The 230686-nt window shown below is 37.9% G+C and carries 209 protein-coding genes and 9 pseudogenes (2 of these 218 only partly in view); 84 read left to right on the top strand and 134 right to left on the bottom strand.

Translation table 11 applies throughout. The features are described from left to right. Positions 1–519: the final stretch of an aminotransferase-like domain-containing protein gene (locus MJX77_RS13155; protein WP_252059320.1), read on the top strand. 873 nt of this gene lie to the left of the window's left edge; 519 of the gene's 1392 nt are visible here — the last part of the coding sequence; its start codon lies off the left edge, out of view; the stop codon is at positions 517–519. 16 nt (positions 520–535) lie between these two features. On the opposite strand, the gene MJX77_RS13150 is transcribed toward MJX77_RS13155, so the two are convergent. The 12 genes from MJX77_RS13150 to MJX77_RS13095 all read right to left on the bottom strand — a co-directional run bounded on the left by MJX77_RS13150 (position 536) and on the right by MJX77_RS13095 (position 15811). Next, positions 536–1018 (bottom strand): winged helix-turn-helix transcriptional regulator, encoded by a 483-nt coding sequence (locus MJX77_RS13150; protein WP_004791810.1) that lies wholly within the window; start codon positions 1016–1018, stop codon positions 536–538. 216 nt (positions 1019–1234) lie between these two features. Further along, on the bottom strand, positions 1235–2470 hold the full coding sequence (locus tag MJX77_RS13145) for a molybdopterin molybdotransferase MoeA (RefSeq protein ID WP_252059319.1): 1236 nt from the start codon (positions 2468–2470) through the stop codon (positions 1235–1237). Next, positions 2470–3393, bottom strand: coding sequence for a bifunctional molybdenum cofactor biosynthesis protein MoaC/MoaB (moaCB, locus tag MJX77_RS13140; RefSeq protein ID WP_252059318.1), 924 nt, complete (start codon positions 3391–3393; stop codon positions 2470–2472). Before moaCB ends, MJX77_RS13145 begins: the two co-directional genes overlap by 1 nt. Positions 3394–3416: 23 nt before the next feature. After that, positions 3417–3902 carry a molybdenum cofactor biosynthesis protein MoaE gene (locus MJX77_RS13135; RefSeq protein ID WP_252059317.1) on the bottom strand — a complete coding sequence of 162 codons (486 nt, stop codon included), beginning with the start codon at positions 3900–3902 and terminating at the stop codon, positions 3417–3419. A gap of 3 nt (positions 3903–3905) precedes the next feature. Beyond that, a complete protein-coding gene (locus MJX77_RS13130; RefSeq protein WP_049836901.1) occupies positions 3906–4160 on the bottom strand; it encodes a MoaD/ThiS family protein in 255 nt (84 codons plus the stop codon). Continuing rightward, positions 4161–5201, bottom strand: coding sequence for a GTP 3',8-cyclase MoaA (gene moaA / locus MJX77_RS13125; RefSeq protein ID WP_252059316.1), 1041 nt, complete (start codon positions 5199–5201; stop codon positions 4161–4163). It abuts the gene before it with no gap. A gap of 227 nt (positions 5202–5428) precedes the next feature. Next, a complete protein-coding gene (locus MJX77_RS13120; protein WP_252059315.1) occupies positions 5429–7702 on the bottom strand; it encodes a molybdopterin-dependent oxidoreductase in 2274 nt (757 codons plus the stop codon). A 149-nt stretch (positions 7703–7851) separates the two neighbouring features. Next, entirely contained in the window at positions 7852–8481 is a 630-nt protein-coding gene (mobA, locus tag MJX77_RS13115) for a molybdenum cofactor guanylyltransferase (protein WP_252059314.1), read from the bottom strand. Further along, on the bottom strand, positions 8478–11258 hold the full coding sequence (locus tag MJX77_RS13110; RefSeq protein WP_252059313.1) for a nitrate reductase: 2781 nt from the start codon (positions 11256–11258) through the stop codon (positions 8478–8480). The genes mobA and MJX77_RS13110 overlap by 4 nt, the downstream gene beginning before the upstream one ends. Before the next feature lie 18 nt (positions 11259–11276). After that, positions 11277–12899, bottom strand: coding sequence for a nitrite reductase small subunit NirD (nirD, locus tag MJX77_RS13105; RefSeq protein WP_252059312.1), 1623 nt, complete (start codon positions 12897–12899; stop codon positions 11277–11279). Between the two features lie 12 nt (positions 12900–12911). Beyond that, positions 12912–15458: a nitrite reductase large subunit NirB gene (nirB, locus tag MJX77_RS13100; RefSeq protein WP_252059311.1), complete on the bottom strand. Its 2547-nt coding sequence runs from the start codon at positions 15456–15458 to the stop codon at positions 12912–12914. A gap of 11 nt (positions 15459–15469) precedes the next feature. Beyond that, the gene (locus MJX77_RS13095) at positions 15470–15811 is read right to left on the bottom strand and encodes a hypothetical protein (protein ID WP_252059310.1); all 342 of its coding nucleotides are present in this window, start codon (positions 15809–15811) and stop codon (positions 15470–15472) included. Between the two features lie 383 nt (positions 15812–16194). Between MJX77_RS13095 and MJX77_RS13090 the strand changes: the two genes are divergently transcribed. Next, a complete protein-coding gene (locus tag MJX77_RS13090; protein ID WP_005306352.1) occupies positions 16195–16785 on the top strand; it encodes an ANTAR domain-containing response regulator in 591 nt (196 codons plus the stop codon). After that, a complete protein-coding gene (locus MJX77_RS13085) occupies positions 16786–17808 on the top strand; it encodes an ABC transporter substrate-binding protein (RefSeq protein WP_252059309.1) in 1023 nt (340 codons plus the stop codon). It begins immediately after the preceding gene. Positions 17809–17833: 25 nt separating this feature from the next. Here the strand turns inward: MJX77_RS13085 and MJX77_RS13080 are convergent. Next, a pseudogene (locus tag MJX77_RS13080) lies at positions 17834–17929 on the bottom strand (hypothetical protein); the annotation flags it as partial. Positions 17930–18213: 284 nt separating this feature from the next. Between MJX77_RS13080 and MJX77_RS13075 the strand changes: the two are divergent. After that, positions 18214–20403 carry a TonB-dependent receptor gene (locus tag MJX77_RS13075; RefSeq protein WP_252059308.1) on the top strand — a complete coding sequence of 730 codons (2190 nt, stop codon included), beginning with the start codon at positions 18214–18216 and terminating at the stop codon, positions 20401–20403. Between the two features lie 783 nt (positions 20404–21186). Here the strand turns inward: MJX77_RS13075 and MJX77_RS13070 are convergent. Genes MJX77_RS13070 through MJX77_RS13035 form a run of 8 tightly spaced genes read right to left on the bottom strand, consistent with a single transcriptional unit; the run spans position 21187 to position 31716 of the window. Continuing rightward, positions 21187–21810 (bottom strand): GNAT family N-acetyltransferase, encoded by a 624-nt coding sequence (locus tag MJX77_RS13070; protein ID WP_252059307.1) that lies wholly within the window; start codon positions 21808–21810, stop codon positions 21187–21189. Positions 21811–21831: 21 nt separating this feature from the next. Next, a complete protein-coding gene (locus MJX77_RS13065; RefSeq protein ID WP_252059306.1) occupies positions 21832–22458 on the bottom strand; it encodes an RraA family protein in 627 nt (208 codons plus the stop codon). Beyond that, positions 22443–23321, bottom strand: coding sequence for a (2Fe-2S)-binding protein (locus tag MJX77_RS13060; protein WP_353619228.1), 879 nt, complete (start codon positions 23319–23321; stop codon positions 22443–22445). Before MJX77_RS13060 ends, MJX77_RS13065 begins: the two co-directional genes overlap by 16 nt. Then, the gene (locus MJX77_RS13055; RefSeq protein WP_252059304.1) at positions 23299–25209 is read right to left on the bottom strand and encodes an IucA/IucC family protein; all 1911 of its coding nucleotides are present in this window, start codon (positions 25207–25209) and stop codon (positions 23299–23301) included. Before MJX77_RS13055 ends, MJX77_RS13060 begins: the two co-directional genes overlap by 23 nt. A gap of 12 nt (positions 25210–25221) precedes the next feature. Next, positions 25222–27057 carry an IucA/IucC family protein gene (locus MJX77_RS13050; protein WP_252059303.1) on the bottom strand — a complete coding sequence of 612 codons (1836 nt, stop codon included), beginning with the start codon at positions 27055–27057 and terminating at the stop codon, positions 25222–25224. Positions 27058–27068: 11 nt separating this feature from the next. Beyond that, the gene (locus MJX77_RS13045) at positions 27069–28520 is read right to left on the bottom strand and encodes an MFS transporter (RefSeq protein ID WP_252059302.1); all 1452 of its coding nucleotides are present in this window, start codon (positions 28518–28520) and stop codon (positions 27069–27071) included. A 15-nt stretch (positions 28521–28535) separates the two neighbouring features. Then, positions 28536–29933, bottom strand: a complete 1398-nt coding sequence (locus MJX77_RS13040) for a lysine N(6)-hydroxylase/L-ornithine N(5)-oxygenase family protein (RefSeq protein ID WP_252059301.1) — start codon at positions 29931–29933, stop codon at positions 28536–28538. Further along, the gene (locus tag MJX77_RS13035) at positions 29926–31716 is read right to left on the bottom strand and encodes an IucA/IucC family protein (protein WP_252059300.1); all 1791 of its coding nucleotides are present in this window, start codon (positions 31714–31716) and stop codon (positions 29926–29928) included. The genes MJX77_RS13040 and MJX77_RS13035 overlap by 8 nt, the downstream gene beginning before the upstream one ends. A 324-nt stretch (positions 31717–32040) precedes the next feature. Here MJX77_RS13035 and MJX77_RS13030 point away from each other — a divergent pair. The 6 genes and pseudogenes from MJX77_RS13030 to accC all read left to right on the top strand — a co-directional run. Continuing rightward, a pseudogene (locus MJX77_RS13030) lies at positions 32041–32400 on the top strand (aldolase/citrate lyase family protein); the annotation flags it as partial. 127 nt (positions 32401–32527) lie between these two features. Continuing rightward, positions 32528–34765, top strand: a complete 2238-nt coding sequence (locus MJX77_RS13025; protein ID WP_252059299.1) for a TonB-dependent receptor — start codon at positions 32528–32530, stop codon at positions 34763–34765. Between the two features lie 209 nt (positions 34766–34974). Beyond that, positions 34975–36300 (top strand): Y-family DNA polymerase, encoded by a 1326-nt coding sequence (locus MJX77_RS13020; protein WP_252059298.1) that lies wholly within the window; start codon positions 34975–34977, stop codon positions 36298–36300. Positions 36301–36535: 235 nt separating this feature from the next. Further along, the gene (gene aroQ / locus MJX77_RS13015; RefSeq protein WP_004791768.1) at positions 36536–36991 is read left to right on the top strand and encodes a type II 3-dehydroquinate dehydratase; all 456 of its coding nucleotides are present in this window, start codon (positions 36536–36538) and stop codon (positions 36989–36991) included. Positions 36992–37008: 17 nt separating this feature from the next. Further along, positions 37009–37428 (top strand): acetyl-CoA carboxylase biotin carboxyl carrier protein, encoded by a 420-nt coding sequence (locus MJX77_RS13010; RefSeq protein ID WP_004791766.1) that lies wholly within the window; start codon positions 37009–37011, stop codon positions 37426–37428. Positions 37429–37445: 17 nt separating this feature from the next. Beyond that, positions 37446–38816 carry an acetyl-CoA carboxylase biotin carboxylase subunit gene (accC, locus tag MJX77_RS13005; RefSeq protein ID WP_004791764.1) on the top strand — a complete coding sequence of 457 codons (1371 nt, stop codon included), beginning with the start codon at positions 37446–37448 and terminating at the stop codon, positions 38814–38816. A 46-nt stretch (positions 38817–38862) separates the two neighbouring features. Here accC and MJX77_RS13000 read toward each other — a convergent pair whose 3' ends face one another. Together MJX77_RS13000 and MJX77_RS12995 are read right to left on the bottom strand one after the other, a co-directional pair. Then, positions 38863–39366: a hypothetical protein gene (locus tag MJX77_RS13000; protein WP_004791762.1), complete on the bottom strand. Its 504-nt coding sequence runs from the start codon at positions 39364–39366 to the stop codon at positions 38863–38865. Positions 39367–39521: 155 nt separating this feature from the next. After that, the gene (locus MJX77_RS12995) at positions 39522–40685 is read right to left on the bottom strand and encodes an MFS transporter (protein WP_252059297.1); all 1164 of its coding nucleotides are present in this window, start codon (positions 40683–40685) and stop codon (positions 39522–39524) included. Positions 40686–40927: 242 nt separating this feature from the next. Between MJX77_RS12995 and MJX77_RS12990 the strand changes: the two are divergent. Further along, positions 40928–41096: pseudogene (locus MJX77_RS12990) on the top strand (SOS response-associated peptidase); the annotation flags it as partial. 115 nt (positions 41097–41211) lie between these two features. Here the strand turns inward: MJX77_RS12990 and MJX77_RS12985 are convergent. The 8 genes and pseudogenes from MJX77_RS12985 to MJX77_RS12950 all read right to left on the bottom strand — a co-directional run bounded on the left by MJX77_RS12985 (position 41212) and on the right by MJX77_RS12950 (position 48304). Beyond that, on the bottom strand, positions 41212–41628 hold the full coding sequence (locus tag MJX77_RS12985; protein ID WP_252059296.1) for a hypothetical protein: 417 nt from the start codon (positions 41626–41628) through the stop codon (positions 41212–41214). Between the two features lie 486 nt (positions 41629–42114). Next, a complete protein-coding gene (locus MJX77_RS12980) occupies positions 42115–42318 on the bottom strand; it encodes a hypothetical protein (protein ID WP_252059295.1) in 204 nt (67 codons plus the stop codon). A 12-nt stretch (positions 42319–42330) separates the two neighbouring features. Then, entirely contained in the window at positions 42331–43029 is a 699-nt protein-coding gene (locus tag MJX77_RS12975; protein WP_252059294.1) for a hypothetical protein, read from the bottom strand. Positions 43030–43507: 478 nt separating this feature from the next. Next, a complete protein-coding gene (locus MJX77_RS12970; RefSeq protein WP_252059293.1) occupies positions 43508–44053 on the bottom strand; it encodes a glycoside hydrolase family 108 protein in 546 nt (181 codons plus the stop codon). Between the two features lie 93 nt (positions 44054–44146). Then, a pseudogene (locus MJX77_RS12965) lies at positions 44147–44421 on the bottom strand (hypothetical protein); the annotation flags it as partial. A 167-nt stretch (positions 44422–44588) separates the two neighbouring features. Then, the gene (locus MJX77_RS12960) at positions 44589–45401 is read right to left on the bottom strand and encodes a hypothetical protein (RefSeq protein ID WP_252059292.1); all 813 of its coding nucleotides are present in this window, start codon (positions 45399–45401) and stop codon (positions 44589–44591) included. 239 nt (positions 45402–45640) lie between these two features. Next, a pseudogene (locus tag MJX77_RS12955) lies at positions 45641–47888 on the bottom strand (phage tail protein). Further along, positions 47888–48304 (bottom strand): annotated as a pseudogene (locus MJX77_RS12950) (C40 family peptidase). Before MJX77_RS12950 ends, MJX77_RS12955 begins: the two co-directional pseudogenes overlap by 1 nt. A gap of 317 nt (positions 48305–48621) precedes the next feature. On the opposite strand from MJX77_RS12950, the gene MJX77_RS12945 reads away from it, so the two are divergent. Further along, entirely contained in the window at positions 48622–49734 is a 1113-nt protein-coding gene (locus MJX77_RS12945) for an acyltransferase family protein (protein ID WP_252059291.1), read from the top strand. On the opposite strand, the gene MJX77_RS12940 is transcribed toward MJX77_RS12945, so the two are convergent. The 7 genes and pseudogenes from MJX77_RS12940 to MJX77_RS12910 all read right to left on the bottom strand — a co-directional run bounded on the left by MJX77_RS12940 (position 49723) and on the right by MJX77_RS12910 (position 56636). Next, positions 49723–50007 (bottom strand): hypothetical protein, encoded by a 285-nt coding sequence (locus tag MJX77_RS12940; protein ID WP_252059290.1) that lies wholly within the window; start codon positions 50005–50007, stop codon positions 49723–49725. The two genes, MJX77_RS12945 and MJX77_RS12940, sit on opposite strands and share 12 nt — an antisense overlap. Positions 50008–50096: 89 nt before the next feature. Next, positions 50097–50350: pseudogene (locus tag MJX77_RS12935) on the bottom strand (helix-turn-helix domain-containing protein); the annotation flags it as partial. A 538-nt stretch (positions 50351–50888) separates the two neighbouring features. After that, positions 50889–51914 (bottom strand): Csu type fimbrial protein, encoded by a 1026-nt coding sequence (locus MJX77_RS12930; protein ID WP_252059289.1) that lies wholly within the window; start codon positions 51912–51914, stop codon positions 50889–50891. Next, complete coding sequence (locus MJX77_RS12925; protein ID WP_252061334.1) at positions 51905–54313, bottom strand: fimbria/pilus outer membrane usher protein; 2409 nt, start codon at positions 54311–54313, stop codon at positions 51905–51907. The genes MJX77_RS12930 and MJX77_RS12925 overlap by 10 nt, the downstream gene beginning before the upstream one ends. Positions 54314–54353: 40 nt before the next feature. Continuing rightward, positions 54354–55061: a fimbrial biogenesis chaperone gene (locus MJX77_RS12920; RefSeq protein ID WP_013197450.1), complete on the bottom strand. Its 708-nt coding sequence runs from the start codon at positions 55059–55061 to the stop codon at positions 54354–54356. An 83-nt stretch (positions 55062–55144) separates the two neighbouring features. Next, positions 55145–55672 carry a Csu type fimbrial protein gene (locus MJX77_RS12915; RefSeq protein WP_033847363.1) on the bottom strand — a complete coding sequence of 176 codons (528 nt, stop codon included), beginning with the start codon at positions 55670–55672 and terminating at the stop codon, positions 55145–55147. A 532-nt stretch (positions 55673–56204) separates the two neighbouring features. Beyond that, positions 56205–56636 (bottom strand): hypothetical protein, encoded by a 432-nt coding sequence (locus tag MJX77_RS12910; RefSeq protein WP_252059288.1) that lies wholly within the window; start codon positions 56634–56636, stop codon positions 56205–56207. A gap of 466 nt (positions 56637–57102) precedes the next feature. On the opposite strand from MJX77_RS12910, the gene MJX77_RS12905 reads away from it, so the two are divergent. The 3 genes from MJX77_RS12905 (at position 57103) to MJX77_RS12895 (ending at position 60599) form a co-directional block, all read left to right on the top strand. Then, a complete protein-coding gene (locus MJX77_RS12905) occupies positions 57103–58776 on the top strand; it encodes an FMN-binding glutamate synthase family protein (protein WP_252059287.1) in 1674 nt (557 codons plus the stop codon). A 210-nt stretch (positions 58777–58986) separates the two neighbouring features. After that, positions 58987–60042 carry a linear amide C-N hydrolase gene (locus tag MJX77_RS12900; RefSeq protein ID WP_252059286.1) on the top strand — a complete coding sequence of 352 codons (1056 nt, stop codon included), beginning with the start codon at positions 58987–58989 and terminating at the stop codon, positions 60040–60042. A 62-nt stretch (positions 60043–60104) separates the two neighbouring features. Then, on the top strand, positions 60105–60599 hold the full coding sequence (locus MJX77_RS12895) for a hypothetical protein (protein WP_151989195.1): 495 nt from the start codon (positions 60105–60107) through the stop codon (positions 60597–60599). Positions 60600–60655: 56 nt separating this feature from the next. On the opposite strand, the gene MJX77_RS12890 is transcribed toward MJX77_RS12895, so the two are convergent. The 5 genes from MJX77_RS12890 to MJX77_RS12870 form a co-directional block, all read right to left on the bottom strand. Further along, positions 60656–61684 carry an alpha/beta hydrolase gene (locus MJX77_RS12890; protein ID WP_004791742.1) on the bottom strand — a complete coding sequence of 343 codons (1029 nt, stop codon included), beginning with the start codon at positions 61682–61684 and terminating at the stop codon, positions 60656–60658. After that, positions 61684–62805 carry a YdcF family protein gene (locus tag MJX77_RS12885; protein WP_107880867.1) on the bottom strand — a complete coding sequence of 374 codons (1122 nt, stop codon included), beginning with the start codon at positions 62803–62805 and terminating at the stop codon, positions 61684–61686. The genes MJX77_RS12890 and MJX77_RS12885 overlap by 1 nt, the downstream gene beginning before the upstream one ends. A gap of 4 nt (positions 62806–62809) precedes the next feature. Beyond that, entirely contained in the window at positions 62810–63844 is a 1035-nt protein-coding gene (murB, locus tag MJX77_RS12880) for a UDP-N-acetylmuramate dehydrogenase (protein WP_252059285.1), read from the bottom strand. Between the two features lie 19 nt (positions 63845–63863). After that, the gene (locus MJX77_RS12875; RefSeq protein WP_252059284.1) at positions 63864–64367 is read right to left on the bottom strand and encodes a low molecular weight protein-tyrosine-phosphatase; all 504 of its coding nucleotides are present in this window, start codon (positions 64365–64367) and stop codon (positions 63864–63866) included. A gap of 370 nt (positions 64368–64737) precedes the next feature. Continuing rightward, entirely contained in the window at positions 64738–64965 is a 228-nt protein-coding gene (locus tag MJX77_RS12870; protein WP_111854160.1) for a tautomerase family protein, read from the bottom strand. Between the two features lie 62 nt (positions 64966–65027). On the opposite strand from MJX77_RS12870, the gene MJX77_RS12865 reads away from it, so the two are divergent. Further along, a complete protein-coding gene (locus tag MJX77_RS12865; RefSeq protein WP_252059283.1) occupies positions 65028–65498 on the top strand; it encodes a winged helix-turn-helix transcriptional regulator in 471 nt (156 codons plus the stop codon). A gap of 87 nt (positions 65499–65585) precedes the next feature. On the opposite strand, the gene MJX77_RS12860 is transcribed toward MJX77_RS12865, so the two are convergent. Further along, the gene (locus MJX77_RS12860) at positions 65586–66359 is read right to left on the bottom strand and encodes a DUF4882 family protein (protein ID WP_252059282.1); all 774 of its coding nucleotides are present in this window, start codon (positions 66357–66359) and stop codon (positions 65586–65588) included. 425 nt (positions 66360–66784) lie between these two features. Further along, complete coding sequence (locus tag MJX77_RS12855; RefSeq protein ID WP_191900136.1) at positions 66785–67093, bottom strand: YcgJ family protein; 309 nt, start codon at positions 67091–67093, stop codon at positions 66785–66787. 349 nt (positions 67094–67442) lie between these two features. Here MJX77_RS12855 and MJX77_RS12850 point away from each other — a divergent pair, with 349 nt between their 5' ends. Next, the gene (locus MJX77_RS12850; RefSeq protein WP_252059281.1) at positions 67443–68600 is read left to right on the top strand and encodes an iron-containing alcohol dehydrogenase; all 1158 of its coding nucleotides are present in this window, start codon (positions 67443–67445) and stop codon (positions 68598–68600) included. Continuing rightward, entirely contained in the window at positions 68600–69034 is a 435-nt protein-coding gene (locus MJX77_RS12845) for an acyl-CoA thioesterase (RefSeq protein WP_252059280.1), read from the top strand. The genes MJX77_RS12850 and MJX77_RS12845 overlap by 1 nt, the downstream gene beginning before the upstream one ends. Positions 69035–69081: 47 nt before the next feature. Here the strand turns inward: MJX77_RS12845 and MJX77_RS12840 are convergent, their stop codons facing one another. The 5 genes from MJX77_RS12840 to amvA form a co-directional block, all read right to left on the bottom strand. Beyond that, on the bottom strand, positions 69082–71310 hold the full coding sequence (locus MJX77_RS12840) for a phosphocholine-specific phospholipase C (protein ID WP_252059279.1): 2229 nt from the start codon (positions 71308–71310) through the stop codon (positions 69082–69084). A gap of 324 nt (positions 71311–71634) precedes the next feature. Beyond that, positions 71635–73722: a DNA polymerase III subunit gamma/tau gene (locus tag MJX77_RS12835; protein WP_252059278.1), complete on the bottom strand. Its 2088-nt coding sequence runs from the start codon at positions 73720–73722 to the stop codon at positions 71635–71637. A 123-nt stretch (positions 73723–73845) separates the two neighbouring features. Then, complete coding sequence (cpaB, locus tag MJX77_RS12830; protein WP_252059277.1) at positions 73846–74478, bottom strand: metalloprotease secretion chaperone CpaB; 633 nt, start codon at positions 74476–74478, stop codon at positions 73846–73848. A 21-nt stretch (positions 74479–74499) separates the two neighbouring features. After that, the gene (cpaA, locus tag MJX77_RS12825; RefSeq protein WP_252059276.1) at positions 74500–76281 is read right to left on the bottom strand and encodes a metalloendopeptidase CpaA; all 1782 of its coding nucleotides are present in this window, start codon (positions 76279–76281) and stop codon (positions 74500–74502) included. Positions 76282–76547: 266 nt separating this feature from the next. Further along, on the bottom strand, positions 76548–78026 hold the full coding sequence (amvA, locus tag MJX77_RS12820) for a multidrug efflux MFS transporter AmvA (RefSeq protein ID WP_151685115.1): 1479 nt from the start codon (positions 78024–78026) through the stop codon (positions 76548–76550). A gap of 125 nt (positions 78027–78151) precedes the next feature. On the opposite strand from amvA, the gene MJX77_RS12815 reads away from it, so the two are divergent. Then, a complete protein-coding gene (locus tag MJX77_RS12815) occupies positions 78152–78730 on the top strand; it encodes a TetR family transcriptional regulator (protein WP_004791707.1) in 579 nt (192 codons plus the stop codon). 47 nt (positions 78731–78777) lie between these two features. On the opposite strand, the gene MJX77_RS12810 is transcribed toward MJX77_RS12815, so the two are convergent. From MJX77_RS12810 to MJX77_RS12800, 3 genes are all read right to left on the bottom strand, one after another. Continuing rightward, entirely contained in the window at positions 78778–80037 is a 1260-nt protein-coding gene (locus MJX77_RS12810; protein ID WP_252059275.1) for a serine hydrolase domain-containing protein, read from the bottom strand. Positions 80038–80108: 71 nt separating this feature from the next. Further along, a complete protein-coding gene (locus MJX77_RS12805) occupies positions 80109–80963 on the bottom strand; it encodes a MaoC family dehydratase (RefSeq protein ID WP_107880882.1) in 855 nt (284 codons plus the stop codon). Between the two features lie 74 nt (positions 80964–81037). Continuing rightward, entirely contained in the window at positions 81038–82429 is a 1392-nt protein-coding gene (locus MJX77_RS12800; protein WP_252059274.1) for a 3-oxoacyl-ACP reductase, read from the bottom strand. 235 nt (positions 82430–82664) lie between these two features. On the opposite strand from MJX77_RS12800, the gene MJX77_RS12795 reads away from it, so the two are divergent. Next, a complete protein-coding gene (locus MJX77_RS12795; RefSeq protein ID WP_013197427.1) occupies positions 82665–84236 on the top strand; it encodes an acetyl-CoA C-acetyltransferase in 1572 nt (523 codons plus the stop codon). A 63-nt stretch (positions 84237–84299) separates the two neighbouring features. On the opposite strand, the gene aceI is transcribed toward MJX77_RS12795, so the two are convergent. Beyond that, positions 84300–84734: a chlorhexidine efflux PACE transporter AceI gene (gene aceI, locus MJX77_RS12790; protein WP_252059273.1), complete on the bottom strand. Its 435-nt coding sequence runs from the start codon at positions 84732–84734 to the stop codon at positions 84300–84302. 90 nt (positions 84735–84824) lie between these two features. Here aceI and aceR point away from each other — a divergent pair, with 90 nt between their 5' ends. The 3 genes from aceR to leuE all read left to right on the top strand — a co-directional run bounded on the left by aceR (position 84825) and on the right by leuE (position 87563). Beyond that, on the top strand, positions 84825–85718 hold the full coding sequence (aceR, locus tag MJX77_RS12785; RefSeq protein WP_151768350.1) for an HTH-type transcriptional regulator AceR: 894 nt from the start codon (positions 84825–84827) through the stop codon (positions 85716–85718). A 131-nt stretch (positions 85719–85849) separates the two neighbouring features. Further along, complete coding sequence (tal, locus tag MJX77_RS12780; RefSeq protein ID WP_252059272.1) at positions 85850–86839, top strand: transaldolase; 990 nt, start codon at positions 85850–85852, stop codon at positions 86837–86839. A gap of 73 nt (positions 86840–86912) precedes the next feature. Then, positions 86913–87563, top strand: a complete 651-nt coding sequence (gene leuE / locus MJX77_RS12775; RefSeq protein ID WP_049837344.1) for a leucine efflux protein LeuE — start codon at positions 86913–86915, stop codon at positions 87561–87563. A 51-nt stretch (positions 87564–87614) separates the two neighbouring features. On the opposite strand, the gene MJX77_RS12770 is transcribed toward leuE, so the two are convergent. After that, positions 87615–88088: an Lrp/AsnC family transcriptional regulator gene (locus tag MJX77_RS12770; protein WP_004791690.1), complete on the bottom strand. Its 474-nt coding sequence runs from the start codon at positions 88086–88088 to the stop codon at positions 87615–87617. Between the two features lie 186 nt (positions 88089–88274). On the opposite strand from MJX77_RS12770, the gene MJX77_RS12765 reads away from it, so the two are divergent. Continuing rightward, positions 88275–89450 (top strand): benzoate/H(+) symporter BenE family transporter, encoded by a 1176-nt coding sequence (locus MJX77_RS12765; RefSeq protein WP_252059271.1) that lies wholly within the window; start codon positions 88275–88277, stop codon positions 89448–89450. A 57-nt stretch (positions 89451–89507) separates the two neighbouring features. Here MJX77_RS12765 and MJX77_RS12760 read toward each other — a convergent pair whose 3' ends face one another. The 3 genes from MJX77_RS12760 to MJX77_RS12750 all read right to left on the bottom strand — a co-directional run bounded on the left by MJX77_RS12760 (position 89508) and on the right by MJX77_RS12750 (position 90789). Next, positions 89508–89951 (bottom strand): RDD family protein, encoded by a 444-nt coding sequence (locus tag MJX77_RS12760; protein WP_252059270.1) that lies wholly within the window; start codon positions 89949–89951, stop codon positions 89508–89510. Between the two features lie 260 nt (positions 89952–90211). Beyond that, on the bottom strand, positions 90212–90385 hold the full coding sequence (locus MJX77_RS12755) for a hypothetical protein (protein WP_151828452.1): 174 nt from the start codon (positions 90383–90385) through the stop codon (positions 90212–90214). A gap of 176 nt (positions 90386–90561) precedes the next feature. Continuing rightward, a complete protein-coding gene (locus MJX77_RS12750; RefSeq protein ID WP_252059269.1) occupies positions 90562–90789 on the bottom strand; it encodes a hypothetical protein in 228 nt (75 codons plus the stop codon). Positions 90790–91079: 290 nt separating this feature from the next. Here MJX77_RS12750 and MJX77_RS12745 point away from each other — a divergent pair, with 290 nt between their 5' ends. Further along, positions 91080–91523, top strand: a complete 444-nt coding sequence (locus tag MJX77_RS12745) for a universal stress protein (protein WP_004791681.1) — start codon at positions 91080–91082, stop codon at positions 91521–91523. Positions 91524–91783: 260 nt separating this feature from the next. Further along, the gene (locus MJX77_RS12740; protein WP_252059268.1) at positions 91784–93370 is read left to right on the top strand and encodes an ATP-binding cassette domain-containing protein; all 1587 of its coding nucleotides are present in this window, start codon (positions 91784–91786) and stop codon (positions 93368–93370) included. A 65-nt stretch (positions 93371–93435) separates the two neighbouring features. Here the strand turns inward: MJX77_RS12740 and MJX77_RS12735 are convergent, their stop codons facing one another. From MJX77_RS12735 to MJX77_RS12730, 3 genes and pseudogenes are all read right to left on the bottom strand, one after another. After that, a complete protein-coding gene (locus tag MJX77_RS12735) occupies positions 93436–93864 on the bottom strand; it encodes a hypothetical protein (protein WP_005306476.1) in 429 nt (142 codons plus the stop codon). A gap of 35 nt (positions 93865–93899) precedes the next feature. Beyond that, a pseudogene (locus MJX77_RS19395) lies at positions 93900–93986 on the bottom strand (hypothetical protein); the annotation flags it as partial. Between the two features lie 47 nt (positions 93987–94033). Continuing rightward, entirely contained in the window at positions 94034–95146 is a 1113-nt protein-coding gene (locus MJX77_RS12730; protein ID WP_252059267.1) for an OmpW/AlkL family protein, read from the bottom strand. A gap of 380 nt (positions 95147–95526) precedes the next feature. Here MJX77_RS12730 and MJX77_RS12725 point away from each other — a divergent pair, with 380 nt between their 5' ends. Beyond that, on the top strand, positions 95527–96033 hold the full coding sequence (locus MJX77_RS12725) for a GNAT family N-acetyltransferase (protein ID WP_252059266.1): 507 nt from the start codon (positions 95527–95529) through the stop codon (positions 96031–96033). An 88-nt stretch (positions 96034–96121) separates the two neighbouring features. On the opposite strand, the gene MJX77_RS12720 is transcribed toward MJX77_RS12725, so the two are convergent. The 4 genes from MJX77_RS12720 to MJX77_RS12705 all read right to left on the bottom strand — a co-directional run bounded on the left by MJX77_RS12720 (position 96122) and on the right by MJX77_RS12705 (position 98440). Continuing rightward, positions 96122–96484, bottom strand: a complete 363-nt coding sequence (locus MJX77_RS12720) for a NirD/YgiW/YdeI family stress tolerance protein (protein ID WP_252059265.1) — start codon at positions 96482–96484, stop codon at positions 96122–96124. Between the two features lie 248 nt (positions 96485–96732). Continuing rightward, positions 96733–97020 (bottom strand): hypothetical protein, encoded by a 288-nt coding sequence (locus MJX77_RS12715; RefSeq protein WP_049836941.1) that lies wholly within the window; start codon positions 97018–97020, stop codon positions 96733–96735. 268 nt (positions 97021–97288) lie between these two features. Then, the gene (locus MJX77_RS12710) at positions 97289–97420 is read right to left on the bottom strand and encodes a hypothetical protein (RefSeq protein ID WP_252059264.1); all 132 of its coding nucleotides are present in this window, start codon (positions 97418–97420) and stop codon (positions 97289–97291) included. Between the two features lie 150 nt (positions 97421–97570). Beyond that, a complete protein-coding gene (locus tag MJX77_RS12705; RefSeq protein ID WP_004791662.1) occupies positions 97571–98440 on the bottom strand; it encodes a LysR family transcriptional regulator in 870 nt (289 codons plus the stop codon). 225 nt (positions 98441–98665) lie between these two features. On the opposite strand from MJX77_RS12705, the gene MJX77_RS12700 reads away from it, so the two are divergent. Then, a complete protein-coding gene (locus tag MJX77_RS12700; RefSeq protein ID WP_252059263.1) occupies positions 98666–99520 on the top strand; it encodes a DMT family transporter in 855 nt (284 codons plus the stop codon). 53 nt (positions 99521–99573) lie between these two features. On the opposite strand, the gene MJX77_RS12695 is transcribed toward MJX77_RS12700, so the two are convergent. The 4 genes from MJX77_RS12695 to MJX77_RS12680 form a co-directional block, all read right to left on the bottom strand. Beyond that, on the bottom strand, positions 99574–99837 hold the full coding sequence (locus MJX77_RS12695; RefSeq protein ID WP_013197412.1) for a hypothetical protein: 264 nt from the start codon (positions 99835–99837) through the stop codon (positions 99574–99576). Positions 99838–99998: 161 nt separating this feature from the next. After that, a complete protein-coding gene (locus MJX77_RS12690; RefSeq protein ID WP_252059262.1) occupies positions 99999–101105 on the bottom strand; it encodes a minor capsid protein in 1107 nt (368 codons plus the stop codon). A 155-nt stretch (positions 101106–101260) separates the two neighbouring features. Continuing rightward, entirely contained in the window at positions 101261–101503 is a 243-nt protein-coding gene (locus MJX77_RS12685; RefSeq protein WP_252059261.1) for a hypothetical protein, read from the bottom strand. Positions 101504–102113: 610 nt separating this feature from the next. After that, complete coding sequence (locus tag MJX77_RS12680) at positions 102114–102428, bottom strand: winged helix-turn-helix transcriptional regulator (protein ID WP_004791654.1); 315 nt, start codon at positions 102426–102428, stop codon at positions 102114–102116. 110 nt (positions 102429–102538) lie between these two features. Here MJX77_RS12680 and MJX77_RS12675 point away from each other — a divergent pair, with 110 nt between their 5' ends. Further along, complete coding sequence (locus MJX77_RS12675; RefSeq protein ID WP_252059260.1) at positions 102539–102955, top strand: carboxymuconolactone decarboxylase family protein; 417 nt, start codon at positions 102539–102541, stop codon at positions 102953–102955. Between the two features lie 84 nt (positions 102956–103039). Here the strand turns inward: MJX77_RS12675 and MJX77_RS12670 are convergent, their stop codons facing one another. The 7 genes from MJX77_RS12670 to MJX77_RS12640 all read right to left on the bottom strand — a co-directional run bounded on the left by MJX77_RS12670 (position 103040) and on the right by MJX77_RS12640 (position 106975). Continuing rightward, a complete protein-coding gene (locus MJX77_RS12670) occupies positions 103040–103612 on the bottom strand; it encodes a lysozyme (protein ID WP_252059259.1) in 573 nt (190 codons plus the stop codon). 15 nt (positions 103613–103627) lie between these two features. Continuing rightward, the gene (locus MJX77_RS12665) at positions 103628–104137 is read right to left on the bottom strand and encodes a hotdog fold domain-containing protein (RefSeq protein WP_252059258.1); all 510 of its coding nucleotides are present in this window, start codon (positions 104135–104137) and stop codon (positions 103628–103630) included. Positions 104138–104321: 184 nt separating this feature from the next. Continuing rightward, complete coding sequence (locus tag MJX77_RS12660) at positions 104322–104522, bottom strand: hypothetical protein (RefSeq protein WP_004791647.1); 201 nt, start codon at positions 104520–104522, stop codon at positions 104322–104324. A 107-nt stretch (positions 104523–104629) separates the two neighbouring features. Beyond that, on the bottom strand, positions 104630–104899 hold the full coding sequence (locus MJX77_RS12655) for a hypothetical protein (RefSeq protein ID WP_252059257.1): 270 nt from the start codon (positions 104897–104899) through the stop codon (positions 104630–104632). Between the two features lie 290 nt (positions 104900–105189). Then, on the bottom strand, positions 105190–105564 hold the full coding sequence (locus MJX77_RS12650; RefSeq protein WP_198307727.1) for a TonB C-terminal domain-containing protein: 375 nt from the start codon (positions 105562–105564) through the stop codon (positions 105190–105192). Positions 105565–105713: 149 nt separating this feature from the next. Further along, positions 105714–105938 (bottom strand): hypothetical protein, encoded by a 225-nt coding sequence (locus MJX77_RS12645; protein WP_252059256.1) that lies wholly within the window; start codon positions 105936–105938, stop codon positions 105714–105716. Between the two features lie 182 nt (positions 105939–106120). Then, the gene (locus MJX77_RS12640) at positions 106121–106975 is read right to left on the bottom strand and encodes a LysR family transcriptional regulator (RefSeq protein WP_252059255.1); all 855 of its coding nucleotides are present in this window, start codon (positions 106973–106975) and stop codon (positions 106121–106123) included. A gap of 112 nt (positions 106976–107087) precedes the next feature. Here MJX77_RS12640 and MJX77_RS12635 point away from each other — a divergent pair, with 112 nt between their 5' ends. The 3 genes from MJX77_RS12635 to MJX77_RS12625 all read left to right on the top strand — a co-directional run bounded on the left by MJX77_RS12635 (position 107088) and on the right by MJX77_RS12625 (position 109444). Beyond that, a complete protein-coding gene (locus MJX77_RS12635; RefSeq protein WP_252059254.1) occupies positions 107088–107834 on the top strand; it encodes an SDR family NAD(P)-dependent oxidoreductase in 747 nt (248 codons plus the stop codon). Between the two features lie 253 nt (positions 107835–108087). After that, a complete protein-coding gene (locus MJX77_RS12630) occupies positions 108088–108810 on the top strand; it encodes a type 1 glutamine amidotransferase (RefSeq protein WP_252059253.1) in 723 nt (240 codons plus the stop codon). Positions 108811–108970: 160 nt separating this feature from the next. Then, positions 108971–109444 carry a hypothetical protein gene (locus tag MJX77_RS12625; RefSeq protein ID WP_252059252.1) on the top strand — a complete coding sequence of 158 codons (474 nt, stop codon included), beginning with the start codon at positions 108971–108973 and terminating at the stop codon, positions 109442–109444. Between the two features lie 53 nt (positions 109445–109497). Here MJX77_RS12625 and MJX77_RS12620 read toward each other — a convergent pair whose 3' ends face one another. Both MJX77_RS12620 and MJX77_RS12615 read right to left on the bottom strand, forming a co-directional pair. Continuing rightward, positions 109498–110052 carry a TetR/AcrR family transcriptional regulator gene (locus MJX77_RS12620; RefSeq protein WP_252059251.1) on the bottom strand — a complete coding sequence of 185 codons (555 nt, stop codon included), beginning with the start codon at positions 110050–110052 and terminating at the stop codon, positions 109498–109500. 627 nt (positions 110053–110679) lie between these two features. After that, the gene (locus tag MJX77_RS12615; protein WP_252059250.1) at positions 110680–110943 is read right to left on the bottom strand and encodes a hypothetical protein; all 264 of its coding nucleotides are present in this window, start codon (positions 110941–110943) and stop codon (positions 110680–110682) included. Positions 110944–111406: 463 nt separating this feature from the next. Here MJX77_RS12615 and MJX77_RS12610 point away from each other — a divergent pair, with 463 nt between their 5' ends. Next, positions 111407–112237: a sugar phosphate isomerase/epimerase family protein gene (locus tag MJX77_RS12610; RefSeq protein WP_107880906.1), complete on the top strand. Its 831-nt coding sequence runs from the start codon at positions 111407–111409 to the stop codon at positions 112235–112237. A 73-nt stretch (positions 112238–112310) separates the two neighbouring features. Beyond that, the gene (locus MJX77_RS12605; RefSeq protein WP_016137774.1) at positions 112311–112928 is read left to right on the top strand and encodes a LysE family translocator; all 618 of its coding nucleotides are present in this window, start codon (positions 112311–112313) and stop codon (positions 112926–112928) included. Between the two features lie 154 nt (positions 112929–113082). Here the strand turns inward: MJX77_RS12605 and MJX77_RS12600 are convergent, their stop codons facing one another. The 9 genes from MJX77_RS12600 to pepN all read right to left on the bottom strand — a co-directional run bounded on the left by MJX77_RS12600 (position 113083) and on the right by pepN (position 124090). Next, a complete protein-coding gene (locus MJX77_RS12600) occupies positions 113083–113640 on the bottom strand; it encodes a chorismate mutase (protein ID WP_252059249.1) in 558 nt (185 codons plus the stop codon). Positions 113641–113718: 78 nt separating this feature from the next. Next, positions 113719–114402: an SDR family NAD(P)-dependent oxidoreductase gene (locus tag MJX77_RS12595; RefSeq protein WP_252059248.1), complete on the bottom strand. Its 684-nt coding sequence runs from the start codon at positions 114400–114402 to the stop codon at positions 113719–113721. An 11-nt stretch (positions 114403–114413) separates the two neighbouring features. Beyond that, positions 114414–115175 (bottom strand): SDR family NAD(P)-dependent oxidoreductase, encoded by a 762-nt coding sequence (locus MJX77_RS12590; RefSeq protein WP_252059247.1) that lies wholly within the window; start codon positions 115173–115175, stop codon positions 114414–114416. Between the two features lie 7 nt (positions 115176–115182). Then, positions 115183–115869 carry a glutathione S-transferase gene (locus tag MJX77_RS12585; RefSeq protein ID WP_252059246.1) on the bottom strand — a complete coding sequence of 229 codons (687 nt, stop codon included), beginning with the start codon at positions 115867–115869 and terminating at the stop codon, positions 115183–115185. 228 nt (positions 115870–116097) lie between these two features. Further along, on the bottom strand, positions 116098–117117 hold the full coding sequence (locus MJX77_RS12580) for a Csu type fimbrial protein (protein ID WP_252059245.1): 1020 nt from the start codon (positions 117115–117117) through the stop codon (positions 116098–116100). Beyond that, a complete protein-coding gene (locus MJX77_RS12575) occupies positions 117108–119567 on the bottom strand; it encodes a fimbria/pilus outer membrane usher protein (protein WP_252059244.1) in 2460 nt (819 codons plus the stop codon). Before MJX77_RS12575 ends, MJX77_RS12580 begins: the two co-directional genes overlap by 10 nt. A gap of 9 nt (positions 119568–119576) precedes the next feature. Beyond that, a complete protein-coding gene (locus MJX77_RS12570; protein ID WP_252059243.1) occupies positions 119577–120281 on the bottom strand; it encodes a fimbrial biogenesis chaperone in 705 nt (234 codons plus the stop codon). 73 nt (positions 120282–120354) lie between these two features. Further along, positions 120355–120885 carry a Csu type fimbrial protein gene (locus MJX77_RS12565; protein WP_502806532.1) on the bottom strand — a complete coding sequence of 177 codons (531 nt, stop codon included), beginning with the start codon at positions 120883–120885 and terminating at the stop codon, positions 120355–120357. Between the two features lie 598 nt (positions 120886–121483). Beyond that, positions 121484–124090, bottom strand: coding sequence for an aminopeptidase N (pepN, locus tag MJX77_RS12560; protein WP_252059241.1), 2607 nt, complete (start codon positions 124088–124090; stop codon positions 121484–121486). A 319-nt stretch (positions 124091–124409) separates the two neighbouring features. Between pepN and MJX77_RS12555 the strand changes: the two genes are divergently transcribed. From MJX77_RS12555 to thiM, 3 genes are all read left to right on the top strand, one after another. After that, positions 124410–124667, top strand: a complete 258-nt coding sequence (locus tag MJX77_RS12555) for a hypothetical protein (RefSeq protein WP_252059240.1) — start codon at positions 124410–124412, stop codon at positions 124665–124667. A 152-nt stretch (positions 124668–124819) separates the two neighbouring features. Then, entirely contained in the window at positions 124820–125977 is a 1158-nt protein-coding gene (locus tag MJX77_RS12550) for a hypothetical protein (protein ID WP_216070145.1), read from the top strand. 34 nt (positions 125978–126011) lie between these two features. Continuing rightward, positions 126012–126839, top strand: a complete 828-nt coding sequence (gene thiM, locus MJX77_RS12545; RefSeq protein ID WP_252059239.1) for a hydroxyethylthiazole kinase — start codon at positions 126012–126014, stop codon at positions 126837–126839. Between the two features lie 29 nt (positions 126840–126868). Here the strand turns inward: thiM and MJX77_RS12540 are convergent, their stop codons facing one another. The 3 genes from MJX77_RS12540 to MJX77_RS12530 all read right to left on the bottom strand — a co-directional run bounded on the left by MJX77_RS12540 (position 126869) and on the right by MJX77_RS12530 (position 129917). Further along, positions 126869–127720, bottom strand: a complete 852-nt coding sequence (locus tag MJX77_RS12540; RefSeq protein WP_252061333.1) for an AraC family transcriptional regulator — start codon at positions 127718–127720, stop codon at positions 126869–126871. Between the two features lie 81 nt (positions 127721–127801). Then, a complete protein-coding gene (locus MJX77_RS12535; RefSeq protein ID WP_005306564.1) occupies positions 127802–128161 on the bottom strand; it encodes a 5-carboxymethyl-2-hydroxymuconate Delta-isomerase in 360 nt (119 codons plus the stop codon). A 43-nt stretch (positions 128162–128204) separates the two neighbouring features. Then, positions 128205–129917, bottom strand: a complete 1713-nt coding sequence (locus MJX77_RS12530; RefSeq protein ID WP_252059238.1) for a DEAD/DEAH box helicase — start codon at positions 129915–129917, stop codon at positions 128205–128207. A gap of 230 nt (positions 129918–130147) precedes the next feature. Between MJX77_RS12530 and mdh the strand changes: the two genes are divergently transcribed. After that, a complete protein-coding gene (mdh, locus tag MJX77_RS12525) occupies positions 130148–131320 on the top strand; it encodes an iron-dependent methanol dehydrogenase (protein ID WP_013197388.1) in 1173 nt (390 codons plus the stop codon). A gap of 195 nt (positions 131321–131515) precedes the next feature. Continuing rightward, on the top strand, positions 131516–132484 hold the full coding sequence (locus MJX77_RS12520; RefSeq protein ID WP_252059237.1) for an alpha/beta hydrolase: 969 nt from the start codon (positions 131516–131518) through the stop codon (positions 132482–132484). Here MJX77_RS12520 and MJX77_RS12515 read toward each other — a convergent pair. Further along, positions 132481–133671: a helix-turn-helix domain-containing protein gene (locus MJX77_RS12515; RefSeq protein WP_252059236.1), complete on the bottom strand. Its 1191-nt coding sequence runs from the start codon at positions 133669–133671 to the stop codon at positions 132481–132483. The two genes, MJX77_RS12520 and MJX77_RS12515, sit on opposite strands and share 4 nt — an antisense overlap. A gap of 142 nt (positions 133672–133813) precedes the next feature. Here MJX77_RS12515 and exaC point away from each other — a divergent pair, with 142 nt between their 5' ends. The 6 genes from exaC to MJX77_RS12485 all read left to right on the top strand — a co-directional run bounded on the left by exaC (position 133814) and on the right by MJX77_RS12485 (position 140357). Continuing rightward, a complete protein-coding gene (gene exaC / locus MJX77_RS12510; RefSeq protein ID WP_004791594.1) occupies positions 133814–135325 on the top strand; it encodes an acetaldehyde dehydrogenase ExaC in 1512 nt (503 codons plus the stop codon). Positions 135326–135545: 220 nt separating this feature from the next. After that, positions 135546–136982: an ethanolamine permease gene (eat, locus tag MJX77_RS12505; RefSeq protein WP_252059235.1), complete on the top strand. Its 1437-nt coding sequence runs from the start codon at positions 135546–135548 to the stop codon at positions 136980–136982. 14 nt (positions 136983–136996) lie between these two features. Further along, complete coding sequence (locus MJX77_RS12500; RefSeq protein WP_252059234.1) at positions 136997–138382, top strand: ethanolamine ammonia-lyase subunit EutB; 1386 nt, start codon at positions 136997–136999, stop codon at positions 138380–138382. 10 nt (positions 138383–138392) lie between these two features. Further along, on the top strand, positions 138393–139208 hold the full coding sequence (gene eutC, locus MJX77_RS12495) for an ethanolamine ammonia-lyase subunit EutC (RefSeq protein ID WP_252059233.1): 816 nt from the start codon (positions 138393–138395) through the stop codon (positions 139206–139208). Between the two features lie 166 nt (positions 139209–139374). Then, on the top strand, positions 139375–140097 hold the full coding sequence (locus tag MJX77_RS12490) for a glutamine amidotransferase (protein ID WP_004791586.1): 723 nt from the start codon (positions 139375–139377) through the stop codon (positions 140095–140097). A 146-nt stretch (positions 140098–140243) separates the two neighbouring features. Beyond that, positions 140244–140357, top strand: coding sequence for a hypothetical protein (locus tag MJX77_RS12485; RefSeq protein ID WP_227556118.1), 114 nt, complete (start codon positions 140244–140246; stop codon positions 140355–140357). A 114-nt stretch (positions 140358–140471) separates the two neighbouring features. Here the strand turns inward: MJX77_RS12485 and MJX77_RS12480 are convergent, their stop codons facing one another. Continuing rightward, positions 140472–142199 carry a glutamine--tRNA ligase/YqeY domain fusion protein gene (locus MJX77_RS12480; protein WP_252059232.1) on the bottom strand — a complete coding sequence of 576 codons (1728 nt, stop codon included), beginning with the start codon at positions 142197–142199 and terminating at the stop codon, positions 140472–140474. A 168-nt stretch (positions 142200–142367) separates the two neighbouring features. Here MJX77_RS12480 and MJX77_RS12475 point away from each other — a divergent pair, with 168 nt between their 5' ends. Together MJX77_RS12475 and MJX77_RS12470 are read left to right on the top strand one after the other, a co-directional pair. Further along, positions 142368–142877, top strand: a complete 510-nt coding sequence (locus tag MJX77_RS12475) for a peptidylprolyl isomerase (RefSeq protein ID WP_004791583.1) — start codon at positions 142368–142370, stop codon at positions 142875–142877. 15 nt (positions 142878–142892) lie between these two features. After that, a complete protein-coding gene (locus tag MJX77_RS12470; protein WP_252059231.1) occupies positions 142893–143612 on the top strand; it encodes a UDP-2,3-diacylglucosamine diphosphatase in 720 nt (239 codons plus the stop codon). A 7-nt stretch (positions 143613–143619) separates the two neighbouring features. Here MJX77_RS12470 and MJX77_RS12465 read toward each other — a convergent pair whose 3' ends face one another. After that, a complete protein-coding gene (locus MJX77_RS12465) occupies positions 143620–143850 on the bottom strand; it encodes a hypothetical protein (protein WP_252059230.1) in 231 nt (76 codons plus the stop codon). Positions 143851–143989: 139 nt separating this feature from the next. Here MJX77_RS12465 and nfsB point away from each other — a divergent pair, with 139 nt between their 5' ends. Beyond that, positions 143990–144643, top strand: a complete 654-nt coding sequence (gene nfsB / locus MJX77_RS12460) for an oxygen-insensitive NAD(P)H nitroreductase (protein WP_151823362.1) — start codon at positions 143990–143992, stop codon at positions 144641–144643. A gap of 35 nt (positions 144644–144678) precedes the next feature. On the opposite strand, the gene MJX77_RS12455 is transcribed toward nfsB, so the two are convergent. From MJX77_RS12455 to tsaE, 5 genes are all read right to left on the bottom strand, one after another. Beyond that, complete coding sequence (locus MJX77_RS12455) at positions 144679–145539, bottom strand: EamA family transporter (protein ID WP_252059229.1); 861 nt, start codon at positions 145537–145539, stop codon at positions 144679–144681. 141 nt (positions 145540–145680) lie between these two features. After that, entirely contained in the window at positions 145681–146202 is a 522-nt protein-coding gene (hfq, locus tag MJX77_RS12450) for an RNA chaperone Hfq (RefSeq protein ID WP_005306601.1), read from the bottom strand. Between the two features lie 94 nt (positions 146203–146296). Next, complete coding sequence (gene miaA, locus MJX77_RS12445) at positions 146297–147241, bottom strand: tRNA (adenosine(37)-N6)-dimethylallyltransferase MiaA (protein ID WP_252059228.1); 945 nt, start codon at positions 147239–147241, stop codon at positions 146297–146299. 6 nt (positions 147242–147247) lie between these two features. Further along, positions 147248–149197 (bottom strand): DNA mismatch repair endonuclease MutL, encoded by a 1950-nt coding sequence (gene mutL / locus MJX77_RS12440; protein WP_252059227.1) that lies wholly within the window; start codon positions 149195–149197, stop codon positions 147248–147250. Further along, positions 149190–149663, bottom strand: a complete 474-nt coding sequence (gene tsaE / locus MJX77_RS12435; protein ID WP_252059226.1) for a tRNA (adenosine(37)-N6)-threonylcarbamoyltransferase complex ATPase subunit type 1 TsaE — start codon at positions 149661–149663, stop codon at positions 149190–149192. The genes mutL and tsaE overlap by 8 nt, the downstream gene beginning before the upstream one ends. Positions 149664–149783: 120 nt before the next feature. Here tsaE and MJX77_RS12430 point away from each other — a divergent pair, with 120 nt between their 5' ends. From MJX77_RS12430 to MJX77_RS12420, 3 genes are all read left to right on the top strand, one after another. Further along, positions 149784–150692 (top strand): pseudouridine synthase, encoded by a 909-nt coding sequence (locus MJX77_RS12430; protein ID WP_252059225.1) that lies wholly within the window; start codon positions 149784–149786, stop codon positions 150690–150692. A 111-nt stretch (positions 150693–150803) separates the two neighbouring features. Next, complete coding sequence (locus MJX77_RS12425) at positions 150804–151112, top strand: type II toxin-antitoxin system RelB/DinJ family antitoxin (protein ID WP_174745849.1); 309 nt, start codon at positions 150804–150806, stop codon at positions 151110–151112. A 98-nt stretch (positions 151113–151210) separates the two neighbouring features. Continuing rightward, the gene (locus tag MJX77_RS12420) at positions 151211–151654 is read left to right on the top strand and encodes a GNAT family N-acetyltransferase (protein WP_002122286.1); all 444 of its coding nucleotides are present in this window, start codon (positions 151211–151213) and stop codon (positions 151652–151654) included. Here the strand turns inward: MJX77_RS12420 and MJX77_RS12415 are convergent. Together MJX77_RS12415 and MJX77_RS12410 are read right to left on the bottom strand one after the other, a co-directional pair. Next, complete coding sequence (locus tag MJX77_RS12415) at positions 151647–152351, bottom strand: pseudouridine synthase (RefSeq protein ID WP_252059224.1); 705 nt, start codon at positions 152349–152351, stop codon at positions 151647–151649. The two genes, MJX77_RS12420 and MJX77_RS12415, sit on opposite strands and share 8 nt — an antisense overlap. Before the next feature lie 101 nt (positions 152352–152452). Continuing rightward, positions 152453–152671 carry a hypothetical protein gene (locus tag MJX77_RS12410; protein ID WP_004791556.1) on the bottom strand — a complete coding sequence of 73 codons (219 nt, stop codon included), beginning with the start codon at positions 152669–152671 and terminating at the stop codon, positions 152453–152455. A 251-nt stretch (positions 152672–152922) separates the two neighbouring features. Between MJX77_RS12410 and MJX77_RS12405 the strand changes: the two genes are divergently transcribed. After that, entirely contained in the window at positions 152923–153375 is a 453-nt protein-coding gene (locus MJX77_RS12405) for a DUF441 domain-containing protein (RefSeq protein WP_004791554.1), read from the top strand. Between the two features lie 61 nt (positions 153376–153436). Here MJX77_RS12405 and MJX77_RS12400 read toward each other — a convergent pair whose 3' ends face one another. Further along, positions 153437–154357, bottom strand: coding sequence for a LysR family transcriptional regulator (locus tag MJX77_RS12400; RefSeq protein ID WP_002122195.1), 921 nt, complete (start codon positions 154355–154357; stop codon positions 153437–153439). A 288-nt stretch (positions 154358–154645) separates the two neighbouring features. After that, entirely contained in the window at positions 154646–155443 is a 798-nt protein-coding gene (locus tag MJX77_RS12395; protein WP_252059223.1) for a DUF4198 domain-containing protein, read from the bottom strand. Between the two features lie 242 nt (positions 155444–155685). On the opposite strand from MJX77_RS12395, the gene MJX77_RS12390 reads away from it, so the two are divergent. Beyond that, positions 155686–156879 (top strand): MFS transporter, encoded by a 1194-nt coding sequence (locus MJX77_RS12390; protein ID WP_252059222.1) that lies wholly within the window; start codon positions 155686–155688, stop codon positions 156877–156879. 32 nt (positions 156880–156911) lie between these two features. Here MJX77_RS12390 and MJX77_RS12385 read toward each other — a convergent pair whose 3' ends face one another. Further along, a complete protein-coding gene (locus MJX77_RS12385; RefSeq protein WP_049836989.1) occupies positions 156912–157895 on the bottom strand; it encodes an ion transporter in 984 nt (327 codons plus the stop codon). Positions 157896–158014: 119 nt separating this feature from the next. After that, the gene (locus MJX77_RS12380) at positions 158015–158449 is read right to left on the bottom strand and encodes a hypothetical protein (protein WP_252059221.1); all 435 of its coding nucleotides are present in this window, start codon (positions 158447–158449) and stop codon (positions 158015–158017) included. A gap of 661 nt (positions 158450–159110) precedes the next feature. Here MJX77_RS12380 and MJX77_RS12375 point away from each other — a divergent pair. After that, positions 159111–160568 (top strand): DASS family sodium-coupled anion symporter, encoded by a 1458-nt coding sequence (locus tag MJX77_RS12375; RefSeq protein ID WP_252059220.1) that lies wholly within the window; start codon positions 159111–159113, stop codon positions 160566–160568. An 83-nt stretch (positions 160569–160651) separates the two neighbouring features. Here the strand turns inward: MJX77_RS12375 and MJX77_RS12370 are convergent, their stop codons facing one another. The 6 genes from MJX77_RS12370 to MJX77_RS12345 all read right to left on the bottom strand — a co-directional run bounded on the left by MJX77_RS12370 (position 160652) and on the right by MJX77_RS12345 (position 173367). Beyond that, positions 160652–160873, bottom strand: coding sequence for a hypothetical protein (locus MJX77_RS12370; RefSeq protein WP_252059219.1), 222 nt, complete (start codon positions 160871–160873; stop codon positions 160652–160654). A gap of 294 nt (positions 160874–161167) precedes the next feature. Beyond that, on the bottom strand, positions 161168–163807 hold the full coding sequence (locus MJX77_RS12365; RefSeq protein ID WP_004791533.1) for a bifunctional aconitate hydratase 2/2-methylisocitrate dehydratase: 2640 nt from the start codon (positions 163805–163807) through the stop codon (positions 161168–161170). A 251-nt stretch (positions 163808–164058) separates the two neighbouring features. After that, positions 164059–164421 carry a hypothetical protein gene (locus MJX77_RS12360; protein WP_252059218.1) on the bottom strand — a complete coding sequence of 121 codons (363 nt, stop codon included), beginning with the start codon at positions 164419–164421 and terminating at the stop codon, positions 164059–164061. Between the two features lie 127 nt (positions 164422–164548). Next, entirely contained in the window at positions 164549–165784 is a 1236-nt protein-coding gene (locus MJX77_RS12355; protein ID WP_252059217.1) for a lactonase family protein, read from the bottom strand. 318 nt (positions 165785–166102) lie between these two features. Next, a complete protein-coding gene (locus MJX77_RS12350) occupies positions 166103–170608 on the bottom strand; it encodes a translocation/assembly module TamB domain-containing protein (RefSeq protein WP_005306656.1) in 4506 nt (1501 codons plus the stop codon). Between the two features lie 26 nt (positions 170609–170634). Continuing rightward, entirely contained in the window at positions 170635–173367 is a 2733-nt protein-coding gene (locus tag MJX77_RS12345) for an autotransporter assembly complex protein TamA (protein ID WP_252059216.1), read from the bottom strand. Positions 173368–173533: 166 nt separating this feature from the next. Here MJX77_RS12345 and MJX77_RS12340 point away from each other — a divergent pair, with 166 nt between their 5' ends. Together MJX77_RS12340 and coq7 are read left to right on the top strand one after the other, a co-directional pair. After that, entirely contained in the window at positions 173534–174856 is a 1323-nt protein-coding gene (locus MJX77_RS12340; protein WP_252059215.1) for an MFS transporter, read from the top strand. A gap of 3 nt (positions 174857–174859) precedes the next feature. Beyond that, positions 174860–175495, top strand: a complete 636-nt coding sequence (coq7, locus tag MJX77_RS12335; protein WP_004791519.1) for a 2-polyprenyl-3-methyl-6-methoxy-1,4-benzoquinone monooxygenase — start codon at positions 174860–174862, stop codon at positions 175493–175495. A 46-nt stretch (positions 175496–175541) separates the two neighbouring features. On the opposite strand, the gene MJX77_RS12330 is transcribed toward coq7, so the two are convergent. Further along, positions 175542–176090 (bottom strand): DUF2799 domain-containing protein, encoded by a 549-nt coding sequence (locus MJX77_RS12330; protein WP_004791516.1) that lies wholly within the window; start codon positions 176088–176090, stop codon positions 175542–175544. 406 nt (positions 176091–176496) lie between these two features. Between MJX77_RS12330 and MJX77_RS12325 the strand changes: the two genes are divergently transcribed. Further along, positions 176497–177921 carry a glutamine synthetase family protein gene (locus tag MJX77_RS12325; RefSeq protein WP_252059214.1) on the top strand — a complete coding sequence of 475 codons (1425 nt, stop codon included), beginning with the start codon at positions 176497–176499 and terminating at the stop codon, positions 177919–177921. A 76-nt stretch (positions 177922–177997) separates the two neighbouring features. Here MJX77_RS12325 and MJX77_RS12320 read toward each other — a convergent pair whose 3' ends face one another. From MJX77_RS12320 to MJX77_RS12280, 9 genes are all read right to left on the bottom strand, one after another. After that, positions 177998–178714, bottom strand: coding sequence for a response regulator (locus MJX77_RS12320; protein ID WP_252059213.1), 717 nt, complete (start codon positions 178712–178714; stop codon positions 177998–178000). A gap of 11 nt (positions 178715–178725) precedes the next feature. Continuing rightward, entirely contained in the window at positions 178726–181380 is a 2655-nt protein-coding gene (locus MJX77_RS12315) for an ATP-binding protein (protein WP_252059212.1), read from the bottom strand. 38 nt (positions 181381–181418) lie between these two features. Continuing rightward, positions 181419–182024, bottom strand: coding sequence for a potassium-transporting ATPase subunit KdpC (gene kdpC, locus MJX77_RS12310; protein ID WP_252059211.1), 606 nt, complete (start codon positions 182022–182024; stop codon positions 181419–181421). A 13-nt stretch (positions 182025–182037) separates the two neighbouring features. Next, on the bottom strand, positions 182038–184077 hold the full coding sequence (kdpB, locus tag MJX77_RS12305) for a potassium-transporting ATPase subunit KdpB (RefSeq protein ID WP_252059210.1): 2040 nt from the start codon (positions 184075–184077) through the stop codon (positions 182038–182040). A gap of 8 nt (positions 184078–184085) precedes the next feature. Then, a complete protein-coding gene (gene kdpA / locus MJX77_RS12300; RefSeq protein ID WP_252059209.1) occupies positions 184086–185795 on the bottom strand; it encodes a potassium-transporting ATPase subunit KdpA in 1710 nt (569 codons plus the stop codon). Between the two features lie 258 nt (positions 185796–186053). Further along, on the bottom strand, positions 186054–186491 hold the full coding sequence (locus MJX77_RS12295) for a 2-amino-4-hydroxy-6-hydroxymethyldihydropteridine diphosphokinase (protein WP_252059208.1): 438 nt from the start codon (positions 186489–186491) through the stop codon (positions 186054–186056). Then, positions 186448–186828, bottom strand: coding sequence for a dihydroneopterin aldolase (gene folB / locus MJX77_RS12290; RefSeq protein ID WP_004791498.1), 381 nt, complete (start codon positions 186826–186828; stop codon positions 186448–186450). The genes MJX77_RS12295 and folB overlap by 44 nt, the downstream gene beginning before the upstream one ends. Before the next feature lie 15 nt (positions 186829–186843). Then, positions 186844–188142 carry an ABC1 kinase family protein gene (locus tag MJX77_RS12285; protein ID WP_005306693.1) on the bottom strand — a complete coding sequence of 433 codons (1299 nt, stop codon included), beginning with the start codon at positions 188140–188142 and terminating at the stop codon, positions 186844–186846. A 58-nt stretch (positions 188143–188200) separates the two neighbouring features. After that, a complete protein-coding gene (locus tag MJX77_RS12280) occupies positions 188201–188977 on the bottom strand; it encodes a HesA/MoeB/ThiF family protein (protein WP_252059207.1) in 777 nt (258 codons plus the stop codon). A gap of 173 nt (positions 188978–189150) precedes the next feature. Between MJX77_RS12280 and MJX77_RS12275 the strand changes: the two genes are divergently transcribed. After that, entirely contained in the window at positions 189151–189729 is a 579-nt protein-coding gene (locus tag MJX77_RS12275) for a flavin reductase family protein (RefSeq protein WP_252059206.1), read from the top strand. A 138-nt stretch (positions 189730–189867) separates the two neighbouring features. Here MJX77_RS12275 and MJX77_RS12270 read toward each other — a convergent pair whose 3' ends face one another. Together MJX77_RS12270 and MJX77_RS12265 are read right to left on the bottom strand one after the other, a co-directional pair. Next, positions 189868–191004, bottom strand: a complete 1137-nt coding sequence (locus MJX77_RS12270; RefSeq protein ID WP_252059205.1) for an acyl-CoA dehydrogenase family protein — start codon at positions 191002–191004, stop codon at positions 189868–189870. 19 nt (positions 191005–191023) lie between these two features. Further along, on the bottom strand, positions 191024–191794 hold the full coding sequence (locus MJX77_RS12265; RefSeq protein ID WP_252059204.1) for a 3-hydroxyacyl-CoA dehydrogenase: 771 nt from the start codon (positions 191792–191794) through the stop codon (positions 191024–191026). A gap of 169 nt (positions 191795–191963) precedes the next feature. Here MJX77_RS12265 and MJX77_RS12260 point away from each other — a divergent pair, with 169 nt between their 5' ends. The 3 genes from MJX77_RS12260 (at position 191964) to MJX77_RS12250 (ending at position 195052) form a co-directional block, all read left to right on the top strand. Continuing rightward, the gene (locus tag MJX77_RS12260; RefSeq protein WP_252059203.1) at positions 191964–192992 is read left to right on the top strand and encodes an AraC family transcriptional regulator; all 1029 of its coding nucleotides are present in this window, start codon (positions 191964–191966) and stop codon (positions 192990–192992) included. A 242-nt stretch (positions 192993–193234) separates the two neighbouring features. Continuing rightward, entirely contained in the window at positions 193235–194209 is a 975-nt protein-coding gene (locus MJX77_RS12255) for an aliphatic sulfonate ABC transporter substrate-binding protein (protein ID WP_144731483.1), read from the top strand. A gap of 3 nt (positions 194210–194212) precedes the next feature. After that, positions 194213–195052 (top strand): ABC transporter permease, encoded by an 840-nt coding sequence (locus MJX77_RS12250; protein ID WP_252059202.1) that lies wholly within the window; start codon positions 194213–194215, stop codon positions 195050–195052. Positions 195053–195054: 2 nt separating this feature from the next. Here the strand turns inward: MJX77_RS12250 and prmC are convergent, their stop codons facing one another. Continuing rightward, positions 195055–195870, bottom strand: a complete 816-nt coding sequence (prmC, locus tag MJX77_RS12245; RefSeq protein ID WP_252059201.1) for a peptide chain release factor N(5)-glutamine methyltransferase — start codon at positions 195868–195870, stop codon at positions 195055–195057. After that, the gene (gene prfA, locus MJX77_RS12240) at positions 195870–196958 is read right to left on the bottom strand and encodes a peptide chain release factor 1 (protein WP_005306718.1); all 1089 of its coding nucleotides are present in this window, start codon (positions 196956–196958) and stop codon (positions 195870–195872) included. Before prfA ends, prmC begins: the two co-directional genes overlap by 1 nt. Positions 196959–197139: 181 nt before the next feature. Between prfA and MJX77_RS12235 the strand changes: the two are divergent. From MJX77_RS12235 to MJX77_RS12215, 5 genes and pseudogenes are all read left to right on the top strand, one after another. Next, positions 197140–197244 (top strand): annotated as a pseudogene (locus MJX77_RS12235) (LysR family transcriptional regulator); the annotation flags it as partial. A 192-nt stretch (positions 197245–197436) separates the two neighbouring features. Further along, on the top strand, positions 197437–197856 hold the full coding sequence (locus MJX77_RS12230) for a glycine zipper domain-containing protein (RefSeq protein WP_005306721.1): 420 nt from the start codon (positions 197437–197439) through the stop codon (positions 197854–197856). A 237-nt stretch (positions 197857–198093) separates the two neighbouring features. After that, a complete protein-coding gene (locus MJX77_RS12225) occupies positions 198094–198606 on the top strand; it encodes a glycine zipper domain-containing protein (protein ID WP_192835486.1) in 513 nt (170 codons plus the stop codon). A 133-nt stretch (positions 198607–198739) separates the two neighbouring features. Further along, positions 198740–199744, top strand: a complete 1005-nt coding sequence (locus MJX77_RS12220) for an LLM class flavin-dependent oxidoreductase (protein WP_252059200.1) — start codon at positions 198740–198742, stop codon at positions 199742–199744. 148 nt (positions 199745–199892) lie between these two features. Beyond that, positions 199893–200456: an NAD(P)/FAD-dependent oxidoreductase gene (locus tag MJX77_RS12215; protein ID WP_252059199.1), complete on the top strand. Its 564-nt coding sequence runs from the start codon at positions 199893–199895 to the stop codon at positions 200454–200456. Positions 200457–200494: 38 nt separating this feature from the next. On the opposite strand, the gene pgaD is transcribed toward MJX77_RS12215, so the two are convergent. The 5 genes from pgaD to ppsR form a co-directional block, all read right to left on the bottom strand. Next, positions 200495–200953, bottom strand: coding sequence for a poly-beta-1,6-N-acetyl-D-glucosamine biosynthesis protein PgaD (gene pgaD, locus MJX77_RS12210; protein ID WP_252059198.1), 459 nt, complete (start codon positions 200951–200953; stop codon positions 200495–200497). Beyond that, a complete protein-coding gene (gene pgaC / locus MJX77_RS12205; protein ID WP_252059197.1) occupies positions 200950–202197 on the bottom strand; it encodes a poly-beta-1,6-N-acetyl-D-glucosamine synthase in 1248 nt (415 codons plus the stop codon). The genes pgaD and pgaC overlap by 4 nt, the downstream gene beginning before the upstream one ends. Then, on the bottom strand, positions 202197–204023 hold the full coding sequence (gene pgaB, locus MJX77_RS12200; RefSeq protein ID WP_252059196.1) for a poly-beta-1,6-N-acetyl-D-glucosamine N-deacetylase PgaB: 1827 nt from the start codon (positions 204021–204023) through the stop codon (positions 202197–202199). The genes pgaC and pgaB overlap by 1 nt, the downstream gene beginning before the upstream one ends. After that, on the bottom strand, positions 204023–206461 hold the full coding sequence (gene pgaA, locus MJX77_RS12195) for a poly-beta-1,6 N-acetyl-D-glucosamine export porin PgaA (RefSeq protein WP_252059195.1): 2439 nt from the start codon (positions 206459–206461) through the stop codon (positions 204023–204025). Before pgaA ends, pgaB begins: the two co-directional genes overlap by 1 nt. A gap of 385 nt (positions 206462–206846) precedes the next feature. Next, entirely contained in the window at positions 206847–207683 is an 837-nt protein-coding gene (gene ppsR, locus MJX77_RS12190) for a posphoenolpyruvate synthetase regulatory kinase/phosphorylase PpsR (protein ID WP_004791471.1), read from the bottom strand. Between the two features lie 147 nt (positions 207684–207830). Between ppsR and ppsA the strand changes: the two genes are divergently transcribed. From ppsA to alr, 12 genes are all read left to right on the top strand, one after another. After that, positions 207831–210218, top strand: coding sequence for a phosphoenolpyruvate synthase (ppsA, locus tag MJX77_RS12185; RefSeq protein ID WP_171056848.1), 2388 nt, complete (start codon positions 207831–207833; stop codon positions 210216–210218). Positions 210219–210282: 64 nt separating this feature from the next. Further along, positions 210283–211038 (top strand): RDD family protein, encoded by a 756-nt coding sequence (locus MJX77_RS12180; protein WP_049837016.1) that lies wholly within the window; start codon positions 210283–210285, stop codon positions 211036–211038. Positions 211039–211354: 316 nt separating this feature from the next. Further along, the gene (gene cyoA, locus MJX77_RS12175; protein WP_004791463.1) at positions 211355–212389 is read left to right on the top strand and encodes a ubiquinol oxidase subunit II; all 1035 of its coding nucleotides are present in this window, start codon (positions 211355–211357) and stop codon (positions 212387–212389) included. Between the two features lie 3 nt (positions 212390–212392). Beyond that, positions 212393–214384, top strand: a complete 1992-nt coding sequence (gene cyoB, locus MJX77_RS12170) for a cytochrome o ubiquinol oxidase subunit I (RefSeq protein ID WP_252059194.1) — start codon at positions 212393–212395, stop codon at positions 214382–214384. A 4-nt stretch (positions 214385–214388) separates the two neighbouring features. After that, on the top strand, positions 214389–215009 hold the full coding sequence (gene cyoC, locus MJX77_RS12165) for a cytochrome o ubiquinol oxidase subunit III (protein ID WP_005306751.1): 621 nt from the start codon (positions 214389–214391) through the stop codon (positions 215007–215009). Next, a complete protein-coding gene (locus MJX77_RS12160) occupies positions 215009–215338 on the top strand; it encodes a cytochrome o ubiquinol oxidase subunit IV (protein ID WP_004643325.1) in 330 nt (109 codons plus the stop codon). The genes cyoC and MJX77_RS12160 overlap by 1 nt, the downstream gene beginning before the upstream one ends. Before the next feature lie 10 nt (positions 215339–215348). Next, positions 215349–216227 (top strand): heme o synthase, encoded by an 879-nt coding sequence (cyoE, locus tag MJX77_RS12155; RefSeq protein WP_252059193.1) that lies wholly within the window; start codon positions 215349–215351, stop codon positions 216225–216227. Positions 216228–216411: 184 nt separating this feature from the next. Next, the gene (rpsF, locus tag MJX77_RS12150; protein WP_004791455.1) at positions 216412–216795 is read left to right on the top strand and encodes a 30S ribosomal protein S6; all 384 of its coding nucleotides are present in this window, start codon (positions 216412–216414) and stop codon (positions 216793–216795) included. An 11-nt stretch (positions 216796–216806) separates the two neighbouring features. Continuing rightward, the gene (gene rpsR / locus MJX77_RS12145; protein WP_004791454.1) at positions 216807–217034 is read left to right on the top strand and encodes a 30S ribosomal protein S18; all 228 of its coding nucleotides are present in this window, start codon (positions 216807–216809) and stop codon (positions 217032–217034) included. 8 nt (positions 217035–217042) lie between these two features. Next, positions 217043–217489: a 50S ribosomal protein L9 gene (rplI, locus tag MJX77_RS12140; protein ID WP_004700828.1), complete on the top strand. Its 447-nt coding sequence runs from the start codon at positions 217043–217045 to the stop codon at positions 217487–217489. Positions 217490–217687: 198 nt separating this feature from the next. Then, complete coding sequence (gene dnaB / locus MJX77_RS12135; protein WP_004791451.1) at positions 217688–219133, top strand: replicative DNA helicase; 1446 nt, start codon at positions 217688–217690, stop codon at positions 219131–219133. Between the two features lie 32 nt (positions 219134–219165). Further along, positions 219166–220236: an alanine racemase gene (alr, locus tag MJX77_RS12130; protein ID WP_252059192.1), complete on the top strand. Its 1071-nt coding sequence runs from the start codon at positions 219166–219168 to the stop codon at positions 220234–220236. Between the two features lie 60 nt (positions 220237–220296). On the opposite strand, the gene MJX77_RS12125 is transcribed toward alr, so the two are convergent. The 4 genes from MJX77_RS12125 to MJX77_RS12110 are packed head-to-tail and all read right to left on the bottom strand — an operon-like array spanning position 220297 to position 223999. After that, positions 220297–221031, bottom strand: a complete 735-nt coding sequence (locus MJX77_RS12125) for a proteasome-type protease (protein WP_004791447.1) — start codon at positions 221029–221031, stop codon at positions 220297–220299. Positions 221032–221047: 16 nt separating this feature from the next. After that, positions 221048–221827, bottom strand: a complete 780-nt coding sequence (locus tag MJX77_RS12120) for a transglutaminase family protein (protein ID WP_107880965.1) — start codon at positions 221825–221827, stop codon at positions 221048–221050. 2 nt (positions 221828–221829) lie between these two features. Then, positions 221830–222426, bottom strand: a complete 597-nt coding sequence (locus tag MJX77_RS12115; protein ID WP_252059191.1) for an alpha-E domain-containing protein — start codon at positions 222424–222426, stop codon at positions 221830–221832. Between the two features lie 22 nt (positions 222427–222448). Further along, the gene (locus tag MJX77_RS12110) at positions 222449–223999 is read right to left on the bottom strand and encodes a circularly permuted type 2 ATP-grasp protein (RefSeq protein WP_252059190.1); all 1551 of its coding nucleotides are present in this window, start codon (positions 223997–223999) and stop codon (positions 222449–222451) included. Positions 224000–224226: 227 nt separating this feature from the next. Here MJX77_RS12110 and MJX77_RS12105 point away from each other — a divergent pair, with 227 nt between their 5' ends. After that, positions 224227–225234 carry a helix-turn-helix transcriptional regulator gene (locus tag MJX77_RS12105; RefSeq protein WP_004791440.1) on the top strand — a complete coding sequence of 336 codons (1008 nt, stop codon included), beginning with the start codon at positions 224227–224229 and terminating at the stop codon, positions 225232–225234. 376 nt (positions 225235–225610) lie between these two features. Here the strand turns inward: MJX77_RS12105 and mnmG are convergent, their stop codons facing one another. Next, on the bottom strand, positions 225611–227491 hold the full coding sequence (gene mnmG, locus MJX77_RS12100) for a tRNA uridine-5-carboxymethylaminomethyl(34) synthesis enzyme MnmG (protein ID WP_013197329.1): 1881 nt from the start codon (positions 227489–227491) through the stop codon (positions 225611–225613). Positions 227492–227722: 231 nt separating this feature from the next. Between mnmG and MJX77_RS12095 the strand changes: the two genes are divergently transcribed. The 5 genes from MJX77_RS12095 to purH all read left to right on the top strand — a co-directional run. After that, positions 227723–228016 carry a lipase chaperone gene (locus MJX77_RS12095; protein WP_013197328.1) on the top strand — a complete coding sequence of 98 codons (294 nt, stop codon included), beginning with the start codon at positions 227723–227725 and terminating at the stop codon, positions 228014–228016. Between the two features lie 155 nt (positions 228017–228171). Further along, positions 228172–229077, top strand: coding sequence for a 50S ribosomal protein L11 methyltransferase (prmA, locus tag MJX77_RS12090; protein WP_005306779.1), 906 nt, complete (start codon positions 228172–228174; stop codon positions 229075–229077). A gap of 12 nt (positions 229078–229089) precedes the next feature. After that, positions 229090–229935: a DUF3426 domain-containing protein gene (locus tag MJX77_RS12085; RefSeq protein ID WP_151767628.1), complete on the top strand. Its 846-nt coding sequence runs from the start codon at positions 229090–229092 to the stop codon at positions 229933–229935. 376 nt (positions 229936–230311) lie between these two features. Next, on the top strand, positions 230312–230581 hold the full coding sequence (gene fis, locus MJX77_RS12080) for a DNA-binding transcriptional regulator Fis (protein WP_001086304.1): 270 nt from the start codon (positions 230312–230314) through the stop codon (positions 230579–230581). An 85-nt stretch (positions 230582–230666) separates the two neighbouring features. Beyond that, a protein-coding gene (purH, locus tag MJX77_RS12075) for a bifunctional phosphoribosylaminoimidazolecarboxamide formyltransferase/IMP cyclohydrolase (RefSeq protein ID WP_252059189.1) crosses the window boundary here: on the top strand, positions 230667–230686 show its 5' end (the start). It continues 1555 nt past the right edge of the window; only the first 20 of its 1575 coding nucleotides appear in the window; its start codon is at positions 230667–230669; its stop codon lies off the right edge, out of view.

The following is a 230686-nucleotide window of genomic DNA, read 5'->3' as shown; positions in this document are numbered from 1 at the left end:
CGGCTTGCTGCTTTGGATAATCTGTCACGTGTAATTTTCATTGGAAGTTTTTCTAAAACCTTATCAGCATCTATTCGCTGTGGTTATATCATTGCAAAACCTGAATGGATTGATCAGCTCACTGACCTGAAAATTGCCACAAGCTTTTCTCACAATGGCGTGTCTGCTGAAGTTTTATTAAGTGCTTTAACTGATGGATCTTTTCGTAAACATATAGAATTATTAAAAGTTCGTTTAGCAAAAGCGATGCACGATACCATTACCAAACTAGAACCTTTGGGCATAAAGCCATGGATTAAGCCTCAAGCTGGAATTTTTGTTTGGTGTCATTTGCCAGAGGGTGTTGAAGCTTCAAAAATTGCAAAATATTGTATTAATCATCAAGTTATTCTTGCACCAGGAAATGCGTTTAGCCAAGCTTCCAATGCTGGTCAATTCATACGTTTTAATGTAACACAGTCAAATCATGACCACATTTATAAGACTCTAGCTGATGCTATTCAACAAGAGTCTTCATAATTTATAGAAAGAAAAATTAAGCTTGTTTCTGTTTTTGTTCAATATATGCAAAATAGCCTGGTCCAGCTGAAACTTGCACTTGTTTGGCATGTAAAGGTTCATGGCAAACTGAACATACCATGACTGGTTCGAACTTATGGCCACAAGTTTTATGACGATACTCTAAAGGTTTACCTAAACCTTGATCCATCCATTTATCTGCCCAATTCGCCATCGATAAAATAATTGGATAAAGTTCAAAACCCTTATCAGTGAGGCGATATTCAAAGCGTTCTTGACGATCAAAATAAGGAGCTTTGGCCAAAATTTCATATTCAACTAAACGCTTTAAACGATCCGAAAGGACATGACGAGTTACACCTAATGATTTTTGAAAATCGTCAAAACGGCGTATTCCCATAAAAGCATTACGTAATATTAGCATCGTCCATCGATCGCCAATCACTGATAGCATACGAGCAACCGAACAAGGTTGATCACCGATGTCATCCCATTTCATCTTTATGCGTTCCTCGATATTTCCTAGCCTAACGGCCCTATTGTTTATACCCTAAACCACTTACCACGAGTTATGCAAGATTCATTATAAAAATAACTTCTTATCAACTTTATAAAAGAATTTTTATTATAAAAAAAAGTAAGCTATTATATAAATTCGCTTAACAAATATAACTCACCCAATTGTAAAGTGAGTTATATCTATTATTACTCATCATTAATTTGAGATGAATACACCCTTCAAAATATGACCTGCTTCTAGTTTCACACTTGCTGGAATTCGTACCAGACAATTGGCCTGCATTAAATTACTGAGCATGTGTGATTGCTGTTTTGCCAGACTTTTAACTTTAAGTTGTCCATTGTCAAAATAAGCATGCATTCTTAGAAAACGTTCACGCGCATCTTCTTTTAAATCATGATCTAAAATTGCACTAAACCACTCCGGCCCTGCTTGATTTCCCTGCAAAGTGTCGAGCAATGCTTTCCCATAAACTTGCATTGATACATAGACCGCAGCGGGATTACCCGGTAACCCCAGCAAATAACAACACTGATCTTTTTCCGTGTGAGAATATTCAGCAAAAAAGAGTGGCTTACCCGGCTTTTGTTTTACTTTCCAAAAGATCTGTTCAAACCCAACTTCGAAAGCGCATGGCCGAACAAAGTCATAATCACCTACGGACACTCCGCCTGTGGTTATGATGACATCATGACTATCTTTTAACTCATTAAAGTAATGCGTGACTTGCTCTGCCTCATCTGCCACATGAATGAGTTCAATCTCTAAGCCATAATCTTCAAACCAAGCTTTTAGTAATGGACCATTTGCATCAAAGATTTTGCCTTCTGCAAGATCTTCTGCTTTTTCAGCAACTTCATCACCCGTGACTAAAACAGCAACTTTCGGCGCACGGTAAACGTCAACCGTTTGTACACCCGCCATACTTAAGGCAGCCAAGCTTCCAATATTTAGAAACTGCCCAACTTGTGCAAGCAACTGCCCGTTCTGGATTTCTTCACCCGTAAAACGAATATCAGCTTGAGGGCGAATATGTTCAGTTAACGAAATTTCTTGTGCTGACACGACCTCTACGATTTCTTGCCTCGCAACATGCGTTGTGCCTTCAGGGGTTTTGCCGCCAGTAAATATACGAATTGCCTGTCCTTCACTCAGAATGTCATGACTTTCGCTTCCGGCGCGAATCTCGCCAGTAACCTGAAACTTTTGAGTGTTTAAATCTTCTGCGTGGCTACAAAGTGCGTAACCATCTACAGCACTTTGAGAGAAGCTTGGCAAATTAATTTCTGAATAAATTTCTTTAGCAAGATATCTACTTAGGCTATTTTGAAGAACTTGCTGAATTGAGCCTAATTTTTTAGGTCGGTTACTAATCAGCTCAATTGCTTCATCCACGCTAATCAACCCACGTTCTGCACCACAACCTGACATTATTCATAGCCTCCCGGATGTGGTAAATCACGGCAAACTTCAAAGATATGGACTAAGGCAGGTAAAATAGCAGCCATTGATTCACTTGCTCCACCACGGCTTCCTGGTAAAGTCACCACTAAAGACCGATCAATAAAACCTGCTACTCCACGCGACATTGCAGCATATGGCGTGCGTTTTTGCCCAAATGAACGCGCAGCTTCCATTAACCCATCTAGCTTACGTTCAAGAAGTGGCTCTAGCGTATCAACCGTAATATCACGCTTACCAATTCCCGTACCACCGACGGTCATAATGCAAGCATATGATTTGCTCAGCTCAAGCACTAAGTTTTTTAAAGTATCCGCTTCATCTGGCAAAATCTGGTAGTGAATCGGATCGAATCCTGCCTCAGTTAAAGTTTCAACCACAGATTTTCCGGCAGTATCGGGCTTTCTGCCAGCTGCCACGGTATCGGACAGCACAATAACAGCAGCTGAAACAGGCTGACGAAGAACTCGCTTAAAATGTGATTTTCCACCTTTTTTCTTAAGCAATTTACATTGATCCATCCAGAGCTCTTCTGGTTCACAATGTGGCTTTAACATGTCGTAAATGGTTAAGCCTGCAAGACTTGCAGCCGTTAAGGCTTCCATTTCTACGCCAGTTGGACCAATGGTTTCGACCACGGTAATAATCTTTACAAAATCATGTTCTAATTCATATTCAACATCTGCACGATAAATCGGCAATGGATGGCACAAAGGAATCAGCTCATCAGTTCGTTTTGCTGCCAAAATTCCTGCAACACGTGCAGTTTTTAATGCATCGCCCTTTTCCGTGTTTCCTTGTCTTAATAACTCAATACAGTGTGGTGGTGCATATAAAATTGCTTGTGCTTCGGCAACACGATAACTTTCCGGCTTCATTCCTACATTTTTCATTATTTATCCTAGTCTTGCTTATTTCAGTGTGAGTGTTCATGGCCGGTATGATGGTGATGCTTGTGCTCTTGCTGTGCGTCCTTACGAATACAGCAGCCTTCTACATAGTGACTTGTACCATCTGTAAAGAACTCTTCTTTAAACACAGGCACTTCATGCTTTACCCGCTCAACCGCTTCTTCGCATGCTTGAAAAGCTTCACGGCGATGGGCTGCATAAGCAATTGCAATGATTGCTGTTTCACCCACATCTAGATATCCAATCCGATGAACCACTCGCACATAAGATACCTGATACTTTTTCTCAATTTCCAGTTCAATTTCACGTATCATTTTTTCAGAAAGCGGTTTATACGAGGTATATTTCAGTGCTTTAACAGCTTTACCTTCGTGGTGATTACGAACAGTACCCATAAAAATATCGATTCCACCGCATTCAGGAAATGATTCAATAGGATCAAAGGTATCAAGGCTTAAAGCCTGCTCTTGTATACGTGCAAAATCTCGCATGGCTCATCCTCCTGCAACTGGTGATAATAAAACCAAAGTACATGGCTGACTTAAAGCTGATTGCCTTGTTATGACATTATCGCCAATAGCGCATGCACATTTTTCCATGGCCTGTGTACATTCCGGATGCAATGAAACAATTTCATCTAAGACATCTTTAACTAAAATATCGGTGGGGAAAACTAACGAAAGATTTTGTGGAAGCAATTTTTCAATTGCACCAAATGATTCGATTTTAATTTGGATAGATTGCTGCATTTATCCCCCAAGCATATGCATACTGATTTTACGGGTTTGTTGATGTTGTAAGGCATGAAAGCCTTTGGCTTTATTCCAGATATACGGCATAACTTGATCTTTTAAGTGCTGACTATGCAGCACATGATCGGTTGAGTTCTGTGCACGTAATAGTGCTTGAAGCTGCGGCTTAATATTTAAACCCTGCTGAGCAAAGAGACAGTTATATAGCTCACCTTTTGCGGTAAGTCGTATGCGGTCACATTGGTGGCAAAATGAGTGAGTAATGGTGGAAATGATGCCTAGAGCGTAGCTATTGTTAAGCAGATATTGACGCGCTGGCTCATGTTGTTGCTCGATGACTTGTACCGAATAATGCGGTTGCAATGCCTGTAAAATTTCAGCTTCACTCACCACATCTTTATTTGACCAGAGTGCATCACCATCAAGCGGCATAAACTCAATAAAGCGTAGCGGAATATGATTATCAATCGACCACCTCACCATGGGTAAGATTTGATCGTCATTTTTATCTTTCATTAACACGCAGTTTATTTTAAAAGGTAGTCCTGCATCTTTTGCAGCTTGAATACCCTCAAGAACTGGTTCTAATTTTTTCTTGGTGAGTTTTTTAAATTGAATTGAATCAAGACTATCTAAACTAATGTTTAAATCATCTAAACCAGCATCTTTTAACTGCTTAGCGTATTTAGCAAGGTAATGTCCATTGGTGGTCATTGAAATGCGTTTTAGACCTAATGCTTTTAAAGCTTGTAAATCACGAACAAAATGAACAATGCCTTGACGCATTAATGGTTCGCCGCCTGTAATACGGATGCTTTCAATACCTTGTTGCACCATAAAACGACAAAACAGAAAGAGCGCCTCAAAACTAAGCAAGTCTTGTTTATTTAACCATTCAGGATGTTCAGGCATGCAATATACACACTTAAAATTACAGCGATCAGTTACCGAAATTCGTAACTTTCGCTTGATACGCCCATATTGGTCTTGTAGAACAGATGGCGTATTTTCAGAGTGGTATTGTTTCATCTTTTGCACTCGTGTCGAGAACAGTTCAAATATTGCTGGCACTTTTTCTGGGCAATTAAAATAGAAAATTGCTCTTCAATAGTGCTCTGATTTTTATGCAAAATTTGTTCCAATTCTATTCATCATCCATAACTTCTTCGGTTTTTTGATAGACCTTTGGCTGCACCACTTCACTGTAATTTTAAAACTGTATAAAGTTGGTGCAGTATTAATCTCTTATTTGCCTTACATTATTTCTAGCACTTTTCTAAGCGGATGGGTACATATTTATGGTACGGCGTTTTAGATAATGGATCACAATGTTCAGCGGAAATTAGTCGATTCAATTGTGGTCCAATGGGTTCACCACCTTGAAAGCGCATGCCATAACCATGTGGAAGTGAAACCACCCCTTTTCGCATTCCCTCATCAAAATCTACAGTAACCTGAATTTCTCCATGTTGTGAAATACATTTAAGCTGACCTCCTGCATCTACATTTAGGTGCTTTGCATCTTCAGGATGAATTCGTAAAGCCCCTTCAGCATCTACTTTTCGCCAAGCTGGATCACGGTAAATTTGATTGGCGTTATAGCTACGTCGCTCACCTGATAAAAGTATGAATGGAAATTCTTCAACATTAACCTGATGATTTTTTAAATTTGCTAGCTCACTTAACATCTCTGGAATAGCAAGACGTATTTTCTTGTCTTTATAAGCTACCAGTTTCCAGATTTCGTCATATTCATGTTCTGATAACACGACACCTGACCGTTGTTTTAAAATTTGTTCAAATAACCGAACGCCTAAAGTTAAAGGGCTACCTTTGTAACCTGCACGGCGTACAGCTTTGGTGTGTAAAACAGCATATTGAATCGATAGCGGCAATAAAAAAGCAACTGAACCAGCTGATTTTTCTAAGTGTTTACCTAAAGTGCGATAGAGAATTGAGGCTGCAAAAGGAATGTATTTTTTATTTCGTGCAAACGTCAGCCCTAATGCAGACAAGTACGGTAAATAGGCTGTTTTTTTCGAGTCGACTGAAGCTATTTTTTCTAAAATTGGAAAGCGTTTTGGAATCACCTGCATGGCTTCAAGTAATCGTGTATAAATTTCTGCCTCTGGCAAAGTATTCGCTTGAGCGGTCAATACAGGATGACGTAGGTGAAAACCATTTTTAGGAAATTCCAAATTAAAACCAGTAAATTCCCATTTTTCAAACTGGGTATGCGCTGGCAAAATGTAGTCAGCAAGCCTAGCGGTTTCCGTCATGGCAACATCGACCACAACTAACAAATTTAATGATTTAAATGCTTCCTCATAAGCTGGTGTATCTGGATAAGTTAATAACGGATTACAGCTATCTACAAACACAGCACGAATTCGCTTTTCCCCTGCGTTTAAGATTTCATCGGGTAAAATATTAGGCGGAAAGAACCCAGAAATGGGGAACATTTTATGATAAACACTACGTCTATATTTCGGCTTTCTTTCATCTGTATCGCTTAAGATAGGAATAAACATGGTATGTAAATTATTGGTACCCTGCTTTCCAAAGTTTCCAGTCACTAAGTACAGTAATTTTTCTAAATATCCGTTTAATGTCGTATTTAAAGTATGTTGAATACCCAAATCAATCCGAACACAGCCTCTTTTAGCTTTGGCAAAATCTCGAACTACTTGGTAAATCAAGTCGACTGGAACATCTGCTTTGGCAATATAGTCTTCAATCGGCACACGACTAAATGCTGCTTTTATGTCTTCAAAACCTTGTGTGTGCTGCTCAATAAACGCTGCATCATAAAGATTTTCTTTAATAATGATCGCAATCATCGCCGACATTAAAAAAGCATCTGTTCCAGGTTTTAGCTGCACGTGAATGTCTGCTTGTTTGGCTGTTTCGGTAACACGTGGGTCGAACACCACCATAGTTCGATTCGGATCTTTCTTAATATGTTTTAGCGTATCTCTTGCGTTAGGAATGCCATGGGCCTGAAAAGGATTTGTTCCAATGAAAAGTACATAATCTGCGTATTCAACATCTTCTGTGGTATGGCAAGCCTGACTACCGAACAAACGTCCATTGAGCCAAAAATCACCCGTTTTTTCTTGAGCAAGTGAGTTATAAGCATAATAACTTTTCATGGCCAGCAAGAGCTGTCGGCCATACGCTGCACCTAGATGATTGCCTTGACCACCGCCCCCAACAGAAGCAAAAGCAGTCCCACCAAAATTATCTCTAATTTGTACTAATCGATCGGCAATTTCTTGTATCGCCACATCCCAACTAATTTCTTGAAATGAGCCATCTGGCTGGCGTTTTAAAGGCGTAGTCAAACGGTCTGCATGTTTCTGGTAATGCTGTAATCTGGCAGCTTTTTGGCAAATGTAGCCTTGTGAAAATGGATGTTCGGGATCACCTTTAATTTTGAGAAACTGATTATCTTTAATTTCGACACTTAAACCGCAGTTCCTAGAACACAAAATACATGCGGTCACATCTGTTTTATTTTGCTTCAGCGCTTCAACCATGCCCTTTGACTCCCTTTATTTTTATACATTTCAATGTAACGAAATATCAAGTTCCAAAATAGAACTTAAACAATAAATAGTCAACCGCATAAAGATTAAAAAAGTGGTTCACTCGACCAATGTAAATTTTAAATCGCTAATATCCGAAGTTAATTTGCTGTAAAAATTTCTTTAAATGCTTTGATTTGTTTGTATTGCTGAAGCTCATCCAATGAATTAATACTATGAAAAAAAAGGTTCTGTTTTTGAAATATAGCGACTTGCGCATGCAAAAGCTTAAAGCACTCTTTCAAACTTAATCGTTGCTTTTCAATTTGCTCCGTTATGGTGATGAGGCTTTCACGTTTTAATAAACAAAATGGATATAAGGCATCTCCATTAATTGAAACATAGGCTGCCTGAGCCTGTTTATTTTTCCGAAGTGCGCCATGTAATTTGGCAACAACTTGCGTAGGTATATAGGTCACATCACAAGGAATGAACAAAACATAGTCTGCGCTTACATTTGACCATGCACTTTTTATTCCCATCAGTGGACCGAAAAAACCTGCTGCATCGTCTTGATAACATTGAATGTCAGGCACAATACTTTGATAAATTGAATAGTCACGATGACTATTCACCCAAATTTCAGACACGGATGATCTTAATTTCTGATGAATTTTAATGAGTTGAGTTTCACCATCAAATTGCTGTAACAACTTATTTAAACCATTCATACGGCGAGCTTGTCCGCCTGCCAGAATGACTAGATCAGTTACGGGATACCCCTTATTCACACTTCCACCTCCTGTTGGCAAGCTTTAATCAAGCCACGGATTTCAGGTAAACATGAACCACAGTTACCACCTGCTTTTAAACAAGCCGTCACTTGTTTTTCATGAGTAATATTTTGAGTTTTGATTGCATCTATAATTTTGTTCTTACCTACTTTAAAACAACTACAGACTAAAGGTCCGTCATTATTTGTAGCAGACATTGGCATGCCAGCCAGTAATGCTTTTCGGTGTAACGCACTTAAACGCTCGCGTTTAAACAGACTTGCCACCCAATCACGATCTGGCAATAAATCTGGCGGTGCAATATACAGACTTGCAATTACGATGCCATCTTTCAAAACAACGCTATGACTTAATTGTGATGAAATATCTTCAATACTCAGCCATTCAAAAGTTTCATCTGCAAACGGTAAAAAGCTTTTTAAGTTCTTTTGAGTGTCACGAAAAGTTTGACGGTCTGCAAGTTCGTAACGGTTGGTTTTCAACATTTTGACCTTGCTCCACCATGCACAGTGATGTAGCGATTCTTGAATATGAGAATCGTATTCTTCACGTACATAAAGCACACCTTGCCAAGTGGTATAGAACGGTTGAATGGTAACAGGCGTATGTTTGAACTCGGGTTCACCTGAAATTGCATCAACTTCTGGATTAACAACTTTACCAATACGGGCATCGGACGCAACTTGTTCAGTCCAGTGAATTGGTGCAAAAATTTGCCCACGACGCACACCCGATGAGAAGGTCACGCGTAGTACACAACTACCCCATTTCGAACGAACTTCTACCAAGCCTTGATCACGTACCCCAAACTTCAAGGCATCACTCGGATGAATCTCGCAAAATGGTTCAGCACGGTGACTGGTCAAATTTGGTGACAAACCTGTACGCGTCATGGTGTGCCATTGGTCACGAATACGTCCTGTATTTAAAATGAGAGGATAGTCTTCTGAAACCGCATGAACTGGATCAATTGCAACAGTTGGAATCAGTTTTGCCTTGGCATTTTTATGACTAAACTGCCCTTTCCCAAACAATTGTTGAACGGCTTTAGCGTCTTGGTTTTTATTCCACACTGGCCATTGCACTGGTTGTAGAGCATCGTACTCAGCATTACTTAGGTTCATTAAACCTTTTAAGTTGAAATAACGGAACGTATCAGTTTGCTCACGTGTTTCAATGTCCGCGTTATCTTGTGCTGACAAAGCCGCATGTTCATTGAAAATATCAACAGCACTATTAAAGTCAAAACCTTTAAAGCCTAATTTTTTCGCAACTTGACTCACTGACCACCAATCTGCTTTTGCTTCACCTGGTGCAGGTAAAAAAGCACGTTGACGTGAAATACGACGCTCAGAGTTAGTAACGGTTCCGTCTTTTTCACCCCAACCTAAAGCTGGAAGCAAAATATCAGCGTACGCCGTAGTATCGGTCTCGGCACAGATATCTGACACAACGACCAATTCGCATTTCTCTAAAGCACGTTTCACCTGATCGGCATCTGGTAAACTTACCACCGGATTGGTTGCCATAATCCAGATGGCTTTAATTTTTCCAGCTTCAACGGCACGGAATAAATCAACTGCTTTTAAACCAGCTTGAGTTGCAATAAATGGGCTGTCCCAAAAGGTTTGCACTACTTTTTGGTGCAAGGGATTATCCAAATCCATATGTGCAGCCAGCATATTGGCTAGGCCACCGACTTCTCGTCCACCCATCGCATTAGGTTGTCCTGTCATTGAAAATGGAGCGGCACCTAGCTTACCAATTTTGCCTGTTAGTAAATGGCAGTTAATAATGCTATTGGCTTTATTGACTCCCTGACTTGATTGATTGACCCCCATTGAAAATAGGGTGATGACTTTTTCAGTGTGTGCAAATTTTTCAAAAAACTGCTGTAATTTATCGAGTGCAATTCCCGTACGCTTTGCCACATATTCAATATCAGTTTCTGACTGACTGCTTGCCAAAACTTCTTGCAAACCTTCAGTATAGGCATCCACAAAGGTCTGATCAGCATGACCCTTTTGATATAGATATTGAAATAAGCCATTAAATAAAGCGACATCTTGGCCGGGTAAAATCGGCAAATGCAAGTCTGCTTGTTCACAGGTACTGGTAAATCGTGGGTCAATCACCACCACAAACATATCTGGATTTTGGCTTTTAGCCTGCATAATCCGCTGATACAGCACAGGATGGCACCATGCGGTATTGGAACCAACCAAAACCACCATGTCTGCATGTTCAAAATCTTCATAACTTGCAGGGACAATATCTTCACCAAAACTACGTTTATGGCCCGCAACTGCAGATGACATGCAAAGGCGTGAGTTGGTATCGATATTTGCAGTACCCAAATAGCCTTTTACAAACTTGTTCACCACATAATAGTCTTCAGTCAAAAGCTGACCTGAAACATAAAATGCAATGCTGTCACGACCATATTGATCGATACAAGATTGGAATTTATCAGCAATTTTATTGATTGCCCCATCCCATGTCGTTACCACCCGATCAGCTTTGCGCCCCATCATTGGTTGTAAAACACGTGTTTCCAATCCCAAAGTATCTGCCAAACGGCTACCTTTAATACATAAGCGTCCAAAGTTGGAAGGATGCTCAGCATCCCCCTCAACTTGTACCAGAGGCCCTTGAGGTTTTTGCTGGACATTTACGCTAACACCACAACCCACCCCACAATATGGACATGTTGTTTTGATTGTTTTTGCAACATGATCGGAGCTATCGACTTCAACGCTTGGAATACTGTTCATAACTGCTCCTTTCCCTATTTAGCCTGCATTTTTTAATGCAAAATCTCGACCAAATAGCAGCTTATTTCTAAATGATGAGACTGGGGTTTGGTCTGCAATTAACTCTGCATACCACATACCATCTTCAGTATCACCGAACAGTACTGCACCGATTACCCGATCACTTTGGATAATAATACGTTTATAAATTTGGCGTTTTTCATCATTCAAGATAATGTCTTCATAATCATCTTTAGGCTCAAAGTTACCCGCAGAGAATACATCGACACCGCTTACTTTTAACTGAGTCGGTACGGTCGGTGCTTTAAAAGTTAAGCTGCCGTGTTCTGCCAAATGTGTCGCACAAATAAATGCTTGACCCCATAATGGTTCAACCAAGCCGAAAGTTTGACCACGGTGTTCAATACACTCACCTACGGCATAAATACTTGGATCAAACGTTTGCATGGTGTCATTCACCAATACGCCACGGTTACAACGTAATCCTGCACTTTGTGCCAAGCTAATATTTGGACGAATACCCACTGCAAATACCACAAGGTCAGCGTCTAAAACGGTGCCATCTTTCAAGCGTATTTGCTTCACATGACCGTTTTCATCACCAATTAACGCTTCTGTATTAGCTTCGGTAATAATGTTAATACCTTTTTGATCAATGCTATGACGCAGTAACTGACTCGCACGGCCATCAAGTTGACGCTCCATAATACGGTCCATCAAATGCAACACAGTCACATTCATACCGCGTTGTTTTAAACCGTACGCCGCTTCTAAACCGAGTAAACCACCACCAATCACGACTGCATTAGTTTTTGAACCGCAGTACTCAATCATGGTGTTAACGTCATAGATATCACGGAAAGTTAACACGCCCTTTAATTCGACACCTTGAACTGGTGGAATAAACGGAGCTGAACCTGTTGCCAGAATTAAACGGTCATAATCAACTGTCTGGCCTTTTTCGGTGTAAACCACTTTACGCGGACGATCAATTTTTACCGCTTTATCGCCTGCAATAAATTTAATGCCTTTATCGTCGTACCACTTTGGTGGATGCAACATAATGTCTTCAATGGTTTTTTCACCCGATAAAACCGGAGACAACATAATACGGTTATAGTTACCCCAAGGTTCTTCACCAATCACCGTAACTTCATAACGGTCTGGTGCCATATCGAGTAAATCTTCTAGGCAACGCATCCCTGCCAAACCATTCCCGATCAACACCAGTTTAAGTTTGTCTTGAGATACACCTGTATTGGTAATATAAGTTTTTTGCGGGACCGCATTGACCCAAACACGGCCATCAACAATTTTGCTCGGATAAACTGAAAGCTTTTGGTCTTTATCCTCTAAACAACGCCCTGTTGCTAAGCTGAAATGTTGTTTATAGATTGGTGATGCAATGACACGCTCGCCTTGTAAATCTCCGATAATCCCACGGCTCATCACATTCGCTTGGCTAAACGGATCTTTATTGCTCAGCACGTAAACACGTTTTTCATGTCCTACACGGAAGATTGCTACCGTTTGTCCACCGACTAGCGCACCCGCGCCAGTATTTGGGGTTAAATCATCGAGTGCGCAAACGTCAATCCACTGATCATCAGGAAGCATATTTTTGTCTTGTACAATATTCATAGAAACTCTCCTTTATGCTTCAACCATTGGAATACGGTCTTCAGAACGTTCAGCTTCGGTTAATGGGCGGATTTGACCACGTTCAGTCGTAAATTGAATGTGTGGATCCGCCTGCTCATTCGCTCCTGCGTTGATATAGGTTTGGAAGCGCTTACGAACTTCAGGATTTTCTACCGCAGTACGCCATTCGTCTTGGTATGTTCCAATGATGTGTTCCATACGGCGCTCAAGCTCAGCAGCTAAACTAAGAGAATCATCAACAACCACAGATTTAAGGTAATCTAGACCACCTTCCATGTTGTCGCGCCATACGCTCGTACGTTGTAAACGGTCTGCGGTTTGAATGTAGAACATATAGAAACGGTCGATATAACGAATCAATGTTGCTTTATCGAGGTCAGAGGCAAGTAACTCTGCATGACGCGGCTTCATACCACCGTTACCACACACATAAAGGTTCCAACCTTTTTCAGTCGCGATAATACCCACGTCTTTACCTTGTGCTTCCGCACACTCACGCGTACAACCAGACACTGCCATTTTTAATTTATGTGGTGAACGTAAACCCTTGTAGCGGTTTTCAAGCTCGATCGCTAAACCAACCGAATTGTCTACCCCGTAACGGCACCATGTGCTACCCACACAAGATTTCACAGTACGCAAAGATTTACCGTAAGCATGACCAGACTCAAAGCCCGCCGCATTTAGCTCTTCCCAAATAAATGGAAGCTCATGAACTTGCGCACCGAACATGTCAACGCGTTGACCACCAGTAATTTTGGTGTACAGGTTATATTTCTTCGCGATTTGACCAATGGCAATCAAACCATCTGGAGTCACTTCACCGCCAGCCATACGTGGTACAACTGAGTAAGAACCATCTTTTTGGATATTCCCCAAGTAGTAGTCGTTACTATCTTGTAGACCTGCATGACTTGGCTCAAGTACGAAATCGTTCCAACAAGAAGCTAAGATATTTGCAGCAGTCGGTTTACAGATGTCACAACCTAAACCATGGCCATGTTGGTGAATCAAATCATCAAAAGTTTTGATTTCATTGACACGAACCAAGTGATGTAATTCTTGACGCGAGTACGGAAAATGTTCGCAAATGTGGTTATTTACAGTCACACCTTGACGTTGTAACTCTGACTTTAAAACTTGAGTCACTAATGGTGCACAACCACCACATGCAGTTGCTGCTTTGGTGCATTTCTTTAATGCACCTAAAGAGGTCGAACCATCGCTAATTGCTTGGCAGATGTCCGCTTTTGATACGTTGTTACACGAACAAATCGTTGCACTGTCAGGTAGTAAATCGACTCCGCTACCACCAGATTTTCCTGCCGACTGCTCAAAGCCTGGCATGATTAAACTTTCAGGCACTTCAGGCAAAGCCAGACCATTTAACATCATTTGTAAAAGGTCGTTGTATTCTTTGGCGTCGCCTACCAAAACTGCGCCAAGCAATTTGGTTTTGTCCGCATTTACCACAATCTTTTTATAAACCAGCGCATGCTCATCTGCATAGAAGTAGCTTAATGCACCCGGAGTCATGGCATGCGCATCACCAACAGAAGCAACATCCACACCCATCAATTTCAACTTGGTGCTCATATCTGCGCCAGCGAAGCAGTTACATTCCTCATCGGAAATGTGTTTTGCTGCAATACGTGCCATGTCATAGCCCGGTGCAACCAAACCATAAATCTTGTTTTGCCAAAGCGCACACTCACCAATGGCATAAATGTTTTGATCTGAAGTTTGGCAGTAATCATTAATCACAATACCGCCACGCTCACCAATCGCAAGCCCACTGTTGCGCGCAAGCTCATCACGTGGGCGAATCCCCGCAGAGAATAAAATCACATCAGTTTCGAGTTCACTACCGTCGGCAAACTTCATCACATGAGTGGTATTTACCCCAGACTCAATAGACTGAGTCGCTTTTTGTGTATGAACTTTTACACCAAGATCTTCGATTTTACGGCGTAAAACTTTACCACCTAAATCATCAATTTGAACGGCCATTAAACGTGGTGCAAACTCAACAACATGTGTTTCCAGTTCTAGGTCGCATAAGGCTTTCGCTGCTTCAAGGCCGAGCAAACCACCACCAATCACCACACCTGTTTTTGCATTGAGACTCGCTGCACGAATCGCGTCTAAGTCTTCAATCGTACGGTAGACAAAACAGTTTTCACGGTCATTACCCGGAATTGGTGGAACGAATGCATAAGAACCTGTTGCCAACACCAATTTGTCATAGCTAATCACATCACCATGGTTGGTTGTGACTGTTTGTGCCGTTGTATCAATTGCAGTTGCTTTTGTATTAAGCCGTAAGTCAATGCCATGAGCATCGGCAAAATCAAAACGTGCTAAAGATAAATCTTTTGCCGATTTCCCAGAGAAATATTCTGTCAAATGTACGCGGTCATACGCGATACGAGGTTCTTCCGCGAGAATCGTGATTTCCAGTTCATCATCTGCTTTTTCTAAAATGGCTTCGATGAATTTGTGGCCCACCATACCATGACCAATCATTACCAATTTCATAGTGTTTCTCCTCAAATCACGTTGCTTTTAAGCTGCGTTATTCCGTTCTCAAATAGACATTGTTCTTTTGCTTTGTGCTCTATCGAGAAATGAATCAAGCTCACAAGGCATGTAGCTGCTTGAAACCAATTTTTTTCACTCGTTAACGACACCCAATGCACAGCAAAATCAAAAAAAGAAATAAAAAAAGCGAGCCCCCTCTTAGAGAAGGCTCGCATCGCTGGAACTGAAAATTTAAATAATCCAGATGTAACTTTTTTATGCAATAAAAATAAAGACATGACCTTCACTCCGACTGAACGTAACTTCTTTGTATGTGCGGTTGCACTCACAAACTCGATCAGAACGGACATCGTTGGCCGTCTTTAAAACTCATGGTCGTCTTCGACCTGTAATTAAGTAAGCACTTTACATGCCAATATTTAAAAAATTTAATCCAACAATACTTTTATATTTAATTTCATATAGATATAAGTTTTTAATAGGTAAATAAAGAATCAAACCTTATTTTGCTTGCTCTATCACTGCACACTCATAGGGTTTAAACAAAAATATGCTTTGCCACAAAATAAACCATATTTTTGCACCAAGATCGAACAAACTAACTTTTTGGTCTCCTAGAATGTCAATTAATCATGATTTTGGTTTAATTTTGGATGGCACTAATCTTGCTTAAAACCCAATAACAAAAAACGCGTCGAATTGGCGCATTTTCTTAGCCTGATTTTCTGAACTTATGCCAAAACTCAAAATAGCCCTTATTGATGATGATCATGCGCGAGCGGACTATATAAAAAACAGTCTGCTTGAAAATGACTTTGAAGTGGTCGCTTGCCTTACTTTGGATCACTTGAATATCTTTCGTCTTGAAGATTTACAAGCCGATGTAATCTTGCTCGATATGGATCATCCTCACCGCGACATTATTGAAAGCTGTGTCAGTAGCTATGATCTACCGACTGTCCTGTTCACTAAAAATTCAGATAAAGACACCATCAAACAAGCCATCGATGCAGGAGTAACTGCTTATATTGTAGATGGCATAGACCCTGCCCGCTTACATACCATTTTAGAAATCTCAATTGAGCAGTATAAAAAGCATAAAAAACTCGAAGGTGATTTAAAAGAAGCTCAAACCAAACTTGCTGACCGTAAGGATGTTGAAAAAGCTAAAGTTCTACTCATGCAATTGCATGGACTACCTGAAGAAACTGCATTTCAGCTTCTTAGAAAAAATGCGATGAGTCATCGAATTACGATTGGAGAAATGGCACGGCGTTTACTTGACGCTCAAAAATTACTTGGCAACCAACTAAAGGATGAATAAATGAGCATATTAGAAAAGACTCAATTACAACTCGGCTATATTCCTTTGCTTGATTGTCTTGCATTACTTTGGGCAAAACAAAGGGGCTTCTTTGAAGAAGTTGGTTTAGACGTCACTTTAGTTAAAGAAGCATCATGGGCAAGTCTTCGAGACCGTTTGGCTTTTGGATTATTAGATGCAGCGCACTGCTTATCTGCAATGTTACCTGCGGCGGCTGTAGGCACAGATCAAATTGGCACGCCACTGCAAACATCACTGGTTTTAAGTGAAAACCGTGCTTTCATTAGCTTAAGTCAAAAACTTACTCATCAACTTGCAATTAAAGAAAATGATACAGCTCAAATAACGGCACAGAAAGTAGCGAGCTATATTGAACAAGGTCACTCTATTTCGTTAGCGCATGTGTTTAAGCATTCTATTCACCATTATTGTTTAAGAGAATGGTTGGCTTTAGCAAATCCAAAAATCGCGCAGTCTATTCAGCTCAAAACATTACCGCCACCATATATGGTCGAAGCACTCGATAAACATGTGATTGATGGTTTTTGTGTGGGTGAACCTTGGAATACCCAAGGCGAGCTTCTTGGTTTAAGTAAAATGATCTGCTCAAGCCAAAACATTATTCCTCCTGTGGCTGACAAGGTTTTAGCCGTAACACAAGAATGGGCAAACCAGCACCCACAAACACTAGTCGCGCTCACCGCAGCAATTATGAAAGCCCAACAAGAATTGAGTGATTTCCAAGATTTTGCTCCAATTTTAAAGTTATTGGTTGAGTTTGAAATTGTTCGTTTTCATTGCTCAGAAGAAGTGCATGTCGATAAATATTTTAAGATTCAGGATATTGTTCGTCATTTAGTAAAAGAAAGTGCGCTTCCAAAAGTAGAAGACTTTTATTGGCTGCTTGAGCAAATGCAAAAGTGGGATGAACTTCAAATTGACCAAGCACAAATCACAAGCTTGGGTGCTCAATGCATTAATCTTGAGGCTTATGAACAAGCCAAACAGCGATATTCTTCATAAGTAATCTAAGAGTCAAATCAGCATAAAAAAAGCTGTCTTTTATAAAAAAGACAGCTTGAAAGACCCATAAGACAAAATGCGAAACATGCATTACTATATTTTCTAGGCTCAACTGATCCATTGAAAATATAGCGCTTATGGAAATGATCATATCTATCTAAACATATCATTTTCAGACATTTTCATATCAATAACTGCCACTCGATCAAAATCCACACGCCCCTTATAAGCTGGGAAATTCACTAGAGTGTCCATAATCGCATAACCCTTTATTTTTAGGGGAATTACCATGTTAAATAACCAATAAAGATTTTACATCTATAATAGTAATGACTACTATTTACATTCATAATGGTAATGACTACTATTTGCATTAATATTAATACTTACTGATTGGGAATAAAAATGCGCTTGTCACACTTCAGTCTTTGCTTACTTACAACAGCAATTTGTACCCATCTCTATGCCGATGATTCAATTAAAACAACTACTGAATCACAAAATGCTGAAGCTAAACTTCCGACAATTGTGATAACAGCGACACGTACACCCAAAAGCATTTCTGAAATTGCGGGAACAGTTCAAACCATTTCTGCTGATGAAATTGCGCAACAGGCTGGTCCAGGTCGTAAAGTTGCAGATGTTTTGGCACAACTAGTTCCATCTTTAGCACCAAGCAGTGGAACGAGTAGTAATTATGGTCAAACTATGCGTGGACGTAATGTACTAGTGATGATTGATGGCGTATCACAAACGGGTTCACGTGATGTAGCACGTCAGTTGAATAGTATTAGCCCAAATATGATTGATCATATTGAGGTAGTTTCAGGTGCGACCAGTATCTATGGTTCAGGTGCGACTGGCGGAATTATTAATATTATTACCAAACGTGCTGACAAGTCTAAGCCTGTTAGCTTTCAAACAAAATTAGGTGTGACATCGGCCGATAATTTCCGCGGTGATAGTCTGGCTTATCAAGTTGGCCAAACGGCTTCATTTGCAAATGATAAAGTCGACGGTTTTCTTGGCATAGACTATACCAATCGAGGCTCTCAATTTGATGGTAATGGGGATCGTATTTCATTAAGCCCTTGGCAGGGTAGCACTATGGATACTGACACTATTGATGTGAATGGCCGTGTTAACTTTAATTTAACAGATAATCAGACTCTTAGTTTTGGTGCTCAGTATTATAAAGATGAGCAAGATACAGAATATGGGCCTGATTATTCTTATTTACTCACAAAAACAGATCCATCTTACAAAGCTGTCAAAGGTTGGAGCTTAGATAATCAGCCGTTTACTGAACGTTATGCTTTTAATACACAGTACCAAAATCAGGATTTCTTAGGTCAAGTTCTGAATGTGGAAGCTTACTATCGAAATGAGAAGTCACGCTTTGTACCTTATGGTTATTCAGCTGACGGTGTTAGTGTAAAGCAAAGTCAATCAAATGTGGATTATGCAGGTATTCGTTCAACTTTACAGTCTGATCTTGTAGTTGCTGACCGTGATTTAAAACTAACTTATGGCTTAGACTATGACTGGGAAAAAGATCATCAGTGGGCGGACTACTATATGCCAAGCAATAATGGTTTAGTTTATACCCCAACTGGAGAAAAACAAGGCTCAGGACCAGATACTGAAATTCAAAATATTGCCACCTTTATACAAGGGGACTATGCAGTAACAGATCAGCTTAATATTCAAGCTGGAGTGCGTTACCAATATGTTCAAGCGGACACAGACAGCTATTTAACTGCACGTAAGCCATATACATTAATGGCTGCAGACTCTACAGATTCAGATAAATTCCTGTTTAACCTAGGTGCTGTCTATAAACTCAATGATGCTCAGCAAGTCTATGCTAACTTTTCACAAGGCTACAGTTATCCAGATGTGCAACGTGTATTACGTGATGTTGCAGCATATACCTTAACTACGTCTGGTATTGCTCCGATCACTGTGAATAGCTATGAAATAGGCTGGCGCTTGAACCAAGATAAAGGTTTAAATTTGGGCCTAACAGGTTTTTATAATACTTCTGATAAAGTCGTTCAATTTAACTCGGATCGCTCTGTAAATGTTGTTGATACCGACCAGCGAGTTTATGGGGCTGAAGCAACAGTAAGTTACCCATTCATGGAAAATTATAAGGTAGGTGGGACTTTAGGTTATACAAGAGGTCAGTACAAGGATGAGGCCAATAATTGGCATGAGTTAAATGCTTTTGCAGTTTCACCAATGAAAGGTACGTTGTTTGCTGAATGGAATAATACAGAAGGCTATGGTGTACGTGCTCAAATGCTTGCAATCAAAGGAACTGATAAAGCCTATAAAGACGATCTAGAGTTAAAATCAGCTGGACTGAGTGATAGTAATAGCGCAGCAGAGATTAAAGGTTATACAACCATGGATGTATTAGCACATTTTCCTGTGGCGAAAGGTCGTATGGACTTTGGTGTCTACAATCTATGGGGAAATCAATATAAAACTGTATTCGCTCAACAAGCAGCAGTAACCAATGCTAACTCATTGTTAGCAATCCCAGCTGAAGGTCGTACTTTTGTGCTAAGTTACACTATAGATTATTAAATTTAGGGCTGGGAGGAAATGTTCTAAATTTTCTAAAATCAACATAATACGCCTTATTATTTAATAAAAAGTCCAACCCTAGTGTCTGGGCTTTTTTAATGATTTGTCACGTTTAACGGTTGATTATCAATCAATCTTTCACAATTTCATTTAGCCTCTCTTACTCTATTAGAGAGAAATACAGATATTAAAATTCGACTTTTTTTAACAGTCTGATTTATCAAGATTAGTAATTTTTTGGCTTAGCTCTTCAAATAATATAAAATCTATTATTATTTTTATCAGGCTATCTTCGTATAATTAAAAGTGAATCATTTGGAATTTTTACTTTCACTTTAATAGAGATAATATTTCCATTTTGATCTTTAGCTTTAGATGCATATTGGATTAAAGCATTTTTCCCTACACCTCTTAATAAAACCTCAGCACTCTTGATTTCAATTTACTCACCTTTCTTCTCTCCAATTTTGGCTTTAAGACTATTTTTATCATCTTCTCGTACAGAACCTAGTATATTCTTAAAAAAATATTCGTTTCTTTTCCTGCATTAAAAGATATACAGCACTAGGAACGATGAAAATATAAACCAACATTACGAATAGCTTTTTTATTGTTTAGTACAGTTCAGTAGATCATGGTTTTTCCTAAAAAACTTGCCCCTCATTCTTTAATCGATCATGGATTAAGATGGTATGTAGGAGCATATGATTATGAAAAATGATGCTGTAGATCAAACTGCTCCTGACTATTCGAAATAAAAATAAGTTATTGATTTATTATATTTTACTGTACTCTCATTTCTGATTCATTTAGCCCATTACGTTGCCGATAACTTCCACAGCGTGAGTAAAATTCATTTCGATAACAATGATATAGAACTGCTGTTTTTTCTAACATCTTTATTTTTTTCTGCGCTTGGTAAGCGATATCTTCTGCAATATAGGCATAAGATTTTACATTTTCATCCGGCTCACCCACAATTTTACTGGCAGCTGAATTTTCAAAAATAAAATAACTCATCATGCGCATGACAGCTCTGAAATGCCCTTGCCCAAGCACATTTTTTTCACCGAGTAAAATATGCCAGCCCAAATCAGAGTCATCAGCATCATAATAAAGTGCCAGTCGATCGCGCTTGGCTTCATATATCTCAAGATAACCGACGTCTGTATGTTCAATCGTAATAATAAATAACCGCTGATGATCATCACAAATCATCTTTTCAAAATAAACTGCCAGTTCAAGCTCTGGTTTATTCAGTTGCCACTGAGGAATCACATGAGGTTCATGCATCCATTTATACAATAATGGAAAATCCTGCGGAAGTTGCACAGCCCTTAATCCATAAGCTATTCCTCTTTCCTCGTAATGGAACTCATCCAACAGCTGTGAAGATAATGTCATCATAAATATTTACTCAATTCAATTTCATGCAGATGCAGTAAAGTGGTAATAATCCTGTGCTGAATGTTCGCTGAAAAACTGGTCCCGTTTCTGCCGTTCTTGGATTTCCATTTGCTGAAACTGCTCGAGATGATGATGGGCAATATCTGGATTCAAAATAAATACACCATCGGCATCTCCGACCATTAAGTCACCAGAGGAAATACAGGTATCTCCCATCTGTATTTGCTGGTCAAACTCCACCACACATTCTCCCTGCTGACGTGTAGTCAGACAACTGACCGATGAAGCAAAAACGGGGACCTTCATGTTTCTTAAAGCAGTTACATCCGTTACTGCACCCAATATAATTACAGCGGCAAGCTGATGATATATGGCAGCGCGATGTCGCTGTTCTCCCCAACAGGCACGATGTTCCAACTGACGTGCATCAATGACCAGTACATCACCCGGTTGACTATTCAGCAAAGCCTGACGCAGTGCCATACCATTGACTGAATGTAATGTAGCCGTACGCACTCGCCCCACAACATGCCCAATTTGGTTAATCGCATGAATCTGTGGTAAATGCCCTTGGTCCAGTACATGACCAATAGTTGAGCTCGCAATACCTGCATAGCTCTGGATCAAATTATTTAACTGGTCTTGCATGAGTATTGACCTCTGTGTTCATCCTGTCTCAGTAATGGACAGCTTGCACAATATTCTTTTTGTGCTTCAGGTAACTGAAAATAAAAGCAGCATTTTTTACGTTGATAGGTCGTGGACGATTGTTGCCGACTCTGATCCAGTAAATAAAATGGGTTCTGTTTTAGGCCCAGATCAGCTGCAGGTAAATCTATCAAAAACTGCCGTTGAAACTGGATACGGCTGAGTAAAGCTGTGCTCCCCCCTTTTCTGTTCATCATGTCGTAAAATTGTAGAATTCGTAATGCAGTATTTTCCCACAACAAAAATTTCTGTACTTTCCCTATACGGGCAAGGACATCAAATAACTTTTGCAGATCATCTAGTATGAATCGCACATATCCTTCAAAAGATTGCTGTTTTCTACTGATTCCATACTGTAATTGAGGCAGATTAATCAGATGCAGTGTTCTGTCCCAATACCAGTCAGGAGGCAATACTGTGGAAATACAAGATATTTCCCATGGCAAATCAATTTCCTCAGAAGTCACGGCATAAAAATATGGAAATAATAGAGGAACAGCCCAGTATTTAATGAACATGGATGTAGTGCAGGTTAAACTCACCGCACCCACGCGGGAACCAAAATCATTTAATGCTGTCAGACATGCAGAGGGATTTAGCAGATCTGTAAAACTCAGTATCTGCTGTTCCTCTACAGGCAGCACATCAAATTGAATATTCAAGCGTTCAGCCAGCAACTGTCTAAGTACTGGTATATCAGATTCTGTCATTTTAAAATCAGACTCAATATTCAATACTTCAATCTGTGACTGCACACCTGAGTTTTCTCTATTCATGAAATTAAACAACACTCCTGAATACATTCGGCACAGTTCCCATACTGCTTGGCATACTTCCCACCCGATTATCTTGCTCAAGTAACGGACGGATCAGTTGCTTATATGGCCACAACTCACTATCAAACAGGATATGCTTTAATTCAGCGCGGGCTGCATCCGTAAATGGCACATCATCCAGCGCTTGCTGTAACTGCTGAGCCAATACGCGCCATAAATCTGCCGAGTCAATCTGATAGAACTCTGCAACGGTTTCCAAGATACTGGCCAGATTGACCTGTATACCGAGTGTCTGCAGATAGAGAATCAAACTTTTCACGCTGTCGTGATACAACGTAATACGAAAATCATGTGGACTCAGGTACTCAGGATCAGGTAGGCCCTGCTGCTGCATCCACGGCTGATAAATACGGACAGAATCATGGTCGCGGAGCATGAAACCAGCGAACTGCCCCTGTTCCAGCACAATACAAATATTTTGACCATGAATTTCGCCCATCAAACCAAGACGGAACAGGCGTAAATTTACCTCAAAGAAATCACGGCATAATGCAGCAAAAGTATTGCAGATATGCTGTGGTGTAACAGTTAAATTCTGCCATTTTAGAATCAAATCAAATACACATCCCTGCCCATCCATTAGTTGCCCTAAGCTAGCCATAGGAATAATCTGATAAGGTACTTGTAACAACTCAGTAGGAATCCTTCGGCGCTGTGCAGCGAGATGCATCGGTCGTTCGTTGAACAGCATTAAATTATCTGGCGTTAAATTGTCTTGTTGCTCTGGAAGATAAGCCCACCATTGATTTTCATCACATAACCATAAACGTCTTTTTAATACCTCATCTTTTTGCTTAGCAAGCTGCAACAGTTGCTGATTCTTTTGTCCATTGATCATTTTTACAATTGGTAAAAAACGCAATGAACCCAGTGACTTAACTGCAAGCGGTAATTTTAGGCTATCCTGTGGCTGTGTCGCTGAAAGTAGACTTCTTAATGACGAACTGGCGTACCAGCCACTAGACTGGAACGCTAAGGGGATAATATCCTTATGGCGCAACTCTTCAGAAAATTTGTCGGACAGCACATGCTTGAACTGCCACGCATGTAGGGGAATTGCCAAATAATTATCCCCCAGCGCTTTTTCATCGTACTCCTGTTTCAATATCAGGAATTGTTCCGCATTCAGAAAAATACGCGCAGGTTGCTGTCTGCTGATCTCAGTAACATCCTTCCCATAGACCAACTTTTCTTTATTTACTGCAACCCAGTGAACATTCATATCCTGAGCAAATTCAGGACTGAAATACTGATATTCATCGGGACTAAAACCGTCCTTTAATTTGGCCAGCGGATGATAGGGTCGATCCCGCAAAGCGGCATACTGCTCCAGCTGTATAAATAAGTCTGCGGGATGCTGCGTTAACCAATGTGAAGAGGATAGTTGATGTTGCTGAGACAATTCTGCATGCTGCATTGCCTGTTTTAAATCTGCACGAAAATCTGCCAGTTTTGTTTTATCAGCAGAGTTGAAGCAGTGTAATTGCTGCATGAAGTCAAATAACTGCAATGCATTTAGTTTCTGAACATGATAACCCTGTGCTTCGTCCAAGCTAAGCTTACAGATCGATGCTCCAACATACATCTGCCAAAGCTGTTTCAAACCCTGTTTCAGCGGTAGAATCAAACACTCAGTCTGTGCAGAATTAAATAAAACTGCAAAATGCTCCCCAACGGTATAACTGTCGAAAAGTATTTCAAAGCTATGCTGAAATCTTTGTTTGCATAGTCGTTGAGCCTTATCTTTTGTCAGGATTTCCAATTCTGAAATATATTGTTCAGCAAGTAGACTATTGACCAAATCCATCAATATCTCCTGCCCTGAAACGGCAGGTGAAAATACCATGGTATTCATTCGTTTATCCCCCTAAACAGGCTGACGAAAATGGAACAGAGGGTTATTGACATAACGCATCTGCACATCACCATCTCCGAATAAGCGGCGGCGGGTTAGTGATTCAATACAATATTGCTCTGCAAAGACATCAAACACCGCATAGCGTGACTGGTGTTCGGGATATTGCTGCTGAAAATGATGAATAATATCTGCTGCTTTTTGCCAGAAGACCTGTTCACTAAAGCCAAGCTGCTGTTGTAGTGTTATCGCGATATCACTCAATGCAACAAAGAATAGACAAGCGCAACTAAAATCCCGCACCGCATTTAGGTCATCCGTGAGAATAAATGACATGCGATTAGCTTTCGCATGTTCCGCGGGTAATGCATGCAAGGCTGGAAAAGCTTCTGGATGAGTTAGATGATCAGGACTGAAGCGTACCCCATCATGAAAATCCTTTAAAATGATCCGTACTGGCCAGCCATTACGATGAACCAAAATAATATTTTGCCCATGCGATTCAGTTCCAATTCCTTCAGCAAAGAGTAAATATAGAATTGGCTGAATGACCACAGACAGCAATTGTCCAACCCATGCATCCACACCATAATGATCCAGCCATGGTTGAATCAGTAACTTCCCATCCTGCTGAACATGACCAATTCCATTCAGAGGAATAGCGTCTTCACCAGATTTTAGATACTGCTGAACACTTTCACGCCACAGACTGGCAATAGTTCCATACGCCTGTTTGGCATGTGATGCAGGCAGACGAGTGAAATCTACTGCTGAGGCATGTACTTCGCCAAGAATATCAAAATCCAATTTTTGGGCAATTTCACTGTTCTTTTTTAAACCCTGGAGCCAATCTGTAATTAATGGCCCATTCATTGCTGTATGTGTGGCCAATATCCGTGAGCTTGAGGTATTTGTCAGACTCATGGACATTTTGATATAGGGCTTTTCAGGATGTTGCAAATTCGTTAGTGTTCTCAGTGACTGCTGAGCAATATAGGCATATTCCCCTCGTCCCAGATAAACAATCTTCTGTTCAGCAATTTCCTTAAAGAACACATGCACAACAGTATTTTCCCATTGCCATGGATGAACAGGTAACCAAATATACTCATCTGCATTTTTTTGCTGCCCCAAAACCTTTGTAAACTCTTGCTGATCCTGTTCAGTCAACTGCTGCTGCAAGAAATCATCTGCATTCAAATGACTGGATGCGTTATGAGAAAATATGGACTGATGTACTGCAATCCACACCAAATGAATAGGTTGTGCATATTCCACCCCATATTTCAGATTATCCTGCAGATTAAAACCCACTCGGGATTTATAACAAGGATGATAGGGATGGCCATCCATCAGATAAGTTTCCAGCACATCATAACTATATTGTGCTGCTGGTAATGCATACTCATTCTGACAGTGCTGAGACTGCACATCATGAATAAAAGTTCGCTTCAACTCACTGATAAAACCATCAATCTGGGCTGCCTGTGGAATACTTCGGATGACCTCATCAATGACTAAATTTAATTGTGCAACCGTTTTCTGTCCCTGATGATCTTCGCGGATGACATCTGTTGCATTCATGCGCACTAGGCCAAAACTGAGATGTCGCTGTCCTGCAGCTATGTAACGTACTGATTGCCCTTGTGGATTCATCACATCTATATAAAAAACACCATCCTCAAACTGGGCTGGAATCACCTCTTCATAAATCAATGCCTGCAGTAATTGTTTGATCACACGCTGTTCAACTTTTTTCATTGTGGCTTGATCAGGCTGTTGCCAAGCCAAAGTGCTTGCATTCACAGAATGTGTAGTCGTGGAAAGTGCTGGATGTAAATTGCCCATTATTTTTACCTTTATTGATTTTGAACCAAAACATCCGCTTGCTTTTGTCTCGGAAACCTCCATGCAGCGGGTAACGCCAACAGCATCACTCCTGCACAGATCAAAAACAGTTCCCGTATTGCATGAATTTGAGCAATTGCAAGTTCTGGTGAATATGAAATATTGTGCGTACGAATTTGCAGATAGAGTGCAGCAATCACGACAGCAATTGCAGCGCAGATCCGGCGCAGTAAGTTATTAACAGCTGCTCCCTGAGTCACCAGTTCCTGATCTTCCAGACTATTTAACCCAGCTGTTGTCGCTGGCATATAAGACAAACCGAATCCCAACCCATGCAAGATCATACAAAACATTAGGGATATAACATGTGTGCCAGGAATCAATGCCAGACCAGCAAATGCAGCAACAGTCAACAGAAGACCAAAACAGATTAATTGTCGTGCACCATGTTGATCGAGATATTTACCTGCCCATTGACTACATAGACTGGTGGTCAGTGCACTACTCATCAGGATCAATCCTGTCCACACTGGACTGAGTTTTAAAGTATTCTGTAACAGTAGCGGGATCAGGAGTAAGGTAATGAACAGTCCGATGGTATGCACAACTGAAATAATCACACTGTAGTTAAAACCACTACTGGTAAACAGTTGCCAGTCAATTAAAGCATTGGGCTTATTACGACTAAACCAGAAAAAGCCACAACATGCCGTAATGCCTATACTCAACAACAGCATAAACTCAGACGTTTGAATGTCACTCAACTGTTGGATTCCACTCAAGCTGAGTAACAACACTACAATACCCACAGCAAGCAGGACAAAACCACTCCAGTCAAAACGCAACAATCTCACATTAGTCTGCTGTGACGGCAACCACCGTAACCCCATCACTAATGCACAGATCGCCAAGGGAACATTCAATAAAAATAAGGTCTGCCAGTTCCACCACACCAAAACCAGTGCACCCAGCATGGGTCCACATGCCAAAGTCAGCATGATCATGGCACCCCATAATCCCGTAGCACTGCCCCGCTGCGCACGCGGAGTTACCATAAATATAATTCCCAGTGACAGAGGGATCATCAATCCACTTGAAAAGCCTTGTAAGGCACGAACCAGCAGTACAGTTTCAAAATGCCCTGCAAAAGCACCATATAGTGAGCTCAAACCAAAGACTGTCAGCGCAGTCAGATATACCTGACGTTTACCAAATCTCTGACTCAAATAACCTGTAAGCAATAGACTCAGGCTCATGCTCAGCAGAAAAATAACCATGACCCAGCTAACTGCTGTTTCATTAATCTGAAAATCATGCATCAACTGAGGAATAGCGGGGTTAAAACTACTGTTGTTTATACTGACGGTGCCAGTCCCCAACATCACACAGATCATCACCCAACGTTGTAACCCTGTAGATACAGGATTTTCTACTTGCAACAGTGATTGTGGCTGTTCAGCCATCTCCTGTCCCCTGTGTTATTTGCTCATGACTTTTAAATACTGATCATCGGTTTTCCCAGAGGGATGCGGCATGACTGTATTTGTTCGGGAATTATTTATCTGGAATTCAGTCGTCAGGGCCTGACTATCAAGCTGAAAATCCTGAAAGCCTTGTTTCCCGTCTACATCAAAATAGTTTTCTTTCAGAATCTGATTGGCAATCCGTGCGGAACGGAATGCACCCAATCCCAGATCTGGAGTACCAACGCCATGATGTTGGAGACTGGTATTTTGTACATAAATCTCACCATCCCCCTGATACTGCAGTTGATGATGCTCACTAATTTTCCAGCGTTGCTGGGTATCTAATACAATCCTGTCATTTAGCTTATTCAGAAATGTCTGTGCAGGATATTGATAACCCGTTGCTGCAATCACTGTACTTGCTCTGAGTTTCAACATCTGCTGTTGCTGAATCTGTAAAAACTCAAGTTGAATATTATTCGGACCAAGTAACTGTGCATTCTCCAACTGATAGTTGCCAGCAATAGTCACACAGGTATCCGCTTGCCCAATACTACGGTGATAAAGGCGTTCATAGATTTCCTGAATAGTTCTGCTACTGATTCCCTTGTACAAGTGGGCTTGTGCAGTTGGCAGAGTATCCTTGAGAGCTTCTGGTAAATGGTAGAAATAACGCATGTAATCTGGACTGAAGCTTTCCAGACCCAATGGTGTATTTTCCATGGGTGAAAAACCTGCGGAGCGAGTCAACCAATATAAATGGAATCTCGGCTTGCCTGTTTCTGATGAAATCTGCTGATCAAATAAATCAATAAAAATTTCCGCCGCAGACTGACCAGAGCCAATCAGTACCACATTGCCAGAAAGATTATCGGCACACTGCTGTAGATAGCTTGAAGAGTGCAAACAAGATGCGGTTTGTTCTGAAATTGTTTGTAATGGTTTGGGTAATCGCGGCACCGTTCCCACCCCCAATACCAGATTACGGGTCTGATGAATGGACAATCGTCCACACTGTTCAGCAATCACCTGAAAACCTCCAGAGATTGGAGCAACATCCACCACTCGCTGACCAAAATGTAGATCACGCAACTGTTGTACGACCCACTGGCAATAATGGTTATATTCTTTTCGTGGAATATACAGATTCTCACGGAAGTAAAACTTATAGAGACGTTGCTGTGCTTTTAAATAGTTCAGAAAACTATAAGGGCTTGTCGGTTCAACCAGACTAACCAAATCGGCCATAAAAGGGACCTGCAACATCGCACCGGGTAGCTGTAATCCTGCATGCCAGTCAAAATTTTCCCGTTTTTCAAAGAAACAATACTTCAATGAGGCATGCTGATTCACCAACGCAGCAAGACTTAGATTAAAGGGCCCAAGACCAACACCGATAAAATCAAGCATAGTCGGCCTCCTCAATAACTTGTCTAACATAAAGTGGATTTTTTAAATCAACATAAATTGATTGCTGAGAAATATCAGCTTGCAACTCATCCAGTTCATACAGACGTGTCATCATATTGCCTTTATAAGGGAAAGTTTCATGATGTAAAACTGTCTTTAATAAATTGCTTTCAGGATATTTCTGATAGGCCTGCAACAGGTAGGATTGCAGCATTTCAATTAATTGTTGCTCCTGAACGGCACCAGTCATACCTATGGCATTAATGAGACCGAATAAGGTATTACCAATAAAGTAATAACGGAAACGTTCATCGACCAGTGACAATGGGCACACTGCCTGACCATCTGTTGCCAATGTTGGATAATGTTTCAAAATTTCTGTGGCAAGCTCACGGATATAGTAAAATCCTTGATTATCCCTAAACCATACTGTTTTAGGCATACCCTGTTCCAGTTCAATCAAGGTATTCTGTTGATGTGCTTCAAAAGCCATTCCATATTCATGATACAACTCCATCAATGGCAGAATGGTCATTTCTAGGAAGCGATCAAACCATAGCAAGGCAACTTGTGACTGAGACTGACCTGTTTGTTTTGAAATATCTGCAAAAATTTCACTGAAACGATTTTTTGCCAATACAGGATGATCCTGACACAATGAAGCAATACAAGTCACATCATCACTGGCCTTAAATGGATTTTCACGCAAAATACAGATGGTTTCATCTAATACTTGACCATCAAATTTCAATGCAATCCAAGCAGGATCGCTCAAAGCTTGAAGGTTCGGATTTCGCTGCCTGAATTCACTTAGACAATCATCATGCCACAGTTGATAACTCAACAAACCACGATGGCATTCCTTATACAGGTTGACCCGAACTGAATTAGTCACAGCCACTGTCATTGATGCCTTGAACATCCACGGTGATTGCTCACTGTACAGGGTACGTACTGAAGTTGTTGCTTTAACATCCCAGCCTAGTGCGCCAAAATCAATCAATTTCTCTTCATGTAAAAGCTGTTGATACCATTCCTTATCCTTTAGATAACGTGCCTGCCATGGATGTAAAGGCAACAAGGCATAATCAGGAAATTGGGCTATTTTTGCGCGGTGAAACGTATTGAAATATGGTTCTAAATCATGTTTGAACTGTGTGGGAATATCAATTTTATGTGCATTATCAGAAACAATATATTCTGGGTGCACATATAGAAATTGCATTTTGAAGGTATTTTGTGTTTCAGGTGAAAAAATCTTCCAGTCATCCTGTACAAAACCCTGACGACTTTTGGGTGAAGGATGCATGCTGTGACCAAGTACCAATGCCTGTTCACTCTGAATAAAATTTTGCTGTTTTGCTATAATCTGATCAAAATCTGGTTCACGATGACTGAGAAATTGCTGCAGTGCTCTGTGACTCTGAATCCAACATTCCAGCAATGAAGATGCGTCAAGTTGCTGAGCTTTGGATTGTTCAATTAAATTTTCCAGTAGATTTGACGCAATATTTACGGGGCTAAGTGCTAGATATTGGCCTTCTCGCTCAACCCACGGCAAGTCAGCAAAACGGTGTCGCCCCACCTGACTGAAATATTCAATCGGTGCATAAAGAAACCCATTAATTGCGTGTAAAGGGATACTCAGTAAAACTTTGCCCTTACCTCTTTCTGTTAAATGAGGGGATTGTTCTGTTAAAGAGAGAAAACGTCCATGACCTGTTTCTTGTAAATATGAGTTCACTAAATGCTGCAAGGCAATTTTATTTGTGATTGATCTCATCAGGATTACTCTGTGGAGGGATAAATACCTATGGAGAATATCCATATTTAATCGCAAATACAAATGATAATTATTATTATTTACATTCAATATTAAAAAATTACATTACCTTAACAACTCTTCATTTTTTTTACACAGTAAAATCAATTCAAACCACTCAAACTAAAAAATTCAACCTTGAATTTCCCAACATACTGATTAATATAAAATTGAATCAGATAAATTTATCTTAATTAAATGTGATATAAATCTCAGTTATTTTATGATTTTTAACAAAATAAACAGAAACTTAGCCTCCTCAATGCTTTCTTCTTGTTCCTGAATAAAGCTAACCACCTAGTTTTACCTCTGCTCGATGCAGGTGTAACGGGCATTGTGTTTCCGCGCATTGAAAATGCTCAACAAGCAAAAGAAGCCGTGCCCTATTGTCACTATATGCCGCTTGGGCAAAGAGGATTCAATTCGACAAGGTTAAATCGATATGGCATTGACGATTTAGCTAGTTTTGTTCAACACACAGTAAACAAAACGGTTGTCGTTGCTATGATTGAAAGCTTAGAAGGACTAGAACAACTTGATGAAATTTTAAAAGTCGAAGGCATCGATATTATTGAAGGTGCTGCTACCCTTTTTCAGTCGATGGGAATGTCGTGGCAAAGCAGCCATTCAAAGGTCAAAGAGAAAGACACCCATTCCCTAATTCATTGAATAAATTTCAAATATATTATTTTTAAGCAATTAATAATATTGTTAATTACAATGATTCTTATTTATAATTCGCTCAATTTAAAATCACTCTCAGGGCGAGATAATGGGACATAAGATAAAAAGTAATAAACTTTTTACAAGAAAGTCTGAAGTTAAAAATATTATTCCACTTCTTTCACTTGGCGGAGCCATTTTCCTTTCAAACTCAGCATTTGCAGCTTCACCTGCTGAAACTACAGAAACAGAAAAGAAACCAGAAGCACTCCCTACAATTACAATTACTGCTTCACGTGCAGATGAACTCTCTACCTCTGCCAAACAAGTCACCAAGTTAGATGAAAAACAAATTGAACTTTTAAGAAATGGTTCATCTGGAAGTATCGCGACTGTTTTAGCGAAAGCCGTACCAGGCCTATCGGACTCAAGCCGAACTATTACCGATTATGGTCAAACCTTACGTGGTCGTAATGCCCTCATCTTGGTCGATGGCGTGCCAATGAACCTTACTCGCGATACATCACGCGGACTTTCAGCAATTGATCCTGAAAGTATTGCGAACATTGAAGTGATTCGCGGCAGTAACGCAATTTATGGCGGTGGTGCTGCGGGTGGAATTATTTCAATTACCACAAAAGCTGCGGGTGGTGAACCTACAGCAAAAACCGTTATTGGACTACAAACGCCTTTAACGAATTTCCGTTCTGATGCTTTAGGCGGAGATATTCACCAATATTTCACAGGCAGCTTTAACGCCTTTGATTATGCATTCGATTTTGGTTATCAACGTATTGGTAGCCCATACGATGCAAGTGGTGACCGTGTTGCACCTGAACCAAGTCAGGGCGACCTTTACGACTCAAATGGTTATAGCATAGGCGGTAAGCTGAGTTACCATATTGATGACAATCAATATCTACAATTTGCTGCAAACTACTATAATGCAGAGCAAGACTCAGATTATGCATCTGACCCAAGTGTTAAAAAAGCTCCAGCTGGTACAGTGCCAGCCAAAGCAATTAAAGGATTAAAGCTTAAAGACCAAAATAAAAATGAAAACCAGATCTACAATTTGACCTATACCAATAAAGACTTATTAGGTAATAAGGTAGATGCTCAAATTTATTACCGCGACTTCTTTACCCGTTTTTCACCATTTGATGCAAAAAACAATCCGAATCGAGGTGGACAGGTAGACCAAGTTTATCAAGAGAATAACGTACTCGGTAGCCGCTTAACTGTAACCACACCACTTGAGTTTTTAGGCGATACATCATTGGTTTGGGGTGGTGATTTCAGCCTCGAAAAAAGCGAAATGCCTTTAGATATTTTTGATCGTGACATTTATGAGCAATCTGGTGGCCTAGAGTTTGTAAAAACTGGCAAGCTTACTTATTTACCTGAACTCACCACTCAAAGTGTTGGTAGTTTTATACAGTTAAAACACCGTTTTAATGACCAATGGTCAGCTGAAGCGGGTACACGTTATGAAGACAGCTATGCACAAATTGATAGCTTTATTCCATTATCGCAATTAGGCGAACCCGATCCTTACACAGTTCCAGGCGGAAAAGTGAAAGCCGATGCATGGTTATACAATGCTAATGTGACTTTCTCACCTAATGATCAAAACTCAATCTATGCATCGTTTAACCAAGGTTTCCAGCTGCCTGATGTCGGTGTAGTCATTCGCAATGCCAGCACAAATTTCAACCTTGGTTCGTCATTCTTAGAGCCTGTAAAAGTTGATAACTATGAGTTGGGCTGGAAAGGAAACTTCAATAATTTCTCTTCAAGCTTAGCAGTCTTCCACTCTACTTCTGACTTAGGCGGCGTTCAATCCTTTGGTAACGGATTAATTCTTACTAGAACCAAAGAAAAAGTTACTGGTGTGGAAGCAACTTTTGACTATCTTGACGATGCCAGTGTTTGGGGAACTGGTGGTAGTGTTACGTGGATGAAAGGTCGCGAAAAACCGCAAGATGGTGCTGAACAAGACATGACAGGCTTCCGTATTCCACCATTAAAACTCACAGGTTATATTTCTTACAGCCCAACTGAGACCTGGACCAACCGTCTACAAGCCACTTACTTCGGTTCAGAAGATTATCGCTTAAATGATGCCACTATCTCTGGTCGTGCCGATGTAAAAACTTATACAACAGCAGATCTAATCAGTAGTTTTGCGCTTAACAAAAAAGACACTGTGACAATTGGTTTAGAGAACATGTTTAACCGCAAGTACTATCCTCTCTATAGCCAATTACTAAGATCTGGTAATAACACCAGCCACTTAGTCGCAAATGGCGCAACGCTTAAAGTGACTTATAGTCACAAGTGGTAATCAAAACTAACATAGAGTGATTCACAAAAAAGGAGATCAGCGCGATCTCCTTTTTTTATTAAAAAATAAAGTTTTATTTTCTTTGCTTTATTAGTAAAAGCCGGCTGTCGGAACTCCCCTAGCTTTCCACTAGAAATTTTGTTAACTTGATTTTGTTACATATTCAAAACCATGTGGTTTTACCAACATTTTTAATGGGGCAAGTCAGAATGGACATCTCACACCGCGAAATTTACGCGCTTGTAGACATCAATAACTGTTATGTCAGTTGTGAGCGACTATTTGACCCCAAACTTATTGGCGTGCCAGTTGTCGTGCTTTCCAATAATGATGGATGTGTTGTATCACGCAGTGAAGAAGCAAAAAACATGGGGATAAAGATGGCAATCCCATGGTACCAAATTGAAGAAGAAGCTCTCCAAGCAGGCGTACATGTCTATTCAAGTAACTACACTTTATATGCTGAGATGTCTCGTCGCTTTTTTTCGGTTTTAGGTGAATTCTTCTCACCCGATGATTTAGAAGCTTATTCTATTGATGAATGCTTTATCCGTTTAACCCCTTATCTTCAATCTCTAGATATCCATTCTCATTGTGCCAAAGCAGTAGAAACACTAGAAAAATGGTTAAGCTTACCTTGCTGTATTGGCATCGGATATTCAAAAACTCAGGCCAAGTTAGCCAATCACTATGCTAAAAAAATTAAAAGCTTTAATAGAATTTGTAATTTCACTACTTTAGATCCCCTACTGCTTGAAGACCTCATGCAACAAACTTCTGTCAAAGAAGTGTGGGGAATTGGCTATCAATTGGTCAAACAATTACGAAGCTATGAAATTTATTCATGCCTAGACTTAACTTTTGCCAATGAACACCGTCTAGCAAAAGCTTTCTCTGTGGTTATGGCACGTACTATTCGTGAGCTAAAAGGCCAATCCTGCATCCAACTTGATGATCCTGCTATCTTAACAAAACGAATTTTAGCATCACGAAGTTTCGCTCAAGCTTTATCCAGTATTGAGATTATTAAACAAGCGCTTATCTTTCATCTCAATCGTGCTCACCGACGCTTAATGAAACAGGAACAGCTGTGTGCCTGTATTCAAGTCATGCTTTATGAAAAAACAGATAAACCACCTTATAAAAAAGCATCATCTCAAGCGATAGGTTTAACGTATGCAACAGATGATCTATGCATATTAACTAAAGCAGCAATGCAACAAATTGATGTTTTATATAAAGAAAATAAAAAATATATTAAGATTGGAGTCTTATTTTGTGGTTTGCATGCCCGTCAACATCACATTGATGACTTATGGCAACCTCTTGAGTTGATTCAGCAAAGACAACAACTCATGAAAACCCTAAGTACAGTTCGTAATCGATTCGGCAGTCACTATCTACAAGTCGGTTATCATTCCCGTAGTCCATCTTGGCATATGAAACAATGTCACCGTTCAAAAAACTATCTAACTCGTTGGAATGAGCTACTTGTAATTGGAGAAAATTCTACAGCCGTTACACAAAATACATGAACTGTTTTTGTCAATTCAGTTTAAAATGAGCTTCATTAAATTACCTGAAATTTTGTCATTTTTTAACATTGCTAAATCATCGCAAAATTTACAATATATAAGCCGAATTTGGTATACCCTTTCTGCGACAATTAAAACAAATTATAAAAAAATTGTAGAAACATATGCCATAATAAGCAAACTTTGCAGACATCTTGCAAAGAATATTTGCAACTTTAGAGCTGGAGCAATCTGAATGAGTTCGACCATTTTGGTGATTCATGGACCGAATTTGAATTTGCTGGGAAAACGCGAACCAGAAGTATATGGTCATCTTACCTTAGGTGATATTAACCAACAACTCGTTATCCAAGCTCAAAACGCATCAATTACATTAGATACTTTTCAAAGCAATTGGGAAGGTGCCATTGTTGACCGTATTCATCAGGCACAAACCGAAGGCGTAAAACTTATTATTATTAATCCTGCGGCCCTTACCCATACTTCCGTTGCTCTACGCGATGCCCTACTCGGCGTTGCCATTCCATTTATTGAAGTACATTTGTCGAATGTCCATGCAAGAGAAGCATTTAGACATCATTCATATTTATCCGATAAAGCAATTGGCGTGATCTGTGGTCTTGGTGCAAAAGGTTATAGTTTTGCACTCGATTACGCTATTGAAAAAATTCAACCATCTAACCCAAACTAGTTTAGGAATAGTCGCCCATGGATATCCGCAAAATTAAGAAACTCATCGATTTAATGATTGAGTCTGACTTGCAAGCGATTGAAGTTAAAGAAGGTGATCAATCAATCGCTTTAACTCGCCGTAGTCCAGTCGTTGCTGCGGCTGGTGTAGCACTTCCGGCAGCTCCTGTTGCAGCAGCACCAGTTGCAAAAACACCACGCGGAGCAGTTGAAACTTCTCCAATGGTTGGCGTGTTCTACGCTGCTCCAAGCCCAGGCGAAGCACCATTTGTTAAAGTAGGTCAAACTGTATCTGCTGGTGAAACTTTGGGTATTATTGAAGCAATGAAAATCATGAACCCAATTGAAGCAACTCAAAGTGGCGTGGTTGAAGAAATTTTAGTGAAAAATGGCGATGTAATCCAATTCGGTCAACCTTTATTCCGTTATCGCGCGTAATTACCTCGGGGACGTCTATGTTGCAAAAAGTTTTAATTGCAAACCGTGGTGAAATCGCTTTACGAATTACCCGGGCTTGCAAAACATTAGGAATCAAGACTGTTGGTATCTATTCAGATGCCGATAAAGACTTGATGCATTTACGTTTTGTTGATGAAGCAGTATGTATTGGTCCCGGTGCAAGTAGTGATAGCTATTTAAATATCCCGGCAATTATTACTGCTGCAGAAATTACCGGTGCCGATGCTATTCATCCCGGCTACGGTTTTCTTTCAGAAAATGCTGAATTTGCTGAAATTGTAGAAAGTTCAGGTTTTACTTTTATTGGTCCACGTCCAGAACACATTCGCCTTATGGGGAACAAAGTTTCTGCGATTGTTGCCATGAAAAAAGCTGGTGTACCTACTGTACCTGGTTGTGACCATGCTGTAACCATCCACAATGCCCTTGCAGAAGCTAAAGAAATCGGTTTCCCGCTTATTGTTAAAGCGGCATCTGGTGGCGGTGGACGCGGTATGCGTATTGTTGAGCGTGTAGATACACTACTTGAATCAGTTCAAGCAGCTCAGCGCGATGCAGAAATGTGGTTTGGTGACGATACCGTTTACATGGAACGCTTCTTACAGAAACCTCGCCATGTTGAAGTGCAAGTTCTTGGTGATGGTAATGGCCATGCGATTCATTTATATGACCGCGACTGTTCATTACAACGTCGTCACCAAAAAGTATTAGAAGAAGCACCAGCTCCAAATCTACCAGAGCAAGCTCGAGCTGATATCTTAGAAGCATGTGTTCATGCATGTCAGTTAATGCAATATCGTGGCGCTGGTACATTTGAATTTCTATTTGAAGATGGTGAATTCTTCTTTATCGAAATGAACACTCGTGTTCAGGTAGAGCACCCTGTTACTGAAATGGTTACTGGTGTTGATATTATTGAACAACAGTTACGTATTGCAGGCGGACTAGGACTAGAGCTTCAACAAGAAGACATCAAAGTTAATGGTCATGCAATCGAATGTCGTATCAATGCTGAAGATCCAACAACTTTCTTACCTTCACCAGGTAAAATCGAAAGTTTCTATGCGCCAGGCGGTGCTGGTATTCGTTTAGATTCTCATATCTACCCAGAATATAGCATTCCACCTTACTATGACTCTATGATTGCTAAATTGATTTCTCATGGTAAAGACCGTGAAACATCACTTGCACGTATGCGTCAAGCGCTAGATGAAATGATCCTTACAGGAATTAAAACTAACATTCCTCTGCATAAAGATCTCATTTTGCAAGATAAGAGCTTCTGTTCTCAAGCAATGGACATCCATTACCTTGAAAAGCACTTGTTAAAGCAATTGGAAGAAAAGAAGAAAGCTGAAACTGCATAATAAAAAAGCCTCTTATACGTAAGAGGCTTTTTTTATATCTATTACGTTATGGTAGGACTCTACGTAAAGTCGCAAAACACTGCTCACCCTTAGCGGTTGAACAGAAGTTGATAGTATGGTCATTTTTCCACTGTACAAAATACTGAGAAACATCACCTGTTTGATCTTGTTTCTGACCTGAACAATCTACTTTATTATTATCAAATTTAATTTGCATCACTAAAGCAGCTAACTGTTCTTTAGGGTCATCAGATGGTTGATATTCATATAAGCCGTATGACCATTCTTGGCCACTTTTGATCACTACATCATTACTACTACGGAAGTTATAATATTCCACACATTTCTTATTATTTGGAATTTCCATTCCCCATAATCCCATAATTTCAGGACGCGTAACAATACGTATAGCATTAGGATTACTTGCAGTCCGAACGGGTTGTTCGGCTGGCTGTTGAGTAGCCGTTTCTGCCACAGCTAAACCAGAACAAGCCCACAATAATCCAATAATATAAATATTTTTCATAGATTTATTAATCATTAAACGCATGAAGTTAAGTTAGCATATTTTTTGACAAAATCACTGCTCCATAACCATATAAAAACAATATTTTTCAACTGTAACGTGCTACAACAAGTCATCAAACAATTTTATATTTACTTGCTTTTTTCAATATAAATTCTTTGTTTTATATTATCTCAAGCTTAGGCAGCTGAAGAATCGACTTGTTTCGGAAGCCACATTACAAAGCACAAACCTAAGAGTACAACCACGCTGGCACACATAAAAATGAGTTCACCAGAAAGAATTTTCCAGAAATGCCCAGCCAGAACACTACCAAAAGCTACACCCAGCCCCCACATGGTACTGTAAAGAGCTTGTCCACGCCCTTGCTGTCCAGCAGAAAAGTTTTGAAAAATAACTCTCATTGCAATTAAGTGAAATAAACCAAAACTAAAAGCATGCAAACACTGTGCAAAAAGCTGCCCAACAAAGTAATGTGAAAATAGTGCAACCAGCATCCAACGTATGCTCGTCACTAGCAAACACACAACGACTAAGATACGCCACGAAAAACGTTGAAAAATCTTTGAGGCAATTGAAAACATAAAAATTTCTGCAAAAACCCCCATCGCCCACAAAAATCCAATTTCAGTCGTACTGAAATTCAAAGATTTCAGAAAGTTACTATAAAAACTATAAAAAGGTGCATGTGAAAAAAGCAAAATAAATTCAATTGTGAAAAATGCAGCTACTGTCGGGCGCTTTAATACAGGAAGTAAAGGCTCTAACTTTTTCTGTGAGGTAGGTGCACCATCCGGTTCTCGAATGGTAAAAGACCAAATAAATGCTAATGAAGCAATAATTAATAATAAAATTGGAAGCATCGAAATGGGTACTATTTCCAGAAGTGCACCAATAACAAAAACACCGACAATAAATCCAACAGATCCCCACTTACGAATTTTGCCATAAAGTTTAGCTTTTTGATCACCCAACCAAAATAAAGTAACCCCTTCAAATTGAGCTAAAATAGCATTTTGGAAGAAGCTAAAAATAAGCATGAGTAAAGCTATGGATTGAAACGTATTTGGCACTATAAAAATAGCCAACCATATACATGATTCCATCCAAGTTGCTAGCCGCACTAACAGCATTCGCTTACCAGATTTGTCGGCAACCCATCCCCATACTAAAGGCGCAAAAAAACGAGTTACAATCGCAATTGATGATAAAACACCAATTTCTTGATAATTAAACCCTTGATCTTGAAGATATAAATTCCAATAAGGCATGAACGTACCCACAATGGAATAGTAGAAAAAGTAGAATCCGCCGAGTCTGGTTTGGATTGTAAGTGGTTGCATTAAGTTGCTTTATCTTGCATTTTCAAATAGTTAATCATAATTAAAGTTGCATCTATTTGTACTGATATGATGTGTTTTGCACTTCACTAGTCTACAAATTTAATTTCCAATCAATTAAAAAAAAACTGTAGACTGCATGTTTTTTAAGCAGAAACTACTCATTTTACTGATCTGCGCAATTCTATCATTTTGGTTAGAACAAAATAATTTATTATTGAAGAAAAAATAAAGAAGTGTCTGCTATATGCGCCAACTACGAATCAATAAGTAAATACCGACTACACCTATTAGATTTGTTTAAACCTACTTACGATTACATTGCCAATGTCCACCCTAGCTAGGTTGCCCTCTTATTTTTTCTATGAATGGAAAAATGAATAGTGGCAATTTACGCTCGGTATGATTCCACCCTTGCTTTAATATCTGTAGGAAAAATTTATAAGACAGTTTGTATAAATGGCCAAGTTAAGGTGAGCTCGTCACCTTAACTTTTTTCTACATTCTTTATTATGGTCTAAGTTGAGAATCAGTGTTTAATTCCATCTTTTTGGGGTTGACTTGGTGAACTACCAAAAGCAGGCCACTCTAGTTCCAATTCTGCTAATTCTTTACTGTAATTTTGGCTTAATAAGTGTGTGTCTGGATCGCTTTTATCTCTTAATTCACGAGAGTAGGCTTCTGATACTCTTGTCTTTCGCCAAAACCACTTAGCACGCTCCTCGAATCTAAAAGTATTATTAATTAACAACATTAAGCCAGGTAATGCTGCTAATATAACAGTTAATATTTTATCCTTACCTAATGCAATTATTAATGAACCTCCAAAACTGCTTACAATGGATATTGTAAATACAATGTGCGCAAGAATATAATTTATCTTCGCCCATTTAATTGTATTTTTAATTGAGTTGGATAGTTCCTTTTGAAATGTAATATCGTCCATCTTAATAGTCCTTTTATTATTTTAAAAACTAATGTACAGCAATTTATTATAATATTTTTTCGGAAAATTTTTCAAAAAATTATTTTTTTATGAAATCTTTTTTACAATTAACTTTCTAACTTTTATGTTAACGTAAAATTTAGGGTTTAATCATACAATTCCATGGATTAATTCAGCAATAAAAATATCAGAGCTATATGGCTTAAATACAGATATAAAATCTTATGAAATATAGCAAATCAATATATCAAAATTTAGTAAAAAATTTATAAATGAGTCAATTTCATAAGCCTGAAGATGACGTTGACTCATTTAGAGAAGGATCTATGAGGAAATTAGATCTTCAACTGGTAACTAACTATAAAAAAGAATTGGTTTCAGTCCTCTCTTTTCGCAATTGTTGTACTGCCTCAATAATCTAGACACTGTTTTTAACAGCATGTTTTAACCCACTATATAATTGTTACATTACAATCATTTAGGATATTAATTACCAATAATGAACTTCACGTCATTACGATTTTCTGTAGAGGTCGCTCCATGTTCAGTTTTTAAAGTAATGGTTGTTGCATTCCAATTCTCAACAATGGCAACAACGGTATAGGTATCCTTAATAAGCCAATAGAGAAAGTTTTTAGGAGGAGTTGACATAAATTGTAACTGCTCATCAGTTAATGGTATCGTTTTCATTTAACTAATCCTCTAATTTTTATGAGCTTCTTGCTGCTTTTGTTTATATTCACCTAAACATTTTTCTTCTTTTTTCGATTCATCTCCTTCTGCTTTTTTCATACATTCATAGTACTGTTTTGTTAATATCCAATTCGCAGCATCTGATAATTCTATCTGATTATTTTTGAGAATTTCAGGTCTTAAAAAAGATTGGGCCACTAATTGATTTGTCTCAGCAGTCTTTATTTCTTTATCTGCAATTTTATCTACAACCTTTAGTAGCTCTATAAACATTGGTGCTTGTTCGGCGTATGTCCCGTTGGCTGAACTTAAACACATTTGGGACATAACATCCCTACCTAATAAGACTGAAGATGATCTACCATTGAGTTGTAAGATACTGGTGTTTGAATTGACACCTCCTTCAGCTGCTGATTGTTGTTTAATTACAGTGCTGTCTGCTACATTAAAACTAGCTTTACCACTGGCCCCATAAGCATCGGCTCTTGCAGTATCTGGCATAGTTTGATCACAATGGTATCTTTTACCATCGAATCCTATAACTGTTCTAGCTAAGCGTACTTCTGATGGAAGAGCTATAGTGAATTCCTCTTTCTGATTTGAATTCGGGATAACAATTGCTCTTTTCTGAGACACTAAATTTGTGGAACATCCCGATAGTATGAAAACGCAAAATAAATAAGACGTACAATTTTTAAGTTTCATCATTTTAGTTCCATCCTTTATAAGTAATAGGCGTGTATTTTTTAATACCCATCACCTCCTTGGTTTAGTTTTATAAAATTATTTTTTATTTTACCAATTAAATTTCAAACCCAATTTAATATTAGAAATAAACTATAAAATTTACTTTGTAAATAATAATCTGCAAATTAACAAAATCTTTTAAATAAAAAATAATTTTAACAATTGGCAAATTTATCAATTGTTAAAATAAAAAAATTTTAAACAATTAAATTAACATCTTACAAATATACAATTACTTTAAATTTTAATTAACCAGCAAAATAATAAAAATTATTTTTTATTAGACTCTATATAGATAATTTAGAATTAATTAATAATTAGATCTTATATTTAATTAACTTAAATAAATTAGGAGTAATTTAGATTTTAACAAAGAATACAAGATATTTAATATTAGCTATGTATTCTAAAAACAGAATGCACAGCAAAACCAGAACCTTTATTGTGAAACGCGATTAGCAATCCAGCCATAGAAAAACTGCTCTTGGCTAGGACTTCGCTCACAGATTTCAATGTAGCGTTGGCCTTGCATAATATTTAGCACTCGCACCAAGACTTTCTCACCTTCTTTCCCACATTTGGCCAAATAAATTTTTAAAGCATTTAAAGTAGCTGGTCCATAAACTCCATCAATCACAAGATCTGGAAAACCTGCTTTACCTTGGTTATTCAGCAAATTCAAAGTACGTTGTAAAAGTGGCTTTGCAAATCCGGTACCACAGTTCACACCAGTATCTAAAAGCTCTTCAGCCACTACCGAGCTAATTGTATTCACTTGGTCAAAACGCGGAGTAGTCCAATAGTTTTTGCGATAAATTGCTTTGGCCATATCAAGCGGTAAATCTTTCATGTTGCCTTTAAATCCGTTTGAACGTGCTACTACTTCAGTTATGCCGTATTTAGTTGCACCACCCCGATCGGCTGGGTTATTTACATACCCACCTTCGCGTTTAATCAATTCATCAAGATATTGTTCAATGTTCATTTCAGTTTCCTTTAAATGTAAAAAACCGTCTTTCGGCGACATTAACTGTTTTTGATATCCCTTTTGACTTTCTAAACTTCTTTGATTACTTCACGGAATACCACAAATGAAGAAGAAGCCACCTAAAGTAATCATCCCCCAAATATCTGTAATCCATTCATGAAGCCCCACTTCACGATAATGAATGAGCTACCAGCAAGGCTTGATACACCTGTACAAATCAGACCTATGGACCATTCTTGAGGTGAGCGTGGCATACGTGTCATTAATACAACTGCTGCAACTAATGCGGCTGCTAAAGTCACCATAATTGCTGATCCATAAAATTTTAAAATTGCAGTTAAACCGCTAGTGGAAACTGGCTCTATTTATATCTCCAGAAAACAAGAAAAACCGCTATAAAGCGGTAGTCTTTCATTATCCAATCATCATTTGGCAACAATAAAAAAGCACCCGGTTTGGGTACATTACGAAACTTCTATAAAGTTAATTCTAGCGATAAAGCTAAGTTCATCACGTTTATATCCAATCTTATTTAGAGGGTTTCATGCAAAAATTCTTCCTTTATTGTAATTTTAGTTACAGAAACAAAAGATTTAGAAGCTATACTAAAAAGTAATTTATGACCAAGTTTTTCATTTAATCGCTTTGTAAAAACTTCAATGAAATTTAAATCAATTCTTTCTATATCTATAATATATTCAAGCCAAGCCTCTTTCGGTAAAAAATATTTTTCTCTACTCGTAAAGTTAAAAATATAATTTGGCCTACAAGAAAAATCTGTACCCATTAATATACAACCATTCATATCAATTGAAGCTGTAAATCCACCTAAATGTTTTAAATACCTTTTTATAACTTTACATTCATTTTCATTGATTACAAATTCATCTAAATATTTACTACTGTCCCCAGTAGAGACAAGAAACTTATCATCATAGAGATGAATAATATTATGTATGTGATAAACTCCATGATCATCTTTATAGGGATCATAGATTTTCATTATACCATTGTTTTTAAATACAATTCTTGCTCCAGGCAGTCCATACTCTACATAAATTTTAAAATCTTCATTCAAAACCCAGCTTCTTGAAACAATTTTTTCACCGCTAATTTCTAGTATTATAAATTTTGAAGTTCTCACTTCATCTAAATTCCTGACATAATTTTTTGACTTTTTGGCTTTATATCTTATAAAACAGTAAGTACCCCAGATAAACTCCAGAACTCTTTTTTCACGTACTATCCCAAAAATTACTTGAAGTACAAAAAGGTTTATGCCAAAAAATTTAACTTTATTACTTGGATTTAATATACCCTTATTTTCGTAAGCAATATTCTTCAAAATCAACCCTCTAATCTATTAAAATTATTTACCATCAACATTAAAAAAAATTATTTTATTTCCTATTACAATGATGTTTTAAATTTAAGTTATTTTTCATTATAGAAAAAAGGATTAGAAGATCAACAAAATTCAATAAATTATCTATTTTAAAAGTTTAAAAAACTATCGTTTATTCTACTTCTTATTATTATAAAATTTACAGAGCACCCGTTTGGGTACTCTGTAAATAATTTAAATTAACCTTCAGAAGTACTTTGAATAATCTGATTTGTATAGTTCCAGTCTGTGTTTTCCCACACATCACGTACAGCGACACGAATATAATATGGAGTTGTTGGTTGTAAGCCTCCAAAAGTAGTTGTTAAATCTGTACCGGTCCACGTAGGTGGTATTTGTGTGTTGGATCAGGTACTTCACTAGGCACCTAATTCACAGTAATAGAATCTTTGGTAGCAGCTGTATAAACATTATAACCATCTGCACCGGTTGAGCTTTGCCATTGGACTTTGAACGTGGTACCCACAAACGGCGATTGAAGTGACAAGCCTTTAACACCCGCAGGACGTCCACCAGATAATGTATAGCTATACGCTGTTACCTCATCCAATGTCTGTTCTTTTCGCTCCAATCCATTAAAGCTAGTGAACTTTAAGAAGATCTGTTTACCTACTAGACTTTCATTATATGGATATTCAAAAATAGCCCGATCAAGGCGTACAAAAGGCTCACCAGCGTTATGAATCTGTGCATCATCAAAACGTCCACGCAGAACATCACTTAAGGTATAAAGACCAGATCCGTTTAAAGTGGCCACTTGATAATTAAAATACTCATCACCAATTTTACAAAGGGTTTGATCTGCTTGAGCATCTTTTAATGTGCCGCTGAAGATTCGACTTGCTGTATTTAGCTCAACCTGTAAAGCGGTATCATCTGCATCAATGGCCGTTACAAGTTGCCCATATCGTGCGACTCCATAAATTGTGCCGATCATTTCATAAGTCGTATTGTCCAGACTGGCCCAAACATTACAGCCGCCCCAATTGATCCCACCTGACACCGCAACCCATACTTGATTCTTGCCATCAGTTAAATCTAATGGAGGCTCAAAGATAGCTGGAGCATTCACATTACCTGGTTCTTCATTGCCGCCTTGATAACCATTAGAAGCTTGTGAATCATATTCAATAGCGGATCTTGAGCCTACAGCCAATTCTTCAGCTGTGATAGTTAATTCACCGAACTCATCTTCCTCAATACGTGTGATACGTACAGGAAATTGATTTAGGCCCAAAGCTTCATCAGTAATGGTGACAATGTCCATTGGCTCTAAACGACAGTACTTCCAGCCCAAAGAAAATTCATATTCATTACGCACATACAGCAATCGTTGTAAACGAAGTTGTACAGCGTGACGGGCTATTTTGGGCTCACAAAAGTAATGGCTTTCTACTGGATCCTCGGTACGTAGGCCAAACATCTCAATGTTTGCTTGGTCCTTGGCCTCAGTCGTTTCTGTGTTGTATTGGTTGTAGCGATTGATATATTCAACCTGTACATGATTATAAGCATCAGTATCACGGCTGCGGCGAACACGTACTGGCTCATCATCACTAATGAAATCATCATCAGTTAAGTGGTAAACAGGGGTGAGATCTGGAGTAAAAGTAACGCCGTTGCCAGTAATTGCAGAATCGCCAAAAGAACGGATCTTTAATCCGTCTGGGCTTGGTACCACAGCACAATTTACAGCTTCGACAATCTCATTGATTGTTTCATATGCAGGGCGTTGTTCTGTGAATGCTGGACTAATTAAAAGATTTGCTGCACGGCAATAAGTGCGAAACTCTTCTAAATCTGCCATGTTTAAATTGGGTGATGCGCCGTGCCGAGGATGTGTAATAAAGTCTTCAATTACATCTGCGGGATTAGCATCATCAATAGTTTCAGACAATGTAATGGTGCTAATCACTTCAAAGTTATGATTTGAAAGACTTGCATTATTTCCCATCTCATAATTGGCACATGCAACATATCCTAAAAATGGATAGTTAATTGCCTGATCCGGATGCTTTGAAACTAGCCAGCCCCATGGCGGGTTATTATTCCCATCGTATAATTCAAACTTTAACTGATCGATTGGATCTAACGTAATAGATCCCTCCAGCTTTGGTATGTACTGTTCTTTATCAACCCAAATCAGGCCAATCTTTTTAATCTGATTCTCGCATAACCCAAGCATCAGAGAGGCGCTATAACTAATGTCGTATTACTAGTCTTGGTACTCCCTCCCTTGCCACCTGATTTCTCAACCGTAGTATGTGGCGTTCCTAGAAAATCACCATACCAAAACATGTTGGCAGCAACTCGGGTTTTGCCATATACCAAAGGCTGGCAAAGCCCATACGCTGACTGCTGAATACGCATAGAATTAATACGGGTATCAGTAGTACTAATCGTGGTATCGCCAAATAATCCACCCATTATTTTTTCAGCCTCTTCATACGAAAAAACCCGGCAATTCGCTGGGCTAAACTTCCTTTGGTTCCATCCTGAATAATCACTCCCTAATGGAGATAAATGTGAATGACCTGAGGCCATTCGATGACAATTGCACCATGACTAATGCATTTGCCAAATTGATATAAAACAATGTCACCCGGTTGTGGCGGTCCTTCTACTGGTTCACATACACCTAAGATGAGTTCTAAATAACGTTGCTCCATCTGATGCAAATGCCAGTCTGGTGGATATGGCCGCGGATCTAAATGATCCATAAGGTCTACTTTTTCATAGACTTCACAAATCAAAGTACCGCAGTCTACCCCAACACCCTTAACACGGCCTTGATGATGGTAAGGTGTGCCCAACCAAGTAAGAGCTTCTTGTACTGCTTCAATATTTCATATAGACCCATAAAAACAAAAAGCCCACAAATATGAGCTCAAACCTGAAAATTATCTATATTAAATTGAATATTTAATATCCATATAAATTAATATAAAATACTTTATAAATAAGTATATTTACCACCATTAAAACACCAGTTAAATAAAATAAAAATTTATCTCGCAACACAGAAAACTACAATTTCAGAGAACGCTTCCATAATAATTAATATTAGAAAATAATTTTACCAAACATAAATTAAAATAATAGAAATTAAAGCTTTTATCTGCTAGCTTTATCAAAATTTTAACTTTCAATCATAAAACTTATGGACAAGCTACATTCAGCCGAAAGTATACGCGGCCTTGCCTGTATAGCAGTTGTTTTCTCACACTTGCTGGGTACTTTCTATCCTCAATTACATAGTTTTTATGAATCAAAGCTACCAAAATTCGAGCTAGCGGAAACTATTTATAATTCTCCCTTTGCTTTTTTGTACTCTGGCACAGGGGCTGTTTTCATTTTCTTTGTTTTGAGCGGTTATGTTTTAACGTTATCTTCATTAAAGAACACAGACTACAAAAAGCGATTTTTTATATCTATAACAAAGAGATATCCTCGCTTAGCTATACCAGCATTGTTTTCTTGCTTACTTATGTTTTTAGTGCTTCAGATCAACGTTGATGTTTCAAGAATCGCTGAAGCAATGCAAAGAATCAAGATTGAGCCTAATTTTTTTGACGCACTTTATAATGGATCCATTGGCGCCTTTTTATTTGGTGACCAAAGATACAATCGCGCGCTTTGGACAATGCGAATAGAATTATTCGGTTCTATTATCATATATTTAGCATGTTTACTACAATACAGACCTATATTTAGACATCTGTTCCTTTTATTAATTACATTAATCTCTATCATCGTTCTACCAGAGCTAATGATGTTAGGTTTTCTTAGCTTCATAATTGGACATTACTTTTACTTTATTCAAAAACATATTCCTGAAGCCTTAAGCATTTTGATTTTTATTTTTGGTCTTTATCTCTGTGGCGCACATAACACTAGCACTAGCTATTCTTTCTTTAGTAATTTTTTAGGTGAAAAAACTTATGACTACTTAAACTTCACAGGTGGAGTTTTAGTAGTATTTTCTGTTTTAAAATCAAAAATAATAGATGATATTTTAGATAAAAAGCCCCTTATTTGGCTAGGTAAAGTATCTTTTGCAATTTACTTAATCCATCTTTCAATAATCTATATTGTATGTATTCCTATATTTAACTACCTTCTTGATAATGGGTACTCTTTTGTTTACTCATCATTGATCTCAAGCTCAATAACATTCTTCGTAATTTTATTTTTCTCTCACTATTACAGCAAATATATAGATGATTTAGCGATAAACACATCTAATAAATTAGCGAAATTGTTAGTTAAATAAAACATAAGATTTGAATGGAGCTGCACCCACTGTCAAAGCGGATGAGCCACCGATATAGAAGAACTCATCTGATACAAGTGGTTTAAGAGTAGCTGCTGCAATACTAATAGACCAGACGAGATTAAGTTGAGGTACATTAAATTTTGCAATCTTATTTACAGTATCAACTGTAAGACATGCAAAGTTCCAATCACCCAAACTTACATTTGCAAGTGCAACAGGAATATTGCTAGAGAATAGATTACCAGTAGTTGCAATAAGAATCGGTCTCAACCCATGTACACCAGTACCAAGAGCTCACTATCTAAGAGCGCTACGTTGACATGGTAGAGGTCTGTCATGCTGCCCCCTACGGCTGCAAAAAACTGGCTTGCGAACTCAAGATGTTGTGAAAGCTTCTGTGCGAAGGTATGAATCTGTTTGTCGTTCAACTGATACGGTGCGCCTGGCGAGCACCGAACTGACACCCCTGAATTTCGGAAACTTGTTTTTTCACGTGTTTGGTATTTGCCACATACGTTGATTAACTAATCTACGAAGTGGTAATGCATGGTTCATCACAAAGATTCTTTACGGCGTTGTAGAGTTCAAACACTCGCAATTCCCGATCGAACCAAAGTAGTTGGAACAAGTTGTAAACCTTAGTAGTTTCAATACGTTAAAATTCGAGATAATTGTATATTCAAAACATCCCACCCCCACAATTTTAACATTTTGTTTTCCAATACAAATAATTAAATTATTAATAACCGGTTTCGCCTTTAAAAGCTTTTTTTATTGATAAGAAAGACTAAATGAATATAAGACAACTGTAATTTAATTTGTACAATCTGTTAACTTGTGTAAAAATACATTTAATATTCATAAGGTATTTATTCATCAGATGTTTTTTCTTATTTTTTTAATTTGTCTTTTTCTATTTTTACTTATTCTAAAACAACATTATCGTTGATCACCGTTTCACGTCTATCTTATCTTTAAAAGTTTTCCCCCTTCTTCAAATTAGAACAATTAAAAATCAAATTTATAGCTAGTACTATCTAGAGCTAGGTGTTCAAATCAATTCTGGCTTAAATATCAAATTTAAAACTCATGACTATTCACATGAGTAACTCAATATAAAAACAGACTCAATATCAATTTCCAACAGATTATTAATAAGTTACTGTAACAACTATCGTATCTGAGTAATTACCAGGTGTCGTTGAAATAGCTGTACCCTGCGGAATTTTTCCATAGACATTTGTACTTTGAGCAGTGCCTGAGCCTGTTTTAGAAACACCTCCAGAACCCCCAACCGTGGTTACACCACCTGTAGTGTCCCATACCGTACCATAATTTGAGTCCTGATATAGCTGATAAGGAATATATTGGTTACTACCATTTGTCATACGTCTAAAGCCGCCAGCAATACGGTTAATTCCATCACCCAAGTAAATACTATATAAGGTTCCATTGTTACACGTCGTATTCACTGCACCTTGCGCAGTATAATCACGACTCGTCGTACCAATATCATTGATATTGCCAAAATCTACATTTGATGTGGAATCTAATTGGCACAAACTCGGTACAACATAATTAGCAGTGATAGTCGCATTGCCTGAGTCCCATCCTCCACCACTATTTCCTTCACAGACAGTACTAGAGCTTGCTTGCATATCCCAAAAAAGCTGAACCGTACCCGTATATGTCCCTTTAGGATAGGCAATAAGAGACCCTGGGCGTGCTGGGACTTTTACATTTACTGAGTAGCTAACAACATTATTTGAAGCGACTGTTCTCACTGGCCCATACCAAACATTTGAGGTCTGATTTGTGGTGGAAGACCCAGCCCCACCTACAGTTGCCGTGACGGTGTAAGGTAATGAAACGTTATTATTGGTATTTGTGGTTCCCGTAAATACCGTTTTCATACACATATAACCTGAAATTTCAGGAGTAACACGCCCACCAAAACAACTAATCGTGCCAGAAAAATTGATGTTTGCATCACTATTAATTGTTGCGGCAGTATATGGAGAAGTGCCAGAAGTTGTTCCAGTAACTATGCAATTTGCATGGGCTGAGTTAAAAATTGCAAAACTCAGGCATAGTAAACTAAATCCTAAAAAATATTTCAGAACAAATGCGAAAGCTTTAAAGATTGCCAACTGGTTGTAGCTAGTAGTTATCGACATATATAAGGCCCCAATTTTTTAGCACTGTATTGCTTATTTTCATACGCAAAATTAACTTGGCATGAGCCATGATCCAGAAGATCGACTTCAAGCTGGTTTTGCTTTAATAGGTTTGGAATAAATACTTCACCGTCGTAGCCAACTACACCATTTTGTTGCCCATTAATTCGAACCGTATAACCCGGTAATAAAGGTGAATTGTTAGCATCAACAAGTTTCACTAATCCTGAAATGACCTGATGAGCGCCGAAGTCAATAAGACCACCTTGGCGATAACCTACAAATGCTGTTTGGTTAGTGGATTTAACATCCCACTCTAAAGGTAAATATGATGGATCTAGATAGATATGATGAAGCTGATAGGGTCTTAAATTTGCAATTAAGAATCGCCCGGTTCCATCAGTTACTCCTAAATTTACCCCGCCATTTATAATCTGGCTTTGTGGCCCAGCATTGGTTACAACAGCGTAACCATCTCCAATTTCATTGGCCGCAAAAATTCGCCCTGCTGCCGCAACCAATGATCCTGTCGCTGAAAGTGCAACTTGGTCGTTATCCCCAATTCGGTTGTATCGACCTGTCAGGTAAGCTGCCCGAGCACGGTAAGAAGCATAAACCGATGCATTGTTTTGATTCGCATCTTGATCGCGCTCAACATAGCCTCCCCATCCAAATGCACCGATTTGTGGATCACTAAATCCGTTTATTTCTTGTCTATAGGTTGTTTTACCACTTTCATTAGAAATACTTGTAATCGCATTGACTCGGCTAGACGGTGTGTAACGCAGCGCAAAGTAAATGCCATAGTCTTTTTGGTTTTCATAATCTTTATACGCTGATGCATAAAAGCCCCAGTTTTTGTTCAGGCTTCCGCTTAAATTGGCAGATACTAATTTATTAGCATTGTCGCTATATTTGATCTGGTTATAGCCCAAATAAACGCCATAGCCTGCATAAAAATTATAGTTAATTCCTGCCCTAAAAATCTCATCTGCCAGCGCACTGTAGCTTAAATAATTTTTGGGTCCATCATCGGATTGATTATCTTTTAAATATCGAACTTGAGACACACGGGCAAGGTCAAAGTAGTTATCAAATACTTTTCGGTAACTGGTATTAAACGAAATATTTTTACTAATACGCCCTTCTAAACCGACTAGAGCAGAATAACCGTTTTCATCTTTATACTGACTCGCTGCGATGTCAGCATTGATTACTCCAAAACCAAACAAGTTCTTGGCAAAACCCGTGCCGAGGTTCGATAAACCATCTGTTGAAGCCTCTGCACCACCACTTAAGGTTAGTGAGTTGCTGTAGCCATATCGAATCGCACCCGAAGCAAAAGTGGCATTATCATAATCGTTTGAAAACAGTCCATAGTTATAGCGTGGAACCCCGACATCTACTGAGAATTCATTAATACCTTTTGCCAGAATTTTTGATGAAAAATAGTAAGCCTGTTTGGTAATGCTCTGCTGACCCGTTGCATCAGTAGTCACAAGAGTGACTTCATTACCTGAAATAAACGGGAGTTGTTTAATATCAAATGGACCTGAAGGCACCAGTCCTGAATAAATCTTTTGCTGGTTAACGTATAAATCTAGTGTTGAAGGAAGTGCTGCTGAACCCGAAAATTGCGGTAGTGCCGAGGTAACAAGATCACCTCGTTGAGTGTAGGCACTTGACCACTGGAAACCTGCCAGACGTACACTACTACCCCAGTCAGAACTATTGGAAATAAAGTCCCCTAAGGTATATATCCTGATCTTTTCTGGGTCTACGTATTGCCACTTACTCTCTAAGCGCACCCATTTTTCATGGCTATAACTCGTTTCATTACTACCGTTGTATAAAACGCCTGAAGAAAAGTTACCAATTGCGCTGTTAAAGATCCCTTCTGCCGAACCTGAGAAAACATTCTCGTCATTGGTTATAGTGTTATACAAACTGTAGTTCAGAATAGCCGCGTTTAAAGGCTTCATTTTCAGCAAATGAGGACTAGTAATCTGCTGACCATTTAAGTCAACTGAATAATCCATCAACATGTTCGACGGAACTTGTAAATTTAGAGCCTGTTCATTCTCTAGATATTTAAAACGGATTCCTTTTAGTTCATCAATACACACCCATTGGATATCAGGAGTCTGCTCATCCATTTTCACCCTTAAAACTTTCAAGTCACGAGAACGGATATACAGCTTTCTATCTTGATCTTGGCGCACCGAGATCAAATCTGTTGAAATACTCGAATTAATAGAAATCTTTAAGAAAAGCTGTGTATACGCCTTATCAGAGATGAAAATCTGATGAGAAGAGTTTGTAACTTCCGGAATACTTGGTAAAGCAGCATTGGTGCTATCTTGCAATGATTCAGCAAAAGCATGAATCGGCAAGTACATAACACATAAGGCACTTACGAGATATTTCATGTGTGCCTCTTTAAAGAGATGTTTGCTTACCGTTAATATTCAATGAAATATTATATTTATGATCCGTTTGAAATTTAAAATCAGGGCTAATATTAAAATTTCTTGCTTTACCAGCAAGAATATAACCATTCACCGTATTTACTTTAATGGCATAGCTTTTATTCGCTGTTGTATCAACAAGCGTTAAATTGCTTAAAAGTGCATGTCGATTTCCAACATTATTAATTATAAGAGAGGAATTATTTTGCTCTTGTTGTATTGACCAAGTAAGTTTAGTAATTGCATCTTTATTGACTACAAATAAAGGCAATGACGAACGTAGTAGTACATTAACTCCCTGGTCCACTTTACGGTTATCAATCGGTTTTGGTAGTTCATCAATAATTATACGATAGGTTTGCTCACCAGAAACTGGTACTGGATTAATTCTAACTACACGTAAGTTATAAGAATCATTAGGTTGTAATTTTAAAAATGGTGGACTAACCGCGATCTCATCTGTAGGTATTAATTGATCTTGCCCAGCATTTTGGCGCCATTCAAATACACGTACCTGCAAATCACTACTTTCATTTGACTGGTTATATAAACTAATTGAAGAAGCCGATTGATCGCTTAATATTTCAACACTTACAGGCGAAAGACGAATTGATGCAGCATTCAGCATACTAGGCAAAAATAACAATAAACTTGTAGTAACAAAGATATTTTTTCTCATGATTTGCCCAGAACGACTTTTCTCAAATTAGGCTAGCTCTCTAAATCAAGAGCTAGCAATGACACAATAAAACTTATTAAAAATTAGTAAGTCACTGTTACTGTTACTGTGTCAACATAGCTACCAGCACTCGGTAAAGTTGAGCCAGCAGGAATACGACCATAGACGTTAACTGTTTGTGGCGCACCAGTACCTGTACCGCTATAAGCAGTTGTTGCAATACCAATTGCTGTTGCACGGTTAGTGTCAGAGAAAAGGTTGTAAGGAATATATTCGTTGCTAGTTGCACCACCAATCATACGACGTTGAGTCGTTTGAGCATTTTTGCCGGCATCGAAAGCCAAAGTCCATGGCACAGTGTTGTTACATAAAACTTTAATTGCAGTACCACCTGTCGTTGTGGTGTCTGCGTCTACGTTGCTCGCAAGAGAACTTAAAGTACCAAAATCTAAAACTGCGTTAGCTGTTGTACCTGTAGCTGAAGTATTCAATACACAGCTATTTGTAATAGTTGCTTTAACAGTCAAAGTACCTGTTGCAGTTGCAGCATTTGCCGCATTGATAGACATTAAACCCAAAGTAATTACTGATAAAATGAGAGACTTTTTCATGGTTAAAAACCTTTTTACATTACGCCAATAAAATTAATAGATGTAAAAACTAGCCTTCCCCATCACAATCACTAGCTTTTCTGATTGTTTTTTCAAAGCGTTATTTTTTTACTCTACTTACGGCGCATAATACAAAAAAACAACAAAAACACTAACATAACTTTCATTCTAAATATCAATTAATAATTCAACTTCTGATGAATTTCTCAATTATAAAAATTTTTACGGTTTATCACGCTTTTTATATCGATTTTCGATACTTTTATCTAACTTTTGTTAGTTTTACTAAAAAAAGTATAGATTTTCATTAGTTAAAGTTTACCATCACCTTTAGTATTCTATGTTTTTTTAATTTTTGGTAAAAAAATAATGAATAAAAATTAAGCTACTGATTATTCTATATATTTTAAATGAATAAGAAGAGAATATTTTATGAATAAGAAATCTAAGTAACTTATAGATACTTCTAGGATTTTTTAAGAATTTTCAGTACTTACATAACTTCCCTCTACAAAAAGAAGTTCGTATTAGCTTAACTATTTCTAAAAATTAAATGAAAAATCAAGCCAATAAAACCACCTCCCATAGCAAAACCCAACTGTATATAAGCTTTACCATACCAAGCTAACTCTCTGAATTGATAATCTGCATTTTGCGACCCCATTACTAAAATATTTTTAATGTCCCAACTATGGAATCCTTTAGGTCTTTCTGCAAAAAAATCTAGAATAGGTGTAAACCCCAAAACAAAAAAAACACCCAGTAAGGGATAAACGATAAATCCAGGAAAGATAGGATTATTCTTCCTTTCCATAGAGTCGAATATTAAAGTTGCAGCAACTAATATACTTTGTACTAGAGCGACTTTTTTAAAAGTATCTAGATCAAAGCCGAGATAGAACATTAAAGTTAAGAAAAAAACCTCTGTGAGAAAAACGGAGCAGATTAATAATTTCCAATTCATTTCAGTCCTTAAATGATTTTTTAGAATCTTATATAGTTGTAGTAATGTGTATTAAAAAAATATTTCAATTTATTTATATTAGCAAAAAATAATTAAATAGCACAACATTAATTAAATCAAAAAATATACGAATAAAAAAGTTATTATTAATTAAATCTAAAGCTAAAGCTAATTAATACACATCCCTTTTAATGGAAATACTTAATAGAAATATTCTTTATTACAGCTAAAAATTTATAAAATATATCAATTTAATAATTAAGTATTTAATAATTTATTTAATCTCCTAAACCTCCAAATTAGATAATAATAATCGCTTAAATACTTTTTTAAAAATCTATTTCTAAATTGAGTGAACCACAGCTGTACTGTTTATTTTCTCTTGAAACTAACAATTCCACACTTGTAGTTTCACTTGCTTCTTGGCAAGGTATGTACCAGTAAAACATTAGGAATTTGTTCCAATATGGCGAGTCCAGCACAAATCATTCGACATAAATTTCTCAATACATTCTTTTCGCGCCATTCTCTCTGGTTCTTATGTATTTTTACTGCACTAAGCATCACCTGGTTTCGAACCGTATATACCCCTCACAGTATCTATTATTTTATTTCTGATACTCTCCTTAACGGGTTATGGGTGCTTACAGGTGCACTAAGTTTATTAGGTCTTTACGATGTTTTGCAGAATAAACATTCAATTCTAAGAAACTACCCAATTATGGGACATTTTCGTTTTTTGTTTGAAGATATACGCCCCGAAATTCGTCAATACTTTATTGAAGCGGATCAAGATGCTCTACCTTTTTCTCGCATGCAACGAAGCTTAGTTTATCAACGTGCTAAAAACGAAAATGCAGATAAACCATTTGGTTCAATCATTGACGTTTATCAAGAAAATTATCGATTCATTGTCCATTCAATAAGCCCTTGCCCACCAGCAGATCCAAAGAGCTTTCGTATTCAGGTGGGTAATACACAATGCCTTCAACCGTATAGTGCATCAATTATGAACATCTCTGCCATGAGCTTTGGTAGTTTAAGCGCCAACGCGATTCGCGCGTTAAATAAAGGTGCGCAGTTAGGCGGGTTCTATCATGATACTGGCGAAGGTAGTTTAAGCCCTTATCATCTGGAAAATGGCGGTGATATTGTTTGGCAAATTGCCAGCGGTTATTTTGGCTGTCGTACCTTAGATGGGAAATTTGACGAACAGAAATTTGCCAAGCAATCTCAATTACCACAGATCAAGATGATCGAGCTGAAGCTTTCCCAAGGTGCAAAACCAGGTCATGGTGGTATTTTACCTAAACATAAAATTACCGCAGAAATTGCACAAATCCGTGGGGTTTCTCGCGATCATGACTGTATTTCTCCGGCAAAGCATTCTAGTTTTTCTACCCCTATTGAAATGATGCATTTCTTACAGAAATTGCGCACATTATCTGGCGGTAAACCAGTTGGTTTTAAACTCTGTATTGGTCAACCTTGGCAATTCATGAGTATTGTTAAAGCAATGCTAGAAACAAAAATTGTTCCTGACTTTATTGTCGTTGATGGGTCTGAAGGTGGTACAGGTGCAGCACCAATTGAGTTTAGCGACAATATTGGTACTCCATTACGTGAAGGTTTGCGCTTTGTTCATAACACCCTTGTAGGTGCAGGACTAAGAGATCAAGTTAAGATTGGTGCGAGTGGTAAAATCATTAGTGCCTTCGATATTGCCAGTACTTTTGCTCTAGGTGCAGATTGGGTTAATTCAGCACGTGGTTTTATGTTTGCTGTTGGATGTATTCAGGCACAAAGCTGTCACACTAACCAGTGTCCTGTAGGTGTTGCAACCCAAGATAAAGACCGTCAAAAAGCAATTGATGTACCCACTAAATCAGAACGAGTATTTAATTTTCATAAAAATACATTGCATGCATTATCAGAAATGATTGCTGCGGCTGGTTTACGTCACCCTTCTGATATTAAAGCTCACCATTTGGCTCAGCGAGTAAACGACCGTGAAATTAAGAACTATGCTCAATTACATTTTTTCTTAAAAGAAGGCGAACTTTTACAGTCTGAACTTAATAATGACGATGATAATTTTTATTATCGGATGTGGAATATGGCGGATGCTAATCACTTTTAATTTATATTAACTTGATAGATTGAGCATTACATTTAGAGTGTGATGCTCTTCTATATTTGAAATGAATATGTGATTTCCCCTCAAATTTCATTCCCCTTTTAATTTGTCTTTAATAGATTTTTCACCTAATATAAAAGTATAAATAACGTACACAATTTAATTTTATTTAATAAAAAATTTTTAATGCTTATAACAAGAAGGTAGCTCATCATGTTGAAAAAAACATTCATCTCTTCTTTTGTCGCACTAGCAGTAGGTTTAAGTAGCTATGCTGTTGCTTGTACACGTGCCGTATATTTAGGCAATAACCAACATATTATTACTGCTCGTTCAATGGACTGGAAAGTTGATACGGGTACAAATTTGTGGATTATGCCAAGCGGGGTTAGTCGTGACGGTAGTGCAGGCTCCAATTCAATAAAATGGACGTCTAAATATGGAAGTGTAATTGCCACAGGCTATGAAGTTTCCACAACAGATGGAATGAATGAAGCTGGCTTGGTTGCTAACATTTTATGGTTAGTGGAGTCTCAATATCCAGATGTGAAAAAAACGGATAAGCCTTTACTTAGTATTGCGGCATGGGCTCAATATGTACTTGATAATTTCGCAACTGTCGATGAAGCCGTTAAAGCATTAGAAAAAGAACCTTACACGATTGTGACCGATAATGTCCCAGGCGAAACACGCCTCACTACCCTGCATTTATCTATTTCTGACAAAACAGGTGATAGCGCAATTATTGAATATATTGGTGGAAAACAAGTGATTCACCATAGTCGCAGCTATCAAGTCATGACTAACTCGCCTACTTTCGATAAGCAACTTGCACTTGCCGAATATTGGAAACAAATTGGTGGAACAATCATGCTCCCCGGTACAAATCGAGCATCCGATCGCTTTGCACGTGCATCTTTTTACATCAATGCAATTCCTAAAAATGATGATAGTAAACAAGCTCAAGCCTCTGTATTTAGTGTCATTCGAAATGCATCTGTTCCCTATGGACTAAATACTCAAGAAGAACCGAATATCTCTTCAACTCGCTGGCGAACTGTAGCCGATCATAAACAGATGCTTTACTTTTTCGAGTCAGCACTATCACCAAATTTATTTTGGGTTGATTTGAAAAAGATTAATTTTAAAGATGGTAAAACACGTAGACTAGATTTAGGCCCTGATCAAAGCCATATATATGCAGGTGATGCCACTTCTTCTTTTAAAATTGCAAAACCATTTGTATTTTTAAGCCCATCTATGCGTTAATTTATGTCAAAATTTACTACACTTAACATAAATAATATTAAGCATACTCTCTTGGAATTTATATGATGAAGAAATCTCTACTCTTATTGGGTTCATGTCTACTTACAGCGGCTTGTAGCACCACACAGGTTAGTACAACAGCTCCTAAAGAGGTAAAGACAGCGGGTCAGCTAAACTGCTCCCCAACTGAACTATGCCCAAGCTTGCTCGTGAAATGGAACGAGAATCAAAAAGATCAGCTTCGTGTAGATGTTCATTTAAGTAGTAGTTATAACTTTTATGATATTAACGAGTTAACATTTGATATTGATGGGAAACGATTTAACTATCAACCTGCTCAATCGACTGAAAAAACGAATGTGAGCCGATTAGTTCCTAAACATTCTACAACGTTCTTTGTTATTCCAAGTAAATTCTTGCAAGAGTTTAAAAGTGCTCAAAATGTAAACGTTTTGATAAAAACGGATAAGGGAACAATCGAACGCAATATGTATAGTCCACAAAAGCAGTCTTCGGTTTATAAAAACTTTATGCAGCTTTATCAAAATTCAAAATAAAGTACAAAGATTAAGTCATGCATCTATCCAATTTTTTGGATAGATGCATTATTTTTTTAATAATAAAAATGTTTTGGCTTCGCATGTAAAAATGCTGGAATCAATCCCGTTAAAGCTGCACGTATATCCGCACGCTCATTAATTAATTGATGAGACCCTTCTTCTAGCATTAATAACGTTTGTAGTCTAAATTTGCGACGAATAAATTCAATGTTGTAACGCCAATCAACTGTCTGATCGAGAGCACCTTGTGCAAGCCAGACGGGAATACGACAAGCAGGCCGCTCTTCCATTTCTTGCATCCATTTAGACATTGCCAAAATCCAGTCCATGCCCATCATTCGAGGCTGCAAAGGATCTTTTAAACGAATGAAACGTAAAAATTCAGGATTATGATTATTACGTCTAAAGTGTCTTGGTACTTGACGCTTAATACGGCGAATAATGCCCAATCCAACTGGGTTATGCCACCATGCTGTTTTTGCAGGACGAATCAAAGGAGAAAGTAACAAAACTCTATCTACAATCGGATCTTGGCGTTTTTCAGCATATTCCAATAAGTGATGCATCCAGATTGCGCCACCCGTACTTTGTCCAATTCCTACCCAAGGTTTTGGTAACTGATCTGCATGTTTTACATATTGATAAACAGCCATCAGAACTTGTTGATAGTGATCAAAATTTTGAATACTTGCTGGTGAGCCATTGCTTAAACCATGCCCTGGTAAGTCATAGGTAATGACACTAAAGCCTTGTTCAAGAATTTCACGAATAATGGGCTGATAAATACCACTATGCTCAAGATAGCCATGTAATAAGCAGACAGTACCTTGTATTTTTTCTACTTTAGGCTTGAAAACTTGCACATGTAATCGAAACAAAGGCATTTGAACATAGCCCTGCCAATGATCACATTCAAGTAAATGCAAACCATACAACTTACGGTAAGCCAGTAAATCTCGAGACGGTTCTTCTAATGTATTTAAATTAAGTGGACTTAGAACCTGTGGCGTAAGATCACGGTTAGGAACCGGCAAATCTAATTGTTTTAATACGGCAGGATTGAGAAATGGGATATCTGACATTAAGGTACCTCTCGACAATCACTTGAGCCAAACAACATGTCGCGAATTGTCGCAAGTAATTCATAATTTGCACGACGGCTATGATCGTAATTTTGCACACTTGGTTGCCAGCGTGTCAGTGGTGTTGGCATTGGAGCCACAACAGGAATGGTTTCTATACCATTTAAAGCAAATAGTCGGCGAGTACGCGGCATATGGTATTCATCTGTAACCAACATGACCGTCGGTGCTCCACCCTTTTTCTGAAGTAATAGAGAACTAAATCTTGTATTCTCACAAGTATTCATACTACGTTTTTCTAGTAACTTTGCATCAACACCGCGCTCTTTTAACCAAGCTTGCATATAAGGTGCTTCAACACCGCTCAGTACAATAGGAAGCTGATTTTGTTTTTCAACTTCTAAGGTTTTTTCTAGTCTCAAGCGTGTATAACCATTAACTACAATATCTTTTCCATTTTTATCAAGAGTCAAACCACCACCTAAAACAACAATTGCATAAGGTTGTGACAACTTTTTAGATGGGGCTGGTAATGGATTTTTACGAACATACTCGATTTTCTGTTCAGGTTCGCTAACAGCTTTTTGATGTTCTGGCACTACAGGTTTTCGTGCTAAAAACTCGGTATATTGCTCTGTAAGAGCCTTATTTTCTGAACTATTAATAAAGAGGGCTTCATCAATAGGGCTACTTGCTTCATCAGCAGCATCAATTTCTGAGTTTTTCACGACTAAAGGAACCGTTACAGAAGCGGCTGCCTCTGAATCTTGTTCCTTTTCTTCTAAAAGAATAATTTGCTGCAAAGCCTTATAGTTTTCTTGAAGATAGGTCAGATCTGTTGTCTTTTTTTCACGTAAAGCTTTTTCAGTCAGCTTTAAATACGCTTGACGAGCAATCCATAGATTTGAACCCGGCTCTAAATTATCATGTTCACTTAATGCCGCCTGTCTCTGACTTTCAGCAGCAACTTGATTCACATCAACCGGTACAAAATAATTAAGTCCAGCTACAATTAATTTTGAATAAAACGGCGAATATAAAAAAACCACGAAACAGCCTAATAGTACAAATAGCACGGTGACTACTTGTACTAAACGTACCATTAAGTGTACTTTTGGCATAAAACTATTCCGTATGATTTTCAATTAAACCTAAACTGTTATAAAGCACAGGCTCTGGTTCTAACATAATATGGAAACGCTGATCAACATCATGTTGTACAGCCTGATAAGTTTTCTTTACATCAGTAAGAGATGCATTGGCATAATTCACCAAAACTAATGCCTGTTTATGAAACATCCCTACCATATCGAGTTGCTTCCCTTTCCAACCCGCCTGATCAATTAACCATCCTGCTGCAATTTTAACGTTTCCACTGGCTTGAGGATAATGTGGAATTGTTGAGAATTGTGTGATTAGACGTTCAAAATCTTGAGGATTAACAATCGGATTTTTAAAGAAACTACCTACATTTGGATATTCTTTTGGATCGGGAAGTTTACTTTGGCGAATATGGATCACTTGATTTTGTAAGTTTTCAGCAGTCTGATTGTCTCCAACTGCTTGCTTCAAATCACCATAGTTAAGTTTTAAATTTGGCTGTTTAAGTAATTTAAAAGTGACATGTGTGATGATGTAACGGTTCGGATCATCTTTAAAAATACTATGGCGGTAAGTGAAATGGCAGTCAGCAGCTAAAATTGACTGAGTTTCTTTCAATTTACGGTCATACACTTGTACCGACTCAATAAACTCACCGACCTCTACTCCATAAGCACCAATGTTTTGTACGGGTGAAGCACCTACTAAGCCTGGAATAAGCGCTAAATTCTGCAAACCAAACCAATTTTGCTGAGTGCTATATAAAACGAAATCATGCCAAACCTGCCCTGCACCCACTTTAACCCGAACGAAATCATGATCATTTGATAAAACTTCAATTCCTTGAATATCAAGATGAATCACTAAGGCATTGATCTGCTGCGGCAACAACATGTTACTACCGCCCGATAACACAAGTACATTTAAATGATGCTGCTTAGCAAAATCCAAAGCTTCTTCAATATCCAGAATATTACCGACTTTTGTGTAATGTGAAGCTGTTGCATCTAAACTTAATGTATTGAATGGCTTAAGCTGTACCTGATTTTGAATTTGCATTGTGTTGAAAAACCTATTCTTAAACATTCAATTGTTTTTTTAAAATATTAATCCACGCCAAACTACTAGACTCGCATTGGTCAAGTACGCGCTCGAAGCCATCAGCACCGCCATAATATGGATCAGGTAAGGCTTGTTGCAGATATTGAGGATCATGCTCACTCATTAAAGCTACTTTTGCTCGAATTTGATGGCTACCAAATTGAAAAATAGCGCTTTGTAGCATGTCATGAATATCATCAAAGTTTTGATGATCCATTGCTAAAATCAAATCAAACTCTAAAAAGTCTTGAATTGAAAGCTGCCTTGCACGTAAAGATGATAAGTCATAACCTCTTTTTTTAGCGTGCAGCTGACTACGCTGATCAGGTGCTTTATTTGGATGATAATTACTCGTTCCAGCTGAATCGACAATGACATTAAGTTGATGTGCATCACAATAATGTCTGAAAACCACTTCAGCCGTGGGAGAACGGCAAATGTTTCCTAAACAGACGCATAACACCTTATATTGTGTTTCCATTAGAAACTACTTCCAAACATTTGAATTAAATAGAAATAAATATGGAGCATGTAAAACCCTGACAAAACTATCAATGATTGTCAGAATCGAATTGACCATTGTGACGTGTTGCATTTTGTCAAAACTCACATGGCTTGAAAAGGAAAATAATGTTTATCAATAGATTAAAAGTTGATAAATCAGTCGATAAAGTAGCTGACCTTCTAATTTTGAATAAAACAATAAAGCCCTCCGAAGAGAGCTTTTACAGCAAAGCAGACACTCACATTATTAATAATTATATGAGTTTTACATCTTAAAACAGGTTAGCAAATACTTAACTTGCAACTTATGATTTACTAATACAGCTTTAGTAAAAGGCCCAAAACAATCATTTAACGTTGCTAATCAACTCAATCATTTCCTTCGTTGGCCTTAAGCTACCTAATTGCCACTGTTCAGGTGGATGTTCATCAATTCGAATCCAAACATGCTCTTGAAAAGCTGGATTTCCCTTTCCTTCTATCTCTACAAATAAATCTGTTATTCGTTTGAAAAGCTCGGCTTTACTATCTTTATCTAGTAAACCCTCTATAGTTTGTATATTTATAAATGGCATAATGCTACCTGAATTAAGCCTAGGTCTAAATTATAGACCCATGTTAATTGGAGCTTCCTAGAATGTCAAATATTATTCCAGATCAAAGATTTTCAGTAGATACATGTGGAATCTTCAAAATTGCTGAGATATTGAACGATAGTTGGACGATCCTATTGTTGAGAGAAGCTTTTTACGGCGTAACGAAATTTAATGATTTTCTAGACAATACAGGTATATCAAAGCAAATTTTATCTAATCGTCTAAAACATCTCATCCAACTAGAAATATTTGAACTATCAATTTATAAGGAAGTGGGTGTACGAGAGCGCAAAGAATACTTACTCACCCAAAAAGGTAAAAGCCTAAATATTGTTTTACTTGCCATGCTTGAATCTGGTAGTAATTTTATTGAAGCAGATAAAGATGTCGTGAAAGTTTTTAAGAAGAATTCAGATGATCAACTCAAATTAAAGCTTGTTGATTCATCTAATCAAGTCATAGATCTTAATAATCTGGAACTGAAACTCATTCCTCGCAGAAATAAGGAATAATTTGTTCTGTTCATCTCACTTTCGTTTAACTGTAAAAAAGCCACTCGAAAGTGGCTGATGAGAATTTTTTTAAATTTAACAGACTTTTTACAAAGCTACTCCACAAATATCCTTAGTACCTGTTGGATAACTTTGTGTAATTTTTGATTGATCAAGTAGAAACTCAATCGAAACATCTTTATTTACATCAGTTGCAGCTAAATCATAAAAATTAGAGGTTAATGAAAAATACAAGTTATCTAGTTTGGATGGGAAAGTAGCAAAATAACCTTTATTAACCCCATTAAAAACTAAACCAACTTGATTAGAATTCTGATTAATATAGATACCGATTTTTTGATAACCATCAGAAGTAACTTCAGGAGCTAAATTAAATCCATTAGAAACTAATGCACTATCATTTGAAGTCGTTTGAATATAAAAATTATTAGTTGTGGGACCATGTTGATAAGCCACTATAAAATGTACAGCCTTACCGTTCTGCATGATTCCACCAGATAAAGCCGGGAAAATATTTACATAGCCTGTATTACCTAATGTTGGAACTTTAATTTTATATTCAAAAGCGATAATTCCAGTTGTCGGTAGTATTTTGTCACCACGCGTATAGAGCGAAGCCTGAGAATCATTTGTGGCTAATACTCTTGTAAGATAGTCCTGACTGTAAGCCATATAAATGGGACTTTGCTGAGAGGTCTTATAGGAAAATTTATTTCCTGTAATAGTTGGGAACTTCTGAACAGAAGTATTACCTAAAGATTGTAATTGAGTTAGCGTTGCATCAAAGTTATAAGTACATTCTGCAAAAGCACTCCCTACTCCACCAAAACTCATTATTGTCGCTAGTATTATCTTTTTCACATCATTATCCTGTTTTTATTTTGAACACTTAGTATAAACAAGTGGGTAAATATTTTTATAAAATCCGATAAGTGACAAACATACGGGTAGTTAACTATTTTCAATAACATCTCTGATTTTCTAATTAATTCGATAATTATTTTGCCTTACTATTCATCCATGATAATTAAGGATTTAATGTGTTAAGAGTCCGCATTAATTAAAACAAATGCTACCTTCTTCATAATTGCAAACCCATAAAATTTTTCAATGCCGGTAATACAACTTATTAAACTAGTCTTTATTTATATATTCAGAAAACCTAAATAAAAAACTGATTTTTCAGAGCTTATATAGTTTTTAATTAGTAATCTATTTTATCTTATATTTTCTAGAGAAAAGCCCAAGTATTATGGGCTTTTAAGCAAAATGAAGACAGAAATCATTTATTTTTTAAATAACTTATCAGTCATAGTTCTATCAATCTTGCTACGATGCCCATTCTCAAAATATCGATCGACGTGACATAGTTTCGTTTTGGTATCACAGAACACACCATTTGAGAGTGTAAATGCTGAAGTATCAAAATCGCCTTGAGAAAATGCTCTGTTGGCTTTGTGAGTTCCTAAGTATTTGGCTGTAAGTTTTTTAGATACACCCTTCTTGTCAGCACAAATATATTTGTCACAAATTACACCCTTTTTTGGTGAATAGACGCTAGAGCTAGTTTTAGCCATTACTGCGGAGCTCAGCATGAAGCAAGTGCATCCAATAACACTAAGTAAAGTTTTAGAAATTTTCACTTTTTGAACCGAATAAAATTATAAATTGTTAAGACATTATATGAATTAGCAGCCTTCAGGAAAATCTACTGAACAGTATAAATAACAAAAAGCCCACCTTTCGATGATCTTTTAAATTACTTGTATGATCTCCTTCTATCGCCTGACTCTGACCACATGAAAGTAGTGCTTATCTCATATAACACTCAACATAATCGCCTCAGAACTACTTTATTTTAAGGAGTCTTATGCTAAGTTATTTGAAGATTGAATCTTATAGAACCGTTCGACAATAATTTTCAAAAATAAGGAAATAATGTATATGAGCCATTTTCAATTTCAAACCGTTCCAAATATCATCTCTGGCTTAGGCTCTATACAAGAATTACAAAATGTTTTGTCTTCAAAAGCTTACCGTAAGCTATTGCTAGTCACCGATGCTGGTATGGTCAAAAATCAATTACACCAGCCCATTCTTCAAATTTTAGATACCCTCAATATTGAATATGTTATTTATGCAGATGTTCAGGCTGACCCACCAGAACAAGTTGTTTTAGATGCAGCCAATTATGCAAAACAGCAAAATGTAGATGCCATTATTGGTTTTGGTGGAGGCAGTTCTTTAGATGTTGCAAAAGTTATTGCTTTACTCGCCCACCCTGACCAAACTCAAAGTTTGCAAGAGATGTACGGCGTAAACCAAGTAACCACTGCTCGCCTACCACTTATTTTGATTCCAACGACAGCTGGTACAGGTTCTGAAGTAACGCCTATTTCAATTGTGACTACTGGCGAGACAACAAAAATGGGGATTGTCTCTCCAATACTGTACGCCGACACTGCGATTCTTGATGCTACTTTTACTCAAAACCTTCCAGCACATATTACCGCTGCAACAGGTATCGATGCGATGGTGCATGCTATTGAGGCATATACGTCTAAACACAAGAAGAATATATACACCGATATTTTAGCTAAGAATGCTTTGAAGTTACTAAACCATAACTTACCGAAAGTTCTTAAAGATGGTAATGATTTAGAAGCACGTCAAAACATGCTGTTCGGTTCAATGCTCGCAGGTCAAGCGTTTGCAAACTCGCCTGTTGCCGCTGTACATGCTTTAGCTTACCCACTTGGCGGCCATTTTCATTTATCGCATGGGCATACTAATGCCTTAGTGTTGGTCGAAGTATTAAAATTTAATGCACCTAATGCAAAAAAATACTATGCAGAGCTTATGCAATGGCTAGATCCATATAGTAATGGCAGTACTGATGGCTTGTGTGATCTGTTTATTGACCATATGCAGAACCACTTAGACCGTAGTGGCTTGACCTTAAAACTTAGAGATTTGGGTATTAATGAGTCCAGCTTACCTAGACTTGCTCAAGATGCCATGTTGCAAACTCGCTTACTACAAAATAACCCACGTGACATGACAGAAGCCGCTGCTTTGGCAATTTATCAGGCGATTCATTAATGACTAAACCAGTTTTAAAAAACCGAGATCAATTTAAGTTCTTTTTTGATATTCAAACGCGTTGGGCAGATAACGATATTTATGGTCATGTGAATAATGTGACTTACTATAGCTACTTCGATACAGCAGCCAATGCTTTACTCATTCAGAAAACAGGTTTTGATATTCATGAAGCAAAGTCAATTGGGTTAGTGGTTGATTCAGCTTGTAGCTTTTTACAAGAGTTATCATTTCCAGAAATTATTCAGGTAGGTGTGGCGATTGATAAAATCGGTACGACTTCACTACGTTATGAATTGGCGATCTTTAAACAAGGTCAAGATCAAGCCTCAGCTCAAGGACATTTTGTGCATGTGTTTGTAGATCGTGAAACGCGTAAGACTGTACCCATTTCTGAGTCAGTTCGTGAAGCTTTAGAAAGTTATTTATTATAAAAAATGGGGCAAAAAGAAAATGATTTGTTCTTTTTGCCCACCTAAACTTACATCATTGCGGGATCACTAAAAGAGTCTTCACCCGTTTCAACTCGGCCCGAAAAACGTCGGTAATAATACGGATCACTCTGACTGGTGATTTCAAAATCATACCAATGCCCGACATCAGCCAAAGCCCAATGTTGTTTAACAACCTGTCCATATTTTACGGTAAGTTGTAAAGGCACATCTTGTCGATATGCACAAGGTTTTACCGTCAATATTGCATCCTTGGTTCCTTCATTCATGAGTTCAACATAAACATCACCGTTAGCAATGTCATAGCACACTCGAATTTCGGGTTTAACACCACTATCAACAATGCGTTGAGTATCGCCTTTAAAATGACGATGGTAGCCATTTGGACCAAGTACCCATAGGTCATAACGGCCTAAGTTATCTTTTAAAGCGTCCCATTCATCATCTAAAGTTTTATTCGGCTCGACAATATAACGCTTTGGAATAAGGTCTAGGTTAAGTTTGTCATATACATGAAAAACCGCTGCTTGCTGACCTGTATTAGAGAAAATCAATTGCACTTTACCATCGGCTTTACAGCGCGCGCTGGTGTGCAGTTCATAAGGTAGCGCACGCGACAGACGTATGCCACTTTGCTGAATCGGTAACTTAATATCAGTAGGTACAGGAACAGCTGGTAAAGCTTCTTGATTTTCTCTTAGCTCATCGGCCTGCAAACGTGTTTGTTTACCATTGAGCTGCGGTAAAACATCTGCATTTGGTGTTTTAAAGTTAAATGCACTGGTTAAATCACCACACACTGCACGGCGATATGGACTGATATTCGGCTCTTTTACACCGAAACGTTTTTCTAAAAACATGAGCACAGAAGTATGGTCAAACACTTGCGAGTTCACCCAGCCACCACGACTCCATGGGGAAATCACATATAACGGAACACGAGGACCCGGACCATAAACTCGTCCATCGGGTGTAGGCTGAGAATGACTCCCCTCAGGCGCTGCGTGGTCAAAATACTCATCCTGCATATCAGCACTACTTAATGTCGATTTGCCAGCGTATTGGCCATTTTTGAGTCGAGATGGCGCTGATGGTGACGGTACATGGTCAAAGTAGCCGTCATTTTCATCGAAATTGATAATGAGTGCTGTTTTACTCCAAACCTCTGGCACAGCAGTTAATGCATCAATAATTTCTTGAATAAACCAAGCCCCTTGAACTGGGCTTGAAGGGTCTGGATGTTCACAATAAATCGATGGCGCATTAATCCAAGAAACTTGAGGTAACTTACCTTCACGAATGTCGCGTTTAAAAGCATCGAGATATTCTTCTGGTTTATTGCCCGGCAATGTATTTGCAATGCCTTTATAGAGTGGATTTTTAGCATTATCCGTTGCAGCATCATAGGCTTTGTACGGTAGTTTTTGTCCCGTATCTGCATATGGTTTATTTGGTTCACCACCGCTTGCAACTGGATAACCAGATGCAATATTTGCCTTTCTAAACGTACGAAATGCTCCAAGCATGTTATCGCCCCATTCATCTGGCATATTTTGATAACAAATCCAGCTTACCCCTGCTTCTTCTAAACGCTCAGCATAAGTCTTCCATGTATAACCACGATCTGCCGTGGCAGGGTTACCATCAATCCAGTCCCATTCATTATTTACAAATGAATGCTTGGTCGGTGTTGCACCATTTGTACCCGTTAAATGAAAAGAGCGGTTTGCATCTGTTCCAGTGTGCATAGAGCAATGGTAGGCATCACAAATCGTAAAGGCGTTCGCAAGTGCAAACTGATATGGAATTTCTTTTTCTTTAAAATAACCCATGGATATATCAGTTTTATGGGCTGGCCAGTTCGTCATACGCCCATTGTCCCACGCCAACTGACTGTCGTTCCAAGTATGTGGCGTACCATCTGCACGCTGTGCATTATTGGCTGTACCATCTAAGTGAAAAGGCATTAAAACTTGCCCATTACTTCTAAGCTGCTCCCAAACACGGCGGCCATTTGGCAGAGGAATCGTAAAACGATCGGCAAACCCTCGGACGCCTTTTAATGTTCCGAAGTAATGGTCAAAAGATCGGTTTTCCTGCATTAAAATAATAACGTGTTCAACATCCTGAATGGTGCCAGTTTTATTGTTTGCAGGAATTGCTAAAGCTTTTTGAATACTAGATGGGAACGCTGCCAATGCCGCTGCACCAAAACCCATATTTAAAGAATAATTTAAAAATTTACGACGTGTAATCATGATCAGGTTCTTTTTATTATTTAAGTTTATGGAGCACAGCGCATTACAGGCTTTTTACCTGTATCTGGTGTATTTGAATTATCATTTGATGAGTCGTTACAACCACTCAGCAGAATCGCGCCGATTAATAAAAAATATGAATATTTAAAAGAAGTTATTCCAGTGCATTGCCTTTTCATTGCTGTATACAATCCATTTAAAATCTAAAATGGCTAACATAGAAAACTACAATGACAGTGACATGACCCAAATATTTCAATCCAGTGAAAAATATGAAAATTCTATTATTTTCATATTCTGCACAAGATCAAAACTCAGTTAAATTTAAGGCTTTAATTGAATATTTTGTAGTTCGCCATCAAAAGTTTCTATGAGACTCTTAATAACTGGCTGTTGCTGTAATAGCTCGGCTGCTCGGTGAAAGGCTTTTTCTTTACGCGCACTTTGAATGGTATATGGTGTAGATGTATTCAAAGCACCATATTCAACTGTAAATTGAGTATGCGGCCATTGCTCATTTAATGTATCAATAAGGCCTTGCTGCAATTGGGTCAGCATATTTTCATATTCTTGAGGAATATGGAAAATAGTATTGCCGCCAATTTCACCAGTCATCACACCATGTTGAGCAAGTTCTTGAACGGCTGGTGAAAGCTGACTATTTCTAAACCAATATTCCCACTTTTCGAGTGTCCACTCACCTTCCAAAACTTGAGGAGCCAGCTTCAAGATATCTTGAGGCATCAACTGACCGTTATCAGTTGCACTAGGCTCTTTTACAACGGCAACTGTTTCTGTTTGAACCATTACTTCGGCTTGTACAAATGACTGTTGTTCAATAACAGGTTCAGAAGACAAATCAGGAGTTATAGGCGCATCTTGATCAAGGGAAAATTCAGCGCTAGATGTCTCAAACAAACCTTGAGGCTCAGCAGAAAAAGCTGGTTCTGGTTCAATTTGTTTTGCTGGGGTTTCTAACTGAACTTGTACTAACTTTTGTTCTGGTACCGGAATGAAATCTTCTTCCAAAACACTAACAGTCTCTTGAACAACTGCTGACTCAAGTCCAATCAACTCATGATGATTTGGGTCAAATACCATTAAATCCTGATTAGACTGAGGTTTAGGTTCAGGTTCAGGTTCAGGTTCAGGTTCAGGTTCAGGTTCAGGTTCAGGTTCAGGTTCAACCATAGAGGGTTGACTAATAACTTCAACAGGCTGAATAGCACTTACAGGAGCAATATCTTGCACTTGTTGCTGTACTTGGTGATTCACCACTGCTTGTCCATTTTGTTGAACAGGCTCTGATACTAAAATTTCATTTGGCGCTAAAGGACGGAATGCCAATAAGCGTAAAACACACATTTCAAAACCTTGCTCTTGCGTCACGGCAAGTTGCAAGTCTGAACGACCTTTACAAGCGATTTGGTAATAAAGCTGCAAATCTTGCGCAGAAATCAGCTTAGACAGTTGCATGATTTTGCGATTGATTTCATCGCTATATTTCAAACTCAAATCAGGTAGATATTGTAAAATTGCCAATTCATGCAATGTCGAAATCAACTGATCAAGCACCAGTGAAACATCTAACGCTTGATGTCTAAATTGCAATAAAAGCTGACTAACTTTCTCACGTTGGTTCTGATGAATCGCTAAAATCAAATCATAAATAATCGTACGGTCAATCAAGCCAAGCATTTCTTTAACATCTTGATGATGTACAGAACCTTGACCATAAGCAATCGCTTGGTCAGTTAAAGATAATGCATCACGTAATGAACCTTGAGCAGATTCAGCAATTTGCCAAATTGCATCCTGATCGGCATTAATTTGCTCTTTTTCAAGAATAGCACCAAGGTGCTTGGTAATTTCATCGACAGCTAAAGGTCGTAGAGTAAATTGCAAACAACGTGAAATGACCGTAATTGGTAGCTTTTGTGGATCAGTCGTTGCAAACAGAAACTTAACGTGTTCTGGTGGTTCTTCTAGTGTTTTTAATAACGCATTAAAAGAATGCGTAGAAAGCATATGCACTTCGTCAATCAGGTAAACTTTAAAACGACCTTGCGTTGGCGCATAAGGAACGTTGTCTAAAAGTTCACGTGTATCTTCTACTTTTGTTCTTGAAGCAGCATCGATTTCGATCAGGTCAATGAAACGGCCTTCATTTACCGCTTTACACGTTGCACAGACTTCACACGGCGTTGAAGTCACACCCATTTCGCAGTTCAAACACTTGGCTAAAATACGTGCAATTGTAGTTTTACCTACACCACGCGTTCCTGTAAATAAATAAGCATGGTGAAGACGACCGCGTTCCAATGCACTACTTAATGCACGAGAAACATGGTTTTGTCCCACTAACTCATTGAAATTACGTGGACGGTATTTTCTAGCAAGTACTTGATACATGTATGCTCCTTTTTACAGGCATAAGCATACTTTGTTTTTAAAAGAGTGTGAACGCATAAAGCTCATATCCGTACAGATAAACTGCGAACTGACTTCTTTTCTCTACCAGAACCATTTATTTGTCTAAGGATGATCATGATGAAGCTCTTGATCAGTTACACCTTCATCCATGGTTTGGACCAGCCCTACACCATTCTTAATTTCAGCCGAATAATTTCCTTTCTCGGTAAAAATCTGCATGATCGTATAATGGTCTTTTTGACTTTGAGTAATGGTAAAGAAATTCTGATTTGGATCGCCCTGATCAAATTTGCCAGTCCACCGAACAATATCTTGGTCAACAGGTTCGATCTCTACAATTTTACCTGTGCGATTAATGCCATATTCCAACATTTGGAACTTAACAGTGTCGCTCACTTTTTTAAGTTCAATCACATTTGGATCATATTTAATGATCATACCTTTCGCATTTTTAAGCAGAGGAAAATTAACATTCGAAGGTAATTGATCCTTTTCTATTTCATTAAAAACAATCTGTTGCTGTGACAACTTTTCCTTTTCTGATGAACTCAAATTCAGCATATTTTGACGAGTAAATTCATTCTGGCTATCTGTCACTTTTGTCCCAGACTCTTGCCGACTTTCTAAAGGCGACGTTAAAGCAGAAGAGCTTTGCTGTGAAAAAGCAAACCAGATTAAAACTACTAACGCCACACAAGCGATAGCAGTTCCTATTAACAATTTATTTTTCTTCATTATTTACAGCTAAAATAGAGATTAGTTATATAGAGAAATTTTCTGCGCATTCAGGTTAATGACACTGACAGCATCAATCTTGCCTTCTTCACCTAAACGTACACCATATTTAGGGTTATATAGATACGGACTCGAATAGAAATTAATATTATTACCACCCATTGCTGTACTCCCTAAAGGATGAGCAAAGCCTGAACCAATATTGGTTGAACCATTATGGTACAGGCCAAGATTATGCCCGACTTCATGGCGCATGGCCGCGAAAGAACAACCTGCAATATCATTTGCGCCAATCATATTATATGCAGAAGCATTGATCCAAGCCCAACCACAGCCACCGTCACCAGGTTCATTACCTTGATAATAAACACCATCTGCCAATACACGTTTTCGCTCATTTTGTACCGTGGTGTCATCTCGTCCAGTCGAAATTGCTTCTTTTAAAGTGGTAGCAGGGATTTTATAAGTTAAATAGCCCACATCTCTTAAGTAAAAACGTGCATTCGAATTTTCAGCAGTTAAATTTGTTAAATTTACGCCTTCAATCATTCTAAGTTTTGCAGCGCTCTCACCTAAAATTGAGTTTACTTCTGGGCTAGAAACCAACAACATATCAATTGTATAACTATCTACTGTCCAGCCTTGAGCGGTATAAATAAAACGGCGATTTTCACCATTTTTAATTGCAGTAGACAAGCCATTAGCCGCATTAATATAGGTGTCTGCCGACGCATTCGACACAATAACCACCTTATCCCCGACTTGAGCTTTAGCGGGTAGCTGCAAGGTCGGTTGCCAATTTGATGTAGACAGTTTCACCTTTAATGTGGGCTGAGTCATATTCGGTAAAGTTGCAGGGATTGTTGCCGATGAATCAATCACCTTTGTTGGTGAAGAGATCAGCTGCCAATATCCTTTGTCGCTTACATACATAAACTCATATTGATCGCCTGTTTTAAGCGTTAAAGTCGCTTGGCTATTAATATTGGTGTTATTAATTTTTGCAGACCAAGTCGCTGTAGACTTGATAATAATTCTATCTCGATCACTTGCAGTCGTAGGTAAAGTGAAATTCGAAACCCAATTTCCATCTCCAAATGAAACTTCCGTTAGCGGGCTACTTACCGCGGCTAATGACGTTCCAATTTGCTGAACATTTAGCTTCTGAGGTTTTATATATTCTGGAACCCATTTCCCTAAAGCAGAATAATATTTAAACCAATATTCAGAGCCATTTTTTAATGTAAAACTGCTCGGGAATAGTAAATTTGTTTTATCAATCTCTGAGCTTGCACTTGCTGTAGAAACAATTTGTACGGTTGTTCCGTCACGTACATCACTCGGTAATGCAATGGTTTGTGCCCATTTGTCATTTTGAATGAGTACTTTTTGAATTGATGCAGTTGTTAATGGAACAACTTCATAGGTCGCCCCATTAGTAGGACTCACTGTCGCTAACTGAGCGATCCATTTATTTTGACTGCTATTAAAGATGAATTGATAAACATCTCCACTATTTATCTTCAACACTTCTAACGGAATATTGGTATTAGAAGTATCTAAATAACTACTATAAGCGGCACTAGAACGAACTGTAATCTTGTCCGAATTATTAGCGCTTACCGGTAAAGAGAGATTTTTGACCCAATTCCCATTTGCTAAAGAAAATTCTAAATCTGAATAACCAGATGGAATTGATCCACTATTATTATTCTGATTTGGTGAAAGTACAGTTGCGGCATATACAAGTGAAGACGCAACAATTGCTCCAATAATGAGTGATGTTTTTAATTTAAAATTCACAGCTGCCTCTTTTATTTGTTTTTAGATTTTCGAATAGCAGGTTAACAAACCATTTTTTTACAGTCAATTTTCGATCAATTCATTTTTCATTAAATTTCAATTACATGAATATTGAATCATTTTGAAATAAAAACATGAAACCTGTTAAAGAATAGTTTGTTTATGAGAATTAAATAACCAATTTTCGATATGAAGAAAATATTAAAAAAGATATTTAAGGATAAAAAGAAAGATAACCTCTCTTTTTATCCTCTATTTTGAATTTCTTAATTTACTTTCTTTGGAAAGCTAAACCAGACAAATACAGTTAAAAGGAAGAAACAAATAGCTGAAATGGTAAGCACCCAACTATGCGCATAGCTAAAAGCTTGCTGAGCAACTGCAATTAATTGCCCTCCCAAAGGGCTTTCAAGGTTAGAAGCTAATTGCATGGTTTCACCAATCGAGATACTCGCTTTTTCAATTAAGTTCGACGGAAGCTCTGCTGGCAAAATAATTGAGCGACTATAAAACCAAGATAACATTAACCCAAATATAGCAACGCCCAAACCAGCACCAAGCTCATAGGCCATACCTTCGATCGCACCTGCTGCACTTGCCTTTTGAGGTGGAACGGATGACATAATGGCGGCAGTTGAAGCCAATAAGGCAATCTCAATGCTAAAGCCTAAAAAGACCATACACGTCCACGCTAAAAAGTGATCGGTCGAGAAGTTAAGCTGGGCAAGCCCCCATAGACTAAATCCACTTATTAAAATACCAACAGTAGATACAAGTCTAAGTCCCCACTTATTCAAGCAAATACCAGCTAATGGACCACCTAAACTAATTGCAATCATGAATGGAATAATAAACATGGCTGCCTGTAATGGTGAAAACCCATGTACAAACTGCAACTCTTGAGACAAAAGTAATTCGAACCCAACCAAAGCAATCATGGAAACCACCGCCATAACAATGCTGGTAGAAATGACTGGATGTTTAAATAACTCCAAATCAATCATTGGCGTGGTCGTTCTTTTTTGGCTTCGAATGAAGTGGATTAAAGTACTTATACCAACCACAAACATCACGACTGTAAGTACCGAGAAGTTGTACATCGCCGATTTGATTGAATAGATCAGGCTTAAAATTGCCACGACTAAAATTAAAGCTTGCCCTAAATTAATTGGCTGATCCGTTTTCTCTTGTTGTTTAGGAATGATCATCGCGATCATGACCAGAACGACTAAAATAATCGGGATATTGATGAGGAATACTGCTCCCCAATGGAAGTGTTCTAGTACAAAACCACCAACTAATGGACCAAAAGCTGCTCCGCCACCACCCACTGTAGACCAAAGACCAAGTGCAAAATTCCTCTGCTTTTCTTCAGTAAAAGCATTACGGATGCCTGATAAAGTGGCAGGAATAAGCATTGCTGCCCCTAGACCTAAAACAGCACGGGAAGCAATTAAGGCGTAAGCCGTTGGAGAAAAAGCCGCAGCTAAGGAACCGACTCCAAAAATTGCAGTTCCAATAAATAATAATTTTTTAAAGCCAATACGATCACCAAGTGCACCCATCGGCAAAATCAAACCCGCCATAATCAGTGAATAAATATCAATGACCCATAAAAGCTGATTGGCAGTTAAATTCAATGCTGCACTTAAAGATGGTGTTGCAACATGCATCACCGTTGCATCAATCGTAACTGGTAAATATATAAGGACGATAATTGTCAGGATTAACCATTTTTTTTGCATAACGCTCTTCAATATCCAAAACTTGGACATGTGTTCAAATCATGGTTATTATATACACAATTGGACACTTGTCCAACTTTTAGTTTTAATGTAATTTGTGTCGAATTCAGTCAGGTGAAAGAAACATGGCCTATCTTAATCGCGATCAACGCAGAGAAATGATTCTGCAAGCAGCCATGCAAGTTGCTTTGGCTGAAGGTTTTACAGCCATGACGGTACGCCGAATCGCAACAGAAGCACAAACCTCTACCGGACAAGTTCACCACCACTTTTCGTCGGCATCTCATTTAAAAGCTGAAGCTTTTTTAAAGCTCATGGAACAGCTTGATGAAATTGAACAAACTCTAAAAACCACTAGCCAATTTCAAAGGCTATTCATCTTATTAGGCGCAGAAAACATAGATAGACTTCAGCCCTACTTACGCTTATGGAATGAGGCTGAACTCTTAATTGAACAAGATGTTGAAATACGAAAGGCTTATAACCTTGCCATGCAGAATTGGCATCAAACAATTGTGCAAGCAATTGAATGTGGTAAAAAAGAAGGTGAATTTAAAAATATATCTAATTCAACAGACATAGCTTGGCGACTCATTGCCTTTGTATGCGGATTAGAAGGTATTTATCAACTTGGTTTACAAGGTTTAGCTGAAGAAGACTTTAAGCGTCATACTGAAGCAATTATTCGCCTAGAATTATTATAAATATAGAAGCTGGCATTCATTAGAATACCAGCTTTACAACACTAAAATTAGAACCAGCCTTTACGGCCTTTTAAAATTTGGTCAGTGCAACGTAAGGCTTCTTGAGTCAGCCCCCACAAACGATAATCACCCGTGATCGAACCAATTTGAAAATTATGAGTATAGGCAAAACTCAGGTCGCGCTCAGGATCGCACCACGCCCCTGAACCATTGTAACCAATATGTCCAAAGCCATTTTTAGCGCGTTTACCCATGGTAATAATGCGGTGATATCCTAAACGCCAATTCATCGGAATTGGCATGACACGATCCCGTGCATAACTTTGAATGGTACTGAGCTCTTTAAATATTTCTGGGCGAATAAGTTGCTGTCCATCCCATTCACCCTGATTTGCTAGCATCGCATAAATTTTAGCAAGACTATTTGCAGTAAACGTACCGTTTGCCGCCGGAATGACTGCTTGTAATCCTTCATCACTAAAGAAACTAAAATGCTTCATTCCTTTTGGAATCATGGCATCCTGAAAATCTTGCGGATCTTGCCCCGTCCACGTGATCATTTTTTCAGAAAGTGAACTCTTGCGTGCTTGAGCCTTTTTAGGTTTTTCAACTTGGGGAGCCGCTGGTTTTTCAGGTTTGGGTTGAATAATTAAACGTGCTACACGGTCTAGCTCACTTGCAGGCGTACCAAAATAAGCACCGTCTAACTGTAACGGTTCAACTAGATATTTTTGCATGAGCCGATCTAAAGATTGACCAGTTGCTTTTTCAAGCACGCCACCGACAAGCCAGCCAAATGTTAAAGCTTGATAAGCATTGCCCTCTCCGACAAGGAATCTAGGCTTAGTCGCTGCAATCACATTTAACATATGAGACCAGTCGAGCATTTCCCTTGCACTTTCAATAATATTTCGAACATCAAACATGCCGCTTTGATGACTTAGCACATGACGTAAAGTCATTTGCTCTTTACCATTTTGAGCAAACTCAGGCCAATAAGTCGCAATCGGTTTATCGTATTCTAAAAAACCTTTACTTACTAAAATATGCGCTAAAGTTGCAAGTACACCCTTACCTGTAGAGTAGCAAACTGCCAAAGTGTCAGGTTGCCAAGCTTCAGTTTGTGATTTGAGACCTGTATAAATATCTACAACTTTCTGGCCTCTAAAATAAACCGCTAATGCAGCTCCACCTTGTCCTGTTCTAGCATCTTGAAGACGGCTAAATTGGTGGGCTAAATCAATAAAACGTTCATCTAAAATACCGTGATAGTTATGGGTATCGGCCAGTAAAATTTCTTTAATCACATGAAGTTCCTTGCATTTTTTGTTATTTTGCTCAAAAGCAGCCCAAACATCTGTTCAGGCTGCTGATATTTTTATAATGCTTTTACAGTTCCTGCAACATGCGGTTTTTGTGATTTCGCATTACGAATCAAGAAATCAGTCTTTTTATCTGCATTGGCAGTTAAAAACTCAACTTTTGACGGTAAGAACATTGGTAGCTTAAACCACACATCTGCTTCATAAGCATTTGGTAATTCGAGGTTCGCTAGCGCTTTAGCCTTGCTCCACATGCCATGTGCAATTGCTTGTTTAAAGCCAAATGCTTTTGCTGTAATAGCATGAATATGAATTAAGTTAAAATCTCCAGACACTTTCGCATAACGGCGGCCTGTGTTTTCTAAAATATCCCACTGGGCCTTTGGAACATAAGCTGGCGCTTGTTCTTCTTTGGCTTTCTCCCCCACTCTTTTCTCGACTTTTTGACGAGATAAATAAGTTGTTAAGCCTTCCATCACCACTTCATTACCAACTTTTGCCGTGGTAATAAAGTCAAACTGAACACCTTTATCATGCGGTTTTAGTTCGCCAAATTTACATGACAAAGTTAGTTTTTCAGTTACACCAATTGGTCTGGTTTGTTTAATCTGGTTACGGATATGCACTAAACCTAAAATTGGAAATGGAAATGCTTCTGCTGTCATCATGTGCATTTGCAAACTTTGAGAAAGCACAGCCAAATAAATTGCGGGTACAAAGCCATTATTTTGAAAGCCACATACTTCGTTATAAGCTTTAAGATGACTTTGATCAATTTCTAGAGTATCTACTACATATTCAACTTGCGGTAAGATTTTTGGACCTTTCGGCTTTTTAAAAATTAAACCTTGTACCACTTTTGGGTAAGCTAATGCCGCTTTTGGTAGCTGGCTAAAATGACGAGTATTCATACCTAACCTTTTATAATTTATAGATTCTTGAATAAAAAAGGGATGCACAAGCACCCCTTTTTAGCTAAAAGTGCTTAAGCGCCCAACAAGCTTTGACCACATACACGTACAACGTTGCCGTTTACACCTGTAGAAGCAGTTGATGCAAACCATGCAATCGTTTCTGCTACATCAACAGGTAAACCACCTTGTTGCATTGAGTTCATACGGCGACCAGCTTCACGAATTGCAAATGGAATTGCCGCAGTCATTTGAGTTTCGATGAAGCCCGGTGCTACTGCGTTAATGGTAATACCATTTTTTAAGATAGGTGCAGTAAATTTAACTAAACCAATTACACCAGCTTTAGATGCAGCATAGTTTGTTTGACCAAGGTTACCAGCAATACCACTAATTGATGATACACAAACAATGCGGCCATTTGCATTTAGACCATCGTTTTCTAACAAGTAGTCATTTACACGTTCAGCAGCAGACAAGTTAATGTTAATAACCAAGTCCCAAAGCTCTGGCTTCATGTTTGCCAAAGTTTTGTCACGAGTAATACCTGCGTTATGAACGATAATATCTAAACCGCCTTGTTTTGCCGCAGCAGTTTTAATTTTTTCGCCCGCATCAGCAGCAGTAATGTCAATTGCCAATGTAGAACCGCCAATGTCAGCAGCTACACGGTCAAGGTCAGCTTGTTGTTGTGGTACATCTAAACAAATAACATGAGCGCCATCACGTGCAAGCACATGTGCAATTGCTTCACCAATACCACGGCTTGCACCAGTTACTAATGCAGTTTTCCCAGCAAGCGGTTTAGCCCAGTCAACATCAACCACATCTGCTTTAGATACACGAATCACTTGACCAGACACATAAGCTGAACGTGGAGAAAGCAAGAAATGTAAAGTTGATTCAAGGTTTGCAGCAGCGCCTTCGTCTACATAGACAACTTGAGCAGTAATACCCTTTTTAAATTCTTTACCTACAGATTTGATAAAGCCTTCAAGTGCACGCTGAGCGATCGCTTGTTTTACAGTTTTTGCAGTTTCAGGAGTTGTACCAATGACAATAACACGACCAGAAGTCGCAACTTGACGTGCAATCGGGTTAAAGAATTTATAAAGTTCATTTAACTGTTCTGAGTTTTGAATACCAGAAGCATCAAATACTACTGCTTTGAATTTTGATTCTTTGTCGCCTGCATTAAATGGGCGTAAATTTAAACCAACTTTTGCAGCTTCTTGCTGTAATGCAACATTATTGCCTACATAGCTGTCAGCATGAATATTGCTAAGTACTTGTGCAATCGCACCAGATAATACACTTGACGGCGCTGCGCCAACCAATACTGCACCATTCACTACTGGCTGAGCACTTTCAAAACGCTCTAATGCAACTGGCGATGGTAAACCCAGATTTTTAACAACGAATTTACCAATAGGAGATTGTGTAAATGCTTGGTATTGATCAGTCATGATTATTATCTCTCAAAGAAATGAATTTTCTACGACAGGCTTCATTATGTTATGAGATGAATAGCAACAATATGAAATCAGTCGTTCATTAGAGTTACTTCAAATCATACTTGAGTTCATCTTTGGATGTCTTGACCTGAATGCTATCTACAATGTCATTCTAGTCAATACAGGTCTATTTGAATTGTGTTAATGTAGCTTATAAGAATATCGTTAATATGCTTGGAAAAGCCTTATGAGCAAGACAACTCAAGAAAATCCAGCAGTCGAGAATTCTGCTGAGGAAAAAGTGTCAAATACATCAAAGCCGGCTTCTAACACGGCTAAGCGTAACAGCACAACTCCTAAAGCAGCAACTAATACTCCAAAAACGACACGTACTCGTTCAACGACTGCACCTGCACGTAGCCCTCGTAATAAGAGCGCTGCTACAGCAACCCCATCTACATCTTCTAATAATGTAGTTGCAGCACCAAAAGCAACAAAAACCAAAACTTCTGTTCAACAGGATAAAACCATGAGCCAAAACACTGTTCGCCGCGTTGCAATTATTGGTGGCAACCGTATTCCATTTGCACGTTCAAATACTGCTTATTTTAAAGCGTCTAATTCTGACATGCTGACAGCAGCATTGAATGGTTTGGTTGAGCGCTTTAACTTACAAGGTAAGCGTATTGGTGAAGTCGTTGCGGGTGCTGTTTTAAAACATAGCCGTGACTTCAACATGACTCGTGAAGTTGTATTGAGCACAGATCTTGCTCCTGAAACTCCTGCTTATGACATTCAAATTGCTTGTGGTACAGGTTTACAAGCAGCTTTTGTTGTTGCAAACAAAATTGCACTTGGTCAAATCGATGTAGGTATTGCAGGTGGTGTAGACACAACTTCTGACGCACCGATTGCTGTAGGTGATGGGTTACGTAAAGTTTTACTTGAGCTCAATGTTGCTAAGACTGGTAAAGACCGTCTCAAAGCTTTAACAAAAATTGATTTTAAAAAGCTACTTGATGCTCCAAGCAATGGTGAACCACGTACTGGCCTTTCAATGGGCGAGCACCAAGCAATTACTGCTTTAGAATGGGGTATTACTCGCGAAGCGCAAGACGAATTAGCTGCAAGCAGCCATCAAAAACTTGCTGCTGCTTATGAACGTGGTTTCTTTGATGACTTAATCACTCCATTCTTAGGTCTTAACCGTGACAACAACTTACGTGCAGACAGCACAGTTGAAAAACTTGCTAAATTGAAGCCAGTTTTCGGTAAAGGCGAAACTGCAACAATGACAGCGGGTAACTCAACTCCGTTAACTGACGGTGCTTCTGTTGTATTGCTTGCTTCTGAAGAATGGGCAAAAGAAAATGGTCATGAAGTTTTAGCTTATCTTTCTTTCTCTGAAACAGCGGCTGTTGACTTCATTGGTAAGAACGGCCCTAAAGAAGGTTTGTTAATGGCTCCTGCTTATGCAGTCCCTCGTATGCTTAAGCGTGCTAACCTTAAACTTCAAGATTTCGATTTCTACGAAATCCATGAAGCATTTGCATCTCAAGTGTTGTCTACGTTGAAAGCTTGGGAAGATGAAAAATTCTGTAAAGAACGTCTTGGTTTAGATGCACCTTTAGGTTCAATTGACCGTTCTAAACTGAACGTAAATGGTTCATCTTTAGGTGCAGGTCATCCATTTGCTGCAACTGGTGGTCGTATCTTGGCAACTGCTGCTAAATTGATTAATCAAAAAGGTTCAGGCCGCGCATTAATCTCGATCTGTACAGCAGGTGGTGAAGGTGTTGTAGCAATCGTAGAGAAATAATTCTACGGTTCACCTTTAAAAAAGCACCCATCAGGGTGCTTTTTTAGTTTAACAACTTAATTTTTAATGAAGTGATGCTGCTTTAGCATCTGGGAAAAACTTATCTTCGATATGGTCATAACACCACTGGAAAATAAAGGTATAAACCAAAATACATAAGGTTAAACCAATATCTAAAATAAGTGCATCGATGACACTCATCTGAAGCATATATGCAATCATCGGTACTGTTGCAATCAACAAGCCACCTTCAAAACCAATCGCATGTAAAATCCGCACAGGGATCGTTCTTTCCCAATTATATTTATGCTCTACTTTTTCGAAATAGTGGTTAAAAATCATATTCCAGAAAACTGAAACAACTGCCATAAACATACCGAGTGTTCCGGTTACGTCCATTGGCATATCAAAAATAAAACTTAATGCAATCGCAATGATGACCAATAAAATTCCTTCATAACTGATTGCATGAATGAGCCTTCTCTTGGAAATCAACATTTTTAAATACTCAATAATAACTTGGATAATGTGCATTTTATTTTTATAATATTGATTAATCCAATCAGGTTCTTTCACTTTTTTTGACAGATGAATATTAATCAAGAACAACTACTCATGTTTCAGGCCGTAATTGAAACCGGCTCTTTTTCAGCAGCAGCACGTAAACTTGGAAAAGTTCCTTCGGCTGTAAGCATGTCTATTGCCAACTTAGAAATTGATCTGAACCTGACTTTATTTGACCGTAAAGGCCGTGAACCAGTCCCTACTGACGAAGCACGGGTGCTATACGAAAAGACATCTCAGCTTTTGATTGAGATGAATCAATGGAAACAACACGCTCACGCGTTAAGTACAGGGTTAGAAGCCAATTTAACTCTTGTAATTGTCTCTGAACTTTTACACACCAATTGGACCGACTATATTTGTCTTTTAGAAAGTCGTTTTCCAGACTTACAAATTAATATTGTGTCTGCTCCTCAAGAAGATGCACTTCAAATGTTATTAGATGGCTCTGCACAACTAGCATTGATGTTTGAACGCGAACACCTAGATAACAGAGAACAATTTGTAGAACTTAAACGTGAGGCTTTAATTCCGGTTATTTCAAATAGCCATCCCCTCGCAAGCCAAAATCAGGTTTCTTATGAACAAATCCTTACTACACGACAAATTGTAGTTGCGAGCCGAGATGAGACTTTAAAACCTGAATTGCTATTTTCGAAACACTATTGGCGTACAGACAACCATCACTCTGCTTGTTTAATGATTTTACGTAATTTGGGTTGGGGTGTTCTTCCTCAAGAAATGTTTAAAGAAAACCCTGAATTAAAAAACAAGCTTAAGGTATTGGATTTATTAGATTTCACTCCAAGATTTGAATATTACGTCGACTTAGTATGGAGCCGTGAAAGTGAACTTGGTGCGGCAGCCAGATTTCTAATTGAATATATCCGTAAGCAACGAATGCAACAGGCACCTTAAAATTATTTCAATTGAGATGCAGAACCTAAACGTTTTTCTTTGAAATATAACAATTGATATATCGACAGCATGAATAGACTTTGTGCTATAAAAGAAAACATAAGATTTATTACTGAAGATGTTGAATATCAATGACTCATACAGCACTTGACCAATTAAAAACATTAACGACCGTTGTTGCCGATAGTAGTGACCTTGATGCAATTCGTAAATTTCGTCCATTAGACGCGACGACAAATCCTTCATTGATTACGGCAGCCGCAGAACAACCTGAAAGTAAAGAGCTGATTGAAGATGCTTATTATCAAGCCAAAGAAGAAGGCTATAGCAACGATGAGTTAATCGAAAGAACGATTGATATTTTGACTGTAAAATTTGGCGTAGAAATTTTAAAACTCATTGAAGGCCGTGTTTCTACAGAAGTTGATGCTGCACTTTCATACAACACTGAAGCCACCATTCAAAAAGCACATGAATTATGTGAACTTTACAAAGGTTATGGTATTGATCAGTCACGCATTCTGATTAAAATCGCGTCAACTTGGGAAGGTATTCAAGCTGCTAAAGTACTTGAAGCTGAAGGGATTGCTTGCAACCTCACTCTCCTTTTCGGTTTGCATCAAGCTCAAGCTTGTGCAGAAGCTAAAGTAACTTTAATTTCACCATTTGTAGGCCGTATTTTAGACTGGTACAAAAAAGCTGAAGGTGTAGACGCTTACCCAATCGAAAAAGACCCGGGTGTGGTTTCAGTTAAGAAAATCTACACTTACTACAAACAGCAAAATATTCCAACTCAAGTGATGGGTGCGAGCTTCCGTAGCATTGATCAAGTGCTTGGACTTGCAGGATGTGATTTGCTAACGATCTCTCCTGGTCTACTTAGCCAGCTTGAGCAAGATACGCGTACAGTTGATGCAGCTCTTGATGCGACTAAATCAAAGCAAGCAGAGTCTATTGTTAGACCAGCTCAAAATGAACAAAGCTTTAAAGATGAACTTAATCATGACTTAATGGCATTCCAACTTTTACAAGGTGGTGTTGATGGCTTTATTAAAGCCCGTGACCAATTAAGTTTTTTATTACGTCAATCTTTTGGAATTGATGCGGAAATTAAACCTTAAAAAACTGCACTTTTCATACAAAATCACCGATTTTTGTTATCATGGCAAAAATCGGTTTTTTATTGGGTTTCTCGTGTTCGGCATAACAGATCTAACAACATATATTATTGGTACATTCCTAATTGTGTTATTGCCAGGGCCTAACTCTCTATATGTGATGTCAATTGCTTCACGTTATGGGATTAAAACCGGATATATGGGCGCATTAGGTATTTTTACTGGTGATCTCATTTTAATGCTGTGTACTGTACTAGGGGCTGCGTCTCTACTTAAAGCATTTCCATGGGTATTTGTTATTCTTAAATTAACAGGTGCACTTTACCTATCTTATTTAGGCTTTAAACTCTTACAAGGCAGTATTCAACGCTGGAAACAACGTAATCAGCCACAACCAGAAATGGCTGATTTACCCGCTTTAGATAAAGTTCATCCTTATAAAACAGCACTCAGTATTAGTTTACTTAATCCTAAAGCGATTTTATTTTTCCTATCTTTCTTTGTTCAATTTGTTGAACCCGACTATGCCTACCCCGCTCTAAGTTTTTTAATTTTAGCGGTTATTTTACAGGTGATTAGTTTTAGCTATTTAACGGCATTAATCTTCTCTGGAATTAAACTTTCAGCATTTTTTAAACAAAACCATAAAATTGCTGCGAGTAGTATTTTTTTAGTCGGAATTCTATTCTTTGGATTTGGTCTAAAACTAGCAACCTCAACAATCTAATCATCGTTACCTATCGGTTTTTTCACTATAAAGTTAAAACATGATGAGCTATTAAAATGCCAGCATGCCATCTGTTTTAACTTCATTGAGCACAAAAAATGTTCTGACTTGTCTTACTCCAGGTAAAGCAATAATCTTTTCACTATGGAATCGGTTAAACGCAGCTAAATCTTTAACACGAATTTTTAGAAAATAATCGACTTCTCCCGCTACCAGATAACACTCTAAAACATTTTCCAAATCACCTGATGCTTGTTCAAATGCCTGAAAGCTATCAGGCGTTGAACGGTCTAAAACCACTCCAACGAGTACTACCGTATCACGTTGCACCATGCTTGGATTGATCCTAGCGCGTACATCTAAAATTGCCCCAATCTTAAAAAGACGCTGTGTATGATTCCAACAAGATGAAGTACTTATGCCTACGAGCTTAGCCAATTCGGCATTACTTAAGCGTCCATTTTCTTGTAATGCGCGCATAATTTTCAATTCGAGTGGTGATAAGTTTTCAGCCTGCTCTTCCATAAAACGATATTCCAAATTTAGTGTTATTTATGGAAGGAATAATATCATTATTCGATATTTTAAAAATATTATTTCTATTTTAGGTTAAAAATAGAAAGCACCTTCTTTAAAAAAATTGTTAGATTTAGCGAGCTGAAAGCAAAGGCAGAAACATATTAATTTTTCAGGGATTTAGAACATTTAGCTATGCAAAAGATTCTTCAAGATTTTTCTATTCCAGCCGTATTCGCGGGTTTCATTACCTTTCTTATTGGTATTAGTGTTTCGGCTATTTTAGTGATTCAGGCTGCCCAAGCTTTAGGTGCTTCACCTGAACAAATCACCTCATGGTTTTGGGCTTTAGGTTTGGGTCTTGGTTTATCAGGACTTATTCTTTCGTGGAAATTTAAATACCCTGTAGCAACTGCATGGTCAACCGCTGGTCTCGCTTTAATTATTGCAACTGGCGGTGGATATAGCATAAATGAAGCAATTGGTGCTTTTTTAGTGGTTGGTGTACTGACAGCGATTTTAGGTTTTTCTGGAATTTTTCAAAAAGCGCTTTCCTATATTCCGCAAAGCTTGACCAGTGCCATGCTTGCAGGCGTTTTACTCAAATTTGGTATTTCCCTATTCGCCAGTTTGCAAAATGATTGGGCATTCGTTTTATCTTTGCTCGTCATTTATATCATTACAAAAAGATTATGGCCTCGTTATAGCATCGTGTTCACAGCACTAGCTGGTGTTGTGCTCTGCCCTGTTTTTTTAGACTTTCATATGCCTACGCTTCACTGGTCTTTGGCTAAACCTGTTTGGATTAGTCCTGTCTTTAGCTGGTCGGCTCTTTTGGGCTTAGCCTTACCTCTTTTTGTGATTAGTATGGCTTCGCAGTATTTACCCGGCATTGCCATGATTAAAAGTTATGGCTATAAACCACATGTTAACCAACTGATTGGCTGGACAGGTTTAACCCAAGTTTTGCTTGCACCTTTTGGTTGCTATAGCGTTAATATTGCTGCGATTAGTGCAGCTGTATGCCTTGACGATCAAGTTCATCCTGACCCAAGTAAACGCTATATTGCTGGCATAAGCTCTGGTTTTTTCTATGCATTGATGGGACTATTTGCAGCAACACTGACAAGCTTGCTCATGTCTTTTCCCCATATCTTTATTGTAGCTTTAGCTGGCATCGCATTACTTGGTACCATTAGCCATAACATTGCGCTTGCCTTTGGCCCTGTTGAAGACCGTGAAGCTGCATTATTTACCTTCTTATGCAGTGCTTCGGGCATTCAATTTTTTGGTATTGGCTCAGCCTTTTGGGGACTTATTGTCGGCATTATCGTATTTGTAGTTCTTAAATTTAAGGTTAAAAAAAGTTAATAAAAAAGCGTTCATAGCCCCCTTTTTCAATGCTATGAACGCTTTTCAATCTTATTTTTATAGCTCTCTTACTACCACTGATTTTGCCATTTTGTCATGCCAACCTTGTTTTTTAGCATCAAATGCAACCCAAAAAAGACCAATACCAAACACTAAAATTGATGGAATGTAGCCAACATATCGAATAATACTCTGCGTAACTGTTAGCTTACTACCCGTTTTTTCATCTAAAACTTTTAATCGCATCAATCGTTTACCCGGCGTTCCTGCAAAATACAGCCAACATAAAACTGAATACAATAAAGGAAATGCATAGTTCACAATCAAATCGAACCAATAATTTTGTGGCTTAGTACTTAAACCTGTGGCAAAGACTAAGTCGTAATCCCCTTGATAAAAAATCCATGCGGCAGGAATAACAGCCAAAAAAAGAATAAGAGTATCAATGATCATTGCACCAAATCTTAACCAGAATCCTGCATACTCATACTTATAAGTCATGCTCACCTCGCTTTGTTATTGTTTAATAGCTAAAACGCTTTTACAATTTTACTTTCATCCTAAATGAAACTTTTTTATTTTTAAATACTTAAATAAACTTAAAATATTCTACTTTTATATTTTATTGTAATAATTCCGATCAAAAAAAACGTTATTGTATAAATATTCATCAAAAAACTAATATTTTTAGAACTGAATTTTTTCATTTCAGTTCTATTGGACAATTTTACAGGAAATTAAAATACAAACTCATATTATATTTATTTCCAAAATAAAATATCTAATTTAAACTCTTTTTTTAATAATAATGCTGCAAATAATAGAGCTAATCCAATAATAATCAAAAAAACACTTAAACTGATTACTCCATAAACAATAGCTACACTGCCTAATATAGCTAAAACATAAAATATAATTACACTGAATGTCGGCATTTCAATTTATTCCACTACTTAAAATAAAAGCAATTTATTCTATCGAGTTTATAAACGATTGCTGTTTTCAAATGTTGGCTACACCATTAATTTGTATCATCATACAATAATCATGTTATTAAACTTATTTAGTGTTACTTTGGTTTAATAACAAGTGATGTAGTTCACATAATTTTTTATTTAATTTCAAAATAATGTTTTTCAGTGACGAGTCTAATTTTTAGATTTTTATATAAGCGTTCTTTTGAGTCTTCAAGTGAAGGGACAACTTTTTCTGCAAATTTATCTTCGGTCATCAGTCTGGCATAAGTTTTATAGCCAATAACTAACTTTTCGGGTTCTTTACCTGTTTGACGGAACTCTTCAATAAGTTTATTAACTTTCTTTGCTGTTAAATCAGCCATCTTCCTCACTCTCCCCTTAATTCATTATTTTGTTATACGTTTTCTATATGACAGAAATATGAACAGTAATTTTTTGTAATTTTCATGTAAATATTATCAATTATTTAGCAATGCCACCTAAACGGCATCTCAATCAATAGAAAAATAAACACAAGCCAATGATTTAAAATAAATTTATTTAATTTTCCCTTCCTGTGACTGAATAGATGTTTACCGTGAATGAAATATGTTAATCTTTAATTAATAAATGCTTCATACATATAACAACTGTAAATAAGAGGAATAACATTATGAATTACCAACATATTATTGTACCAGTCGATGGTTCGGAAATTTCGTTAGCGGCAGCAAGACAAGCAGCTCATATTGCAAAAGCTTTTGGGAGCAAATTGACCGCTATTAGCTTAGTTGCGGTAGATCCTTTTAGCGGTGTAGATTTTTATTACATCTCACCTGTTGTAAAAGATTATTTTGTTGAAGCAAGAGCAAATGCAGAAAAAACACTCGCAACTGTAAAAGCTTTATGTGCCGAAGAAGGTATTGATGCCGAAACTCAAATCATCCAAGGTGAAATTTCTTCAGATGGTATTTTAAAGGCTGTAGAAGGCTTAGGTTCCGATTTGATTGTGATTGGTTCTCATGGTCGCAAAGGCTTCCAAAAACTTATTTTGGGTAGCTTTGCTCAAGATGTTTTAAACAGTACCAAAATTCAGGTATTGGTTGTAAAAGAATAAACTTTTTTAGATGCAAAAAACCCAATCCAACGATTGGGTTTTTTAATAAAATAAATTGCATAAATTTTACACTAATCAAAAATCCAGCTAGAATAGTTTCTTATTCTTCCAATTTCGTGAGTCACGCCAATGAAGTAAGTCTTTTTCTCATCAATTTTTCTTTTTTTGATGTGCAAAATAGACTATTTTTTTGTGATTTAACGTCTCTGCTTAAAACTACTTTTCCTATTTTGTACATCCTGTATTTATGAGGTTTTTTTATGACTCAGCAGGCATGTGTAATATCACAACTCTCTTTAGAATTTTCATCTAAAGTCATGTTTCAACAACTAAATTTTAGCCTTGAATCGCATCAAGTATCTGCTTTAATTGGCCGTAATGGTCAAGGCAAATCTTTGCTTATGCAAATTTTAAATCAGACGCTTAAATCAGATTCAATTCTGACGTCTGGGCAAATATCTTGGTATGTAAAGCATGCATATTTACCTCAGTTGCATCGTTTAGCAGCACAGACCATTGCCGAAGCATTAGATATCCTAGATATTTATCAAGCTTTTAAAAGAGTTGAACAAGGTGTTGCCAACTTTGATGATTATGATTTGTTAGAAGGTAAATGGGACCTCCCTGCCTTATGGAATAATTTATTGGAGTCTGCGGGTTTACCAACAGATTTAGACTTTCCAGTGAAAAACCTAAGCGAAGGTCAAAAAACAAAATTGGCATTAAGCTGTTTATTTCTAAAATCAGATCATTACTTGCTACTTGATGAACCTAGTAATCATCTAGATCAGGAATCTAGAAAATGGTTAATTGATCATTTGAGGAAACACCCAGCAGGTGCCCTTATCATTAGTCATGATCGTAATTTGCTGAATGAAGTAGACCATATTTATCATTTGAATGAACATGGTTTACATCACACTACGGGAAACTATGAAAAATTTTATGGCCAGTACCAAACTCATGTTGCAGCTCTAGAGCAATCTGTTCAACAAGGCCAACGCGACGTTAAACACATGAAGCAAAAGCAGCATGAAGTACTAATGAAAGCTCAAAAACGTGAACGTGCTGGAAATAAATTACGCGAATCAAATTCTCAAGCCAAAATTTTGCTCGATTTTAAAAAGGAACAAGCAGGCCAAAGTATTGCTGCTATACAGTCTCAGCACCAACGACAAATTTCGAACAGTCAAAATGATTTAACAGACAAAAAAATGCTTCTTGAAACCGTCAAGCCACAACAGTTTGTCTTCCCTACTTTTCATAAGAAATCTGGAGAAATTCTTCGCATTAAAAAACTTAAACTGAAATATGGAAAGCAAAAACCCATAGATTTAGCGGTACAGGCAGCCGAAAAAATTCACATAACGGGTCAAAATGGTATTGGTAAATCGACACTATTCAAAGCAATTCAAGCTCAAAACAAACAGCCATGTGACAGCATTCACTTATTTGTAGAGTGCTTTTATCTGGACCAAAACTTTAGCTTTCTATGTGATGAAATGACGGTGATTGAAAATCTAAGCCACATGAATAGTGAGCTTTCAGAACTAGAATGGCGAAATCTATTAGGCCAACTTCGAATTCGAGGTGATAAAGGTACACAACTTTTATCTCAGCTCAGTGGTGGTGAAAAACTCAAAGTAGCTTTATTGGCGCTTAGCCAGATACATCCTACCCCTGAACTCTTGTTATTAGATGAACCAGAAAATCATTTAGATATTGAATCTAGAGAACTATTAGCTACTGCTATTCGAAGCTATGAAGGTGCTGTATTGCTCATTTCACATGATCAAACTTTTGTTGAAAGTTGTGCTATTCATGAGTCTTTTTCTTTAGCCGATTAATCTTTATTGATATCTTTTTCAAATTTACTAGTTCTCTTTTGAGAGCTAGTAAATTCTAGCAACCATTATTTTTTTACTTTATTTAATATTTCAATATCTAGACTATATTTCACAGTTTTATTTTTACGAGCACTATTTCGCATTTGGTAAACCTGAACAATATAATCACCATCGACTGGTAAAGTAAGTTCTCCTTTAGATCCCACAGTTGAACCAATTAATAATGCCTTATCTTTACCTGGTTTTTTACCTGGGGCAAAAATATTAACATAGGCTAAATTACCAAGACTATTAATATTGAATTTTAATATTTGTCCATTCTTTGCGTAAACTCTATATCTCACATCATCATAACCCTGAAATTTCCCAGTTAATGTGGTATGAGTTGAACCTTGTAAAAAATTAACTTTTTGCTCAACATTTTTAGCTAAAACTGTGAATGATGCAGTTGAAATTAGCGTAGATAATAATAAAGTTTTAATAATTTTTTTCAATTTCTAATCCTCAAAAATATTTTTAAACTATTATATTAAAAATATTTTTTATAGAATTTTACTTTATGTATGAGTTTAACAAGTAATAGTTATTTTTTATAATTAGTAACAAATAAGGTATCTCAAAGTTTAAATATGATTAACTCCGAGATACCCTTTTTTAAAAATATTAGAATCGATACCCTACCCCTAAATAGGTAATCAGTGGGTCAATATCAACTTTTGTTGTGGCATGTATTAAGCGAGTCCCCGTATTTTGATTGACGACATCAATTTGGGCATTGTTGCTTAACTTTGCATAGGACACAGAAGCTACCGTATACCATGAATCGTTAAAGTCATAGGTAAAACCAGCAGTAAAAATAGGCGCTATCGCATCATCTGCATCGACATTAACGACCATTTTTCCACTCGATTCTTTCCGGTCTAAAGCCGCTCCAGCTTTGCCATCTAATACATTTTGGATCATATGGCCTGCAGACACTAAATCAGAACGAATTCCATCGTTGAGTTTAATATCATTAAAATGAGCATACATTAAACCCACTCCAACATAGGGTCTAAACTTATTTACCCCACTTTTACCAAACTGATATTGTGCTTCTATGGTTGGTGTCCATGCTCGAATAGTTGCAGCTTTAGATTTATTGCCTAAGTTGGTAATCGGAATGGCCTGTCCTAAAGTAATTCCATTTGGGAAAAGATATTTCACTAGGTCATTAGGAGACACTGCGACTCCACTTAATGGCGCTAGGATCTCTCCTTTTCCTTTAACATCAACTTTAGGTGGAATTCCGCCAATAAATTGTAAAGACACATTGTCATTCAGATAATAGTTAAAGGTTAACCCCAACGCATCTACATCATCAACCTCAAGCCCGGCATCATTTTGTTGCCAGTTTTCGATCCCTTGAATCGTCGCAACACCGGAAACTTCAGATTTAATATTACCGTTCTCATCAAGAATAATCTCCCTCATGTACTCATCTTTTAATGCTAGCTCTAGAAACTCCTTTTGATTAAAAACTTCTCCTCCTAAGTCTACTTCTGTGGCATTAGGATCAACCGAATTTAAAAAACTGGTTGTTGAAATAGTACCGACTTTAGCTGCGGTTCCATTTTTAACAGCGGTATTAATATTAAATGGATTAGCTTTACCCTGTGGCATTACATGTAGCCAACCAGCAGAGACAGAGAATCTTTTAAATTCCTGCGCATAACTCGTACTTGTGATTACAGATAATGAACTCATTATTGCTATTTTTATTACTCTTTTTTTCATTTTTATTCCATCCTAGAAATATATTGCTGATTTTGCAATATAGATATGGAATATAGCCAAGTTGCCTTTTTTATCAATCAGTATAATTTTTAAACAAAATTAATTTAGATAAATCCATCAATTTATCTCATTAATTACATGAAATAGTTATCTAATTTTTCTGACGAATGACATAATTAAAATTAAAAATAATTTAACGAATGGTAAAATAAATACATAAAATTAGTCTTATTTGACTAGCTGTTATGCTTGAGTTTTTTAAATTAGAATCTAGCTAGATATTTAATGTTCTTCATAGATATTTCAATAAAAACCAACGAAGGGAGCTTATCTAAAGAAGTTACATCGTTAGCCAATCAATAAATCTGGAAGAATTTTTAATGAATATTATTATTCGTGATGAGCAAGTTGAAGATATAGAAACCATAGAACACTTAACTAAAGCAGCTTTTCAAAATGCTGAGCACACGAGTCATACTGAACATTTTATTGTTAATAATTTAACAAACCACGGTCAACTCACCATTTCTCTCGTGGCAGTTGAAGATGGTTCTATTATTGGACATGTTGCTATTTCTCCAGTTCAAATCAGTTCAGGAGAAATGGGTTGGTATGGTTTAGGCCCTATTTCAGTTCATCCAGATAAACAAGGGCTGGGTATTGGTTCCCTTCTGATGAATAAATCACTAGAAAAATTAAAAAAATTAGGTGCAAAAGGATGTGTTTTATTAGGTGATCCTAACTTTTACAGCCGCTTTGGTTTTAAAAACTATCCTGAGTTAATTTTGCCTAATGTACCGAGTGAGTATTTCCAAGCATTAAGCTTCTCAGGTCATTTTGCTAAAGGCTATGTAAGCTATCATGAGGCATTTAATGCAACGCAATAATAAAAATTATTATCTTTCAAAAGAAAACTCCTAAAATAGGAGTTTTCTTTTTTTACTTTGAACAATATTAATATAAATTAATCTAGTTTTATTTAACACGTTCAATCTTAAAAACTTCAATATCGGTAGGCTTAACTCGATGTGTATCCACCTCTCCTACAACACGCACTTTATCCCCAGCTTTCAGTTGTAGAGGCTTCCACAAGTCATCATCAATATCAATTACAATCGAACCGGTAGCATCTTTAAACTCAAAATGATCACCAGCAATATGCTTTACGATCGTACCCGTCAAAGTTACTCCAGATTCATCAGCCAAAGTTTTTGCTTTAGACACTGTGACTACATTTTTTGTCGCTTCTTTTATTAATGTAGCATCGGGCTTAGCCAATACCGCATTACTACCCAATAAAGCCAACCCAGTGAAAGTTGCTAAGAATATTTTTTTCATTGCTATGACCTAATTTTAATGTTCTTAGTTATATAAACAAATTCTTTTAAAGTTATAGATTTAGCTTTTGTGTTTTTTTGTATCTTATAAGAGAGTTTCTTTAATCATGTCATGTAGGAACACCAAAGAATTTCTTTAGGTTCTCTTTTCCAAAAACAATTTTATAGCCTTTAGTTTTGTCATGAATTTATTTAAGAAAGCGTGTTTCTTAAGTAAATTAAACCCAACATTAAAATACCACTTAATTGTTAAGCAACAAGTTGGCCTAAATTCAATAAAATATTTATGGCTTCTGTCTCATCCTCTGTTTGCCCAACAATCATTCTGTCATATGAAATTCCACCAATCTCAATATAAATTTTTGGATGAGGAAGCTGAGGGATATAAACTTTGAGTGGTTGATAAAGAGCAAGAAGATAACCAAATGAATCATAAGGATAATGATCATCTTTTAATGTCTTCTTTATCACCATATAAGTGTTCAAAATATCTAGAATAAAACCATATTCATTTTCAGAATGAAATTTAGCGTCCATACCTACCTCCTTGATTAATTAATATTTTTATAATCAAATTTAAGGTTAAATTTCTGATCTGATGGTGTAACCAATTCACTTTAAATATAGAGTTATATTTAAAGTGATTCCTGTTGAATTAAATATATTTAAAACCAAGTATATTAGTCAACATATTTTGAACAGTGCCATTAAAAATAAATATTTCGAGTTACAAATCACACTTTAAGCTTAAAATAAAAAGATATAAAAAAACCCATCTTACGATGGGTTTCGAAATTCATCTGGATTATGAATCTTTGTCCATTGAATGAGGAGTAGTCGTTTTATCTTGCTGCTTTGTGTCATTTTCACCTTGGCAGGCACTCAGACTTAAAGAAATAATGGCAGCTAAACCCAAAGTAGCCATAATTTTTGTCATATTTCACCTCATGAATTATTCAGATAGTGAGTTAATAAATACTTTTTATTAGTTTTACGATCAGCATAGGTTTCTAGGCTTTTTTGTAGATTTAACGCAAAAATGTAAAGCTCTTTAGTTTCATCTAAATATCAACTTAAGATTTGAACATTAAACATTAACTGAGTGTCTGAGCGTTTTAATGAGTAATTCATATAGGTGGTCTACAGCTTTTGACTCTAAAGAAGATCTACTCCGATAAACAGCAGCCTCCATTGGTTCTAATGGCCCAAGTCCATGATCTGCCCCTAATATGGTTAAATGCTCAGGTGCACTGCATTGTGTGAACACAGCGATTGCTAAACCGCTTTCAACTGCTGCAATTTGACCAGCCAAACTTGAACTGTTGTATACCACACGGTAACGGCGACCTTGTAATGCCAAAGAATGAATAGCACTCTTTTTAGCTTGGCTGGTACTTTCGTAAACTGCAATTGGAAGCGGATCTTCTCGCCAGAGTTCAAATTGTGGAGAGCCAACCCATACCATCGGTTCATGAAATAACAATGTTCCTTGACGAGCGTTATCTCTTGAAATTAATGCCAAGTCTATATCCCCACTTTCTACTCGCGGAATTAACGAAGTCGACTGCTCACAGATCAATTCAATTTCAACACCTCCGTAACGTGGCGCAAAACGTTTGAGTACTGGCGTTAAATATTTAGCGGCATAGTCATCAGGTACTCCAAGGCGTATACGGCCCTTTAATTCATCTCCGTGAAATGCCATTTGAGCTTCTGCATGTAAGTCGAGAATTCGGCGTGCATAACCTAAGAGTAGCTGTCCTTGCGACGTTAATTCAATTTGTCGATGTGTTCGTATTAAAAGTTGGCAATGTAGCGCTTCTTCTAGTTTTTTCAGTTGCATGCTAACCGCAGACTGTGAGCGATATAACTCAGGTGCCGCATTCGACAATGAGCCTGTATCAACGACTGTGACAAAACACTTTAACCAATCAATCTGTAAGTTTTTTATATTCATTACGATTTATCTATTCGATTTTCAAATAGTATATAAAAGAATTATGCGCTTTTCTTTATCTATTCTCTCTCCCATACTGAAATTAGAAGAAGTTAAAACAATTCATTTTTCTAAAAGAAGATATCCGTGAATTGATTAATGTCTGAATAACACGTTAATAGCGACGCTGACTAACAATTTCATCACTTCGTATTTCTTAGGTATTACGCACTAGGAGGAGGTTTTATGCGCCTAAATAAACAGATGCTTGCATCACAAAGTGCAACATCTATTTTCGTTTTACTTTGGGGAAGTGCTGCAATTTTTACTCGTTGGGGACTCGATAATGCCTCACCCATAGCCTTATTAATTCTCCGCTTTTCTACTGCTTTAATTGCTCTGTCGCTACTGGCTATTTTTAGAAAACGGCTCTTACCCAAGTATGGAACCCGTAAGCAAGTTTTACTAACGGGCCTACTCATAATTGCAGGTTATTCAATCTGCTATTTTAAAGCTATGGCTCATGGGGTCACGCCTGGTTTGATGGCCACAATCATGGGAATACAACCCATTTTAACGCTTTGCCTTCTAGAAAAGAATTTACAAAAAGAAAGACTTTTCGGTTTACTCATTGCTTTAGCTGGACTCATTCTTTTAGTCTGGAAAAGCCTAACAATGTCGTTTATTGCGCCAATCGGCATATTCTTTGCCTTGGCTGCCCTCATCTGTATAACCTTTGGGGCTATCATGCAAAAGAACATTCAACAGGCTCCGACAGATGTCTTACCCCTACAGTATGTAGTTAGCCTTATAGTTTGCCTATTTATAGTTCCCTTTGAACATTTTGAAATAACGTGGAATTCACAACTGATTATTTCTGTCTTATTTCTTGGAATTTTAATTTCTGTAGTTGCACAACTTTTACTTTACCGACTTTTAAGTCAAGGCAATATTGTCAACGTGACAAGCTTGTTCTATTTAGTTCCCATTGTTACTGCGCTCTTAGATTTTCTAATTTTAAAAAATACGTTACCTCTGGCAGGTTTAATTGGGATGATTGCAATTTTACTAGGCTTATTGCTTGTATTTAAAAAGAGATAACTCATAGAAATAATATAGAACCCTCAACTGAGGGTCTTATTTTGAGTAAAAGTTTAATCTAAATTTTTCCAGTCTGTACCAATTTGAGCTAATGCTGGAAGTTCATCGCTATTAAAAACATTAGAATTACGGTCAATAGCAAATCGATAGATGGGCATAGAATCAGCTTCAGTTTTCTTAAAGAAACTGAAGTTTTCATTAAGATGATAATTGCCCCCTTCTGTAGATTTTGTTGCTGTTCCTGAAGGTATATGAGTATAACTTTCACACTCTACTTCAACATTATTTCCAGTAAGATCTTGGTAGGAAAATTTCATGTTTTAATCCTTTCTAAATTTTTATGATTGAGAAAAACTTAACATGCTATCTGGCTAGATTATTGAAACTTTTTTAACTAATTGTTTAAGTGTGTATATTTGGTTAAAACTAAAAAAGTTATTCAAGATAAAAATCCTATTTAAAATGCTTCGGTTCTCACTCACAAATCCAAAAATTTTAGCGCCCGCTCATCAAGTTCTTTAAGTTCCTCGAGTGTATATAAGCGCCCCTCTGGATCAAAAAATTTATCAAAATCGAATTGCCCTTCTTTATATAATTGATATCGTTTAGGCCCTAACCATTCTTTTTGAAAGAAATCATCTGTCAGTTTAAAAAACGCTTTAAAAGAAGTATTTGCATCTAGCTGACCAGTTAATTGTTCGCGCTCATCTTTAGGAATATCTTTAAATTTTCTTTCATCCATAATGAAAGCTCGACTACCAACGAGCTGACCATCCTCAAGAGTTGGAACTAAAATGCTGCGACAATGGGGATGCAAAGGCGGAACTTTTTTTGCCGGATCGTTAAGCTGCCATACCGTTCCATCAAGTGAAGCGCATGTTTTCGATGTTCTCCCATCAAGAACACTTACAAATCTGACATATTCAAACTTTAATTGTTTATAACTATTTAAATATGCCTGATTCGATATGTGGCTTCGAATTGTACGTACAGCTCGTTCAATATCTGTTTTAGTACTATTGAGTAGCCCATCTTCATATTTAAGACGTTTAGTTCCATGAATACGCTGAATAATTTGTTGGGTTGTAGCACCAATATTAAGCCCATCTCGAATCGCATATTCAACTCTTTGACGAGCTACCTCAGCAATTTTAGAGAGTAGTTCATCTACTAATGCTCCACCCGCTAAAGGAATGCGTTTAGCAGCTTTATAGAGTTGCTCGCCTTTTAGCTCTTTATGTGGGCCGCCAAAAATTTTTGATATATATCTAGCTTCATAGAAAGCTAATGCCACAGCAGATATTGTAAAAGTGTCAGTGAGAGCTTCATTAATCAAATTAAACCAGTGAGAAATTAGCGCGCGTATCTCTCTTAAATTTGCTGTTGAATAAATTTCACCAGCCAATGCTGCTTTTTCCTTTTCATTTAGCTCATCTAATAAGTTAGCCAACTTATCAAGCATGGTAACCGTTTCAGAATTAAATAAATTAAGAAGTTCGTTCACCGATCTTGATGATGCTCGATATAGATAGGCCTGATGCTGAGTCAAAATATCAAAAAGTGTTTTTTGATGAAGATTAGCCATAAAAATTTACCTCTACAGAAGTGCTTTTTTATTGTTTTGCTATATTTTCAGTATCTCTAGAACAAGTTATGACTAACAAGCACACCTACGTAAAGTTATTTAGCTAAATGCTCATCCTTGTAATGCATTTTTTATAAACGTACCTTAAACCTCATCTAAAGAGGATCTTTCCTGCTGAGTAAAACAGCATTACTCGGAATACTTTTAAGTATTTTCTTTTGTTGTCTCAGCCATTCTTTATAAAATTTTTTATCAGATTGTTCCGAAAAGTTGTCTTTAGGCTTGTTATAGGAAGGATCACGCATATTTTCAGATCGTATACATGGCCAATTGTTTAAGTGGGGTGTCAAAACAGCATTACTGACCAATGAAAGCTCTTCTAATCTAATCAAATTCATCTCTACTTCCTTACTTCCCTCTAGCTTCCTCACTCTTCAATTAATTCATACAAAGCTTTATTTTGAATAATCTATAGACGGCTAGTGTTTATTCCCTAAACCGATCCACTTAGGGCTACACACAAATAACATGCCTTCAAAAATGCAAAGTGCAAATTTTGTGTATTGATTTATCAAACATGTAAGTTGCTATAGGAATGAATAAATTGAGTTTAAATAGAGTGATGAAGATATTTAGAATGTTTTCTTCTTTGTTGCTTTAATTTCAGATATACTGAACTTAGTATGAGATGAGCCTTATATAGTTCATTGCTAGATCAATGAACGACTAAGCCCTTCGCTTTCGAGCAAGGGCTTTTTTAATCCCTAAAATTTGAGAAAACTTATACTTATATGAACTGTCTGGTCGGCCATTGGTTTGCCTTTATAGATCAGGTCTGTTAGATTGGTCTTGTTCATCAACTCCTATTGTCGATGAATACTGAAGCCTGATTCGTAGCATCAGGCTTTTTTATGCCTAAAATTTATATAAATGATCCTACCAAAATGATGGCATGTGATCTCTGTGCGATCCAAAACAAAGTAAATCAAACTATAAAATAAACCAGCCTTATCTTACTTTAAGCCAAGTGCCCACTTCTTTGAGTACATCAACTAAACCGTTTAATTTCTTGCCATCTTCGGTTAGTGAGTACTCAACTTTAACAGGAACTTCCGCAAAAACTTCTCTGTTAATAAACCCTTCTTCTTCAAGAAAACGCAATTCTAAAGTTAACATTCTTTGTGAAATATTAGGTATTGCACGTCTGAGTTCATTAAAGCGCATGGGTCTTTCGATGAGAAATGAAATAATTAACATTCTCCAGCGGCCACCCAATACTGTCATTGCCTCTTCTACAGAACAACCAGAAATATTATCTTTCATTATTTAATTAGGTATAAAAAATATACCTATATAACAAAATAGTGCCTAATTTACAATCTATACCTAGTGGTAAATAATAGTTTTTTATCACGAAAAGACTGGCCTATATTATGGAATATAAAGAAGTTGCTAAAAAAACGATTAATCATTTGTACTCAGCACATGCATCTATTCGTACCTCAGGCATCGACCCTCAAATCATTGCTTTAGCTGAATTATATGTGTCACAAATCAATGGCTGTGCTTACTGCTGCGCTTTTCATGCTCAGGAATTAAGAAATATGGGACTAAGCCAAGAAGTCATTGATAAAATTCCGGGCTATAAACATTCGAATGCCTTTTCAAAGAAACAACATCTTGCTCTTGAACTTGCGGAGGCAGTCACTTTTCTATCTGACAAAATTGAAACTGTAAAAGCTCATTTAGCTGAATATTTTAGTGAAAGAGAGATTGTAGAGTTGACGACCAGCATTTCACTTATGGGAGCATTAAACCGGCTCAGAATTACTTTAGGTGATAAAAGTTAATCTATTCAGTTGCTATATGAAAAAGCCCTGATTATTCGGGGCTTTTAAGGAATTTTTGACAAAGTTTAATAAAAATTGAAAGCACTATTTTGACGATAAAAATAATTTCTTTTCGATTGCTCGGCGATTCACCAGCCCTTGCAAACGCTTACCACCAGCATTGACCCAGACATCAAACTGGTTAGCAGCTTCTTTATAATCACCTAAATTTAAATTTTTGAGTAAGGTCGAGTTTTTAAAAGCCCCGACTCCAATGTTATAAGCTAAAGAGACTAATGCATCGAATTGATTCTGTTTTAAAGGCACTTTTACGGCACTATTTACTGCGCGCTCAAATATCTTTAAATCATGTTGCATATAAGCTTTAGCCTGTTCAAGTGTGCATCGGTCTCCTTCACTTACACGCTGGCCATTAGGATATCGCGTCGTGCCATATCCAATAGTCCATACCCCAGTACCATCGTCATAAGCACTAAGTTTTAATCCTTCAAAATTACAAATTAGGTTTACACCGTCTAAGCTAAGAGACATCTCATCAACAGCGACACCTATCAATTCATCGCCATGATCTGTTGCTGTAGCAATCTGATCCGCTGCTGCATCTTGCTGAGACTTAGCAGTAAAAAATTTGCGGAGATAATCCAATATTTTTTGCATTTAATGCCCTGTTATTTACTTTTTCTCTGTAACCCAAAGCGTAATATACCCTTGAACTACTGGTTGCCCATCCGCTCTATAAGCATTAACTTTTACTTGCATATCTCCAACTTTCCACTCGTCATCAATTGTTGCCACTAATTTAATATCAGAATCTGCCTTAGCTACATAATTTACGCTCATACCTTTAGGTAACCATCTTAAATGTTGAGGTACTGATGCTTCAGCTAATACACCCATGACAAATTCCAGCCCATTACATATGGCAATAACGTGTACAGTCCCGATATGATTTTCGATTGATTTATTTTTTTTGATTGAGGCTTCGCACAAGTTCAAATCTAATTTTTGAATCATTGGATTTACAGTCTGAAAATATGGAGCAACTCGGCTAACAACTTTTGATAATAGCGTTAATCCGCCTGGTACATTTTTTAAAGTCTTAAACGCGAGCAGAACATCATTGACTGGTGGAACAGCTTTATTTTTGATTTTGTTGGAAAATGTAGAAATATAATTACTCATAGTTTTACTTCAATTCGAGAATTAATCATTCAATAAATATATATGTACCTACTTCTACACTCATTGCTTAGTTCTCAATTTTTTGAGTCATTAATGATAATGATTAAATAACCTCGAACGTACCGTACTGCTCAACTAGAAATCCAAAATATTAAAAATGCCCAATATTGAATTGGGCTTTAAATTATTCTTCAATTTCGATGGGATCGCCATCTTCAGGGCGAATGTGTCGCTCACCATCATCGGCCGGATCTACACTCGAGCCATCTTTGGTAATGCTGTTATACAACTCATCCTCTTTTTTATCATCGATAAATTCTTCATCGGCAAAATCGAGAGGCTCTTCATCATCGTCAAAATTTAAGGGTTTTTCTTCATCTATCATGAGATTCATCCTCTACTTAACTTGTGTCATTCCATGCTTAAATAATTAACGGCTACATTCAACACCAAACCATCATCATTTGTGTAACTGACACTTTCGGATACGTTTTAGTTTTTGTTATTTTCAAGATGGTTCAAAATACTACTAATTTTTAAAAGTAAGTAACCAAACAGTAGCCCATTAAATATAATGAAAAGACCGACTGTAACCATTTCTTTAGACCAGACTTGAATAATGTCTAAATTATCGTTTCTTGTTTCAACTTGCCCATATGACAAAATAAAGGCTATTCCCAAAACAATTCCAAATAAAATTACGCCCCACGCGACAACTGAGGTTGCCTTACTTTCACTAGGGGGTTTGCTTACTTGACTCATACTTTTTCTTATCACATTTTAGGGCTCATATCATTTTTTTATATTAATTTAATGCCTATTTAAAGTTTTGTTTATGTTATGTTTTGATAGCAATGTAAGTAATCTTTATATTTTGTTTACCTCTCCATCAACTATCTTATTTTCAATTTAAAATGATATGTTTCTTTTACTTTTTTCAAAGAAATCTATATATCCATTAAACTAACTACTCCGCTGTTTCATAAGGTAAGAGAGCAAATTTATATACATTAAAAGTTTTAAATTTGCCCCCACGCTGAAGAAGAACTTACTTATTTAGCCTGAAATTTCATATTGAATTTTCTGGCTTGCTTTCTTACTTCAGGATTTGAAGGCAAAGCAAATGGGCTTGCACGCCAGATCGCTTTTTCAATACTTGTTTTAAATTTTTGTTCTTCTTTATCTAAAAAGATGATTTGTTCAATTTCTCCACTGTCAGTTAAAAATACTTTAACGCTTGCACTCATACCAGCTGAAGATGCTGGAATATCCCATATTTTATAAATTTTCTTTTGATATTGCTTTTTATATTTTTCAGCTTCTGAAGTAATTTTATTATCGGTCACTTGAACAGGAGCAACCTGTTTGTGGCCAGTCGCACACCCAACTAATAAAAATAAAGAAGCAATAATAGTGAAGTTTTTCATTTAAAATACCTTTTTTCAATAATTAAAATTTAACAGTTTAAATTTTAAAAAACCACCCGAAGGCGGTATTAATCACTGATTATCCCTAGCCAACAAAGGTAGTCGGCCATCCTGATCTACCTTTGTTTAAATCCATGTTTTATTTTTCTTTAAAAAGGGACTTCATAACGAAAATTTAGATTCGAATTTTCCGGCACATTATAGACATCTCGATCGGTAAAAATCTCGTGTTCAGGTGTTTTAAAGCTATTAAATGCTTTATTGACTGGAACAGTTGGAGCGTTATTTAAATAATTTTCTTGAGAATTATATGGAGATGAAGCACAGCCAATCAGCCCAAAACCCAATAAAGATATAAGTAGAAATGTCTTCATAAATTTTGACTACCGTTATAAAAGCCACACAACTTAACAAATTGAACAGCTATTGTCACACCGCAACTATTTAGCAATACTTAACAATTATTTTAAAGAAATATTTTAAGCTGAGACGTTGTTGTAGAAATTGGAGCAACTCTATAACATGATTTAATGATCAAGTTATCTGCTCTACTCTTTTAAATAAACTCTTCTATTAAAATTTGGCTAATCGCACTTGTTGTTATATTTTCTTCCGAAGCTTTATAGAGCATAAACTCAACATTTGGAAGTAAAGGTAAATTATCTTTGGAGTTAATAATTTGAATATTACTGTTTAACGAAGATCTATTTAAACATGATATTCCTAGACCAGCTTCGATTGCAGCAGCGATACCTTTTACCCCTGTAGCAGTATGTGCAACATAAAAAGGAATTTTCTCTTTCTGCAAAATTTCTTCGATAAAATTTTTCAAAATACAGCCCGAAGACATTGTCACAATAGGCATAGGATTATCTTCAAGTTCACATTCATGAGACTTAATCCAAAACAGAGGTTCTTCGGATAATTTAATGGCCTGAATATCTTTTTCTATTGTTTCACCGATATTCATATAGATAGCCAAATCATAAATATTTGAAAAGAAATTATCTTTAATATCAGAACTTTTCATGATTGAAATATGCAACTTTAAGTTTGGAAATTTCTTCTGGATTCTTTTTAAAACAATCGTTAAGTCATTGGGTCTAAAATAATCTGTAATTGCTATCCTAAATTCTCCAGAAATATCAACTCCCCTTATTTTGTCTAAAGCCATAGAACAAGACAGTAAGATCTTCTCAGCTTCTGCCAATAAGATTTCACCCTCAGTTGTTAGTGATGAACCTTTTCGGTCTCTAATCATTAATTTCTTGCCAACAAACTCTTCTAATTTCGAGATCTGCTCGCTAATGGTTGAATTAGACAGATTTAATTTTGAAGAAGCTAACGAAATTGTCCCAGACTGAGCTACGACAACAAAAGTTGAAAGTAAGGTGGTATCGAAATATCTCATCTTCGGAAAATCCGTAATATGCCTTCATATAATTTCGATTTTAACAAATAAACTTAAATACTAATATCGAAGAAAGAAAAAACTCTTGAGCCCATTAAAAAAGGAAAATCTTATGAATCTCGACTTTCAAAATGAGGTTGCTATTGTCACTGGTGGCGGCACAGGTATAGGTCAAGCTATTAGTAAACTGCTTGCAGAAAAAGGTGCTTCCGTAGCGATTGTTTACTCTAAAAGTGAGAAAGAAGTTTTAGATACTATAGATGAAATTACAGAAAAGAACGGAATAGCCTTTGCGATAAAAGCCAATATTTCAATAGATAGCGAAGTCAAAACAATGATTAAAACTGTAGTAAAAAAGTTTAGCAAAATTAACTATCTGATTAACAATGCTGGCATTACAAAACAGCTTAAATTTGATGACTTAGATGATGTAACAGATGATATTTGGGACCAACTTATCGCTGTTAATTTGAAAGGTACCTTTCAATGCAGTCGAGCCGCGGCCCCATTTCTTCGGCAGAACACAAACAGTGCCATTCTTAATATTGGAAGTATTGCTGGTGAAACAGGCTACGGTTCTTCATTACCTTATGCTGTCTCTAAGTCTGCTGTCCATGGTTTAACAAAATCTTTAGCACACGCATTAGCCCCTTCTATACGGGTTAATTGTATTGCACCCGGGCCTGTTGCTACTCGATGGTGGGCTGGCTATGAAGATAAAATGAATTCGCTATTTGGGGAACTTCCCTTAAAACGGATTTCTACTCCAGAAGATATTGCTCAAACTGCTCTCATGTTATTAAAAGCAGAATCAGTGACAGGACAAATCTTAAAATTAGATAATGGACAAACACTCTGAAATTAAAAATTTTAGATCTCATCTTATAGAGAATTCTTTGTGTGGAGCCCTAGATAGAACTTCACACAAATTCTCAACCTCGTCTTATTGTTAATCAGATGCATATGTATTCTCTAGTAAGATTAAAAGCTCCTATAGATCTGGACCATATAACTTTTAGAAACTGGATGTATTAGATAAAGTCTACAGCTCTTAATCTATCCTCGATTTATCACGAATGATCTATATTAACGCTTAGATTTTGAGGACTAACATGCGCCTACATTTTATTGTTCATGAAGATTTTGAAGCACCCGGTGCATATGAAATATGGGCTCAAAATAATGACTTCAAAACTACATATTCAAGAGTATATTTAAATGAAGCTTTGCCATCTTCTGCTGAAGATATAGATTTCCTTATTGTGATGGGTGGTCCACAAGATCCAGATACGACACTAGAGATGTGCCCTCACTTTAATTCATTAGCTGAACAATCAATCATTAGAAAAGCCATTGAAGCAAATAAAGTAGTTATCGGGGTATGTTTAGGATCTCAATTGATAGGTCAAGCTTTAGGGGCCAAATTTGAGCATAGCCCTGAAAGAGAAATTGGCAAATTTCCAATTATGCTTACAGAATATGGCATAACAAACTCTAAGTTTTCACACTTAGGAAAAATGACCGAAGTTGGGCATTGGCATAATGATATGCCGGGTTTAACTCCCAACGCAAAAATCATCGCTTTTAGTGCAGGTTGTCCAAGACAAATTATTGAATATTCAAAATTAGTGTATGGACTGCAATGTCACATGGAGTTAACTCCAGAAGTTGTTGAATTGCTAATTCAACACTCAGAAGCCGAGTTAAATCAGGCTCACCATTATAAATTCGTAAATAGTCGTGAAGAATTACGAGATCACGATTACCAAGAGATGAATCAAAACCTCTTTATTTTTCTGGATAAACTGAAAGAAGAATACTCAAAACAACATTAAAAAAATGAGTGTAAAAGCCTTCTCAACTTGGCTTTTACACTCGCCTATACATCTTATTATTTACTAGATGATCAAATCCACTCAAAATTTAATCTCCAAAAAATCAACTTTAATGTTATAATACAGTGATTTACTCAATTTCAATTGGACTTCAAAAGAAATGAATAGATTGTTATTAATTTTTTTATCTTTAAATATTAGTCTTTTTTCTCCCGTAGCTTTTTCTGAAACAAACACATTTCAAATGAAACAAGAATATACCCCTCCTAACTTTAATCAGCATAAGAGCATGCTTGCAGTAAACGCAAATTCTCAAGAACATAAATTTAATGAGCACCCAAAAGAGTTTTCTAATTCTGGCACTAATCATCAAAATGTAGATTTTTTTGAAATTGCAAAACAATATCAGGAAAAGGAAACTAAGCCGTCTTACTCTGCTGAAGAAACAGTCAATATGAGTGATCATGAGCGTAGTCTTTACTACATTAGAAATCATGATAATGTTGGCATTCAAAGAGAAATTAATGGTCAGCAGTTTAAGTCACTAAAACAACAGCGCGATAAAGGTATGATTTCAAATGATGTATATAAAGAAAAAGTCTACAAAATCTTAAGTCAGCCTTCTATTAGATAAGTTAAAAGCCCTCGCAAGAGGGCTTTTCTTTAAGCATTAAAGTCTTCGCCAATCTAAGCAAGCATCGACATAAAATATTCTAATAACTTATCTCTTTCATCGATCTTATTCGCACTTAAAAGCTGAACCATTGCCCCATCAATCACAAACAAAAACATGTAAGCTTCTTCAAGTGTAGCTCTAACTTTTACGGTTAAAATCAGCTTATAAATTTCTTTAATGAACCAATTTCGATAGTCACTGACGATCTTGTAGGCTGTGGGATAAAGCTTTTCAATTTCAAAAATGGCTTTAAACTGCAAATGATAAAACCCTTCTAAGTCAGCGTGTAAAAAGAAAATTTTCTTTAATTTATCGAAAACCATAAGTTCACGGTACGAATGGATAATCGAAAACACCTCGTCTTTTAACGCATCTTTTTGAAAAGTCAGACACATCTCAATAAGTTTTTCTTTAGATGAAAAGCAGTTATAAAAAGTGGCTTTGGGTATTTTAGCATCGCTAACAATTCGGTCTACACCGACATTATTAAAGCCATATTGATTAAATAAATTCCTTGCCGCGTGTAGCACTCGTAGTGCTTTAAATGATGCTTCTAAAGTTGGCATAGACATACCGTTTAAAATAATTTTTTGTTGTATATAAATGAGATAAAAATGCCGTCACTCTTAAATTGAGTGCTAAAAACAGGCACATCAAGGCAGCACAAATCTTGCCTTACATATCTCAGGCTTTATTGTTGATATGATTTTTTAGTCGTAATGATCTAAAGGTTAAAACCTATAGTCGATTAAACCGCTTTAAATACCAGTAAGGTATAGACATAAAGACTCTGGCAAGGACTGCCAATGAGAGAGATGAAATAGTACGCATAGCGAACTCCTAGATAAAATAGAAGTTCTGCCAAATCACTGCTAAATGATTATGGTGGCAGAACGAAGAAGGGTTAGCAGACCAGTCATCTAGGAACCGGCACGCCCGAGGGCGTCCCTCCTCCGTCCTACCGCTACGAAGGGAGACGAACGAGTTCGACACCAAAAAATTACTTTTTTGATGTCCTAGATGAAAACGGTCTGCTAAAACCGACTGGCAATGTGGCCAACAGGCAAAGAATAATCGGAGAGGTTTTGGGTGTCAATGTTCAAAAAGAAAGAATAAAAACATTTGATATAAAAAAGCTCTTTAAATAACAAGAGCTTTTTGAGTTATATTGCCTCTAAATCTAAATTTGCTGATTAGCGATAGCGTTTGTTTCCATCCGAAGTAGTACAATATTTGTCTTCACGCGGCCCCACACAATTTTTGTTTCCACTACAAGGGCATTCCGAAGAACCACTACCAAAACCTCTATAGCTACTTGGTGCATGTGATGGTTTACTCTTTGAAAAGTAACTATGACCACTAAAAGATTTTCCTCCCCCACGGCCTCCTCGTGCCTCAGCCTGAGTTAAAAAGATAATTTGTAATAAAACTAATATCGTTAAAAAAATAATTTTCATTTTATCCCCGTAAAAATAGTAAACGGCGATTATAATTCAAACTACTATTTAATAATTCAATTTATTTAACAATATTATTATTTATATAATGATTATAATTCGAACCAACAAACTATTAAAATTTTTATTAGCTTATTAAATGTACAGGGTAAAAATTGTAATATAATGCTAACACTAATAAAAACTATAAATTTTAAAAAATTATAATTAGTAACTATATATATTAAAAATTAATATTTATTGAGTATATCTAACGAATACAAGAACAATCTTTTAAAAATACAGCGTCAATATTTTGATAAATTATGCATATACAGATCTGTCTGTATAAACATATAGCCCACTTAAATATATCATACTTTAGTCTAATGTTTTTGTGTCTAAATAAAAATAAGATGTCGGCTGGGTAACGAGTGAATAAATAATTAACCCAAAATACCTTTAATAAATCAGGAACATAACAATGACTTCGCCTTTAATGAATAATTACCTAAACTTTGCTTCTGGAATTGCCCATCAGCAATACTTGCCAGCTGAAGAAGGTATCCTTAGGGCTTATAACGATGGATGCACCCACTGGTACGTGGATGGAAGTTTACATGGGGAAATGGTTCCAGACTGGTCTGCTGAACGAATCGAAAATCTAAACAGCTTAATCAAAAAATATAATGTTCAACCTATTTTCCATGGTAACTTCAAAGCACCATTAGGTAGCGATGTTGATTATTTACGAGAAGCAGCCGTTGTATATGTTAAAAAAGAAATTGATATTGCCGCAAAAATTGGGGCACCTTTAGTTATTCACGGCGGTGGTATTGTAGAACCAAAGAAAATTGTATTGGCTAAACAAAAAGCTCTCGATAACTATATTTTGTCTGTTAAAGAATTAGCTGAATATGCTGCTGAAAAATCAGTTGATATTTATTTAGAAAATTTATCAAATTATAAAAACTATCGCCCTTTCCATTATGTGTTTACCCACATGGAAGAATACGATTATGTTTTTAATAAAATTGACCACAAAAATGTCTATTTCTTCTTAGATGCAGGACATGCAAATGTGGGTGAAGGTGACCCAGTTGCTGTGGTAGATAAATACCATGACAAAATTAAAGGTATTTCTTTTAGTAATAACAATGGTGAACAAGATCAACACTTTAGTATTGGTCGCGGCACTGTAAATTATTCTGACTTTATCGAAACAATTAACCGCCACAATTGGAAAGGTCTTGTTGCCTTTGAGGTGAGAGACAAAACTACTTTAGATTCAGTTAAAGAATTGGCAAGCGCATAAAACTAAAAGCCTTCTGAGAAACATCAGAAGGCTTTTTTAATTTAAATAATTCATTTTTAAAAGGATATATTAAGTGAGTGGTTTACTAGTTTTCATAACAATTGCCTTTCTTACGCTATCTAGTCCAGGCCCTGGCGTTTTATTTACAGTGACAAACTCAATCAATTACGGTGTCCGTACAGCCCTATTTGGAATTATTGGGTTAATTATTGGCATGTTTGTCATTGCGGTCATTTCAGCGAGTGGAGTGGGTTTAATCATTACCAGTAATCCCACTATTTTTACTGTATTAAAATTTGTTGGTGCATTTTATTTAATGTATCTAGGTTATAAAAACTTTGTAAAAACATCACCTTCTCAAGATTTATTAGACACTGAAACAAGTGAAAAAGCGGTAAGTAAATCTAAATTATTCTATCAAGGATTATTCGCGTCACTTCTCAACCCAAAAACAATTGTTTTCTTTATTGCCTTATTTCCACAATTTATTGATATAAAAGAAAAAATAATAAACCAATTTTTAATACTTTCTTTAACTTTTTGCCTAATTGGTTTCTTAATTCATTTGGTATACGCTAATTTTTCTTCAATTTTTAAAGAAAAAATGCTGTCGGGAAATAACTTTGCCAGATTAAATAAAATCAGTGGCTGTATCTTTTTTATTCTCGCTGTTTTGCTGATTACTCAATAAATGAAAAAACAGTTATAAACGCTTTTAAGCTAAAAGCGTTTATCTCTTAAAATATTTCAACACTCATCCAACTACTTCTACAAATTTAAGCTTGAAGAGATTGCTGATTTAACCTGGATTGAATCAGCAATTTATATACCCTGCTTTATGAAAACTATTGTTTTAACTTAATTTTATTTAATGTCATACATAAAGCTTTTTTATCGGCCTCTTTAAGTTGAGGATGCTGTACAGACCACATGTAGCTACAGCTATAAGGTGCTTTGTTATTATTTTTCTTGAGTTCATAGGCAATATTTTTTAAAAGCTCAGTATTTAGTGTACTAATTTTTAAACGTACTTCGGCTAAATCTTGCGGTTTCCAATTGGTTTCTGGACTCGACAACCAGTCTGCGCGATATCGGTACTGAATTGCTTTAGCAACATTCATTTGAGTCACAATAAATGGCTTAACTGTGTCACTATTGAGGCCAAAAGAATCGGCTTCAGAAAGTGATTGATCAAGAACTTTCTTTTCTTGAGTTAAATCTTCAATCGGTAAATGCTGTTCTGCTTTATAACCTGCGACATCTTTCATATAAGATAAACGCTCGTTAATTAAACGAGCAGTTTGATCATATTGATATGCTTGCGCTAATGAAGAAACACACATGAAAGCTGCCAACGTACAAACCACTTTAACAGCTGGCTGAGCACTCTTAATTTTTGTCATGTAAATACCTATAGAAATTATTGTTCTGTCGTCATTCCAGATCAGTACTGTATTTTAACAACATGCGAAAGTAAAATTTCAAGATAGGCTGAGTTCTTGGCTCCATGTCGAATTAGGCTGCTGATAGATGTGTTGGCACACTTGCTTAACAGATGAAATAAAATGCGGGTTCTGTCCATCCCATTTTTCAACCATGCAATAGCTAATATGAATGCCTTTAGGATGAAACTCTCTTGCTAATGACTGCGCTAAAGCACGAATACCCGCAAACATGCTTTGGCTTAAAACATCGTAATGGGTCGAGTTGTTAAATGGTGCGCCAAGAAAAATAACAGTGCCCCGCTGCTGCTTTAACATCGGCTTAATCACAGCTTGCGCTACACTTACTGCACTTAAACCTGTGGTCTGCCAATTGTGCTCAATCTCTTCTAAAGATAAAGCCTCAATATTTGGCGAAGATGAAAAATTCGGCTGAAACACACAAAGTTCAATTGTATGTCTTTGAGTGGAAATATAACGCACCAAGCTTTTTAAATGATCTGCATTTACTAAATTCAAATGAACTACTGTCACGCCATCATTGATTGACTGAACTTGGATTTTTTGCACAGCTGAATCATGTACAACTTGATAAAGGTGTAATGGAAATTGTGCGTTTTTATCTAGAATTACAAAATCCCGCTCGATTAAGTGTAAATCATGACCAGCAACGACAACACTGCCCTGCTTTTTTTGAAATCTCTGACATATTTTTTTTAGCATTTTAGTCTCTCTCAAAATTTTTCTTGGTAAGGGCGTAAATCGAGTTCATGTGTCCAAAGCTTCGGCGTTTGTTGGTAAAGCATCCAATAGTTTTCTGCAATTGCATCAATATTGAGGCCACCCGTGCCACGTGTAAGGCGGGCTAACCGCCCCAGACCAAATAATGCTTTATTTACTCTATCGCCATCGACCATTCCATCAATAATCACATGAGCAATATGTATGCTTTGTGCTTTATAAATTTGAGCTAGATTGAGTGCATAAGCCCGCAAAGCAGATTTACCCATAGTAAAAGCTGCAAAAAAAGGTTTCCCTCGCAAAGAAGCGCTCGCACCTGTAAAAATGAGCGTACCGTGGTTTTGATCTTTAAAGATTTTTAGACAACTTTGAGAAACTAAATAAGCCGATAAAAAAGTGGATTGCCACATTTGCGTAAAAAAAGACAGCGGACTTCGTAAAAAGATTGAGGGAATATTTCCCCCCACATTATGAATGACAGCAGTAATGCGCTCATTTTGACTGGTGATTGTGTCAAATAAAGCTTGTACTTGTTTTATATCTTCTGCATCCAAACGGAACGCTACAGCGTCCCCACCTTTCGAATGAATTTCGGCAGCAACTGCTTCAATTTTCTGGAAAGTGCGCCCAGCGACATAAACTTTTAAACCTTCTTTTGCAAAACGATGGCACACGGCTGCGCCAATACCTTGTAATGCACCAACGCCAATGACAACTGCACAATCTAATTTTTTATCTGGTATTGCTAATGTCATGGTCATTTCATCCTGTTTGTTTTTTATACCATAAAGCAATAAACGGACGATCCAAAATTTCTTTACTAAATTTTTTGCTTGTGCGAACCACTTCACCAAGTTGAGCGACTACAGCAATGTCAGCAATTGTTTGAGAGTCTCCAACTAGCCATTCACTTTGCGATAAAACTTGTTCGATACGGTCTAAGTGTTTAATAAACTCTGCTTCAACATTTTCAGCTTTCATTCGGCCTAAACCTTGAAAGAAAAGCTGTGTTTTTAACTCGGCTAAAATAAATCCTTTTACCATTGGTCTTTCATACGCTGGGCGGCCAATACTACTTATGCGAATTGCCTCGTCTAATGCATCTGGGTCATTTACGCGGAAATAGACTTCATAAAAATAGAGAGCTTCATCTGCCCAGTCTTCCCACAGCTCTGCAAGTGCTTTTTGATTTGGATCTTCTGGATAAAGCCGAGGCGTATCTGGATAAGTTTCTTCTAGATAACGAGCAATTCGGGTACTGTCTTGAATTCGCTGTCCATTATGGTCAATTACAGGTACTTTACCCACTTTACTGAGCAAAGGAACTTTAGCCCCCAAAATGCCATTATAGTTAACGGTATCAAATGAGATTCCTTTAAATTTCAAAATTCTTGAAACTTTCTGACAAAATGGGGAAATTTCCCATTGATGCAAAATAATATCCGACATTTATTCACCTTTATTTTAATTGCTTGTTTTGCTCACTAGTTCTTTTTTAGAACTATTCAATAAATATACAGAATGTATTTTTAAGTCAAACTGTTTTTGATGACGAATAAGTTTTAAAAGGCCAAAATTAATTGATTTATATCGTTTTATGTTTAGCCATTTTTACTGAATGTAATTCAAATTACGCGGAACCATGCAACTAACATAGAACCGCGTATATTTAATAAATTAATAAGTCACTGTAACAACAACACTATCAGAATAGACACCAGGTTTAGTTGAAATGGAGGTACCTTGCGGAATTTTTCCATAAACTGGGGTGGTTTGGGCAGTGCCGGTTCCTGTACCTGTCACCCCACCAGCTCCCCCAACATTGGTTACGCCACCTGTGGCATCCCACACCGTACTATAGTTAGAATCTTTATATAACTGATAGGGAACATAATCATTATTGTCATGTTTCATACGCCTAAATCCACCAGCAATACGATTGTTTCCATCACCTAAATAAATGCTATATGGCGTTCCATAGTTACAAGTCGAATTTATAGCTCCTTGCGCTGTGTAATCACGATTAGCTGTACCAGTATCATCAATATTGCCGAAATCTACAGTTGAGGTTGAATTTAATTGGCACAAACTTGGTACTACAAAGTTTGCTGTTAGTAATGTATCACCTGAATCCCAGCCACCAAGTAAATCACCGCACGATAAACCCAAAAGATCCATATCCCAATACAACCGAACCGAAGCCGTATATGTTCCTTGAGGATAGGCAATAAGTGACCCCGTTCGAGCTGGTACTTTCACACTTACCGAGTAACTCACAATATTATTTGATGCAACTGTTGCTACTGGACCATACCACACATTGGAAGTTTGATTCGTGGTAGAAGACCCCGCTCCACCTACAGTTGCTGTGACGGTGTAAGGTAATGAAATATTGTTAATTGCATTTGTGCTTCCCGTAAATACGGTTTTCATACACATGAAATTAGAAATCTGAGGAAGTCCTAAATTCGTGCAAGTAATTGTGCCTGACAGGTTTACAGTTGCATCACTATTAATATTTGCTGCCGTGTAGGTAAAAGTACTATTAGTAGTTCCGCTTACTGTACAAGCTGCATGTGCTGGACTAAAAAAAGCATAAGCGAGATAAAATAAGCAAATGCCTATAAGGTATTTTAAAGACAATGAAAATTTCTTATAGCTCTCTATTTGAGCCTTATTCATAATATTTAATGACATACATAAGGTCCCAATTTTTTAGTTGAGTACTGATTACTGTTATATGTGAAGTCAACTTGGCATGAACCATGATCCAGAAGATCGACTTCAAGCTTGTTTTGTTTTAATAGGTTTTGAATAAATACTTCGCCATCGTAGCCAACGACACCCTCTTGCTGACCATTAATTCGAACTGTATAACCCGGTAATAAAGGTGAATTATTCGCATCAACAAGTTTGACTAATCCAGAAATGACCTGATGAGCACCAAAGTCAATAAGACCACCTTGGCGATAACCTACAACTGTTTTCTGATCTGTAGACTTCACGCTCCAATTCAAAGGCAGATACGATGGATCTAAATAAATATGGTTTTCTTTATATGGCATAAGACTAGGAATCAAAAATCTTCCAGAATTATCGGTTACGCCTAAATTTACCCCGCCATTTATAATCTGGCTTTGTGGCCCAGCATTGGTCACAACTGCATAGCCGTCACCAATTTCATTGGCTGCAAAGACTCGTCCTGCTGCCGCAACCAATGATCCTGTCGCTGAAACTGCAACTTGGTCGTTATCCCCAATTCGGTTGTATCGACCTGTTAGGTAAGCTGCCCGAGCTCGGTAAGAGCCATAAATTGAAGCATTGTTTTGATTCGCATCCTGATCACGCTCAACATAGCCACCCCATCCGAATGAACCGATTTGAGGTTCTGATAAACCGAATATTTCTTGACGGTAACTCAGCCTGCCAGCATCATTAGATACACTTGTGATCGCATTGACTCGGGTAGACGGTGTGTAACGCAGCGCAAAGTAAATGCCATAATCTTTTTGGTTTTCATAATCTTTATAAGCTGATGCATAAAAGCCCCAGTTATTGTTCAGAGTTCCGCTTAAATTGGCAGATACTAATTTATTAGCATTGTCGCTATATTTGATCTGGTTATAACCCAGATAGGCGCTATAACCTTCGTAAAAGTTATAGCTCATTCCTGCCCTAAAAATCTCATCTGCCAGCGCACTGTAGCTCAGGTAGTTCTGCGGCTCAGAAGTCATCTGGTTATCTTTTAAATATCGAACTTGAGACACACGGGCAAGGTCAAAGTAGTTATCAAATACTTTTCGGTAACTGGTATTAAACGAAATATTTTTACTAATACGCCCTTCTAAACCGACTAGAGCAGAATAACCGTTTTCATCTTTATACTGACTCGCTGCGATGTCAGCATTGATTACTCCAAAACCAAACAAGTTCTTGGCAAAACCCGTGCCGAGGTTCGATAAACCATCTGTTGAAGCCTCTGCACCACCACTTAAGGTTAGTGAGTTGCTGTAGCCATATCGAATCGCACCCGAAGCAAAAGTGGCATTATCATAATCGTTTGAAAACAGTCCATAGTTATAGCGTGGAACCCCGACATCTACTGAGAATTCATTAATACCTTTTGCCAGAATTTTTGATGAAAAATAGTAAGCCTGTTTGGTAATGCTCTGCTGACCCGTTGCATCAGTAGTCACAAGAGTGACTTCATTACCTGAAATAAACGGGAGTTGTTTAATATCAAATGGACCTGAAGGCACAAGCCCTGAATAAATCTTTTGCTGGTTAACGTATAAATCTAAAGTCGAAGGAAGTGCAGCCGAGCCTGAAAATTGCGGTAGTGCCGAGGTAACAAGATCACCTCGTTGAGTGTAGGCACTTGACCACTGGAAACCTGCCAGACGTACACTACTACCCCAGTCAGAACTATTGGAAATAAAGTCCCCTAAGGTATATATCCTGATCTTTTCTGGGTCTACGTATTGCCACTTACTCTCTAAGCGCACCCATTTTTCATGGCTATAACTCGTTTCATTACTACCGTTGTATAAAACGCCTGAAGAAAAGTTACCAATTGCGCTGTTAAAGATCCCTTCTGCCGAACCTGAGAAAACATTCTCGTCATTGGTTATAGTGTTATACAAACTGTAGTTCAGAATAGCCGCGTTTAAAGGCTTCATTTTCAGCAAATGAGGACTAGTAATCTGCTGACCATTTAAGTCAACTGAATAATCCATCAACATGTTCGACGGAACTTGTAAATTTAGAGCCTGTTCATTCTCTAGATATTTAAAACGGATGCCTTTTAGTTCATCAATACAGACCCATTGGTTATCAGGAGTCTGCTCATCCATTTTCACCCTTAAAGTTTTTAAGGCACTAGAGCGAATATATAACTTTCCATCCTTAGATTGCTTCACAGCAACTAAGTCTTCAGAGGCATTAGAATTAATAGAAACAACTAAAAAAAGCTGGGTAAAATTAATATTTTGCTTATCGTCACTTGTACTTCCCTGTGCATATTTCTTATTGCTATCAATAGATTCGGGAACACTCGGCATTACAGTATTCGTATTATCTTGTAGTTGCTCGGCAAAAGAATACGCCGGAAGATATGCCACACATAAGACACCTATAATATATTTCATATAAGCCTCTTAAAGTGTGGTTTTCTTACCATTAACTGTTAGAGATACGCTGTATTTATGATTTGGCTGATATGTAAAATTATGAATAGAGTAACTTCGTGCCTGCTCCGCAAGGATATAACCATTCACGGTATTTACTTTAATGGGATAACTTTTATTCGCAGTTGTATCAACAAGCGTTAGACTATTTAACAGCGCATGTCGGTTACCGATATTGCTAATATTTAAAAAAGGTGTGTTCTGATTAACATCAATTTTCCAACTAAGCTTGGTAATTGCATCTTTATTGACTACAAATACAGGTAATGATGAGCGTAATAATACATTTATGCCCTGAGCAGCTTTACGACTATCAATTGGTTTTGGTAACTCATCAATAATAATACGATAGGTTTTTTCACCAGAAATAGGTGCTGGATTAATTCTGACTACACGTAAGTTATACGAATCATTAGACTGTAATTTTAAAAATGGTGGACTAATGGCAATCTCATCTGTAGGTGTTAACTGATCTTGTCCATTTTTTTGAGTCCATTCAAATACGCGAATCTGCAAATCAGTACTTTCATTTGACTGATTAAATAAACTAATTGATGAAGCATTTTGATTACTTAATATTTCCACATTCACAGGTGAAAGGCGGATTGTAGCGGCGTTAATAGTGCTAGATAACGATAAGAATAATCCCGTAATAATAAAGATATTTTTTTTCATGATTTACTCAAATATAACTTTTTTAATGTGTTAGCCCTTTCAAAAGGGCTAACAATATTTCTAATTTATAAAATTAATAAGTTACTGTTATTGTTACTGTATCGACATAGCTACCCGCACTCGGCAGTGTTGAACCTGCTGGAATACGACCATACACGTTAACGGTTTGGACATTACCGGTTCCAGTTCCACTATAAGCAGTCGTTGCAATGCCGATTGCTGTGGCGTGTCCAGTATCTGAGAAGAGGTTATAAGGAATATATTCGTTGCTTGTTGCACCACCAATCATACGACGTTGAGTCGTTTGAGCATTTTTGCCGGCATCAAAGGCTAAAGTCCACGGCACAGTGTTGTTACAAAGGACTTTGATTGAGGTACCACCTGTTGTTGTGGTATCTGCATCGACATTACTAGCAAGTGAACTTAGCGTACCAAAATCTAAAACAGCATTTGTTGTAGTACCTGTTGCAGAGGTATTTAATACACAACTGTTCGTTACTGTTGCCTTAACAGTTAATGTACCTGTTGCTGTTGCTGCATTTGCTGTATTAAGAGAAAATAATCCTACAGCAATGAGTGATAAATGAAAAAAAGTCTTTTTCATAGTCAAAACCTTTTAAATTAAGTTATAAAAACTAATAGATATAAAAAATTTAACATTTATTCTTACAATCATTTTTTATTTGACTGCTCCTTTTTAAAGTTTATTTTTTTACCCTATTTTAGACATCATACATAAAAACAATTAAAAAACATGCAGGCGTTATTATTCCAATTTCAAAAAAATAACACCAAGTTACCAACTTTAACACTCAATACACATTTAGTAATTTTTTAAAAACTTAACTTATTGATTTAAAGCAACTTAACAAATACGTTATAAAATTTATTTAAAAAATTTTAAATAAATATGTCAATAAATGTAGCTAGTTTTGTAAGTAGTCAAGGTTACTTACAGACTTAATAATTTTATTTCTTATATTATTATTCTATCTAAATTTTAATTTCACATATTCCATTTAAAGAAATATTTAAAATAAACCATTAAATATTACAATTTAAACAAAAAGAAAATTGATGAGTAGAGGAACAACAGTTCACCCCCGATAAAATAATTTTCTTTCTTTTAAACTTCAATTTTTGATAAAGAAATATAAAAAAAGGCCTCTTACGAGACCTTTATTTTATGGTTCTAAATCTAATTAAACGCTTAACATACTATTTAAAGTTTCAGAAACGTTTTTCGATTTAACTTTAGGCTGCAATGCTTGTAAAGCCTGTTGCACTTGAGTACGTTGCGGTTCAGCAAGTGTGTACCAACGCGACAATACCTGTAACAGACGTGAACCTAAAATCGGGTTCTTCTCATCAAGATATTGTGCAAGGTTAATAAAGTGAGCTACACCAAAACCCCAAGTATTTTCAGGGTTATTTGACAACCCTCCACTCACCGCACGAATACGGTTTGGAGTCGTTAAATCATAGTCAGGATGTTGAGTTAGGTACTCGATTGTTTCTGCTGTCGCATTTGGGTTTGCTGCCTGAATCATAAACCATTGATCTAAAGACAAGGCTTCATCTTTAAAGCGGTCATAGAAATCAGCAAGTGCATCTTGAGCTTGAGGTGCATTTTGCCAAACCAATACACGTAATGCCCCTAAGCGTTCAGACATATTACCTGTGTTTTGATATTGCACGTGTGCAAGTTCAAATGCAGTTTGATCGCCCTGACGAGCCATCATCATCAACATAATATTCTTTAACGCACGCACACCCATTGCCAAAGAAAACTCTTTTTGCAAGTCTGGGTCAAGCGTAAGGTAAGTATCTTTCCAGAATGAACCCAACTCTTGTGCCAAACGATTGAGTAAGGCTTCACGTTTTACATGAATATCAGCTGGTGCATAGTTCTGATCGATACGGCTACCTAAGTAACCTTCACTTGGCACATCAAATAAACGCGATGCTAAAAGCGGGTCACGACCAACTAGCTCAGGTAAAGTGCTTTGAATAGCTTGAATGTACGCATCGGCAGAATGGTCTTCTAGCAAAATACGTTCAAGCAAGGTTTGGGTTGCTTGCCACTGGTTAAAGCCATTCGTTTCATGCTGAATTAAGAATGCTAATTCTTCATCGGTATAATCAAATACAAGATTTACAGGAGCTGAGAAATTACGAAGTAGCGACACCACTGGTTGCTCAGTAACGCCAGTAAATTCAATGCTTGCCTCAGCTTGGTCAAACAAGTACACGCCATCTTTAACATCGTTTACAAATAGGCTGTCACTGTGCAATGTGTATTGCTCACCTGTTTTAGCATTAAAGAGTGCTAAAGCTACAGGAATTGGAACAGCTTTTAAATTTGGGTATTTAGGATGTGCTTTTAGGCTTTGTTTAAAGCTTAAACGGTAAGTTTGTGCTGCTGCATCATATTCACCTTTTGCTTCAAGCTTTGGTGTACCTGGTTGGTTATACCAAGTTAAGAATGCAGATAAATCTACGCCAGAGCCCGCTGTTAAAGCAGCAACCCAATCTTCTACAGTTACAGCCTGCCCATCATGACGGCGGAAATATTCGTCGGTTCCTTGACGGTATTTTTCTTTGCCCAGTAAGGTCGACATCATACGGTTAATTTCCGCACCTTTTTCATAAACAGTTGCCGTATAGAAGTTATTAATTTCTACGAAGTGGTCTGGACGTGGCGGATGCGACAATGGACCTGCATCTTCAGGGAACTGATGAGATTTAAGTACAGCGACATCATCAATACGTTGAACTGCAGCAGACTGTAAATCTTCAGAGAAAGATTGATCACGGAATACCGTTAAACCTTCTTTTAAGCAAAGTTGGAACCAGTCACGGCAAGTAATACGGTTACCTGTCCAGTTATGGAAATATTCATGGGCAATCACAGACTGTACACGCATAATCGCTGCGTCAGTTGTGTACTCTTCATCGGCAAGTACACATGACGTGTTAAAGATATTTAAACCTTTATTTTCCATTGCGCCCATGTTGAATTGGCTTACCGCAACAATCATATAGTTGTCGAGGTCATAAGCACGGCCATAGTGTTCTTCATCCCAACGCATTGAGTGCTTTAATGCTTCCATCGCAATATGACATTTTGGAATGTCTTTCTCAATTGCATAGATTTCTAAAGCAACATCGCGCCCTTCAGAGGTCGTATAACGATCTTTAAGTACAGCTAAATCACCAATGACACAAGCAAACAAATAGCTTGGTTTTTTAGTCGGGTCTTGCCAGATGGCAAAGTGACGGTTTTCGCCAACTTCACCTGTTTCTAGCAAATTACCATTGGCAAGTAATACTGGATATTTTTTGTCTGCTTCTACACGTGTAGTAAAGACTGAAAGTACGTCTGGACGGTCTGGATAGAACGTAATTTTGCGGAAACCTTCAGGTTCGTTTTGGGTTACAAACAACTCATCGGCTTTATATAAACCTTCTAATTGAGTATTGGTTTCAGGATGAATAATGACTTGTGTTTGTAAAATGACTTCAGCTGGTGCGTTAGTGATCACCAATTGCTCACTATCGAGTGAATATTGTGCAGAAGTCAGAATTTGTCCATTTAACTGAACAGATTGCAACTCAAGATCACGACCAAGCAAAACCAGATCGCCCTCAGTTTGGCGCTTCATCACCAACGTTGAATCAACAATCGTTTTATCGTCATATACTTGAATATCAAGATTAATTGATTCAACTAAAAACGCAGGTTTTTGATAATCTTTTAAATAAACTGTTTGATCTGCCTGAACTGGAGGCTGCGCCGCAATATTCATCTTTATTCCTTATATACTCGTCTAAAACGGCAGTATGAGTCGCCATGAAATATCATACGCCAAGTCATACATACTGTATTTGCTTACCTTTATAAAATTAATGGGACTTCATTGATACATTTCAAATTAGAATCTGGTTTTATTAGCACAGATTAGACCAAATTTACGATAATCGTTGTTTATATAAGCAATCTATACAATAAAAATAAAACACCTTTAGCTTTTAACATTTTTTAGAGTCAGCTTACATTTTGGGCATGGTTTTTGCCTATTTAAATAGACCAATATGGGTATTTCAATAAGAGCAAGAGGTGTCAATATGGAATTAAAAGCACATTTTCATCGTTTAGAAAATATTAAAGCGATTCATGATTTACACGCAGCAGGACTCGATCACCATGTGATTGCAGTGTTCTTAACTGCGGAAGGTATTTCTATGACGGCTCAGGAGGTTAGCTCCATTGTGAATACTTACGATGCACTAGGCAAAGTAAAACTACCAAGTAAAAAAGTACAGGCACTTATTAATGCCAAAAAACTTGGACAGAATGATGAGAACTTGCCGTGCCCTGTTTAATCAACAATTTAACTCGAGATAAAGACCTAAAATTCTCACATAGATTTTAGGTCTTTTTATTTTAACAACAAACGGAACTCGCAATCTCAGCCATATACAGTACGGCTGTGTATAATAGCCCCCATCATTTTTTATTTTATGTTCGGAGCAAAATGGCCTTACAAATTCTACAGAAACAACTGGATGAAAGTAGCCATTGTCCTCTCTGCCAAGCGTCAATGTACTGGGTAGATGCCGAGCAATTTGAACAAGACATTCAATTTCATGAATGTAGTCATTGTCAGCACCGCATATTTAAAGATGAAAAAATGACTTGTCATTGTGAGACATGCACAAAACAACGGAAAAAGCTTTTACAGCAAACACGCTTACAAGAACAACGCCAATTTAAATCAAAAGAACAACCACAACGCAGTCTGGAACAGCTCAGTTTTTTGCATAAGCTTTTCTTGCTGAGTCTTTTAGATGAATATGCGCGTGAAGAAATCACTCATGATGAATATATTCATTGGGACAAAATTAAATATCATCACATCACTCCTAACTGGATGTTTCAGAGCTATTTAATTAAACAGTTGCATAAAGATGGCATTTTGAATGCAAATGATCAAACTGAAGATCCACAGTGTTTTTATTTAAATATTCGTCTAGATGGCTACAGCGATCCAAGTTTATTTAGTGTGGCTCAACAACTACGTAATTGGTTTTATGAAAATTTAAGTTTCGGCGTTCCCTTTCGTAGTGCCGATGAAGTTAAAGACGTACTTTTTCAGGTGCTCTATCAAGAAATTATCCAGTTCATGCAATTTTATTGTCGAACTTGGGGCATCCAGATTGCTGGGAATTCAAATTTCCAAAGCTTTTGCTATCGCTTAATGGAATCATTGGCGATTGGACAGATCTATTATCTGATTCAGACAGCACTCGAATATCTTTATAAACAAAAAGCATTGCAACCTCGCAATGAGAAATTTATTAACACCAATTTGTTAAAGAAAACATTAGAGCAATATCGTGAGAGAGCCTTAACTGAAAAGTGGGAAACCTCTATGCTGCCTCGTCCGCACAACATTCCTTATAGTAAAATGAGTTATATTTTGCTTAACCGTTTCTTAGGTTATGACGAACAGATATTTGTACAACCTGTATGGAAAGCATGGCGCAAAATTGAACCACGTTTAAATTTTTATTCTGTCAAACGTTGTATGCATTGTGGTTCAAATGATTTAACCGTTGATTATGATGCGGCAGATTATGTTTCTTTGATTTGCCAAAAATGTAAGCATCAAGATCACTATTTTACCCACTAAATCTATATCACTTTAGCTTACTAGGGATAATAATATGACATCGACATCTAGTTTGATTGAACAGGTCATTGAAGCTTGGCAAAGCATGCAGGCAAAAACACCTCTTGTGCAATGTATTACCAATAGCGTTGCGGCTAACTATACAGCCAATGTGTTACTCGCTTCTGGTGCTTCACCTGCGATGATTGATAATCCTTATGAAGCAGAAAGTTTTACCAAAATTTCATCGGCTTTAAGCATTAATTTAGGCACCCCGACTTCAGAGCAAATGCAGGCCATGCAAATCTCTGCAAAAACAGCACAGCTTAATAACATTGCATGGGTACTTGATCCGGTGGGCTATGGGCCAGTTTTAGCTTGGCGCAGTCAAATGACAGATGAGCTTTTACAGTTTAAGCCGAGTGTTATTCGTGGTAATGCTTCAGAAATCAGTACGCTTGCAGGTAATCAAGTTCAATCTAAAGGTGTTGATAGTACTCTAAGTAGTGATGATGCCTATCGACAAGCTTACGCGCTATTAGTACATACCGACTGTATCGCAATTTCAGGTGAGTCAGATTACATTTTATCTAAAGAACTCGATGTCGTTATCCAAGTTAACGGTGGCAGTCCCTTACAACCCAAAATTACAGCAACTGGTTGTGCTTTAGGTGCATTAATCGCTGCATATAGTGCGGTAACGACTCCAACTATTGCAGCACTTTCAGCCCATGTGCATTTTGCAATTGCGGGTAAACTTGCTGCCAATCAGGCACAAACCATGGGAAGTTTTAGTACCATTTTTATGGACTACATCCATATGTTAGATGCCAATCTGATTGAGCAATATGCAAATATAAAGCTATTAGGTTTAAAGGCATAATCGCAAGTTATGCCTTTACCCCACTACTCTTATTTTAAAAGTAAGTAGATATCTGTAATAAGGTCACACTCTTTCACATCATGCACAAAGTTATGATAGTGAAAGAAAACTGGATATTCCCCTGCTTCTTCGGTTTGCTCAGGTAACCAGTTTCTAAAGATATAATAAACACTATCTTTAATCTGGTCGTGGCTACCCAAATGTCTTACGGTCGCATAACGACCCGCAGGAATTTCACCTGTTTGTACGCCGTAACTATTTTCGGGTACAGCCTTTTCAATTGAACCAGCAATATCAAATCGAAACTCGTCAGACGGAGTCTGGTCAGGGTCAGCAAACGGAATACCGTAAGTTCTAGACTTGGTCACAGGCGACAAACCTGTTTCCTTGCGCCAAGCAATAAAACGTGCAGCGGTTTCAAAGACTTTATCTGGACTGCCTAAATGAGACAGATAGGCAATCTTTTCAGCAGGACGTTCAACAATATTTACATTCATTTTTAGCTCACTTTGTGGAAGTGTAAAAACAAACTTCTGGTGCCAAGATTCCCAGTCCGGTTTATCTCTAAAAGCCCGAGGAGTTTGATCAAATGAACGCTTAAATGCACGAGTAAATGCCTCGGGACTATCAAACCCTGCTTGTAATGCAATCTCAATAATCTTGAGATCAGGTTCAAAAGCCAATTGAAAAGAGGCCCGCTTTAAACGAGAAAGTTGAATAAACTTCATCACATTTAGGCCAATATGAATGGCAAAAATACGATGAAAATGAAACTTAGATAAGGCCGCAATCTGGCTCAATCGGTCAACATCTAAATCTTCATCTAAATGTCTTTGAATATAATCGCAAACCAGTTGCAGCTTTTGTATATATACAGCCATACATTCATGTCTGTTCATTCGATAGCACTACTTTTACATAGTGCTGATCTCTATTCTTGATCGAAATTGCGCTTTTTAGTGTTATACAACTTGCTTGAAATAATCTTCTCTTGGCATATCGACAAGCTCAACGCACAATTGAATTTCTTTATTAAACTCTTGTTGTAGATAATTTTTATTGCTGAGCGCCGTTAATAGCTGGTCACCCATTAACTGTTTTTGTTCGTCAGTTCTTCCAGACAAAATATAAACTTTTACATGAATATAAGCTTGATCAGCCCCTAAGCCGATGAGGAAAACCTCGTCTTTACGCGCACGGCTTTTAATGTCTTCTGGACTAAATAGCTCTGTCTCAATCAGTGTGGTATTAATTTCTTCAAGTAATTGTTTTGCGTTTAATCCAGTTAAGTTTTCTGAATAATCAACTACAACGTGCGGCATAGCCACCTCAATTTATGTAATAAGTAATTAAGCTAATTAAACTTTACTCAATAAATAATAAAGCTAATCGAACCTGATCATATCCCATTCGAGGACTGGTTGCTTCAACAATTGGTCTTAGTTTGATCGAACCATCATCAGAAAAATGATCTGGATTTTGACGTTTTTTCAGCTTCTTATAAATTTTACGAATTTCTTCGACTACTTCTTCACCCGGATGGGCAACCGAAATATCCAGCTTTTGTTCTTTATGAAGTCGAGCCAAATGATTAATGATGGTTGCTGGTGTCAGACCACGCTCATGCGCGATGTCTTCAATTTCATAGCCTTCTTCAAACAACGCACGGGTCTCGTCTAGCGTTGCCGTAGCGTAATTTTGCTTTCCACCTTTTGCGAGTTTTTTCTCATTACGAGAAATCTCAGTTTCATTTAAGGTGCCGCCACAGTGACGAATAAAGGCTTTATGCTGAGCAGTTAAATCTACATCTGCAAAGTTGTCTTCAGCTTCTTTAGAAAGCTCTTGGAAACGACGATCAGCTTTTACAGCTAAGCTATCTAACTCTAAAGCTTGCTCGTTAATCCCTAATAACTTAAGACCGGTTAAAGATTTTAAACGCGACAATGCTACATAACCCTGACCTTTTTCGAAGGTATTCGTGAGGTTAATTTCAGCAGCTTCTAAAGTCATGCCTTGGCTTTTATGAATGGTAATTGCCCACGCTAAACGAAGTGGAATTTGCTGAAAACTTGCAATCACTTTACCCGCTTCGTTTTCAACTGACCATGTTTCAGGAGCAACCAGCAAAGTCGTACCATCGGTTAGTTTTACTTTCGGCAATAAACCATTTTCGTCATCTTCTTCAAAGCCAATAACTTCGCCCAAACTCCCGTTGATATAACCCATATCAAAGTTGTTTTTTACAAACATGACTTTTGCATGTTTCTTCAAGGTGAGTTCTTCTGGGGCGCGTACCGAAGATTTTAAAGTTTCTAATAACTTTTCATTACCATCTAAAACGGCATTGAATTGATGCCCTTCATTATCAATTTCATTTAAGTGCTGATAATTGATATTGTCGACATCCATATTGTGCGTATAAAGACGAGTAAAGGTCTCACCAATATCTTGTGAGCGTGATTGACGTAATGCGTGTAAATGATCTGCTTGAATATTCTGCGCACGAATGGCATTTAAAATCTGATTTAGAATTTCATCGTCTTGACGGTGTTGTTCCGTTAAATAACATACGCGAAATTTTGCTTCGACCCATGCATCTGACATAAAACAGAACTTGTCACGGTTGGCTTCACTATTACGCCCAACGGGTGGTAACTGGAAGAAATCTCCAGCAACAATGACTTGAATACCGCCAAAAGCTTCATCACTTTCTTTAAAATATTTTAAAACCTGATTGACCAAGTTAAGCTGCTTAGCATGCAGCATCGAGATTTCATCGATAACGAGAACTTGCGCATTTTCAAGGTGTTCCTTGAGATATTTACGCTCTTTCATACGTTTTAGGTCATCGTCAGTTAACTGATCTTTAATACCGATGCCTGCCCATGTATGAATGGTCATGCCGTTCATATGTGTTGCAGCAATACCTGTAGATGCCGTAATTGCAACAGGCACTTTACGTGCTTTTAGGTATTGGATGTACTGATTAAGTGTATAGGTTTTCCCTGCACCAGCCGAACCGGTTAAAAAGACATTTTCACCTGCTTTAAGCAGTTTAAGCGCAGTTTCCTGTTTCATAATCTCATAAGTACATCTTCAACAGCCCATAGCTTAACGACTTTCCTGAAAAAATTAAATGAATGCGCCAGAATTTCTGTAAAACCATTATAAATCAATAACTAATAATAAAATAATATTTGGTAGGTTTTTGGTAGGTAGGAAAATAATCTTCACATCACAATACTAAGCCCATGGTGAGGCTCACCTGTAATAACAAACAATGGATTTATGGAAGAAGGAATCACTCCATGGCTTTTAAAAATATTGCAGATCAAACAAACGGTTTTTATATTCCATGCGTATCACTCTTTGGACCAGGATGTGCCAAAGAAATTGGTACAAAGGCACAAAACCTCGGCGCAAAAAAAGCATTAATTGTGACCGATGAAGGCTTATTTAAATTTGGTGTCGCAGATCTTATCGCAAACTATTTAACTGAAGCAGGCGTTGCGAGCCATATTTTTCCGGGTGCAGAACCTAACCCAACCGATATTAATGTTCATAACGGTGTAAATGCCTATAACGAAAATGGCTGTGACTTTATTGTCTCTCTAGGTGGTGGATCATCTCATGACTGTGCAAAAGGGATTGGTTTAGTCACTGCTGGCGGTGGCCATATTCGTGACTACGAAGGTATTGATAAAAGCAAAGTGCCAATGACACCACTGATTGCAGTGAACACAACTGCTGGTACTGCATCTGAAATGACCCGTTTTTGTATTATTACCAATACAGACACTCATGTAAAAATGGCGATTGTCGACTGGCGTTGTACCCCACTCATTGCCATTGATGACCCGAAACTCATGATCGCAAAACCGGCTGGTTTAACAGCGGCAACAGGTATGGATGCATTAACTCATGCGGTTGAAGCTTATGTTTCTACGGCGGCAAATCCAATTACTGATGCGTGTGCAGAAAAAGCGATTACGATGATCAGCCAGTGGTTACAACCTGCTGTCGCAAATGGTGAAAACATCGAAGCACGTGATGCAATGAGCTATGCACAGTACTTGGCTGGTATGGCATTTAACAACGCATCTTTAGGTTATGTTCATGCAATGGCTCACCAGTTGGGTGGTTTCTACAACCTACCTCACGGCGTGTGTAATGCCATCTTGTTACCACACGTATGCGAATTTAACTTAATTGCTTGCCCAGATCGTTACGCAAAAATCGCTGAGTTAATGGGTATAAAAACTCACGGGTTAACAGTGATGGAAGCTGCCTATGCTGCTATTGATGCCATTCGTAAACTGTCTTCATCAATTGGTATTCCATCTGGTTTAACAGAACTAGGTGTGAAAAATGAAGACCTTGCAGTCATGGCAGATAATGCTCAAAAAGATGCGTGTATGTTGACCAACCCTCGTAAAGCAAACCATGCACAAGTTGTGGAGATTTTTAAAGCAGCACTTTAATACTGATGTAATGGCATATCCCTCTAGTAAGTCAAATCCCTCCGACCGTTGACTTACTTTTTTGGGGAATACTTAGCTCCAGCGGTATTCCCTTTTTTTAGAAACTATATTCCAACCTTCTCTAAACCTGATTGACAATTCGCCCATTTCATTGAAGGATACTCAGCATGTCTTAATTACAATAGCTCGATAAAAATGAATACATCTTCAGCTAATCAAAATTATGTTCCAGATATTTTAGGTACTGGCTACGAACAGCTTACACTCAACTTTCCTAATGATTACGAAGGAAAAGTTGTAGCTACCTTAGTACGTAAAAAGGCCGCTCAATCGACTCAAAAAGCCGTGCTGTATATTCATGGTTTTTTAGATTATTTCTTTCAAACTGAAATGGCTGAGCAATTCAATGCGCATGGTTATGACTTCTATGCCTTGGATTTAAGAAAATATGGCCGTTCAAAGCTGCCTCATCAAATTTTCTATAATGTGCTTGATTTAAATGAATACGATGCTGAAATTACACAAGCATTAGAGATTATTGGCAAAGAACAGCACACACAAGTCTTGCTTGCAGGGCATTCGACTGGCGGTTTGACAGCGACGCTTTATGCTGCCCATAACCCAAACCACCATCTGATTAAAGGACTTTGGGCAAACAGCCCGTTTTACGATTTTAATTTAAGCTTGGTCGAGAAAAAATTTGGTATTCCAGTACTCAGTCGAGTAGGAAAATATCTGCCAAAAGTTAAATTCCCAAGTCAATTAAACAAATGGTACACCGCGAGCCTTCACAAACAGCTCAAGGGCGAATGGGACTTTAATCTGGACTGGAAACCTACCTCTGCCCCTACTGTTCAACTCAGCTTTCTCCATGCGATTCATACAGCACAAAAAGAGATACATCGCGGGGTCAAACTCAATGTTCCTGCACTAATTATGCATTCTCACCAGACTAAAAACCCTAAAAAATGGGGAACAGATGCGACTCAAAGCGATGTAATTTTAGACGTTAAAGACATTGAAAAATTTGGTAAAAAAATCAAAGGCGATGTCTCTGTTGTCTCTATTCACAATGGATTGCATGATTTAGTCCTTTCGGCCCAGCCAGTACGAGAACAAGTCTATCAACAATTATTCCAGTGGCTGGATCAAAAAATCACTTAACTGAGCTTAGGTGAGTCAAGGTATTTCATCAGCAATTGATGCGCGGGATGTTCGCTCGGTACTAACTCCATAAGACGTTCTACCGCATCGATTGCTTCAGGGAAATGAGCTAAATGCTTAAGTAATAAATCCGTTTCTTGCGTTTTAAAAATTGCATCGCTCAAACGCGATTCAAGGCAGTCACGCCATGCGCTCAAAAACGGACTTTCCGTTTTTGCCAGAAACACACCTGTGTAAAGCTGCAAAGCTGAGGCCGCATATCCTGCATCCAGTGCTTGTTCCGCTTGTAAAAAATCGGCTTCAACATGTACCAGCAAACGATATGGGCGTGAACCAAGTAAACCGCCCAAAATATCTCGTAGTTGAGACATTTCAGCTTTAAGCGTACCCATACTGACTTTACGTTCGCCATAAAGCGCCTGATAAAGATGCTCTAAAGTTAAACCATGTGGACATAACGCCAATATGGTTAAAATTTCAATTTGACGCGGTGTTAATAATAAACTTTTGCCATTAAATTTAACTTGTGGCGTCGAAAATGCACGAATATGTAATTGCTGGCGTTGCTGCTCTAGCAAAGCAGACTGAATAATGGATGCACAACGTTCAGCAGCCAATATTCCTAAACTATTATGGTTCTTCCACGTGGTTGATAAATCAACGACACCGAGGGTTTGTTTTGAGTATGGATCGATAATCGGTGCGGCATAGCAGACCCACTCGTGGATCGATTCCATGTAATGTTCATTTGAAAAAACACAGCTTGATTGTTGAGTTTTTAAAGATAAAGCTAACGCATTTGTACCCACAAATTCTTCACGCCACTGACCACCCTGCACAAAATGTACACGTTCAGCAGCACTTTGCATTTGAGGACTTGGGGCAGTCCAGATAATGGTACTGCCGATATCACCGACAGCAATCACCATTGAAGATTGCTCTGCAATATGACGTAAATCGTCAGCACACTGACTTAAAGCCATATCTAAAGCATTTTGTGAAGCAGATTTTTTTTCGACTAAAGGAGCCGCAAAACGCTCTTTAGGAATCGCAGCAGAAGCTGACCGTTCCCATGAGCTTGCAATACTTTGGCCGAGTTTGGCAGCATTCTGAGGAGAGAGACTATTTTGCGTGCGCAGTTGATCAATCAACGTCCGTTGCTGCAATAAATCCTTTTTTGTGAACATTTGTAAATTCCTTATATATCCACATTTCTATTCCAACCTTTCTCCAACCTTCTTCTTTATATCCTAATTATACAAAGTACGAAAGTACCTACTGACAGGGTTCTTGTTAGTCTTTAGTCCTAAAAAGCAAAGGAATATTTATATGCGCTATATCGATCCAAATCAACCAGGCTCAAAAGTTCAATTTAAATCACAATACGAAAATTTTATTGGCGGTGAATGGGTAGCACCTGTAAAGGGTGCGTATTTTGACAATGTATCTCCTGTTGACGGAAAAGCTTTTACACGTATTCCACGCTCTAGTGCCGAAGATATTGAACTCGCTCTAGATGCAGCGCACAAAGCGAAAGCAACATGGAATAAAGCATCACCAACAGTACGCTCGAACATCCTTTTAAAAATTGCTGATCGTTTAGAAGCAAATCTTGAAATGCTTGCTGTTGCAGAAACTTGGGATAACGGTAAAGCAGTCCGTGAAACTTTAGCAGCTGACCTTCCGCTTGCGATTGACCATTTCCGTTATTTCGCTGGATGTATTCGTGCTCAAGAAGGTGGCATCTCTGAAATTGACGAAGATACCATTGCCTATCATTTCCACGAACCACTCGGTGTCGTTGGTCAAATCATTCCATGGAACTTCCCGATTTTGATGGCAGCATGGAAACTTGCACCTGCTTTAGCAGCTGGTAACTGTGTTGTGATTAAGCCAGCTGAGCAAACACCAGTGGGTATTTTGTTGGTGGCGGAACTCATCCAAGATATTTTACCGCCGGGTGTCCTTAATATTGTCAATGGTTTCGGTTCAGAAGTCGGCCGTCCTTTAGCGACAAACCCACGTATTGCAAAAATCGCATTCACAGGTTCAACTCAAACTGGACAAATGGTGATGCAATATGCGACTGAAAATATTATTCCAGTTACCTTAGAACTTGGCGGTAAGTCACCGAACCTTTTCTTTGAAGATATCATGGATAAAGAAGATGACTTCTTAGAAAAAACGCTTGAAGGTTTTGCTATGTTTGCCTTAAACCAAGGTGAAGTATGTACCTGTCCTTCTCGTGCTTTAGTACAAGAAAGCATTGCTGATCAGTTCTTGGAAATGGCAGTCGAGCGTGTAAAACGTATTAAAACTGGTCATCCACTTGATACTGAAACGATGATTGGCGCACAAGCATCTCTACAACAACAAGAGAAAATCTTACGTTGTATTAATACTGGTCGTGAAGAAGGAGCAGAACTCTTACTTGGCGGTAGCGGCCGTAAAGAAGTAGGCGATGGTTACTATGTTGATCCGACTATTTTTAAAGGTCACAACGGCATGCAAGTTTTCCAAGAAGAAATTTTTGGACCTGTACTTGCTGTGACAACGTTCAAAGACTTTGACGATGCAATTAAAATTGCCAATGACACCATGTATGGTTTAGGTGCAGGTGTATGGTCACGTTCAGCTCACATTTCTTATCGTGCAGGTCGTGCTATTGAAGCGGGCCGTGTCTGGACAAACTGCTATAACATCTACCCGGCACATGCTGCATTTGGTGGTTACAAGAAGTCTGGTATTGGCCGTGAAAATCACAAGATGATGCTAGATCATTATCAACAAACTAAAAACTTGTTGGTGAGTTATTCAACTAAACCAATGGGCTTCTTCTAAGTTTCGCACCAAGTTGATACCAAACTATCAACACTAGAAAGAAGTAAGATGATTAATTATATAAGAAGCCAGTAATTTAGATTGCTGGCTTCTTTATTTACGATTGTTAAGCTTGAATTTTTATCTTTTAGAATAAAAAAGCTCCATCTACTCTCTGAAGTGCTTCATTTAGGCATTGCTTTTGCATTGATTCATACAAACCCACTCGCAGGAGTATTGTATGAATCAACCAGAAACAGCTTCCGTCATTTCTTCAAGTGCAGAAGTCTCATCTGCAGAATATTTTGCTCAGCGTCAACTCAAACAAGGTACGGTTGGTTGGTTACTCCTGATTGGTTTAGGCGTAGCTTATGTGATATCGGGTGATTTTGCTGGCTGGAACTTCGGCATAGCCCAAGGTGGTTGGGGTGGTATGTTTATTGCCACTGCCCTCGCAGCAATCATGTATCTGTGCCTGTGTCTTTCTATGTCAGAAATGTCCACCATGATGCCGACAGCAGGTGGCGGTTATAGTTTTGCACGTGCTGCTTTTGGTCCTTTTGGGGGCTATTTAACAGGAACAGCCATTTTAATTGAATACGCAATTGCCCCTGCTGCGATTGCTGTATTTATTGGTGGTTATTGCGAATCTCTATTTGGTATTAATGGCTGGATGATTTACCTCGCCTGCTACGCCATTTTTATGGGCATACATCTGAAAGGTGCTGGCGAAGCCTTAAAAATTATGTTTGCCATTACGCTTGTCGCAGCTGTTGCTCTAGTTGTGTTTATTGTCGCAATGATTCCACATTTTAATACACAAAATTTGTTGGATATTCCTGTTGGCACAGCAGCTGGCGCAAGTCGGTTTCTACCTCATGGCTATTTAGGCATCTGGGCCGCAGTTCCCTTTGCAATCTGGTTTTTCCTTGCAGTTGAAGGTGTGCCATTAGCCGCCGAAGAAGCAAAAGATCCAGCAAAATCTCTCCCACGTGGTTTAATCGGTGCAATGCTCATCTTAACGGCGTTTGCAATGCTCATTTTATTCTTGGGTGCGGGGGCAGCAGGTGCAAGTACTTTGCAAAACTCAGGTGCTCCCCTTGTCGATGCTCTGGTTAAAGTTTATGGCACCAACACTTGGCTTGCGACTTTTGTTAACTTTGTTGGTTTAGCAGGTCTAATCGCGAGTTTCTTTTCAATTATCTATGCTTATTCCCGTCAAATTTTTGCACTCTCTCGTGCTGGTTACTTACCTACTTCACTCTCTTTAACCAATAAAAATAAAGCCCCTTATCTCGCAATTATTATTCCGGGCATTATTGGGTTCTTGCTTTCACTTACCAAAGAAGGTGATTCACTGATTTTAATCGCGGTTTTTGGTGCAACCATTTCTTATGTATTGATTCTTTTATCCCACATCAAACTACGCCTATCTAAACCCGACATGCCTCGTCCTTATAAAACTCCTGGAGGAATCGTTACTTCAACTATTGCCTTAGTTCTAGCAGTCGCTGCTGTAGTTGCAGGCTTTGTTGTTAATCCGAAAGTTTGGTTTATTGCTGCCGCTATTTATGTCGTATTTATTGCTTACTTTTTACTCTATAGCCGTTATCATTTAGTTAAAGGCACACCTGAAGAAGAGTTTGCAAATATTAAAGCCGCAGAACAAGAACTATAAAAAAGGATGCAACTATGAGTTATCGCAATATTGTCGCCAATCAACAGTATCACTTTGCTGATTTGAAGACCTTGATGGCAAAAGCAACGCCATTACGTTCTGGCGATGAATTAGCAGGTGTAGCGGCCAGAGACGCAACCGAACATGTTGCGGCACAAATGACTTTGGCCGATGTACCGCTTAAAACCTTTTTAAATGAAGTTGTGGTCGATTACGAAACTGATGAAATTACACGACTAATTATTGATGAACATGATCTGGCAGCCTTTACCCCTATTTCACACTTTACAGTAGGTGATTTTCGAAACTGGTTACTTGGAGAAGAAGCCACTGCTCAAAGCTTAAAAGCATTAGCATCGGGTTTAACTCCAGAAATGGTAGCTGCTGTCAGCAAAATTATGCGCAATCAAGATTTGATTTATGTCGCCAGCAAATGTGAAGTGGTCACCCAGTTTCGTAACACGATTGGTTTAAAAGGCCATCTTTCTACCCGCTTACAACCGAACCACCCGACCGATGATGTGCTTGGTATTTCCGCTAGTATTTTAGATGGTTTGATGTATGGCAATGGTGATGCAGTGATTGGCATTAACCCCGCCACAGATAACCTTCATAATTTGTCAGAGCTACTGAAATTACTTGATCATGTCATTCAGGAATATCAGATTCCTACACAATCTTGTGTACTTACCCATATCAGCTCAGGTATTCAACTGGCTGAAAAAAATGTGCCAATTGATTTAATGTTTCAATCAATCGCTGGCACCCAACTGGCTAATGAAGGTTTTGGAATTTCACTCGATTTACTACAAGAAGGATATGAAACCACACTCGCACTTAAACGCGGAACCATTGGACAAAATGTTATGTACTTTGAAACGGGTCAAGGCAGTGCCTTATCCAGCAATGCACATCACGGCGTTGATCAGCAAACATTAGAAACACGTGCTTATGCAGTGGCCCGTAAATACAATCCGCTTTTAGTGAATACAGTCGTTGGCTTTATTGGTCCCGAATATCTTTTTAACGGTAAACAAATTATACGTGCAGGACTAGAAGACCACTTCTGCGGCAAGCTACTCGGAGTACCAATGGGCTGCGACATTTGCTATACCAACCATGCGGATGCCGACCAAAATGATATGGATGTTCTTCTAACTCTATTTGGTGCTGCGGGCATTAACTTTATTATGGGAATTCCGGGTTCAGACGATGTCATGCTCAACTATCAAACGACCTCGTTCCATGATGCCCTCTATTTAAGACAACTTCTCGGTTTAAAACCCGCTCCTGAGTTTTCTGCTTGGCTTGAACAGCAAGGGATTTTTAAACAGCAAAACTCTCAAATCTGTTGGGCAGACCAAATGCCTGACCAATTCTCTCGTCTGCTCATGAACTAGGGAGAACGTCATGAAACTGAACCGTGATATTCAATATCCATCTTCTACTCATCAAGACCAGTGGGAAAAACTTAAACAGTTTACTGATGCTCGTATTGCTCTGGGTCGTGCAGGTTGTAGCATCCCAACACAAGCCTTACTTGAGTTCCAGTTGTCGCATGCGCAAGCAAAAGATGCGGTTTATCAAGACATGGATGTTTCCTATTTATCTGAGCAATTAGCGCAAAGACAGCTGCAAAGTCTTCATGTCCAAAGTAATGCTCCTAATAAGGAAATTTATCTTAAACGTCCTGATTTAGGACGTCAGCTTTCAGATCAATCAAAAGATGTCTTAATTAAGAAATATGCAGATGAGCCTCAACAATACGATGTTTGTATTGTGGTCGGTGATGGACTCTCTGCAAGAGCAATTGAAGCGAATGCTATCCCATTCATTACCGCGCTAAGTGAGCAAGTTCAGCAAGAAAACTGGACTCTTGCGCCCATTACACTGGCAATAGGCAGTCGGGTTGCTTTAGGTGATGAGGTTGCTGAGATCTTTAAGGCACCCATGCTAGTGATGCTCATCGGTGAGCGCCCTGGTTTAAGCTCTCCTGACAGTATGGGAATTTACTACACATGGAATGCATATTCAGGCTGTCTTGATGCCAAACGTAATTGTATTTCTAATGTCCGGTCTGCAGGCTTAAGTATTCCTGTTGCGGTACAACGTTTAATCACATTAATGAAAAAATCAAAACAGCTCGGCTTTTCAGGAGTTAATTTAAAAGATGAACATCAACTTTCAGATATAGGTCTTGAGGGAACTCAAAAGCTATTATTTTAAACAGTAGAATATGTTTAGGGATTTATTGATAAATATATAATCCTTTGCATAACAACAGCATTTTAACGAAAAATATCAATTTTCAGGTATTGACGATTTATACAGATATTTTCTTCTTTATATTTATCGCTATACTCCACCTATTGATCTTCTATGAATCATTTGTATGAGCACAACAAACGCCTTCCCAAAAACTATTTATGCCATTCAGCATCTTGCTTTCGAAGACTTAGGTTCATTAGAAGATGTCTTTTATCAACTCGGATTTCGCGTCCGTTATTTTGAAGCAGGTGTTGATGATTTAACCCCTGCTTTTTCACATGAAGGTTTAACTATTATTTTAGGCGGTCCAATCGGAGTCTATGAAACTGACGATTATCCATTCTTAAAAGATGAAATCGCTTTACTCAAACAACGTTTAGCAGCTGACAAGCCTACACTTGGTATTTGCCTAGGTGCACAGCTTATTGCTCATGCACTTGGTGCAAAAGTATATGCAGGACATCAAAAAGAAATTGGTTGGGGTCCACTCAGCTTAAGCTTACGCGCTAATCAAGTTTTATCTGGTTTGCTTAACAATGTTCATGTTCTACATTGGCATGGCGACACTTTCGATCTTCCTGAAAATGCGGTGCTATTAGCAAGTTCCGATGTTTATACCAATCAGGCATTTGAAGTCGGTAATAATATTCTTGCCTTGCAGTTCCACATTGAAACGACTGAAGAACATTTTGAAAAATGGCTCATTGGTCATACATGTGAACTTCGCCATGCAAATATTTCAATTCCAAAACTTCGTGAAGAAAATCAGCAATATGCTCAAAATCTCGAACATGCTGCTTTTGATGTTATTCAAAAATTTCTTAAACGAATTGGATATAGTGGTTAATCACTTTTTTATTACTACAAATAAGTTTAAATGCTTTTTTATTAACCAAAAGATAGCGTAATAACCTATCTTTTGGAACATTTTATATTAAATTAAATGTACTGCTTCACCATTCTTTTCTTCACAAATATAAATAGTTAATCATTATGGAAATCCTGAAATTTATTAAAAGCTTTAATACGGTGAATACCTATTTATCGCTAGCGTCTATTCTCCTTATCATCATTGTCCTTTATTTCTACGTGGTTAATCCGGCTTAGTTTATTTGCCAACGCACCATAAAGCATAATATATGTAAGAAAATAGATATAAAAAAGCCCAACTGAGTTGGGCTTTTTTATATCTGCTATTTGCTCAAAAGCATTTTACTCGTCTTATTTTTTCTCAGGCTTAAAGCTATCTTTTAAATCGAGAATACGGTTAAACACTGGTTTTTCAGGTGAATGATCATGTTGATCAGCCACAAAATAACCTTCGCGTTCAAATTGGAAACGATCTTCTGGACTCGCTTGTGCCAAAGCAGGTTCAATTACAGCTTCTAACACTTGTAATGAATCCGGATTTAAGTTCGCCAAGAAGTCATCACCTGTTTCAGGATCTGCTTCTGTAAATAAACGATCATAAATACGTACTTCAGCAGGAATACCTTTTGTTGCAGATACCCAGTGAATTACGCCTTTCACTTTACGGCCTTCAGGGTTTTTACCTAAGGTTTCAGGGTCAATTGAACATTTAAGCTCAATGACTTCACCATTAGCATCCTTAATAACTTCATCACATTTAATGACATAAGCATGGCGTAAACGCACTTCACCATCAGGAACTAAACGCTTGAAGCCTTTTGGTGGTACTTCTTCAAAGTCTTTACGGTCAATATAGATTTCCTTGGTTAAAGGAATCACACGGTCACCCATATCCACGTTTGGATGGCGAGCATGTGTAAGATCCATATCTTCTGGTAAATTAGTTAAAGTCACTTTAAGTGGACTTAAAACAGCCATTCCACGCGCAGCTGTATTCTCCAAAGATTGACGAATACAGAACTCAAGCATTGCAACATCAACAATACCGTCAGTTTTTGACACACCTACACGCTTACAAAACTCACGTAAGCCTTCTGGTGTGAAACCACGACGACGCATACCCACTACAGTCGGCATACGCGGGTCATCCCAACCATTCACATGACCACCTTCCACCAATTTACGTAATTTACGTTTTGATGTAATGGTGTAGTCCACATTTAAGCGTGAAGATTCATATTGGTGTGGAACCGCTTGAGATTTTACCTTTTCTACAATCCAGTCATAAAAGGGACGGTGATCTTGGAACTCTAATGTACAAAGTGAATGAGTAATCCCCTCGATCGCATCAGACAATGGATGAGCATAGTCATACATTGGATAGATTTTCCATTTATCACCTGTTTGGTGATGTTCTGAATGCAATACACGATATAAAATTGGATCACGCATGTGTACGTTTGGACTTGCCATATCAATTTTGGCACGTAAAACCGCTTCACCCTCTTTAAATTCGCCACTTCGCATTTTTTCAAAACGCGCAAGGTTCTCTTCAACAGATGCATCACGGTATGGTGAGTTTTTACCCGGTTCAACAAAACTACCGCGGTTTAACTTAATTTCTTCTGGAGATTGTAAATCAACATAGGCATCGCCTTGCTCAATGAGTTGAACAGCCCATGCATATAATTGATCAAAATAACCCGATGCATAGCGTGGTTCACCGTTCCAGTTAAAACCAAGCCATTTCACATCATTAGCAATACCGTCAACATACTCTTGTTCTTCAGCATCAGGGTTTGTATCGTCAAAACGTAAATTACATAACCCATCAAATTCTTCAGCCACACCAAAGTTTAGGCAAATTGCTTTTACATGACCAATATGTAAATAGCCATTTGGTTCTGGTGGAAAACGCGTTACGATCTGCTTTGCACGCCCAGCAGCCAAGTCTTCAGTAATGACTTGGCGAACGAAATCTAAGCCAGCCTGTTGTTCTTGCTGCACAGAATCGACAGAGGCATGAGTATTCGGTGTCGGGTTATTTGGCAGGCTCGAGACAACATCATTAGGCTTCATAGTGTATCAATCACTTCTTTGTAGATAAAATTTCGAAAAATTTAAACGCTATCTTCATTTTTCACAAAGATTTTAACGTTTTTTACTTGCCTTGTAGTTTACAGTTTGCTTATGCTTCTCTCAACCAAAAACCCATGGTCATAAGCCCATGTTTAGGAGATTAATGTAATGAGTTTTCCTCAAGTCGAATTAAACACCAATAAAGGTCGTATTGTTCTTGAACTGAATGCTGAAAAAGCACCTAAAACAGTAGCAAACTTTTTAGAATATGTACGTGACGGTTTTTATGACGGCGTTATTTTCCACCGCGTCATTGATGGTTTCATGATCCAAGGTGGCGGTATGGATGAAAACTTCAAAGAAAAAGCGACACGCGATTCAATTGAAAACGAAGCTGATAACGGTTTAAGCAACGACGAAGGTACGATTGCAATGGCGCGTACTCAAGCTCCTCACTCAGCGTCTGCTCAATTCTTCATCAATGTAAAAAATAACTCTTTCTTGAACCATACTTCTAAAACTGCTCAAGGTTGGGGTTATGCTGTATTTGGTAAAGTTGTTGAAGGTTTAGATGTTGTTGAAGCGATCAAAGGTGTTCGCACTGGCAACCGCGGTTATCACGCTGACGTTCCTTTAGAAAATGTAGTAATCGAATCTGCTAAAATTATTTCTGAATAATTTTAGGATAAAGCTGTGACTTATCTGTTTATCTCAGATTTACATTTGTCACCTGAACACCCTCGACTCGTTCGAGGGTTTTTAGACTTATTGGTGCATTACCAACATAAAAATACTCAACTCTACATCTTAGGCGACTGGTTTAATGCCTGGATTGGAGATGACTATTCAGCACCATGGCTTGATGAAATTGTTGAGGCCTTAAAAAACTTTAACCAAAAAGGGAATCGGGTTTACTTTCAAGTCGGTAATCGTGATTTTGCGCTTAATCAGGTTTTCCTCAATAAATTTAATGGCGTATTACTCCCTGACATTTATTCCCTCAATATCGCAGGACATCAATATCGTCTAGAACACGGCGATGCATTATGTACAGATGATATTTCTTATCAAAGATTTAAAAAGATTATTCGAAATCCGCTCTTAGTTGCTCTTTTACGCCGGACTCCTCTCAGTTTTCGCACTAAACTAGTGAATGGCTTTCGCAAAAGAAGTTCTGCTGATAAACAGCAAAAAAGCTATGAAATTATGGATGTAAATGAACAAGCTGTTAATTCTGCTTTAGAAAATGTAGATATACTGATTCATGGACACACTCACCGCCCTTCAATTCATCAGGTACAAGCTAAACAACGAATTGTTCTTGGCGATTGGCGTGAAGATCAGGCTTATATTTTGGAAATTGATCCATCCTCAAATACGCAACAGCTCGAATTGATTGTCTGGAATTATTAACTAGAAATTAGTCACTTTTTATTTCAACCTTCAATTCTTTAATTTTTTTATTTAAATCAGAATCGTAAATCACACACATGCTGGCAATAAATATAAATTTCCAGTTTATATGACCATATTTTTGATATTCGATGTATAAAATTAAAAGACACAATACAAATGCAAAAATTAGAAAGGCTTTAACAATTCTAATTTCTCGTAACTTACTCTTTGCATCTGTTGGCAGTAAATTAATCATTTTCAATAAATTACTAAACTTTTATATAAACATTATATTTCTTTATCAAATTACATAGAAAATGTTTTTGAATAAAATAGCGTATGATGGCAAAGATTAAATTCTCTCAATTGCCATAAGATTGATATGGAGCACACCTATGGACCTATTGAATTCTGTTAAAAGTCGCTATACAACAAAAGCGTATGATTCTGAAAAGAAAATTCCTCAAGAAAAATTTAATAAATTATTAGAAATTTTACGTTTTACCCCTTCTTCAGTAAATATTCAGCCTTGGCATTTCGTAGTTGCAGATAATCAGGCAGCTAAAGAACGAATTGCAAAAGCTTTAACAGGTAAATATGCCTACAATGCTCCAAAAGTACTCGAGTCATCACACACACTTATCTTTTGCACAAGAACAGATATTTCAGCTGAATACTTAAATCAATTGCTTGAACAAGATGATTTGAGCGGTCGTTTTAAAGATGAAAAAGCAAAGCTCGGCCAAAAAGATACTCGCCATGGCTATGTTGAATTCTATCGAAATGAGCAGAAAAATTTATTTGGGTGGATGGAAAATCAAACATTCATCGCTTTAGGGCAACTACTTTTTGCTGCGGGTTTAGAAGGAATTGATGCTACGCCAATGGGCGGCTTTGATGAAGATATTTTAAATACTGAGCTTGGGTTAACTGAAAAAGGCCTGCGTAGTTCAGTCATTGTTTCTCTAGGTTATCGCAGTGAAAATGATTTCAATGCCAAACTTCCTAAATCGCGCCTACCAGATGAAGTTATTTTTACCTATTTATAAAATGAAAATAGTTCAAGAGTTTCAACTCTCTTGAACTATAAACTCATTGCCCTAGCTAAACAAATTACACCACTGATCCCCAATAAAATACCCAAAGTGGTAGGCCATTTTAATTTTTCTTTATATAAAATAACGCCACTTGCAATTCCTAATAACACAACGAGAATATTCATACTCGCAAAAACAATTGCAGGTGAATCCTTTAAAAGGATATGAGCTTTCACATATAAAGCAATATTTGAAAAATTAAGCACACCTAATACTAATCCAGCTATAGCACTTTTAAGCTGCCATTTTTGGGTTTTCTGCACCAATAAATATGAAATTGATAATATAAAAGATGTAATAAAAATAAGATTCAACGTGAGTGTAAATTGAAGACCTAAACTACTCGTATATTTTAAGAGAATGTCTACCGCGGCATATCCACACCAAACACTTAATAGAGCAACAATTGCTTTTCGAGATTGATGATTCGAAGAAGTATTCATTTGTCCAAATAAGACGAGTAAGACTGCAAAAGCTCCTAGACCTATTCCCCACAGCTTTAATGCATTAAATTGCTCATTAAAAATGAAATAAGCTGCGAGTAAAGAAAGTACCACGGAAAGTCGTTGTGCAACCTCAGTTTTAACAATTCCTGCATATTCTAATGATTTAGCTAAACATAGAAAAATACTGGGTAAAATCATTCCTAATGCAACAATTAACCACCAAGGCGTCTTTTCTATTGAAATATGTTGAATATCCGGCTGAAACCACCAAAAGCAAAGAAGACTTGCACTCGCATAATTCCATGCAATCATTTGTAGCGGCTGGTAACCTTTTTTCTTTAAGTTTTTTAATAAGATGGACACCAAAACACTGCTTAATGCAGCAGCTAATATTAATAGCATCGATTAAAACTCTATTTATTTAGATATATCAGCCGTAATGATCAAATTACGACTGCTGTTGAATTAAATATTTTAAATTAATTTATAAATAAACATAAAAAAAGCCAGTCATTATCTGACTGGCTTCTTTTTAGATTTCAATTAACGATTATTTTCGTCTTCTTGACCATCTTCAAATTTAGTATCGTTGTCAAAACCACCTTGATGACCACCGAAACCGCCTTGACCACCGAAACCGCCTTGACCGCCGAAGCCACCTTGACCGCCGAAGCCGCCGCCTTGACCACCGAAGCCGCCTTGACCGCCGAAGCCGCCTTGACTACCACCAAAGCCACCGCCTTGACCGCCACCAAAGCCACCGCCTTGACCGCCACCAAAGCCACCAGTAGGTTGACCACCGAAGCCGCCTTGTGCGCCACCTTGTGCTGGGAAGCCTGTACCTTGCGCGCCTGCTGGGCGTGGGTTACGTGCTGGAACAACAGTTGAAATAGCGTGTTTGTAAACCATTTGACTTACTGTATTTTTTAATAAAACAACATATTGGTCAAAAGATTCAATATGACCCTGTAATTTAATACCGTTCACAAGGAAAATAGAAACAGGGATACGTTCTTTACGGAGAGAATTTAAGAACGGATCTTGTAAAGTTTGACCTTTAGACATTTTTAACTCCAAAAAAAAATTTTTAAATCAGCGCAAAAAAACTATCTTTATTTTTCAACTAAAAATTATAAAAAGACAGTGTGCAAATTTTGCTTTATCCATAAGAGTTTCGCAAGTCTTCTTTCGCCTGCTTTATCGTCAAGTAAGTTTTAAAATCGTGTATTTCTTGCAAAGAACGTAACCACGTATATTGACGTTTGGCAAGTTGTCGTGTTGCAAATAAAGCTTTATCCTCCATTTCACGTTTACTTTTGAGACTTAAGTCACTTTTTAATAGAAATTCTAGTGCTTGTCGATAACCCACTGAACGCATTGAGGGTAAATTTTCATCTAAATCGTATTTTTCAATTAGAGCTTCAACTTCACTCAAAAAACCGATATCCCACATTTTGCTTAATCTTTGCTCAATGCGTTGATGTAATTCTACCCGATCTGGAAGTAAAGCATAATTATGAAATATGTATCGATATGGTACGTTTTTTGGTTGTTCTGCCTGCAATTTAGTAATTGGTTCACCCGTAATCTTATAAACTTCTAATGCTCGAATAATCCTTTGCTTATCAGTCACATTAAATTTTATAGCGGCAGCAGGATCTACAGAAACCAATTCATCATAAACGGCCTGCCACCCTTCATTTAAACCTTTTTGTTCAATTGCTGCACGAACTTGAGCATCAGCACTCGGTAAATTACCAGATAACCCTTCTAATAATGCCTTAAAGTACAACATGGTGCCTCCTACCAAAATAGGAGTCTTACCACGTGAATGCATATCATCAATTAACTTACATGCATCTTCAACAAACTGAGCAGCTGAATAAACTTCAAGAGGCGTAATAATATCAATCAGATGATGAGGATAGAGCGCTTGCTCTTCACGCGTTGGTTTAGCCGTGCCGATATCCATATCTTTATAGACGAGTGCAGAATCAACAGAAATTAGCTCAAAATTTCCACGCTCGTATAATTCACATGCCAAAGCGGTTTTTCCGCTCGCAGTTGGTCCCATTAAATTGATGACGGGCAATTGATTTGACATGTAAAACTACTCTCCTCGAGCAAATAATTTATCTAATTGAGATAATGGAAATGCACGCCAAGTTGGCCGCCCATGGTTACATTGGCTCGCAAATTCAGTTTGTTCCATTTGACGAAGTAAAGCATTCATTTCTGAAAGGCTGAGTTGTCGATGTGCACGCACTGCCCCATGACATGCCATTCCAGCTAATAATTCGTCTCTTTTTTGAAGTAACCCTTGGGCTTCATCATTTGGATCTAAATCATTTAAAAGCTCTGGAATAAGATTTTCAAAGTCAGCTTTTTGTAATATGGCAGGCACACCACGAACAATAACTTGCTCATCGCCATATAAATCAATTTCCAAACCTAAGCGCTCAAGTTGAGGTTTTAACTCCTCTACCCTAACAGCCTGCATACGGCTAATAGAAATGACTTTAGGTATAAGTAACTGCTGAGATGTCCAAAATTCAGGTTTATCCCAAGCATTTTTCATTTGTTGTAATAAAATACGCTCATGTGCCGCATGCATATCAACAATAATTAGCCCTTCGGTATTCTGCGCTAGAATATAAATTCCATGAAGTTGAGCAATTGCGATACCTAAAGGAAATTCATCAACTTTAGTTACTGGTTCTATATTTTCATTTAATGAAAAAGTAGCAGGTTGGTCACGTAGAGGCGCTAAGTATGTCTTTAACGCATTATTTAATTGAGCAGAACCATTATATTTTGGTGTTTGATCTGCATAGTGAACAGCTTGCGGACGACTAGCGTTAAAATCGGTTAATAACTCTGTTTGTGCGTGCTGAGTCTGTGGCTCACTATCTGCATTTAAAGTTTCATTTGCTCTGTGCAATGAAAATTGTTCTTGATATTTCGGCTGCGGCTGTACTGAATAATCTGATTGTTCATCTACTTTCATCGCTTGAGCTAAATCAGCACTCGCTGTCTGAAATTGCGATAGAGTTTCTTTTGCATAATGCCTTACAAACTCGTGCACTTCTCTTTGATTTAAAAAGCGAATTTCATGTTTTGTAGGATGAACATTAACATCAATATTTTCAGGATCGACTTCTAAGAAAAGTAGATAAGATGAATGTTGATGACCATGTAAAATACCGTCATATGCCATGCGTAGCGCATGCGAAATTGTTTTATCTTTGACAATACGCCCATTTACATAGACATATTGCATATCAGCCTGCGCACGTGCATCAGAAGGATGGCCTAGCCAACCCGATAAACGCATGCTAATACTTTCAGCATCCATCCAATATGCATTTTGTACGAATTGCGAACCTAATAATTGCTGTACCCGCTGAAAACGCAGCTCGCCGCTATCCGCTATAGGTAGATTAATTCTAATATTATCATTATGCTCAAGCACAAAACGTATATCGAAATGTGTTAGAGCTAGACGGCGAACAATCTCTTCAATATGCCCAAATTCAGTGGTTGGTTTTTTTAAGAATTTACGGCGTGCAGGAACATTAAAAAATAAGTCCTGAACACGGATATGGGTCCCCTTTTGAGCAGCAACAGCTTGTACTTCTTGATGATCAAATGCTGTGCCGTTTACTTCAACCTGATGGCCAATACCACTTTCATCTTGACTACTCGTCAATGTCAATCTTGAAACAGCAGCAATCGAAGCAAGTGCCTCCCCGCGAAATCCTAAACTTACAATAGCGTGTAAATCTTCTGCCGTTTTAATTTTACTTGTGGCATGACGCATAACCGCTAATGCTAAATCTTCAGAATGAATACCATGCCCATTATCAATAATTTCTATTAGGGTCGAACCACCTTGAGCAATACGTACAATGAGTTCAGTTGCACCGGCATCGATAGAGTTTTCTAATAATTCTTTAACAACAGATGAAGGACGCTCAATCACCTCACCAGCAGCAATCTGGTTGGCTAACGCTGCGTCTAATGTATGGATACGACGTTGTGTTAGCTTTTCATCAGTCATGAAGCTGTTCCTGCAAAGTCTGATACAAATGTTCTGTAGGTAAAGTTAGGGTTACTAAACGGCTCAACTCATCATCTGACTTTTGAATATCAATGATGATATCTGCCTCTGGAATTTCATCGCCACCTTTTGATGGCCATTCAAATAAAAATAATGCGTCTGCGATATCTAAATAATCACGGATTCCCATTAATTCAAGTTCGTACGGATCATTCAAACGATATAAGTCAAAATGAAAAATTTCTTTATCATTAATTTTATATGGCTCAACGAGTGTATAAGTTGGACTTTTAACAGAGCCTTTGTGGCCCAAAGCCTGTAAGAAATAGCGCGTAAGTGTGGTTTTACCCGCACCTAGATCCCCAATTAAATAAATTACACCCGGCTGAACATGCTGCGCCAAAGCTTGAGCTAAACGCTCAGTATCTTCTTCATGATTTAAGACCAATTTCAATGAATACGACATAGCACACATAACATGATTCGAAATAATCGATATGATAACATTGCCCTGCCTTAAAAGCCTACTTAAGCCCTAGAAGTTGGCTTTTTTTATATCAATTTTCTTACATATTTACACTTTTTTATGTCTAGTCCGAACGATTTTTTGCCACCTATGATTGATGGTGTAAGCGCAAGCCAAGTCTATCTTCCTGCACAAACAAATACTCAAACTATTTATGAGTATCTATGCCAACATTTCCAACATATTAAAGTGCAAGAGTGGCAACAACGATTTCAAGATGGACTTATTTATGGTGCAAATGGACAAAAACTAACATTAGACAGTCCATACCAAAGTAATACCCATATTTTTTATTATCGATTTCTGGCTTATGAACCACATGTTCCATTTGAACATCGGATTTTATTTGAGAATGATGATTTACTGGTGGTCGATAAACCCCATTTTTTAACAATTAGCCCGACTGGACAATATGTTCAAGAAACACTTTTAGTCCGTCTTAAAAAACAAACAGGCAATGAATTTTTAACCCCTATTCATCGTCTAGATCGTGAAACTGCTGGTGTTGTTCTATTTTGCAAACGGGTTGAGTCGCGTGGTATTTACCAACAATTATTTGCAGAGCGCCAAGTCAATAAAATTTATCACGCTGTTGCACCTTATAGACAAGATTTAAATTTCCCTCAGACATTACATTTGCATTTAGATAAAGGTCATCCTTTTTACACCATGCGGGTTATAGAAAATGCAAAAACAAATACCGAGACCTATATTGAACTCATCGAGCATAACCAGATTTGGGCAAAATATCGCTTAACACCGACAACGGGCAAACAGCACCAACTTCGCGTGCATCTTAATTACTTAGAAATTCCGATTAAAAATGATCCATTTTATCCAGTAGTTCAACACAAGGCTGAAGATGATTTCTCGGAACCATTACAGCTGCTAGCTAAGCACATTTCATTTATAGATCCCCTCACAAAAGAGGGAATGTCTTTTAATTCTGAGTTTGAATTGACATTGTAATGTAACCGTAATGACAAAAAGATTATTTTTTATGCCAAAAAGCATTGAAATTACATTGCGATGGTTTAAAATAAATTCCTAAAAATTAAAAATCATTTGGTTTTGTTATTCATGCGAAAAACAGAAGTTTATCAGGTTCGACTTGACTCCCAAGAAAAAAAGCAGGCTTTTGCTGTTTTTAAACAACTGGGAATTACCCCTGCCCAAGCAGTACGACTTTTTTTTAAACAGGTCGTATTAACTAAATCTATTCCTTTTGCTATCGAAAATCAGAATATTAATATGGAACAATTATTAAAACTGAGAAAAGCAAAAGCATCTTCATTAAACCAAAATCCATCAACTTTAGCTGAAGATGATGACCATGAAGATTTATTTGAAGAACTTAATGCACTTCTTGGTGAAAGCGACAAAACTTAACACTGTTGCATTTATAAACAAGTTTTAACGTCAAAAAGCTGTTTTTTTCGTTATGCTCTCTTTGTAAAAACATAATGATAAGTTACAAGGAGTGCCAAATGATCGTTAGACGAGCGACTTTTGAAGATTTAGAGCAACTCGCCGTTTTATTTGATGAATACCGCCAATTTTATGGGGCCTCTTCTAATTTTAATGAATCACTTCACTTCCTTAAACAACGTTTTGAGAATAGAGAGAGTGTGTTTTTCATTCATATTAAAGACGATAAAATCACGGGTTTTATTTTACTCTATTTAGGTTTTTCTTCAGTTGCTTGTTCAACTTACTATATTTTAGATGATGTATATGTTACGCCCGTTTTCCGCCGTCAAGGTTCTGCTAAACAGCTAATCGATACAGCAATCTTATTTGCAAAACAAGAAAATGCTTTGCGGATTAGTTTGGAAACTCAAAGTAACAACCATGAATCTCATCGTTTATATGAACAAATGGGATTTATTCGAGATAGCGAGTTCCAAACCTTCCATTGTTTTCTCAAATGATATTTTGAGCGCGTTGTTTTTGTTGTTCAGATAAATAAACCCACTCACCATCTTCAAGTTCAGGTAAAACCAATTGCCCTACTTGATGGCGATGTAATGCTTCTACCTTATTTCCTACAGCTGCAATCATTCTTTTTACTTGATGATAAACACCTTGATGAATCGTCATGGTTAATTGATGCGTTTCTAATATCTCCACATCTGTTGCAGCAAAAACACCTTTTTCTTGATGCAAACTCACACCTTGGCTCAGCATTTCAATTTGCTCAGGTGTAACTGGATCTACAGTCGTAACATGATAAACCTTGGGCACATGTTTACGAGGATGAGTTAAAGCTTGAAGATATTTACCATCATCAGTAAGTAAAAGTAAGCCGGTTGTATCTTGATCTAAACGACCAATGGCTTGCACACCACGTTGAATCAGGATTTCTGGTAAAAGGCTAAATACGCTTTGATGATGATGAGGCTGGTGTGAACACTCAAAACCTTTTGGTTTTTTTAGAGCAAGGTAAACTTTTTCTCGATATTGATAAGTTTCTCCAAAGAGAGAAAACTCTAAATTTTCTGGAGAGAATTGCTTCTTAAGATCATCTGCAACCTCTCCATCAATACTTACAGATCCGTTTTTTATTAACTGCTGACAATATTTACGTGAACCAAACCCTTGTGATTGTAAAATTTTTTCCAGCAGCATGAAGTTTTCTCATTAGAACTAAGCTGTTATTTTAACGTAGTTTCCACTTTTTACTAAACGCTACGAGCAGCTCTTTACATTTACTTCATTCAACTCACACTTTATTCTTCAACTACTCGATAAATATTTTCATTCTGTTCACTTTCAAATAATAATTCGGTAGTAGGCAGAATAATTTCATTATCAACAATAATATGTTCAATACGTTGGCTCAGCTTTAACGATTCATTCTCATGTTCAACTAAATTTTTCTTTAGTTGCGCTTTTGCATCATGAATCTGGTCAAACTGATCTTTGATTTTGATATCTATAATGTCCATAAATCTATCCTGTACTCATGAGTAATGACTATTTTTATATCATAATTTTAAAAAACTAAAATTTTTAACTTGTTAATTTATATAACATTGTTTCCAAGCGTAACCAGAAATTAAAACTCTTTAGGATTGAGAGATATAGAATCATTTATTCTTAAAAATAAGATTTGAAATCGGCTATATCTTTTAAAGCGTTCACATTACTGGTCTTAAATATTATACAATTCCATTTATTTACTTCCTCCGCACTCCCCATGCTTGCCCAATTTGATGTTAATTTAGTTGTTCTACTCGTTCTGTTGATCTGCGGCTTATTAAGTCAAAATGCAGCTGTAACGATTGCAGCCGGTGTGCTCATTGTCGTTAAAATTACGCCATTAAATGAGTTTTTCCCCTATATTCAAGCTCACGGTCTTAATTTAGGAATTCTTATTTTAACGATTGGTGTACTTACTCCAATTGCCAGTGGGAAGCTCAGTGGGGAGAGTATTTTAAAGTCATTTGTTAGTTTTAAATCACTTTTGGCTATTGCAATTGGCTTATTAGTCGCTTGGTTGGGTGGTCGTGGAGTAAAACTAATGTCAAGCCAACCTGATGTGGTTGCAGGCTTACTGATTGGTACGGTTGCTGGTGTTGCTTTACTTCGTGGTGTACCAGTCGGCCCTCTGATTGCAGCAGGCTTACTCTCTTTATTTATTGGTAAATAAGAAGTCGATATAAAAAGGTGCAATTAAGCACCTTTTTAACACTTAGGCTAAATTTTTATTTTTAGCCAGAATAATAGGCATTTCGTTTTAAAGAGAACTTTTCTAACTGCTTTAAAAATCCTTCAAAATAACTTTTCTCTTTTTCTTCAGTTCGATAACCCGCATATAAAGTTCGTCTCAAGCCTGTAGGAGAAACACAATCTAAACGGCGGCTTGTAACCCAACCTTTTTGTTCATATTCATTTACCACCCAATCAGGTAAAGCAGCAATACCTCGTCCACTTGCAACAAGCTGAATAAGCATTTGAGTTAAATCAGTTGTTCGTATTTGCTTAGGCTGAATATTCGCAGGAATAAAAAGTTTCGACATAATATCTAAACGGTGCTTATCAACCGGATAAGTAATTAAAACTTCTTCGGCCAACTCTTGCACTGTAATATTTTCAGCCCGTACCAAAGGATGCGTATTTGATAAGACTAAACGTGATTCGTATTCAAAAATCGGAAAATACTCAATTCCTTTTAAAGCAATTGGGTCAGCTGTAATCAGTAAATCAAATTCTGCATTTTGTAAGAGTTCATGCGGATTGGCTTCAAAACCTGAAGCGAAGTCTAAATCTACATCTGGGTATTGCTGACGATACTGATTTAATAAAGGCATTAACCAGTCAAAACAACTATGGCATTCCGATGAAAAAATAATTCTGCCTGTCTGTCCATGCACAATACGCGTGATATCACTGTGGGTAATCTGAATTTGTGGCAAAACATCGTCTGCTAACTTTAATAAGCGCTGTCCAACATTAGAAAAACTAACAGGTCTGCTTCGGCGATTAACAACTTCTACCCCATACCAATGATCTAATTCTTTTAATTGATGAGAAATGGCAGATGGTGTTAAACAAAGGTCATTTGCTGCCGAAACTAATGAACCATGCTCGCGTAAAGCAACGAGAGTTTTAAGGTGGCGTATTTCTAACATGAGCACAAGCCTACAAAAAGAGATTGATCTATAAATGCAAAAAGCTCATGTTTGCTTTTCCATAAAATTTTCGACAAATCTTCATTGATGAATTTCATTCACTTTAACACAAAGATAGTTAGTTTGTCTCAACATGAATTTTATTTCACTATTTTTACATGGGATGAATGTAGGTATCTTCAAAAATAAAGGAAAATTAAAACGATCTTATAAAAATTTTAAAAGTGGTTAAAAAGCATAAGACAAAAATAGACCTTTATTAGGTCTATTTTTATAAAAAACTAAAAACTACTGTGCTAATACATTTAAACTAATAATCGTATAACTCTGATCTTTAGGTTTTAATTTCAAATTTAGAGGAGCTTTTACTTCTACTAAGTACTCTCCAGCTTTTGGAAAGCTAAGCTCGACCTGACCATTCTTTTCTGCCTTAAACTGCTGCACTTGTTTGTCAGTCGCACCCTTTCCTCTTACATTAACTTCAGCATAAGCTAAAGGCTGGCCCTTTTCAGTTATAGCTAATTTAACTGGTTGAGCAGCTTTAATCTGGTTTGGATGCACAGAGAAACTAACTTTAATCGGTGTATTAGGAAGCTGAATATCTGAAATTTTTCCCTTAGAAAGATAACTCTGCAATATCCACTCACGTGTTACTTGTTCTGTTTTAATTGTTTTTGTTTTAAGGTCAGTCGGAATCAAATATTCACGTTCTGCTTTCGATGGAGCTTTATCACCTGGCATATCAACAAATAGATGCCATTCTTTTTGGTCATATACATATTTTAAAGGATAACTCGCCTGAGTTTGAACAATGTATGTGCCTTCTTCAGGTAGATCTACATCAAAAACAGTTACAGACTTATGTACAGCTTCTGAGTTGACGGTTTTAAGCTCATTTTTAGGTGTAATTACAGTAAGCTTGACATCCTTTAAAGGATATTCACTATTTAATGCTTCTTCAGCATAACCAGCAATTACAGGTACTTGAGTCTGTTCAGTTTTATAAGCTACAGGTGCTACATAAGGTTCGTGAGCAAAGCCAGTTGTACATATCAATGCAAGTGACGTCATTAGAAATCTATTCATTATTACAAAATCCTGTTGTATGCAAAGTTGAAAAATCAGACAAAATATAAGCGAATACAGTATACACAAATAAAAATAATTCTTATTATCATTCGTTATTTTTTATTATTTATGGATCAAAACGTGAAGGCTTAAATTTAACTCATTTAAATACGTAATCATTTTCTCATTAATTTAGTTTTTTATTATTTTGTTCTCTTTTCCCTTATACTTCTCTTTTTTGTGTCTTCCCTTAACTTATTATGGCGTCCCCGCAATCCCCTCTTTCTACACATCAACACTATTCTCTCTTTTTAGCAATTTTCTCACTCGCTGTAGGTGGTTTTTGTATTGGAACTACCGAATTCGTCGCAATGGGACTGATTCAGGAAATTGCAAATAATTTAAATATTACAGTACCTGAAGCTGGCCATTTTATTAGTGCCTATGCATTGGGTGTAGTTATTGGCGCTCCTATCATTGCTATTCTCGGAGCCAAAGTACCTAGAAAAACTTTATTACTAGGCTTGATGCTTTTTTATGGTATTGCTAATGCGTGTACTGCTTTAGCTCATACACCTGAAACTGTCTTAATCTCACGTTTCATTGCAGGTTTACCACACGGAGCATATTTTGGAGTGGGTGCCTTAGTTGCAGCAGAACTAGCGGGTCCATCAAGAAGAGCTTCTGCGGTTGCCCAAATGATGATGGGTCTTACAGTGGCAACTGTAATTGGTGTTCCTCTCGCAACGTGGTTAGGTCAAAATTTTGGCTGGAGAGCAGGTTTTGAATTTTCAGCAACAATTGCATTCGTCACTTTAATTGCTGTTGGCTTCTTTGTACCCAATATTCCAGTCCAAGCTACTGCGAGTATAAAAACAGAATTAGCTGGCCTTAAAAATATCAACATGTGGTTAACACTAGCGGTAGGTGCTATCGGTTTTGGAGGCATGTTTTCTGTTTATAGTTATGTCTCACCAATTTTGACTGAATATACTAAAGTTAATATCCAAATTGTCCCTATCGCTTTAGCTATCTGGGGTATCGGTATGGTTATTGGTGGCTTAGCAGCAGGATGGCTTGCAGATAAAAACCTAAACAAAACGATTGTAGGTGTATTAATTAGTTCAGCTATCGCTTTTGTTGTTGCCAGTTTCTTAATGAGTAATATCTATAGTGCTATTGCTTCATTATTTTTGATTGGTCTCACTGTAATGGGATTAGGCGGAGCTTTGCAAACCCGCCTAATGGATGTTGCAGGCGATGCCCAAACATTAGCAGCCTCACTTAACCACTCTGCCTTTAATATGGCTAATGCATTAGGTGCATTTTTAGGTGGATGGGTACTCAGCCACCAAATGGGTTGGATCGCGCCAATCTGGGTAGGTTTTGTTTTGAGTCTCGGTGGTCTTATCATTTTACTTATTGCATTTGCTGTTGAAAAAGCCAGTAAGTAAATTTAATCAAAGAAAATGCTAACTTATTATTTCTAATCAGTTAGCTTTCCACCACAGTGTGGGCAATAACATTTTTTCTCTCTAACAGATTCTTCTTGCTCTAATACTTTTTCTCGCATAATTTGAACAATCAGGTTATGCGCCTGCTCTTTGGGTAGACCTACTTTTTGACGGATTCGTTCTATTTCAACTTCATCATGTAAAATATCAATGCCTCGTACTTGAAGTAATTCACGAAATTCTTGCTCTAGTCTTTGATTACGCTGGTTAAGTTCATTTGCAAGCCCCGATGCCAAAATACCGGCTGGTAAAGCCGCAATACCAACACCCAAAATTGTAATGAGTGCCCCCAATAACTTTCCTAAACTTGTCACTGGTGTTACATCGCCATAACCCACTGTGGTTAAAGTCACTACAGCCCACCACATAGATTTAGGTATTGAACTAAAAGCTTCTGGCTGAGCCTTGTTTTCAACCACATAAATTCCAGAAGCAGTCATAATAATCATAATGATTAAAATAAAGATAACTGCCTGAAAAGAACCTTTCTCCCGCTTGATCACGCATAACAATATCTGTAGTGAGATAAAATAACGCGTTAATTTTAATAAGCGTAGTAAACGTAAGATTCTGAGCATACGAAGATCAATTCGTACAAAGAAATTGAGATAGGCAGGTAAAATTGCCATCAAATCAATAATTGCTTCTCCGCTTTTCATCCAGTTCAAGCGAATTTTCCATGCAGATTGTGTCGTATCTCGATCTGCAACACTCCACAATCTTAATAAATATTCAATACTAAAAATTGCAATTGAAATAACTTCAAAATAGTCAAACCAAACACGATAGCTTGTATACAAATCATTTACTGTTTCTAATAAAACGGCAGCAACATTACCAACAATTAAAACAACTAAAAAATAATTAATACATCTACTTACGGTAGTTTCATAGTCATGATTATGAAGATTATTATAGAAAAACTTACGCAATCCCTTCAACGCTGAATTTTGCATATTGATCTGACCATTTGATATTGAAGATATAGTAAGCTCTCGCTGCCTATTCACCAATACGGTCTTTAATAAATTTTCCTTAACACGCTTCGGTAATTAAAATTTTATATTTTTCTACTTCAGCTCGCCGCTACACATCGGAATTCATTTTCTTTCCACCACATCACATCATAGATTCCCGGATGTGATTTTAAGATAATATTTATATAATTTTGAAGCACCATAATATGATGGGTAATATCAATTTTTCGAAATAAAAACTTTCTTAAAATTGGTGTATTCGGTGAAATAAAAATTGCGAATCCATTTCTATATTCTTCATAGACACTTATTCCAAGATACATTGTTATTTCAGGCAATGGAATTTCAATTTGCCATCCCCAATTTTCACTATATAGTTCTACATTTAAATGATATCTATTTCTCAATATACTAAAAATATATTGCGCGATGTCTTCAGTTTTTTGAACTAAAACCCCTCCTTCGCTGGAGTGTATTTTTTGTTCATATAGTTGATAATCATCAAATTTAAATTCAACTATTGTCTTTAGCATTCTCAAATTCCCTATATAAAATACCCATATTTTTTTTAATTATTTTTAAGTTCGTTTAATTATTTTAAAACAAAAAACCAGTTAATTACTACTACTATATTCAATTTTATATATATCAAATTTTAAAATGATATATTTGACGTTTTTAAATAAACTCATGACTCATTTCACACTTTCAATAAAATTAACAACTCAAAAAGACCGATTTTTATCCAAAATTATATCTAAGTTATTTTATTTAATAATTTTTTACATCAGTTATATCTTAATCTAGATATATAATTTATTTTTTGATCTTTAATATTTTCTAAAAATTAGTATTAGAATATATTAATTTAATTAGATATCTTTATAGCTTTTTTTAAAATTAACCATACTAAGTACTATTTATTAGACTGATATCTAAACAGAGAATTTATCATTCTGACATCCATTTCAGAATTAAAATTTCAGAAAAACTTAACAATTTATGTTTAAATTAAGAAATATTTAACTTAAAAGAATGACGTTTTTCATAGAAATGAAAGTTAGTACATATCGCTTGTGATTTTTTGAATTTTTGAATCATTTAATCGATAATAGAACTTTAATACTTATGTCTTTAGCGATTTACTCATAAAGAACTTTAATTTTTTATCATATGAAAACAAGGGGAAATTACATGGGATTTAAAGCCCTCCCTACACTTATTTCTTTATTTATTACATTGTTAATCTGGTTCGTTATTCCTGTACCAAATGGTGTTGATCCTGATGCATGGCATTTATTAGCGATGTTTGTCGGTGTAATTGCTGCAATCATCGGTAAAGCGATGCCAATTGGTGCCATTGCCATTATTGCAATCACTTTAGTCGCTATCACTGGGGTGACTAACACGAGCCCAAGCGGTGCAATTCAAGATGCCCTTAGTAGCTTTGCTAACCCACTCATCTGGTTGATTGGTATTTCCATCATGATCTCTAAAGGTTTGCAAAAAACTGGATTGGGTGCAAGGTTAGGCTACTTATTTATCGCAGTTTGGGGCAAGAAAACCATTGGGATTGGCTATAGCATGGTACTTTCAGAACTCATTCTCGCCCCTGTAACACCAAGTAATACCGCACGTGGTGGCGGAATAATTCATCCGATTGTACTGGCAATTTCTACTAGTTATGATTCTGATCCTGCTAAAGGTACCGAAGGTCGGATGGGAAAATATCTGTCATTGGTTAACTACCAAGCCAACCCGATTACCTCTGCAATGTTCATTACGGCAACTGCCCCTAACCCATTAGTCGTTGATTTAGTGGCAAAGGCGACCAATAGTGAAATTTCATTAAGTTGGAGCACTTGGGCATTGGCGATGTTACTGCCGGGTTTGATTGCTTTAATTATTATGCCTTTGATTATGTATTTGATGTATCCACCCGAAGTCAAAGAAACACCTAATGCAGCTCAGTTTGCTAAAAGTAAATTAAAAGAAATGGGCCCAGTCAGTAAAAATGAAATCATCATGCTTGGTGTATTCGGTATTTTATTGATGTTATGGGCAGGGATTCCCGCCATGCTTTTGGGCTCTGCTTGGGCTGTTGACCCAACGACGACTGCCTTTATTGGTTTAGGATTATTGCTACTTACAGGTGTTTTAACTTGGGATGATATTCTGACGCAAAAGAATGCCTGGGATACAATTACTTGGTTCGCAGCATTAGTCATGATGGCGACTTATTTAAATAAGCTTGGCTTAATCACGTGGTTCTCGAGTGTTTTAGAAACCAGTATTGGTCATTTAGGTCTAAGCTGGATGCCTGCTTGTCTATTGTTAATGCTTGCTTATCTGTATGCACATTATATGTTTGCTAGTACCACGGCACATATTACCGCTATGTTTGCAGCCTTTTATACGGCAGGACTTGCACTCGGTGCACCGCCAATGCTCTTTGCTTTAATAATGGCAGCAGCTTCTAGCATTATGATGACATTAACCCATTATGCGACTGGCACTTCCCCTGTAGTGTTCGGCTCGGGTTACACCACACTTGGTGAATGGTGGAAAGCTGGCTTTGTCATGAGCGTGGTTAATATCATTATTTTTGTAGTGATTGGCGGACTTTGGTGGAAAATGTTGGGTTATTGGTAGAATTGTTTTAATTTTAAAAAAGCCCCTTATGATGGGGCTTTTCATATATTTATTTTAAGAAGTACTAAATTATATCTGCTGAATTAATCGGGCTTGATATCATAAACCCAATTTCGTGCTTGTTGGTCTGTTGTAGTTTCACAGACGTAGTAATCTTGATCCCACGAATCTTGATGGAAGATTTCCTTTTTGTGATAGGTTACATCTTTGTCATTTTCAACACAAACAAAGCTGTCCCCTTGGTCTTTAACCGCTGAACCGTTAAGGAATCCACCAATACATAAGAAACGCGATTGTTTAGCCATTTAGTTGAATCAACTTTTTAAGTCACTAATTTTCAATAATTAAATGATGGATTGATTAAATTGTAAAGACAAAATTACTGGACTACACCCATTAAAATTATTAGATATGCATAGTACAGAAATCACTACAATTTTTTCATTTAAAGCTTGGTATCAAATTTTAGATTAATTAGAAATTATTTCAAAAAATAAGGGCCGATTACTCAGCCCTTATTCTAGCTTTTTGCTCAAACAAATCATAGATTTGCTCTTGCGCTAAGGAAAAGCCTTTCGGCTTTTCTTCATACTAGCCCATTAAGTCAATTGAGCAGCTTGGATTTTCTTAGTATCAACTTGATCAGCTTCTTTAGTATATTCGCTCATCTTGTCGAAGTTTAAGTATTTGTAGATGTCAGCAGAAGCGCTGTCGATTTGCGACGCGTACTGTTGATATTCTTCTGGGCTTGGTAATTTACCAAGAACCGCAGCTACAGATGCAAGCTCAGCAGACGCTAAATAAACGTTTGCACCTTGACCTAAACGGTTCGGGAAGTTACGAGTAGAAGTCGATACACATGTTGTGTTTGGCGCTACACGTGCTTGGTTACCCATACATAATGAACAGCCTGGCATCTCTGTACGCGCACCAGCACGACCATAGATGTTATACAAGCCTTCTTCCATTAATTGGTGCTCGTCCATACGAGTTGGTGGAGCCAACCATAAACGAGTAGACAATGAACCACCAGGTACTTTATCTAGTAACTGACCAGCTGCACGGAAGTGACCGATGTTCGTCATACAAGAACCGATGAATACTTCATCAATTTTGTCGCCTTGAACGTCAGAAAGAAGTTTCGCGTCGTCTGGATCGTTCGGGCAGCAAAGAATTGGTTCTTTGATGTCAGCAAGATCGATTTCGTAAACTTTTAAGTATTCTGCATCAGCATCAGCTTTTAACAAGCTTGGGTTGTCTAACCACTTCTGCATGTTTTCAGCACGGCGCGCCATTGTACGAGCATCGCCGTAACCTTCTGCGATCATCCACTTCAACATGGTGATGTTAGAACGTAAGTATTCAGCAACTTTCTCTTCAGAAAGTGTGATTGAACAGCCAGCTGCAGAACGTTCAGCAGAAGCATCAGAAAGTTCGAATGCTTGCTCAACAGTCAAGTCATTTTCCATCTCTGACAAATCGATCTCAAGGATACGACCAGAGAAGATGTTTTTCTTACCTTTCTTCTCTACAGTTAAGTCACCCGCTTGAATTGCGTAGTAAGGAATTGCATGTACAAGGTCACGTAAAGTGATACCAGGTTGCATTTTACCTTTGAACTTAACAAGTACAGACTCTGGCATGTCAAGTGGCATAACACCAGTTGCAGCTGCGAACGCAACAAGACCAGAACCCGCTGGGAATGAAATACCGATTGGGAAACGTGTATGTGAGTCACCACCAGTACCAACTGTATCTGGAAGTAACATACGGTTTAACCAAGAGTGGATAATACCGTCACCTGGACGTAAAGATACACCACCACGGTTCATGATGAAGTCAGGTAATGTATGGTGAGTTGTTACGTCAACTGGTTTTGGATACGCAGCAGTGTGACAGAAAGACTGCATTACCAAGTCAGCAGAGAAGCCCAAGCAAGCTAAGTCTTTTAACTCGTCACGAGTCATAGGACCAGTTGTATCTTGAGAACCAACTGTAGTCATCTTAGGTTCACAGTAAGTACCCGGACGGATACCTTGACCTTCAGCTAAACCACATGCACGACCAACCATTTTCTGAGCTTGCGTGAAGCCTTTGCCAGTGTCAGCAGGTTGTACAGGTGTACGGAATAATGTAGAAGGTGCAAGACCTAATTCTTCACGCGCTTTAGTAGTTAAACCACGACCAATGATCAAGTTAATACGACCACCAGCACGTACTTCGTCTAAAAGTACTGGAGTTTTAAGTTCTGCTTCTGAAATTTGTACGCCATCTTTAAAAGCAGTAACTTTTGCAGCAGCGTGGTCAATTTTCAATACAACTTCGTCGCCCATGTTCATGTTAGCGACGTCGATTTCTACAGGTAATGCACCTGCGTCTTCCATTGTATTAAAGAAAATTGGAGCGATTTTAGAACCTAAGCACACACCACCATCTTTTTTGTTTGGAATGTGTGGAAGTTCGTCACCGAAGAACCAAAGTACAGAGTTAGTTGCAGATTTACGAGAAGAACCTGTACCAACAACGTCACCAACATAAGCAACTTGGTTGCCTTTCGCGATAAGTTCTTTGATTTGGCTTAATGGACCAACTTCACCTGGTTTTTCAGGGTTGATACCATCACGCTCGTTTTTCAACATTGCATTTGCATGTAATGGGATATCTGGACGGCTCCAAGCATCTTGAGCTGGAGACAAGTCATCAGTATTTGTTTCACCGGTTACTTTGAACACAGTGATTTTGATTTCTTCTGGAACATCAGGACGGCTAGTGAACCATTCTGCTTCTGCCCAAGATTGTAAAACAGCTTTAGCTGCAGCGTTACCAGCTTTTGCTTTATCTGCTACGTCATGGAATGCATCAAATACAAGAAGTGTTTTCTTTAATGCTTCAGCAGCTAGGTTTGCAAGTTCAGCATCGTCAAGAAGCTCAACAAGTGGTGCTACGTTATAACCACCAAGCATTGTGCCAAGTAAGTAAACTGCACGTTCTTTAGAAACGAGTGGTGAAGTTGCTTCGCCTTTTGCAATCGCTGCCAAGAACGCTGCCTTTACGTAAGCTGCTTGGTCAACACCTGCAGGAACACGGTTTTCAAGCAAATCAACCAAGAACGCTTCTTCGCCTGCTGGTGGATTTTTTAATAGTTCAACAAGCTGAGCTGTTTGAGCATCATCAAGTGGCTTCGGTGGGACTCCGAGTGCGGCACGTTCTTCAACGTGTTGGCGGTAAGCTTCTAGCACGGTGTTCATTCCTCTTTTTTTGAAAAATTACTTGCAAATTCCAGCTTTCTTAAAAAGCTTCACAAGTAATATGGACTACAAAAGTTTACTAGAGTTCAAGGTAAAAGTTAATGAAAACGGGGTGTTTCTCCGTGATGCCCATTATTTTGTATCTAAATACCTGTGTATAAATAACAAACAAATTAGCCAAATTCGGATTATTTTTGAGCAAAAACACCCCTTAAGAGAGGAAATTCAATAACCTTACACAATTAGAACGATTTATATTTTGGCATTTTGTCATGAGGCGTTATCAAACATTCATCCATCGCTTGCTTTCTAACTTTTTCTTGGAGTGCTTGAGGATCTTGAGTTAATTCTTCTTTTGGAATCGCATAGACTTTGTCAATAATATTAAGAATGAACTTTTTGGTAATGTCATCTTCAATTTTATTTGCATGCTCAACGGCCTGAGTTTTTTCAATTGCTTGCTGACGATCAAAAACAATGCTTCTAGCCGCATTTCCTACGCTAGTACAAAAGCCATGCCATTGCTCTTCAGGTGTTAATGGCTTCTTTTCTGAACAACCAACAAAGAATAAACTCACTGCAATCAATAAAATCTTTTTCATCATTTCACTACACTAATTATTGCTGCCCATATCATACGGAAAATCATCATTTTTGCAAAAACAGTCAAAAAAACCGAGATGATTTCCCCTCGGTCTTTTTTATATCAAGCATTAGAAATGCTAGTTTGAGTTAATTAAAAAATTTGATATCAGTCGGTGTTGATATTTTTGCTGCATCGCCAACGGGTTTTAAGGTGCCTTTGTTGGCATCAAAACGGAACAAGCTAATATTATTACTATAAACATTGGTTACATACAGATATTTACCCGATGCATCGAATGAAAAAGCACGTGGTTCAATACCATTGGCCTTATAAACTACTGGTTTAGCTAGTAATCCATTCTGCTGAATTTTAAATACCAAAAGTTTATTGTCTGCACCCCGATTGGCAGCAATCACATATTTGCCATTTGGACTAAGAATAATTCCACTCGCGCTCTTAAATTCAGGTGTTTTATCTTCATGAATTAGTTTTAACTCAGCCACTTTTTTCAAATGGCCATCTTGCACATTAAATGTCACAATTTCGCTTCGCATTTCTGCAGTAACGTATGCATGTTTGCCATTTGGTGAAAAGACCATATGACGCGGGCCAGAACCATGCCTAAAAGTCACATCTCGGCTATTGTCTGCTTGGAGTGGTTGAGGCTTATTCGGGTTATAGTGAAAAGTATAGACTTTGTCATTTCCAAGATCGCTTGCATATAGATACTTACCATCTGGACTAAATGTGGTCGAATGCGCATGACCACTGTCCTGACGACCTTTGACGTGACCAGAACCTTCGCTAAAAACAATATTTTGTACTTTTTCACCTAAATGACCGTTTGGCAAAATTGGAAAAACTGCTACCCCACCACGACCTTTATCAAATGCGGAATAGTTCGACACAAATAGGAATTTGCCATCTAAACTAATTGATGCGTGTGTTGGATGTCCACCATGGCTATCCACTGTGTTCAACACATTCACCTTTCCATTTTGAATTGATAATGCAGTCACCGCTCCTTCATTTTCTTCATTAGTGGTATAGGCAAAACGGCCATCGTTCGATTTCACAATCCAAGAAGGACTTTTCATTTTCAAGACATTAACAGGAGTTAAGGTTCCATCGCTATTCACTTTAAGCTGATACAAACCTTCACTGGCTTGTTTTGGTTTTTGCGCAAGTGGTGCGTTAGGGATCGATGTCCATGTTCCTACTAAAGCAATTTGTTGTTGTGCGGCATTTACGCTAGAGCCCCATCCAAATGACAAAAGCGTCATCGACAATGTTGCTGTTAGTTTTTGAATTAGCCCACGATATTTAGTATTTGTATCGTTTTCCTTGTCATATTTAATTTCAACAGAAGTATCTATTTTCACTGCTATATCCTTGGAAAAACCACCTTATTTGCACTTATCAACAAGGTATTATCAATTTAGTTTCATTTAATGATTCTGAAAACTAATTTATAAAATAGTAATTTTCAAGTGAGTTTTCTTTAATTAAAAGCCTGTTCAAGATTTGGCTCCCTTTAAAAGAATCGATGTTTTATATAATAAATATTCAACTTTTTTAAATTCTATAGAAGCGCTTAAAATAAAAGCCCACTAAGAAGTGAGCTTTTATTTCATTATTACTTGAGACTAATCAAATCATTATAGGTACAAAGGTACTTTCTAATGTTTAATTTCCATCTACTAGAAACGCCAGTTATAGAAAAGATCGATCGCTCTTTCTAAAGACTGACTTGCTTCTAAATATAAACGTCGATTCATTTGATAACGTAAAGTCAGTTTGTTCACTGGAGTGAATACGCCAACACCATAACGAATAAATAGATCAGGTGTGATATAACCCGTTAAGCTCACCTGCGTATCTTCACCCGTACCTTGTGCATCTAGAGCTAAGCCACTCAAACCGAAAGTACGTCCAATCTGATTCGTTAAAGCACGTGTACCACCTAAGCCCATACTAATCCCTGCGGCAGCAATGGTGTTATTTACATCGGACTTAAATCCTTCTGCATTACTTAAACCACTTGAACCTTCATTAATACGTCCGGTAACGAGTGCGTTCAATGCTTCTTGCTCAGATAGTCCGGCATCATTGTAAACCTGAATGTTTGGTGAGGTTGCAGTACCTGTAACACGTACCCCAACCATACTGCCCTGAACATTTTTGTTTGCATCGATATCTAAAGTCGGATTTGCCAATGGACCATTAAAACGCGCAATTGCTCGATTCAAATCTAAACTTTGTCCATAGGCTTCGATTTTCACTTTTTGACTGACACCAATTGCTCCATTCGCTCGCATTGCAGTCTCGTAGCCACGTTGACTTAAGTTTAAACGACCAACTAAAGGAATATTACTGTTGAAGCCTTGGAATATGACTTGGTTTCCAATATTAACAGCAATATCAGCTCGAATATCCCAAGGTTTAGCAGCTCGTAGAATTGCAAGCGGATCTTGGCCTTGTCGAACTATGCGGACATCTGATGAGGTGTTAATGACTGGAGCAGTTGTTTCTGGCATTGAAATACGTGCACGAGGAACATCTACCGATCCTTTTAAGCTTAAACGCTTATCGAAAGGATACATATCAAGTGTAAGGTTTGGATTAGCAATTGCAGTAATTAATGGAGCCTGACGTACAAGTAAATTATCACCTTTGAGGTTTAATTGAAGACGTGGAGAATCTTTCCATTCAAAACTACCTTTTAAAAGCCCTACACCTTGACCGCTGTTAAACGCACCATCAATTGTTGCCATGTCCTGACGAATTGATGAGTAAACCTGAACATTCGTTAAATTAACTGGAAGCGAAATCATACTGATCGCGCCATTTTTCAAACGCATTTCACCAGTAAATTGTGGCTGAGTTAATGTCCCGTTAACTTTACCAGCCAAGGCTAAGGTCCCGCTCAGTTTACGGACATCTTGAATAAATGGTTTTAATACTTTTAATTGAACATCATTAAAAGCGACCTCACCATGCATTGGCATTGATGGCTGGAATGGATTGATAATGACGTTCGCATAACCCGTACCAATATCAGGTGTTTTCACATCAACACGGAATAACAGTCCTTCAGATACACTTTTTGCAATAACACCCAGCTCATCATAAGCCAGCGTGGTTGCAGGATCTTGTGGATCTTCAGCAGCCAAACCAATTTCACCTTTACGCGTAATTAAACGTGCATCAAGTTTTGGATGTCCACCATTTACCCACGCAGCCTTAGCATAACCGTTTAGTTGCCCAGTCATCGCCAAGCCTTCGGGCATAAATGCCGCGAAGTCACTTAAATCCATGTTTTGAGTTACAAACGAAATATTACCGCGAGCCTTACTTACTCGTACTGGCTGATCAAAACAGAGCTGGCTATTCGCACTTTGCCAACAATGTTGACCTACATATAGCTCAGATCTTGCAGAAGAATAAATCACCGGAGCATTTTGATTTTGTGCAAGACGAATGCGTCTTGAATCAAAACTTCCTTTTTGGATTTGCCCTAACCAATCATTGTTCTGGTTAAACCCACCTGCTAACTGAACATAGAACTTAGAAATACTATTATTGCCAAGTACTTTCAATAAATGCGCTTTTCTCGTTCCTGTTAAATTCACTTCAGCCGACTGAATTTGTCTATTTCCACTACGCAAATTATCTAATTTTGCGGTTAATTGAGTTGGCGTTGTTTCCGATGTTGGAAGTTCACCCTGAATGCTTAATCTCTTCACACTCACTAAAGTATTAAAAGCAAAATCATCTACTGCGATATTTGCTGTTGCTTTCAAACGTGGCTGTGATTGTACATTCAAATCACCATAAGCTCGACCGCGTAATCCTGGGTATAACTCGTAAAGTGCTGGTGCATTGAGCTTGATTTTTAGATTTTGAGCATTACCTGTCGCTTGTAGCTGATTCTGCCCATAGACTAAAAATAAATTATTTGCTTCAAATTGCTGAGGTAAAAAGCCGTTTTGGTTAGAGTCCATCAATAAAGATAGATTACCCTTACCTCGAACAGGTTTATTATTTATAAAGCCAGCAAGATTCAGTTGTTGAATATTAATTCGTTTTAAATGATCTGCCCAAACCCCTTGAGTTTTCAGATTACCTGAAATTTCACCTTTTACAGCTGAGGTAAAATATTGAGGTTTAAAGCGCACCAACGAACTATTAATATCCCATGCAATGCGATCTTTCAAATTTACAGAACCTGTTGCATAGATTTTCCCAGCGACACCATCATGCTGTAACTGGTTAATTCGAATAAAATCTGGTGTCCCCGCTATAGAAAACTTCAATAAACCATTTGCCTGTTTTAGGGCTTTTAAAGATCCATCATAATTAACTGCAAAGCCTTTAAAGCCACCGCCAGCTTTTACATCATGGAATAATAATGCTGCGGTACTTTTCCCACCCAAACTAACAGTCTCTTGACCGGCTTGAGCTAATCGACCAGTTAAATCAATTTTCTCAAATTGAATGATTTGCTGGTTTGGTTTAGCAAAACCATTTGCTTTAATCGAACCATTTAAAAGATTAACAGGTGCTGCCGCATGAATACTTTGTGGATTAAAATCTTTTGCATTTAATAATGCATTCCAAACCAACTGACGTTTTTCAGTCGGAAGAAACACTTTAGCCTGACCAGTTAAGCTACCTTTTTCAGCAGCAAAACTAAAATTGGGAACATTTAAAATATTATCTTTAACATTCAGATTGGCTAGATATTGTCCTGCTGGCAATAAAGTTTTTTCATGCTGATATACTTTTGTTGCAACTTTAATATCTTGCTGACCATCACGTAACGTTAAATCGACCTGACCACTGTCACTACTTAACCACCCAATATAAGGCATTGCACGATCTATTTTCGTCCAAGCTACATTCATGAGCATTGGTTGAGGTTTATTATTTTTTTCAGGAGCCTGATTAAACTTAAGCTTCCAAGACTCATAACGGTCAAAATCAACGTTAGCAAATACTTCAGTACCTTTTTCCAAAGAACCTGTTGAGGCAACAGCAGCATCTAAACTTGGCGGCAAAAAGTCTTGTACAACCTGAGGAATGGCTTTGTCCTTCGGATTAATATGGTCTAAACGGCCTTTGATATCCCAAGTAACGTGGTCTTTCCAGCTCACTAAACCTTTTAGGTTAACAGCGCCTTTCATGACTTGGCCATTAAAATCAGTGATATTCAACTGATGAACCAAATCAGTATTCATTAAAGCGTTATATTGGCCTTCAGGTAAATTCTCACCTTTTAAATCTGTATCAACTGCTAAATTAAGTTGTTTAATATCACCTTGAAACTTGATCACACCATTTTTGGCAAATAACTTTTGTTCAACCAATAAAGGTAAGTGGTAATTTTTTAGTAGTAACTCACCTTGCATTGGAACTTCATCACGAACAGGATGCAATACCACCCAACCCGTTAACAAATCGGGAGTTGTTGTTGCAACCCCAGCTTTTAAAGTATCTAAACTTCCGCGTGCTACGACTTTAATATTTTGAATATTTAAACTTTTTAAAGATGGGATTCTTAAATCTGCTGTAGCATCTAATGGATATTTACCACTGAAATCCATTTTTCCTGTGGCATTGTGGACTGAAAGATACCCCATATCCATACTGGATTTTTCAAATTCCAGTTTAGTCTCTGACCAAAGTGCATCTTGCAAGTGAACATCATGAAAATTTACATCTGAGGTTGCTAGCTTAATTTCTAAATGATCAACGTCAGCTTCATCGACACGTAGAACAAATGGTAATTTAATTGGCTTAAATTCGAATGCCTTACCAGACGGCGGTGTTTTATTAATAATACGTAAATTACGCACATCTGCATGGCTTAAATGCACTTCTTTTTCTAATAATAAAGAGCGCCAACCTAAGCCTACGTCAGCTCTGTCTAATGAAACATCAACTTCGGTTAATTGCACCAAAACATTCTTAAGAATAATTCCGCGCAGTAAGTTTCCGCCTTCGTATTCATATTTAATTATTTTCTGAGCTTCTAAAACCCGATCCAATAAAAAACGACTTCCGCGATCTGTTGACATCATGATGACTAACGAAGACGCTAATAATAAAAATATGATCAATATCGTCAGCAGGAAACTACGCAAAATGCGCCGCTTCTTAGGTGAGCGAGGTGCCGAAGTTGGCTGCTGTTCTACATCCGCCATAAAATAAACCTAATAAAATTTTATTTTTAAAGTTGTGGGCCTATAAAGAAATGTAAACGAATCGGATGGTTTTCATCTGAAATACCCGATGCGACATCTAAACGGATTGGTCCGATTGGAGACTTCCAGCGAATTCCAACCCCAACGCTATAAGCTGCTGGATTATTAAAGTCTTTATCATAGGCATTACCAAAGTCTGAGAAAACAGCGGCTCGCCAACCGTCTTTAAACTGATAGTTATATTCTAAAGAACCTACAGCCAAAGCTTGTCCCCCAATTTTATATCCATCTACTTCTGGAGAAAGACTCTTATAATCAAAACCACGAATTGTCTGGTCACCACCAGTAAAGAATCGAAGATTGTACGGAACTTTGTCAAAGTCGTCGGTAAAAATGTAGCTAAGGTCAGATCTTCCAACGAATTGATGATCATCATTTTCACCAAGAGAATAAATAAACCTCCAACCTGCACTTGCAATAGCCATATTGGCATCGGACAGTAAACTCTCACTACCTAATTCTAATTTATAGGTTTGTTTAAAAGCTTTCGTTGGGTTTAACCGGGTATTACTTGAAGTTTTTGAGGTTTCATAACTAAATAATAAGGCTTCTTGCTCTGATGCCGCAGTTTTAAATGCATCTGGTAACTCAGAAATATCAACATTACCCTGTTGAGTCAAACGGTCTAAACGGTAGCGGACACCAAAAGTATGTTGCCAGTTCCCTAGTGGACGCTTAATTATTCGCTCACCACCAACAACAGCGGATTCAGTAAGCAAACTTACATCTGGACCAATGTCATCACGAGTTTCACGCTCATAACCGCCGACGATGTTAAAATAGTCATTTAACGGATGTTTATAGGGAATACTATATCGGCCATCAATAGATTGACGAATTTGTGAGACTTCTAAGTTGGCATCAAAAGAATGACCATATTTATTGACAATAGAACGGCGATACTGACTGCGTAAACGTGCACCTGTATCGGTCCCGTAACCAATACCCGTTTCCAAACTATTTAGCCTATCAGCATTTAAAGTCACAATGACTGGAATTCTTTTCGTTTCACGTGCTTGAGCTTGTAACCGATCTTGTTCAGCTTCTTTATCATCCTGCTGACTTGGAGCACTTTGCAACATTGCTGTTCGAGGTTCTCCCTCTTTTACTTTTTGTGTTCCAGCAAACTGTTTTTCATCTACTACGTTTTGTGTAACTTCTTTATTAGATGTGGCTAATTGACGTGCTTTAGCAAGTTGTCTTTCTTCAGGTGAAAGTAAATTAGACTCATCAACATCGATATTTTGCTCATCGACTAAAGCTTGCAAATCTGGTGGCAGTTCAAGTGGTTTTTCAATTGGATCGGGTTTAATGCTATCAACTAAGGTGTAGTTAAAATAACGAGAGTTGGTTAGGTTATTTGCTAGAGTATTTACACGCCAAAATGCATAGTCATCACCCTCTTTCCAAGGGGCCATACTTTCTAAAATATTTTGATTTAAAGGCAAGGGTTTCGATGGATCGCTCATGCGAAACTCTACCTTATCTAATTTATAGCGCTCACCTGTTTCGTAGCGCAAATTGATATCAGCTTTGTTTTCTGGCTGACTCACTTTCACATCGTGCAGTCGCCAATAAGCATCAAAATAACCATTATCAGTGGCTGCGTTAACAATTCGGGTTTTCGTGGTTTCATATAAACCATGGTTAAAGATATCCCCAACATCCTGATCAGGAATTAAGCGAATAACCTGAAACTGGGGGCGTTTTTCACCAGCACCAGTAAATTCGATATTTTGCTCATTAATTCGCACTGGTTCATTTGGGGTAACCTTAACGCGAACTCGGCTCGGACTTAATTTTTCAAATTTAAACTCAGCATTATAATAACCAACTGCTTGTGCAGCCTGATTGCTTAGCGTTCTAAGCTGAGGTAAAGCTGCATTAAAATCTTCAAATGATTCTTGGGTAAATGTTGATAATTTCCCTTTAATATTTTTAGCCAGTGCATCTGAAGCCCCTTCTACATCTGCACTAATACGCGGCACTTGCTCCATCGGAATTGCACGTGGTGGGCGCACTTTATTTAAAATACGTTTAAAGAAACCTGCTTGCTCAGGCGGCTGCTCAGTCTCCGGAGTTAACTCAGGTAAAGTTTTTCCAGTTTCATTGGCTTCGACTACAATCTGGCTGTCAGATTTAATCTCTTGCATAAGCTGATCAATATTTACAGGCGCTTGATTAATCTCATTTAATTCAGACTGAGTTGCATCACTGACTGTAACTTCGGGTAGCTTCTGAGTACCATTTTGGAAGTTTTGTGCCTCACTTTTAGCTTCTTCAGCGACTTTATAAATCTCGTTTGCCATGTTTTGATCAACAGGCATGTCCGGTAAATCATCAAGATTATCAAGCGTAATTGGCTTAAATTCGTCAATTTGATTTGGAAATTGTTCTTGTTGTTGCAATATAGCCAAGCTATCTTGTTGTTGCTGAGCTTGAGTCACAAGAGTAGCAATATCTGTTATTGGAGCAGTTGTTTGCTGACTCACTGGAACTGATTGTTCAGTTGACGCATCAGACACCGTTTGATTTAAAGTTGAAGTGTCACTATCAACTGAAGTTTGAGCAAAACTTTGTGTTACACAAACTGTGAACAACAAGCTGCTACAAATAAGTTTAGGAATCCCCTGCATTTTTAAAATTAAATGCATAGAATGAGAGAGAGTTGACTGTTTAAACTTAATTTTAGAAGGCATAGAAAACTCTAGACTTATTTTTTAATAAAACGCACCAAGGTAAGTGTAAAACTCACTCAAAACCATTGATTTTTCATTTAATCAAGCGTTAAAAATATCATACATGGTTTTCGATGCAAATTAACAATCGGTCACATTTTTTTATAAAACACAATGAAGTTTGCACATGATGAAACAAGATGAGCACCTGATGACATCACGTCGGTTCGTACCGATGTTTTTTACCCAGTTTTTTGGCGCATTAAATGATAACGTTTTTAAGCAAGCTTTATTATTAGTGATTACTTATGGCTTGATTCAGCAGCAATCTGCCCCTGTAAGTACCCTCAATAATTTAGCAGCTCTCTTGTTTATTTTGCCCTATTTCTTTTTTTCGGCCACTGCTGGACAAATTGCAGATAAATATGAGCGCTCTCAACTCGTCCGTGGCATAAAAATTTTAGAAATTATTATTATGCTCATCGGTACTGCGGGCTTCCTGTTGGGACATTTATGGTTACTTCTTTTTGCCTTATTTTTGATGGGGACACATTCAACGTTCTTTGGTCCTATCAAGTACGCAATTTTGCCTGAAATTTTAAAACCGCAAGAATTAATGTCTGGTAATGCTCTGTTTCAGTCGGGCACTTCAATGGCAATTTTATTCGGGATGATTTTAGGTGGTGCTGTAATTGCATTATCACATGGGAACTTATTGTGGATTAGTCTTACTGTTGTAATTATTGCCAGCATTGGCTATTTATGTAGTCGCTTCATTTTGCCACAGAAAGTTGCTGCTCCCGATTTAAAGATTGACTGGAATTTCATTCGTACAAGTTTTCAAACGATTAAATATGCCAAAAGCTTACCTTTAGTATTCACCATTTTGTTAGGTAACTCGTGGTACTGGTTTTATGGTGCTACTTATTTAACGCAAATTCCACAGCTCACCCAACAAAATCTGCATGCATCAGAAAATGTGGTTAGCCTTTTGCTTACTTTCTTTTCAGTCGGTATTGGGGTCGGGTCTCTTCTTTGCCGTAAAATTGGCGGCTCAGAAATTAATATTAAAATGGTACCAATTGGTGCGATTGGCCTTACTCTTTTTGCGCTTTACCTTGCCGCGAGTTTAGCTTTTGTACCCGAAAGAACTGGTGCATTACTCACGTTAAAAGATATTTTTACTCAAGGCTGGGTTTACTATCACGTCATGTTAGCGGTGACTTTACTTGGGATTAGCGGCGGTTTTTATATTGTTCCTTTATATGCCATGATGCAGGCTTATTCACCACGTTCACATCGCGCTCGTGTTGTAGCAGCAAACAACATTTTAAATGCCGTTTTTATGGTTTCATCTGCAATTTTTTCAATCTTAATCTTAAGTGTTTTAAAAATTGATATTAAAATACTCTTTATTATTACAGCTGTACTTAGTGCAATCTTTAGTATTTGGCTTCTAGCACGTCTAAAACCAATGCTTGCCACAGCACATCTTTCTTTGGAGGACTAATTTATGCGCCACTATACTGGAATTGATCAGCTCATTAACTCTTTTGATCAAGCATTACGTAGTCTTGTTCCAGGTGCAACCGCAGCACAGCGCCAAAATCCGGCCGAATCGGTTGAAGCAAAACTAGGAGTAGAAGATGCCCGTCATGTCGCAGGCTTAATGCGTGTTAACCATAGTGGTGAAGTGTGCGCTCAAGCCCTTTATCATGGACAAGCATTAACGGCGAAATTGCCAAATGTACGCAAAGAAATGCAACAAGCAGCAATTGAAGAACAAGATCATTTAGCGTGGTGTGAAGTTCGTTTAAAAGAGCTAAATAGTCATACCAGTTTATTAAACCCAATTTGGTATGGGCTTTCGTATGGCATGGGCGCACTTGCTGGTATTGCAGGTGACAAATATAGCTTAGGTTTTGTGGCCGAAACTGAACGTCAAGTCAGCCTTCATTTACAAGATCATTTAAATCAGTTACCTGCTCAAGATGATCGTTCTCGTAAAATTTTAGAGCAAATGAATGAAGATGAATTACATCATCGCCATACAGCGCTTGAGGCAGGTGGTGTTGAATTACCATATGCAGTAAAAATTACGATGACTGCTATTTCAAAGCTAATGACAAAAACGAGTTATTATCTTTAAAAAAAACAAAGGATTGATCTAATTCGGATCAATCCTTTTTTAAATATTATTTTAAGCCGTGATCATATTTGAAACGCTCGATATCTCGAATTGAGTTCCAATAGTTTCGATTAATACGGTCACGATCATTTTGTAATTCTCTTAAAAGCTTACGATAACGTTCACGCTCTTCTGGCTTTAATTTTTCGTTATAAGCACTGTCAGAATATTGCTTAAACTTTTCGTCATAACGGTCATATTCATTTTTTGCATTATAGTAGTCGGAAGCTGCCTGATAATAAGGTCTTAAGCGATTACGCTGCTCGACTGGGCACACATTGATATTGCCACTACCTTCTAAAGCACTATAAAAAATATTTGTTGGCTGACAATAATACCCTAGACCTTCTTTATACCCACGTTCATATGACTTTTGATCTGGAACAATATTGGCTTTTCCACATGCTTTGTAATATTGATCTAAACGTGGCGACGAACCTTTTGAACCATCTTTCTCACCCACTAATGACCAATTCGCAGTCTTACATTCTTCTACGCTCATTGCTGCACAACCTGAAAGGCTGATTGCTAGAATGGCTAAACCGATATTTTTCATATTAAGAGAACTCAAAAAATAAATTAAAAAAAACGCAAAAATAAAATTCCAGTAAACACCCTAAAAGGTCCTGCTCTATTCAAGACTTCAAAAATAAGTGATTCACTGGATAAGTCTTAAGTTTAAATCAGTTTGCCCCTCTCACCAAATTGAAAGGTCATAATTCTTAATATTGTTTAATTTTAAAAAGCAAATTCGCAGAAATTTGCTCGCTCTTAAACGACCTTTATACACTAATTTTACTTAAAATAATTACCTTAAAAATTAATTACAAGATTCTGATTATTAAAACAAAAAACTAAAACCACTCATGAATTACTGTTTAATCATTTTACTCTTTTTTTACGCGATTAACTTTCAAGGCTAAGGTAGGATTTTAGCTAAATAACCACCAAGGTTTTTTATAATGAGTACGCATATTTACCCAAGTTTAAACTTACAAAATCCTCACTTTAAGGCATTTAAAATATCAAATGATTTTATTCCTCCAACACAAACTCATATTTTCAATTCCGAGTTTTTTTTAAAAGAGGTTGATGAATATTTAAATTTATATCCTCATACCCAACACATTGATATTTGTCTGCACGACTTAAACGGACATATTCGTGGCAAACGGATTGATGTTAAAAGTTTAAAGAATCTCTCTAATGGATGCTATTTTCCACTTTCTGTTTATGCAATGAGCCTAGATGGAAAAGTGATTGAAGAGACAGGTTTAGGAAAATATATTGGTGAACCAGACAGACTTTGCCTGCCCATTTTAGGCAGCTTGCAACCAAGTGCATTATCTCCTGAATTGAATGCTCAGCTTTACCTATCCATGCAAGAAGAAGATGGTTCAGATTGTCCCTATGAACCACGCAATATATTAAAAAAATTATTAAATCAGTTACATGCTACCAATTATTTTCCTGTTATGGCTGCCGAACTAGAGTTTTATCTTTTCTCACCTCAGCATCAGTCTGAAGCATATTTAGAAAACCAATGTTTTGATATAGATGCACCGAATAACTATCAACAAGTTCTAGATGAAGTTGAGAAAGCAGCCCTACTTCAATCTATTGAAATTACCGCTATTGTTGCAGAATCATCTCCTGGACAATATGAATTAAACCTCCAACATAGCCATGATATTTTAAAGCTCTGCGATCAAATTAATGCTTTAAAAAGAATTGTAAAGCAAGTCGCAAGAAAGCATGACTTAACCGCTTGTTTCATGGCGAAACCAAACTTGGCAAAAGCCGGTAGCGGCATGCATTTTCATATGAGTCTACTCAATCAATACCATGAAAATATATTTAGCTCAGAAGTAGAAAAAGATGAGCTTTCCGTCAAACTACTAAACGCGATTAGTGGACTCATTGAGTTAATGCCTGCCTCTATGGCGATTTTAGCGCCTAATATTAATTCTTATAGACGTTTTAAAATTGGTCATCATGTGCCATTAGAAGCCAATTGGGATACCAATAACCGTAATGTCGCAATTCGCATTCCATGCTCAGATGTACAAAATCAACGTTTAGAATATCGGGTTGCTGGAGCCGACTGTAACCCCTATCTGGTTGCAGCGACTATTTTAGCTGGCGTGTCTTATGGCTTATCTCATAAGTTACCGCTGCCAAAACCTGCACATCTTTTAAAATTTCAAGATGAGCATATTTTATTATCTAATAACCAACCAGAAGCCTTAAAAATATTTAAAGGAAGTCTTATTTTAAAAGGATATTTAGGCGCTGACTTTGTCGAACATTGGTACACAGTTAAGCAGGCTGAATATCAAAATATTTACAGCCAAATGACTGAAGCAGAACAACATTGGGATATATAAATAAAAACAGCAAAAAAACTATAAACCACTTTGCAAACCCTTAGGGAGAAATACCCTAAGGTTTTTTTATATCTCATTAATGATTTTTCTGTTGAGCTAAAAAACGTAACCCAACACCCGGCTCAGTAGCAATATAACGTGGCTGAATCGCGTTATCCCCTAGTTTGCTTCGCAACTTACCCACCAAAATACGTAAATAGTGAGTATCTTCCTGATGGGTTGGCCCCCATAATTCTTTTAAAAGTTGTGGCTGTGTTAAAAGCTGACCTTGATAGCGCATTAATAACGTCAAAAGTTGAAATTCTTTTCGAGTTAACGTAATTGGCTGTTGCTCAACCCACACCAAACGTTGTGTGACATCGACTTTAAGGTAGCCATCGTCATACACATGAGCTTCTTGCTGAATCGGTTGGTTTCTTAAAATGACACGTATGCGCGCCAAAAGCTCTTGTACACTAAAAGGCTTGGTCATGTAATCATTTGCGCCAGCGTCTAGCAAAGCAACTTTTTCATATTCATCAGCGCGTACAGATAGGACTATAACCGGCACATTTGACCAGCTACGTAACTCTTGAAGGACTTCTTTCCCGTCTAAATCGGGTAAACCCAGATCTAGAATAACCAAGTCAGCCCCTTGGGTTGCCAAAACCTCTAGGCCTTTATAACCCGTTTCGCAGAGTGTGGTTTTGTACTTTTGAGTTCTTAAAGCAATATCTAAAAATTTACGGATTTGAGGCTCATCATCAATAATCACAATGCGTGTTTCTACAGGCGATGTTTCTGAAGTTATCATGACTTTACAACTTATTCTTTTACTGGATGAATGGGTAATCTGATTTGAATTAAAGTACCTTTATTTTGGCGTCCTGAAAATGCTTCTATTGTACCCATATGAGCACCAATAATTGCCTTAACAATTGTTAGCCCTAAACCTGTACCAAATTTTCCACGGTCTCCGCGCTCCATGGTGTAAAACATATCAAAAATGCGGTTTCTTTCGTCTTCAGGAATTCCTGCACCTCTATCTTCAATTTCTATTTTTACTTCATCTTCTGATGAAAGATGAGCACGAATCATGACTGGTTCATCTGGAGGTGAAAAGTTTGCCGCATTTTCTAAAACATTAAAAATGGCTTGCTCTACCAGTGCTGGGTGTACATATAAACTAATCGCTTGTTCAGGTAATTCAATCGACACTTGAGTATCTGGTTTATAGCGCTTTAAACGGCGGGTTGCAGAACCAATTAATTCATCTACACCAATCCAGTCTCTTTTTAAAGATAGACCTTCATGCCCTAAACGTGTCATATCAAGTAGGTTTTGAATATAACGATCTAAGCGTTCGCCTTCTAAATGAATGGTTTCGAGTAAATCCTGTTGGTCTTGTTCTGACATATCAGCTTTAAAATGGGCAAGTGTGTCTGCTGCACCAATAATAGAAGCAAGCGGTGAACGTAAATCATGCGATACCGAAGATAATAAAGCAGAACGTAATCGCTCTGTTTCACTGGTGACTTTTGCTTGTTCAAGTTCATTGACCAATTGGGTGCGAAGAGCCGCTTGTGCAATATACTCAATTACACTTTCCGTCAGTTTCTTTTGTTCAAAATTTAGAGAAACCACATCGTCCTTAAAATAAATCCCCACAATACCTAGGCTATTTTTCTGCTCTAGAAGAGGTAAAAACCACCAATTTGACTGGCTGAGTGTATCGGTAAAACGTCCGCACGGTTGTTGATGTTTTAAGCACCAATCTGCCGCGACTTTTTCTTTATCGCTTAGCTCTATATCAGATGAAATGACTCTATCTTGAATAGAAATCCACACCTTCGTTTGAAGTTGGGTTTCTAAAGTCATACGACCTGTTTGCATGACTTCTTCAAGGTTCACGGCACTAGAAAGCTTACGTGCTAAGTCTTGCATTACCGTAGTGTAGGCATTTGCTGCTTTTAAGGATAAAACCTGCTGACGTAATTGAGAAGCCAAACGCCCAGCAATTAAAGCTGCCGCAAAAAAAGCCACAACAGTGACCACGCCTTGGTGTGCTGAAATTTGTAGGGTAAAACGTGGGGCAATAAAGAAAAAATTATAGGCCAAGAAACAGATTAAGGCTGCGACTACCGCAGCGAGCATTCTAGTTTTCGTCGCTACAATTAAAACTGAAATAATGAAAATGACAGAAAAATCTTCAATACCTAAGAGAACTTCGGCAAAGTGAGCTATAAAAATACTTGCACATGTAACCGCTAGAACAAAAATACTTTCTTTTAATGATAAAAATGATGGCTTTTCAATCTGATTGATCTTTTTAGTACCCTGTTCTGGATGCAAAATGGTTAAAGCAATCGAGTTTTCTTGATTTAATAATTGCTGAGCTAAATTTTTCTTAAATAACGTTAACCACCACGGTGAAATACTTTTGCCAATAACTAGATTGGAAATTCCTCGATCCACTGCGGCATCCATTAAAACAGATGCAACTCGATGCCCATATAAAACCTCTGTTCGGCCACCGAGTTGCCGAGCCAGCTCAAACGCTCGATCAATCTCAATATATTCTTTTTTATAAGAACTCCCTGAACTCTGACCAAAGTCCAGACTTTTAGCAACATTCACTACAGTCCATGTAGCCCCATTACGCTCTGCTAATCGACAACCTGCTCGTACTAAATATTCAGAAGAACCTTGTCCGTCTATCGCAATCATCAATTCATTTTGCAGCGAGATTGACTTCAAACCTTTAGAGGCATAGCTCTCTTTTAAATCTGAATCGACATGCTCTGCAACGCATTGCATTGCCAGTTCACGCAATGCTGTTAAATTTGAAATGCTAAAAAAGCCTTGTAATGCCAAATTTGCTTGCTCTGGCACATAGACTTTTCCTTGATGGAGCCTTTCAATGAGTTCACTGACGGGTAAATCAATTAAGCGAATGTCTCGAATACGATCAAATACCCGATCTGGTACCGTTTCATTTACTCGAATCCCCGTAATCTGGTAGACCACATCATTTAGGCTTTCTAAATGCTGAATATTAATGGTCGTAAATACATCTATACCTGCGTCTAGCAATTCATTGACATCTTGCCACCGTCTTTCATGACGACTATTCGGTACGTTGCGATGAGCCAACTCATCGACCAAAACAATTTCTGGATGCCGAAGCAGAATAGCATCCAAGTCCATTTCTTCTAATGTATGCCCCTGATATTGCATTTCCTTTCTAGCAATTTCAGGTAAGCCTTCCAAAATTTTTAGAGTTTCTATTCTTCCGTGGGTTTCAACTATACCCACAACCACATCTGTGCCCTGTTGAAATAACTCTTTGGCACGGGCAAGCATGGCATAGGTTTTTCCAACACCAGGTGCCGCACCTAAAAAGACCGTTAGTCGACCGGCTTGATATCTGTTGACATGATTTAATAAGGCCTCAGCCTGATTTTCGCGATTGCTTTGCACTTGATATCATCCGGTAAACTAACAACTTTATTTTTAAGTTAATGTGTAGATTGTAATTGATCTAAAGCAATATTGAGCTGTAATACATTAACACGAGCTTGCCCCAATACACCAAACTGCTTCGGTTCAATATGCTTTTGCAAAAGCTCTTCCACAATCTTAGGGTCTAAATGACGCGCTTGCGCCACTCGAGCAACCTGTAACTGAGCAGATTCTGGGCTAATATGCGGATCGATACCACTCCCCGATTTAGTCACCAAATCACTTGGAATTGGTGTATTACCTGTGTGATCTTGTTTTTTCACCGCAAGACTCTGAGCATCAATTTGTTGCTGTAGTTCAGGATTAGTACGAGCTAAATTTGTACCCGCCATAGCCATCGGGTCATAAGCGACTGCTGAAGGACGTGGATGAAAATAAGCCTCTCCCACAAATGGCTGAGCGACTAATTTTGACCCTAAAACTTTATGATCTATTTCAATCAAACTACCATTCGCTTGATTGTTAAATAGCAACTGTCCCGCACCTGTAGCAATCGCACTATAAACAGCACCACAGCCAACTAAGGTAAAAATTAATAATCCCAAAGATGCTCTTAAGGTCTGACCCCAATTTGCTTCTGAATTTTGTGCATAAGTTTTCATTTCAAACTCCAGATTACACACCAAATAATTGAACAATCACTACATCAATCGCTTTGATGGCAATAAATGGTAGAACCACACCGCCCACCCCATAAATCAACATATTTCGACGTAGTAACTGAGTTGCAGTTGAAGGGTTAAATTTCACGCCTCGGAGTGCGATTGGAATTAATAGCGGAATAATAATCGCGTTAAAAATTAATGCAGATAAAATTGCGCTGTTTGGACTTGCCAAGTGCATTACATTCAATACTTGCATTTGTGGAATCGCAGCAGCGAACAATGCAGGCAAAATTGCAAAGTATTTAGAGACGTCGTTTGCTAACGAAAAGGTTGTTAACGCACCACGGGTAATTAGCTGCTGTTTCCCAATCTCAACTACAGCAAGCAGTTTGGTCGGATCTGAGTCTAAATCAACCATATTGCCGGCTTCTTTAGCAGCTTGTGTACCTGAGTTCATAGCCAAACCAATATCGGCTTGTGCCAATGCTGGCGCATCGTTGGTTCCGTCACCGACCATTGCAACTAAACGACCTTGTTGTTGTTCGGTGCGAATACAAGCCAATTTGTCTTCTGGTTTTGCTTCGGCAATATAGTCATCTACACCAGCTTCAGCAGCAATGGCGGCCGCAGTTAATGGGTTATCACCTGTAACCATAACGGTTTTGATGCCCATTTCTCTTAAACGAGCAAAACGTTCTTTAATACCGTGTTTAATCACATCTGAGAGTTCAATCACGCCTAATACATGATGTTGATTTGCGACAACCAATGGTGTTGCCCCTTTTTTGGCAACTTGCTCAACACGTGCTTTTAACTCTAAATCTTGCGAATAATCTTCATCTACAAACTTCAAAATCGCATCTAAAGCACCTTTACGAATTTGGTCACCATTAGGTAAATTCACACCAGAAATTCGAGTCGAAGCACTAAAAGAGATAAATTCGGCTTGCTCAGGTTCTTGCTGTTTTAAACCTTGCTCTTTTGCTAACTTAACAATTGACTTCCCTTCTGGTGTTGGGTCAGCAAGTGAACTTACCCAAGCAGCAGCTCTCAACTCAGACTCGGTTACCGAAGTTAAAGGATAAAAAGAAGTCGCTTGACGGTCACCATAAGTAATGGTTCCTGTTTTATCGAGTAAAAGCACATCAATATCACCCGCAACTTCTACAGCTTTACCTGATTTTGCCAAAACATTGGCTTTGAGTGCACGGTTCATCCCCGCAATACCAATCGCAGGTAACAAGCCACCAATGGTTGTAGGAATCAAGCAGACCAATAACGCCACGAGCACGACTGGATCAAGTTCAATATGCAAATACTTGGCAATAAATGGCAAGCTAATCACGACAATTAAAAACGTGATTGTCATTACCATTAACAAGAAGCCAAGCGCAATCTCATTCGGAGTTTTCTGGCGATTTGAGCCTTCAACCAAAGCAATCATACGGTCTAAGAAACTTTGACCAGATTCAGCAGTCACTTGCACAACAATACGATCTGTAAGTACTTTGGTTCCACCAATAACACCTGAACGGTCTGTTCCAGCTTCACGTAGCACTGGTGCTGACTCACCTGTAACAGCTGATTCATTAATAGTGGCAAAGCCTTCTACAATCTCACCGTCGGCTGGAACAAGCTCACCTGTATGTACTTCAATAAAATCATTTAAATGAAGTTCAGTAGCTGCAATTTGAGTGGCTTGACGGTCTGTCAAAGAGTTGAGTCTTCGAGCCGTTAAATTTTCTCTTGCTGCACGTAATGAAGATGCCTGCCCACGGCCTCTAGCCTCTGCAACAGCTTCTGCATAGTTAGCAAATAAAATGGTAATAAACAGAATTGCTGTAACTGCGAAACCAAATAACAGGGTGGTGTAACCCAAGACTGTACTAATTGCAGTAACCACTGTTCCAAGCCATACGATTGCCATCACAGGGTTTTTAATTGCATGCTGCGGTAGCAGTTTCACAAATGCATTTTTCCAAACTTCAAAATTTGGCACTGCCATGGTTTGTTTATGGCTATTTACATGAGTTTGTGTATTCATTTTCACTCGCCTCCTTAGCCTTTAACCAACAAAAGTTGATCGGCAATAGGCCCAAGGACAAGAACTGGCATAAATTGTAATAAGGTAAGCAACACAACAATCGTAATCAGCGTTAAAGCAAAGGTTGGAGTTTCAACTTGAAGACTACCTGCTGTTTCGGGTGCTTTTCTTTTTGCTGCTAAACGTGTCGCAATCATTAATGGCAAAATTAAGGTCGGAAAACGTCCTAACAATAGAGTGATACTACAAGTGACATTCCACCATACAGTGTTGTCTCCAAGACCTTCAAAACCTGAACCATTGTTGGCAAATGCAGAAACATATTCGTAGAACACTTGGCTAATACCATGTGGTCCCGGATTACTAATTCCAGATATGCCTGGAACGCTGAGGCTTAATGCGGTAAATGCAAGAATGACTAAAGGTTGAATCAAGATAATAATCGCGAGCAACTTAATTTCTGCTGCTTCAATCTTGCGCCCAAACAATTCAGGGGTACGGCCTGTCATTAAACCTGCAATAAATACTGCAAGTAATAGATAAATCATAAACTGTTGTAGACCACAGCCCACACCACCCCAAATCGCATTAATCAACATATTGATGAGTTCGACTAAACCAGTAAGTGGCGCAGAAGAATCATGCATCATATTGACCGAACCGTTATTCACCTGTGTAGTAAGCGCTGCCCAAACTGCTGATGCAGCTGGTCCAAATCGTTGTTCTTTACCTTCCATTACGGCAAGTTGAGATGCTGTCGATGACATACTCTCAGACCAGACAGCCGCTGCACCTGAAATAATCGACATGAAAAGCATGCTACCAAACACAAAGTAAGCAAACTTTTTACGCTGGGTAAAATGCCCAACCATAAAAATCACTGTAAGTGGAATGAGCAATATCGCAATCATTTCTAATAAATTAGAAAGTGGTGTTGGATTTTCTAAAGGCACACTACTATTTGGACCATACCAACCGCCACCATTACTTCCCAATTGCTTAATCGCTACCATTGGTGCAACTGGCCCTAAAGGAATTTTTTGGGTTTGAACTGTATTGGCTTTATCAATCAGCTGTACTTCTGGCCCGCCTTGGAAAGTCGCTGGTACGCCTTGGCTGTTGAGCAATAAAGACCAGACAAAACAGAGAGGAAGCAAGAATCGGACTGTAGGGCGAATTACATCTGCCCAATAGTTCCCAATTAAAATTTGGTCTGGCTGCTCGGCAACATCGGCTGCAATATGGCTTGGGCGCTGATAAAAGAAAGCTCTTAAGGTCGCGACCACCAAAGCCAGCCCCATCATTGGAGTAATAACTTGCAAACCCACAATACCTGTCATTTGCGACAAATAAGATAATTGAGCTTGCCCAGAATAATGCTGTTGATTGGTATTAGTTAAAAATGAAATAACCGTGTGTAATGCTAAATCCCAACGCATATTGGGAGCATGATTTGGATTTAATGGTAGCCATGCTTGTGTCATAAAAATAGCAAAAACGGCCACAGCTAGAAAAACACAGCTAACAACAAATGCTAGCGAATATTGTTTCCAGTTCATTTGTTGTTGTGAAGATATACCTAACAAGCGATAAACAGGATTTTCAATCCAGCGAAATAATCCATCGCCTACCATCGGCTGATTTGTCATCACTTTGGATAGATATTTACCGAGGCACCATGCTAGAAAAATAGCAATAAATAAAACAAGTATAAGTTCTAACATGGCTATTCTCCTCTATACCCTTTGGCTTGATTTGCCAAACTGGAAATAAGGAGAGATGAAGAAATATCATTTGTTTTAAGTCCGCATAACACAATGCCAGACTGATGCAAGATGCGCATTTGAGAATTTATAAGCATCTTTATTGTCCTGAAATAACACTAATTTAGTGAATTTCAGTATGGATAGAATGCCCGTAAATTCTCTATTGAGGAAATTAAAGACCGCGTAAAGTTTGCGTAAAATCTAGTGTGAAAGCCTTTAAACTTTAAAATTAACGACTGGATAAAGCATGCTATCAGCCTTTAAGGTTTCACAAGGCCAAAGCTCATATAAAGGAATTTTTACATCAAGCGCCAAAGGTAATTTTTTAGAATTAAATTGCATATGTTCCAGATCACTTCCCCATGCAATCAAATCTACATCTAAAGAAATATGATGCGATGGACGAACACGCCCCGAATCTAACTCAAGTTTCTTTAAAAAAGATTCTATTTGGTCACACGATAAAGTGCTTTTTAATAGACATGCTGAATTCCAGTAATCATCTCCAATACCATCTCGGCATGGAATTTGATAAACAGATGAAAACTGCACTTTCCCCAAAGTTGCTAATTGCGTATACGCAAAAGTAAAGTGCTGATCTGCGTCTAAATTACTCGCTAGGGCGAGCGCAAAAATTGTTTCTGGTGCGTTCAAGACGAATTCCTACAGCATTAGCTTCTGCAATGATGGCGGGCTTACGGATGGTTATGGTAATTTTTTCAATTGTTGGAAAGGTTTCAAACAAACATTTCAAAACAAGATGTGCTGCATGTTCAATTAATTCAGGTTTGGCTTGTTGAATGGTTTGAGCCGATAACTCACAAATCTGGGCATAGTTGAGTGTGTCCTCAAGTTTGTCAGACTCTGCTGCTCGGCTCAAATCATTATGGATGGTTAAATCCAACATTAAAGGTTGAATAATTTGTCTTTCCCAGTTGAAACAGCCAATCACTGTCTCAACCTTCAAGCCTTCAATAATAATGGCATCCATAAATTTAAACTGACCTTAGTGCTTTAACAACGAAGCAGGTTCCATATTTTGAACCATTTTCAAACGTTGGTCTGCATAAATATCAGTATATGGTGCGAGTACGCGCATAAAACGATCGAAATAAAGCATTTGCTTAAATAACAAGGCAAAATCACGTGGGAATTTAATACCGTGGCGCTCACCAACCCCTACCATATCCATCATAATGTCGTTTAAATCGGCTGGATTTGAAGCGAGAATTTGTTGAGGGTCAGACATTAATACGCCATTAAATAAGCGCTCCAAATCTTGTGCTAATACATCAACATCAACTTTGTTATGAGTCATACCCATTTTCAGCATATTTTCAGCCATTGCCTGATAATCAGTTTTTTGCAATGCATCCATAAAGGCCATGCATGCTGTCCAAACTTCAGGCTTTAACTGGCCGACAATACCAAAATCGATAAAACCAATTCGACCATCTTCAAGCAACATTAGGTTTCCAGCATGTAAATCCGCATGAAAACTCTTGCATAGCATGAGGCTACCGAACCATGTATTCATGGCAGTAATCAGTACTTGCGATGGATCTTTAGCATATTGTTTTACAACACTAAAGTCTGTCAAAGACACACCGTATAGACGTTGCATAGTTAAGACACGGCGCGTAGAAAACTGATGATAAACTTTAGGTGCAGTCGCAGCTTTGTTTTGAGAAATATTCAGATATTCAATAAAGTCATCTAAGTTTTGTGCTTCTTCAATGAAATCGACTTCACGAACCATACGGCTTTTAATTTCATCAACAATTTCGGAAAGAGCAGCAAATTTGATTTTTGGTACTGCTCGTTCAAGTAGCTTAGCAGCCCAATGCACCACACTTAAATCTGTATATAAAATGGTTTCAACGCCAGGTTTTTGTACTTTAATAACAACATCTTCACCTGTGGTCAGCTTAGCTGCATGAACCTGAGCAATTGAAGCAGAAGCTAATGGCTTTTCATCGATGTAGCTAAAAATCTGGCTTAAATCACGCCCTTCAAACTCAGATGCAAGTACACCTTGAATATAACTAAATGGAAGTGTTGGTGTCTGGTCTAAACAACCTTGAAATTCTTCTACATATTCTCGCGGGAAAAGCGATGGTGTACTCGCAATAAACTGACCAAGCTTAATATAAGTTGAACCAAGTGACTCAAAAGTCTCTCGCATGAGTTTGGCATTACTTGGTTTTTCAGTTGCGTATTTAATTCCAGCTTTGGCCGCAACCACTGCTGTTTCACCAATGCGGGCGACGGAGCGCAACCCATCAAACAAAATATTTTTTTTCATATTTCTTCAAAACCAAATCATTCAGGTTGAGTGTAGCAAATTTTGTTTCATTTACTGATTAGCTTGCCTGACAAAGTGGACAATTTACATCTTTATCAAAACTAACAATACGTTGTGTCATATTTAAACCATCCCACAATAATAGTTTCTGCTTTAAAGGTGTACGATTTAACCCTAAATACAGCAATGTGTGATGTGCTTGTAATGACGCTATCATTACAGGAGTAGTTGCAAGTACTCCTGACTCTGCACAGCGAAGGCCTTCATTACTATGTTGTTCTTTCGGAAAAAGACATTCATAGCAAGCTGAATCTCCTTCAACCATAAACATTTGTGCCTGAAAACCAATTGCTGAAGCACTAATTAAAGCGACCTGATGCTTCTTACAAGCTGCATTTACTAAATAGCGAGTTGTAAAATTATCACATCCATCTAAAATCACATCTTGGTGTTCAACCAGTCTATCAATGTTATGTTCGTCTAACCGTTCGTTATAGTATTCAACACAGATATAAGGGTTAATTTTCTGTAAACGTTTAGCCAAAATTTCTGCTTTATAACGTCCGATATCTTCATGACCAAATGCAATTTGACGCTGTAAATTACTTATCTCGATCGTATCTGCATCAATCAGTGTAATTTTCCCAACCCCAGCTCGTGCAAGTAGCTCTGCACTACTACAGCCTATTCCACCAGCACCTACAATCAGCACATTAGCAAGTTTGAGTCTTTCCTGAGCTTCAATATCCCATCCATCAAGTAAAATCTGACGGCTATAGAGATGCATTTCTTCATCACTTAACTCTACAAAATCGATATCTTGAAGCTCGGTCACGCGTTAATCCTTTCACTTAGAAGCGAAATGATTTTATGACTAAGTGCGTTATTATGAAAGCTATAAAATAGAAACAACTTTTTTATTCTAATAAAGCTGATTTACCAACATTGCATCTATCAAGCTTTCTGCAACAATAGAAATATCCATTTTCTTTATTACTTAGGCTAAATATGACGCAATCATATATTGCACCTGTAGAGTTAGAAAAAGCTTATCGTTTATTAAATCATGGTCCAACTGTCCTAGTTTCTGCACAACATGGTGATGATCGCAATGTAATGGCTGCTGCTTGGGCATGTGCCTTAGAGTTCAAACCAGCCAAAGTGACCGTGGTTCTTGATAAAAGTACTAAAACCCGACAGCTCGTTGAGCAAAGTGGCTATTTCACACTACAAGTTCCCTGCTATGCACAGCTCGATCTGACTCATCAACTTGGAACTATTAGTAAGTTGGATGATCCACAAAAACTTGAGCATTGTGGTGTTGAACTATTTTATCAAGAAGGTCTTACTAGCCCACTTGTATCAGGTTGCATCGCTTGGCTCGTCTGTAAACTTATTCCAGAACCCCATAATCAATCAGCTCATGATTTATTTATTGGTTCTGTTGTGGGTGCATGGGCAGATAGCCGCGTTTTTAGAGATGGGCACTGGCATTTTCAAGATGCACCGAAAGAACTTCGAAGCCTGCATTATATTGCTGGAGGAACCTTTTATTTAATTGGTGAAGAAGTCAAAGCACAGCTTTAATCAAAAAAAACTGGCTTTACTTAAATTTCTGAATTTCATCGAATCGAATTCAACCTAGAAAATTTCTGCTCAATGGCAAAAGACCGCATAATAATTGCGGTCTTTTGCAGTCAGTGACTATTTTTTAAAATCTCGTATTTAAACTTGAGCAACTTCACGAACAATCACCAAACGTTGAATATCAGAAGCGCCTTCATAAATCTGGCTTACACGAACATCCCGATAAATTCTTTCTACAGGGAAGTCACTGACGTAGCCATACCCACCATGGATCTGGATTGCATCCGAACATACTCGCTCAGCCATAGTTGATGCAAAGAGTTTCGCCATTGAGGCTTCTTTTAAACAAGGTAATCCCGCATCTTTTAAAGTTGCCGCGTGCAAAACTAGCTGATGTGCCGCTTCAATCTGGGTTGCCATATCTGCTAAGCGAAAACCGACAGCTTGATGCTGAACCAGCTCTACACCAAAGGCCTTACGTTCATTTGCGTATTGGACAGCAGCATCAAAAGCAGCTCTTGCCATTCCAACAGATTGAGCAGCAATACCAATACGACCGGCCGCTAAATTAGATAGCGCAATTTTATAACCTTCACCTTCTTGCCCCACCAAATTTTCTAAAGGAATTCGGCAGTCCTCAAAAGTAATGGTCGCTGTATCTGAAGCATGTTGACCCATTTTGTCTTCAATACGAGTCACCAAGTAGCCTTGTGTACTGGTCGGTACAAGAAAGCACGAAATGCCTTTTTTGCCAGCTTGTTTATCTGTGACCGCAAATACCAAAGCCACTTGGGCGTTTTTACCGCTGGTAATAAATTGTTTTACGCCATTTAAAACCCAATGGTCACCATCTCGCTCGGCTTTACATAAAATCGCGCTCGCATCAGAACCGACATGAGGTTCAGTTAAACAAAAACATCCTAGCCATTCACCAGATGCAAATTTTGGCAAATAGGTTTGTTTTTGCTGCTCTGAACCGTACGCGAGCGTAATACCGCAAATCAATGAATTTTGAACACTGACGATTGTCGAAATAGCGCCATCACCTGCGGCAATTTCTTCAATTGCAAGCACCAAAGAGACATAATCCATTCCGGCACCGCCCCATTCATTTGGAACGGTCATGCCCATAGCACCTAGTGCCCCTAAATCTTTTAATTCCTGAGCAGGAAATTCATGAGTTTTATCGCGATGTGCGGCTGTTGGTTTTAGCTGATTTTGCGAGTAGTTACGCATCATCTCCTGAACCATACTTTGCTCAGCATTTAGAATCATTCAAATCCCCTTATTTTTATTATTTTGCTGCCATACGAATCGCACCATCTAGACGGATGACTTCACCATTTAAATATGAGTTTTCAGCAATATGCCCAACTAAACGAGCAAATTCTTCGGGTTTTCCTAAACGAGATGGATATGGCACCATTTGTCCCAAAGCATCTTGAACATTTTGTGGCATGCCCTTAAGCATTGGAGTTTCCATAATTCCTGGCGCAATCGTCATAATACGAATGGCATGTCGCGCAAGCTCACGAGCAATCGGCAATGTCATGGCAACAATAGCGCCTTTAGATGCTGAATAAGCTGCCTGACCAATTTGACCGTCGAATGCTGCAACGGAAGCAGTGTTTATAATAACGCCACGGTCTTCTTCACCTGCTTCAACCGTATTTTTACTCATTGCATCTGCTGCAAAACGCAGCATGTTAAATGTACCTGTGACATTAATTTGAAGTGTTTTTGAAAATAACGCTAAATCATGAACACCTTCACGGCCAACTACTTTTGCAGAAGGGCCAATACCCGCACAGTTTACTAAGCCATGCAAACGTCCATGTTTTACTAAAATATCTTTAAAGAACTGTTCAGAAGCAGCTTCATCTGTTACATCAAGTTTTATGAAGTCAGCTTTTCCCCCTAATTGCTTTACTTGCTGCTCGCCTGCTTCTACATTCATGTCGACCAATGTGACTGAAGCACCTTGCTGGACTAAATACTCAGCTGTAGCAGCACCTAAACCAGAGCCACCACCTGTAATCACGAAATGTTTCCCTTGAATTTTCATTATTTACTATCCTATAGAAATGTTCTTTAACTTTAGTTGTGAGAGTAAAAGTTGTTGTTTTCCGATACAATTTCAAAAAGCCTCAATATGCTTGCAGCTTTTGATCAATCCAAATTTTAAATATGAAATATTTCACTTGAAATATATGAAGAAAATATGAGTCTTTGACATGGTTGTCCAATCTTCTTTAAGTAAAGGCACAATTTCGATTGCACTAGTACATGAAGCACTGAGTGCAGCTTATGCCAAAGGCCTAAATACACAAATAATTCTAAATAAAGCAGGCATTCCCGCTGAATTGCTGATGTCTCCAAAGGCTCGTGTGCCTGTTACGACATATGCCCAATTATGGATAGAGCTTGCCAACGCCATGAACGATGAGTTTTTTGGTATGGATAGTCATCCTATGCGTCGTGGCAGCTATAAGTTATTGACTAAACTTGTCAGTACGGCCGAAACTTTAGAAAAGGCCCTCTACGATATTTTGAAGTTTTTTAACTTTGTTTTAGATGACATGCGCGGAGAATTAATACGAGATCAAGAAAAAGCTTATTTGGTGATTCATGATCGTGAACAACCTAAACGCATGTTTACCTATGCAACCTTTTTAATATTAGTACACGGAATTATGTGTTGGTTAGTAGACCAACGAATTGGCTTAAATAGTATTAGAGTACGTTGTCCTAAACCGAACGATATTCAGGATTATCTCGTACGTTTTGGTGAAGATATTCAATTTAATGCCGAGATAAATCGAGTTGAATTCGATGCTCACTATTTAGATATTAAAATTAAAAAAGATAAAAAAGCGCTTTATGATTTTTTAGAACAAACCCCACAAAATCTTTTAGTTCGCTTTAAAAATGAAAATGCCTTGAGCGTTCTTATTCGTCGTCATTTATTGAAACTCCACCCCGCCCAATGGCCCGAACTCAAAGATGTTGCAAAACAACTCAATATTTCAGAAGCCACCATTCAACGCCGTCTCAAACATGAAGGAGTCAGTTATCAACAAATTAAAAATGAAATCCGCTGTGATATTGCGGTTGAACGTTTAAGTAAAACGAATGATTCAATTCAAGATATTAGTGAAGATTTAAGCTTCCAAGACCCAAGCGCCTTTCACCGTGCCTTTAAAAAATGGACTGGCGTCAGTCCAGGTGCATATCGAGATAATTTAACTGCCCACAAGCAATAAAATCCATACTCAACGAAGCTTAAGACATAAAACCTTAAGCTTATGATATTTCTGTCTTTTAAATTCAATATTTCAGATAAGTGTATTACTTAAAACTTAACAATCACTATAGAAACAGTGATTTATAATTTTATCTAAACTTTTATCTTTCAATCTGATTTATAAATCAAAATAACTAAGTTTGTAAGCCATCAAACGCGTGAAAGGATAATCTCTTATTTCATTTCGGTTCTATTTTTATCATGTCTTTAAAATCAAAATTTTCTTTATCAAAGACTTTGTTGGCATCAACATTGGGGTTTGTATTTGCTTCATCTGCTTTTGCAGCAATTCCGACTACACTTAAACTTGATTATGCTTACTACGCACCAACCAGTTTAGTCGTCAAAGATCAAAAACTTCTTGAGAAAGCACTCCCAAATACTCAAATTAAATGGGTTTTTAGTCAAGGCAGTAATCGTTCATTAGAATACCTCAATAGTAACAGCATCGATTTTGCTTCTACCGCTGGATTAGCAGCTGTATTAAGCCGAGCAAATGGTAGCCCAATTAAAACTGTGTATGTACAAAGCCAACCGGAATGGACCGCCCTTGTTGTTGCAAAAGACTCACCAATTAAAAGCCTAAAAGACTTAAAAGGTAAGAAAATTGCAGCCACCAAAGGAACCGATCCATTCTTATTTACACTACAAGCGCTAGACACTGTAGGCTTGAGTAAACGCGATGTACAGCTGGTTCATTTACAGCACCCCGATGGAAAAACTGCCTTGGAACGCGGTCAAGTAGATGCTTGGGCGGGGCTTGATCCATTAATGGCTTCAGCTCAAATTCAATCGGGCGCGAAATTACTTTATCGTAATGTAGCATTTAATAGTTATAGCGTGCTTAGTGTGAAAGAAGACTTTGCAAAGCAAAGCCCTGAAGCGGTTGAAGCCGTTATTAAAGCCTACGAACAAGCCCGAAAATGGGCAAAAGCCAATCCAGATAAAGTGGCAGCGCTTTTAGCTCAAGAATCAAAACTCCCTCTACCTGTGGCTAAGCTACAACTGAGTCGAACCAACTTTGATCAAAGTATTCCATCGGCAACTCAAGCACAAGCGCTAAAACGTTCTGGGAAAATTTTGACAGAAGAAGACTTAGTTAGAAAAGGTACTAACGTCAATCAAGTGGTTGATCAGTTGTTAGATCCTCGCTTTGCGCAAAAAGTCGTGAAATAGTATATGAGTGATTCACTTAACAAAGCTGAGCTAAATCATTTCTTAGCTCAGCAGGCTTTAAAATCGCAGAAAAAGCATTTAAACAATAAATTTACACGTTGGTTTAAAGCGCTACTCATTCCACTCATCTTTTTGGGGGCTTGTGAATTTTTAGTCAGAAATGCCTATATCGATGCTTATCTACTGCCTGCACCTTCTAGTTTATGGAAATCTTTTTTAGATTTAGCTCATAGCGATCTATTTGCCCACATTTATATTAGTACATGGCGTGTTCTATTCGGCTTTATTATAGGAAGCGGTTTAGGTTTAGTTTTTGCGATTTGGGTGGGATTAAGTAAAGAGGCAGAAGCATATTTAGAACCAACTTTTTCAGCAATTAAATCAATTCCAAGTCTTGCGTGGATCCCACTGCTATTACTTTGGTTAGGAATTGATGAGGGTTCAAAAATTACATTGATTGCAATTGGAGCTTTTTTTCCAACCTATACCAATACAGTTGCAGCAATTCATAATGTAGATAGAAAGCTCATTGAAGTTGGAAAAGTTTATCGGCTGAATGCTTTTCAGCGGATTATATCTATTATTTTACCAGCAGCATCACCGGGCATTTTAACGGGTTTACGCAACAGCTTAAGCTTATCTTGGATGTTTATGATTGCAGCTGAACTGATTGCAGCTACTCAAGGGATTGGCTATTTACTCAGTGATGGCCGAGAAACCTCTCGCCCAGATATTGTTATCATTGCAATTATTTTATTAGCCCTATTGGGTAAAGTAACCGATACCTTAATGAAACTTATCGAAAATTGGTTATTACGTTGGCGGGATACACTACAAAAGTAATTTTAAATCCAGCATGCCAAAGTGACTCGATCATTTTGGCCATAGTCTTGAATGGTTTTAATCTCACTAAAACCATGCTCAGCAAATATATTTCGAACAGCTTGACCCTGATCATAACCATGCTCTAGTGCAATCCAGCCTTGTGGTTTTAACCAGTTTTTCCCTTGAGCAATAATAATTTCAATATCAGCCAGTCCCTGATGATCTGCAACCAATGCACGGCGTGGTTCTGTTGCCAAAGCTTGCATGTGTTCATCTTCAGGGTCGATATACGGCGGATTAGAAACAATTAAATCAAATTTTTGTGGCTCTAGTGCTTCAAACCAAGCGCCGCAAGCGAATTTTACACGATGCAAATTATGAGCTAGTGCATTTTCTTTTGCGACTTCTAAAGTAGGTGCATAAATATCAGTTGCTGTTACGAACCAATCTGAACGTTCACTCGCTAACGCAAGCGCAATTGCACCTGTCCCCGTTCCTAAATCCACAATATTTGCATTATTTGGCAAATTTAGATTTAAAACGGTTTCAACTAAAATTTCAGTATCAGGTCGTGGCACTAAAGTATCAGATGTTACTTTTAAATCGAGCGTCCAAAATGGCTGTGAACCCGTTACATAAGCTAAAGGTTCACCTTTTTGAATACGTTCAAGACCAGCTACATAGTCTTGCTCTTGTTGGGCAGTTAACTCTTGCTCAAGTCTAAACTTTAATTCAAGCGAATTGATTTTTAGAAAATGCTCAAGTAACCAAGCATTTTCTTGTCGTTCATAACTGTCAGGCTCACCACGAATTGCAAGCGCTTGAGCAATATTCATTAGCCGCCATTTTCCTGTGCAAGCATCGCAAGCTGATCTGCCTGATATTCACGATGTAAACTATCAAGCAATTCAGTTAAATCACCTTCCATAATCGCGTCTAACTTATATAAAGTTAGGTTAATACGGTGGTCAGTCATACGACCTTGTGGATAGTTATACGTACGGATACGCTCAGAACGGTCACCAGAACCAACTAAATCACGGCGCATTTCAGAAGTTGCTGCATCAGCTGCTGCACGTTTTGCATTTTCTAAACGTGATACCAAAAGAGCCATCGCTTTGGCTTTGTTTTTATGCTGTGAACGTTCTTCTTGGCACTCAACTACTGTACCTGTTGGAATGTGGGTAATACGTACCGCCGAATCAGTTTTGTTAATGTGCTGACCACCTGCACCAGATGCACGGTAAGTATCAATACGTAAATCTGCCGGATTAATTTCAACGTTGGTATCAACATCAATTTCAGGCAAGATCGCAACTGTACAAGCAGAAGTATGAACACGGCCTTGTGATTCAGTCGCTGGAACACGTTGTACACGATGCGCACCACTTTCAAACTTCAAGCGGCCATACACACCATCACCATCTACACGGCAAATAACTTCTTTAAAGCCACCATGCTCGCCTTCATTTTCAGAAAGTACTTCAATACGCCAATTTTGTGTCTCGGCATATTTACTGTACATACGGAATAAGTCACCAGAGAAAATTGCAGCCTCGTCACCACCCGTTCCAGCGCGAATTTCTAAATAAGCTGCATTAGAGTCATTTGGATCTTTTGGAATCATCAAAATATTGAGCTGGCTTTCTAACTCTACAAGCAAATCTTTATTTGCTTGAATTTCTTCTTCTGCCATATCTTTAAAGTCAGGATCAGACTTCATCATTTCAGCAGTTTCAATGTCTTCTTCTGCTTGACGGTATTTGCCCCAAACTTCGGTAATTTCAGATAAATCACTATGCTCGCGAGACAATTTACGGAAACGTTTGTTATCGGAGATGACTTCCACATCTGCAAGCAACGCGGTAAGTTCTTCATGTCGATCACAGAGTTGATCAAGTCGTAAACGGAGTGACGCTTTCATAAGAGGAAATATCTCAAAAGTCCAAAAAGCTTATCGAATGCTATATAAATAGAAGATAAGCAAAATCGTAAAAATAGCGCATAGTTTACAGATTATGCCGCTTAAATGACATATATAATCAGCCAATTCATCAACTTTCACTGTAAATAGCGACTTATTAATGTAATGATTTCAGATGAGATTTGCAGGCCACTCACGTCCCTTCTCTTTACTGTACGCACAACATAAACATAAGTCTCCTGCGACAAGAGTTTTGATCAATTTTCTCTGTTCAGATCGCGAGTAATTAACTCATTAAAATTAAATGAGACTCATATTTATATGGGTATTAAATATTCTATTTTAATAGAAAACATACAAACCAGACACTAAACTACAATAATGAATTGATGGTTCTCCATATTTTGAGAAACGTGTTTTGTTACATTTGCCGTAACAAAAGATATAGCGTCCTGCTGCTAAGGACACGGAGTAGAAAATGAAATTAAATGCTTGGTTATGTAGTGCTGTTTTAGCAACTTCTATGGTTACTGTAGCTCATGCTGACAACACAACACATGTAGCAGCTGCTTCTGCTTTAGGTAGTGTTGCTGGTACTGCAATTGGTAAAAGCATGGGTGGTACATCTGGCGCAACAATTGGTGCTGCTTTAGGTGGTGCTGGTGGTGCAGCAGTTGCAAGTGACCGTCGTCACCGTACAGAATCTGCAATTGGCGGTGGTTTAGGTGGTGGTGCTGGCTATACTGTTGGTAAAAGCATGGGTGGTACAAACGGTGGATACATCGGTGCTGCTTTAGGTGCGGCGGGTGGTTCTGCTTTAGGTAATAAAATTTCTAAAGACCGTGATTATGATCGATCTTCTAAACACTGGAAGAAAAAACACCGTCGTCATCACTAATCAAATTTGATGAAACGACTCTAAGCACCTTCGGGTGCTTTTTTATTAAGATCAATAAATATTTATAACCTCTCGCTTGCTCAGGATTTATCCATAAATTAATAGAAACCATACAAACAGACACAAAACTAACGTATCTCCTTTGGGGTTCTCCATAATTATCACGAAATTTTTTATTACATTTATCTCAAGATAAAAATACTGTCCTTCTCAATAAAAAGGACATGGAGTTGCAAGATGAAAATGAATATTTGGTTAGCTAGTGCATTAATTGCAACATCGTCTATGGTGACAGTTGCGCATGCAGATAATGGTACTCGTGTTGCTGCAACCTCTGCGTTAGGTAGTGTTGTTGGTACAGCAATTGGTAAAAGCATGGGTGGCACAACAGGCGCAACAATTGGTGCTGCTTTAGGTGGTGCTGGTGGTGCAGCCGCAGCGAGTGACCGTCGCAATCGTACCGAAGCTGCCATTGGCGGTGCTTTAGGTGGTGGTGCTGGTTATACCGTCGGTAAAAACATGGGTGGTACCAACGGTGGTTACATCGGTGCAGCGGTAGGTGCTGCGGGTGGTTCAGCGCTAGGTCGTAAAGTTTCTGAAGATCGTAACTACGATGATCGCTATGATCGTGGTAGCCGTTATGATCGAGATGATCGTAGATATGACGATGGTGACCGTCGTTACTATAGTAAAGGTGGCCATCGTCGTCATGACAATGGTTTACACCGCGGTTGGTATAAAAATCGCTAATTCACATATGAACCAAAAGAGCACCTTCGGGTGCTTTTTTATTGAGAGGTAAAAGTTAATATCGAAAAAAAACGATATACATTACCCCTCATATATCGTAGTATTTCGATATACCCCTATTCGAGAATATCGCATGCGATCACTTCAAGATACCAAGTTTTCAATTTTGGAACTTGCTCCCATTCGTAATGATAAAACCATCGAATTTTCGTTACGTCATGCATTAGAGTTAGCACAACATGCAGAGAAATTAGGTTATGAACGTTTCTGGCTTGCAGAACATCACAACATGGATGGAATTGCTAGCTCTGCTACAGCGGTCTTACTCGGTTTTATTGCAGCACATACACAGCATATTCGTTTAGGTTCCGGTGGCATTATGCTTCCTAACCATGCTCCTTTAGTTGTCGCAGAACAATTTGGAACACTTGCTACGTTATATCCAAACCGTATTGAACTTGGGTTAGGACGTGCTCCTGGTACAGATCAACTTACCATGCGAGCTTTGCGTCGTGGTCATCAAGAAACAGAAGATCAATTTCCAAGAGATGTTGTCGAAATCTTAAAATATTTTGACGCCCCTCAGGCAGGACAAAAGATTATTGCAACACCAGGACAAAATACCCATGTTCCTGTTTGGTTACTTGGGTCTAGTCTTTTTAGTGCGCAACTGGCAGCAAAACTTGGACTTCCCTACTCATTTGCATCTCATTTCGCACCACGTATGTTAGGTCAAGCGATTCAGCTCTATCGAGAGAACTTTGAGCCTTCTGAGTACCTAGATAAACCTTATGTTTCTATGGGTGTGCCTGTTGTTGTGGCAGATACAGATGAGGAAGCTCAGTTCTTAGCAACGAGTGCGTACCAACGTGTATTAGGTTTAATTCGTGGCGAAAGTTTAAAGCTTAAACCACCAGTTGAATCAATGCAGGGATTATGGAATACAGCAGAACAGCTTTCTGTTGAGAACTTCTATGCAATGGCGCAAATTGGTTCTGTAGATACAGTTCGCTCTGGTTTACAAAAACTTTTAGCGACATACGATGTTGATGAATTTATTTTCACATGCGATGTATACGATACAGCTAAACGTTTAGAAAGCTTTACACAACTAATGAATGTAAAAACAGAACATTAAACTCCACTTCGCATGCCCATACTTGAATTGATTTCGAGTATGGGATGACCATCTATCTGAAAAGACTTTACCCCGACTTCCTGCTTGGTTATTTATATTAAAACGATAAAAACATCATGATTTAAAAACCAAAAGGACTTTTGGAAAAATGAGTATTAATATTAAAAATAACACTTCAAAATCAGCAATTTTTCAAAATACCTCTCAAGATTTTGAAGACTTTACTGGTCAAGTGATTCCATCAACCTCAATTAAAGAATTTGATTTTACACATTCATCTGTCGCGATTATTGGTACAAATCAAGATACCGTGACCCATCTTGAAAAAATCTGTCAACAAGCAAGATTTGTGACCGTATTTCAAATCACACCTCACTTTATTTTGCCCCACAGTCAAATGGGCACAAATAAGTTAATTACCCATCCTCTCATTATTAAAAACCGGAGATTATTTAACAATCGAGTAAAAAGTCTTTTGGCCCTACGTTTTCTTGATACTCAGGTGAGTGAAACATGGCTTAAGCGTCTTTTAACACCCAATATGGCAACCGCTAAAAAGGTATTTTTTAAATCTGATAGTTATTATACGGCACTCCAAAAATCCAACTGTAAATTACAAACTTGGCCCATTGTTAAAGTTAACCCTACATCAATCCATAGTATGGATGGCATAGAACAACCTGTTGATATCATTATTAGAGCAACCGTATAAAAATAAAAAAGCATGGTTTTTAAGCCATGCTTTTTTATTTACTCATATTTTTGCAAATTGCCATGATCATCGTAATGCAAAATGACACGTTGTTTCTTTTGCAATTCACTTAACATCTCGGAACTAACCGAAAATTGGGCTGCTAACAGTTCGACAGAACTATTAGGCGCCTTAGCTCTTCGGTCCTCGCCACTAAACCTAATCCAGTTATAACTCGCCCATAAAATTAAAATAAGCGCGCTAATTCCAATGAGTAATGCTAAATGTAATAAGGTCTTAACTTCTGATATATGGTCAACCCAGACATAATCATAAATTAAGTGTCCTTCAAAAACCCATAAAAACAGTGAAACCAATGGAAACAACAACCACATTAAACAAAACCAACCAATGGTTTGTAATGTGTAGTTTCCCGTTTTATTTTTGACGTATTCTGGCTGGTCAATATATTCAGGGATATCTAACGTTTCGATATCTTTATTTTCCTCAGGTTTCATGGGTTATCTCCACGGAAGCCTCGGTCTGGGCTTACCCAGCGGGCACGTTTTTTAGTGTTAAATAAAGTTTTTGGAACCGCAACGACACTTGTAAACAAAGTCAGTAACCAGAAAAACAACGGGTACCAAATCACCCAAAAATAATTTCTAAAGAAGCGGCTACGGTCATAGCGTTGATCAATCCACAAACTCACCAAAAACTGGATTAAACATGTTCCGCCGAGTATTACACCATACCACTGTGGCATAAGCGTTTTGATCTGCCATTGCAGAGGCAACTCAATAAACAATCCGACAAAAAATAGCGTAAAGATCAGAATCATGACATAAGACCAGATAATACTAACTAGCGCCTCGATCATAACAGGCCACATTCTGCGGACACGCAGTTTGAACATTTGTGGAATATATTCTATAAGAACCTCTACCCCACCTTGTGCCCAACGAAGGCGTTGCTTCCATAACCCTTTAAATGTCTCAGGCATATAGATATAACAAAGCGCTTGTGGAATATACTGAATATCCCAGTGGTCGAGCTGTAACTTCCATGAAATATCAATATCTTCGGTAATTTTATCATCTGACCAAAAACCGACTCGAACGAGAGCTGTTTTACGGAATGCCGCAATCACACCCGACACTGTAAAAATACGGCCATATGTACGCTGCGCACGTTTGATCAAACCAATAATCGAAGAAAACTCACCAACCTGTAATTTTCCTAAAATACTAGATCGGTTTAAAATTCGTGGATTACCCGTTACAGCCCCAATTCGCGGGAAGTTAATAAATGGCTGCATTAACCAAAGTACCGCATGCGGATGTAACAATGCATCACCATCGATACAAACAAGATATTCGTATTTACTAACCAATACGCCCGATCTTAAAGCTACGGCCTTACCCTGATTTTCTGCTAAGCGCACAACCCGAAGTCGTGAGTCTTGCGCTGACAATTCATCTAGAATTTCAGCTGTCCTGTCACTACTTCCATCATTAACGGCGATCACTTCAAAATTAGGATATTTGGTTTGCAGTGCATAACGAATTGTTTGGCGTACTTGAGCTTCTTCGTTAAAACACGGAATAATGATACTGCATCCTTCGCTGGTCGGTTCAGGAAGTGCTTGTTCACGGTATTCTCTTTTAAAGAAGAACCAAAGTCCCCCTACCATCCATGTCCAAGCCATCAGTAAGGGATATAAAAAGGCAAAAGCAAATAGAATATCGAGTAATACTCTCATTACTTTTTCCCCTCTACCAATTCAGCAAAAGGCAGATACATCACAGGACTAGCATTCAGACTCATCGGATTATACAAATATTGATGAACATCTTTTGATTTTTCAAAGTCATAGCCATCGATACCGAATTTCTGGATTCCTACTCGCTGAATCGAAAAAAGTCCTTGCTGTACTTCTTCCCAAGCAGTTTTTTGCGAGTTTTCTGGTAATTCTAAAGTCAACATTATTCTTTGCTTATCATTTTCATCAAGTGTATTTAAAAGCTTTAACAACTCATTAAATTGCTTTTTCTTGCCAATCACATCGAACTTCAAATTGACTAAATCATGTTGTAATAAAAGCGTTTTGATAAGCTCAGGTAGCTTTTCCACATGATCTAAATCATGTGTAAGCAATAAACTAAATTGCGCCTGATTACTCATGTTTAAATAAGGTTTGACCGCTTTTTTAGTCATTTGACTCAGTTGTTCGAGCTGTTTTGATTGCTCAATACAACTGTTTTCTTGCACTGTTATTTTTTGCATTGCGCAGTTTAAAGCTGTTCCTGCATTGAGCTGAACACCACTTAAATTGCTGTTAAAGCGTGCGATATCTTTAGCCAAATCTACTGTTAAAAATGGCTTATCTTTTTGAGGATAAGCTGGCAACTCTAATATTACCGATTGACCTGCCCGAGTTTGAGCCTGCCATAAACTACGGTTTAAAATATCTTGTTGAACTGGCATTTTATTTGTAGGGAAATAAGCAACATCGTATTGCCCATCTCCGTTTTTATCTTCCAAAGGCTTTAAGATTAGAGCATTGTTTTTTAGGCTATATAGTTTTGATAACAACTGCCCTAGTTTTTCATCGGTCTGAGCATTTTGTGGAGCTGCTAACTGCTTTAAATCCATACTCACAAAGTGACGTGGTTGCTTAAATAAATCTGACTCTTCGAAATTCAGAATATTTAACATACCTTCGGTGAGCTGTTCAGCTGTAGGGTTACCTATAACCAAGCTTCGTTTAAATGTTGAATCATTCACACGATTCATACCATCACGACCCAAACTGAAAGAAAACTCAAAGCCTGCTTGCTGCGCTAGTTTTTCCAGTTGCTCATTCACAGCGCCATAAGGCCAAATAATTGCTTTCGGATTAACACCGACTTCTTTTTTCAAAACGGCGTAGGATTTTTTCAAATCCTGCAAAATACGTTGTTGATATTCTGCATCTGTTTCATAACGTGATTGCGATTTTAAATAGGCATAAGAAGTTGCAGCCGGTTGCTCATTACCTTGAGGATTGGCCAATACGCCATGATGTAAATCATCACTATGGCTTGCAAACTCGGCTAACCCCGATGCTTGCATTTCACGAACTTGAGCCCAGTTCACCAAGTTACCCTGCCCATAAGCTTCATAACCTGCCTGAGTATTGCCATTTAACCAACTGGTTGGAAGAGCAAATACTGCTGGAATTTTATATTGCTTAAGTAAAGGAAATACTCGGCTATAACTACTCAACGCACCATCATCGAAGGTCAGTAGAATAGAGTTATGAGGTAATTCTTTACCTTGCTTACGAGCCTCTTCAATATCTTTCAGACGAATTGGTTTCCAATCAGACTGACTGAGCCAATCCAGAAACTGCGCCAGATTATTGGTTTGAATCGCATAAACATCACGGTCGCCTTCTTTTAGGACGTCATCTCGCACATCATGAAAAGTTAAAGAAACCGTATGATTTTTTGGTAGTTCAGTTTCAATGCGGGCATGAGAAAATTGTACGGGTAATAATGTTGAAGCAAGCACACAGCTCAACATTTTTGACTTCATATTATTCATTAAAAACGCCCTTCAAATCCGAAAATACCGTAGGTATGTTGTTCATCATGACCATCGTATGGATGGTATTGCCAACCAATTCCATAATTAAGTTGCCAAGTCCGTGAGAGCTGCCATTGATGTTGATATTGCAAAGAATATGTTGGCCGAGCTGAGTAATCTGCTTGTATATAAAGCCCGACACCAGCTTCAAAATGCTGTTTAAATGAGCGTTCGTATTCTCGCCAAGTGACCCAGTCATGGCTTAAATTCAACTCAGCACTGTAGTGATTGCTTGGGCTAAAGTAAGCTGTCTGATCTTGGCTATTGCTGCCATAAAATCCACGAACGGTTCCGTAGGTAACATGGTGAGGCGCATCAAATAATCGCTCGCGCCAAAAAGTAGAAAATTCTTGTTGTTTATTACCGTCGCTTATATCGGTTAAGCCATAACTCGCCCCAATTTGACGTGACTCATCTTTTTGCCATGTCAAAGCGGCACGGTAAGCTTGCCCATCCTCACCAGCGTCAATTGCCTGCAATGGAATATTAGCTTGACTGTCATATTGCAATTGATATTGCCAGTGATCGTTTAACCATTGCGACCAATCAAGACGAACCCCTGCTTGTCCACCATCTGTACTTTGCGACAAAATTGCCGACAATGCCTTACGGTTCGCTTGCCACTCAGCACCGACGCCATAACGTTGGTCATGCACATCACCAAAACGATATTCTCCAAAACGGTCTTGATGCCAAGCAAATAGACGATAATTATCTTTAATCCACGGGCTATTAAGACGAGTTTCCATTTCACGGTCTTTTAAACCATTTTGCCCGCTCACAGAATCACTGTTCTCTGCTTTACTTTGGCCCCAAGTTGTTGAATGCGAGATGGTTGCTCTATCACGATCATCCAACTCCTTTCGACTTTTAACTACGCCGCTATCTTCAGGATAATATTGCAAAAGACTTTCTGTACTTTTGCGCCACTCAGGAATATCCCCTAAAGCCTGAGCATTTTGCATCTGGTTAATTCGAGTATCTTTGGCAACTGGTGTTAAACCATTTAAACGAGCAATTGTTTGTTTGGACTGTAAAGGTTTATCTCTCCAGCGCTCAACACGAGCCAAATTATTAATTAAACCTTCGTTGGCAGGTGCAAGATCTACTTGTTTCTGGAAGTGTTTTTCTGATTGATCCAAATGATTTGCATAAGCTAAATGCATACCTTGTAAAGCAATATAATCATCGCGATCAGGGTGGCTCGATTTATCTACCCCTTTGGCTTGACTATATTTATACGTAGGAATTAGCCGATCAACATCACTTAAAAGTTGTTCAGCTTGTTTATATTTTTCTTGTTCAATATATGAGTAATACAGTCCAGTATATACCGTCATATCTGAATAGTTTTTTTCAGTAAGCAAGGTTTTAAAAGCAAGCTCAGCTTGTTGCGGCTGTCTTTCAGCCAAATAACTATCAGCGATCGCATGACGAATATAGGCAGGTAGTTTTTCTAGAGGTACATTTAATTTAGTAAATTGATCTAATACCGTACGACTACGCCCGCGGAAATCTAAGGCATATATGTAGTCATAATGGAATCTTAAATAATTAGGATCTGACGTTTGAATCAAAGGCTGCATTTGCTCGCCTTGCTTCAACACAGCATCAAGCTCAGCAAAAGCTTCACTATCCGACATGCCTTCTCGATTCAAATATTTATAACGAGTAATTGCGTTATTTACACGTTGAGAAAACTCACTCACTTGTAGCCAGTGTTGTAACGATTCAGTTTGTGCATTTTTATCGCTGGCAAGCACTAACTGCTGAGCCTTGTTATAAGCCCCTACAGCCGCTAAGTCATAACTGTATTCTTGTAAAACTGCAAAAGACTTCGGCTGCTGCTTATATGCTTGTTCAATTACAGATAAAGCATCTACAGGCGAATTGATAAGTCGATATGCATAGGCTATTTGTACAAGTTGATCAGTCTTCAGATTTTTAGTATTAATCTTTGCTAACTGTGCTTTGCCATTTACAACATCTTTAGCTTCAGCATATAAAACTGCCAGCAAAATCTGTCCATCAGGCGTCTTTTGAATATTAAATTTATTCGACCAAGCAATCGCATTTTTAAAGTGTTTAAAATCACGAAAATTACGTATTAAAGGTAGCTGTCCATATTCTGGAAAAGTAACTAAATTAATATTCGCTAAATGCTGAGAAAAAGTTACTAGATCTTTTTTTTCATTTGACATTACAACTAAATAATCAGCTAGCAATTTTTGATCATGCGGATAGGTTTTTAGCAATTGATCCAGTTGAAATATTGCTTGGTGAGTTTGTCCAGTTTTGTAGGTGTGAATAGCCTGCTCTCTCAATTCATCCACTTGAGCAGCATATAAATTGAGAGGCAAGATGTATACCAATGAAAAAACACATTTTTTTAGCATTTTGATAATCGGATAGTCCCATATCGAGGTGGGAAAGTATAATTAAAATAAAAAACCAATCACACAACACAAAAATAATGTGACCTATTTATCATTTTTAAATATTTAATGTATTTTTACATGATTTTTAAAAATATTTAGCAAAATTAAATAATTAGAATTTTTAAACTTACTCAAATATATACATTTCTTTTCAATATTCTTATTTTATTTCACAATTGAATTATAAAAACGTTACAGGCTGATAACTAATAAAAACGTTTTAATAACTTTTTGTTTTATATTTAAAACTTTTATTTTTCTCATGTTTTATATTTAAAACCATTCAAATTACCTATAAATTAATATAAAAAATTTGAATGGTTAAAATAAAGATTTGATTAAATTAACCAATACGACGTTTTAATCCTGTCATTTGTAAAACGCGCGTTGAAATTTCTTCAATAGACATTTCAGTCACATTTAAATATTTAATCCCTTCTGAAATATAGATTCCTTCAATTGCTCTGAGTTCCATTTGGCATTGGCTAAAACTTGCATAACGACTATTCGCTTTACGTTCACTACGAATCGCAACTAATCGCTCAGCATCAATCATTAAACCAAACAATTTACTGCGATGCGGTCTTAGTACTGCTGGCAAACGGTTATCATCCAAATCTTCTTCTGTTAAAGGATAGTTTGCAACACGGATACCAAATTGAAGAGATAAGTAAATAGAAGTTGGTGTTTTACCCGAACGAGAGACGCCAATTAAGATTAAATCCGCTTTATCATAATGACGAGTACGCGCTCCGTCATCATTATCAAGCGCAAAATGAACAGCATCAATACGAGCTTTATAAGATTCAGAATCGGTTACGGCATGCGTCTGCCCAACTAATGTCGTAGGTGGCGTACCTAACTCTTGTTCCAATTTGCTGATTAAACCTTCAAACACATCAAGATTAACTGCTTTAGCAGTATTAATGATTTCTCGTACGTGTGGGTCAACTAAAGTATCAAAGACTAAAGGTAGGCAACCATCTTTGGTTTGACATCTATTAATTTCAATTACAACATCCATTGCCGCCTCTTCAGTTGTAATATACGGCATGATATGAATATCAAAATCAACATTGGGAAATTGTGCTAATAACGAATGTCCAAGAGTCTCGGCAGTAATTGCAGTTCCATCAGAAATAAAAAAAACGCTCCGTCTAAACTGTTTACTTTCTGACATTAAAATTCTCCTTAAACATTTGTCTTAGTGCTATATAATCTTTATAGTAAACTGATCTTACATGACTGTCGCTTAGTATAATTCTCAACTAAGCACTTTATTTTTATAATTTCATGCCAAGATAGACATTAATACTGCAAAAGTGGAGTGAAAACTTTGGAAGCGCGCGTAATCGGTCTAGAAAAATTAGGGAAACACGATGTCGAACTCGTAGGTGGGAAAAACTCATCTTTGGGTGAAATGATCAGCCATTTATCAAATGCTGGTGTATCGGTACCTGGCGGTTTTGCAACTACTGCTGATGCCTATCGTGAGTTCTTAGATCAAAGCGGTCTTAACGCTCGAATTCAAGCAGAACTTGCTCAACTCAATGTTGATGATGTAAATGCCCTTGCTGAAACAGGTGCTAAAATTCGTCAATGGATTGTAGAGACTCCACTCACTGCAAACCTAGAACAAGAAATTCGCGCTGCTTTTACAACACTTTCTAACGGCAACCCAGAAATCGCGGTTGCCGTTCGTTCATCTGCAACTGCTGAAGATTTACCAGATGCTTCATTCGCAGGTCAGCAAGAAACTTTCTTGAATATTCGTGGTATTGATAACGTTCTTATTGCGATTAAAGAAGTATTCGCTTCTTTATATAATGACCGTGCAATTTCTTACCGTGTACATCAAGGTTTTGACCATGACGTCGTTGCACTTTCTGCAGGCGTTCAGCGTATGGTTCGTTCTGAAACTGGTGCTGCGGGTGTAATGTTTACACTTGATACTGAGTCTGGTTTCCGCGACGTTGTATTTATTACAGCATCTTATGGTTTAGGTGAAATGGTTGTACAGGGTGCAGTTAACCCAGACGAATTTTACTTATCTAAACCATTATTAAATGCTGGTAGACATTCAGTTTTACGCCGTAACCTTGGTTCAAAACACCAGAAAATGATTTATGGTGAAGAAGGTTCTGCTGGTAAATCAGTTGTTGTTGTTGATGTTGAGAAACAAGAGCGCCAACAATTTGCTTTAAATGATCATGAGTTACAAGAGCTAGCTAAACAAGCGCTTATTATTGAGCAGCACTACGGTGCGCCAATGGATATCGAATGGGCAAAAGATGGCGATGATGGTCAAATTTATATTGTTCAAGCTCGCCCTGAAACAGTAAAAAGCCGTCAAAATGTAGGCACAATGGAACGCTACCTTCTTAAACAAAGAGGTACTGTTCTTTGTGAAGGTCGTTCAATTGGTCAACGTATTGGTTCTGGTAAAGTCCGTATCATTAACTCAATTAAAGAAATGGACAAAGTTCAAGAAGGCGACGTTCTTGTATCAGATATGACCGATCCGGATTGGGAACCGGTAATGAAACGTGCTGCGGCAATTATTACTAACCGCGGTGGTCGTACATGTCACGCAGCAATTATTGCACGTGAACTTGGTGTACCTGCTATTGTCGGCTGTGGTAACGCAACAGAAGTATTGACTGATGGTCAAGAAGTAACTGTTTCTTGTGCTGAGGGTGACACTGGTTTCATCTATGAAGGTGCTTTAGATTTCGAAGTTCAACGTAACTCAATTGAATCTATGCCTAAGCTATCGTTCAAAATTATGATGAATGTAGGTAACCCTGACCGCGCGTTTGACTTTGCTCAAATTCCAAATGAAGGTATTGGTCTTGCTCGTCTTGAGTTCATTATTAACCGTATGATCGGCGTGCATCCTAAAGCCCTACTCAACATTGATAGCCTACCGCGTGAAACTCGTGCTGCGGTTCTAACTCGTACTGCGGGTTATGCTTCACCAGTAGATTTCTATGTTGAAAAATTGGTTGAAGGTATTGCGACCCTTGCTGCTGCATTTGGTGACAAGCCAGTTATCGTTCGTATGTCTGACTTCAAATCAAATGAATATGCAAACTTGATTGGCGGTAAGTTATACGAGCCTGAAGAAGAAAACCCGATGCTCGGTTTCCGTGGTGCAAGCCGTTATGTATCGGATAACTTCCGTGACTGTTTCGAATTAGAATGCCGTGCACTTAAAAAAGCTCGTGATGAAATGGGTCTAACCAATATTCAAATCATGATTCCTTTTGTACGTACTGTATCTGAAGCAAAACGCGTTATTGAGTTACTTGCACAAAATGGTTTGAGACGTGGTGAGAACGGCTTAAAAGTAATCATGATGTGTGAATTACCAACTAACGCTTTGTTAGCTGAACAGTTCCTAGAGCATTTTGACGGCTTCTCTATTGGTTCGAATGACTTAACTCAGTTAACGCTCGGTCTTGACCGTGACTCTGGCATTGTTTCACACCTATTTGATGAACGTGATGCAGCAGTTAAAGCGCTTCTTTCAATGGCAATCCATGCCTGCCGTAAAGCAGGTAAATATGTAGGTATCTGTGGTCAAGGTCCTTCAGACCATCCAGATCTTGCAAAATGGTTAATGGAACAAGGTATTGAGTCTGTCTCTCTTAACCCAGACTCAGTTTTAGATACATGGTTCTTCCTTGCTGAAGAAAAAATCAAGCAAATCTAATATGTTATAAAAAAAGGCCCATCCGTGGGTCTTTTTTCATCTTTAGAATAGAGAATTTTTATTTATGCAAATTTACTTGGCACGTAATAATCAACAAGCTGGGCCTTACACCTTAGAGCAAGTAAATCAAATGTTGGCTAGCCAACAAATTTTGTTAACTGATTTAGCTTGGCATGAAGGCATGACAGAATGGAAAGCTTTAGGAGAATTAACCCAAGGTAAACTTGTATATCAACCTATCGGTTATTCTGCACCTGTCATAAACACCAGTAGCTCACCTAATGAAACTATTCGTCAAATTCGTGTAGAGCCTAAAATTCACGAACTTGCCTCAATTCAATCTCGAGCTTTGGCAAAAATTATTGATTTATTACTTTGGTTACCCATAGCTGCGATTCCTTCTTTTTTCTTTAATGAATCTCAATATAAGCAATTATTTGAATTGCAAAAACAAATGCAATCAGCTGAAGTTGCTTCAACTAAAGCAGCAGAGCTACAACATCAACTTTTTACTTTAATTCCTATTGAAGCTTGGCATTCTATGCTTGCTTACGTCGTAATCATGCTTGCAATTCAAGCCTTTCTTTTAACAAAATATGGGCAAAGTATAGGTAAGAAAATTGTTGGAATTAAAATTGTAGATGCCGAAAGCAATGGTAAAGTTAATTTAACTCGCATCTTCTTATTAAGAAGTGTTGTTTTCATCATACTCAACTTGTTGTTTATGCCTATTAGTACAATTATTGACTACGCTTTTGCATTAGGGCAAAAGAGACAGGCGCTACATGACAAAATTGCAAGAACAAAAGTGATCAAATGATAGTGAATGACTCATTCATTTAAGGTCTAAAAAAAAAGGAGGCACCCCGCCTCCTTTTTTCTATAGAGAGTTGATATTTAAATAAAAGCTCCATATTGATTCGATACCCTACAAAAAAAATCGGGTTTTAAAACAATTATTTCAGACTACTTTATGTATAGCTTAGTTTGTCGATATGAGGCATAATGCCCTACAACGTAGCGGTGTCATATAATTGAGAAGTCTAAATTTAAGGATTAGCGTTCTCAATCATGCGACACTTTAATCGCTATCCCATATTTAATTAGGGAATGGGACTCTTCACCGAGGTTGTAAAATGAGACAAACGATTTTAGCTGTATTGTCTTTATCAACGCTTGCCGCACTTTTGACTGGGTGTGGTGGTGATATGGTACTTCTAAACTCTAAAGGTCCAGTTGGTCAAGGTCAAAGTGACCTTATGATGACTGCGATCTATTTAATGTTACTTGTGGTGATTCCTTCAATCATCATGGCATTATGGTTTGGTTGGAAATATCGCGCGTCAAATAAAGATGCAGACTATAAACCTACATGGGCACACTCAACTACAATTGAAGTTGTAGTATGGGGTATCCCTGTCATTATTATTGGTATTTTAGCTTGGTTAACTTGGTGGGGTTCCCACAAGTATGACCCATACCGTCCTTTAGAATCAGATAAAGCTCCTTTAACTATTCAAGTTGTTGCAGAACAGTTTAAGTGGATCTTCATTTATCCTGAACAAAACATTGCAACTGTTAACGAAGTACGTTTCCCTGAAAAAACTCCGTTAAGCTTTAAAATCACCTCTAACTTTACAATGAACTCATTCTTCATTCCACAGTTAGGCGGCCAGATTTATGCAATGGCAGGTATGCAAACTCACCTTCATTTGTTAGCAAATGAAACTGGCGTATATCGTGGTTTCTCTTCTAACTACTCAGGTTACGGTTTCTCTCAAATGCGTTTCAAGGCGCATAGTGTTACAGAGCAACAGTTCAACGAATGGGTAGCAGCTGTAAAAGCGGGTAATGGTTCTACTATTAACCCAGAAGCAGTTCAAAAAACTACGCTTGACCAAGCTGAATTAGCAACCTTACGTGATGGTGACCGTTCTAAGCACCAAATCGAGCATTTAGTAAATCGTGCTAAAGCTGCTGGTGATCAAGAAGCGCTTGCTAAAGCTGAAGCTATGAAACCGTTCCCGACTAAGCCACACCCTGTGACTTATTACTCTTCAGTTGAACCACAATTGTTTGAAACAATTATCAACCATTATATGAGTAACTATCATGGTGTTGACCACTCTGCTGCGCATGCAACAGCTGAACACGCTGCTCAAGGGGAATAAGACATGGATATGATTTTTGGTAAACTGGGTTGGGACTCTATCCCGACAGAGCCAATCGTGCTTGTCACCATGGTCCTTATGGCACTTGGTGCAATTGTTGTGCTTGGCGGTATCACCTATTTCAAAAAATGGGGATACTTGTGGAATGAGTGGTTTATTACGGTAGACCATAAAAAAATTGGTATCATGTACATTCTTGTATCTGTGGTCATGCTTTTGCGTGGTTTCGCCGATGCAATTATGATGCGTCTACAACTTTTCCTCGCTAAAGGCGGCGGCGAAGGTTATCTACATCCAGACCATTACGACCAGATCTTCACCGCACACGGTGTAATCATGATCTTCTTCGTAGCAATGGGTCTTGTTGTTGGTATGATGAACATCTCTGTACCATTACAGATTGGTGCTCGTGACGTTGCATTCCCATTATTGAACTCTTTAAGCTTCTGGTTATTCGCTGGTGCTGCTGGTTTGATGATGCTTTCACTTGTATTAGGTGAATTTGCTGCGACTGGTTGGATGGCTTACCCTCCTCTGTCTGGCATTCAATATTCTCCTGGTGTAGGTGTTGACTACTATATCTGGGCACTTCAGGTTTCTGGTCTAGGTACGCTTTTATCTGGTGTTAACTTCTTCGTTACCATCATCAAAATGCGTGCACCTGGCATGAAATTAATGGACATGCCTATTTTTACGTGGACTTCACTTTGTACGGCTGTATTAATTATTGCATCGTTCCCTGTATTAACAGGTACACTTGCAATGTTAACTCTAGACCGCTACTTCGGCTTCCATTTCTTCACAAATGAGCTTGGCGGTAGCCCAATGCTTTATGTGAACTTGATCTGGACATGGGGTCACCCTGAAGTATATATCTTAGTATTACCAGCGTTTGGTCTATACTCAGAAATCGTTGCAACCTTCTCTCGTAAAGCGTTGTTCGGTTACAAGTCTATGGTGTATGCAACTATCGCGATTACAGTTCTTGCGTTCGTTGTATGGCTTCACCACTTCTTTACCATGGGTGCTGGTGCGAACGTTAACGCGTTCTTCGGTATCATGACCATGGTTATTGCGATTCCTACTGGTGTGAAAATCTTCTCTTGGTTATTCACTATGTATAAAGGTCGCATCACCTTTACTACTCCAATGTTATGGACGCTTGGCTTCCTTATTACATTTGGTATCGGTGGTTTAACTGGTGTACTTATGGCTGTTCCACCTGCGGACTTCCTTGTACACAACTCATTATTCTTGATCGCTCACTTCCATAACGTAATTATCGGTGGTGTGGTGTTTGGTATGTTTGCCGGCATCATTTACTACTGGCCAAAAATGTTTGGTTGGAAGCTCAATGAAGCATGGGGTAAAGCTGCGTTCTGGTTCTGGTTCTTCGGTTTCTATTTTGCATTCATGCCACTTTATATCCTTGGTTTCATGGGTATGACTCGTCGTTTGAATACATATGACAACCCAGAATGGGATCCTTACCTTGCAATTGCATTATTTGGTGCTGTTCTCGTTGCGATTGGTATTGCATGTTTCTTAATGCAAATCATTGTTGGTTTCTTACAACGCAAAGACAACATGGACCTTACGGGCGATCCATGGGATGCACGTACGCTTGAATGGGCGACTTCTTCCCCTGCTCCGTTCTATAACTTTGCGCATGAACCAGATGCAAGCGGTATTGACCGTTTCTGGACTGACAAAGAAAATGGTGTAGCATACGCACGTAACACTAAATATGAAGACATCCACATGCCGACTGATCGTGCTGCTGGTTTTGTCATTGCAATGTTCATTACAGTTCTTGGCTTTGCACTTATCTGGCATATTTGGTGGCTCGTTGTTGTTTCATTCGTTTCAGCTGTTGTTAGCTTGATCGTAAGCTCATTCACTAAGAATGTTGATTACTACGTTCCTGCTGCTGAAGTTGAGCGTATTGAAAACGAACGCTATGCTTTACTTGAAAAACACTTGAAGAAGGACTAAGGAAATGGCTGAAGTACTTCATCACGACAACCACGGCCACGATGGTCATCATGAGCATGATGATACTGACTTAACGGTCTTTGGTTTCTGGACATACTTGATGAGTGACTTGATTCTTTTCGGATCACTCTTCATTGCGTTCGCTGTATTAAGCAGTCATATTCCACCAGGAACTCCAAGTGCATATGACCTGTTCCATGATTCATTAGGCTACGTTTTAACTGAAACATTTGCCTTATTGATTTCATCGGTAACTTTCGGTTTTGCTGTACTTGCATCTTATAAAAAGAATGTAAATCAAGTTATCACTTGGTTATTTATTACATTCCTTTTTGGTGCAACGTTCATTGGAATGGAGCTTTATGAGTTCCATCACCTTGTAGAAGAAGGTCATGGTCCAACTCACAGTGCATTCTTATCATCGTTCTTTACTTTGGTTGGTACACACGGTATCCACGTAACTTCTGGTTTAGTGTGGATGTTGGTATTGATGTATCAAATCAAAACTAAAGGTTTGACATTACCGAATACACGTCGTCTAGCTTGCTTAAGCTTGTTCTGGCACTTCCTTGACATCGTTTGGATCTGTGTATTCAGCGTCGTTTACTTACTGGGAGTTCTCTAATGAGTAGTCATGACCATAATGCTGCAGGTGCGTCACACGGTAACTTTAAGCAATACACTGTTGGATTTATCCTTTCTGTTATCCTCACCATCATCCCGTTCGGGATGGTGATGGCGGGTGGTTTCAGTCGTGGCATCTTAGTTACAGTAATTGCTATCGCTGCTGTTGCTCAGGTTCTTGTACAACTTGTGTACTTCCTACACATGAATACATCATCTGAACAACGCTGGAATATGATTGCATTCATCTACACAATCTTATGTATCGCTGTGCTTTTAATCGGTTCTGTGTGGATTATGAATTACCTTCACTACAATATGATGATCTAAACTGATTGTCATGTTGAAAAAATATCTATTCCTGACTAAACCAGGAATTCTCTTCGGTAATTTCATTACCACCTTGGGCGGCTTTTTCTTAGCCGCCCAAGGCTCTATAGACATCTTATTATTACTACTCACCTTACTTGGAACAACTTTAGTTGTCGCTTCTGGTTGTGTTGTAAATAATGTGATAGACCAAGATATCGACACAAAAATGCAGCGCACACAAAACCGTGCATTGGTCAAAAAAACCATCTCTCCTACTGTTGCACTTATATATGCATTTGTTCTTGGACTTATCGGTTTTAGTATTTTGTGGTTCGGTGTAAATGCTTACGCTTTCTTGTTTGCAATCATTGGTTTTGTTGTCTATGTCGGTTTTTATAGTTTGTGGACAAAACGTACCTCAATCCATCAAACCGTCATTGGTAGTATTTCCGGAGCGAGCCCTCCTGTTATTGGTTATACAGCAGTAACTCATCATTTTGATGTAGCCGCCTTACTTTTGTTTTTAGCTTACGCGCTATGGCAAATGCCACATTCATGGGCAATTGCTATTTATCGTTTTGACGATTACAAAAATGCGGGAATCCCCATTCTGCCTGTTGCACGTTCTATTTATCGCACGAAAGTAGAGTGTGTCATTTATATTGTGTTGTTTGCAGCCGTATTGAATGGTTTATATTGTTTTGGCTATACCAATATATTTTTTCTAGTAACCTTTAATGCATTAACAGCATATTGGTTCTATTTATCAATTATTGGCTTTAAAGCTGAAAATGACCAACTTTGGGCTAAACGTTTTTTCCTTTACTCGGTCATATTAATTACCCTGTTAAGTTTGAGCTTTAGCTTTACCTATCAATCCCCTGCTCCAAATCTTCCTCTCTTTTAAATAAGGGAGGATTTCCTCCTCGATAGTAAAGAAGTTTTACTTTTCTCATCAAAAGATTTGTTTTTAGTCTAACTTTTACTTATAATTCAGCCTTCGCAAATTTTGCGACATAACTTTCAAGTTATGACTCCTTGCTTCTAATTTTTTATTTATTAGGGGCTGTTTAAACCGTAAGGAGCTGACAATGCGTCATTACGAAATCGTACTTTTAGTACACCCAGATCAAAGCGATCAAGTTGTAGGTATGGTTGAACGCTATATCTCTCAGATCAAAGAAGCTGAAGGTCAAATTCACCGTTTAGAAGATTGGGGCCGTCGTCAATTGGCTTACCCAATTAACAAAATTCACAAAGCGCACTACATTCTTATGAATGTTGAGTGTGGTCAAACTACACTTGATGAGTTAGAAGAATTGTTCCGTTATAATGACGCGATCATTCGTAACCTTATCATTCGTCGTGAACACGCAATCACTGAAGAGTCATTGCTTGCTAAAAGTGCTGAAGAAAAGCGTGCGCGTAAAGCTCAACGTGAAGAAGCACAGCAAGTTGCTCAAGACGCTGAATAAGGAGAACATCAATGGCACGTTTTTACCGTCGTCGCAAGTTCTGCCGCTTTACAGCTGAGAATGTTGTGTACATCGACTACAAAGATATCGATACTTTAAAACAGTACATCACTGAAAACGGCAAGATTGTTCCTAGCCGTATCACTGGTACTAAAGCTCGTTATCAACGTCAATTAGCTCTTGCTATCAAGCAAGCTCGCTACTTGTCTTTGATTCCGTACACTGACAACCATAAGTGAGGTGATCTGTGGACGTTATCTTATTACAACGCATTAAGAACCTTGGTAAATTAGGCGATAAAGTATCAGTTAAAGCTGGTTACGGCCGTAACTTCCTTATCCCTCAAGGTAAAGCAGTTGCAGCTACTGAAGCTAACACTGCTGCTTTCGAAGCTCGTCGCGCTGAACTTGAAAAGCAAGAAGCTGAAATTTTAGCTGCTGCTCAAGCACGTGCTGAACAATTGAATGAAGTTAACATCGTTATCACTGCTAAAGCTGGTGACGAAGGTAAACTCTTCGGTTCTATCGGTACTCGTGACATCGCTGACGCTTTAACGAATGCTGGTCTTACAGTTGACCGTGCAGAAGTTCGTTTACCGAATGGCGCGCTTCGTCACACTGGTGAATTCAACATCGCAATCCAATTGCACCATGATGTTGTTGCAGAAGTTCTCGTTACTATCGTATCTGAGTAATTTCTCATCAAAAAAAGAGCATGCTTCTGCATGCTCTTTTTTTATGTGCCCTATTTTTAAAATAAGATATATTAATTCCTGATCAGTTCTTTAGTTTAATTGGTTTTTTAATTAGGTAGTTTATTTCATTTTGTTTTAAGATAGTTCTCGGCCTCACAGGCTATTTGCGTACATCTTTCTTTATCATCAGGTCTAATTATGTCTCAGGCGAATGCCACTTCTTTAACTCTTTCATCTCCAACAGAAAATAAGACGAGTGAATCAGGCCAACTTAAAGAGTTTCGCACTCCCCCACACAATTTAGCCATTGAGCAAGCCGTTCTTGCGGCCTTAATGACAGTTGCCGAATCTTTTGAACAAGTCAGCGACTTATTAAAAGAAAATGATTTTTATGCAACACGTCACAAATATATCTATCGTGCCATTGAGAAACTAGCACAAGAAAACTCTCCTTATGATGCTGTATTAGTAAGTGACTGGCTCTTAAAACAAAATTTACTCGATGCAATTGGTGGCGAAGAGTATTTAATGCAGCTTATGGCTGATTCACCATCAAGTTTCTATAACTTAGAAACGTATGCCAGTAAAATTAAAGAATTCTCTACGCTTCGTAGCATGATTAAAGTTAGTACGGAAATTTTACAAAATGCTTATGACACAAAAGGTCGTGGTGTTAGTGAAATTCTAGATTTGGCCGAAACGAGTATTTTCTCTTTAGCAGAACAGCACAATAACAATAAAAAGGATGCAGGCCCCAAATCTATTAGCTCTGTTACCGCCGATGTAATTAGTAAACTTGATGAACTCTCAAAACTCGATGGCAATATTACAGGTTTAACCACAGGCTTCTTAGAACTTGATAATAAAACATCTGGTATGCAGCCTGGTGACTTAATTATTGTTGCTGCACGTCCATCGATGGGTAAAACTACTTTTGCCATGAATTTGGTTGAAAGTGTTTTGCAATATAACAAGTTACCCGCTCTGGTTTTCTCTATGGAGATGCCAGCAGACTCTATTGCGATGCGTCTTATTTCTGCAATGGGTAAAGTTCACCAAGGACATTTACGTTCGGGTAACTTAGATGCAGATGAATGGACCAAGGTGACTGGTACCATTCTACAACTTCAACAAATGCATTTGTATATTGATGACTCATCTGCCCTACCTCCAACGGAACTTCGTGCCCGTGCTCGACGCGTTGCTAAAATGCATGATGGAAAAATTGGTTGTATCATGGTCGATTACTTGCAGCTTATGAAAGTTCCTGGCATGGGTGATAACCGTGTAGGTGAGATTTCAGAAATTTCACGTAGTTTGAAAGCATTAGCAAAAGAAATGCAATGCCCAGTTATCGCACTTTCCCAGCTGAACCGAAGTCTGGAAAACCGTCCAAATAAACGCCCAGTAATGTCCGACTTACGTGAATCTGGTGCGATCGAGCAGGATGCTGACTTAATTATGTTTATTTACCGTGATGAGGTTTATAACAAAGAGTCGAAAGAAGCTGGTACCGCAGAAATTATTATTGGTAAGCAGCGTAACGGTCCAATTGGTTCAGTCCGTCTTGCCTTTGAAGGTCAATATACTCGATTTAGTAATCTCTCTCCTGAGTATTACAGCCAATATGATGATGAAGAATAAACTCTATCTCTAGCCCAAAGGAGTAAATGAGGGTGCGCCAAGCAACAGTTTATATTGATCGCAATGCGCTTCAATATAATTTAAACCGTGTCAAACAACTCGCAGAAAATTCAAAAATTGTAAGTATGGTGAAAGCTAATGCTTATGGACATGGAATCAAAGACTGTTTAGCAGCCTTAAATGCCTCAGATGCCTTTGGTGTCGCCTGCCTACAAGAAGGTTTAGAAATTCGTGAACTCGGATTTCAACAACCTGTTACTTTAATTGAAGGGGTATTTTCTGAAGATGAAATGCCAATTGCAATTGAACAAAAATTTGAATGTGTAATTCACCATCAACAACAATTTGAATGGTTAATTAAACATAAGCAAAAATACATTGCTCAAAGTTTAAAAGTCTGGGTTAAGCTTAATAGCGGCATGAACCGTTTAGGCTTTAAAATTACTGAAATTATTGAAGTTATTAAAACTTTAAAAGCCGAAGGATTTACTTGTGTACTAGCGATGCATTTCGCAAATGCAGATGTAGACCACCCGCTTAACGAACAACAAAAGCAACAATTTTTACAAGTTAAACAAGCTTGTGATCCAGTTTTAGCATCTTGCTGTAACTCTGCTGCTATTTATAAATGGCCAGAATTACATTTTGATTATGTTCGTCCGGGTATTATGCTTTACGGCGCTTCACCTTTTGCAGATAAAACAGTCCATGATCTTGACTTAAAACCAGTCATGACTTTTTCAGCAGAAGTCATTGCACTAAACCATATTCAGCCTAATGAGCATGTCGGTTATGGTTCTACTTTCTGTGCAAAGCAAGCCATGGATATCGCGATCGTTTCTATAGGTTATGGTGATGGTTATCCACGAGCTTATCTTAAACAGAACTATGTCGCTATTGATAAACAGCTCTGTGCAGTTGTAGGCCGAGTGAGCATGGATATGCTTGCAATCGATGTGACAGGTATGCAAGTAAAATTAGGTACGCCAGTCGAACTTTGGGGTACACACCGTTTAGTAGATGATGTTGCGGATGCAAACGGAACGATAGGATATGAATTACTCTGTCGCCTAAGTAATCGCCCTAGTCGTAAAAGCAGTTAAATAATAAAATATAAAAAAATCCAAGCATGCTTGGATTTTTTTATTTAAGTATTCAAAACTTTATCGCCAGTAGTCATCAGTCGGTTTTGGCATTTCCTGTAAGCCGCGGCGTAAAGTATCCGACCATTGCCTACTGATTTGTGAAAAATAAGGATCATCTTCTGTAATTCGTTTTCCCATCGGAATAACAAAGCTATCTTTCATATAAATCAACGCATCCAGAGGTAAACCAACAGAAACATTTGAACGTAAAGTCGAATCAAAAGAAATTAAGCTACAACGTAATGCATCATCTAATGGCATTGCATAATATAAAGCTCGGTCCAGAATCGGTTTGCCATATTTACTTTCACCAATTTGAAAATAAGGCGTATCCGTCGTTGCACAAATAAAATTGCCTTGTGGATAGACATTATAAAGTTGCATGTCACCACCTTTAATCTGTCCACCCACCAAAATACTACAGGCGTAATTCATTTGTTCTTGGGTGTCCGAACTAATATCCTCTAAAACAGCTTTTAAAGTTTTACCAATAAGTTCTGCTGCCTCAAACATCGTATTAACACTATATAAATTAGGCTCTTGCTGCAAAGTAAGCGCATTTTGCAAATGACCTATAACAGCTTGCGTTGTGGCTAAGTTACCTGCTGTTTGCAAGGCAATAAAACGTTCTCCGGTAACGCCAAAAGTATGCAATTTTCGGAACACAGAAATATGGTCAACTCCTGCATTAGTCCTCGTGTCACTAATAAACACTAAACCTTGTTCCAATCTTAGCGCACAACAATAAGTCATTTCATTCTCTTTACATTCAACATGCCAACACTTGAACCACAGACATCATGTTCTCAACTCCACCTTGCTCTCTTACACCACGAATAGGTGCCACATCGAGATAGTCACGGCCAACTGCAAGGTAGATATGATGTTTGGGTGTAAACAACTGATTGCTTACATCAAAACAATACCACTGATTTTCTACAAATACTTCCGCCCAAGCGTGACTGGCAAGGTGCGGATAGTTTTGATCAAATAGATAACCAGAGACATAACGTGCTGGTAATTGTAGCGCACGACACATTGCAATTAAAACATGAGCATGATCTTGGCATACACCTTCTCCAGCATGAAAGGCTTCAGTTGCAGTTGTCTGAACTGAAGTACTTTCAGGCTGATAAAGTATTTTCTGCAAAATATATTCACTTAACAATGCAATATGCTGTCGATCTTTGACTACTACAATATTTCTAGCAAAATCCAACATTTCTGGATCACATCGGGTTGCACCTGTCATCTGCAAAAACAAATTTGTAGGTGTAGATAAATTTACACAACCCAGCTCTACATCTTGAAGCTCAACAATCCCTTGAGCCATAAATGTAAGATGTTGGTATTGATAGCGCTGACTAGCCGTCATCCAGACATTGTTAAATATGTCCCTTTTGATCGTTTTATCACCCGGCACGCTAATTGCCCAATTCATAACATGTTGATGCGGCGATGTTTGAGGCATCATTTTAATATACTGAATACTGTTTTGAGCAGTTTCCGTATAGCTATAATGCGTTTGATGATTAACCATCAATTTCATAATCAGACCTCAAACATATTTTCCAACCGCTGCGTAAAAGTATAATAAGCGTCCCACGTAAGTTGCTGCTTCAGCACTTGCCAATTTTGATCTATATTCTCCCACCCTAAATCAGCAAGCCGCTTCACTAAAATATCTAGCTCCAACACCAGAGTAGATAAATCTTGCCCAAAACGTAACTCAATATCAAATTGCTCTATTTTTTGGCCTAAATACAGAAATAAACAAACATCTTCATTTTCCGCTTCTAGTATTTGAGTACATTGTTCAACAGCTTTTCTCAAGATTTCAGGTTGAGCTTCAAGCGTGTTAATAACATGATTTAATTCTGCATAAGCCTTTGATGACAATATACCTCTTAGTTCCTGAATATTATCTTTAGCAATAATGAACTGATTCAGTAATGAAAATGTTTGCTTCTTGTCTAACATATAGTGATTTAGTAATTCAGCATTTTCTATGACCAAACCAAATGCTGCTGCAAATTTTGTTGCTTTCTCATCTTGTGTAAAGGGTAAATGAGAGGCTGCGAATTTAACTCGCATTAAATATCGACCCAACCAATATATTTGATGCGCACTCGAATTGAGTAAAACCATAAAGTTCCTCTTTAACACACAATCAGGAATGTAATGTTTCGACAACCCATGTATCTTTTATACCGCCACCTTGGGACGAATTTACGACTAGAGAGCCAGCCTGCATCGCCACACGTGTTAAGCCACCCGGCACTATCTCTGTACGATAAGGCGAGCTCAATACAAATGGACGCAAATCAATGTGACGTTCAGCCACCCCTCCTGTCGTTAAAGTGGGAGCAACAGATAAAGCTAAGGTAGGTTGTGCAATGTACATATGAGGCGTAGCGATCAATTTTTTTCTAAAGTCATCAATTTCACACGAACTGGCTTTAGGCCCAATTAACATGCCATAACCACCTGAACCCTGTGCTTCTTTAACAACCAATTGATCTAAATTAGACAGTACATAATCTAAATGTTCATCTTTACGGCACTGATAAGTAGGTACATTTTTTAAGATTGGTGTTTCACCCAAATAGTATTGGATCATTTGGTCTACGTAAGGATAAATAGATTTATCATCCGCCACGCCTGTTCCAGGTGCATTTGCAATCACAACATTTTTTTGCAAATAAGCGGACATAAGTCCTGCTACACCTAAGGCACTGTCTGGTCTAAATGCTAAAGGATCTAGAAAATCATCATCTAATCGGCGGTAAATCACATCTACTTTTTGACGCCCGCGAATAGTTTTGACAAATACTTGATCATTTTCGATAAATAAATCCCGATTTGTAACTAGTGGAACATCCATTTCACGTGCTAGAAAAGCATGCTCATAAAAAGCACTGTTAAAACGTCCCGGTGTTAGTACCACCACAAAAGGTTGATCCGCAGGTGAATTTTCCTGCAATATTTCTTTTAAAAGTTTTGGATAATGCTCAATTCCCTGTAAATTATTAGCTGCACATAGCTCTGGCATCAATTGTTGGCTAATGTTTCGGCTTTCAATCATATAAGACACGCCAGAAGGTGTTCTTAAATTATCCTCCAATACAAAAAACTCTCCCTCACCATCACGGATAATATCAATTCCGCTAATCTGTGAATAAATTTTACCTTTCAAAGCATGTTTGAGCATGTGAGGTTGGAAAGCCTCATTCCCCATGATTTGATCTTCGGGAATAAGCTGTTCTTTTAAAATATGTTGTCCATGATAAATATCATCTAGGAAATAATTTAATGCTTTAACGCGCTGCGTACAGCCCGAAGCTATTTTCTCCCACTGTTTTTTTTCAATTACCCGTGGAATTAAATCAAAAGGAATCGTTCGCTCTGTACCTTCTTTATCACCATATACGTTAAAAGTAATTCCATGATAAAGAAAATGCCGCTTCGCTTGAGCACTTAATTCTTTTAACTCATCTAAAGTACGAATACTCAACCATTGTTCAATTTTTTTAGAAGCTGCTCCATTTGATGTCACATCATCCAGCATCTCATTAAAAAATTCTGATTTCAGCTGTTCAAATAGATTGGTTTGTACGGAAATATGTTCTAAAAAAGAGGTTGGGTTAATGAGTGCCGTAGTTGTCTGCTCTTGTATAAAAAAATCATTATCTATATGTAATTCATGCTCTTGTTCTGACATAACCACCTCGTCTTATCATTTATCTATATTTCATTTTTAAATAAGCAATTTCAGTGCCACTTATATATGTTTAATATTTTTACGGTGTTTTGTTATAACTTTCTTCTTCTAAATCTTAACATCGATTGTAAAAGGTTCAGTAAACCGAATCTGACAAACTTGCTAAATGTGTAAAGATTTTTTATTGTGTTGACACCAAAGCAATTGGATATAGATGTATTACGCTTATGTCTGTAATAGAAAAAGAAACTTCGAATAGTTTATATCGCCAATGGCAGATCTTGTCTCGCCTTCCAACCGGTAAATGGATCGGAACACGGGAATTACAAGAGATGCTTGAACGTGAAGGTATTGATATCAGTTTAAGGACTATTCAGCGTGATTTAAATCAAATTGCTCAGCGCTTTCCGATTGAAAGCAATAAGGCCGTACCTCAGGGCTGGCGGTGGCAATCCGATGCGCCTATTCAGAGCTTACCGCACATGACGAGCTCTCAGGCAGTAACCTTTATGATGGTTGAGGAGCATCTTAAACACTTGCTTCCACCTAGTCTGCTTGATGAGATGGGGCCTTGGTTTGATTTAGCTAAACGCAGCCTCTCTACACAAAATAATGTGAGACAGTGGATTAACCGAGTACGTATCGTACCTGCAAGCCAACCACTTATCCCGCCTGTAGTCGACCGTGCTGCTCAACAAGCAATTTATGAAGGTCTACTCCAAGACAAACAAATTGAGTGTGTTTATCAAGCTCGAGTAAATCAAGGTGAAGACAAAACTTATGTTTTAAATCCTTTGGCTTTGGTACAAAAAGGTGCAGTAATTTATTTGATTTGCACACGGCATGACAAAACAGAAGTTCAAACGTTTGCCTTGCACCGTTTTAAATCAGCAAAAGTCTTAGATAGTCGAGCACTGCATCCTGTCAATTTTGATATTGATCATTATATTGATTCAGGTGCTTTAGGTTTCAGAGTGGACTATAAACAACCAACTGAGTCAATCCAGCTCACATTAACTATGACAGAGCAAACTGCTAGAACTTTCTATGAAAGTCAGTTAAGTAAGGACCAAACTATCATTCCACTTGAAGAAAATATTGTAGAAGTTACCGCAACAGTACCTTTTACATCTCAACTGGTGTGGTGGCTACGTAGTTTTGGTAAAAAATTACTGCATATTGAACCAATTCAAGTGCACAACGCTGTTCGAGAAATTGAATCTGAGAATAAATAGATATAAAAAAGAGAACCATAAGGTTCTCTTTAGATTTTGAATTATAATTTTCTTAATTTTATATTGGCTCTTATATTTATAGTTGTTTCAGATCAATCTGTTCTCCCCCTACAAAACTGATCTGCTCTTTCTTTTGCGCTATTTTGAACATGAACATTGGCATGCCATTTCATATCCATTGTAGCGAATTGATTTCATTGTCATGGTTAAAGCCCTCTTGTTTGAACGTGAATTTAATATAACTGGCTACCTGAAATATGTGAAATAAGAAAAAAAGGAAGCGAAATCTATTTTCTTCCTTAGGAAGTTTCCATATATTTTTTGAACAGAAAACAAAAAAGCCCAGTCTTAACTGGGCTTTTTTACATTCAAATGATTAAGCTGTTTTCTTAATCATATTGTTTTTACGAATTGTGATCATTACAAGCTGAACAGCTGCTGGTGTAACACCAGGAATACGGCTTGCTTGAGCTAATGTTTCCGGAAGTACTGTTTTTAATTTCTGGGTAATTTCGCGAGATAAACCAGACACTACGTCATAATCAAAATCGGTAGGAATTTTAGTTTCTTCAAGACGCTTTAACTGTGCCACATCTTCATGCTGACGGTTAATATAACCTTCGTATTTCACAGCAATCTCGATTTGCTCACCAACCTGCTCAGAAACTTCAGAACCCGTAAGTTCTGCAATTTGACCAAAGCTAATATTAGGGCGTTTAAGCAAATCAATTGCGCTACATTCTTTACTTAAGTCAGCACCCGTCATTTCAACGAATTTTTTACCCATAGGGTTATTTGGTGCTGCCCACAAATGTTGCAAACGAGAGGTTTCACGCTCAACCGCTTCCATTTTTTCACAATAAGCAGCCCAACGAACATCATCAACCAAACCAAGTTCACGACCAACAGTCGTTAAACGCTGATCTGCATTGTCTTCACGTAGCATCAAACGGTATTCCGCACGTGAAGTAAACATACGGTATGGCTCTTTTGTACCTAAAGTAATCAAGTCATCAACCAATACGCCCATGTAAGCTTGGTCACGCTTAGGTGTCCACTCTTCTTGCTCCCAAGCACGGCGCGCAGCATTTAAGCCAGCAAGTAAACCTTGAGCACCTGCTTCTTCATAACCTGTCGTACCATTAATTTGGCCAGCAAAATATAGACCATTGATCGCTTTAGTTTCGAGGGTGAATTTCAAAGCTTGCGGATTGAAATAATCGTATTCAATCGCATAGCCTGGACGCAAAATATGCGCATTTTCCATACCACGAATAGAGCGAACAAGTTCAAACTGCACATCAAATGGAAGTGAAGTCGAAATACCATTTGGATAAAGCTCGTGTGTATCTAAACCTTCTGGTTCCAAAAATACTTGATGTGAGTCTTTATCAGCGAAACGGTGAATTTTATCTTCGATTGATGGGCAGTAACGTGGACCAACACCTTCAATAACACCTGTATACATTGGTGAACGATCTAAACCACCACGAATAATGTCATGGGTTTTTTCATTCGTATGCGTGATATAACAATTTACTTGTTCTGGGTGCATAGAAGCATCACCCATGAATGACATGACCGGAGACGGGAAATCACCCGGCTGTGGAATCATGACTGAAAAATCAACCGAACGTGCATCAATACGTGGTGGAGTACCAGTTTTTAAGCGACCAACAGGTAGTTTTAATTCACGTAAACGTTGAGCAAGTGCAATAGAAGGTGGATCACCCGCACGACCACCGCTTGATTTTTCTAAACCAACGTGGATTACACCGCCTAGGAATGTACCTGTAGTCAACACAACAGTTTTAGCATCAAAGCGAATACCCATTTGGGTAACCACACCTTTAACTGTATCACCTTCAACAATCAGGTCATCAGCTGCTTGCTGGAAAATATCAAGATTTGCTTGATTTTCCAAAGTATCACGGATGGCAGCTTTATAGCGCACACGGTCAGCTTGAGCACGTGTTGCACGCACTGCTGCACCTTTACGCGAGTTTAAAATACGGAACTGAATACCGCCTTTATCGGCAGCTAAAGCCATTGCGCCACCAAGTGCATCAATTTCGCGCACTAAATGCGACTTACCAATACCACCGATTGCTGGGTTACAACTCATTTGGCCCAAAGTCTCAATGTTATGGGTCAAAAGCAAAGTCTGTCGTCCCATACGCGCAGCAGCAAGGGCCGCTTCCGTACCTGCGTGACCGCCGCCGATAACAATAACATCATAAACTTTAGGGTAGTGCATGAGTACAAAACACCAGAAAAAAAAGACGGAACATTATAGCAAAATTATCTGCTTATTGATGTACATAATTACAAAATTGTCTTCACATGGTTTACGGTACTCCACATGTTTTGACATTTTGTTGCATGAATTCAATACAAAGTGAATGTTTTTAAGAATTTTTCATCTTAGAATAAAAAATGTACAGCACTTCTACGACTTTAAAATTAACGCAACGAGAAGGAACACAAAATGAAAACGACTATGTTAAAAATCTTAACCGCATCTCTCCTTTGTTTTTCAGGCGTAACGTTTACCCACGCTGCGACGAATCATACGGCTAAATCGACACATACGGCTAAATCAAGTAAAACAGCTAGTCATACTGCAGATTCGAGCAAATCAGTTGCGCAAAAAGAACTTAGAGCCTGTGTAAAAAAACAGCAAGGTGAATGGGTGTCTTATAGCCATAATGGTGTAACCTTTAATGGTACTTGTGAACCAAACGAAAATGGCAAACTACAATTTAAAGCCCCTGCTCCTTAAGCGGTTTTGACATAAGGTAGAGAAGAAGTCATTTATTTCCCGCCACATCTCATCAGTATTTTCAAAGACGGCTCATTAAAGATGAGCCGCTTTCTTTTTTAAAATGGTCTAGTCCGCTACAATACGCCTTTAAATAAAATTTTTAGGTCCTTTTCGTGAAGTGGTTACAAATACACATTACCGTTGATCAAGAACAAGTTGAGTTCACAGAAACACTTTTAATGTCTCTAGGTGCGGTAAGCGTAACTCTGGATGATGCTGAAGATCAGGCTTTACTTGAACCATTACCAGGTGAAACACCTTTATGGAACAAAGTAATCGTGACAGGCATCTATCAACAAGACGAACAAGACCCAATTGATGTCGACACTTTAGAAGCTTTCTTAAAAGCTCAACTTCCAGATGCTCCTATACGTCACGAAGAACTTGAAGACCAAGTATGGGAACGCGCATGGATGGATTATTACGAACCAATCCAAATTGGGGAAAAGTTCTGGATCGTACCTGAATGGCTAGAGCCACCAGAAGCTGATGCAACTAACATTAAGTTAGATCCAGGTCTTGCGTTTGGTACAGGTAACCATGCAAGTACCTTCTTATGCTTACAATGGCTAGGTAAAACTGACGTTAAAGATAAGATCGTGATTGATTATGGTTGTGGTTCAGGCATTTTAGGTGTAGCCGCTTTATTATTAGGCGCAAAAAAAGTATATGCCACAGATATTGACCCACAAGCTGTTTTAGCAACAAAACAAAATGCTGAACTTAATGGGGTATTAGATGGACTATATGTAGGCCTTCCTGAAGAATTCGATCAAGAGTTCAAACCTCAGCAAGCAGATGTTCTAGTTGCAAATATTTTGGCTGGTCCATTAATGGCACTTGCGCCAGAGTTTGCAAATTTAATTAAATCTGAGGGTGAGTTCGCACTGGCAGGTGTAATTGAAGAGCAAGTTGCTGATGTTTCAGGTGTTTATTCTGAATTTTTTGATATATTAGATGTCGAAAAGCGCGAAGAGAACTGGTGTCGCATTTCAGGAAAACGTAAAACAATAAATTGAGACTTTTAACTCATGAATGAAAAACAAACCCGCTGCCCTAAGTGTTTAACAGTTTATAAAGTATCTCTTACTCAATTGACTGTTGCTCAGGGTATGGTTTGTTGCCCTAAATGTGATTCGAGCTTTAATGCACTCACCCATCTGATTAATATTGAAAACCCTGTCATAGTTAACTCATCTACATTAGCCAATGGTTCAATGCAAACGAGATATATGACACATTCGCACGTATTAGATATCTTCGATCAAAAAGTTGAAAATTCTAATATTGATCTTTTAACCTATCTCAACAACTTAAATTATTTTCATAACGAACCTATTAACGCCCTACCAAATCTTAATTTAGCTGAACAAACTTCCTCGCAAGAACAAGACAATAATAAAAAGCATAGTTGGCTGTACTACACGCTCTGGAGTTCTGCTAACCTTATTTTAATTTTAGTTTTTACTTTTCAAATTCTCTGGTTTAATCCTAAGCTCATGCATGCAAGCCCAACCGTTAGCCATGCGTTTAATTATGTTTGCGGAATAATGCACTGCAATAAGTCAGCCGAACAATATCAACTTATTTATATAGAAAAGTTAAAGCTTCGCAAAGTTGACACAAGTCATACGCAATTCTCAGGCATATTGCTTAATCAGAATGATAAAAGTATTGAACTTCCCAACCTAAAGTTGAGTTTTTCAACAGAGCCAAATAAAACAGAAGAAATTATATTGACTCCTCAACAATATCTTGTTGAAAACTTACGAGGTATTCAACGCATTCCCTCTGATACTCCTTTCCGATTCCAATTTGAGCTAAACAAAAGCAAAAAAAGCCTATTAAATTATCGATTAGAAATTGTCCACCCCTAAAATGTAAAAAAAGTGAAAAAAAAATAAAAAAAAATGCAGTTAATTTGCTCACTTTTTCCTAGACAATGGTATGATACGCGCCACGAAAGCTTTGACTCATATACTCCTCGCTCTCAATCCAAAAAAAATACTGTTAAGCATGTGTGCTTTTCTACTTTAAGCACATAGCCTAACTTTTTTTGTTTTTGAGGGAGCTGTAACAAATATTTAACTATTGTTACGCTTATTTTTTATTCAATACGAAGAAATATGGCAAGCTAATTGTTCTTATGTTTTAGAGTCACTGTTTTAGGATCTAAAACAGGACTCCGTATTTTTAGACCACATTTATATACTACTTTATCCAAGTTAGTATTTGATTTTCGGATTAACTCGCATGAATAGCAAATCTCCTATTTTTACTGCACAATCTGATGTTGCTCTTCGCATCCACGTGGATCGCGCAGTTCGTCATTATTTTGCACAATTGCAAGGTGAGCAACCATCTCAGGTATATGACATGGTGCTAGCAGAAATGGAGAAACCTCTTTTATCTGTAGTTCTTGAATATACACGTGGTAATCAAACCCGTGCTGCAGAGATTCTTGGACTCAACCGTGGCACTTTACGTAAAAAGTTAAAAGCTCACGGTTTAATGAGTGAATAAATGATAAAATGCTCACGACTTCGTGGGCATTTTTTTATGCTTATTGGTTTTAATCCGTAGACTTGAAATTGTTGAATTAAACATCATGACTATTAAACGTGCTTT

It is taken from the genome of Acinetobacter sp. AHP123 (genome assembly GCF_023757925.1).
Lineage (GTDB): Bacteria > Pseudomonadota > Gammaproteobacteria > Pseudomonadales > Moraxellaceae > Acinetobacter > Acinetobacter oleivorans.
The sequence above is the reverse complement of the archived record's forward strand: the minus strand, read 5'-3'. Positions and strand labels throughout refer to the sequence as shown.

Coding starts and splice junctions, on each gene's coding strand:
- tal (WP_252059272.1), top strand. CDS start 85,850: ATGACTCATACAGCACTTGACCAATTAAAAACATTAACGACCGTTGTT.
- MJX77_RS12350 (WP_005306656.1), bottom strand. CDS start 170,608: ATGGCGGATGTAGAACAGCAGCCAACTTCGGCACCTCGCTCACCTAAG.
- MJX77_RS12540 (WP_252061333.1), bottom strand. CDS start 127,720: ATGGCTGTATATATACAAAAGCTGCAACTGGTTTGCGATTATATTCAA.
- MJX77_RS13020 (WP_252059298.1), top strand. CDS start 34,975: ATGGACATCTCACACCGCGAAATTTACGCGCTTGTAGACATCAATAAC.
- MJX77_RS12660 (WP_004791647.1), bottom strand. CDS start 104,522: ATGATAGATGAAGAAAAACCCTTAAATTTTGACGATGATGAAGAGCCT.
- MJX77_RS12770 (WP_004791690.1), bottom strand. CDS start 88,088: ATGGAAGAGCAGGCTGAAAACTTATCACCACTCGAATTGAAAATTATG.
- MJX77_RS13110 (WP_252059313.1), bottom strand. CDS start 11,258: ATGAACAGTATTCCAAGCGTTGAAGTCGATAGCTCCGATCATGTTGCA.
- MJX77_RS12250 (WP_252059202.1), top strand. CDS start 194,213: ATGAGTGATTCACTTAACAAAGCTGAGCTAAATCATTTCTTAGCTCAG.
- MJX77_RS12755 (WP_151828452.1), bottom strand. CDS start 90,385: ATGCCGACATTCAGTGTAATTATATTTTATGTTTTAGCTATATTAGGC.
- murB (WP_252059285.1), bottom strand. CDS start 63,844: ATGCAAATTCAAAATCAGGTACAGCTTAAGCCATTCAATACATTAAGT.
- pgaC (WP_252059197.1), bottom strand. CDS start 202,197: ATGAGAGTATTACTCGATATTCTATTTGCTTTTGCCTTTTTATATCCC.
- MJX77_RS12840 (WP_252059279.1), bottom strand. CDS start 71,310: ATGATTACACGTCGTAAATTTTTAAATTATTCTTTAAATATGGGTTTT.
- MJX77_RS13130 (WP_049836901.1), bottom strand. CDS start 4,160: ATGCAGCAATCTATCCAAATTAAAATCGAATCATTTGGTGCAATTGAA.
- MJX77_RS12715 (WP_049836941.1), bottom strand. CDS start 97,020: ATGGACGCTAAATTTCATTCTGAAAATGAATATGGTTTTATTCTAGAT.
- MJX77_RS12750 (WP_252059269.1), bottom strand. CDS start 90,789: ATGGCTGATTTAACAGCAAAGAAAGTTAATAAACTTATTGAAGAGTTC.
- thiM (WP_252059239.1), top strand. CDS start 126,012: ATGACATCGACATCTAGTTTGATTGAACAGGTCATTGAAGCTTGGCAA.
- accC (WP_004791764.1), top strand. CDS start 37,446: ATGTTGCAAAAAGTTTTAATTGCAAACCGTGGTGAAATCGCTTTACGA.
- MJX77_RS12580 (WP_252059245.1), bottom strand. CDS start 117,117: ATGTCATTAAATATTATGAATAAGGCTCAAATAGAGAGCTATAAGAAA.
- miaA (WP_252059228.1), bottom strand. CDS start 147,241: ATGTCAAATCAATTGCCCGTCATCAATTTAATGGGACCAACTGCGAGC.
- MJX77_RS12475 (WP_004791583.1), top strand. CDS start 142,368: ATGAGTTTTCCTCAAGTCGAATTAAACACCAATAAAGGTCGTATTGTT.
- MJX77_RS12110 (WP_252059190.1), bottom strand. CDS start 223,999: ATGTCAGAACAAGAGCATGAATTACATATAGATAATGATTTTTTTATA.
- MJX77_RS12595 (WP_252059248.1), bottom strand. CDS start 114,402: ATGCTAAAAAAAATATGTCAGAGATTTCAAAAAAAGCAGGGCAGTGTT.
- MJX77_RS12550 (WP_216070145.1), top strand. CDS start 124,820: ATGGCCTTACAAATTCTACAGAAACAACTGGATGAAAGTAGCCATTGT.
- dnaB (WP_004791451.1), top strand. CDS start 217,688: ATGTCTCAGGCGAATGCCACTTCTTTAACTCTTTCATCTCCAACAGAA.
- pgaD (WP_252059198.1), bottom strand. CDS start 200,953: ATGAAACCTGAGGAAAATAAAGATATCGAAACGTTAGATATCCCTGAA.
- MJX77_RS12625 (WP_252059252.1), top strand. CDS start 108,971: ATGAATAGATTGTTATTAATTTTTTTATCTTTAAATATTAGTCTTTTT.
- MJX77_RS12230 (WP_005306721.1), top strand. CDS start 197,437: ATGAAATTAAATGCTTGGTTATGTAGTGCTGTTTTAGCAACTTCTATG.
- MJX77_RS12760 (WP_252059270.1), bottom strand. CDS start 89,951: ATGACTTATAAGTATGAGTATGCAGGATTCTGGTTAAGATTTGGTGCA.
- cyoB (WP_252059194.1), top strand. CDS start 212,393: ATGGATATGATTTTTGGTAAACTGGGTTGGGACTCTATCCCGACAGAG.
- mnmG (WP_013197329.1), bottom strand. CDS start 227,491: ATGCACTACCCTAAAGTTTATGATGTTATTGTTATCGGCGGCGGTCAC.
- MJX77_RS12600 (WP_252059249.1), bottom strand. CDS start 113,640: ATGACAAAAATTAAGAGTGCTCAGCCAGCTGTTAAAGTGGTTTGTACG.
- MJX77_RS12725 (WP_252059266.1), top strand. CDS start 95,527: ATGAATATTATTATTCGTGATGAGCAAGTTGAAGATATAGAAACCATA.
- amvA (WP_151685115.1), bottom strand. CDS start 78,026: ATGCAAAAAAAATGGTTAATCCTGACAATTATCGTCCTTATATATTTA.
- MJX77_RS12905 (WP_252059287.1), top strand. CDS start 57,103: ATGGCGAGTCCAGCACAAATCATTCGACATAAATTTCTCAATACATTC.
- MJX77_RS12910 (WP_252059288.1), bottom strand. CDS start 56,636: ATGAATTGGAAATTATTAATCTGCTCCGTTTTTCTCACAGAGGTTTTT.
- MJX77_RS12125 (WP_004791447.1), bottom strand. CDS start 221,031: ATGACTTATTGTTGTGCGCTAAGATTGGAACAAGGTTTAGTGTTTATT.
- MJX77_RS13000 (WP_004791762.1), bottom strand. CDS start 39,366: ATGCGTTTAATGATTAATAAATCTATGAAAAATATTTATATTATTGGA.
- MJX77_RS12705 (WP_004791662.1), bottom strand. CDS start 98,440: ATGAATATAAAAAACTTACAGATTGATTGGTTAAAGTGTTTTGTCACA.
- MJX77_RS12915 (WP_033847363.1), bottom strand. CDS start 55,672: ATGAAAAAGTCTCTCATTTTATCAGTAATTACTTTGGGTTTAATGTCT.
- MJX77_RS12115 (WP_252059191.1), bottom strand. CDS start 222,426: ATGGTTTTACTCAATTCGAGTGCGCATCAAATATATTGGTTGGGTCGA.
- MJX77_RS12585 (WP_252059246.1), bottom strand. CDS start 115,869: ATGTCGGATATTATTTTGCATCAATGGGAAATTTCCCCATTTTGTCAG.
- MJX77_RS12765 (WP_252059271.1), top strand. CDS start 88,275: ATGCAAAAGATTCTTCAAGATTTTTCTATTCCAGCCGTATTCGCGGGT.
- MJX77_RS12480 (WP_252059232.1), bottom strand. CDS start 142,199: ATGAAGCCTAATGATGTTGTCTCGAGCCTGCCAAATAACCCGACACCG.
- MJX77_RS13095 (WP_252059310.1), bottom strand. CDS start 15,811: ATGTCCGTTCTGATCGAGTTTGTGAGTGCAACCGCACATACAAAGAAG.
- MJX77_RS12160 (WP_004643325.1), top strand. CDS start 215,009: ATGAGTAGTCATGACCATAATGCTGCAGGTGCGTCACACGGTAACTTT.
- MJX77_RS12695 (WP_013197412.1), bottom strand. CDS start 99,837: ATGAAATTTTCCTACCAAGATCTTACTGGAAATAATGTTGAAGTAGAG.
- MJX77_RS12995 (WP_252059297.1), bottom strand. CDS start 40,685: ATGCAACCACTTACAATCCAAACCAGACTCGGCGGATTCTACTTTTTC.
- MJX77_RS12730 (WP_252059267.1), bottom strand. CDS start 95,146: ATGAAAAAAAGAGTAATAAAAATAGCAATAATGAGTTCATTATCTGTA.
- MJX77_RS12675 (WP_252059260.1), top strand. CDS start 102,539: ATGGAATATAAAGAAGTTGCTAAAAAAACGATTAATCATTTGTACTCA.
- MJX77_RS12385 (WP_049836989.1), bottom strand. CDS start 157,895: ATGCAAAATTCAGCGTTGAAGGGATTGCGTAAGTTTTTCTATAATAAT.
- MJX77_RS12745 (WP_004791681.1), top strand. CDS start 91,080: ATGAATTACCAACATATTATTGTACCAGTCGATGGTTCGGAAATTTCG.
- pgaA (WP_252059195.1), bottom strand. CDS start 206,461: ATGCTAAAAAAATGTGTTTTTTCATTGGTATACATCTTGCCTCTCAAT.
- MJX77_RS12490 (WP_004791586.1), top strand. CDS start 139,375: ATGAGCACAACAAACGCCTTCCCAAAAACTATTTATGCCATTCAGCAT.
- mdh (WP_013197388.1), top strand. CDS start 130,148: ATGGCTTTTAAAAATATTGCAGATCAAACAAACGGTTTTTATATTCCA.
- MJX77_RS12425 (WP_174745849.1), top strand. CDS start 150,804: ATGCGAAAAACAGAAGTTTATCAGGTTCGACTTGACTCCCAAGAAAAA.
- MJX77_RS12535 (WP_005306564.1), bottom strand. CDS start 128,161: ATGCCGCACGTTGTAGTTGATTATTCAGAAAACTTAACTGGATTAAAC.
- aceR (WP_151768350.1), top strand. CDS start 84,825: ATGAATATTAATCAAGAACAACTACTCATGTTTCAGGCCGTAATTGAA.
- cyoE (WP_252059193.1), top strand. CDS start 215,349: ATGTTGAAAAAATATCTATTCCTGACTAAACCAGGAATTCTCTTCGGT.
- MJX77_RS12455 (WP_252059229.1), bottom strand. CDS start 145,539: ATGCTATTAATATTAGCTGCTGCATTAAGCAGTGTTTTGGTGTCCATC.
- cpaB (WP_252059277.1), bottom strand. CDS start 74,478: ATGAAGAAAAATAAATTGTTAATAGGAACTGCTATCGCTTGTGTGGCG.
- MJX77_RS12225 (WP_192835486.1), top strand. CDS start 198,094: ATGAAAATGAATATTTGGTTAGCTAGTGCATTAATTGCAACATCGTCT.
- rpsR (WP_004791454.1), top strand. CDS start 216,807: ATGGCACGTTTTTACCGTCGTCGCAAGTTCTGCCGCTTTACAGCTGAG.
- pepN (WP_252059241.1), bottom strand. CDS start 124,090: ATGAATATTGCGGCGCAGCCTCCAGTTCAGGCAGATCAAACAGTTTAT.
- rpsF (WP_004791455.1), top strand. CDS start 216,412: ATGCGTCATTACGAAATCGTACTTTTAGTACACCCAGATCAAAGCGAT.
- MJX77_RS12875 (WP_252059284.1), bottom strand. CDS start 64,367: ATGGAAACACAATATAAGGTGTTATGCGTCTGTTTAGGAAACATTTGC.
- MJX77_RS12520 (WP_252059237.1), top strand. CDS start 131,516: ATGAATACATCTTCAGCTAATCAAAATTATGTTCCAGATATTTTAGGT.
- MJX77_RS12395 (WP_252059223.1), bottom strand. CDS start 155,443: ATGAATAGATTTCTAATGACGTCACTTGCATTGATATGTACAACTGGC.
- MJX77_RS13050 (WP_252059303.1), bottom strand. CDS start 27,057: ATGGGCAATTTACATCCAGCACTTTCCACGACTACACATTCTGTGAAT.
- pgaB (WP_252059196.1), bottom strand. CDS start 204,023: ATGAATAATATGAAGTCAAAAATGTTGAGCTGTGTGCTTGCTTCAACA.
- MJX77_RS12380 (WP_252059221.1), bottom strand. CDS start 158,449: ATGCTAAAGACAATAGTTGAATTTAAATTTGATGATTATCAACTATAT.
- MJX77_RS13150 (WP_004791810.1), bottom strand. CDS start 1,018: ATGAAATGGGATGACATCGGTGATCAACCTTGTTCGGTTGCTCGTATG.
- MJX77_RS12900 (WP_252059286.1), top strand. CDS start 58,987: ATGTTGAAAAAAACATTCATCTCTTCTTTTGTCGCACTAGCAGTAGGT.
- MJX77_RS13040 (WP_252059301.1), bottom strand. CDS start 29,933: ATGCTTGATTTTATCGGTGTTGGTCTTGGGCCCTTTAATCTAAGTCTT.
- MJX77_RS12870 (WP_111854160.1), bottom strand. CDS start 64,965: ATGCCATTTATAAATATACAAACTATAGAGGGTTTACTAGATAAAGAT.
- MJX77_RS12685 (WP_252059261.1), bottom strand. CDS start 101,503: ATGAATTTGATTAGATTAGAAGAGCTTTCATTGGTCAGTAATGCTGTT.
- MJX77_RS12330 (WP_004791516.1), bottom strand. CDS start 176,090: ATGAAAAATATCGGTTTAGCCATTCTAGCAATCAGCCTTTCAGGTTGT.
- MJX77_RS12515 (WP_252059236.1), bottom strand. CDS start 133,671: ATGTTCACAAAAAAGGATTTATTGCAGCAACGGACGTTGATTGATCAA.
- MJX77_RS12650 (WP_198307727.1), bottom strand. CDS start 105,564: ATGAAAAACTTCACTATTATTGCTTCTTTATTTTTATTAGTTGGGTGT.
- MJX77_RS13085 (WP_252059309.1), top strand. CDS start 16,786: ATGAGCATATTAGAAAAGACTCAATTACAACTCGGCTATATTCCTTTG.
- MJX77_RS12590 (WP_252059247.1), bottom strand. CDS start 115,175: ATGACATTAGCAATACCAGATAAAAAATTAGATTGTGCAGTTGTCATT.
- ppsR (WP_004791471.1), bottom strand. CDS start 207,683: ATGTCAGAAAGTAAACAGTTTAGACGGAGCGTTTTTTTTATTTCTGAT.
- exaC (WP_004791594.1), top strand. CDS start 133,814: ATGCGCTATATCGATCCAAATCAACCAGGCTCAAAAGTTCAATTTAAA.
- aceI (WP_252059273.1), bottom strand. CDS start 84,734: ATGTTGATTTCCAAGAGAAGGCTCATTCATGCAATCAGTTATGAAGGA.
- MJX77_RS13010 (WP_004791766.1), top strand. CDS start 37,009: ATGGATATCCGCAAAATTAAGAAACTCATCGATTTAATGATTGAGTCT.
- MJX77_RS12690 (WP_252059262.1), bottom strand. CDS start 101,105: ATGGCTAATCTTCATCAAAAAACACTTTTTGATATTTTGACTCAGCAT.
- MJX77_RS12270 (WP_252059205.1), bottom strand. CDS start 191,004: ATGATTCTAAATGCTGAGCAAAGTATGGTTCAGGAGATGATGCGTAAC.
- MJX77_RS12885 (WP_107880867.1), bottom strand. CDS start 62,805: ATGCCAAAAGTACACTTAATGGTACGTTTAGTACAAGTAGTCACCGTG.
- MJX77_RS13055 (WP_252059304.1), bottom strand. CDS start 25,209: ATGAATACCATGGTATTTTCACCTGCCGTTTCAGGGCAGGAGATATTG.
- MJX77_RS12700 (WP_252059263.1), top strand. CDS start 98,666: ATGCGCCTAAATAAACAGATGCTTGCATCACAAAGTGCAACATCTATT.
- MJX77_RS12620 (WP_252059251.1), bottom strand. CDS start 110,052: ATGCCAACTTTAGAAGCATCATTTAAAGCACTACGAGTGCTACACGCG.
- MJX77_RS12710 (WP_252059264.1), bottom strand. CDS start 97,420: ATGACAAAAATTATGGCTACTTTGGGTTTAGCTGCCATTATTTCTTTA.
- MJX77_RS12260 (WP_252059203.1), top strand. CDS start 191,964: ATGGTTGTCCAATCTTCTTTAAGTAAAGGCACAATTTCGATTGCACTA.
- MJX77_RS12895 (WP_151989195.1), top strand. CDS start 60,105: ATGATGAAGAAATCTCTACTCTTATTGGGTTCATGTCTACTTACAGCG.
- MJX77_RS13070 (WP_252059307.1), bottom strand. CDS start 21,810: ATGATGACATTATCTTCACAGCTGTTGGATGAGTTCCATTACGAGGAA.
- nirD (WP_252059312.1), bottom strand. CDS start 12,899: ATGAATATTGTACAAGACAAAAATATGCTTCCTGATGATCAGTGGATT.
- MJX77_RS12180 (WP_049837016.1), top strand. CDS start 210,283: ATGCAAATTTACTTGGCACGTAATAATCAACAAGCTGGGCCTTACACC.
- MJX77_RS13090 (WP_005306352.1), top strand. CDS start 16,195: ATGCCAAAACTCAAAATAGCCCTTATTGATGATGATCATGCGCGAGCG.
- MJX77_RS12890 (WP_004791742.1), bottom strand. CDS start 61,684: ATGTCAGATATCCCATTTCTCAATCCTGCCGTATTAAAACAATTAGAT.
- MJX77_RS13145 (WP_252059319.1), bottom strand. CDS start 2,470: ATGTCAGGTTGTGGTGCAGAACGTGGGTTGATTAGCGTGGATGAAGCA.
- MJX77_RS12680 (WP_004791654.1), bottom strand. CDS start 102,428: ATGAAAGATAATATTTCTGGTTGTTCTGTAGAAGAGGCAATGACAGTA.
- MJX77_RS12555 (WP_252059240.1), top strand. CDS start 124,410: ATGGAATTAAAAGCACATTTTCATCGTTTAGAAAATATTAAAGCGATT.
- MJX77_RS12805 (WP_107880882.1), bottom strand. CDS start 80,963: ATGAATACTCGTCATTTTAGCCAGCTACCAAAAGCGGCATTAGCTTAC.
- MJX77_RS12320 (WP_252059213.1), bottom strand. CDS start 178,714: ATGATAACTTCAGAAACATCGCCTGTAGAAACACGCATTGTGATTATT.
- MJX77_RS12670 (WP_252059259.1), bottom strand. CDS start 103,612: ATGCAAAAAATATTGGATTATCTCCGCAAATTTTTTACTGCTAAGTCT.
- MJX77_RS12400 (WP_002122195.1), bottom strand. CDS start 154,357: ATGTTAGAAATACGCCACCTTAAAACTCTCGTTGCTTTACGCGAGCAT.
- kdpC (WP_252059211.1), bottom strand. CDS start 182,024: ATGAAAACTTATGCACAAAATTCAGAAGCAAATTGGGGTCAGACCTTA.
- MJX77_RS13025 (WP_252059299.1), top strand. CDS start 32,528: ATGGGACATAAGATAAAAAGTAATAAACTTTTTACAAGAAAGTCTGAA.
- MJX77_RS12485 (WP_227556118.1), top strand. CDS start 140,244: ATGGAAATCCTGAAATTTATTAAAAGCTTTAATACGGTGAATACCTAT.
- MJX77_RS12415 (WP_252059224.1), bottom strand. CDS start 152,351: ATGCTGCTGGAAAAAATTTTACAATCACAAGGGTTTGGTTCACGTAAA.
- MJX77_RS12640 (WP_252059255.1), bottom strand. CDS start 106,975: ATGAGATATTTCGATACCACCTTACTTTCAACTTTTGTTGTCGTAGCT.
- cyoC (WP_005306751.1), top strand. CDS start 214,389: ATGGCTGAAGTACTTCATCACGACAACCACGGCCACGATGGTCATCAT.
- MJX77_RS12085 (WP_151767628.1), top strand. CDS start 229,090: ATGAATGAAAAACAAACCCGCTGCCCTAAGTGTTTAACAGTTTATAAA.
- MJX77_RS13135 (WP_252059317.1), bottom strand. CDS start 3,902: ATGCGAGATTTTGCACGTATACAAGAGCAGGCTTTAAGCCTTGATACC.
- MJX77_RS12920 (WP_013197450.1), bottom strand. CDS start 55,061: ATGAGAAAAAATATCTTTGTTACTACAAGTTTATTGTTATTTTTGCCT.
- eat (WP_252059235.1), top strand. CDS start 135,546: ATGAATCAACCAGAAACAGCTTCCGTCATTTCTTCAAGTGCAGAAGTC.
- MJX77_RS12610 (WP_107880906.1), top strand. CDS start 111,407: ATGACTTCGCCTTTAATGAATAATTACCTAAACTTTGCTTCTGGAATT.
- MJX77_RS12645 (WP_252059256.1), bottom strand. CDS start 105,938: ATGAAGACATTTCTACTTATATCTTTATTGGGTTTTGGGCTGATTGGC.
- MJX77_RS13120 (WP_252059315.1), bottom strand. CDS start 7,702: ATGGTTGAAGCGCTGAAGCAAAATAAAACAGATGTGACCGCATGTATT.
- fis (WP_001086304.1), top strand. CDS start 230,312: ATGAATAGCAAATCTCCTATTTTTACTGCACAATCTGATGTTGCTCTT.
- MJX77_RS12925 (WP_252061334.1), bottom strand. CDS start 54,313: ATGTACTTGCCGATTCATGCTTTTGCTGAATCATTGCAAGATAGCACC.
- MJX77_RS12855 (WP_191900136.1), bottom strand. CDS start 67,093: ATGCTGAGCTCCGCAGTAATGGCTAAAACTAGCTCTAGCGTCTATTCA.
- MJX77_RS13035 (WP_252059300.1), bottom strand. CDS start 31,716: ATGAGATCAATCACAAATAAAATTGCCTTGCAGCATTTAGTGAACTCA.
- MJX77_RS12215 (WP_252059199.1), top strand. CDS start 199,893: ATGAGTATTAATATTAAAAATAACACTTCAAAATCAGCAATTTTTCAA.
- MJX77_RS12500 (WP_252059234.1), top strand. CDS start 136,997: ATGAGTTATCGCAATATTGTCGCCAATCAACAGTATCACTTTGCTGAT.
- MJX77_RS12405 (WP_004791554.1), top strand. CDS start 152,923: ATGCTTGCCCAATTTGATGTTAATTTAGTTGTTCTACTCGTTCTGTTG.
- cyoA (WP_004791463.1), top strand. CDS start 211,355: ATGAGACAAACGATTTTAGCTGTATTGTCTTTATCAACGCTTGCCGCA.
- MJX77_RS12865 (WP_252059283.1), top strand. CDS start 65,028: ATGTCAAATATTATTCCAGATCAAAGATTTTCAGTAGATACATGTGGA.
- MJX77_RS12345 (WP_252059216.1), bottom strand. CDS start 173,367: ATGCCTTCTAAAATTAAGTTTAAACAGTCAACTCTCTCTCATTCTATG.
- nfsB (WP_151823362.1), top strand. CDS start 143,990: ATGGACCTATTGAATTCTGTTAAAAGTCGCTATACAACAAAAGCGTAT.
- MJX77_RS12255 (WP_144731483.1), top strand. CDS start 193,235: ATGTCTTTAAAATCAAAATTTTCTTTATCAAAGACTTTGTTGGCATCA.
- mutL (WP_252059227.1), bottom strand. CDS start 149,197: ATGACTGATGAAAAGCTAACACAACGTCGTATCCATACATTAGACGCA.
- MJX77_RS12530 (WP_252059238.1), bottom strand. CDS start 129,917: ATGAAACAGGAAACTGCGCTTAAACTGCTTAAAGCAGGTGAAAATGTC.
- nirB (WP_252059311.1), bottom strand. CDS start 15,458: ATGAAATTGGTAATGATTGGTCATGGTATGGTGGGCCACAAATTCATC.
- MJX77_RS12325 (WP_252059214.1), top strand. CDS start 176,497: ATGAGTACGCATATTTACCCAAGTTTAAACTTACAAAATCCTCACTTT.
- folB (WP_004791498.1), bottom strand. CDS start 186,828: ATGGATGCCATTATTATTGAAGGCTTGAAGGTTGAGACAGTGATTGGC.
- MJX77_RS12850 (WP_252059281.1), top strand. CDS start 67,443: ATGAGCCATTTTCAATTTCAAACCGTTCCAAATATCATCTCTGGCTTA.
- MJX77_RS12275 (WP_252059206.1), top strand. CDS start 189,151: ATGACGCAATCATATATTGCACCTGTAGAGTTAGAAAAAGCTTATCGT.
- MJX77_RS12740 (WP_252059268.1), top strand. CDS start 91,784: ATGACTCAGCAGGCATGTGTAATATCACAACTCTCTTTAGAATTTTCA.
- MJX77_RS12285 (WP_005306693.1), bottom strand. CDS start 188,142: ATGAAAAAAAATATTTTGTTTGATGGGTTGCGCTCCGTCGCCCGCATT.
- MJX77_RS12665 (WP_252059258.1), bottom strand. CDS start 104,137: ATGAGTAATTATATTTCTACATTTTCCAACAAAATCAAAAATAAAGCT.
- eutC (WP_252059233.1), top strand. CDS start 138,393: ATGAAACTGAACCGTGATATTCAATATCCATCTTCTACTCATCAAGAC.
- MJX77_RS12815 (WP_004791707.1), top strand. CDS start 78,152: ATGGCCTATCTTAATCGCGATCAACGCAGAGAAATGATTCTGCAAGCA.
- MJX77_RS12615 (WP_252059250.1), bottom strand. CDS start 110,943: ATGAAAATTATTTTTTTAACGATATTAGTTTTATTACAAATTATCTTT.
- MJX77_RS12835 (WP_252059278.1), bottom strand. CDS start 73,722: ATGTATCAAGTACTTGCTAGAAAATACCGTCCACGTAATTTCAATGAG.
- prmC (WP_252059201.1), bottom strand. CDS start 195,870: ATGAATATTGCTCAAGCGCTTGCAATTCGTGGTGAGCCTGACAGTTAT.
- MJX77_RS12095 (WP_013197328.1), top strand. CDS start 227,723: ATGAAAACGACTATGTTAAAAATCTTAACCGCATCTCTCCTTTGTTTT.
- MJX77_RS12980 (WP_252059295.1), bottom strand. CDS start 42,318: ATGAAAACGATACCATTAACTGATGAGCAGTTACAATTTATGTCAACT.
- MJX77_RS12575 (WP_252059244.1), bottom strand. CDS start 119,567: ATGAAATATATTATAGGTGTCTTATGTGTGGCATATCTTCCGGCGTAT.
- MJX77_RS12410 (WP_004791556.1), bottom strand. CDS start 152,671: ATGGACATTATAGATATCAAAATCAAAGATCAGTTTGACCAGATTCAT.
- MJX77_RS12340 (WP_252059215.1), top strand. CDS start 173,534: ATGATGAAACAAGATGAGCACCTGATGACATCACGTCGGTTCGTACCG.
- MJX77_RS12720 (WP_252059265.1), bottom strand. CDS start 96,484: ATGAAAAAAATATTCTTAGCAACTTTCACTGGGTTGGCTTTATTGGGT.
- MJX77_RS13045 (WP_252059302.1), bottom strand. CDS start 28,520: ATGGCTGAACAGCCACAATCACTGTTGCAAGTAGAAAATCCTGTATCT.
- MJX77_RS12430 (WP_252059225.1), top strand. CDS start 149,784: ATGTCTAGTCCGAACGATTTTTTGCCACCTATGATTGATGGTGTAAGC.
- MJX77_RS12985 (WP_252059296.1), bottom strand. CDS start 41,628: ATGGACGATATTACATTTCAAAAGGAACTATCCAACTCAATTAAAAAT.
- prfA (WP_005306718.1), bottom strand. CDS start 196,958: ATGAAAGCGTCACTCCGTTTACGACTTGATCAACTCTGTGATCGACAT.
- MJX77_RS12795 (WP_013197427.1), top strand. CDS start 82,665: ATGAGCAAGACAACTCAAGAAAATCCAGCAGTCGAGAATTCTGCTGAG.
- MJX77_RS12635 (WP_252059254.1), top strand. CDS start 107,088: ATGAATCTCGACTTTCAAAATGAGGTTGCTATTGTCACTGGTGGCGGC.
- MJX77_RS12570 (WP_252059243.1), bottom strand. CDS start 120,281: ATGAAAAAAAATATCTTTATTATTACGGGATTATTCTTATCGTTATCT.
- MJX77_RS12800 (WP_252059274.1), bottom strand. CDS start 82,429: ATGACTGATCAATACCAAGCATTTACACAATCTCCTATTGGTAAATTC.
- MJX77_RS13075 (WP_252059308.1), top strand. CDS start 18,214: ATGCGCTTGTCACACTTCAGTCTTTGCTTACTTACAACAGCAATTTGT.
- MJX77_RS12120 (WP_107880965.1), bottom strand. CDS start 221,827: ATGAAATTGATGGTTAATCATCAAACGCATTATAGCTATACGGAAACT.
- MJX77_RS12970 (WP_252059293.1), bottom strand. CDS start 44,053: ATGAACATTGAACAATATCTTGATGAATTGATTAAACGCGAAGGTGGG.
- MJX77_RS12370 (WP_252059219.1), bottom strand. CDS start 160,873: ATGGCTAAACAATCGCGTTTCTTATGTATTGGTGGATTCCTTAACGGT.
- MJX77_RS12945 (WP_252059291.1), top strand. CDS start 48,622: ATGGACAAGCTACATTCAGCCGAAAGTATACGCGGCCTTGCCTGTATA.
- MJX77_RS12420 (WP_002122286.1), top strand. CDS start 151,211: ATGATCGTTAGACGAGCGACTTTTGAAGATTTAGAGCAACTCGCCGTT.
- MJX77_RS12930 (WP_252059289.1), bottom strand. CDS start 51,914: ATGTCGATAACTACTAGCTACAACCAGTTGGCAATCTTTAAAGCTTTC.
- kdpA (WP_252059209.1), bottom strand. CDS start 185,795: ATGTTAGAACTTATACTTGTTTTATTTATTGCTATTTTTCTAGCATGG.
- MJX77_RS13065 (WP_252059306.1), bottom strand. CDS start 22,458: ATGCAAGACCAGTTAAATAATTTGATCCAGAGCTATGCAGGTATTGCG.
- tsaE (WP_252059226.1), bottom strand. CDS start 149,663: ATGTCGTATTCATTGAAATTGGTCTTAAATCATGAAGAAGATACTGAG.
- moaCB (WP_252059318.1), bottom strand. CDS start 3,393: ATGAAAAATGTAGGAATGAAGCCGGAAAGTTATCGTGTTGCCGAAGCA.
- MJX77_RS12565 (WP_502806532.1), bottom strand. CDS start 120,885: ATGAAAAAGACTTTTTTTCATTTATCACTCATTGCTGTAGGATTATTT.
- MJX77_RS12655 (WP_252059257.1), bottom strand. CDS start 104,899: ATGAGTCAAGTAAGCAAACCCCCTAGTGAAAGTAAGGCAACCTCAGTT.
- MJX77_RS12845 (WP_252059280.1), top strand. CDS start 68,600: ATGACTAAACCAGTTTTAAAAAACCGAGATCAATTTAAGTTCTTTTTT.
- MJX77_RS13060 (WP_353619228.1), bottom strand. CDS start 23,321: ATGTATTCAGGAGTGTTGTTTAATTTCATGAATAGAGAAAACTCAGGT.
- MJX77_RS12465 (WP_252059230.1), bottom strand. CDS start 143,850: ATGATTAATTTACTGCCAACAGATGCAAAGAGTAAGTTACGAGAAATT.
- MJX77_RS12265 (WP_252059204.1), bottom strand. CDS start 191,794: ATGAAAATTCAAGGGAAACATTTCGTGATTACAGGTGGTGGCTCTGGT.
- hfq (WP_005306601.1), bottom strand. CDS start 146,202: ATGTCTAAAGGTCAAACTTTACAAGATCCGTTCTTAAATTCTCTCCGT.
- MJX77_RS12220 (WP_252059200.1), top strand. CDS start 198,740: ATGCGATCACTTCAAGATACCAAGTTTTCAATTTTGGAACTTGCTCCC.
- MJX77_RS12360 (WP_252059218.1), bottom strand. CDS start 164,421: ATGATGAAAAAGATTTTATTGATTGCAGTGAGTTTATTCTTTGTTGGT.
- coq7 (WP_004791519.1), top strand. CDS start 174,860: ATGCGCCACTATACTGGAATTGATCAGCTCATTAACTCTTTTGATCAA.
- MJX77_RS12105 (WP_004791440.1), top strand. CDS start 224,227: ATGTCTGTAATAGAAAAAGAAACTTCGAATAGTTTATATCGCCAATGG.
- MJX77_RS12390 (WP_252059222.1), top strand. CDS start 155,686: ATGGCGTCCCCGCAATCCCCTCTTTCTACACATCAACACTATTCTCTC.
- aroQ (WP_004791768.1), top strand. CDS start 36,536: ATGAGTTCGACCATTTTGGTGATTCATGGACCGAATTTGAATTTGCTG.
- MJX77_RS12375 (WP_252059220.1), top strand. CDS start 159,111: ATGGGATTTAAAGCCCTCCCTACACTTATTTCTTTATTTATTACATTG.
- MJX77_RS12975 (WP_252059294.1), bottom strand. CDS start 43,029: ATGATGAAACTTAAAAATTGTACGTCTTATTTATTTTGCGTTTTCATA.
- MJX77_RS12630 (WP_252059253.1), top strand. CDS start 108,088: ATGCGCCTACATTTTATTGTTCATGAAGATTTTGAAGCACCCGGTGCA.